At 46.7% G+C, this 230,686-nt stretch carries 220 protein-coding genes, 2 tRNA genes and 1 pseudogene (1 of these 223 cut by a window edge); 184 read left to right on the top strand and 39 right to left on the bottom strand.

The annotated features are described in order from the left end of the window. Nucleotides 1–904 (top strand): IS3 family transposase (locus tag ABIC15_RS04575; RefSeq protein WP_354019859.1); only part of this gene is annotated, 904 nt, incomplete at its 5' end. A 66-nt stretch (nt 905–970) separates the two neighbouring features. Here the strand turns inward: ABIC15_RS04575 and ABIC15_RS04580 are convergent. Continuing rightward, nucleotides 971–2,266, bottom strand: coding sequence for an ammonium transporter (locus ABIC15_RS04580; RefSeq protein WP_354019860.1), 1,296 nt, complete (start codon nt 2,264–2,266; stop codon nt 971–973). 117 nt (nt 2,267–2,383) lie between these two features. Here ABIC15_RS04580 and ABIC15_RS04585 point away from each other — a divergent pair, with 117 nt between their 5' ends. The 7 genes from ABIC15_RS04585 (at nt 2,384) to mscL (ending at nt 9,193) form a co-directional block, all read left to right on the top strand. Then, on the top strand, nt 2,384–2,686 hold the full coding sequence (locus ABIC15_RS04585; protein WP_012369603.1) for a MerR family transcriptional regulator: 303 nt from the start codon (nt 2,384–2,386) through the stop codon (nt 2,684–2,686). 142 nt (nt 2,687–2,828) lie between these two features. Beyond that, nucleotides 2,829–3,875, top strand: a complete 1,047-nt coding sequence (gene hemE, locus ABIC15_RS04590) for a uroporphyrinogen decarboxylase (protein ID WP_012369604.1) — start codon at nt 2,829–2,831, stop codon at nt 3,873–3,875. Further along, on the top strand, nt 3,872–4,804 hold the full coding sequence (gene hemH / locus ABIC15_RS04595; RefSeq protein WP_214765673.1) for a ferrochelatase: 933 nt from the start codon (nt 3,872–3,874) through the stop codon (nt 4,802–4,804). Before hemE ends, hemH begins: the two co-directional genes overlap by 4 nt. Beyond that, nucleotides 4,794–6,218, top strand: a complete 1,425-nt coding sequence (hemG, locus tag ABIC15_RS04600; protein ID WP_318929214.1) for a protoporphyrinogen oxidase — start codon at nt 4,794–4,796, stop codon at nt 6,216–6,218. Before hemH ends, hemG begins: the two co-directional genes overlap by 11 nt. 194 nt (nt 6,219–6,412) lie before the next feature. Further along, nucleotides 6,413–7,816 (top strand): cardiolipin synthase, encoded by a 1,404-nt coding sequence (cls, locus tag ABIC15_RS04605; protein ID WP_354019861.1) that lies wholly within the window; start codon nt 6,413–6,415, stop codon nt 7,814–7,816. A gap of 73 nt (nt 7,817–7,889) precedes the next feature. Next, entirely contained in the window at nt 7,890–8,783 is an 894-nt protein-coding gene (locus ABIC15_RS04610) for a Cof-type HAD-IIB family hydrolase (RefSeq protein WP_234944569.1), read from the top strand. A 20-nt stretch (nt 8,784–8,803) separates the two neighbouring features. Beyond that, nucleotides 8,804–9,193: a large-conductance mechanosensitive channel protein MscL gene (gene mscL, locus ABIC15_RS04615; protein ID WP_012369609.1), complete on the top strand. Its 390-nt coding sequence runs from the start codon at nt 8,804–8,806 to the stop codon at nt 9,191–9,193. Nucleotides 9,194–9,250: 57 nt separating this feature from the next. Here the strand turns inward: mscL and ABIC15_RS04620 are convergent, their stop codons facing one another. Then, nucleotides 9,251–11,425: an ATP-dependent helicase gene (locus ABIC15_RS04620; RefSeq protein WP_354019862.1), complete on the bottom strand. Its 2,175-nt coding sequence runs from the start codon at nt 11,423–11,425 to the stop codon at nt 9,251–9,253. Between the two features lie 225 nt (nt 11,426–11,650). On the opposite strand from ABIC15_RS04620, the gene ABIC15_RS04625 reads away from it, so the two are divergent. Then, the gene (locus ABIC15_RS04625; RefSeq protein WP_318929221.1) at nt 11,651–12,145 is read left to right on the top strand and encodes a GNAT family N-acetyltransferase; all 495 of its coding nucleotides are present in this window, start codon (nt 11,651–11,653) and stop codon (nt 12,143–12,145) included. A 58-nt stretch (nt 12,146–12,203) separates the two neighbouring features. Here the strand turns inward: ABIC15_RS04625 and ABIC15_RS04630 are convergent, their stop codons facing one another. The 3 genes from ABIC15_RS04630 to ABIC15_RS04640 all read right to left on the bottom strand — a co-directional run bounded on the left by ABIC15_RS04630 (nt 12,204) and on the right by ABIC15_RS04640 (nt 15,884). Further along, nucleotides 12,204–13,664 (bottom strand): sucrose-6-phosphate hydrolase, encoded by a 1,461-nt coding sequence (locus tag ABIC15_RS04630; protein WP_318929223.1) that lies wholly within the window; start codon nt 13,662–13,664, stop codon nt 12,204–12,206. Between the two features lie 89 nt (nt 13,665–13,753). Continuing rightward, a complete protein-coding gene (locus ABIC15_RS04635; RefSeq protein WP_214765659.1) occupies nt 13,754–15,352 on the bottom strand; it encodes a sensor domain-containing diguanylate cyclase in 1,599 nt (532 codons plus the stop codon). Between the two features lie 46 nt (nt 15,353–15,398). Further along, entirely contained in the window at nt 15,399–15,884 is a 486-nt protein-coding gene (locus ABIC15_RS04640; protein ID WP_354019863.1) for a GNAT family N-acetyltransferase, read from the bottom strand. A 148-nt stretch (nt 15,885–16,032) separates the two neighbouring features. On the opposite strand from ABIC15_RS04640, the gene ABIC15_RS04645 reads away from it, so the two are divergent. Continuing rightward, the gene (locus ABIC15_RS04645) at nt 16,033–16,950 is read left to right on the top strand and encodes an ABC transporter ATP-binding protein (RefSeq protein WP_318929227.1); all 918 of its coding nucleotides are present in this window, start codon (nt 16,033–16,035) and stop codon (nt 16,948–16,950) included. Then, a complete protein-coding gene (locus tag ABIC15_RS04650) occupies nt 16,928–17,671 on the top strand; it encodes an ABC transporter permease (RefSeq protein WP_354019864.1) in 744 nt (247 codons plus the stop codon). The genes ABIC15_RS04645 and ABIC15_RS04650 overlap by 23 nt, the downstream gene beginning before the upstream one ends. A 260-nt stretch (nt 17,672–17,931) precedes the next feature. Here the strand turns inward: ABIC15_RS04650 and ABIC15_RS04655 are convergent, their stop codons facing one another. Continuing rightward, complete coding sequence (locus tag ABIC15_RS04655) at nt 17,932–18,558, bottom strand: YczE/YyaS/YitT family protein (protein ID WP_354020326.1); 627 nt, start codon at nt 18,556–18,558, stop codon at nt 17,932–17,934. 174 nt (nt 18,559–18,732) lie between these two features. Between ABIC15_RS04655 and ABIC15_RS04660 the strand changes: the two genes are divergently transcribed. From ABIC15_RS04660 to ABIC15_RS04725, 14 genes are all read left to right on the top strand, one after another. Beyond that, complete coding sequence (locus ABIC15_RS04660; RefSeq protein WP_214765647.1) at nt 18,733–19,296, top strand: glycerol-3-phosphate responsive antiterminator; 564 nt, start codon at nt 18,733–18,735, stop codon at nt 19,294–19,296. Nucleotides 19,297–19,486: 190 nt separating this feature from the next. Further along, entirely contained in the window at nt 19,487–20,311 is an 825-nt protein-coding gene (locus ABIC15_RS04665) for an MIP/aquaporin family protein (protein ID WP_354019865.1), read from the top strand. Between the two features lie 34 nt (nt 20,312–20,345). Next, on the top strand, nt 20,346–21,836 hold the full coding sequence (gene glpK, locus ABIC15_RS04670; protein ID WP_354019866.1) for a glycerol kinase GlpK: 1,491 nt from the start codon (nt 20,346–20,348) through the stop codon (nt 21,834–21,836). 133 nt (nt 21,837–21,969) lie between these two features. Next, on the top strand, nt 21,970–23,625 hold the full coding sequence (locus ABIC15_RS04675; protein ID WP_354019867.1) for a glycerol-3-phosphate dehydrogenase/oxidase: 1,656 nt from the start codon (nt 21,970–21,972) through the stop codon (nt 23,623–23,625). Nucleotides 23,626–23,979: 354 nt separating this feature from the next. After that, a complete protein-coding gene (locus ABIC15_RS04680) occupies nt 23,980–24,663 on the top strand; it encodes a DsbA family oxidoreductase (protein ID WP_354019868.1) in 684 nt (227 codons plus the stop codon). Nucleotides 24,664–24,693: 30 nt separating this feature from the next. After that, nucleotides 24,694–25,683, top strand: coding sequence for a lipoate--protein ligase (gene lplA / locus ABIC15_RS04685; protein ID WP_012369623.1), 990 nt, complete (start codon nt 24,694–24,696; stop codon nt 25,681–25,683). Between the two features lie 51 nt (nt 25,684–25,734). Beyond that, entirely contained in the window at nt 25,735–26,622 is an 888-nt protein-coding gene (locus ABIC15_RS04690; protein ID WP_354019869.1) for an SDR family oxidoreductase, read from the top strand. Nucleotides 26,623–26,747: 125 nt separating this feature from the next. Further along, complete coding sequence (locus ABIC15_RS04695) at nt 26,748–28,292, top strand: fatty acid--CoA ligase family protein (RefSeq protein WP_354020327.1); 1,545 nt, start codon at nt 26,748–26,750, stop codon at nt 28,290–28,292. Nucleotides 28,293–28,367: 75 nt separating this feature from the next. Beyond that, nucleotides 28,368–28,802, top strand: a complete 435-nt coding sequence (locus ABIC15_RS04700) for a methylglyoxal synthase (protein WP_012369626.1) — start codon at nt 28,368–28,370, stop codon at nt 28,800–28,802. A gap of 97 nt (nt 28,803–28,899) precedes the next feature. Further along, nucleotides 28,900–29,055: a hypothetical protein gene (locus ABIC15_RS04705; protein ID WP_167315838.1), complete on the top strand. Its 156-nt coding sequence runs from the start codon at nt 28,900–28,902 to the stop codon at nt 29,053–29,055. A gap of 125 nt (nt 29,056–29,180) precedes the next feature. Continuing rightward, nucleotides 29,181–29,846 carry a response regulator transcription factor gene (locus tag ABIC15_RS04710; protein WP_012369628.1) on the top strand — a complete coding sequence of 222 codons (666 nt, stop codon included), beginning with the start codon at nt 29,181–29,183 and terminating at the stop codon, nt 29,844–29,846. Then, nucleotides 29,843–31,216 (top strand): sensor histidine kinase, encoded by a 1,374-nt coding sequence (locus ABIC15_RS04715; RefSeq protein WP_290829967.1) that lies wholly within the window; start codon nt 29,843–29,845, stop codon nt 31,214–31,216. The genes ABIC15_RS04710 and ABIC15_RS04715 overlap by 4 nt, the downstream gene beginning before the upstream one ends. Nucleotides 31,217–31,335: 119 nt before the next feature. Beyond that, nucleotides 31,336–31,821 (top strand): competence protein ComK, encoded by a 486-nt coding sequence (locus tag ABIC15_RS04720; protein ID WP_012369630.1) that lies wholly within the window; start codon nt 31,336–31,338, stop codon nt 31,819–31,821. Nucleotides 31,822–31,924: 103 nt separating this feature from the next. Next, nucleotides 31,925–32,335 (top strand): CBS domain-containing protein, encoded by a 411-nt coding sequence (locus ABIC15_RS04725; RefSeq protein ID WP_012369631.1) that lies wholly within the window; start codon nt 31,925–31,927, stop codon nt 32,333–32,335. Nucleotides 32,336–32,435: 100 nt separating this feature from the next. Here the strand turns inward: ABIC15_RS04725 and ABIC15_RS04730 are convergent, their stop codons facing one another. Together ABIC15_RS04730 and ABIC15_RS04735 are read right to left on the bottom strand one after the other, a co-directional pair. Beyond that, nucleotides 32,436–32,777, bottom strand: a complete 342-nt coding sequence (locus ABIC15_RS04730; protein ID WP_012369632.1) for a hypothetical protein — start codon at nt 32,775–32,777, stop codon at nt 32,436–32,438. Nucleotides 32,778–32,836: 59 nt separating this feature from the next. Further along, on the bottom strand, nt 32,837–33,217 hold the full coding sequence (locus ABIC15_RS04735; RefSeq protein ID WP_012369633.1) for a truncated hemoglobin: 381 nt from the start codon (nt 33,215–33,217) through the stop codon (nt 32,837–32,839). 328 nt (nt 33,218–33,545) lie between these two features. Here ABIC15_RS04735 and addB point away from each other — a divergent pair, with 328 nt between their 5' ends. From addB to ABIC15_RS04780, 9 genes are all read left to right on the top strand, one after another. Continuing rightward, the gene (addB, locus tag ABIC15_RS04740) at nt 33,546–36,977 is read left to right on the top strand and encodes a helicase-exonuclease AddAB subunit AddB (protein ID WP_354019870.1); all 3,432 of its coding nucleotides are present in this window, start codon (nt 33,546–33,548) and stop codon (nt 36,975–36,977) included. Next, a complete protein-coding gene (addA, locus tag ABIC15_RS04745) occupies nt 36,974–40,525 on the top strand; it encodes a helicase-exonuclease AddAB subunit AddA (protein ID WP_354019871.1) in 3,552 nt (1,183 codons plus the stop codon). The genes addB and addA overlap by 4 nt, the downstream gene beginning before the upstream one ends. A 147-nt stretch (nt 40,526–40,672) precedes the next feature. After that, on the top strand, nt 40,673–41,050 hold the full coding sequence (locus ABIC15_RS04750) for a response regulator (RefSeq protein ID WP_012369636.1): 378 nt from the start codon (nt 40,673–40,675) through the stop codon (nt 41,048–41,050). Beyond that, nucleotides 41,031–43,595 (top strand): ATP-binding protein, encoded by a 2,565-nt coding sequence (locus ABIC15_RS04755; protein ID WP_012369637.1) that lies wholly within the window; start codon nt 41,031–41,033, stop codon nt 43,593–43,595. The genes ABIC15_RS04750 and ABIC15_RS04755 overlap by 20 nt, the downstream gene beginning before the upstream one ends. Before the next feature lie 62 nt (nt 43,596–43,657). Further along, entirely contained in the window at nt 43,658–44,038 is a 381-nt protein-coding gene (locus tag ABIC15_RS04760; protein ID WP_012369638.1) for a DUF1516 family protein, read from the top strand. Between the two features lie 151 nt (nt 44,039–44,189). Beyond that, on the top strand, nt 44,190–45,188 hold the full coding sequence (locus tag ABIC15_RS04765) for a class I SAM-dependent methyltransferase (RefSeq protein ID WP_012369639.1): 999 nt from the start codon (nt 44,190–44,192) through the stop codon (nt 45,186–45,188). A 105-nt stretch (nt 45,189–45,293) separates the two neighbouring features. Next, nucleotides 45,294–46,784 (top strand): phytoene desaturase family protein, encoded by a 1,491-nt coding sequence (locus ABIC15_RS04770; RefSeq protein ID WP_012369640.1) that lies wholly within the window; start codon nt 45,294–45,296, stop codon nt 46,782–46,784. After that, nucleotides 46,781–48,253 (top strand): phytoene desaturase family protein, encoded by a 1,473-nt coding sequence (locus ABIC15_RS04775; RefSeq protein ID WP_012369641.1) that lies wholly within the window; start codon nt 46,781–46,783, stop codon nt 48,251–48,253. Before ABIC15_RS04770 ends, ABIC15_RS04775 begins: the two co-directional genes overlap by 4 nt. After that, the gene (locus ABIC15_RS04780; RefSeq protein WP_290829988.1) at nt 48,219–49,046 is read left to right on the top strand and encodes a phytoene/squalene synthase family protein; all 828 of its coding nucleotides are present in this window, start codon (nt 48,219–48,221) and stop codon (nt 49,044–49,046) included. The genes ABIC15_RS04775 and ABIC15_RS04780 overlap by 35 nt, the downstream gene beginning before the upstream one ends. A 433-nt stretch (nt 49,047–49,479) precedes the next feature. Here the strand turns inward: ABIC15_RS04780 and ABIC15_RS04785 are convergent, their stop codons facing one another. The 7 genes from ABIC15_RS04785 to ABIC15_RS04815 form a co-directional block, all read right to left on the bottom strand. Continuing rightward, entirely contained in the window at nt 49,480–50,952 is a 1,473-nt protein-coding gene (locus tag ABIC15_RS04785) for a phytoene desaturase family protein (RefSeq protein WP_354019872.1), read from the bottom strand. A gap of 15 nt (nt 50,953–50,967) precedes the next feature. After that, entirely contained in the window at nt 50,968–52,044 is a 1,077-nt protein-coding gene (locus ABIC15_RS04790; protein WP_354019873.1) for a glycosyltransferase family 2 protein, read from the bottom strand. After that, on the bottom strand, nt 52,041–52,739 hold the full coding sequence (locus tag ABIC15_RS04795) for a lysophospholipid acyltransferase family protein (protein WP_354019874.1): 699 nt from the start codon (nt 52,737–52,739) through the stop codon (nt 52,041–52,043). Before ABIC15_RS04795 ends, ABIC15_RS04790 begins: the two co-directional genes overlap by 4 nt. After that, the gene (locus ABIC15_RS04800; protein ID WP_354019875.1) at nt 52,708–53,466 is read right to left on the bottom strand and encodes a carotenoid biosynthesis protein; all 759 of its coding nucleotides are present in this window, start codon (nt 53,464–53,466) and stop codon (nt 52,708–52,710) included. Before ABIC15_RS04800 ends, ABIC15_RS04795 begins: the two co-directional genes overlap by 32 nt. Before the next feature lie 119 nt (nt 53,467–53,585). Beyond that, nucleotides 53,586–54,332, bottom strand: coding sequence for a CDP-diacylglycerol--serine O-phosphatidyltransferase (gene pssA, locus ABIC15_RS04805; RefSeq protein ID WP_290829996.1), 747 nt, complete (start codon nt 54,330–54,332; stop codon nt 53,586–53,588). A gap of 21 nt (nt 54,333–54,353) precedes the next feature. After that, on the bottom strand, nt 54,354–54,821 hold the full coding sequence (gene ybaK / locus ABIC15_RS04810; RefSeq protein WP_318929267.1) for a Cys-tRNA(Pro) deacylase: 468 nt from the start codon (nt 54,819–54,821) through the stop codon (nt 54,354–54,356). Beyond that, nucleotides 54,781–56,163: an MATE family efflux transporter gene (locus ABIC15_RS04815; RefSeq protein WP_012369651.1), complete on the bottom strand. Its 1,383-nt coding sequence runs from the start codon at nt 56,161–56,163 to the stop codon at nt 54,781–54,783. Before ABIC15_RS04815 ends, ybaK begins: the two co-directional genes overlap by 41 nt. Nucleotides 56,164–56,360: 197 nt before the next feature. On the opposite strand from ABIC15_RS04815, the gene ABIC15_RS04820 reads away from it, so the two are divergent. Continuing rightward, complete coding sequence (locus tag ABIC15_RS04820) at nt 56,361–57,134, top strand: enoyl-CoA hydratase/isomerase family protein (RefSeq protein WP_214848157.1); 774 nt, start codon at nt 56,361–56,363, stop codon at nt 57,132–57,134. Nucleotides 57,135–57,193: 59 nt separating this feature from the next. Here ABIC15_RS04820 and ABIC15_RS04825 read toward each other — a convergent pair whose 3' ends face one another. After that, a complete protein-coding gene (locus tag ABIC15_RS04825) occupies nt 57,194–58,345 on the bottom strand; it encodes a cation:proton antiporter (RefSeq protein WP_354019876.1) in 1,152 nt (383 codons plus the stop codon). Between the two features lie 117 nt (nt 58,346–58,462). Further along, nucleotides 58,463–60,250 carry a glycoside hydrolase family 13 protein gene (locus tag ABIC15_RS04830; protein ID WP_354019877.1) on the bottom strand — a complete coding sequence of 596 codons (1,788 nt, stop codon included), beginning with the start codon at nt 60,248–60,250 and terminating at the stop codon, nt 58,463–58,465. Between the two features lie 457 nt (nt 60,251–60,707). Between ABIC15_RS04830 and ABIC15_RS04835 the strand changes: the two genes are divergently transcribed. From ABIC15_RS04835 to ABIC15_RS04865, 7 genes are all read left to right on the top strand, one after another. Beyond that, a complete protein-coding gene (locus tag ABIC15_RS04835) occupies nt 60,708–61,967 on the top strand; it encodes an extracellular solute-binding protein (RefSeq protein ID WP_354020328.1) in 1,260 nt (419 codons plus the stop codon). A 115-nt stretch (nt 61,968–62,082) separates the two neighbouring features. Then, a complete protein-coding gene (locus tag ABIC15_RS04840) occupies nt 62,083–63,435 on the top strand; it encodes an ABC transporter permease subunit (RefSeq protein WP_354019878.1) in 1,353 nt (450 codons plus the stop codon). Next, a complete protein-coding gene (locus ABIC15_RS04845; RefSeq protein ID WP_012369657.1) occupies nt 63,435–64,268 on the top strand; it encodes a sugar ABC transporter permease in 834 nt (277 codons plus the stop codon). Before ABIC15_RS04840 ends, ABIC15_RS04845 begins: the two co-directional genes overlap by 1 nt. Before the next feature lie 23 nt (nt 64,269–64,291). After that, nucleotides 64,292–65,821 carry an alpha-amylase family glycosyl hydrolase gene (locus ABIC15_RS04850; protein WP_354019879.1) on the top strand — a complete coding sequence of 510 codons (1,530 nt, stop codon included), beginning with the start codon at nt 64,292–64,294 and terminating at the stop codon, nt 65,819–65,821. Between the two features lie 34 nt (nt 65,822–65,855). Further along, on the top strand, nt 65,856–66,884 hold the full coding sequence (locus tag ABIC15_RS04855) for a LacI family DNA-binding transcriptional regulator (protein WP_354019880.1): 1,029 nt from the start codon (nt 65,856–65,858) through the stop codon (nt 66,882–66,884). A 245-nt stretch (nt 66,885–67,129) separates the two neighbouring features. Further along, nucleotides 67,130–69,430, top strand: a complete 2,301-nt coding sequence (locus ABIC15_RS04860) for a glycoside hydrolase family 65 protein (protein WP_354019881.1) — start codon at nt 67,130–67,132, stop codon at nt 69,428–69,430. Between the two features lie 220 nt (nt 69,431–69,650). Then, nucleotides 69,651–70,502 carry a YitT family protein gene (locus ABIC15_RS04865; RefSeq protein WP_012369661.1) on the top strand — a complete coding sequence of 284 codons (852 nt, stop codon included), beginning with the start codon at nt 69,651–69,653 and terminating at the stop codon, nt 70,500–70,502. Nucleotides 70,503–70,564: 62 nt separating this feature from the next. On the opposite strand, the gene ABIC15_RS04870 is transcribed toward ABIC15_RS04865, so the two are convergent. Continuing rightward, nucleotides 70,565–71,374: a Cof-type HAD-IIB family hydrolase gene (locus tag ABIC15_RS04870; RefSeq protein ID WP_354019882.1), complete on the bottom strand. Its 810-nt coding sequence runs from the start codon at nt 71,372–71,374 to the stop codon at nt 70,565–70,567. 193 nt (nt 71,375–71,567) lie between these two features. On the opposite strand from ABIC15_RS04870, the gene ABIC15_RS04875 reads away from it, so the two are divergent. From ABIC15_RS04875 to ABIC15_RS04945, 15 genes are all read left to right on the top strand, one after another. Continuing rightward, entirely contained in the window at nt 71,568–71,762 is a 195-nt protein-coding gene (locus ABIC15_RS04875; RefSeq protein ID WP_012369663.1) for a YjzD family protein, read from the top strand. Between the two features lie 63 nt (nt 71,763–71,825). Then, entirely contained in the window at nt 71,826–72,959 is a 1,134-nt protein-coding gene (gene iadA / locus ABIC15_RS04880; RefSeq protein ID WP_318929283.1) for a beta-aspartyl-peptidase, read from the top strand. A 12-nt stretch (nt 72,960–72,971) separates the two neighbouring features. Further along, the gene (locus ABIC15_RS04885) at nt 72,972–73,463 is read left to right on the top strand and encodes a thioredoxin family protein (RefSeq protein WP_012369665.1); all 492 of its coding nucleotides are present in this window, start codon (nt 72,972–72,974) and stop codon (nt 73,461–73,463) included. Beyond that, entirely contained in the window at nt 73,456–74,235 is a 780-nt protein-coding gene (locus ABIC15_RS04890; RefSeq protein WP_354019883.1) for a phosphatidylserine decarboxylase, read from the top strand. Before ABIC15_RS04885 ends, ABIC15_RS04890 begins: the two co-directional genes overlap by 8 nt. 56 nt (nt 74,236–74,291) lie before the next feature. Then, nucleotides 74,292–75,641, top strand: a complete 1,350-nt coding sequence (locus ABIC15_RS04895) for an ArsB/NhaD family transporter (protein ID WP_354019884.1) — start codon at nt 74,292–74,294, stop codon at nt 75,639–75,641. Nucleotides 75,642–75,792: 151 nt separating this feature from the next. After that, complete coding sequence (locus tag ABIC15_RS04900; RefSeq protein ID WP_026829034.1) at nt 75,793–76,377, top strand: YqeG family HAD IIIA-type phosphatase; 585 nt, start codon at nt 75,793–75,795, stop codon at nt 76,375–76,377. A 140-nt stretch (nt 76,378–76,517) separates the two neighbouring features. Then, nucleotides 76,518–77,624 carry a ribosome biogenesis GTPase YqeH gene (yqeH, locus tag ABIC15_RS04905; RefSeq protein WP_026829033.1) on the top strand — a complete coding sequence of 369 codons (1,107 nt, stop codon included), beginning with the start codon at nt 76,518–76,520 and terminating at the stop codon, nt 77,622–77,624. Further along, nucleotides 77,624–78,409, top strand: a complete 786-nt coding sequence (gene aroE / locus ABIC15_RS04910; protein ID WP_354019885.1) for a shikimate dehydrogenase — start codon at nt 77,624–77,626, stop codon at nt 78,407–78,409. Before yqeH ends, aroE begins: the two co-directional genes overlap by 1 nt. Nucleotide 78,410: 1 nt before the next feature. Then, entirely contained in the window at nt 78,411–78,704 is a 294-nt protein-coding gene (gene yhbY / locus ABIC15_RS04915) for a ribosome assembly RNA-binding protein YhbY (RefSeq protein ID WP_012369671.1), read from the top strand. Further along, nucleotides 78,701–79,270: a nicotinate-nucleotide adenylyltransferase gene (gene nadD / locus ABIC15_RS04920; protein WP_114596449.1), complete on the top strand. Its 570-nt coding sequence runs from the start codon at nt 78,701–78,703 to the stop codon at nt 79,268–79,270. Before yhbY ends, nadD begins: the two co-directional genes overlap by 4 nt. After that, the gene (gene yqeK / locus ABIC15_RS04925) at nt 79,260–79,835 is read left to right on the top strand and encodes a bis(5'-nucleosyl)-tetraphosphatase (symmetrical) YqeK (protein WP_354019886.1); all 576 of its coding nucleotides are present in this window, start codon (nt 79,260–79,262) and stop codon (nt 79,833–79,835) included. Before nadD ends, yqeK begins: the two co-directional genes overlap by 11 nt. Next, nucleotides 79,832–80,179: a ribosome silencing factor gene (gene rsfS / locus ABIC15_RS04930; protein ID WP_012369674.1), complete on the top strand. Its 348-nt coding sequence runs from the start codon at nt 79,832–79,834 to the stop codon at nt 80,177–80,179. The genes yqeK and rsfS overlap by 4 nt, the downstream gene beginning before the upstream one ends. Beyond that, complete coding sequence (locus ABIC15_RS04935; protein ID WP_114596447.1) at nt 80,179–80,907, top strand: class I SAM-dependent DNA methyltransferase; 729 nt, start codon at nt 80,179–80,181, stop codon at nt 80,905–80,907. Before rsfS ends, ABIC15_RS04935 begins: the two co-directional genes overlap by 1 nt. A gap of 190 nt (nt 80,908–81,097) precedes the next feature. Next, on the top strand, nt 81,098–81,715 hold the full coding sequence (locus tag ABIC15_RS04940) for a helix-hairpin-helix domain-containing protein (protein WP_214848170.1): 618 nt from the start codon (nt 81,098–81,100) through the stop codon (nt 81,713–81,715). A gap of 23 nt (nt 81,716–81,738) precedes the next feature. Then, on the top strand, nt 81,739–83,874 hold the full coding sequence (locus ABIC15_RS04945; RefSeq protein WP_483298752.1) for a DNA internalization-related competence protein ComEC/Rec2: 2,136 nt from the start codon (nt 81,739–81,741) through the stop codon (nt 83,872–83,874). 35 nt (nt 83,875–83,909) lie between these two features. Here ABIC15_RS04945 and ABIC15_RS04950 read toward each other — a convergent pair whose 3' ends face one another. Next, nucleotides 83,910–84,071, bottom strand: coding sequence for a YqzM family protein (locus tag ABIC15_RS04950; RefSeq protein WP_012369678.1), 162 nt, complete (start codon nt 84,069–84,071; stop codon nt 83,910–83,912). Nucleotides 84,072–84,173: 102 nt separating this feature from the next. Between ABIC15_RS04950 and holA the strand changes: the two genes are divergently transcribed. Together holA and ABIC15_RS04960 are read left to right on the top strand one after the other, a co-directional pair. Beyond that, on the top strand, nt 84,174–85,175 hold the full coding sequence (gene holA, locus ABIC15_RS04955; RefSeq protein WP_354019888.1) for a DNA polymerase III subunit delta: 1,002 nt from the start codon (nt 84,174–84,176) through the stop codon (nt 85,173–85,175). Nucleotides 85,176–85,187: 12 nt separating this feature from the next. Next, the gene (locus ABIC15_RS04960) at nt 85,188–85,619 is read left to right on the top strand and encodes a GNAT family N-acetyltransferase (RefSeq protein WP_012369680.1); all 432 of its coding nucleotides are present in this window, start codon (nt 85,188–85,190) and stop codon (nt 85,617–85,619) included. Between the two features lie 112 nt (nt 85,620–85,731). Here the strand turns inward: ABIC15_RS04960 and rpsT are convergent, their stop codons facing one another. Continuing rightward, a complete protein-coding gene (gene rpsT / locus ABIC15_RS04965) occupies nt 85,732–85,992 on the bottom strand; it encodes a 30S ribosomal protein S20 (RefSeq protein WP_012369681.1) in 261 nt (86 codons plus the stop codon). A gap of 233 nt (nt 85,993–86,225) precedes the next feature. Between rpsT and lepA the strand changes: the two genes are divergently transcribed. From lepA to ABIC15_RS05040, 15 genes are all read left to right on the top strand, one after another. After that, nucleotides 86,226–88,049, top strand: a complete 1,824-nt coding sequence (gene lepA, locus ABIC15_RS04970; protein WP_354019889.1) for a translation elongation factor 4 — start codon at nt 86,226–86,228, stop codon at nt 88,047–88,049. A gap of 67 nt (nt 88,050–88,116) precedes the next feature. Beyond that, the gene (gene hemW / locus ABIC15_RS04975) at nt 88,117–89,262 is read left to right on the top strand and encodes a radical SAM family heme chaperone HemW (protein WP_318092681.1); all 1,146 of its coding nucleotides are present in this window, start codon (nt 88,117–88,119) and stop codon (nt 89,260–89,262) included. A 308-nt stretch (nt 89,263–89,570) separates the two neighbouring features. Beyond that, nucleotides 89,571–90,608, top strand: a complete 1,038-nt coding sequence (gene hrcA / locus ABIC15_RS04980; RefSeq protein ID WP_214765997.1) for a heat-inducible transcriptional repressor HrcA — start codon at nt 89,571–89,573, stop codon at nt 90,606–90,608. A 24-nt stretch (nt 90,609–90,632) separates the two neighbouring features. After that, nucleotides 90,633–91,199, top strand: coding sequence for a nucleotide exchange factor GrpE (grpE, locus tag ABIC15_RS04985; protein WP_318092682.1), 567 nt, complete (start codon nt 90,633–90,635; stop codon nt 91,197–91,199). A 55-nt stretch (nt 91,200–91,254) separates the two neighbouring features. Continuing rightward, the gene (gene dnaK / locus ABIC15_RS04990) at nt 91,255–93,081 is read left to right on the top strand and encodes a molecular chaperone DnaK (protein ID WP_012369686.1); all 1,827 of its coding nucleotides are present in this window, start codon (nt 91,255–91,257) and stop codon (nt 93,079–93,081) included. 133 nt (nt 93,082–93,214) lie between these two features. Next, nucleotides 93,215–94,321 carry a molecular chaperone DnaJ gene (gene dnaJ / locus ABIC15_RS04995; protein ID WP_354019890.1) on the top strand — a complete coding sequence of 369 codons (1,107 nt, stop codon included), beginning with the start codon at nt 93,215–93,217 and terminating at the stop codon, nt 94,319–94,321. Between the two features lie 23 nt (nt 94,322–94,344). Next, nucleotides 94,345–95,292, top strand: coding sequence for a 50S ribosomal protein L11 methyltransferase (prmA, locus tag ABIC15_RS05000; RefSeq protein WP_290830050.1), 948 nt, complete (start codon nt 94,345–94,347; stop codon nt 95,290–95,292). 4 nt (nt 95,293–95,296) lie between these two features. Further along, nucleotides 95,297–96,043: a 16S rRNA (uracil(1498)-N(3))-methyltransferase gene (locus ABIC15_RS05005; protein ID WP_318092684.1), complete on the top strand. Its 747-nt coding sequence runs from the start codon at nt 95,297–95,299 to the stop codon at nt 96,041–96,043. Nucleotides 96,044–96,048: 5 nt separating this feature from the next. Further along, nucleotides 96,049–97,383 (top strand): tRNA (N(6)-L-threonylcarbamoyladenosine(37)-C(2))-methylthiotransferase MtaB, encoded by a 1,335-nt coding sequence (mtaB, locus tag ABIC15_RS05010; protein ID WP_290830054.1) that lies wholly within the window; start codon nt 96,049–96,051, stop codon nt 97,381–97,383. 124 nt (nt 97,384–97,507) lie between these two features. Further along, nucleotides 97,508–98,203, top strand: a complete 696-nt coding sequence (rluF, locus tag ABIC15_RS05015; RefSeq protein WP_354019891.1) for a 23S rRNA pseudouridine(2604) synthase RluF — start codon at nt 97,508–97,510, stop codon at nt 98,201–98,203. Nucleotides 98,204–98,263: 60 nt separating this feature from the next. Then, nucleotides 98,264–99,139: an EamA family transporter RarD gene (gene rarD / locus ABIC15_RS05020; RefSeq protein ID WP_354019892.1), complete on the top strand. Its 876-nt coding sequence runs from the start codon at nt 98,264–98,266 to the stop codon at nt 99,137–99,139. 22 nt (nt 99,140–99,161) lie between these two features. Next, nucleotides 99,162–100,046: an EamA family transporter RarD gene (gene rarD, locus ABIC15_RS05025; RefSeq protein WP_354019893.1), complete on the top strand. Its 885-nt coding sequence runs from the start codon at nt 99,162–99,164 to the stop codon at nt 100,044–100,046. Nucleotides 100,047–100,122: 76 nt separating this feature from the next. Continuing rightward, nucleotides 100,123–100,788, top strand: a complete 666-nt coding sequence (deoC, locus tag ABIC15_RS05030; RefSeq protein WP_012369694.1) for a deoxyribose-phosphate aldolase — start codon at nt 100,123–100,125, stop codon at nt 100,786–100,788. A 155-nt stretch (nt 100,789–100,943) separates the two neighbouring features. After that, the gene (locus tag ABIC15_RS05035; protein ID WP_354019895.1) at nt 100,944–101,921 is read left to right on the top strand and encodes a BMP family lipoprotein; all 978 of its coding nucleotides are present in this window, start codon (nt 100,944–100,946) and stop codon (nt 101,919–101,921) included. After that, nucleotides 101,918–103,567: a methyl-accepting chemotaxis protein gene (locus tag ABIC15_RS05040; RefSeq protein WP_354019896.1), complete on the top strand. Its 1,650-nt coding sequence runs from the start codon at nt 101,918–101,920 to the stop codon at nt 103,565–103,567. Before ABIC15_RS05035 ends, ABIC15_RS05040 begins: the two co-directional genes overlap by 4 nt. A gap of 64 nt (nt 103,568–103,631) precedes the next feature. Here the strand turns inward: ABIC15_RS05040 and ABIC15_RS05045 are convergent, their stop codons facing one another. Together ABIC15_RS05045 and ABIC15_RS05050 are read right to left on the bottom strand one after the other, a co-directional pair. Further along, nucleotides 103,632–104,873, bottom strand: a complete 1,242-nt coding sequence (locus ABIC15_RS05045) for a murein hydrolase activator EnvC family protein (RefSeq protein WP_354019898.1) — start codon at nt 104,871–104,873, stop codon at nt 103,632–103,634. Between the two features lie 336 nt (nt 104,874–105,209). Beyond that, nucleotides 105,210–105,959: an SDR family NAD(P)-dependent oxidoreductase gene (locus ABIC15_RS05050; protein ID WP_318093205.1), complete on the bottom strand. Its 750-nt coding sequence runs from the start codon at nt 105,957–105,959 to the stop codon at nt 105,210–105,212. 168 nt (nt 105,960–106,127) lie between these two features. Here ABIC15_RS05050 and ABIC15_RS05055 point away from each other — a divergent pair, with 168 nt between their 5' ends. The 3 genes from ABIC15_RS05055 to ABIC15_RS05065 all read left to right on the top strand — a co-directional run bounded on the left by ABIC15_RS05055 (nt 106,128) and on the right by ABIC15_RS05065 (nt 108,011). Beyond that, entirely contained in the window at nt 106,128–106,562 is a 435-nt protein-coding gene (locus ABIC15_RS05055) for a YkvA family protein (RefSeq protein WP_354019900.1), read from the top strand. A 225-nt stretch (nt 106,563–106,787) separates the two neighbouring features. Continuing rightward, nucleotides 106,788–107,372, top strand: coding sequence for a DedA family protein (locus ABIC15_RS05060; RefSeq protein WP_354019902.1), 585 nt, complete (start codon nt 106,788–106,790; stop codon nt 107,370–107,372). A 12-nt stretch (nt 107,373–107,384) separates the two neighbouring features. Further along, nucleotides 107,385–108,011, top strand: a complete 627-nt coding sequence (locus tag ABIC15_RS05065) for an HAD family hydrolase (protein WP_119922466.1) — start codon at nt 107,385–107,387, stop codon at nt 108,009–108,011. Between the two features lie 56 nt (nt 108,012–108,067). On the opposite strand, the gene ABIC15_RS05070 is transcribed toward ABIC15_RS05065, so the two are convergent. Beyond that, nucleotides 108,068–109,129, bottom strand: coding sequence for a PTS sugar transporter subunit IIC (locus ABIC15_RS05070; protein ID WP_354019904.1), 1,062 nt, complete (start codon nt 109,127–109,129; stop codon nt 108,068–108,070). 192 nt (nt 109,130–109,321) lie between these two features. On the opposite strand from ABIC15_RS05070, the gene ABIC15_RS05075 reads away from it, so the two are divergent. Further along, a complete protein-coding gene (locus ABIC15_RS05075) occupies nt 109,322–110,314 on the top strand; it encodes an NADP-dependent oxidoreductase (RefSeq protein ID WP_012369703.1) in 993 nt (330 codons plus the stop codon). A gap of 61 nt (nt 110,315–110,375) precedes the next feature. On the opposite strand, the gene ABIC15_RS05080 is transcribed toward ABIC15_RS05075, so the two are convergent. Then, nucleotides 110,376–110,537 carry a hypothetical protein gene (locus ABIC15_RS05080; protein WP_012369704.1) on the bottom strand — a complete coding sequence of 54 codons (162 nt, stop codon included), beginning with the start codon at nt 110,535–110,537 and terminating at the stop codon, nt 110,376–110,378. A 275-nt stretch (nt 110,538–110,812) separates the two neighbouring features. Here ABIC15_RS05080 and ABIC15_RS05085 point away from each other — a divergent pair, with 275 nt between their 5' ends. The 13 genes from ABIC15_RS05085 (at nt 110,813) to pulA (ending at nt 128,365) form a co-directional block, all read left to right on the top strand. After that, nucleotides 110,813–113,455 (top strand): glycosyltransferase, encoded by a 2,643-nt coding sequence (locus ABIC15_RS05085; RefSeq protein ID WP_354019906.1) that lies wholly within the window; start codon nt 110,813–110,815, stop codon nt 113,453–113,455. Then, nucleotides 113,452–114,459, top strand: coding sequence for a methyltransferase domain-containing protein (locus ABIC15_RS05090; protein WP_214765981.1), 1,008 nt, complete (start codon nt 113,452–113,454; stop codon nt 114,457–114,459). Before ABIC15_RS05085 ends, ABIC15_RS05090 begins: the two co-directional genes overlap by 4 nt. Then, nucleotides 114,351–115,673, top strand: coding sequence for a glycosyltransferase family 4 protein (locus ABIC15_RS05095; RefSeq protein WP_251135831.1), 1,323 nt, complete (start codon nt 114,351–114,353; stop codon nt 115,671–115,673). Before ABIC15_RS05090 ends, ABIC15_RS05095 begins: the two co-directional genes overlap by 109 nt. Continuing rightward, on the top strand, nt 115,670–116,908 hold the full coding sequence (locus ABIC15_RS05100; protein ID WP_354019908.1) for a glycosyltransferase: 1,239 nt from the start codon (nt 115,670–115,672) through the stop codon (nt 116,906–116,908). Before ABIC15_RS05095 ends, ABIC15_RS05100 begins: the two co-directional genes overlap by 4 nt. Before the next feature lie 302 nt (nt 116,909–117,210). Continuing rightward, nucleotides 117,211–118,503 carry a nucleotide sugar dehydrogenase gene (locus ABIC15_RS05105; protein ID WP_026833651.1) on the top strand — a complete coding sequence of 431 codons (1,293 nt, stop codon included), beginning with the start codon at nt 117,211–117,213 and terminating at the stop codon, nt 118,501–118,503. Then, nucleotides 118,500–119,300, top strand: coding sequence for an ABC transporter permease (locus tag ABIC15_RS05110; protein ID WP_012369711.1), 801 nt, complete (start codon nt 118,500–118,502; stop codon nt 119,298–119,300). The genes ABIC15_RS05105 and ABIC15_RS05110 overlap by 4 nt, the downstream gene beginning before the upstream one ends. Nucleotides 119,301–119,311: 11 nt before the next feature. Beyond that, nucleotides 119,312–120,142, top strand: a complete 831-nt coding sequence (gene tagH / locus ABIC15_RS05115; protein ID WP_012369712.1) for a teichoic acids export ABC transporter ATP-binding subunit TagH — start codon at nt 119,312–119,314, stop codon at nt 120,140–120,142. Between the two features lie 23 nt (nt 120,143–120,165). After that, nucleotides 120,166–121,266 carry a non-hydrolyzing UDP-N-acetylglucosamine 2-epimerase gene (wecB, locus tag ABIC15_RS05120; protein ID WP_354019910.1) on the top strand — a complete coding sequence of 367 codons (1,101 nt, stop codon included), beginning with the start codon at nt 120,166–120,168 and terminating at the stop codon, nt 121,264–121,266. Then, entirely contained in the window at nt 121,263–121,757 is a 495-nt protein-coding gene (locus ABIC15_RS05125) for a hypothetical protein (RefSeq protein ID WP_012369714.1), read from the top strand. The genes wecB and ABIC15_RS05125 overlap by 4 nt, the downstream gene beginning before the upstream one ends. Further along, nucleotides 121,747–123,135, top strand: coding sequence for an MBOAT family O-acyltransferase (locus ABIC15_RS05130; RefSeq protein WP_354019912.1), 1,389 nt, complete (start codon nt 121,747–121,749; stop codon nt 123,133–123,135). The genes ABIC15_RS05125 and ABIC15_RS05130 overlap by 11 nt, the downstream gene beginning before the upstream one ends. 15 nt (nt 123,136–123,150) lie before the next feature. Then, nucleotides 123,151–124,341 carry a DHHW family protein gene (locus tag ABIC15_RS05135; RefSeq protein ID WP_354019914.1) on the top strand — a complete coding sequence of 397 codons (1,191 nt, stop codon included), beginning with the start codon at nt 123,151–123,153 and terminating at the stop codon, nt 124,339–124,341. Between the two features lie 11 nt (nt 124,342–124,352). Further along, complete coding sequence (locus tag ABIC15_RS05140) at nt 124,353–125,285, top strand: LCP family protein (protein ID WP_354019916.1); 933 nt, start codon at nt 124,353–124,355, stop codon at nt 125,283–125,285. A 167-nt stretch (nt 125,286–125,452) separates the two neighbouring features. Further along, complete coding sequence (gene pulA, locus ABIC15_RS05145) at nt 125,453–128,365, top strand: type I pullulanase (RefSeq protein ID WP_354019918.1); 2,913 nt, start codon at nt 125,453–125,455, stop codon at nt 128,363–128,365. Between the two features lie 68 nt (nt 128,366–128,433). Here the strand turns inward: pulA and ABIC15_RS05150 are convergent, their stop codons facing one another. Beyond that, nucleotides 128,434–129,687, bottom strand: a complete 1,254-nt coding sequence (locus ABIC15_RS05150; RefSeq protein ID WP_354019920.1) for a dicarboxylate/amino acid:cation symporter — start codon at nt 129,685–129,687, stop codon at nt 128,434–128,436. 308 nt (nt 129,688–129,995) lie between these two features. On the opposite strand from ABIC15_RS05150, the gene rpsU reads away from it, so the two are divergent. From rpsU to ABIC15_RS05255, 21 genes are all read left to right on the top strand, one after another. Beyond that, entirely contained in the window at nt 129,996–130,169 is a 174-nt protein-coding gene (gene rpsU, locus ABIC15_RS05155) for a 30S ribosomal protein S21 (protein ID WP_012369719.1), read from the top strand. Between the two features lie 21 nt (nt 130,170–130,190). Next, the gene (locus tag ABIC15_RS05160; RefSeq protein WP_012369720.1) at nt 130,191–130,637 is read left to right on the top strand and encodes a GatB/YqeY domain-containing protein; all 447 of its coding nucleotides are present in this window, start codon (nt 130,191–130,193) and stop codon (nt 130,635–130,637) included. A 190-nt stretch (nt 130,638–130,827) separates the two neighbouring features. Further along, nucleotides 130,828–131,337, top strand: a complete 510-nt coding sequence (locus ABIC15_RS05165) for an NfeD family protein (RefSeq protein ID WP_012369721.1) — start codon at nt 130,828–130,830, stop codon at nt 131,335–131,337. Then, a complete protein-coding gene (gene floA / locus ABIC15_RS05170) occupies nt 131,334–132,317 on the top strand; it encodes a flotillin-like protein FloA (protein WP_012369722.1) in 984 nt (327 codons plus the stop codon). Before ABIC15_RS05165 ends, floA begins: the two co-directional genes overlap by 4 nt. A gap of 13 nt (nt 132,318–132,330) precedes the next feature. Then, nucleotides 132,331–132,798 (top strand): hypothetical protein, encoded by a 468-nt coding sequence (locus tag ABIC15_RS05175; protein WP_214765957.1) that lies wholly within the window; start codon nt 132,331–132,333, stop codon nt 132,796–132,798. A gap of 228 nt (nt 132,799–133,026) precedes the next feature. After that, nucleotides 133,027–133,989 (top strand): PhoH family protein, encoded by a 963-nt coding sequence (locus tag ABIC15_RS05180; RefSeq protein ID WP_012369724.1) that lies wholly within the window; start codon nt 133,027–133,029, stop codon nt 133,987–133,989. A 41-nt stretch (nt 133,990–134,030) separates the two neighbouring features. Continuing rightward, entirely contained in the window at nt 134,031–136,088 is a 2,058-nt protein-coding gene (locus ABIC15_RS05185; protein WP_012369725.1) for an HD family phosphohydrolase, read from the top strand. After that, entirely contained in the window at nt 136,085–136,561 is a 477-nt protein-coding gene (ybeY, locus tag ABIC15_RS05190) for an rRNA maturation RNase YbeY (RefSeq protein ID WP_012369726.1), read from the top strand. Before ABIC15_RS05185 ends, ybeY begins: the two co-directional genes overlap by 4 nt. Beyond that, a complete protein-coding gene (locus ABIC15_RS05195) occupies nt 136,558–136,908 on the top strand; it encodes a diacylglycerol kinase family protein (protein ID WP_012369727.1) in 351 nt (116 codons plus the stop codon). Before ybeY ends, ABIC15_RS05195 begins: the two co-directional genes overlap by 4 nt. A gap of 50 nt (nt 136,909–136,958) precedes the next feature. Next, on the top strand, nt 136,959–137,357 hold the full coding sequence (locus ABIC15_RS05200; RefSeq protein WP_012369728.1) for a cytidine deaminase: 399 nt from the start codon (nt 136,959–136,961) through the stop codon (nt 137,355–137,357). Beyond that, a complete protein-coding gene (gene era, locus ABIC15_RS05205; RefSeq protein ID WP_012369729.1) occupies nt 137,350–138,258 on the top strand; it encodes a GTPase Era in 909 nt (302 codons plus the stop codon). The genes ABIC15_RS05200 and era overlap by 8 nt, the downstream gene beginning before the upstream one ends. 3 nt (nt 138,259–138,261) lie before the next feature. After that, the gene (gene recO / locus ABIC15_RS05210; protein WP_012369730.1) at nt 138,262–139,011 is read left to right on the top strand and encodes a DNA repair protein RecO; all 750 of its coding nucleotides are present in this window, start codon (nt 138,262–138,264) and stop codon (nt 139,009–139,011) included. Between the two features lie 286 nt (nt 139,012–139,297). Next, complete coding sequence (gene glyQ / locus ABIC15_RS05215) at nt 139,298–140,188, top strand: glycine--tRNA ligase subunit alpha (RefSeq protein WP_012369731.1); 891 nt, start codon at nt 139,298–139,300, stop codon at nt 140,186–140,188. Beyond that, nucleotides 140,181–142,241, top strand: a complete 2,061-nt coding sequence (gene glyS, locus ABIC15_RS05220) for a glycine--tRNA ligase subunit beta (protein WP_012369732.1) — start codon at nt 140,181–140,183, stop codon at nt 142,239–142,241. Before glyQ ends, glyS begins: the two co-directional genes overlap by 8 nt. A gap of 19 nt (nt 142,242–142,260) precedes the next feature. Then, entirely contained in the window at nt 142,261–142,890 is a 630-nt protein-coding gene (ccpN, locus tag ABIC15_RS05225) for a transcriptional regulator CcpN (protein WP_354019926.1), read from the top strand. A gap of 14 nt (nt 142,891–142,904) precedes the next feature. After that, nucleotides 142,905–143,714, top strand: a complete 810-nt coding sequence (locus ABIC15_RS05230) for a pyruvate, water dikinase regulatory protein (RefSeq protein WP_012369734.1) — start codon at nt 142,905–142,907, stop codon at nt 143,712–143,714. 137 nt (nt 143,715–143,851) lie between these two features. Then, entirely contained in the window at nt 143,852–145,645 is a 1,794-nt protein-coding gene (dnaG, locus tag ABIC15_RS05235) for a DNA primase (RefSeq protein WP_012369735.1), read from the top strand. A gap of 34 nt (nt 145,646–145,679) precedes the next feature. Beyond that, complete coding sequence (rpoD, locus tag ABIC15_RS05240; protein WP_012369736.1) at nt 145,680–146,765, top strand: RNA polymerase sigma factor RpoD; 1,086 nt, start codon at nt 145,680–145,682, stop codon at nt 146,763–146,765. Nucleotides 146,766–146,918: 153 nt separating this feature from the next. After that, nucleotides 146,919–147,260 carry a cytochrome c550 gene (cccA, locus tag ABIC15_RS05245; RefSeq protein ID WP_012369737.1) on the top strand — a complete coding sequence of 114 codons (342 nt, stop codon included), beginning with the start codon at nt 146,919–146,921 and terminating at the stop codon, nt 147,258–147,260. Nucleotides 147,261–147,390: 130 nt separating this feature from the next. Further along, the gene (locus ABIC15_RS05250; protein ID WP_012369738.1) at nt 147,391–148,107 is read left to right on the top strand and encodes a tRNA (adenine(22)-N(1))-methyltransferase; all 717 of its coding nucleotides are present in this window, start codon (nt 147,391–147,393) and stop codon (nt 148,105–148,107) included. Next, nucleotides 148,107–149,222, top strand: a complete 1,116-nt coding sequence (locus ABIC15_RS05255) for a Nif3-like dinuclear metal center hexameric protein (protein ID WP_012369739.1) — start codon at nt 148,107–148,109, stop codon at nt 149,220–149,222. The genes ABIC15_RS05250 and ABIC15_RS05255 overlap by 1 nt, the downstream gene beginning before the upstream one ends. 41 nt (nt 149,223–149,263) lie before the next feature. Here the strand turns inward: ABIC15_RS05255 and ABIC15_RS05260 are convergent, their stop codons facing one another. Further along, entirely contained in the window at nt 149,264–150,211 is a 948-nt protein-coding gene (locus tag ABIC15_RS05260) for a 4-hydroxy-3-methylbut-2-enyl diphosphate reductase (RefSeq protein ID WP_012369740.1), read from the bottom strand. Nucleotides 150,212–150,355: 144 nt separating this feature from the next. Here ABIC15_RS05260 and ABIC15_RS05265 point away from each other — a divergent pair, with 144 nt between their 5' ends. From ABIC15_RS05265 to ABIC15_RS05300, 8 genes and pseudogenes are all read left to right on the top strand, one after another. Further along, nucleotides 150,356–152,119 (top strand): sensor histidine kinase, encoded by a 1,764-nt coding sequence (locus ABIC15_RS05265; protein ID WP_012369741.1) that lies wholly within the window; start codon nt 150,356–150,358, stop codon nt 152,117–152,119. Continuing rightward, nucleotides 152,116–153,069 (top strand): sugar ABC transporter substrate-binding protein, encoded by a 954-nt coding sequence (locus tag ABIC15_RS05270; protein ID WP_354019929.1) that lies wholly within the window; start codon nt 152,116–152,118, stop codon nt 153,067–153,069. The genes ABIC15_RS05265 and ABIC15_RS05270 overlap by 4 nt, the downstream gene beginning before the upstream one ends. A 69-nt stretch (nt 153,070–153,138) precedes the next feature. Then, complete coding sequence (locus ABIC15_RS05275; RefSeq protein ID WP_012369743.1) at nt 153,139–154,491, top strand: DEAD/DEAH box helicase; 1,353 nt, start codon at nt 153,139–153,141, stop codon at nt 154,489–154,491. A gap of 145 nt (nt 154,492–154,636) precedes the next feature. Continuing rightward, entirely contained in the window at nt 154,637–155,536 is a 900-nt protein-coding gene (locus tag ABIC15_RS05280; protein WP_354019931.1) for a deoxyribonuclease IV, read from the top strand. A 20-nt stretch (nt 155,537–155,556) separates the two neighbouring features. After that, nucleotides 155,557–156,183 (top strand): hypothetical protein, encoded by a 627-nt coding sequence (locus ABIC15_RS05285; RefSeq protein ID WP_012369745.1) that lies wholly within the window; start codon nt 155,557–155,559, stop codon nt 156,181–156,183. Between the two features lie 127 nt (nt 156,184–156,310). Further along, a complete protein-coding gene (locus ABIC15_RS05290) occupies nt 156,311–156,547 on the top strand; it encodes a FeoA family protein (protein WP_012369746.1) in 237 nt (78 codons plus the stop codon). Next, nucleotides 156,544–158,525: pseudogene (feoB, locus tag ABIC15_RS05295) on the top strand (ferrous iron transport protein B). Before ABIC15_RS05290 ends, feoB begins: the two are co-directional and overlap by 4 nt. A 15-nt stretch (nt 158,526–158,540) precedes the next feature. Beyond that, nucleotides 158,541–158,723, top strand: a complete 183-nt coding sequence (locus ABIC15_RS05300; protein ID WP_012369748.1) for a FeoB-associated Cys-rich membrane protein — start codon at nt 158,541–158,543, stop codon at nt 158,721–158,723. Between the two features lie 69 nt (nt 158,724–158,792). On the opposite strand, the gene ABIC15_RS05305 is transcribed toward ABIC15_RS05300, so the two are convergent. From ABIC15_RS05305 to ABIC15_RS05315, 3 genes are all read right to left on the bottom strand, one after another. Then, nucleotides 158,793–158,966, bottom strand: coding sequence for a XapX domain-containing protein (locus tag ABIC15_RS05305; RefSeq protein WP_012369749.1), 174 nt, complete (start codon nt 158,964–158,966; stop codon nt 158,793–158,795). 75 nt (nt 158,967–159,041) lie between these two features. After that, nucleotides 159,042–161,201 carry an RNA degradosome polyphosphate kinase gene (locus ABIC15_RS05310; RefSeq protein WP_012369750.1) on the bottom strand — a complete coding sequence of 720 codons (2,160 nt, stop codon included), beginning with the start codon at nt 161,199–161,201 and terminating at the stop codon, nt 159,042–159,044. Beyond that, a complete protein-coding gene (locus ABIC15_RS05315; protein WP_131503174.1) occupies nt 161,198–162,742 on the bottom strand; it encodes a Ppx/GppA phosphatase family protein in 1,545 nt (514 codons plus the stop codon). Before ABIC15_RS05315 ends, ABIC15_RS05310 begins: the two co-directional genes overlap by 4 nt. A gap of 223 nt (nt 162,743–162,965) precedes the next feature. Between ABIC15_RS05315 and ABIC15_RS05320 the strand changes: the two genes are divergently transcribed. From ABIC15_RS05320 to ABIC15_RS05340, 5 genes are all read left to right on the top strand, one after another. After that, a complete protein-coding gene (locus ABIC15_RS05320) occupies nt 162,966–163,745 on the top strand; it encodes a metal ABC transporter ATP-binding protein (protein WP_012369752.1) in 780 nt (259 codons plus the stop codon). After that, nucleotides 163,742–164,611 (top strand): metal ABC transporter permease, encoded by an 870-nt coding sequence (locus ABIC15_RS05325; protein WP_012369753.1) that lies wholly within the window; start codon nt 163,742–163,744, stop codon nt 164,609–164,611. Before ABIC15_RS05320 ends, ABIC15_RS05325 begins: the two co-directional genes overlap by 4 nt. Next, complete coding sequence (locus tag ABIC15_RS05330) at nt 164,583–165,005, top strand: Fur family transcriptional regulator (protein WP_012369754.1); 423 nt, start codon at nt 164,583–164,585, stop codon at nt 165,003–165,005. The genes ABIC15_RS05325 and ABIC15_RS05330 overlap by 29 nt, the downstream gene beginning before the upstream one ends. Nucleotides 165,006–165,150: 145 nt before the next feature. Continuing rightward, entirely contained in the window at nt 165,151–166,596 is a 1,446-nt protein-coding gene (locus ABIC15_RS05335) for an NAD(P)H-hydrate dehydratase (RefSeq protein ID WP_148206597.1), read from the top strand. A gap of 139 nt (nt 166,597–166,735) precedes the next feature. After that, nucleotides 166,736–168,580 carry an EAL domain-containing protein gene (locus ABIC15_RS05340; RefSeq protein WP_354019935.1) on the top strand — a complete coding sequence of 615 codons (1,845 nt, stop codon included), beginning with the start codon at nt 166,736–166,738 and terminating at the stop codon, nt 168,578–168,580. 22 nt (nt 168,581–168,602) lie between these two features. Here the strand turns inward: ABIC15_RS05340 and ABIC15_RS05345 are convergent, their stop codons facing one another. The 3 genes from ABIC15_RS05345 to ABIC15_RS05355 all read right to left on the bottom strand — a co-directional run bounded on the left by ABIC15_RS05345 (nt 168,603) and on the right by ABIC15_RS05355 (nt 170,928). Next, entirely contained in the window at nt 168,603–169,172 is a 570-nt protein-coding gene (locus tag ABIC15_RS05345; RefSeq protein ID WP_081432737.1) for a 5' nucleotidase, NT5C type, read from the bottom strand. Between the two features lie 100 nt (nt 169,173–169,272). Next, on the bottom strand, nt 169,273–170,382 hold the full coding sequence (ispG, locus tag ABIC15_RS05350; RefSeq protein ID WP_012369758.1) for a flavodoxin-dependent (E)-4-hydroxy-3-methylbut-2-enyl-diphosphate synthase: 1,110 nt from the start codon (nt 170,380–170,382) through the stop codon (nt 169,273–169,275). A gap of 192 nt (nt 170,383–170,574) precedes the next feature. Further along, a complete protein-coding gene (locus tag ABIC15_RS05355) occupies nt 170,575–170,928 on the bottom strand; it encodes a hypothetical protein (protein ID WP_234944576.1) in 354 nt (117 codons plus the stop codon). A 340-nt stretch (nt 170,929–171,268) separates the two neighbouring features. Here ABIC15_RS05355 and ABIC15_RS05360 point away from each other — a divergent pair, with 340 nt between their 5' ends. From ABIC15_RS05360 to ABIC15_RS05465, 22 genes are all read left to right on the top strand, one after another. Beyond that, complete coding sequence (locus tag ABIC15_RS05360) at nt 171,269–172,909, top strand: Na/Pi cotransporter family protein (protein ID WP_012369760.1); 1,641 nt, start codon at nt 171,269–171,271, stop codon at nt 172,907–172,909. Nucleotides 172,910–173,028: 119 nt separating this feature from the next. After that, nucleotides 173,029–173,102: transfer RNA gene (locus tag ABIC15_RS05365), tRNA-Met, on the top strand. Between the two features lie 11 nt (nt 173,103–173,113). Then, nucleotides 173,114–173,187, top strand: a tRNA-Ile gene (locus ABIC15_RS05370). Nucleotides 173,188–173,317: 130 nt separating this feature from the next. After that, entirely contained in the window at nt 173,318–174,778 is a 1,461-nt protein-coding gene (locus ABIC15_RS05375) for an alpha-amylase (protein WP_012369761.1), read from the top strand. A 93-nt stretch (nt 174,779–174,871) separates the two neighbouring features. Further along, a complete protein-coding gene (locus tag ABIC15_RS05380) occupies nt 174,872–175,480 on the top strand; it encodes a superoxide dismutase (RefSeq protein ID WP_012369762.1) in 609 nt (202 codons plus the stop codon). 138 nt (nt 175,481–175,618) lie between these two features. After that, a complete protein-coding gene (locus ABIC15_RS05385) occupies nt 175,619–177,691 on the top strand; it encodes a peptidoglycan D,D-transpeptidase FtsI family protein (RefSeq protein ID WP_012369763.1) in 2,073 nt (690 codons plus the stop codon). 225 nt (nt 177,692–177,916) lie between these two features. Next, nucleotides 177,917–178,861 carry a PstS family phosphate ABC transporter substrate-binding protein gene (locus ABIC15_RS05390; RefSeq protein ID WP_012369764.1) on the top strand — a complete coding sequence of 315 codons (945 nt, stop codon included), beginning with the start codon at nt 177,917–177,919 and terminating at the stop codon, nt 178,859–178,861. A gap of 95 nt (nt 178,862–178,956) precedes the next feature. Then, nucleotides 178,957–179,898 carry a phosphate ABC transporter permease subunit PstC gene (gene pstC / locus ABIC15_RS05395; RefSeq protein WP_012369765.1) on the top strand — a complete coding sequence of 314 codons (942 nt, stop codon included), beginning with the start codon at nt 178,957–178,959 and terminating at the stop codon, nt 179,896–179,898. Nucleotide 179,899: 1 nt separating this feature from the next. Continuing rightward, complete coding sequence (gene pstA / locus ABIC15_RS05400) at nt 179,900–180,808, top strand: phosphate ABC transporter permease PstA (protein WP_012369766.1); 909 nt, start codon at nt 179,900–179,902, stop codon at nt 180,806–180,808. 100 nt (nt 180,809–180,908) lie between these two features. Continuing rightward, nucleotides 180,909–181,685 (top strand): phosphate ABC transporter ATP-binding protein PstB, encoded by a 777-nt coding sequence (gene pstB, locus ABIC15_RS05405; protein WP_051524104.1) that lies wholly within the window; start codon nt 180,909–180,911, stop codon nt 181,683–181,685. 17 nt (nt 181,686–181,702) lie between these two features. Continuing rightward, a complete protein-coding gene (phoU, locus tag ABIC15_RS05410; protein ID WP_012369768.1) occupies nt 181,703–182,365 on the top strand; it encodes a phosphate signaling complex protein PhoU in 663 nt (220 codons plus the stop codon). Between the two features lie 107 nt (nt 182,366–182,472). Further along, the gene (locus ABIC15_RS05415) at nt 182,473–183,210 is read left to right on the top strand and encodes a DUF4912 domain-containing protein (RefSeq protein ID WP_012369769.1); all 738 of its coding nucleotides are present in this window, start codon (nt 182,473–182,475) and stop codon (nt 183,208–183,210) included. Between the two features lie 39 nt (nt 183,211–183,249). Next, entirely contained in the window at nt 183,250–185,433 is a 2,184-nt protein-coding gene (locus ABIC15_RS05420) for a glycoside hydrolase family 57 protein (protein ID WP_354019941.1), read from the top strand. 104 nt (nt 185,434–185,537) lie between these two features. Beyond that, nucleotides 185,538–185,687, top strand: a complete 150-nt coding sequence (gene rpmG / locus ABIC15_RS05425) for a 50S ribosomal protein L33 (protein ID WP_012369771.1) — start codon at nt 185,538–185,540, stop codon at nt 185,685–185,687. A 61-nt stretch (nt 185,688–185,748) separates the two neighbouring features. Beyond that, on the top strand, nt 185,749–186,297 hold the full coding sequence (locus ABIC15_RS05430; RefSeq protein WP_012369772.1) for a 5-formyltetrahydrofolate cyclo-ligase: 549 nt from the start codon (nt 185,749–185,751) through the stop codon (nt 186,295–186,297). Further along, a complete protein-coding gene (locus ABIC15_RS05435) occupies nt 186,288–187,067 on the top strand; it encodes a DUF92 domain-containing protein (protein WP_354019943.1) in 780 nt (259 codons plus the stop codon). The genes ABIC15_RS05430 and ABIC15_RS05435 overlap by 10 nt, the downstream gene beginning before the upstream one ends. Before the next feature lie 168 nt (nt 187,068–187,235). Beyond that, nucleotides 187,236–188,189 (top strand): L-lactate dehydrogenase, encoded by a 954-nt coding sequence (locus ABIC15_RS05440; RefSeq protein WP_012369774.1) that lies wholly within the window; start codon nt 187,236–187,238, stop codon nt 188,187–188,189. Nucleotides 188,190–188,814: 625 nt separating this feature from the next. Then, the gene (locus tag ABIC15_RS05445; RefSeq protein ID WP_012369775.1) at nt 188,815–189,324 is read left to right on the top strand and encodes a GNAT family N-acetyltransferase; all 510 of its coding nucleotides are present in this window, start codon (nt 188,815–188,817) and stop codon (nt 189,322–189,324) included. 178 nt (nt 189,325–189,502) lie between these two features. Continuing rightward, nucleotides 189,503–190,540, top strand: coding sequence for a M42 family metallopeptidase (locus tag ABIC15_RS05450; protein WP_354019944.1), 1,038 nt, complete (start codon nt 189,503–189,505; stop codon nt 190,538–190,540). Continuing rightward, nucleotides 190,524–190,721, top strand: coding sequence for a YqgQ family protein (locus tag ABIC15_RS05455; protein WP_012369777.1), 198 nt, complete (start codon nt 190,524–190,526; stop codon nt 190,719–190,721). The genes ABIC15_RS05450 and ABIC15_RS05455 overlap by 17 nt, the downstream gene beginning before the upstream one ends. An 83-nt stretch (nt 190,722–190,804) precedes the next feature. Next, nucleotides 190,805–191,755 (top strand): ROK family glucokinase, encoded by a 951-nt coding sequence (locus ABIC15_RS05460; protein ID WP_354019946.1) that lies wholly within the window; start codon nt 190,805–190,807, stop codon nt 191,753–191,755. A gap of 221 nt (nt 191,756–191,976) precedes the next feature. Continuing rightward, complete coding sequence (locus tag ABIC15_RS05465) at nt 191,977–193,902, top strand: LTA synthase family protein (RefSeq protein WP_012369779.1); 1,926 nt, start codon at nt 191,977–191,979, stop codon at nt 193,900–193,902. Nucleotides 193,903–194,029: 127 nt separating this feature from the next. On the opposite strand, the gene ABIC15_RS05470 is transcribed toward ABIC15_RS05465, so the two are convergent. Then, nucleotides 194,030–194,209: a DUF2759 domain-containing protein gene (locus ABIC15_RS05470; RefSeq protein ID WP_012369780.1), complete on the bottom strand. Its 180-nt coding sequence runs from the start codon at nt 194,207–194,209 to the stop codon at nt 194,030–194,032. A gap of 165 nt (nt 194,210–194,374) precedes the next feature. On the opposite strand from ABIC15_RS05470, the gene ABIC15_RS05475 reads away from it, so the two are divergent. Continuing rightward, the gene (locus ABIC15_RS05475; RefSeq protein WP_354019948.1) at nt 194,375–194,992 is read left to right on the top strand and encodes an MBL fold metallo-hydrolase; all 618 of its coding nucleotides are present in this window, start codon (nt 194,375–194,377) and stop codon (nt 194,990–194,992) included. 48 nt (nt 194,993–195,040) lie between these two features. Here the strand turns inward: ABIC15_RS05475 and ABIC15_RS05480 are convergent, their stop codons facing one another. Beyond that, complete coding sequence (locus tag ABIC15_RS05480) at nt 195,041–195,304, bottom strand: DUF2626 family protein (RefSeq protein ID WP_012369782.1); 264 nt, start codon at nt 195,302–195,304, stop codon at nt 195,041–195,043. Nucleotides 195,305–195,529: 225 nt separating this feature from the next. On the opposite strand from ABIC15_RS05480, the gene ABIC15_RS05485 reads away from it, so the two are divergent. The 13 genes from ABIC15_RS05485 to gcvPB all read left to right on the top strand — a co-directional run bounded on the left by ABIC15_RS05485 (nt 195,530) and on the right by gcvPB (nt 204,354). Then, a complete protein-coding gene (locus ABIC15_RS05485) occupies nt 195,530–195,916 on the top strand; it encodes a Spx/MgsR family RNA polymerase-binding regulatory protein (protein WP_012369783.1) in 387 nt (128 codons plus the stop codon). Between the two features lie 59 nt (nt 195,917–195,975). Continuing rightward, nucleotides 195,976–196,818: an ATPase, T2SS/T4P/T4SS family gene (locus ABIC15_RS05490; RefSeq protein ID WP_012369784.1), complete on the top strand. Its 843-nt coding sequence runs from the start codon at nt 195,976–195,978 to the stop codon at nt 196,816–196,818. Nucleotides 196,819–196,835: 17 nt separating this feature from the next. After that, complete coding sequence (locus ABIC15_RS05495; protein ID WP_012369785.1) at nt 196,836–197,774, top strand: type II secretion system F family protein; 939 nt, start codon at nt 196,836–196,838, stop codon at nt 197,772–197,774. A 20-nt stretch (nt 197,775–197,794) separates the two neighbouring features. Then, nucleotides 197,795–198,112 carry a competence type IV pilus major pilin ComGC gene (locus tag ABIC15_RS05500; protein WP_012369786.1) on the top strand — a complete coding sequence of 106 codons (318 nt, stop codon included), beginning with the start codon at nt 197,795–197,797 and terminating at the stop codon, nt 198,110–198,112. Then, nucleotides 198,075–198,542, top strand: coding sequence for a prepilin-type N-terminal cleavage/methylation domain-containing protein (locus ABIC15_RS05505; protein ID WP_012369787.1), 468 nt, complete (start codon nt 198,075–198,077; stop codon nt 198,540–198,542). The genes ABIC15_RS05500 and ABIC15_RS05505 overlap by 38 nt, the downstream gene beginning before the upstream one ends. 5 nt (nt 198,543–198,547) lie before the next feature. Next, complete coding sequence (locus tag ABIC15_RS05510; protein ID WP_012369788.1) at nt 198,548–198,859, top strand: PulJ/GspJ family protein; 312 nt, start codon at nt 198,548–198,550, stop codon at nt 198,857–198,859. Nucleotides 198,860–198,869: 10 nt separating this feature from the next. Continuing rightward, nucleotides 198,870–199,202, top strand: a complete 333-nt coding sequence (locus ABIC15_RS05515; RefSeq protein WP_234944577.1) for a hypothetical protein — start codon at nt 198,870–198,872, stop codon at nt 199,200–199,202. After that, on the top strand, nt 199,178–199,471 hold the full coding sequence (locus ABIC15_RS05520) for a hypothetical protein (protein WP_012369790.1): 294 nt from the start codon (nt 199,178–199,180) through the stop codon (nt 199,469–199,471). Before ABIC15_RS05515 ends, ABIC15_RS05520 begins: the two co-directional genes overlap by 25 nt. After that, entirely contained in the window at nt 199,464–199,946 is a 483-nt protein-coding gene (locus tag ABIC15_RS05525) for a shikimate kinase (RefSeq protein ID WP_012369791.1), read from the top strand. Before ABIC15_RS05520 ends, ABIC15_RS05525 begins: the two co-directional genes overlap by 8 nt. Beyond that, nucleotides 199,943–200,257: a hypothetical protein gene (locus tag ABIC15_RS05530; protein ID WP_012369792.1), complete on the top strand. Its 315-nt coding sequence runs from the start codon at nt 199,943–199,945 to the stop codon at nt 200,255–200,257. The genes ABIC15_RS05525 and ABIC15_RS05530 overlap by 4 nt, the downstream gene beginning before the upstream one ends. 182 nt (nt 200,258–200,439) lie before the next feature. Beyond that, nucleotides 200,440–201,522 carry a glycine cleavage system aminomethyltransferase GcvT gene (gene gcvT, locus ABIC15_RS05535; RefSeq protein ID WP_012369793.1) on the top strand — a complete coding sequence of 361 codons (1,083 nt, stop codon included), beginning with the start codon at nt 200,440–200,442 and terminating at the stop codon, nt 201,520–201,522. Between the two features lie 14 nt (nt 201,523–201,536). After that, nucleotides 201,537–202,883 carry an aminomethyl-transferring glycine dehydrogenase subunit GcvPA gene (gcvPA, locus tag ABIC15_RS05540; RefSeq protein ID WP_354019952.1) on the top strand — a complete coding sequence of 449 codons (1,347 nt, stop codon included), beginning with the start codon at nt 201,537–201,539 and terminating at the stop codon, nt 202,881–202,883. Continuing rightward, nucleotides 202,876–204,354 (top strand): aminomethyl-transferring glycine dehydrogenase subunit GcvPB, encoded by a 1,479-nt coding sequence (gene gcvPB, locus ABIC15_RS05545; protein ID WP_290830174.1) that lies wholly within the window; start codon nt 202,876–202,878, stop codon nt 204,352–204,354. The genes gcvPA and gcvPB overlap by 8 nt, the downstream gene beginning before the upstream one ends. A 64-nt stretch (nt 204,355–204,418) precedes the next feature. Here gcvPB and ABIC15_RS05550 read toward each other — a convergent pair. Together ABIC15_RS05550 and ABIC15_RS05555 are read right to left on the bottom strand one after the other, a co-directional pair. Continuing rightward, nucleotides 204,419–205,581, bottom strand: a protein-coding gene (locus ABIC15_RS05550) for an IS3 family transposase (protein WP_354019955.1) whose coding sequence is annotated in 2 segments (ribosomal slippage) — nt 204,419–205,305 and nt 205,305–205,581 — 1,164 coding nt in all. Because the reading frame shifts where the segments join, the coding sequence is not laid out codon by codon here. A 133-nt stretch (nt 205,582–205,714) separates the two neighbouring features. Beyond that, nucleotides 205,715–206,095, bottom strand: coding sequence for a rhodanese-like domain-containing protein (locus ABIC15_RS05555; RefSeq protein ID WP_012369796.1), 381 nt, complete (start codon nt 206,093–206,095; stop codon nt 205,715–205,717). Nucleotides 206,096–206,234: 139 nt separating this feature from the next. On the opposite strand from ABIC15_RS05555, the gene ABIC15_RS05560 reads away from it, so the two are divergent. From ABIC15_RS05560 to hpt, 3 genes are all read left to right on the top strand, one after another. Further along, nucleotides 206,235–207,065: a lipoate--protein ligase family protein gene (locus tag ABIC15_RS05560; RefSeq protein ID WP_354019957.1), complete on the top strand. Its 831-nt coding sequence runs from the start codon at nt 206,235–206,237 to the stop codon at nt 207,063–207,065. A gap of 24 nt (nt 207,066–207,089) precedes the next feature. After that, entirely contained in the window at nt 207,090–207,512 is a 423-nt protein-coding gene (gene mntR, locus ABIC15_RS05565) for a transcriptional regulator MntR (protein ID WP_012369798.1), read from the top strand. Between the two features lie 144 nt (nt 207,513–207,656). Next, nucleotides 207,657–208,184 (top strand): hypoxanthine phosphoribosyltransferase, encoded by a 528-nt coding sequence (hpt, locus tag ABIC15_RS05570; RefSeq protein ID WP_354020329.1) that lies wholly within the window; start codon nt 207,657–207,659, stop codon nt 208,182–208,184. Nucleotides 208,185–208,233: 49 nt separating this feature from the next. On the opposite strand, the gene ABIC15_RS05575 is transcribed toward hpt, so the two are convergent. After that, nucleotides 208,234–208,635 carry an SA1362 family protein gene (locus tag ABIC15_RS05575; protein ID WP_012369800.1) on the bottom strand — a complete coding sequence of 134 codons (402 nt, stop codon included), beginning with the start codon at nt 208,633–208,635 and terminating at the stop codon, nt 208,234–208,236. A gap of 20 nt (nt 208,636–208,655) precedes the next feature. Beyond that, entirely contained in the window at nt 208,656–209,588 is a 933-nt protein-coding gene (locus ABIC15_RS05580; RefSeq protein WP_354019959.1) for a DUF1385 domain-containing protein, read from the bottom strand. A 157-nt stretch (nt 209,589–209,745) separates the two neighbouring features. Here ABIC15_RS05580 and aroQ point away from each other — a divergent pair, with 157 nt between their 5' ends. From aroQ to spo0A, 15 genes are all read left to right on the top strand, one after another. Further along, a complete protein-coding gene (aroQ, locus tag ABIC15_RS05585) occupies nt 209,746–210,168 on the top strand; it encodes a type II 3-dehydroquinate dehydratase (RefSeq protein ID WP_012369802.1) in 423 nt (140 codons plus the stop codon). Nucleotides 210,169–210,186: 18 nt separating this feature from the next. Next, nucleotides 210,187–211,251: a M24 family metallopeptidase gene (locus ABIC15_RS05590; protein WP_012369803.1), complete on the top strand. Its 1,065-nt coding sequence runs from the start codon at nt 210,187–210,189 to the stop codon at nt 211,249–211,251. A 33-nt stretch (nt 211,252–211,284) separates the two neighbouring features. Then, nucleotides 211,285–211,851 (top strand): elongation factor P, encoded by a 567-nt coding sequence (gene efp / locus ABIC15_RS05595; RefSeq protein WP_012369804.1) that lies wholly within the window; start codon nt 211,285–211,287, stop codon nt 211,849–211,851. 179 nt (nt 211,852–212,030) lie between these two features. Next, the gene (accB, locus tag ABIC15_RS05600; protein WP_012369805.1) at nt 212,031–212,486 is read left to right on the top strand and encodes an acetyl-CoA carboxylase biotin carboxyl carrier protein; all 456 of its coding nucleotides are present in this window, start codon (nt 212,031–212,033) and stop codon (nt 212,484–212,486) included. Nucleotides 212,487–212,500: 14 nt separating this feature from the next. Beyond that, complete coding sequence (gene accC / locus ABIC15_RS05605) at nt 212,501–213,853, top strand: acetyl-CoA carboxylase biotin carboxylase subunit (RefSeq protein WP_214766098.1); 1,353 nt, start codon at nt 212,501–212,503, stop codon at nt 213,851–213,853. A 119-nt stretch (nt 213,854–213,972) separates the two neighbouring features. Continuing rightward, entirely contained in the window at nt 213,973–214,398 is a 426-nt protein-coding gene (gene nusB, locus ABIC15_RS05610) for a transcription antitermination factor NusB (RefSeq protein WP_114596348.1), read from the top strand. Between the two features lie 67 nt (nt 214,399–214,465). After that, the gene (gene folD, locus ABIC15_RS05615) at nt 214,466–215,299 is read left to right on the top strand and encodes a bifunctional methylenetetrahydrofolate dehydrogenase/methenyltetrahydrofolate cyclohydrolase FolD (protein ID WP_012369808.1); all 834 of its coding nucleotides are present in this window, start codon (nt 214,466–214,468) and stop codon (nt 215,297–215,299) included. Continuing rightward, nucleotides 215,296–216,639, top strand: a complete 1,344-nt coding sequence (gene xseA, locus ABIC15_RS05620; RefSeq protein WP_012369809.1) for an exodeoxyribonuclease VII large subunit — start codon at nt 215,296–215,298, stop codon at nt 216,637–216,639. Before folD ends, xseA begins: the two co-directional genes overlap by 4 nt. After that, on the top strand, nt 216,617–216,838 hold the full coding sequence (gene xseB, locus ABIC15_RS05625; protein ID WP_012369810.1) for an exodeoxyribonuclease VII small subunit: 222 nt from the start codon (nt 216,617–216,619) through the stop codon (nt 216,836–216,838). The genes xseA and xseB overlap by 23 nt, the downstream gene beginning before the upstream one ends. Further along, nucleotides 216,835–217,704 (top strand): polyprenyl synthetase family protein, encoded by an 870-nt coding sequence (locus ABIC15_RS05630; RefSeq protein ID WP_012369811.1) that lies wholly within the window; start codon nt 216,835–216,837, stop codon nt 217,702–217,704. The genes xseB and ABIC15_RS05630 overlap by 4 nt, the downstream gene beginning before the upstream one ends. A 121-nt stretch (nt 217,705–217,825) precedes the next feature. Beyond that, nucleotides 217,826–219,712 carry a 1-deoxy-D-xylulose-5-phosphate synthase gene (gene dxs / locus ABIC15_RS05635; protein ID WP_354019963.1) on the top strand — a complete coding sequence of 629 codons (1,887 nt, stop codon included), beginning with the start codon at nt 217,826–217,828 and terminating at the stop codon, nt 219,710–219,712. 6 nt (nt 219,713–219,718) lie between these two features. After that, a complete protein-coding gene (locus ABIC15_RS05640; protein ID WP_012369813.1) occupies nt 219,719–220,525 on the top strand; it encodes a TlyA family RNA methyltransferase in 807 nt (268 codons plus the stop codon). A 142-nt stretch (nt 220,526–220,667) separates the two neighbouring features. Further along, nucleotides 220,668–221,117: a transcriptional regulator AhrC/ArgR gene (gene ahrC, locus ABIC15_RS05645; protein ID WP_354019965.1), complete on the top strand. Its 450-nt coding sequence runs from the start codon at nt 220,668–220,670 to the stop codon at nt 221,115–221,117. A gap of 12 nt (nt 221,118–221,129) precedes the next feature. Then, a complete protein-coding gene (recN, locus tag ABIC15_RS05650; RefSeq protein WP_041261515.1) occupies nt 221,130–222,836 on the top strand; it encodes a DNA repair protein RecN in 1,707 nt (568 codons plus the stop codon). A 3-nt stretch (nt 222,837–222,839) separates the two neighbouring features. Continuing rightward, nucleotides 222,840–223,553: a sporulation transcription factor Spo0A gene (gene spo0A / locus ABIC15_RS05655; protein ID WP_081432739.1), complete on the top strand. Its 714-nt coding sequence runs from the start codon at nt 222,840–222,842 to the stop codon at nt 223,551–223,553. A 796-nt stretch (nt 223,554–224,349) separates the two neighbouring features. On the opposite strand, the gene ABIC15_RS05660 is transcribed toward spo0A, so the two are convergent. After that, on the bottom strand, nt 224,350–224,604 hold the full coding sequence (locus tag ABIC15_RS05660) for a DUF2627 family protein (protein ID WP_012369817.1): 255 nt from the start codon (nt 224,602–224,604) through the stop codon (nt 224,350–224,352). 121 nt (nt 224,605–224,725) lie between these two features. Here ABIC15_RS05660 and ABIC15_RS05665 point away from each other — a divergent pair, with 121 nt between their 5' ends. The 5 genes from ABIC15_RS05665 to lpdA all read left to right on the top strand — a co-directional run. Beyond that, complete coding sequence (locus tag ABIC15_RS05665; RefSeq protein ID WP_012369818.1) at nt 224,726–226,381, top strand: sigma-54-dependent Fis family transcriptional regulator; 1,656 nt, start codon at nt 224,726–224,728, stop codon at nt 226,379–226,381. A 145-nt stretch (nt 226,382–226,526) separates the two neighbouring features. Then, complete coding sequence (gene yqiS, locus ABIC15_RS05670; RefSeq protein WP_214766094.1) at nt 226,527–227,447, top strand: phosphate butyryltransferase; 921 nt, start codon at nt 226,527–226,529, stop codon at nt 227,445–227,447. A 13-nt stretch (nt 227,448–227,460) separates the two neighbouring features. Continuing rightward, nucleotides 227,461–228,585 carry a Leu/Phe/Val dehydrogenase gene (locus ABIC15_RS05675; protein WP_012369820.1) on the top strand — a complete coding sequence of 375 codons (1,125 nt, stop codon included), beginning with the start codon at nt 227,461–227,463 and terminating at the stop codon, nt 228,583–228,585. Between the two features lie 16 nt (nt 228,586–228,601). After that, nucleotides 228,602–229,705: a butyrate kinase gene (buk, locus tag ABIC15_RS05680; RefSeq protein WP_354019968.1), complete on the top strand. Its 1,104-nt coding sequence runs from the start codon at nt 228,602–228,604 to the stop codon at nt 229,703–229,705. Next, nucleotides 229,675–230,686 carry the 5' portion of a dihydrolipoyl dehydrogenase gene (gene lpdA, locus ABIC15_RS05685; RefSeq protein ID WP_354019970.1) on the top strand. Its footprint extends 410 nt past the window's final position, so only the first 1,012 of its 1,422 coding nucleotides appear in the window; its start codon is at nt 229,675–229,677; the stop codon falls past the right edge of the window. Before buk ends, lpdA begins: the two co-directional genes overlap by 31 nt.

A 230,686-nucleotide genomic window follows, 5' to 3' on the forward strand; every position in this document is an offset into this window, starting at 1 on the left:
TAAAAAAATTGAAAGCCTTGGTTCAAGAAGAGAATGCGCGACGAACCGGATCAAGGCACAAGTAATCGACGAATTGCGATCAATCTATCCCGTTCTGGGACTCCTCCGCGTGCTCGGTATGGCGCGGAGCGTCTATTACTATTGGCGGACCCGTCTGACGGGCGAAGACAAGTATGCGGAGGTGAAGGCAGCCATCCATACCTTGTTCCACGAACACGAGGGACGATGTGGCTATCGTCGCATCCACGCACTTCTCGAACGCCAGGGCTTCCGGCACGATCCGAAGACTGTGCGCCGTCTCATGAACGAGCTCGGTCTCAAATGTCTCGTCCGCATGAAGCGATACCGCTCCTATAAAGGACGGGTCGGAGAGGTCGCACCGAATCTTCTCCAACGGGACTTCAAGGCCACCGGTCTGAACCAGAAATGGGTGACTGACGTCACTGAATTTCACCTGTTCGGGGAGAAGCTCTATCTCTCGCCGATGATGGACTTGGGAAACCGTGAGATCATTGCCTATACCATATCGGACCGCCCTACATATCGATTCGTTGGCGACATGTTGGATCAGGCAATCGGGAAGCTCGACGGAGAGGCACGCCCAATCCTTCATTCCGATCAGGGGTGGCATTATCAATACAAAGCGTTCACTGGTACGCTCCACGAGCATGGCATCACGCAAAGTATGTCCCGTAAGGGCAACTGCCTCGACAACGCAGCCATCGAAAGCTTCTTCGCCGTGCTCAAGTCAGAGCTCCTGTATCTCAAGGAGTTCGATGATATGGACCACTTCAAATGTGAGCTCGAGCGTTACATCGAGTACTATAACCATCGTCGTATCAAGAGACGACTAAAAAACCTGAGCCCGGTGGAATACCGGACTCAGGTCCTAAAGGTCGCCTGACAAATTATTTATTGTCTAACTTTTTTGGTTCAGTTCACACGGCGAAGGGGTGTTTGACGGTGAAATTCAGTTGACCTTTTCAGTCGATTCTTCTTCATGCGCAGGATGCAACTCTTTGCTGACCGGTGCAGGGAGGTCGTAAGAAGCTTGTCCATGCTCGGCAACGTCCAGTCCACGGAGTTCATCTTCACGTGTAATCCGGAGACCGATTGTTACATCGAGTAACTTGAGGAAGACATAACTTAGGACACTGACGACGACGACGGCAAAGACGACGCCGAGTGCTTGCACCCCAAGTTGTGTAAAACCGCCGCCGTAAAATAATCCGGCTTGTCCGATGCCTGTAATTTCAACGAGTCTCGGTGAAGCGAAGAATCCGGTAGCAAGTGTGCCCCAAATCCCGGCAACACCATGAACCGAGAACGCACACAACGGATCATCGACGCGACGGGCGAGCAGGATACTTGTTCCGTACGTGATGACTCCGGCCAGGAAACCGATTACGACGGCTCCCCACGGTTCGACGAAAGCACAAGCGGCTGTGATGGCGACGAGAGCAGCCAGGACGCCGTTGATGATCGACGGGATATCTGCGACCCGACGGTGCCAGAAGGAAATGGCGAGTGCACCAAGCGCACCGGCAGCGGTCGCAAGTAAAGTCGTCAAGGCGACATAACTGAAGAATCCGTCAGCAATCGTTAACGTCGAGCCGGCATTGAATCCAAACCAACATAACCAAAGGATAAACGCACCGACGACGGAATAGATGACGTTATGACCAAGTAACGGTGTTTTTTCTGCTCCAATCCGTTTTTTCAAGATTAAAGCAGCGACGAGAGCAGCGATTCCACCTTGTAAGTGGACGACTTTCGATCCGGCAAAATCCTGCATCCCGAGGGAACCGAGGAAACCGCCTGCCCAAACGGAACGGGCGATAATCGGATAGATGACAGCGACGAAGAATGTTCCGAACAATAGGTAAACGGACAATTTTGCCCGTTCCGCAAAACCGCCCCAGGCGATCGCAAGGGATACTGCGACAAAGGATAACTGGAAGAGGAATTTGACATCGATGGTTACATTTGACCAGTCAAGGCTTGAAAATCCGCCATGAAGGAAAAATCCTTCTGTTCCAATCAAACCGGGTCCGTCTCCGAACGTCAGTCCAAAGCCGATTGCCCAAAAGGCAAGAGCGGCAACGGAAAAACTGATTAATTGTTTAACCGCAACGTGTCCGGCATTCTTCGCCCGTAACATGCCTGTTTCGAGTAATAAAAATCCAATCTGCATCGTAAAGACTAATAAAGTAGCGAATAAGACATAAAACGTATCGACCGAAACTAACATTTCTTCTAATTTCATCGTCGTTCCTCCTTTATCAATTTAAAGTATGTGTTTACTTTAGACGGAAATCCTTTCCAAGAAACGTCTTGTGTCAGAAAATCTGACATGGTATTTTGAAGGAAAGGAGTGACGAAGATGAACTACCGGGAGAAGAAGGTGATGACGATTGGGATTGTCTGCGAATTGACCGGTTTATCGGAACGGCAAATTCGTTACTACGAAGAACGGAAATTGATTTTTCCGGAGCGGACGAACGGAAAAACCCGAAAGTATTCCTTTACAGATATCGAGCGACTGGTAGAAGTCGCAGAAAAGATTGAAGACGGGTGGCGGACACACGAAATCCGTGAAAAGGAACGAAAAGTAACAGAACAGCAACGTTCGGATTTAATTCGTGGACAGTTGAATGCTGCCTTCGGACTTTACAAGAAACGGTGAACATTTGATGAACGGGTAACAGAACTGTAATTTTGTAAACGATTTATTGGCACACCGTTCTGAATTTCAGATATAATGTTTCTGTGTTCACAAACTTATCGTGCGTTATTTTGGGGCGTTAGAACGAGTAAAAGGGGTAGTTATGATGAAAAACTTTAATGATACATTTTTGCGGGCCATTCGTGGCGAAGAAGTAAGCCATGTACCGGTCTGGTATATGCGGCAAGCAGGTCGGTATCAAGCCGAGTATCGTGAAATCAAGAAGACACGGACACTTTTTGAGATTACACATGATCCTGAGTTGTGCGCCTATGTGACAGAACTGCCGGTCAAACAGTTGGGAGTCGACGCAGCAATCCTTTATAAAGATATTATGACGCCCTTGCCTTCAATGGGTGTCGACGTCGAAATCAAAAGCGGCATCGGTCCTGTCATTGCTAATCCAATCCGGACAATGGATGATGTTCAAGCGCTCCAAACCTTTAAAAAAGAAGATATTCCCTACATTTTCGAGACGATTAAATTATTGCGCGAACGTCTTGAAGTACCGTTGATCGGTTTTTCGGGAGCACCGTTTACATTAGCAAGCTATATGATCGAAGGCGGACCGTCAAAAGGTTATCATAAGACGAAAGCATTGATGTATGGTCACCCTGATGTCTGGCATGCTTTAATGGAGAAACTCGGAGATATGGTCATCGATTATATCAAAGCACAAGTTGATGCCGGTATCCAGGCGTTTCAAATCTTCGATTCGTGGGTCGGTACAACGAGTCGTAACGATTATGTCCTTTACATCAAACCGACGATGGAACGTATTTTCACGGAACTAAAAGAAACAGGCGTTCCGATGATCATGTTTGGTGTTGGAGCAAGTCACTTGGCAGAAGAATGGCATGATCTTCCGCTTGATGTCGTCGGACTCGACTGGCGTTTGTCGGTAGACGCGGCACGTGAACGCGGACTGACAAAAACCTTGCAGGGAAATCTTGATCCATCTTATCTGCTCGCTCCATGGGAGATTCTTGAAGCCAAAACAAAAGAAATCCTTGATATGGGCATGAAACGCCCTGGTTTTATCTTTAACTTAGGGCACGGTATCTTCCCGGAAGTGGATCCGGAAGTCTTAAAACGTCTCACTGCATATATCCATGATTACTCGAAAGAAAAAATGGAGGTAGCGAAATGAAAACACTAGGATTACTCGTCATGGCGTACGGTACGCCGTACAAACCGGAAGACATTGAACGGTATTACACACATATCCGCCGTGGGCGGAAACCGTCTCCAGAAGCATTGGCTGAACTGACAGAGCGGTATGAAGCAATCGGTGGTGTTTCACCACTGGCACAAGTCACGATTGATCAAGCGGAAGAACTGCACCGCCAACTGACTGAAAAATATGCAGGCGAAATCGAATTCAAACTGTATCTCGGTCTGAAGCATATCGAACCATTCGTCGAAGACGCCGTGGAACAAATGGCGAAAGACGGTATCACGGAAGCGGTCACGGTTGTACTGGCACCACACTACTCGACGTTCAGCATCCGTTCATACAACGGTCGTGCAAAAGAAGTAGCAGACAAACACGGTATCCATTTAGCTTCTGTTGAGTCATGGTACAAAGAAGAAGCTTTCATCGACTGGTGGGGCACGGAAATCCGGAAAACATTTGATGCGTTACCGGTACCGGAAGATAAAGCAGTCCTTGTCGTCTCAGCCCACAGTTTACCGGAAAAAATCATTGCGAACGGTGACCCATACCCGGAACAATTAAAAGAGACAGCAGATTTGATTGCGGCCCGCGCCGGTGTCAAGCATATGATCACAGGCTGGCAGTCAGCCGGACAAACGCCAGAACCTTGGCTCGGACCAGATGTACAAGACTTGACGCGTGACGTCTATGAAGCAGAAGGATACGAAGCATTCGTCTACGTTCCGGTCGGATTCGTCGCCGATCACTTGGAAGTCCTGTTCGACAATGATTATGAGTGTAAAGTCGTCTGTGACGAACTGGGCATCCATTACGCACGTCCGATCATGCCGAACGCAGATCCTGCCTTCATGAAAGCGGTCACTGAGGCTGTTTCAAAACAGGTCGGCAGTTATGTCAAGTAAACGTCTCGTCATCGTCGGCGGTGGTATTACTGGTCTTGCCGCTGCCTATTACGCAGAACGTGCCTTTCCCGATTTGAACATTACATTGCTTGAAGCCGGAGAACGTCTTGGCGGGAAGGTCGCGACGTACCGGGAAGACGGTTTTACGATTGAGCGTGGACCGGATTCTTACGTCGCCCGCAAACACATTTTGACGGATTTGATTGAAGCAATCGGACTTGGTGAAAAACTGGTCCGAAACAATACATCCCAAGCGTTCATTTTGGATACGGGTGGCCTTCATCCGATTCCTAAGGGTGCGGTCATGGGAATTCCGACGGATCTTGACTTGTTTCGGCAAACGACGTTACTGACAGAAGAGGAGAAACAGGAAGTCGCAGACTTGCTGTTGCATCCGTCTGACAGTCTGAGGATTCCGGAACAGGACATTCCGCTCGGGGAATATTTGCGTCCGCGGCTCGGTGATGCATTAGTTGAAAAACTGATTGAACCGTTGCTGTCCGGAATTTATGCCGGCAATATCGATCAGATGAGTACGTTTGCGACCTATCCGCAGTTCGTCGCAAATGAACAAAAAGCCGGCTCATTGTTTGAAGGAATGCGTTTGATGCGTCCGCTCGATCAATTGCCGCAAACTCCCCAGACAACAATTAAGGCAACGGGACAGTTCTTATCGCTTGAAACAGGACTCGAATCGTTGATTGAACGGTTGGAAGAGGTGCTCGAACGCTCGGAAATTCGTCTCGAAACTCCATTACTGGCGATCTCACGTGAAGATGGACGATACCGGCTGAAAACGGACCACGGTCCAGAGTACGCCGATTATGTCCTCTTGACGATTCCGCATCCGCAAGTCGTTCAACTGTTACCGGATGCTCATTTACCGGAACTTGAGCAGTTAACGACCCACTCGACGGCAACGGTAACGATGATTTTTGATCAACAGCAGTCGCTGCCAATTGAAGGAACAGGTTTTGTCGTCAATCGACGGGCACCGTACTCGATTACGGCCTGTACGGCGATTGATCAAAAATGGAATCATTCGGCTCCCGATCACACGGTCCTTCGGGCATTTGTCGGACGACCGGGTAATGACCATCTGGTTCATGAATCAGATGAGGTATTGCAACAGGCCGTGCTGCAGGACTTGGAAAAGATCTGTGGTCGGACGTTAGAGCCGAAGCAGGTCATCATCAGCCGTTTGATGGATGGTCTTCCTGCTTACACCGTCGGTCATGCCGACCGGATTCAGCGTGTCCGGGAAGAAGTATTGGCACAATATCCGGGCATTTATCTCGCCGGTCTTGCCTATGACGGGGTCGGATTGCCGGATTGTGTAGCCAGTGCAAAAACAATGGTTGAATCAATTGAATTGGAACAATCCCACGCGGATGAATCCGTCAATGAAACATAAAATCTTATCCAGTGCAGGAAACTCCATCTTTTTTAGGAGTTTCCTGCACTTTTTTGTTTTATTTACTTTGAAAATGAGGAATACCTTATACATTGCAGTGGGAAAAGGTGACAGGTAAAACAAAGGAGGAGATCCAGTGCTTGACGTGTTGAGTACGATGCTCGTCATATTGGCTTACGGCTTGATTATCGTTAATGTATTGGCGGTCATCACTGTCATTTTTTTTAGAGCGGCGGGATGTCGGCGCAACGTGGGCGTGGGTCTTGATTTTATATTTTGTTCCGTTGATCGGGTTTCTGATTTATTTATTTTTTGGACGTCTCTTGAAAAAAACAAATTTTTATCACGTCGAACAAACGGAACAACAAGAGCAGTCACGCCGTGTTGCTTTGCAACTGACCGAGCTCGACAAGCATGAGACACAACAGCGTCATCCAGCAATTATCCGGTACGATCAATTGATCCGGATGAATTTGACATCAAATGATGCGTTGCTCAGCTTTAAAAATGATGTCGTGATTTTATCGGACGGCGAGCAAAAGTTCAATCGGATGATGACCGATATTTTAAACGCGGAACACGAAATTAACATTCAGTACTACATCATTCAAAAGGATTCACTGGGACAGGCCTTGATTGCCGCTTTGACGAACAAAGCGAAACAGGGAATCAAAGTCCGGTTGCTCTATGATGCGGTCGGATCCCGCGATTTAAAACGGTCCGACTTTAAGGAATTAATGAAACATGACGGAGAAGTGTACGCCTTTTTCCCGCCGACAATCGGTCTGATTAATTTCCGTCTCAACAACCGGAATCACCGGAAGTCCTGTATCGTCGATGGGAAGATTGGTTATATCGGCGGCTTTAACGTCGGAACGGAGTATTTAGGGATCGACGAAAAATTCGGCTACTGGCGCGACACGCATTTCCGGTTGGAAGGAGAGGTTGTTCACGATCAACTGGACCGATTCATCTTGGATTGGAACCAGGCCAGCGACAGCTATACGCCTAAAAATACTTTTTATTATGGCGCCCACTCGATTGAACAGGAATTGCCGATGCAGATTGTGACGTCGGGTCCGGATTCAAAAACGGAACATCTCAAAAATCTGCTGATTAAAATGATTTCATCCGCCAAACAATCGATTTATATTCAGTCGCCTTACTTCATTCCGGATACGAGTTATATGGACGCCTGCAAAATGGCGTTACTGGCAGGTGTCGAAATCCGGATCATGATTCCGAACAAACCGGATCATCCGTTTGTTTACTGGGCGACGACAGCGGCAGCCGGAGAACTGATTGATTATGGAGCGAAAATCTATACGTATGAACCCGGATTTCTTCATGCCAAAACGATTGTCGTCGATCGGGAAATCGCCTCCGTCGGAACGACGAATATCGATGCCCGGAGCTTCCGATTGAATTTTGAGATGAACTCGATCGTCTACGACCGGCATGTTGCTGAAGAATTAGCCCGTTTGTTCGAAGCGGATTGTCTTGTCTGTGAGCAACTGACCGCTGAAAAATATGCGGAACGATCCCGGTTCGTTAAGTTTAAAGAAAGTATTTCCCGCTTGTTGTCTCCGATCCTTTGAGCGGCATCAAAAGGGTCGGAACAGGAATATCGTCTTGAAAATGGTATAGTAAAATGGAAAAAGATAAAGGAGAGTGAACGTTTTGGCAAAAGCAATCAAATTATTGATCTCAGACATGGATGGTACGGTGTTATCCAGCAAACAGAAAATAGAACCGGAAACGATTGCGGCAATTGAAGCTGCAAAAGAACAAGGCATTGATTTTGCGATTGCGACAGGACGAAATTACTTAAATGCAAAAGAACTGACGGACGAGGCGGGCATTACGTGTCCGATCATCGCTTCTAACGGAGCACGTGTGTTGACTGCTGACGGCGAAGAGCTGAGTGCAACGACACTGACGACGGAACAGGCGCAACAAATTTACGGTATCATCAGTCAGTATGAAGTTTTCTTCGAGATGTTTTGTGATAAAGGACTGGTCACAGCGCAAGGAGCGACGATTGACGCCGCTTATGATTCGCTGAAAGAAATGAGTCAGGAAAGCGACCGGGCCAAAAATGTCCTGGAATTTTTCCATGACCGGTATTATGTCAACGAAGATGTCAAAATGATTGACGGTTTCCGTTCGTTCATCCGCAACCAGACCAAACAAGTCTTTAAATTCATTTCTTTCTCATTTGATCAAGAGTTGATGAAGAAAATTTGGGAAGAAATCGAACAAAAAGTGGAGGGTGTATACGTGACATCATCCGGGCATGACAATATCGAAGTCATGGCACTTGGTGCCGATAAAGGAACAGCGGTCAAAACACTGGCAAAGCACCTTGGAGTGTCGATCGAAGAAGTCGCCGTCATCGGGGACAACTTGAATGATGTTCCGATGTTCAAAGTGGCCGGTATGGCGATTGCGATGGGGAATGGTCATGACGATGCAAAAGCGATTGCCCATCAAGTGACGAAAACAAATAATGAAAATGGGGTTGGCTATGCGATTCGTCAGTTGGCTGATCGGGCATGGACGTAAAATGAGAGGGGCAACCGGCAGTGTTCAAAGCGTTTAAAGAGTTTGCATTTCGCGGAAATGTCATCGACCTGGCAGTAGGGGTCATCTTGGGGGCGGCTTTCAGCGGTATCATCAAGTCGCTGGTCGACAGCATCTTCATGCCATTGATCGGTATCATCATTGGTGGAATTGATGTCAAAGGATTGTCGGTCGAGGTCGGAAATGCTAATTTGTTATACGGTCAATTCCTGCAAGCAAGCATCGAGTTTATCTTGATTGCGTTTGCGTTATTTTTATTCGTCAAAGGCATCAATGCTTTTCGCCGGAAAGAGGAGACGACAGAAGAAGTCGCAGCTCCGACGACGGAAGAAAAACTGCTCACGGAAATCCGTGATGCATTGGTCCGTCAACAGAATGAACGAATGAAATGAGTAATCAAAAGACGCACTTACTCCGGAACATGATCCGGATGGTAAGTGCGCCTTTTTTTATAAAATCGTTAGCAGATGATTTTCAGAACAGACTTGAAGGGACAATTGCTTATCGATGCCTTTATCGAATTGAATCTCAAGAACGTCGTCCATTACATGAACAATCGTTCCCTCACCGAAGGATGTATGCCGGATCCGCATATTTTTCTCGACTTGAAGAAGTGGCCCGGCAGGTTTTTCATTCAAACGTGAAGCGTAGCGGGCTTCTTTTTGTGCTTTTTGATCCGGGTTGAGAATCTGCCGGATATTTACGATGAATAAGGATTCTTCGACCGGTTTTGATTTATAGCGGTAAGACAACAGATGAAGCTCATGACGTGCCCGTGTCATCCCGACATAAAACAGACGGACGGCTTCTTCCATTTCTTCGAGTTGCCCGTCTTTATACGATTTAATGTTTTCAGACGACGGAAGAACACCGTTGATCAGATCAATCATGAAGACACGATCGAACTCGAGTCCCTTAGCACTGTGGAAAGTAGACAGCGTGACGGCATTTTGCTGTTTGTTCGATTTTGCTTGACGCATGAGTTGTTCGAGGTGAACAATCCGTTCCTTAAAGGCAAGGGAGGTCGGAAGATCACTTGCGACATTTTCAATCGTGTTGAGCATTTCAAGTAAAAAATCAATGCTGAATCCAAGACTGTCACTCATTTTTTTAAGATTTTTTTCATAACCGAGTTCATTGCGAATCATTGCCAAAGCGGCAGCCGGACGGGCGGTTTGTATGGCAGCGAAGACAGATTTAATGGTTTTCAACTGTTTTTTTTGATAAAACTTCATCTCGACATGTTGAAGCAGCAGATCAAAGACGTTTTCACCGTTCTGCAGTTCATAAAGACGCTGTAATTGAACTTTTGAGATATACCCTGCAAATTTCGTATGAATTTGCGCTAAAATCTCAACATCAGAAGGATCGTTTGCCAGTTCGATAAAATGTAAGACATCCTTTAAAACCCAATGGCTAAAGAATTTGTGATCGACGTCCTTGATATAAAAAGGGATACCGGCTAGATCAAGGGCATTCATGATATTAATCGAGGACGAGTTGTTGCGGTATAAAATCGCTACTTCTTTAAAATTCGTTTCCTCGCGTAATTGACGAATGACATACCGCGTTTGGTCTTCGTACGCCGGTAACGTTTCAACGGTGATGGCACGGGAAGACGGATTTTCTGTATACATCTTCTTCGGGTAACGGACCTTATTCCGCTGAATGAACCGATTGGCGGTTTCGACGATCTCTTTAGAGGAACGATAGTTTTGTTCCATGTACAATACAGTCGCATCGGGATACGTATCCTTAAAATGGATGATTTTTGATACATCTGCACCGCGCCAGCTGTACAGCGTTTGATCATCGTCGGCGACGACACAAAGGTTATTGTGAGGCAATGCCAGTTTTTCGACAAGTTGATGCTGCACCAAAGAAGTATCCTGACTTTCGTCCGTTAAAATATATTCAAAGCGGCGTTGATACGAGGCAAGTAGTGCCGCATCCTGCGAAAGAATCGTATTGGCATATGTCAGCATATCATCGAAGTCCATCAGTGGATGGAGCGGATCCCGCAACTTAAATTGCTCATAGGCGGAGTAAATCTCCGGAAAATGTTTAATGGTCGTCTTTAATGTTTCAATGTCCTTCGTAACCAGTAAGCGGTTTTTCACGAAGGAAATCATACGCAGCAATTCATCCATCTGATCTTCCGTAATGACACTCCGGTTGATTTCCTGGAAAATCCGGCGAAGAATCATCCGTTTATGCAACGGCTGCTCCGGACGGTGTGTTGCCGTTTTTTCAATGGCGCCTTCGATGATCGTATACTGAAGGCGGTGTGTTGACGCATAGTCACGGACGACTTGGAAAGCAAAACTGTGGATGGTCGAGAAAGAAGCCGTTGTTCCGATTAAATGATGAAACCAGTCATAAAAACGTTCTGCCATCTCATGAGCAGCGGCTTTACTGAAAGTTAATCCCAAGATGGACCGGGGATTCACCTTTTTCTCAAGGATCAAATAGGCAATTTTAAAATTTAATGTTGTCGTTTTTCCTGAACCCGGGGAAGCGAGTAATAAGAGCGGACCTTGATCGTGCTCAATCGCTTGGCGCTGGACCGCATTTAATTTGGTTCCGGTTTCGATCTCCATCCGCTCGAAAAAGTCTGGGGACATCGGTTTATTCACCTCTTACCTTTATAAACTCAATTTTCTTTTCTTAGTTTAGCATTTTCAGTCGGACAATTGATTAAGTCTACACAAGAAGTGGAATATAAGTAAAGATAAAATCTTTTACACGAACGTTCCTGAAGCATTGGCTAAAACATCTAGAACATGTAAAATGGAAATAGATGTAAGGGGAGTGTTGTGTCTCCTTGACTAATGGAAGGCGGAAAAAGTATGTCTCAAGTAAAGCTGTTTATGTATACCAACGAACACTATGAACAATGTGATGCGTTTATTCTTCCGGAGGAACAAATCCAATTTACGACATTTCCGACCGAGGTCGTGTCGGAAGCATTAAGTAATCCAGACAAGTTTCCGGTCGTCATTAAAAAAGAAACGGAAGTCGTCGGATTTTTCATCCTGCATTTAAATCCTCCGAAAACCCACCGGACGGATGAACGCAGTGTCCTGTTGCGGGCTTTTTCGATTGATGCCAGACACCAACAGCAAGGATATGCCAAAGAAGCGATGATGCAACTTCCTGCCTTCGTAAACGAATATTTTCCGGAAGTGACGGCGATTACGTTAGCGGTCAATAAAAAGAATATCGCAGCAAAATCCTTGTACTTCAAAACAGGTTACGTGGATACCTTACAATCTGTCATGGGGCCGATCGGCGAACAACACATATTAGCCTTTGATCTTCAAAAAGAGACGGCACCGCAATAAAAAACACATTCCTCAGTTGATTGTCTGTGAGGAATGTGTTTTTCTGTCTTGAGCTAAATTAGAGGCTGTAAATCGCCAAATGCGCCGTCGCGTCACCGGTCAGAACGATGCCTTGGCTCGTCGTCTTCGGGAAAATCCGGGCGGAAGCCACGGCTTCTCCGTCATTGAGAAAGACTTCGACGGACGAACGATCGACGAACACACGTAACGTATGCAATGGTTCAGTCAACGTGACCGAACGAGTAGTTCCGTAGTCGAGTGCCGGTACTTCTGCACCTGATGACGCGCGGTCCATTGTAAACCGTCTCGTTTGTTGATCGTACCGCAGAACCGTCTGTTCCTGGTCACTGACGCGGAGCTTCACTTCCAATTGATCAGAAGAAAGTTGCAACTGGGACAACTCGAGCTCGAAAATTTCTGCTTGTGCAGGCAGGAGTTGATCGACCAATTCCAGTTCCTGTTCGTACAACGTTTCTTTACGGAGTGATATCAGTTCCCGGACCGGTTTTTGGCGCAATTGCTGATTTTCGAGTGTCAGTTCTCGGGGCAATGTCAAACCGTGTGCCCAGTTAAACCGGTCACTTGGATACGAGATGTCCGGTAATCCCATCCAGCCGACAAGAATCCGGCGTCCGTCTGCTGCCAGTGTTGTTTGCGGCGCATAAAAATCAAATCCGAAATCCAGTTCAACAAAATCTTCATGTTGGAAAGTGAGTTCCGGCAGGGCGAGCGGCTGTCCCATCAAGTATCCGGATTGGAAGATGTTTTGATATCGGTCGTTCTCGGGAGAAATCCCTTGCGGACTGAATAATAAGAATCCTTTTCCGTCGAGTTCAAAATAATCGGGGCACTCCCACATATAACCGAATTGATCATATCCGGTGTTGAGTTCACCCATGAATGTCCAGTTTTCCGCATCCAGCGATTGGTACATGACCGTACATCCGCTTAAATCATCGCGTTGAGCTCCGATGATGCAATACCATGTATCGTGATGCTGAAATACTTTAGGATCTCGGAAATGCTCGGTATAACCGGTCGGAACCTCTGGAATGGCAGGAGGCAGATGTTTTTCAATCCGACCGTCCGAACGAAGGTGACCGACGATTTGACTCGTATGGCGATTCCATTCGGCGTCCCGCTTGTTTCCTGTATACATAACATGAACCTGATCGTTTTTGACGAAACCACTTCCGGAGTAAGCACCATGTGAATCAGGATCATCGTTTGGAATAAGAGCTGCCCCCTCATCGAACCAATGCACTAAATCCTTTGAAGTCATATGGTACCAATACTTCAATCCGTGGACGGGTCCGAGCGGGAACCATTGATAAAAGAGGTGGTACGTCCCGTTGTGATAGACAAATCCGTTCGGATCATTCAATAAACCGGTCGGAGGTTGGATGTGGAAAGAAAACCGCCAAGGTGAGTTCCGTACTTCTTCTTTCATGAGTTGATACACTTCCGGTGCAAGATCGGAAAGCGGGCGATAACGTGCTTCGCGTGTCCACTGATTCATGTTGTCAGCTCCTTGTTGTAAGTAGTTGGGGATTGCTTCTTCTATGCGTTCACATTACGGAGTAGCGGTGATCTTGTCAATAACGTCTCTTAGTAATGGAAGGTCAAGCATCCTTTGCCCTGGTGTTTTGAATCGTACAAAGCAATATCTGCCCGGTGAATCACCTGTTCGATCGATTCTTCCGCCGAACGGATGGCGACGCCGATACTGGCTCCAATCAATATAGTTTGTTGATTCAAAAGATAAGGATAAGAAAGTGTATGAATGATGTCTCTTCCGTATCGGTCGATTTCTTCTGTCGTAATCGGCTCGTTCAAGATAATTAAAAACTCATCGCCACCGAGCCGTGCCACAAGACCTTCGTAACGTAAGGATTTTTGAAGACGATCGGCGACTTCGATTAACAATAAATCACCCATGGCATGACCATACTGGTCATTGACAGCTTTGAAGCCGTCTAAATCAAGATACAGATAAATCTGGTCGTGCGTTTTACGCGACAGCCCATCCAAATAATCTGATAGACCATTCCGGTTCGGCAGACCGGTCAAAGCATCGTGAAGGGCGAGTGACTCGTACGTTGTCCGTTCTTGCTCGGTATGGGTTAATTTTGTCGTCAGTTCACGCAAGGCGACGGAAAGGACTTCGATCTCCCGAATCCCGGTATGTGCCGGAATCGACTTGGACCGATCATGTTGCATAGCTTCTGCTGCCAGTGTGATTTTCTTTAAGGGGCGGGTCAACAGTCTGGCTACGAACCAACCGATGATGGCCGTCAACAAAGAAGCAATTAATCCGGCAATCAGGATGTAGTTTCTCAAAGTGCTTGCGTCCGAAAAGGCGATTTGGCTCGGTTGGCGGACGAGAACCGTCCAGCCGAGTCCGTTGTAATTTTTGTAGCCCTTACTTTCGGCGACGCCGATTAAGTATTCTTGATCATTTTCCCAGTTGGAGATCCGGTATCCTTTTTGATTTCCGGCTAGCCAATCAGACGGCAAATTTTTTCCGCGCCACTGCTTCGGACCGAGTAGGACGGTCCGGTTTTGTTTGCTGACGATGAGGAATTCGACATCTTTAATCTGCGCCGTAGAGCTTTGGAAACTTTGTTCGATTTCCTTGGCCCACTCAAAGCTGAGGTGAGTGGCGAGAACACCAGTCATTTTTCCGTTCGTGAACAACGGTGTGCTGATGTCGACGAATTGCAACGGTTCGCCGCTCGGGTTAGGAAGCAGTTTGGCCAGTAGAACAGCGTCATGTACATCGCCGATGAATGGCTTTTTTTGAGCTTCCTGAAAGACGGGACGTGCTTTGATCGATTGGCCCTCTAATATTTTCCCTGTTGAAGCAATGACTTGGCCATCGGGATTCATTACACCAATCCAGGAAAAGTCAGGGATTTGTTGTTGCAACTGCTCCAGCGTATTCCGTGTTTCAGCCGGATTTTTCCCGTCCCGAATCGTTGGCAAAGTCCGTAAGACATTGACTTCGGCAGTACGGGACCACATGTAGTGATCGAGTTTATCGGATAATTGATAAGCTGTGGCGGACAAGGTTGTTCCTACCTCATCCTTTAGACGGTCTGTTGCACGATTACTGATTAAAAACGTCAGAGAAAGTGTCATGACGAAAAAAAGACCGGCAATCAATAAAGCAAGTAAGGCATCAAAACGGATAGAAAATTTCTTCATGTAATAAACTCCAATTCAATTAGTGCAATAAGTAGAATGCTTCTAATTATTTTAACATACGATCATCTGATGAATTTATTTTGAGAAAAACTTCGACGGGTTGATGGCGGTCGGAGACACCCTGTCGTTCGAAGCGGAAATCAAGATGTTCCCAATAGCGACGTCCTGATACATTTTCAGGCAGGACAGCCAGCCGGATTACAGGACAATCCTGTAGATACTGTTCGTGAAACATACGATAGATCATCGAACCGATACCCTGTCGATGAAGTCGTTCGGGCATGATGAATAAACCGATCCAGGTGGAGTGGTCGGTTGGATGTTCCGGTAAATAATCAATGAGGGCAAGCACATCGTCACCGTCAATACAGAGCAGACTAATCGTATCAGCATTTAAAAATTCTTCTTCTAATTCGTCATCCGATAAAGGATAGATTCGGTCTTCGAGTTGCACATAATGCGGATTTTCAGCAAAAATCGATTGAATGATCGGAAAATCTTTTTTTGTCACCGGAACAAACTGCAATGGCATCGGGTTTCCTCCTGTCAGTTAGAGTCCTGCACCTCTTTTAGTATACAAGTTTAAACTGGAAACGGATTACATAATTGTAAGGATAGGAACTTTTTTAATTGATATCGCGTACACTGAAGTAAGAAGAACAGCAAGAGGAGGAAAAAAGATGCTGAAAATCGAACACGTATCAAAACGTCTAGGCAAAGAGCAGATTTTAAAGGATGTCAGCTTTGAAGTGGCGCCGGGAGAAGTGTTTGGATTTCTTGGACCAAACGGGGCCGGGAAGACGACGACCATCCGAATCATAACGGGATTACTTGAGCAAGATGAGGGAACGGTCACCGTCAATGGCTTCGACGTCGTCCATGAACGCTCAAAAGCTTTGACACAAATCGGAGCAATCGTTGAGAATCCGGCTTTCTACACATACATGACAGGCAAACAAAATCTGGTTCATGCAAAGAATCTGATTCCGGGTTTGACTCAGGTCGATTATGAGGCACTGGCGAAACTCGTTGGACTTGAAGGAAAACTGTCTAAAAAAGTCGGAGAATATTCACTAGGAATGAAACAGCGTCTCGGAATTGCCCGCGCCTTGTTACATAATCCACGGGTGCTGATTTTAGATGAGCCGACGAACGGACTTGATCCGGCAGGAATTGCGGAACTGCGTGAATATCTTCGGACGATGGCTCGCGAGCAGAATATTGCGATTCTGATTTCCAGTCATATGTTAGGGGAAATGGAACAGATCAGTGACCGCTATGCCATCATCGATCAAGGTGTCATTAAATCGGTCGAGTCTGTCCGGAATGAAACCGGAGCAAAAATCATGATTCGTGTTCCTGAAATTAATATACTTGATGTCATTGAAGCATTACGGATCGCTAACTATCCGGCCGAACGCTTGAACGATAAAATCGTCATCACAGCACCTGAAACCGAGACACCAGCCATCGCCCGATTAATCGTCCCGATTGCTGATTTACACGAACTGACTGTCAAACGGATGACACTGGAAGAACAATTCTTGCAAGTGACGAAAAAAGAGGGGGATTCACATGCTTTCGCTCATACAAAATGAATGGATGAAATGGTGGACGATGAAAAAATCAAAAATCGTCCTGGCGCTATACGTTCTGATCGCCGTCGGAGTCGTCGTTGTTGCGAAAATGAATGATGCTGACTTTACACGCAGTGACTACTATATGCTCATGACGATTATTCTGTTCAATCTGCTTGGTATCATCACAATTGTTTTCACGGCAGAGACCGTCGGAAATGAAGTCCGTTATGATACGATGAAACATTTGCTGATGAGTCCGTATTCGCGGATGACGATTTATTTCTCCAAACTGTTGTTTTCGATTTTAATCATGCTCGGTCAATTCATTTTCATCGTTATCATTACGTACGCCGCATCGTTTGCATTTTCTGAAGCCGGTGATGGTATCCAGTGGCGCGATACCGTCTTCTCACTCGTCACCCCGGTCTTTACGATTTTCATGACGTTATTCTTCTCGCTGGTCTTCCGCTCTGTCGGTATGATCATCGGTTTTACCGTGCTGGCTCAGTTCTTTACGTCGATTGCCGGAACAGTGTTACTTGCCTTTAAACCGGAAATCGCAAAATGGATTGTGTTGATGCATTTGGACTGGTCCATGTATTTCAAAGGTGCGTTGACGTACGGAACAGCAGAACCGATGGGAACGACGCTGACGTTTTCCGTCCTCTTCGTTCTTGCACACATCTTGGTGTTATTCGGCGGATCGATCCTGATTTTCCAAAAAAAATCATATCTTTAAATTAAAATCTGAAAGAGGCTGACTCAAAAAAGAATCACTCGTTCTTTCACGCCCTTTCCTCAGGCGAGACACAAGCCAGTTACCCTGCCTCATTTAGGCGGGGAAACGGGTCTTGTTTGTCTCTGACAGCGCAAAATGCGCTTTTTCCTGTAGGAGTGGCATGAAGCGAGTGATTCTTTTTTTACGAAATCAGGGTGGCAGATGATTATTCTGCCACCTTGATTTTTGTAGAGAGTGACTATTGAGTCAGCCCCTTTTCGTCAAGTATCACGACGGGTGATTGGAAATGTTTTTTGGAAAAATTCAATCAGGGGACCGTTTAAGAGGAGGAAGACAAACGTTCCGACGCCAATCCCGATCAATTCGTGTTCGACAAGCGATAAGATGCTGGCAATAAAAAAAGGAATCGCCAGGCTGACCGTTGCACCAATGGATGTACTTTTGAACCGGCTGATCAATGATTTCATCAAATAGTCGGGCGGCATCAGAACAAAGCCGATTTGCAAGTAAAGCGCCAGTCCAAGCGAAATCAACGGCATCCCGATAACCATATACAAAATACGCGCCCACAAGGCGACTGGTGTATAAAGGAGCTGGTGAATCGACAAAAAGAAATCAATCGCCGTTCCGAACAGAACGACGAGGGAAAAGCTAAGTAAGATCGTCCACCAACTGAACCGGCTCCCAAGCAGCAGAGCACTGGCGAGCGCAAAAACATGCAGGACGACGATGGCGAGTCCGACGGTCAACGGCGAAATACGGGCCAACGCTTCACTGGCAGATGTCCAAGGGGCACTCCCGATGGCGGCGGTGACCATGAAGCTGTTGCCGAGGGCATTGATGAGGATGGAAAATAAATAAATGATGATTCTTTTTTGTTGACTCATGCGAGGCACAGGGGAAAAGCTTCTCCCTATGCTTCTCACCTCCATTTCAAATCAGTATCGTTAAGCTATACCCTAATTTAATCGTTCTTTTCATTTGTTTTCATAAAAAGAGGATTGCGAAAAACATTGCCGAGACGACATACTAAGGACAAATCAAAGAAATGGGGACGCGATATGACATACTTTGGTCAAAAAATTCTGCCGTCTGTCAGAAAGTTAGAAGACTTTGAAAAAATGTTAAAAAGTCCTTATGAATACGGTGTACTGCTTGAGATGCATGTTTCGCGTTTAAAGGCCGTCTATGAATTGGCACACCGGTATGACAAAAAAATGTTTTTGCACATGGATTTGGTCCAAGGGTTAAAAAATGATGAATATGCGACCGAATACGTCTGCCAGGAATTAAAGCCCTATGGTGTTATTTCGACGAAAGCCAGTGTCATCGTAAAAGCCCGTCAAAAAAAGGTAAAAACGATGCAACGGATGTTCTTGCTGGACTCAAGCTCTCTCGAAAAAAGTTATCAGCTGATGGAGCGGACGCAGCCTGATTATATCGAAGTATTACCGGGATTGATGCCGAAATACATCGAAGAGGTGAAACGGAAAACCGGCAAACTCGTATTCGCCGGTGGATTGATTGATACTGTTGAGGAAGTGGAACAGGCGATTGCAGCGGGAGCCTCTAGTATTACGACCTCGAATAAAGAGTTGTGGAAATACTTTGAACCAAACAAATGAAAACGCTATGACAAAGATCACGTAAATCTTTTGACAGCGTTTTCATCGATTGTTATAGTGAAAACAAGTTGATACGAAGTGACGGAGAAACAGGAGATTCACGCTTTCACGCTTTTTGAGAACATACAAAAAGCCGAGGCGGGAATCTCTTTTTTTTGTTGCTTTTTTCACATACAAAGGGGGAAATCATATGTCACCGGTACTAGCAGAATTTTTAGGGACAGCGCTTCTCGTCGCATTCGGGAACGGTGTCGGAGCAGGTGTTACATTAACGAAATCCTACGCAAAAGATGCCGGCTGGATTGTCATTACGTTAGCCTGGGGATTTGCGGTAGCGCTCTCTGCCTATGCAGTCGGTCAATTCAGTGGCGCTCACTTGAATCCGGCTGTCACACTTGGTCTTGCTTTTGACGGATCATTTGCCTGGGCGGACGTTCCGGGATACATCGTGGCACAAATATTAGGAGGAATTGCCGGAGCAAGTATTGTCTTCGTTCATTACCTGCCACACTGGGCAGAAACAAAAGATCCGGCGGCAAAACTGGGTGTTTTCGCGACATCACCTGCAATTCCCCATACATTTGCCAATGTCATGAGTGAATTGATTGCGACATTTTTACTTGTCATCGGGATTTTATCAATCGGAGCCAATACGTTTTCAGACGGTCTGAATCCATTAGTCGTCGGTGTCTTGATTGTCGGTCTCGGAATGTCATTTGGGGGAACGACCGGCTACGCGATGAACCCGGCACGTGATTTAGGTCCGCGGATTGCACACTTTACCCTGCCGATTGCAGGAAAAGGTTCTTCCAACTGGGGTTATGCCTGGATTCCGGTGCTCGGTCCGGTTCTTGGCGGAAGTCTTGGTGGATTGTTTTACCGATCCGTCTTCTCCGGGAAAGATACACCGGCATTTGTGATTGTCGGACTTGTGACAATCGTCATATTAGGTTTATGCTATAAATTCGGTGTTCGTCCGAATAAATCAACGTCAGTGAAGTCGAAGTCAGCTTAAGCTTAACTTACTAGATACAAAGGATGGGGAAGAGATGGAGAACTACATTTTGTCATTAGATCAAGGAACAACGAGTACACGGGCGATTTTATTCAACCGTTCCGGAGAAATCGTTCATTCCGCACAACGTGAGTTTACGCAGTACTTTCCAAAACCAGGTTGGGTCGAACACAATGCCAATGAAATTTGGGGAAGTGTCCTTTCGGTCGTTGCAACCTGTTTAACGGAAGCCAACGTCAAAGCGACACAAATCGCTGGAATCGGCATTACGAACCAACGGGAAACAGCGGTCGTCTGGGAAAAAGAGACAGGAAAGCCGATTCATAATGCAGTTGTCTGGCAATCGAGACAAACAGCTGAGATTTGTGACGAGTTGCGGAGTGCCGGTCATGCCGAATTGTTCCGGGCAAAAACAGGTTTATTGATTGATGCCTATTTCTCCGGGACAAAGGTCAAATGGATTTTGGATCACGTTGAAGGTTCCCGGGAACGGGCAGAACGTGGTGAACTGTTGTTCGGAACAATTGACACATGGCTGATTTGGAAGTTGTCAGGCGGCAAAGCCCATGTCACGGATTATTCCAATGCCAGCCGGACGTTGATGTACAACATCCACGAGCTGAAATGGGATGACGAATTACTTCAGCTCCTCGATGTTCCGAAAGCGATGCTTCCTGAAGTCCGTCCGTCTTCTGAAGTTTATGCGCATACAGCTGGCTATCACTTCTTCGGTGAATCGGTTCCGATTGCCGGAGCTGCCGGAGATCAACAGGCCGCTTTATTCGGTCAAGCTTGTTTCGAAAAAGGAATGGCGAAAAACACATACGGAACGGGATGTTTCATGTTGCTGAACACAGGTGATAAAGCCGTGACATCGGAACACGGTCTTCTGACGACCATCGCATGGGGCATCGACGGGAAAGTCCAGTATGCGCTCGAAGGCAGTATTTTTGTCGCCGGTTCAGCGATTCAATGGTTACGCGACGGACTTCGTCTCATTAATGATGCGAAGGAAACAGAAGCTTATGCGACACGTGTGACATCTTCAGACGGCGTCTACGTCGTGCCTGCTTTCGTCGGTCTCGGGACACCGTACTGGGACAGTGATGTCCGTGGTGCAGTCTTCGGTCTGACGCGGGGAACGGAAAAAGAACACTTCATCCGGGCGACACTTGAATCGCTGGCATATCAGACGCGTGACGTCTTGACAGCGATGGAACAGGATTCCGGAATCGAAATGTCTGCCTTACGTGTCGATGGTGGTGCCGTTAAAAATGATTTCCTCATGCAATTCCAGAGTGATATCATCCAGGCACCGGTCGAGCGTCCGGAAATTAATGAAACGACGGCCCTCGGGGCAGCATATCTTGCAGGACTAGCTGTTGGATTCTTTGAGAATCAAAAACAGATTTCAGCCCACTGGAAGATGGATCGTCGCTTTGAGATGGATATGGCGGAAGCAGAGAGCGAAGATCTTTACGCTGGATGGAAAAAAGCTGTTCAAGCGGCGATGTTGTTTAAATGATGTGACATATGTTATATTAGGTACAAGTTAATAAACCGGTCGGAGAATATGGAGAGACCACAGCAACAGTTGACACCGTCAGTCTGTTTGTTGTGGTCTCTTTTTTTTCGAACCCATACAGGAGGAACTATTCATGGCAAACCAACAATTTTCAAGCAAAAACCGTGCAGAGGTCTACAATCGATTAACGCGTGAAGAACTTGATCTACTTGTCGTAGGTGGAGGAATCACGGGAGCTGGGATCGCACTTGATGCCGCGTCACGTGGCATGAAGATTGGACTCGTTGAGATGCAAGACTTTGCAGCGGGAACGTCAAGCCGTTCAACGAAATTGGTTCATGGTGGTTTACGTTATTTGAAACAATTCGAAATCCAAATGGTTGCCGAAGTCGGGAAAGAACGGGCCATCGTTTATGAAAACGGACCACACGTTACGACACCGGAATGGATGTTGTTACCGATGCATAAAGGCGGTACGTTCGGACCGTTCAGTACGTCAATCGGGTTACGTGTTTATGATTTCTTGGCAGGCGTTAAGCGTTCAGAGTGGCGTTCAATGTTGTCGGCAAAAGAAACATTGGCAAAAGAGCCGCTTGTGAAACAAGACGGTCTAAAAGGCGGCGGCTACTACGTTGAGTATCGGACAGATGACGCCCGTTTAACGATCGAAGTCATGAAAGAAGCGGTTGCTCACGGAGCACGTGTCGTCAACTACACGAAAGCGGAAGAAATTCTGTATGAAAACGGAAAAGTCGTCGGAATGCGTGTGACGGATCTCGCGACAGGAGACGTACATGAAATTCGTGCGAAGAAAGTCGTGAATGCAACCGGTCCTTGGGTCGATGAATTGCGTGAAAAAGACGGTTCGAAAGTCGGAAAACAACTGCGTTTGACAAAAGGGGTTCACGTCGTCATCGATCAGTCAAAATTCCCGTTAAAACAAGCTGTTTACTTTGATACACCGGACGGTCGGATGATCTTCGCAATTCCGCGTGACGGAAAAGCATACGTCGGAACAACGGATACGTTCTTCGACAAAGATACATCGCATCCGAAGTTTACAGTCGAAGACCAGAATTATGTCTTAGACGCGATTCATTATATGTTCCCTAATGTCAAAGTGACAGCAGAAGATGTGGAATCGAGCTGGGCCGGTGTTCGTCCGTTGATTTACGAACAAGGCAAAGATCCATCTGAAATTTCACGGAAAGACGAAGTTTGGCAGTCTGAATCCGGTTTAATTACAATCGCCGGCGGAAAACTGACCGGCTACCGTAAAATGGGCGAGCATGTCGTCGATCTCGTCGCAAAACTTCTCAAAAAAGAAGAAAATGTCGCGTATGCCCGTTGTGCAACAAAAAACATGCCGATTTCAGGCGGTCATGTCGGAGGAGCAGCCGGATATGCGAAGTTCTTGAAATCACAAGCACCGGCAAACGGATTAACGTCGGAAGAAGTCTTGTTCCTTGCGAAACGCTATGGTTCAAACGTACCGGTTGTTTTGGAATATGCGGCAGAGTATGATGCGGCGGAAACAGAATTACCGCGTGATGTTTACGCACAACTCCATTACGGTATCAATCATGAGATGGTAGCCCGTCCAATCGACTTCTTCATCCGTCGGACCGGCGCAGTCTTCTTTGATATTGCATGGGCACGTCAGCACAAAGAAGCCGTCATCAAAGAGATGGCTCGTCACTTGAACTGGACAGCTGCACAAACAGCAGAGTATGCAAAAGAACTCGAGATTGAAATCGAAGATGCGGCGCACGCACTCGTCACAGAATAAATCTTGGTTCGACAAAAGGGGCTAACTCAAAAGTCAGATTCTACAAAGAAAAGGGTGGCAGAATTGGAATCTGCCACCCTTTTTGCGTTAAAAAAGAAACACTCTTTTCACGCCACTCCTACAGGGAAAAGCGCAATTTTGCGCTGTCAGAGACAAACAAGACCCGGGTTTTTGCCTGAACGAGGCAGAAATACTGGCTTGCGTCTCGCCTGAGGAAAGGGCGTAAAAGAATGAGTGTTTCTTTTTTGAGTCAGCCCCTTTTTGCTGGCGTCTGGAATCAGATTCATTGCAAGCAACTGTCCGGACGATTATGCTAAATGTACATGATAACTAGTATGAAGGAGATGGAACGAAATGAAAGTTGAAGTCTGGTCAGATTATGCCTGCCCGTTTTGTTATATCGGTAAAAAACGTTTGGAAAAAGCCATTCAGGAGAATGGAGCGACAAATGTCGAGGTGGAATTTAAAAGTTTTGAACTCGATCCGTCAGCACCGGAAACACCGACAATGGGATTGTACGACATCCTGGCATCCAAGTACGGGACATTCGTCGATCAAGCCCGATCAATGTCGCAAGGCGTCGTGGATGCCGCGAAAACGGATGGTCTGTTTTATGAGATGGACCGTGTTGTTCCTGCCAACACATTTAAAGCTCACCGCCTGACCCAACTTGCGAAAAAGCATGATAAAATGGACGAGGTATCAGAAGAATTATTCCAAGCCTATTTCATGAACGGTGAGAACTTAAATGATGACTCGATTTTGACAAGAATCGCGACTGCTGTCGGACTGGATCCTGCAACTGTGGAAGCTTTTCTCGCATCAGAGGAGTCTTCCGATGAAGTACGTCAAGAAGAAGAAATGGCCCGTGAACTTGGTGTGACGGGTGTGCCATTTTTCGTATTTGACCGGAAGTATGCCATTTCAGGCGCACAACCTGTTGAAGCATTCAGTCAAGTGCTGGAACGGATCCAGCAAGAACAAAAAGTGGAAATCGTAGCTGAAGGTGACGCGTGTGGAGTCGACGGCTGTAACTAAATTTGATTGCTAAAGGAGTACAAGAAACTTATGAAATTCATTTTCCATCCCGATATTCACGATGCACGGATCAATCTTGCTGTCGAGGACTTCATCCTAAATAATCTGAACGTCAACGAAGAAGATTATTTCCTGTTTTATATTAACGGTCCATCGATCATCGTCGGTAAAAATCAAAACACGAGTGAAGAAGTCAACTTGAAATACATTGAGGAAAACGGAATTCATGTCGTTCGTCGTTTGTCCGGTGGCGGTGCCGTTTATCATGATCACGGGAACTTAAACTTCAGCTTCCTGACGAAAGATGACGGTGATTCATTTAACAACTATAAAAAGTTCACGGAACCGGTTGTGCAAGCCTTACACAAACTCGGAGTCGAAGCAGAGTTGTCAGGTCGCAATGATATCCATGTCGGAACCCGGAAAATCAGCGGGAACGCCCAATTTACGACTAAAGGCCGGATGTTCAGCCACGGAACACTGATGCTTGATTCCAACATCGAGGAAGTCGTCAATGCCTTGGTCGTCAGTGAAGAAAAAATGCGTTCCAAAGGGATTAAATCGGTCCGGAGCCGGGTCGCGAATATCTCTGAATTTTTGACGGAACCGTTGACGATGGATCAATTCGTCGAGCATCTCCTGGAATCGATTTATGAAGGAAAAGAGATGGAGCGGTACGTCTTAACCGATGAAGACTGGGCAAAAGTCCATGCGATTTCCGCTGAACGGTACGGAAACTGGGATTGGAATTTCGGTAAATCACCGAAGTTTGATGTGATTCATAAAAAACGTTTCCCGATCGGAACGATTGATTTCCGCCTGAATGTGAAAAAGGGAATCATCGAAGAAGCGAAAATTTACGGCGACTTCTTCGGAGTCGAGGATGCTTCGGAAATTGCTCGGGCGTTGGAAGGAAAACGGTATGACCGCTCTTCATTACGTGAAGTCCTGAGTCAGTACGAATTGAAGAAATATTTCGGAGCTGTTGAGCTGGACGAAGTGCTTGACGTTTTAGCATAAGCTTTTTTGGGAAAACTCTCTCTATCAACTTGCATAGGGGGAGCTTTTTTCATGGGCTACAACAAAGATAACTTTTTAAAGGGTACATTAAACGACTTCATCAACTTTGAAAAAGTTTCGGAAGGTCTGCCAAAAACGGAAGATCAACAGCCGTTGCCGTATTATGAACGGGATGATTACCGCGCTGCCGGGAAATTAAAAGGAAAAGTCGCGATCGTAACGGGTGGTAATTCAGGAATCGGACGTGCGATCTCAATCGCCTATACATTGGAAGGTGCTAAAATCGTCATTGCATTCTACGGCGATCAGGAAGGCGCGGAGGAAACAAAAGCCCGTCTTGAAGAGCTCGGTGGAGAAGTGTTGCTGTCTCAAGGAGACATCGGAGACGGTGCCTATTGTGAAGAACTCGTCAAAAAAACGATCGACCGTTTTGGTCGTCTTGATATTGTCGTCAACAATGCGAGTATGCAAAAACCGGAAGATTCGTTGCTCGACATCACAGATGAATCGATGGAAAAAACATTCAAAACAAATATTTTCGGAATGATGCGTCTAGCACGGGCAGCCTTGCCTCACCTGACGCTCGGCTCAGCTATCATCAATACGACGTCTTCGACAGCATATGAAGGAAACTCCCTCTTAATTGATTATTCGTCGACGAAAGGAGCCATCGTCAGCTTCACACGCAGTCTGTCGATGAACCTGGCGAAACAGGGGATCCGCGTCAATGCAGTGGCCCCAGGTCCAATCTGGACACCATTGATCACAGATACGTTCCCGGATGAATCGGTCAAAACGTTTGGTAAAAACACGCCGATGGATCGTCCCGGACAACCGGCAGAAATGGCTTCCGCTTACGTCTTCTTGGCTTGTAACGATTCGAGTTATATGACGGGTCAAGTCTTGCATCTAAACGGCGGCGTCATCGTCAACGGTTAAAAAGAAAGAACGTGAAAACGTTTCCATAAAATGCTACACTATCCATACAGGCGGACACGTCATGTATGGATTTTTTTTACGCTAAAAATGAACGGTTATTCATTCGAAGGGGGAAGCTAGTTATGATGGGATTGATTCATTCGGTGGAAGAAACGGCTCGGCAACGTCCGGACAGCATCGCCTACGTATTTGAAGATGTCGCAGTCAGTTATCGTGAATTTGTTGAGAAGTTTCACCGGGCAGCCGGAGCACTCGAATCACATGGAATTCGAAAAGGAGATCACGTTGCTCTAATCCTTGGAAACAGTCCGGCTTTTTTAATCGGATATTATGCCGTCATGAAGCAGGGGGCGATTGCGATACCGATCAATCCAACGTATACACCGGATGAGCTCGGTTATATTCTGATGAACGGGGATGTCAAAGGGATTCTCGGAATTGCGCCGCTTGTCGAAGCGGCAAAAGAGCGGTTGGTTCATTTACCGCATCTTGCCGTCGTCGTGTCCGTTCCGTTTAACGGTCAAGTCGGTCCGGAAGAACAGCTTGGAACTGTTCAATTTACAACGCTTGAACGTTGGTTGGAGATTGAACATCCGACCGAGGAAGTAACGTATGAAATGGATGAGACAGCCGTCATTCTTTATACGAGCGGGACGACAGGGAAACCAAAAGGAGCGATGTTATCACATCGGAACCTGACTTCGAATGCCCGTTCCATCGGCGAGTACTTAAATGTTTCGGAACAGGATCGGACACTCGCTGTATTACCGATGTTCCATGTTTTTTGTCTGACGGTCGTCGTCAATGCATCGCTTGCACACGGCGCAGCCATTATCATCGCTTCACGTTTTTCACCTCAGGAGACATTTGAACTGGCGAAAAAGGAACAGGTGACGATTTTTGCCGGTGTACCGACCATGTATAATTTCCTGTTGCAGACGGTTAAGGCGCATCCGGAATATACGAGTGCATTTGAATCCATCCGCTTATTCGTATCGGGTGGAGCAAGTCTGCCGGTTCCGTTATTGCAAGCCTTTGACGAAACCTTTAACTGTCATATCCTTGAAGGATATGGTCTGTCAGAAGCTTCTCCCGTCACCTGTTTTAATCCGCTCGACGGCGTGCAAAAGCCGGGCTCGATCGGCCCTTCGATCGTGAATGTTGAAAATAAAGTTGTGGACGAACTCGGGCAGGAAGTTCCGGTCGGACAAGTCGGTGAACTGATTGTCCGTGGACCAAACATCATGACGGGTTATTACAAAATGCCGGAAGAAACACAAGCGACGTTAAAAGAAGGCTGGCTCTATACCGGTGACTTGGCGAGACAGGACGAGGATGGTTACTTCTATATCGTCGACCGGAAAAAAGATATGATCATCGTCGGCGGTTATAACGTCTATCCGCGTGAAGTCGAGGAAGTATTGTACCAGCATCCGAAAGTCGTCGAAGCAGCCGTCATCGGTGTACCGGACGAAGAAATGGGAGAAGCAGTCAAAGCGTTTGTTGTCGTTCGTGAACCATTGACCGAATCGGAAATCATGGACTTCTGTGCCGTTTCACTTGCCAAGTATAAATGTCCAACGCGGATTGAATTCATTGATCAACTGCCGCGAAATACGACCGGTAAGATTTTACGGACAGTTTTGAAAAAACAACCGACCAATTCGTAAATCTACTGTAGAAAAAAGAACTTCAGGTTTCTGAAGTTCTTTTTGTGTGCATATAGGTAAAGAGGGGGAGAGCAAATGAATATTGCCTTAATTGCACACGATGAGAAAAAAGACGAGATGATGATGTTTACACGGGCATATGAAGCCTACTTTGCCAAAAATACCTTATATGCCACGGGTACGACAGGGCAACGGATCATGGAGGCGACCGCATTGACGGTCCACCGCTGTAAGTCGGGACCGCTCGGCGGCGATCAGGAAATCGGGGCGATGGTTGCCCGTGGAGAAATTGATATCGTCATTTTTTTGCGGGACCCACTGACCGCCCAACCCCACGAACCGGACGTATCGGCGTTAATTCGTTTGTGTGATGTTTACGATTTGCCGCTTGCGACAAATGTCGGAACCGCCGAAATTTTGATAAACGGATTGGAACAGGGAGAGTTTCAATGGCGGGAAATCATTCGGAAACGTCATGAAGAAGAACAGCGGAAATTTTTAACCGATTAATTCTCTGAGAATGCTTCTCATTTTCTATCAAGCATGATATAGTCATCTTGAGGATGATACTGATTATCAATTGCGATAGAAAAGGGTGGCGAAAACAATGGAGATTATTTTAATGACTGGTGTGACCGTCTTGCTTGGTGGCGGTGTCACGTTCCTGACACACATCGTGAAAACGGAACGTCGTCATGTATCAGCAAATACAAAAACACAGGTAGAACGTGCGACATATCCATCGTTGCGCCTTGTAAAATAATTAAGTCTAACGTACGCCGCTCTTTTCTTTAGAAAAGAGCGTTTTTTTGTATAATTTTAGATTCTCCCATAATTCTGCGGAAATCCTTTGTTACACTGAAAAAAAGAACTTAAGCAGGAGTGATGATGATGCATACGATTTATTTAGTTGACGATGAAGTGAACTTGAACCGCGTCTTGGTCAAGTATTTGGAACAGGAGGGCTGGCAAGTAAAATCGTTTACGTCCGGGGAAGCGGCAGCATCCGCCATCATTGAAAAACCTGATTTATGGATCCTTGATATCATGTTACCGGACCTCGACGGGTTTCAATTGATTAAACGGATTAAAGCCCACGACGAGACCACACCGGTCATCTTTATCTCAGCCCGGGATGAAGACATCGATAAAATCATCGGCCTTGAGATGGGATCGGATGATTACATCGCAAAACCGTTTTTGCCGCGTGAACTCGTCATTCGTGTAAAGAAAATTTTAGCACGGGCATATGCGACTCCTAAAACTGGTCTCATCCGGTATGGAGACTACACGATTTATCCGGAAAAACGAATCATCGAAGAAAATGGTCAGGAAATTGATTTGACCTCAAAAGAATATGATTTATTGATTCTGTTTGCTACGCAAATCGGAACACCGATGTCGCGGGAACAAATTTTAGTGAGCGTCTGGGGAGACGATTACTTTGGATCGGATCGTGTCGTCGATGACCTTGTCCGACGGGTCCGAAAAAAACTTTCCAAATTGGAACTTGAAACCATTTACGGGATTGGATACCGTCTGGTGGCTGCATGAAAAATCGGAGTCTGGGTTTTCAAATCTGGGCGATGTTCCTGCTCGTCATTGCAACACTCTCCATTGTCATATTAGTCGTCATGCGCTCATCGATTGGTAATTTCATTGATGAGCAAGTTTATGCGACGTTAGAAAACAGTGAAGTCTTTTTCTCGGAAGATGCCTCTGTCATCGAGATGTTACAAGACAATCCGATTGAATTCGATCGACGGAAACAGGAATCACGCTCTGTCAATGTCTTATTGTTATCGAAAAATGGAAAGTTGTATTATGGCGGGGCACCGCAACAGCTGGTCAATCAAATGTATCGTGATGCGATTGACCAGGAAAAAGAAATGCAAAAATATACGACCCGTCTGGATAAAGAGGATGTTTACTACAGCATCTTAAAGATGGAGATTAAAGGCGAGACCTATTACCGTGTTTCGTACGTCTGGGATGCATATCGCCAGGAACTGATCACGCAGTTATTTTCGAAAATCGGTTGGGTGGTCGCAATCGTCAGCATCCTGACCTTGTTCATCGCCTTTTGGCTTGCCAGACGATTGACCCATCCTTTAATCGAGATTGAGCGGGCGGTCGGCAAGATAGCGGCACAGAAGTGGGATACGCCTCTTCCTCTTGATCGCGGTGATGAAATCGGACGATTGGCCCGGTCAGTCGACGCAATGCGAATGGATTTGGAAAAACAGGATAAAGCGCAAAAATCCCTGCTTCAAAATATCTCACATGATTTGAAAACGCCGATCATGGTCATTCGCAGTTACGCCCAGTCGATTTCGGACGGAATTTATCCGGACGGTGATTTGACAGGTTCTGTTTCCGTCATCGAAGAGGAAGCAGAACGCTTAGAGAAAAAAGTCGCGGCCTTGTTGTATGTAACGAAACTGGATTATTTTGAACTGGATCGTTCAACATGGGATCATGTCGATCTGGACCGGATGGTTCACCTGCTCCAAAAGCGGTTTGTCGGGACAAAAGCCTTAACGTGGAAAATCACTGGCGAAGCGGGCATCGTGTTAGGGGAAGGGGAACAATTGCGTGTGGCTCTGGAAAATGTGCTGGATAATGCGATTCGTTATGCGGAGTCGACCATTGAAATTCGCCTTTCCGGTACCCGGCAGACGGCTACTGTTGAAATTTTGAATGACGGTCCGCCGTTAGAAGCGTCTTCTCCGCTGTTCCATCAATTTTCACGCGGAAAAGAAGGTAAGTTTGGGCTTGGATTATATATCGTCAAACGGATTGTCGAACGGCATGAAGGAGAAGTGACGATTGAAAATCTCATTGCGGGAAATGAACAAAATAAAGTTTGTGTGAAATTTAATTTTCCACGACATTTTCAGGAAGAATCGTCCGGAAAAAAATAAGATCTTAAAAAACGAGATAGTCATATCTCGTTTTTTATTTTGGGAAATAATGAGAACGTTCATACGAAGTCATTTGGAATTTGATATAACGATACTAATACAAGAAAGGAGAAATCAGGATGCGACATAAAATTACAGAAGAAACATTGGCTCTCGTACCGAAATATGGTCCGTACGGGGAACCGCAAACCTTACTTATTCAAGAACAGTCGGAAGTCGTGTTAGAAGGCCATCCAATTAAGCTGATTGAAGAATCCTGTTTATATTTTGGTTCATCTATGCGCGGAAGAATCGAAGCGGCTCGACATATCCTGGGACCGAATCGAAAGACACCGGTTTTGATCGATTGGAAAGCGCAAACGATTTTCTTCCCGACGACCGCAAAAGAGAAGGCGGAATGTATTTGGATCAATTTTAAACAGATGAAGACTGTTCAAAAAAAGGGGAATACTGTTCAAGTGGAGTTTCAAACAGGACAACGGATTGATACGGATGCCTCGGCCTATAGTATCGAACGACAACGGATCAAGACGTTGGAACTGGCGTATGAAATGCAACGGAGATTTCAGGAAGAACGGCCGATGACGTTTAATAAAGCGCGATAAGTGGAACATTCTAACAGGAATCACTACGTAACACAGCGAATAAACAGTAAGGTGCGAGAGAGAGAATTAAAGGGAGGTGAAGCGGTCGAAAGACCGCTGCACAATGAATGAATCATACGAATGGTTAAACCGACGAAAATTACAACCCGGATTTGGTGTGAACGGCGGACGTCGTTTCATCAGTTCACGTATCGTCCGACCGGAAAATACACCGGGGAAACGGATCAAAGGCATTAAACGTGCCCGTCAGCTTGTCGTCGACGAGTCAGGAAATCGACGCTGGGTGACGAAACGAATCGTCGTAACAGATGCTGCAAAACACATGACAATCAATCGTCGTGCATCGGTTGTCCAAAAAGAAGTGACGGAATCCCGCTTGGAACAAGTAAAACAAAAATTAACGTCGAAAAAAGTTCTTTTACCTGTCTTAGCAGCAACAGGACTGGCCGTTGCCGGCGGAGTGCTTGCTTACGTCATGCGCCGTAAAAAACGAAATACAAAAGAACAACTATAACCTGAAGCAAACGACGTATTGTCTGCCTACAGCAAAAGCCGTGCTCTCCCCATGAATACATGAGGATGACACGGCTTTTATATGAGGAAGACGACAGCTCTTACAAGAAACGTTTGCGAATCGATGTCGCAAGCGCCTTCTCAGAGATTTCTTCCAGTTCTGTTTGGTTTGTCGGATCAAAACTGTCATTGTAGAATCGGCCGACAAATTCAACCCGGTCATAATCCAGTTCTTTGAAAATCAAATGTTTATGATCGTCGTAGAAGACAACCCGGTAATAATCAGAGCCGCGTTCGAGCGTCACGAGTGCCCGGATGTGTTCTAATCGTTTTTGTTCGTCTGACTTTTCTTCTTCGACAGGCTCTTCTGTCGCTTTGGCTGCTTCAGCCTGTTCGAGTGCGCTTTTTACTAATTCACTCTTTTTATCTTGTTCTTCAGTCATGGTTATCGCCTCCAATTTTTATTTTACCTTGAAATGTACCGATGAGAAAGAAAAATCCCTTATCGATTCTGATGAGCATCACAAATCCGGAGAACATTGAGTGCACCGATTCGTAAACGTTCGATTAAACGCGTCGCGGCCTCTGAATCAGAAATGGTCTCTTCGATGGTCATCGTCATCAGTTCAATCCACCGGATGGCATGTACTTCCGTGATAGGCAATAGACGATGAATCATGGCAAGATTCATTCGTTCATCATATGATTCATATTGTTTCGGACCACCTGTAAGTTGAATTAAAAACCGGGTTTGCGCCTGTTCAACCTGCCGGCGGTCGGATGGGAATAAAGGACGGAGAAGATGATCTGCATACACACGCTCGTAAAAGCGTGCGACGAGCTGTTCGATTGCTTGTTTTTGACCAAGGTCTTCATAAAGCATGTCTGTCCCTCTTTCTGTTCAGTCTGATGAAGACAACCATTATCTCAATCTTTACCCGATTTTTGCAACTCCATACAAAGCAATTGACAAATGATTCAAACTGAATAACACGAGCACAGAAAGAAAAAATGTAATCTCAATTTAAAACGGACGTTTGTTCGTATTTGTGAGATAATCATACATATGCTACGTCTTGCACGCGGGGTCTTTTCTGCTACTTTCAACACTCATTTGACATGGGGAGAGAAAAACAGAATAAAACGCCTCAATACTAATTAAAGGAGGTGGAGATCAGTTTACAACCATGGGTGTAGGCTGATCTGGCAGAATGAATTACATGCATTTAGGTCGTGCCGGTACCGGTAAGACAACACAATTAATTGAACGGGTCATCGATCAACTGACCGAACAACCGCTTGGTCCATCGATTTATTTCATCGTACCGGATCAGATGTCCTTTGAGATGGAACGGCGTATTGCGACGGATCCCCGGCTGTCCGGTCTTGTCCGGATGGAAGTCATGAGTTTACGCCGGTTTGCCTTCCACATGATCCGGGATTACGGAAACCAGGTGATTCCGTTTTTAGATGAAACGGGGACACAACTACTATTACGCCAAGTTGTTGAAGAGGCGGAAGAAGAGTTGAAAATCTTTAAACGGACGAAAAATATGCCCGGCTTTTACAAAGGATTAGACGAATTGATTGCCTCGTTTAAACGTTCTTTAGTAAATCCGGATATGCTACGTCAAATCAGTGGAGCGTCACCGGAACGCTCACCGAAATTAAATGATTTAGCCCTGATTTATGAACGTTTTACTGAACGAATCTCAGATAAGGCCCTTCATGCTGACGATTATTTTACGACCTTGATCGAGCTGTTACCAAAAGCTGATTTAAGCGACGTTTCTGTATTCGTGGACGGTTTTTATGAATTTTCGTTACAGGAACAGCAAGTTTTGCTCCGATTGATGGAATTGACGAAAGATATGCACCTGAGTTTTACACTCGATGTCGAAGACGTTTATACGAAACAGTCTGAGTTTGGAGTTTCACAACGCTGTTACATGCAGTTGATTGAACAGATGAAAGAGCGGCAGATTGCGCATGAAGACATTTATTATGGACAGACCGTTAAATTTCAGAGCACAGGCTTGCGGATGCTCGAACAAGCACTTCTGTCGCCCGGCTACCCGCCAACGGATGAAGAGGTGACGGGAGTGACGGTTTCTGCTGCCGTCAATCGTCAAGTCGAGACGGAAGCCGCCGTCAGAAAAGCCATTCAACTCGTGCGTCATGACGGATATCGTTTCAAGGATATCGCTTTTCTTGTCCGTCACCTGGAGCCATACGCCGATCACTTGGAACGCGCTTTTCAACTGTATGATATTCCGTACTTTTTGGATCAACGGGAATCGATGGTGCATCACCCGATCGTCGAATTAGTCCATGCCGTCCTCGAAATCGTGATGACGGGTTACCGGGAAGAATCTGTTTTTCGTCTGCTGAAAACAGAACTGATTCCACTTCCGGCAGAAGATCCGCGGTTAGCACTTGATCGCCTGGAAACATTTGTGCTGGAGCGCGGAATCAAGGGTTCGATGTGGAAAAAACCATGGCAACTGAAGCGCCGTTTAGCCGATGAAATCAGTTTGACGGATGCTGAATTACAAGAGGAACTCGAGCTGAACGAATGGCGTCAATTTCTGGTCGAGGCGATCGAACCGCTTGAAAAGCGATTCAAGGCCTCTAAGACCATGAGTGAATATACACGCGCTTTGTACCGTTTCCTGGAAGAACATCATATGACCGACCGGTTGACGGTGTGGAAGCAACAAGCGCTTGAAGTCAACGAACTCAGTCAGGCACGTGAACATGATCAAGTGTATGAAGCGGTACTGCATCTCTTTGAACAGCTGGAAGCTGCGGCACCTGAAGCTACGTTGACAACGGAACTGTTTGTCCAAATGGTCGAGACCGGGCTTGAAAGTCTCCGCTTCTCACTAGTTCCCCCTTCGCTCGATCAAGTGATTGCAACGGATTACGTCCGGGGGCGTTTACAACAGGTCAAAGTGGTCTTTTTACTCGGTGCCAATGACGGATTGATTCCACTTGTGGAAGACCAGTCTAAACTATTGTCAGAAGGAGATCATGACTTTCTGCATGATCAGGGTATTCCGGTAGGCAAAGCATCGTTGGATGTATTTGACGACGAATTGTATTACCTCTATCAAGGGGTGACGGCACCAAGTGAATCTTTGCATATCAGTTATGCACTTGTGGATGAGGACGGAAAGGCGCTTCAGCCGGCATCAATCGTTAAGCAGATCAAACATCAACTGCTGCAGGATCGTCCGGTAAAAACATACTTTGCAGAAGCAGGGGATCATGCGCCGGATGATCAGCTTCAGTTCGTGACGAGTCCGGAACGGGCGGCAGCGGCAGCGGCAATCGAGTTGAGACGGCTGCAACGTCGTTATCCGATTCAACCGTCCTGGTTTGATGTGTATAATCGGTTGCTTGAGAACGGACGGGGCCGCGAACGGATGGCCCTGTTCTCCAATGCCTTGTTTTATCAAAACCAGGCAGAACCGTTGCCAGAGGATCTGGCACGCAATCTGTACGGTGACACGATCAAAGCCAGCGTCTCCCGCTTTGAGACCTACAATGCCTGTTCCTATAAACATTTTGCCCGGTATGGACTACGGTTAAAAGAACGGAAATTATATAAATTCGAAGCACCGGACATCGGCAACCTGTTCCACGGAGCCCTCAATGATTTATCGATGAACATCAAAGCCTCGGGGAAACGTTGGCGTGAACTGGATGACCAATCGTGCAGCAATCTCGCGAAAGAAGCTGTCGAGAAAGTGACGCCGGAAATTCAAAATGCGATTTTGATGAGTTCGAACCGTTTTGGTTACATCAAGAAAAAATTAACGGATGTCGTCGAGCAGACAGCCAAAATGCTTGTTAAACAGGCGGAACGTTCCGAGTTCGAACCTGATTTGTTTGAAATCAGTTTTGGGAACGCCATGTTCCCGCCGCTTCGATTTACCTTACCGGACGGCACCGAAATTGAATTTACAGGCCGGATTGACCGTGTCGATCAGGCGACGATCGGCGATCAATTATACGTCCGGGTCGTCGATTATAAATCGAGCGCCAAAGAGCTGGATTTTGCCGAAATCTATTATGGACTGGCGATTCAAATGCTGCTATATCTAAAAACGGTCGTCGAACAGTCGGAAGTTTTATTTAATCAGCAGGCTAAACCGGCCGGGGCGCTGTACTTCCACGTCAAAAATCCGATGATGCGCGGAGATTTGTCGGCGGACGAAATCGAACGGAACCGGTTATTGCTCGAGTCGTACCAAATGCAAGGGGTTATCGTTGAAAATGATGAAGTATTACGAGCGATGGATCAGATTGCGTACGATGAACGTAAAAAATCGCCGCTCGTCAAAGTAACATTCACCAAAACCGGTCTTCATAAGTCACATACGAAAGGTGTCGTCAAAGAGGAAGAATTGACGGCATTAATGGATCATGCCTGGGATGAGTTGAAGACGAGCAGTCAATCGATGTATGCAGGAGACATTGCGATTGATCCGTTTGATTACCAGGAGCGGACGCCTTGTACATTCTGCGAGTATCGTTCCGTCTGCCAGTTTGATCAATCTCTCGGAAACGACTACCGGCAATTAAATCCGTTGTCGGAAAAAGAAGTCTTGGAACGGTTGAAGGAGGAGACGGAATGAGTGTGCAGTGGACGGATGAACAGCAACGGGCAATCGATGCGAGAGGCGGGCATATTTTAGTATCCGCCGCCGCCGGTTCCGGAAAAACAGCAGTATTAGTGGAACGGTTGACGCAACGTGTCATCAATCAGGAGGATCCATTGACAGCGGACCGAATTCTGGTCGCTACGTTTACGAACGCGGCAGCAAAAGAGATGAAGACGCGTGTCATCGAAGCCATCGAAGCGAAAATCAAAGTGTCCCCGGATGATCTTTATTTAAAGAAACAACGGCAAATGATGAATCGTGCTCAAATTACGACCATTCATTCTTTTTGTTTATCGATTTTACGTGAAAACTATTACCGGATTGGTCTTGATCCGGCGTTTCGGATTGCCGAGGAAGCAGAGTTGTTGTTGTTGCAGGATGACGTGTTGGAGGAAGTGTTTGAGAGCTTCTATGCTTCGGCAGATCCGGCATTTTATGAACTGATCGATAGCTATACGTCGGATCGGGACGATCAGGCGATGTTGACACTTATTTCGAATTTATACCGTTTTTCTCGATCACTTCCGGATCCGGAAGCATTTTATGACCATTTGATTGCTCAATACGATCAACCGATTGACCCGGATGAATCCAGTCTGTTGACACGATTATTTGAACTGGAATGGGAACGGGTCGGCCCGATCATTAATCGGTATATGGAATTATCGTATCGCCTGCGGCAGTCCGGATACGACGAGATGGCAGATATGTTAATACAGGATGTCACCCCGGTCCGACGGATTAATCCGGAACAGGATCGTTGGACTACCGTTGCCCTGGCTTTTCAAGCTGTCGAGTTCGGCCGTTGGAAAGGAATCCGTGGAGACGAGGAGATGAAAAAATTTCAGACAGAGCGCACGCGTCTTGTCAGTGACCTCAAAAAAATGCGGGACTTGTTTGTTGAGAAAGACGGGGTTGATTATCTGGAAGATTTACGTTCGCAACTGGGACATGTCGAGATGATTGTCACGCTTGTTCGCAGTTTCTCGACAGCTTATCTCGAAGCGAAGCAACAGCGGGGAATCGTAGATTTTTCCGATCTTGAACATTTTGCATTAGCAATCCTGGAAGAAAACGGCGAGCCGACGGATGTCGCCCGTCTTCTTCAAGAACGTTTCATCGAAGTGTTAGTCGATGAGTATCAGGATACAAACGAAGTACAGGAACGAATCCTGAGACTTGTCTCCAGATCAGATGAAGCCACCGGCAATCTGTTTATGGTTGGCGACGTCAAACAATCGATTTATAAATTCCGTCATGCCGAACCGGGATTATTTTTGAATAAGTTTAAACGATTCCAACAAACCGAAGTCGGGACACGCATTGATTTGACGAAAAATTTCCGGAGCCGTTTGGAAGTCTTGGATGGAACCAATCATATTTTCCGTCAAGTCATGGACGAAGCCGTCGGAGAAATTGATTATGATGAAGCGGCTTACTTGCGGTTAGGGAATCTTGGGTATGTTGATTCGACTCAAGTTGATCCCGAACTACTGTTAGTCGATCAGACCGATACAAACAAAGAGGAACTCGAAGCGCAAGTCATAGCGACACGGATCATCGAGATGGTAAACGATGAGAATCCGTATCTCGTCTTTGATGCGAAACAAAAACGATTCCGGAAGTGCGAATACCGTGATATCGTCGTCCTCGTCCGATCGAGGGGAAAACGGGTTCAGGCACTCGTTGACGTTTTTGAACAATATGAACTTCCGGTTTATGCGGATACAACGGGCGGCTATTTCCAAGCAACTGAGATTCAAATCATGATGTCGCTGCTCAAGACAATCGATAATCCGTTGCAAGACATCCCGTTCGCGAGTGTCTTGCGGTCACCGATTTTCGGTTTGACGGATCGGGATCTAGGTCGAATTCGTGCTAAATCAAAAGACGGGTCGTTTTACGAAGCCGCTATACTTGTGGCGAAAGAACAGACACCGCTCGGTTTGCGTGTCGACGAAGCGCTTAATCAACTGCACCACTGGCGGACGGAAGCACGCGGAAAATCGCTTGCGAGCCTGATCCGTTCCTTGTTTGATCAAACCGGCTATTTTGAATACGTCGGTTGTCTGAACGGCGGACGGAGCCGACAGGCGAATTTAAATGCTTTGTATGAACGCGCCCATCAGTACGAAGCGTCCGGTTATCGGGGATTATACCGTTTCTTGCGTCTGATTCATCGTTTAGTCGAACGCGGGGAAGATTTTTCGGAAGCCCGTTCGTTAGGCGAGGACGAAGATGTCGTCCGGATCATGACGATCCACCAATCGAAAGGACTGGAATTCCCGGTGACGATTGTCAGCCAATTAGGCAAGCAGTTTAATAAACAGGATCAAATTCAGGCGATCCAGCTGCATAAGACGTATGGTATCGCCCTCGATGCCATTGATCCTGTTAAACGCCTGCGTTCCGGTACGCTTCTCAAAGAAGTCATCCGCCGGGAAATGGACCGGGAAATGAAGGCGGAAGAGATGCGTGTTCTCTACGTCGCAATGACACGGGCGAAGGAAAAGCTGATTCTTGTCGGAGCGATTAAAGGTCTGGAAGATCAATTGATCAAATGGCAGGATCAGCCGCTCGATGAACTGTTGTTGCCGGAAATGGATCGGCGGAATGCCAAGGCATATGCGGACTGGGTAGTACCAGCCGTCCTGCGCAATTTCTTATTGAGCGAAGAGGAACCGCGCTGGTCATTTCGGGTCATCGCGCTCGATGAGATTGCCCCGTATCAAGAACTGACGAAGATGGTCGAACAACTGGAACACGTCCGTGTTCTTGAAAAAATTGATCATGCCGGTGACGAGACGCTGAATGCCCAGATTGAAGCGGCTTTTGCGTATCAGTATCCGTATCAGGTCGCAACGGACACTGCGGCGAAACAAACTGTTACGGAGTTGAAGCGGACAGAACAATTAGAACGGGCGGCCTTCGAATCGACGCATCGTCAGTCGACCTATTACCGGACTCCGCAATTTTTAGGTCCCGTATTGACCGGGGCAGAACGTGGAACGGTTCTGCATTTAGCGATGCAGCTTTACGAATCCGGTCGTTCGTTTGAGGAACAGATTCTCGACTGGGAACAGGCGGAACGTATTTCGAGTCTCGAGGCACAGACAATGCGGGAAGCTATTCCTGAACTAACGACGTTCCTTGCCTCTGATACCGGACAGTTATTTGAGCAACGTCTTCTGGCAGGGGAAGTGTACCGGGAACTCCCCTTCACCTATAAGATCGATTCAGCCCGATTCCGGTCCGATTGGCACGGTCCGAGTGACCAAGCCGTCATGCAAGGGATTGTCGACTGCCTGATTCGAGACGGAGACACATATATTCTGCTGGATTATAAATCGGACCAGGTCTTTGAAACGACCGACAATCAAAATCAAGCTGAAGTGTTGCGGACACGTTATGCGACCCAGTTAAATTTATATCAAGAGGCACTGGAAGCCATCCTGCACATCCGGATCAGCCGGAAACTGATTTATGCGTTTGCTCTTCATGAAGTGATTGAAATTTACTGATGATCTTTCGTCTGAAGAATCGATTCTGTCACATATTCAGTGAGCAGAACCGATTCGTCGGACGATTTTCATTTCTAAATATGAAAGAACTGTGTAAAATGAAAAGGTATGTAAAAGAATAACCGGATACCATAGGAGGTTTTATAGATGGCACGGATTTTATTAGCGGAAGATGAAGATGTATTACGTATGCTGGTGCTCGATACGTTAGAAGACGAAGGGTATACGATTGACGAAGCGACAGATGGTGATGAAGCGTATCAGAAAATCATGAGTCAGCATTACGATCTTGTCTTACTGGATTATATGATGCCTGGAATGACCGGAATCGAAGTCATCGAAAAAGTACGACGTCATCCAGATAAACAAAATTTAAAAATCATGATGTTGACAGCAAAAAGTCAACAATCTGACCGGGAACGGGCGGAAGAAATCGGAGCCAATTATTTCTTCTCGAAACCATTCAGTCCACTCGAATTGATTGATGTCGTAGGAGGAATATTGAGTGATCATCCAGTGGATTAATCGAAAAATCGGACGCCAGTTAATGGCTTCCTTTTATATCGTGTTAACGACACTTATGATTTCTTCGCTGGTTGTCTATACTTATACGGATACAAAATTGCAGGAAACCCGATTGAAACTGGAAGACATCAGAGAGCGCAGCGCCCGTGCGGGTGCACTATGGGAAGAATGGCAGGATTTGCAGTTCAACATGCGGGGTTATGCGCTGATTGGTGATCAGGATATTTACCAGAAGATGATCAACCAACGCAAAACGATCGATGAGCAGACACGTTGGTTTGAAGAAAATGCGATTTATCAGCAAGGAAAAGATTACTCGCGTTCTTCACGTGAACTCTATGCTTATTACTTCGAAGCGATTTTGCCGTTGATTCAATCGTATGTGGAAGCGAAGTCATCCGGAACAGTCACGGAATCCTTTTTGGAAGGGAAGACATTAACATCGTTGCCGCTCGGTAAAGAATTGCTGGCAAATGGACAAATCAAATTAGACGCTTCCGGAAACATTGATGTGTTATCGGAAATCAACAAAAGCGAGTTGGCGCTTGGCGGGTATCGCGACTTCCTCGAAGACTGGTCGGAAAAAACGAGCCGTCAGTTGGAACAGGAAATTCAGACGACCCAACTAATTTGGCTGTCGAACATCATCGTATTAGTCGGGGTCTTGATTTTCTTCGTCTATCCGTTCATCCGGAAAATTACGGCAGAACTATTGTCACTCGTTAAAAACAGCCAGCGTCTAGCCGGCGGCGAAGATATCAAACATGTCAAAGTATCCGGACGGAAAGATGAAATCGGAATTCTAGCTTTGTCATTTAATCAAATGGCAAGTTCCATCTCAGATAATAAACAGCATCTCTTGGCTAAAAATGAAGAACTGCAGGCGCAACAGGAAGAATTGCAGGCACAGCAGGAAGAACTGCAGGCGCAACAACAGGAACTTGAGGAAGCGCTTGAGTTAACGATGCGGAATGAACAACATCTGCAATATCGCAATGATTTGACGGAAACGTTGGCAGCTCGGGAAGCCTTGACAGCATATCCGGAAATTATTGAAAAGCTGATTGCCATTACGGATTCCGAAATCGGAGCCCTTGTGTTTGTCGATGAAGGATCTGCGTATTCGATCGTAACGCACGGGATGACGGAAGAACTGTCAGAACGATTGCTCGGAAGTGATCTGTCTTTGTTGAAACGTGCGGAGTCATTAAAAAAAGCCGTTCATTCCTCGAAGCAAGTCGCGAGCGATCATCCGTTGCCGTATCCGTACTATATGTATGAGACGGCAGTTCCGATTTTTGATCCGGCATCGGAAGAAGCCATTGCATTCATTTATCTTGTCCGTTACCGGGATCAGTTTACGAATGAACAGATGCGCGATATCATGTCGTTTTCACGCCAGTTGTCTCTTTCCTTGTTGCGAATGCGATTATTTGATGAGATGAACCGTGAAAAAACAAAAACCGAACGCATTTTGGATTCAATCCGCGAAGCGGTCATCTATATTGAACCGGGAAAAGACGAAGTGTTCGTCAATCGTCCGCTGTACGATCTATTTCCGGAGCTTCAATATGGCGCGGCCAAAAACGAAACGCTGCAAGGATGCCTTAATACGATTCGTGCGGTTGTCGATGAACCTGAAATCTTTGCCCGGTACATGGAAGGTATTTTACGAGGGGAAGTTCCGAAGGACAGTCTGCAATTTTCGATCCATCAGCAAGTCGTATTCATTCAATTTTATGTGGAAACGATTGAAGTGGAAGGGATCCGGAAAGGGACGATGCTTGTCTTGCGTGATGTGACGAAGGAAACCGAGATGGACCGTCTGAAATCGGAATTGGTTTCGACCGTTTCGCATGAACTGCGGACACCGTTATCCTCGATCTACGGTTTTACGGAACTGATGTTGAATCGGAAGATGGATCTTTCGAAACAAGATAAGTATTTAAAAACCATTCACTCGGAAACGGAACGTTTATCGAATCTGGTCAATGATTTTTTGGATGTCCAACGGATGGAAGCGAGAATTCAATCCTATCAAAAAGGACTACTGAATCTACAACCGCTTTTAGAAGAAACGACGCAATTCTACGCGGCATCGACAACGAATCATACGATCACGTTCCGTTCCCTGACCGATGCTTGTCCTCTGATTGAAGCGGATGAGGAAAAAATGAAGCAACTGATGAATAATCTGTTGAACAATGCCGTCAAGTACTCTCCGTTCGGGGGTAACATCGAAGTCGTGTTGGAAGCGGACCATCATCATGTCCAGTTTGCAGTACGGGATGAAGGAATCGGGATTCCGAAGTCTGCCTTGGCGAAGCTATTCGATAAATTTTACCGGGTCGATAATTCGGACAGCCGGAAAATTGGCGGAACCGGTCTTGGTCTTGCTATCTGTAAAGAAATCGTCGAAGGACATGATGGAGAGATTACAGTCGAGTCGGTCGAAAAGCAGGGAAGCACGTTTACTGTCAAGCTGCCGCAGAGTGTCCAGGAATACATGGTGGTTCCTGACGGACTTGATGTGTCGGAAAAATAATACTATGTCTGAAGTGAAAAATCAGATACGATGAATGAAGAATGAACAAAGGGGGAAATCAAATGCCGATTACTGCATTTGTACACACACACGTTTTATTATGGATTTTACTGCTTGTTACATTTTTTGTTGCGTTCTCGATGTATAAGAACGGAAAAAGTGCTGCGAAAGGCGTTCACATGGCATTCCGTCTCTTATTGCTCTTGACGTTTGGGACGGGTCTTTATCTCTACATCACGATCATGGGACAGTCTGCTAATCCGGATGGCTTGTACCATGCGAAAATCACAGCCGGTCTGCTTGTCCTGATTTTTGGAGAACTGACACTTGTTCGTCTTAAAAAAGGGAAATCCTATTCCGGTTTCCTGCTTGGATTTGCGGTACTCGTCCTCGTAACGATTTTCCTTGGATATTCGTTACCGTACGGTATGCAATTTTTTTAATCCGACCCAGGTCAATCATCAATCAGACAATCCGTTTGGTCGGATTACACACACGTTACTCGTCATAAAGAGGAACGTGTGTTTTTTTTTGTTTACAAACTGTTGTTATTTGGGAAAAGGGATATATTACGCAGTCGAGAGGGGAACGCTTGTGGCACAGTTGAAAGAATGGACGAAAGTTTTCCGGGCAAGAAAGTGGATGAAACGAGCTGAACCTGTTTTACCTTTATGGCATGGTTACATCGGGTATAAATACGGTCTCTTTGATGTATTAGGATCAGGGGCGACGCAAGCTGAGGCTCAGGTTCGTCTCAAGCAACCATTGACGACAGAAGCCTTATCCCGTTGGTTTGAAGTCGGATTGGCGGTAGGACATCTGAAAAAGAAAGACTTACGATATACAGCGACCCGTCACGTATTGCCGGAATTATCTAAAACAGATGAAAGAAGTATCGGTTTTATGTTATCCGAATTGATGGAACTGCATCTGCCTGCGTTGTTCTCTTATCCACAATTTTTGGAACATGGCCAGCAGAAAAAGTTCGATGGGGAAGAACACGGCGATATTGTGGCAGAAACATCCGCATTAGTGGAGACCGTTGCGTTTCCTGCCGTCCGTCATATCATCCGCAGTCAAAACGTGACATCATTGCTAGACATCGGCTGTGCTTACGGCGGTTACTTACGTAAAATTCACGAAGCTTTGCCTGAACTGCGACTGGCAGGAATTGATATTGAGGAATCGGTCATCGCGGAAGCGAAACGGCGGGATACGACCGGTGAAATCGACTTTACTGTCGGTGACATTAAAACTTTTGATGTCAAAGAAACATATGACGGCGTCATGATGAATAACATCTTGTATTATTTCCCGAAGGAAGAACGTCTTCGTCTTCTCGAGGGGGTCCGGCGTTTCGTTAAGGATGACGGGACGGTCATTTTAGTCACGCCATTACGTGGCAGTGAACACGGTGCGCCATTCTCTGCCGCATTCAATGCGTTCATGACGTTACATGAAAATCTTTATCCGTTGCCGGGTAAAGAAGAACTAACAGAACAACTTCATGCTGCAGGTTTTAAAAATGTGTCGATTTCACCATTTTTAAAAGAAGGAGCCTGGTATATTGTGACTGCAAACGCCACTTCCTAAGGGAAGCTTGGCGTTTTTACAGTTTTAGGGCAGTTCAAATTTGTGGGGAGTAGTATGTGATTAGTATAATAGTTAAAACGAGTAGAGAAAAAGGGAGAGATTCGTGTGAAGCAGCGTGTAGCCGTTATTGGAGCAGGACCTGGAGGGCTCGCTTGTGCGATGTTGCTTGCAGGCAGAGGAATAGATGTCACCGTATATGAAAAACAACCGATTGTCGGGGGGCGAACTTCTCGCGTGCAGGTCGGGGATTACCAGTTTGACCGGGGTCCTACCTTTTTAAATATGCCGCATATCCTAGAAAACTTATTTACAAGTATCGATTTGGATATGAAGGATTATTTGGACTTAAAAGCACTTGATCCCATGTACACACTGTATTTCAACGGCGGGAAAGATCATTTTACGATGACAACGGATCGTGATCGGATGAAACAGACGATTGAGCAACATTTCCCAGGAAACGGGGAAGGATATGATCGTTTCATGGCAGAACAAGCCTTGAAGCTGGCAAAACTGATGCCGATTTTGCAGACGAAACACGATAAATTAACGGACTATCTGTCTCCACGCGTCATCACGGCGCTCCCGCGTCTATCTCTCGGGCGTTCGTTATACGATGTCCTGTCCGATTATTTTACGAGTGAAGAATTAAAGTACGCTTTTACTTTCCAAGCGAAGTATTTAGGGATGTCAGCATGGGAATGTCCGGGCGGTTTTTCTATCCTGTCCTATATGGAACATGCATATGGTGTCCATCATCCGATCGGCGGAATGAATCAAATTCCGGAAGCGATGAAACGGGCAGTGGAAGAGCTCGGGGGGACGGTCCATCTCAATACAGGAATCAGTCAATTGATTTTAGATGGAACAACTGCGACCGGCGTCATTCTCGAGTCTGGTGAACATGTTTTATACGATGATGTTGTCGTCGGAGCAGATTTTGCCCATGCGATGAATCATCTTGTTCCCGAAGGTGTCCTGAAAAAATGGTCGCGTCCGAAAATTGACCGGAAGAAGTTTTCTTGTTCGACCTTTATGCTGTACTTAGGTGTCAATAAATCATTTGATGCTCCGCACCATACGATTTATTTTGCCGATGATTATGAAAAAAATGTCCGTGAGATGACCCAGACATTGGAATTATCCGATGATTTTTCATTTTATGTCCAAAATCCATCAATCATCGACAGTACATTGGCACCTGAAGGGAAATCATCGTTGTACGTGTTAGTACCGGTTCCGAATAATTACTCTGAACTCGACTGGGCGATTGAAGGACCGAAATTACGCCGTCGTGTCCTCGATGCCTTGGAACATCGTTCGCCTTATACAGGTGTCGAAGCAGCGATTGAAGTGGAAGAGATGTTCACACCGGATGATTGGGAAGCGATGGGAGTACACCAGGGAGCAACTTTTAATTTGGGACATCAGTTAACACAAATGATGTATTTTAGACCGCATAACCGGTTTGAAGAATTGGAGCATGTCTATCTGGTTGGAGGCGGAACGCATCCTGGAAGCGGCCTTCCGACCATCTTTGAATCAGCTCGGATCACGGCGGACTTATTGACAAGTGAAGTGGGTGTCGGAAAATGAAAATTGGATTTGTCGGAGCAGGTGTCGGAACACTCCACGCCGCTTTATTACTAACGAAACGATATCCGGAAGTCGAAATCACGATTTTTGAAAAAGAGTCACGTGCAGGCGGTCGACTCGCCTCCGTTGATTTCGAGACAGGCGGAAGAATTGATCAGGGGCCGACGATTGTCTTGATGCCCGGAAAACTGCAGGAACAATTAAGAGAAGCGGGGCTTGAAGGTGTTGAGTTGGAACGGATTGATCCTTTATACGACCTTCATTTCGACGACGGAACGATTGTGACAAAACAGGCGGATGTAGTTGATCAAACGATTGCGATTGAACGTCAATTCGGAGAAGGTCGCGGGTTCCAAGAATTTATGCAACAAAAAGCAAAGGATTATGACGTCAGCGTATCGAAATTTTTAGAGCGGACATATTCACGTAAACGGGATTTGTTGCACCCGGATATGTTAGCGCCCTTAGTGAAGATGCATGCGATGGAAACGGCACATGATCACTTAAAACGTTTCTTTAAAAGTAAACACCTGCGAATGGCTTACAGTTTTCCGACCTTTTACATCGGGGGTAACCCTTACACGACGCCTTCCATCTATGGATTGATTCCTTACCGGGAACAGGAAGAGGGTGTCTGGTACGTTAAAGGCGGATACTTCTCTTTAGCCGAGCGGATGTATGAAGCGTTAGTTGAGCGGGGCGTTACGTTTAAGTTCAATCAACCGGTCGACCGCGTCTTGATCCAGCAAGGTCAGACGAAGGGACTTGTCGCTGCAGGACAGGAGTACGTATATGATACGGTTGTTCTGAACGGAGAGTTTCCATTGATGGAATATTTGGTTGAAGGCAAGCAACCGAAAAAGTATGTGCCGTCCGGCGGAACATTACTGCTGTACTTTAAGATTGACGGAAAAGTTGATTTACCTGTCCATCGTTTTTTAATGCCAAGTGATTTAAAACCGTTGATGACGTCCATCTTCAAGAAAAATGAGTTGCCGGAAAATCCTGCCGTCTATTTATTTAATCCGAGTAAGATTGATGACGCATTGACGGCATCCGGTACTAGTGTCGTCTATGCGTTGGTTCCGTCACCACGTGGATTTGATCAGGCTAACTATGAAGCGCACGGATTTATTGATCAGATTTTAGACAAAATTGAGCAACATCTTCCTGGATTCCAAAGTCAAGTTACCGAAATGAAAATACGTACACCTCAAGATGCTCAAGATTTTGGATTGTATGAAGGCGGAAGTTTTGGCATCGCACCGACGATTCGCCAATCGGCTGCTTTAAAAACACAAGCTAAACCTTATGCTGATATTGAACGGTTGTATGCAGTAGGCGCATCTGTCCATCCGTGTGGAGGCGTTCCGATCGTTATGATGGGAGCGACATTACTTGTCAATCGAATGGAACAAGAGATGAGGTGGAAAAATGGATACAGTGACGAACGCATATCTAGTATGTGAACAAACGATTCAAGGTGGATCAAAAACCTTTTATAAAGCCTTCTCTTTACTGCCGAAGCAAGATCGGATGGCAGTCTACGCCATCTATACGTTTTGTCGTCATCTCGATGATACGGTGGATGAATCAGCGACACCAAAAGAAAGCTTAGCGGAATTCCTGGAAGAGTTTCGTTTATTCCGGTCGGGTCACTCGATCAATAAACCCTTATGGATTGCACTCGCAGATGTCTTTAAACGGTATGAGATGGATGAGACGCCATTTTTAGAACTGGCAGAAGGTATGCGGTGGGACATCGAAAAAAATCGGTACCACTCGCTGGAAGAGACGGAGAAATATAGTTATTATGTCGCGAGTACGGTTGGCTTGATGCTGTTGCCGATTCTTGCACCGAAACAAAATGATTTACGGGAGTCCGCCATTCAACTCGGAATCGCGATGCAATTAACCAACATTCTTCGGGATGTCGGAGAAGATGCAAAGCGGGGACGTATCTATTTACCGAAAGATTGGATGGACCAGTATGGTGTGACAACGGAATCGTTGTTGGCGGGAACTCCTTCCGGCGACTTTGCCGGATTGTGGGAAGCATTGGCATTAAGAGCCGAGCATTTATACGATGCAGCAACGCCTTCGTTTGACCGCTATCCGAAAGAAAGTCGTCGTGCACTGAAAGTGGCGGCTTTACTGTACCGGGGAATCCTCGACGCGGCACGTGACAATCAATACGATGTGTTCACGAAACGTGCTTATGTCAGCCGGTGGCAAAAGATGAAGTTGCTCGCTACGATTTGACGAAAAACTCCATAAAAAAAAGACCTCGGCGGGGACCAAGGTCTTTTTTTTATGGAGTTTAGACCGGGGAGTCTAAACTGAAATCTGTTTGTACAAAATCAGATACATCGTTCCAACAAGACAGGTCGTGATCCACGGGGATGGATCTGATGATGATTGAGCTGTCCGTAAACGAATCGGGATGAGACGATCTAAGGGGGAACGTCGTAAGTCATGCCGAACCGTTTACAGTGGTGTATCGATTGAACAAGTGGGTCTTGAACAAATGATTCAGACGAAACAGATATGTTAAGTTCCTAAACGCGTTTGACTCGGGGAAGTCACCATGCGCTTGATTGAGGATGTGGGGTCAATCACTACCTCTTGAACTCGAAGTAATCGTATCAAATCTAAGTTGTCCGTACAAGTAATTGATATGCAATTCACATAACGTTCACAGGGTGGCAGCGACTGCAGACACGATTCGTTCGCTTGCCAGTTTTCCTGAAAGCGTCACCATTGGACTACCGCCACCGGGATGCGTCGATCCGCCGGCAAAAAACAAATTGTGAACATTCTTTGAACGGTTACTTGGACGCATGAAAGCTCCCCGTGTACCATTCGAAGAAAGACCATACAGAGAACCATGATACGCTGAAAATTTCTGTTCAATATCCTGTGGTGTGATCCGTTGTTCGAATAAAACGTCGGACGTAATATCGATTCCGAACTCTTGAAGGCGTTGATCGATGATTTTATCGTACGTGTCAAAATCAACGGCAGATCCTTTGTGGGTAGCCGGAGCATTGACAAGGACAAACAGGTTGTCACCGGCTTCTCCCATTTCCGGTGCCGTGACCGAGGAATTCGAGATGTAGATGGTCGGCTCTTCTGCATAGCGATGTTGATTAAATAACGCTTCGAATTCGGCTTCATAGTCGGAAGAGAAAAAGACATTGTGATGCGCGAGTCCATCAATACGGCGTCCAAGTCCGATACACCGGACATAAGCAGAAATCGACGGCTCCATTTGCGCAGGAGTCGGATTTTTGAAGTCAGGCCGGACCGTTTCTGAAATCAACCGCGGATATTGGGTGAGCAGGTCACCATTTAACACGATGAAATCAACAGACAGGTAATCGACATGATTGAGTTCGATTTCCGTTGCCAACTGATTGGTCACTTCAATCTGTGTCACTTCGTCACCTAACCGAAACGTCACACCGAGTTCACGGGCGCGACGGGCAAATCCTTCGGCAATGGCGGTATTTCCGCCGCGTGTGAAATAAACACCATCATTCAGTTCGAGATGGGCAATTAAACCGAATGTTGCCGGTGCTTGAAACGGACTGCTTCCAATGTAAGTCGCATACCGATCGAGTGCTTGGATCAGCTGGGGATCTTTAAAATATTTTTTGTGTAGCCCATGAAGTGTCTTAAAGGGATGGACCTTCGTCATGTCACGCAATAAAGAAAAATTAAAATAAGAGTCGATATTGATGAAAAATTGTTGTTTGGCGATATTGTACAGTTCCCGAACTTCATCTTGATAACCCGTAATATCATTTTTGGCAAGTTGCCCCTTCGTGAAACGGTCAACTTCAGTCCGCATCGCTTCACGGCCGCTGGCAAATGTCAATGAACGACCGTCCGGAAAATGATTGACCGTATGACGCGTCAATTTTTCAAAAGTAAAATAGTCATCAGGATCTGCTCCCGATTCCAAAATGACGGATTGAAAGATTTCAGGCATTGTGATCGTATTGGGACCGAAATCAAAACGGTGTCCCTCTGATGTGATAGGCATCATCTTTCCACCAATGTGTTCATTACGTTCAATGACGGTGACTTTAAATCCTTTTGAAGCAAGTGAGATGGCGGCACTCAAACCGCCGAGTCCCGCTCCGATGACTGCGATATGTTTCATAACAATGAAACCTCCTTAAGAATATGTCCGACCCTTCCAACTGATTTCCCTTTTCTTCAGTCTTCGAATCATCGCTGTCGCGAGTAATACGACATAAAGAATGGACGAAACAGGATGCCAAAACCAAGCACGAGAAATCATGGCCTTCCGATCGATGCGGTAACGGGCAATCATCATCAAAAGAAAGGCTCCGAGCGTCCAAATGGACGGGAAGAAGAAGACAAGCGGTAAAGCGGCCGCTTGGATCAAGTAAAACAGCAGGAAATAGCTGCCGGCGATATAGGAATCATTCATACCGCGAAAGACGTTTTTCAGGAAACCTTGCCAAACGTCACGGTTGGTCGCATACATGTCACAGCTGACATAAGGAGCCACGTCGACGAGCGTTGTCGTAAAGCCGTTTTGTTTGAACGTCCGGCAGAGTTCCAAATCGTCGACGAGCGCCATTTGAATCGCCTGATGTCCGCCGACTTGTTCATAAGCATGCCGTTCAACAAGGACGACCATCCCGTTTGCTGCTGCAAAGGCGGGATGCTTGACCTTCCGAAAAGCAATCGGAAGGTGTTGGGCGATCAAGACATGTTGCATCGGAATGAGACACTTTCCGAGAAAAGTCGGAACAGGGAACGACGGAAAGCCTGATAAGAAGACCGCCTGTTCTTTTTGAAGCGTTGCGTAGAGCCGGGGAACCGTGTCTGCTGCCAGTGTGATGTCAGCGTCTAAGAACAATAGGTATTCTTCATGGGTCGCCTGTGCCAATTGATGACAGGCGTGGACTTTCCCGGCCCATCCGGATGGTAAGTCAAGACCGTCAATGATTGTGAACTGATTTTCGTTGCCGACCAGCCGGACTAATAGCTCGCGGGTCCGGTCAGTCGAGCGGTCTTCGTATAAATAGACGTGCATATTCGGATGAAGCGCTTGTCGGAGGGAATGAATCAGTTTCTCGACATTCCGTTCTTCGTTCCGAAGCGGAATACAGATTGCAAGACTCGGCGGAAGAACAGGTTCGCTTAGTTTCGGTAAAAACGACAGATTGATGAACGTGTAGAGACAAACAAGTGCTGCAACGGCAAACAGTACGATGATCATGAACGGGTCGCCCGTAACCACTGTTCCGTCTTCACAGGAAGCGGCTCCTTTCTTGTAGTCAATACACGGTACGATTCAACGCGTTCTTCAACGGCATCCGTCCGGACATCGTCGTACAGCCGGGTCATCGCATCCGTCAGATAACGCAACTGTTCCGAAGCACGCGCAGCAGGCAGTTCAATGGTCCGGGTGCGGATATAGACGTCCGGCTGTTGTTCGTGACCAAATGAATAATAAAACGAAAACAGGGAAATCGACCGGGCTGTTTTGGCAAGATGTGTCGCCCCGCTGCTGAGTTGGAGCGGACGCTCTTCTTGATGCCGTTCCTCCCCTTGAGGGAACATCCAGACACTGCTTCCGTCCGCCAACCGCTCTTTTGCATACTGCAGACTTTGCTTGATTTCTCCAAATGAACTCCGATCGATCGAGAATCCTCCAAGACGGGTGAAAAAAGGAAACCGTTCCAGTCCATGCTGATCAATCATGACGTAAGGGTCGTGACGCAGGACTGTTTGATCCAAATGAAATAAAATCATGCCATCCCACCATGAGCCGTGCGTCGCGAGCATCAAGCCGGGTGTCGGTAAATCATCTGCCCGGTACAGGACACGGTGAAACTGCTTTCGGATTAAGCGTTCTTTTACGTAGAAATGAAAAGTGTGTTCAGCCCATTTGCTTTTGTTTGCTTTTTGCAAAACGCACACCTCCTTGTGTGAGCCAATAGGTAATACCAGCGAGAAGACTGATTAATGTGACACCGTAAAGTCCTGCGACACCTGCTGTCAGACCGAACAGCGCATGAAGCATCAGAAAAAGATACTGGTTGTTCCGTTCAAGAGCTGTGATGGTAGACTGTTGTTCAAACCGGGCGATCAGGAGCGAGAAAAAGAGTGCAGTTCCATACCAACCAAAAAAGTTTTGTGTCGGAATGTCATAATAGAAACCGCCGTCCTGCCAGAGCCAATAGGATTTGACGTTGGCAGCCACCGGGTCGATGGCCATATCCAGCCAAACTGCAAACAACGGGACTAAGATGACGGTATTGAAACGAATCGGAAATCGTCGTGAGAAGGCAAGGCTGGCTCCCATGACAGACAACCAGGCAGCACCAATCGTGATTGGTACACCAAACAGCTGGACGCCAAAATCAGCCTCATAGGCATATGTACCGAACGGCCAGCCGGTATGGACGCCGATTGATTCGATGATGATGGACCCGAAGAAAATGACAGGAATGATAAAACGTCCTTTCGGTACGACATCCCACAGATAAAGCGCAGCATATAAACCCGATGCAAATAAAAAAACAGCGTTTGCCCATTCCAGCCAAGGCGGAAGTAAGGAAAAACCGACTAAAATCAGTCCGATAAAAAACCAGACGGTAAAGAATAACCAGAGTTTCTTTTGAAACCGATCCATCATGAGTACGTCCTCCATCTCTTTCTATTCTGATATTAGTATACCCATAGCAAAGGGCGTCGAGCCAGAATGGAGGTGGAATTCACGATATTAAAAAAAACAGACCGGATGAACCGGTCTGCTTAATCGACTTGATGATTTTTCTGTTTTTTCTTTTTGATGAAGGAAAATAATAAAAAGGCGATGTAGAGCGGAACGGCGACGAACCAGAAAGTCGACCACTCGTTGCTGCGGGCAATCATGACATAGGTTACGTACAGCAATGTAAAGGTGATGACAAATGTATGTCGCGGTACCGGAATATCCTTGAAGCTCGGAATTTTGACTCGGCTTACCATTAAGAAAGCAAGAGCCGTAAAGACGAGCGGCACCATTAAATCATTCATACGCCCGCTGAAGAGGGTGACGACGGCTAAGATACCTCCGGCCGCTGTAATCGGCACGCCGGAAAAATAGGCGGAAGCTACATTAGTGGCCGACAGATTGAAACGGGCCAGGCGGAATGCACCAAACAGAGGGAACAACGCCGCAATCAGCAAACCAATTTCTCCAAAATCATAAAAATAAGTGTAATAGGCCATCATGGCTGGAGCGACACCGAAGGTCACGACATCAGCGAGTGAGTCCAGTTCTTTTCCGAAATCACCAGCGACACCAAGCATACGGGCGATCCGACCATCCAGACTGTCGAGCATCATCGCGATGACGATCAGTAAGGTCGCATTTTGAAAATCTCCCCGCGCCGCCATGACGATGGCAAGAAAACCACAGTATAAATTTCCGAACGTAAAGAGGTTCGGAATAGAGTTACGCACACGTTCTTTCCACAAAATGATTCCTCCTGCCACTTCTTCGATACTATCCATCATATCATAAACAACTGATAGATATCAGCGGTTCATGAAGACAATTCCGTTCGTAAAGCGGAGAAAATCATCAGGTGCGAGTTTGACCTGCAGACCGCGTTTGCCAGCCGAAATGATGATGAATTCTTGATTCAGAGCCGAATCCGATAAAAGGACCGGGAAAGGTTTTTTCGCACCAATCGGGGCGACACCTCCTCGGATGTACCCCGTCAGCTGCTTTAAATCTTTCATTGGCACCAAATGTGTTTTCTTGGCAGACACCGTCCGGGCAACTGCTTTTAAACTGACTTCCTCTTCGCCGGAAATGACAGCAAACACATATTGATGGGCGTCTGTTTCTAAAACTAATGTTTTAAAAATAGACGAAAGCGGGTAATTAATCTTTCTAGCGACATTTTGAGCGGATAAATCCTGTTCATCAACAGGATAGGAAAGCAAGTCGAACGGGATGTCAGACTGCTTTAGAAGTCTCGCGACGTTCGTTGTGGTCATGTTGTTCTCCTTTGACGACAGCATATTGAGCCCACTTCCGACTGTTCCAACGTTTTAAGGCAAAGATACCGCGGAACCACTCGTCGGCAGAGAAGGCAATCCAGATACCGAGTAAACCGAGTCCATATTGCAAGCCGAGTGTATAACTGAGCACAACAGCGATTCCCCACATCGAGAGAATACCGATTGCGACAGGGAAACGGACGTCCCCGGCTGATTTTAGTGTTCCCATCAGAACGATATTCATGGCACGGCCCGGTTCAAGAATGACACTCGCCCATAACAACGGAATACCGATGGCGATGATTTCCGGACTTGATGTGAACATAGACAGAATGGATGTTCCGACAGATGCCAGTGCAACAGCAGAGGCAAAACTGGCAAAAACAGCGATTTTCAGCGTTTTTACAGCACGTGCATGTGCTGCTTCGAATTGCTGAGCCCCGACTTGGCGGGCGACTAATAATTGTGTCCCTTGTGCGATGGCTAATGTGAATAAGAAACAAAGCATTGTGATGTTTGAGACATAAACGCGTGCAGAGAGAGCAGACTCTCCGATGGTTGCGATGAAACCGGTAATGATCAGTTGAGAAAACTGATACGATACACCTTCTCCGGCAGAAGGGATTCCGATGTTCATGATACTTTTAATATCGCGTCGATTGATTTGTACCAAATCTTTTAACTTAAATCGTAAAGAAAGTTTCCGGTAAACAACGAAAAAGAGTAAAGTGACGGCGACAGACCGGGCAATGACGATGGACCAAGCGACTCCGGCGACTCCAAGGACAGGAATACCGAATAATCCGAGGACGGCAATGACATTACCAAAGGCACTGACGAAGTTCATCAGTAACGTGACGTACATAGCATTTTTTGTAAAACCGTGACTGCGTAAGATGGCACCGAGTGTAAGAGAGATGGCTTCTAAGAATAAAAAGAGACCAACAATCTTTAAGAACGTTTCGCCATATACGAGTGTTTCTCCTTCTAAAGAGAAGAATCCGAGTAATTGTTTTCCGAACAAGGCAACAAGAACGGAAATGATTAAACCGATATATAAATTGATGGAAAAAGCAGATCGTGCGGTCTGGCGGGCGTCCTGAACCCGTTTCGCCCCTAAATATTGACCAATGATGATGGTTGCTCCAACGGATGTGATGTTAAACAGGATGATGAAAATGTTCAGCACCTGATTGGAAACACCGACAGCGGCAGCTGCACTGTCAGAATAATAACTGAGAATCAATGTAGCGATGATCCCGAGGCTCATATGAAGCGCGATTTCAATGAATAGCGGCCATGTAATTTGGAATAATGATTGTTGTTTAACTGTTTTCATAAATTTAATTCCCCTTTAAGTCCTTAAAACGTATTGTCTTTCTGTATCTTTTGGAAACTATACGCCTTCGATTTTCATAATGAAAGAGCAAAAGGTAAGCTTTCATAAAAAAAGAGAGTATTTAAAAGGATTTTCATAAAACATCACGAATACATCATAATGAATGGATGTTCATTTTTGAAATGGAGGGGAATGGAATGAAAACTGAAATCACTTATGCTGTTGAAGAGCAGGTTGCGACCATCACGTTATCACGTCCGGAACGGCTGAATGCGCTCACATCAACACTTTTAACCGAACTAGCGGAGTCGATCGAAGAGGCGAATCAAGATGATACTATTCGGGTCATCGTTTTGACGGGGGCCGGGCGCGGATTTTGTGCGGGCCAGGATTTAAAAACCGTACAACCCGGTATGGACCACGGGGACTACTTAAAACAATATTACCATCCTGTCATTCGGGCATTGGCAACGACGAAAAAGCCGACCATCGCTGCCATTAATGGAGTGGCTGCAGGGGCGGGACTCTCTCTTACATTAGCCTGTGATTTCCGGATCGTACGCGATGATGCGAAATTATCACTTGGCTTCATCAATATCGGACTGGTTCCGGATGCCGGTGCTCCGTACTTCTTACCCCGGTTGATCGGGTCAGCTAAAGCACTCGAGCTTGCCTTATTAGGTGAAACAATTACCGCGCAACAAGCCTACGACTATCATTTAGTGACAAAAAGTGTGGACGCCGGACAGTACGAACAGGAAGTAGCTTCTTTTGCTAAACTTCTTGCCAGCCGACCGACGAAAGTCATCGGATATATCAAACAGTTGCAATCAGCAAGTTCCGAATCGACACTCGAGGATATGCTGGCTCAGGAAATTATTTATCAATCCCGTGCCGGAAAGACAGAAGATCACCAGCAAGCGGTTCAAGCATTTCTAGAAAAAAAAGCGCCCGTTTTCAGCGGTCGCTGATGACAGAGTGGACGACTAATAGGACTTTCCGGAAATCTGCCGGAAGGTCCTATTATGATTCACTTGATTTTTTGTTTGATCTTTTGAGCAGTCGCATGAGTACGATCCGTCAGGCCGGTTGAGATTCGAAATAGCATGATTCCAAGAAAAGCGGAAACAAAAATATACAATCCGGTCAATGTGACAAAAGCTCCGCTCGCAAGCGTGATGAATAAAATAGAGAATTCTCCGCGTGGTCCTAAACAGAATCCGGACTCAATCGCATGGTAGTTGGAAAGACCAAACGCTCGTCCCCCTAAAAAACCGACCAGGAATTTAGAAAGAAGTCCCCAAACGACGAGGGCAACGAAAAACCAATCCAAGGGGAGCCCTTCCGTCAATTCAAACGACATGCCGAACGAGATGAAAAACAAGGGTAAAAGTAAATCTTGGAAAGGCGTTACCAGTCTTTTTAAATAACGTGTCTCTTTAATTTCCGTTAATAAAATCCCGACGATAAACGCACCCAGGACTTCGGATAAACCAAACATGATCCCGATTCCTGAAAAAGTCAAAATTAAGCCGATGATTCCGATGCCGGCATCCGGGTGACGGTAAAGAGAATCAACGACTCTCGATTTTTGACGGATGAAGACCGTTAAAAAAATCAGAGCACTGAATAAGAAAATAAATCCAAGAAAAATCGTTCCGACTTTTACGAAAGTGAACTCCTGTGTTCCGAGAACAAACGGGGCACTTGTCAATAAGAGAGGAGCCGCCAAATCTTCAAAGATAAGTAACGAAAGGACAAACCGATTCACGTCTTTGTGTTTATCCGGTTCGCGGTCGAGCAGGCGGGCCGAAATCGACGAACTTGTCGCATACAGAACACAGCCAATTAAAAATGCCTCAGGTACCGAAAATCCGAAAGCCAAAGTCAAAAGGAAGGTACCGCCAAACGATAACAGAAGATCAATCAGTCCCGCTTTCCAGATGTTGCGAAACTGGATTAACAAATCAGCGACAGAAAACTTTAGACCCAGCAGGAAAAACAAGACGATGATGCCGGCTTCTCCACCGAGCTTTAATTCTTCCGGTAAATCATAATAAAGACCAAGTATGATTCCAATTAGAATAAAGGCAAGAATGCTCGGGAGATGAAACTTTTCACTGAGATAACTGACGACGAACAAGCCAATCAGAATCAATCCCGCATACAGAAATAATTCCATGAGAGAGTATTCCCTCCTTTCTTTTCTCTTTACCCTAATTTAAAAGCCTTAAGGGGCCTGTCACAGAAATGAAAAAAGACAGTCTTTTTGCTTTTGAGCAAAAAGGCTGTCTGAAAATCAAATTACTTGAATGATTGTTCCGGTATACGGAGCGAGCGTCATCTCTAATGAAGGAAGTGGTGTGTTTGAAAAGAGATCCATTCCTTGACCAGACTGAGGAGCGGGGATTGTAGCTTGATGATTGGAGTTATTGAAGTAGACGTAATACGTCCCGTCTTGACTCATCCGGCGCATGACAATGGTATTGGTTTCGTCGTCGGCATGGACGAATGAGATATGACCGTGATTGGCAAGTGTCTTATGCTGCTTTCGCAATTGAAGTAAATGTTTCGTATACATCAGTAGATTTAAATCCTGCTCTTCCGGATTCCACGGCATACATTTTCGGCAACCCGGATCCTGATCACCGTCTAGTCCGATTTCATCGCCATAATAGATGACCGGGCTTCCGGAAAAGGTCAGCATTGATAACAACAGCAGCCGCATCTTATTTTTATCGTTTCCGGCACGCGTCAAGGCACGTGGCGTATCATGTGAGCCAATCAAGTTAAACGTCACTTCGTTAACGTTAATCGTATTCGAGAATAAGACATGCGACATATCATTCGCATAGGCAGAAGCGGATGTTTTGTCGAGTGCAAAGAAATTGAGCGCTGCATTCGTGAACGGATAGTTCATGACGGCATCGAACTGATCTCCGAGCAACCATTCCTGTGAATCATGCCAAATTTCTCCAAGAATATACGTCTCGGGATTCACTTCTTTGACGACAGAACGGAAATCACGCCAGAAAGCATGGTCGACCTCGTTCGCAACATCGAGACGCCAACCGTCGATTCCGAATTCTTCGACCCAGTAACGGGCGACATGGAGTAAGTATGCTTTTACTTCCGAATTTTCCGTATTGAACTTCGGCATTTCCGGAACAAAGGCAAACGTATCGTAGTTTGGCATCGGCTCGGTTACGAGCGGGAAGTTGCGGAGGTGGAACCAATCGCGGTAAGAAGAATTACTACCGTGTTCCCGAATGTCAGCAAATGCTTTATGGTGGAAACCGGCATGGTTAAAGACGGCATCGAGCATGATACGAATTCCGTTTTCATGCAACAAATCAACCATTTCCTTGAACTTTTCTTTTGTTCCGAATTGGGGATCGATTTCTAAATAATCAATCGTGTCATACTTATGATTGGATTTGGCTTCAAAAATCGGACAGAAGTAGATACCGGTGATTCCAAGATCAACTAAGTAATCGATTTTATCGATGACACCCTGGAAATCGCCCCCAAACAGATTTGTCGTTGTAGGTGCAGTACTGTTCCAAGGAAGAGTACCGGCAGGATCATTGGCTGAATCCCCATTGGCAAAACGGTCGGGGAAGATTTGATACCAAACCGTATCCTTGACCCAGTCCGGAGCATGGAAGACATCGACTTTGTTCAAATAAGGTACACAGAAGTAGTACCCGGTGTCATCTAACGGTTTTTCATCGAACCAACCACGCTCGGTAAACACCTGGCTCGAATGTCCGTCATGGAGTCGGAATCCGTAGCGCAGACGACGAAAAGGAGGAACGACATCGATGAACCAATAATCGAACAACTCGTCTGAACCACTCCGTTTCATAGGTGTTTCGAATGTGTTCCAATAATTCGATTTGGACGGATCAAAATTCCAATCGGCATCGTCCGGGTTTTCGGTATGCCAATCATATGGATCTCCCCAGATAAGATCGACGTGATCCACATCATTTTTTTTTGTCTGCAATCGAACATGAATCGTTTTGTCATCATACTTATAGACGAACGGTGACATCGCGCGGTGGAAAACAGCTTCTTTCAGCATTTTGGTCACTCCCTATGTGCAATCGCTTGCATTCTAATATAATTGTCTTCGACCTAAGAATAGTGAAGCGCTTTCTTAAAGTCAATTGGAATTCCAGAAAAAACAAGAGGAGATAAAGAATTCTTCCACATTAGCGCAATCGATTGCACTTAGTTGTGCAAATTGATTAAATGTAAACGTTTTCTTTTTAAAATGATTTAACTAATGCATCCAATCGGTTTTTAATAATACTTTTCGAAAATCTTTTTTGAATGTAAGGAAATATTTAAAGAAAAGGACTTGTCAAAATGATTTTAGATTGTATAATAAAAATGTAAAGGTGATGCAAACGTTTTCATAAAACGCTTACAACCGCTCGGTTGTTATCATGAGAAAATGGTTGTGCCTTTATGCAAACGTTGTGCATCAGAACTTATCATTCGTACGTTAACTTGGGGAGGAATTTTCGAACATGGAAATCAAAAAATTAGTAGCAGGTCTTTCAGTATCTGTCATGGCAATCGGTGCTCTTGCAGCATGTGGCGGTGGAACGGATTCAGGTTCTTCTGATACAAGTTCAGAAGGCGGTAAAAAACCAACGAAAATCGTGATTTGGGAAGATACAGAAAAATCGGAAACAACGAAAGCCGCTGCTAAAGCATTTGAAGAAAAAGAAGGCGTCAAAGTTGAAGTCAAAGAAGTTAAAATGACGGATCAACAAAAGAAAGTCGCTCTTGATGGTCCTGCAGGAAAAGGTCCGGACATCATTCTTCTTCCACATGATCAAATCGGAACAGTCGTTGACCAAGGGTTGATTGCTGAACTCAAAGACGGTGAGAAAGCACTCGAACCTTTCATCGATACAGCTAAATCTGCCGTTACATTTGACGGTAAAGTTTACGGCTATCCTAAAGCAGTCGAAACACCAATCCTTCTTTTCAACAAAGATGAGTTAAAAGAATCACCTGCTTCAATGGACGACTTATACAAAGTCTCAACAGAACAGAAAAAAGACGGAAAGTACGGTTTCCTCGCACTTTGGGATAACTTCTACTTCGCACACGGTCCAATCGGTGGATACGGTGGGTACGTCTTTAAAGAAAACGGTGGAAAACTTGATCCTGCTGACATCGGTCTTAACAACAAAGGTGCAGTTGAAGGAATGGATTACATCGGTAAATGGTACAAAGAAGGTCTCTTCCCGAAAGGTTTAATCGGCGGTGGCGGTGGTCAAGCAATGGACCAATTGTTCGGCGACAAGAAAGCAGTCGCAGTCATGAACGGACCATGGGCAGTCGCAAGTTATAAAGAAAAAGGCATCAACTTAGGTGCTTCAGCACTTCCGAAACTTCCAAACGGGGAAGCAATCAAAACATTCGTAGGTGTTAAGACGTATGCTGTTTCAGCTTACTCTGAAAATCAAGAATGGGCAGAAAAGTTCCTTGCGTCACTGACTGGCGAAGAAAACGCGAAAGCGATGTTTGAGAAATACAATGAAATCCCACCGGTCACTTCACTTCAAGAAGATGCAACAATCAAAGATAACGAAGTGGCAGCAGCTGTCTTCGCACAGTCTAAAGACGGTGTACCAATGCCGAACATCGCTGAGATGGGTCAAGTTTGGGAGCCGATGGAAGCAGCACTTCAACTCGTTGCTACAAACAAACAAGACGCACAAAAATCAGCTGATGACGCTGTAAAACAAATCAAGCAACAAATCGAAGCAAACAATCAATAATCAACTGAATCACTGACACAGAATTAAAGAAAGGGGGATCTTGGATTCCCCCTTATCTTTATGGTTGGAAGAGAAGCCTGAGGTCAGACATGACCTTTGGAAAGGAGAACAGACGATGGCGGCCATTGCGACACCACAACCGACGAAAACACCAAAGCCAAAAACGAATCACCGGACGATTGCAGCAGCGATATCGATCGTTCCAGGGATGGGGCAACTGTACAATAAACAATTTTTAAAAGGTGCGACATTCTTTATCGTCGTTCTGTCATATTTTTTAGTAAATTTCGAGCTGTTTTTTAAAGGTGCCGGGAACGGTCCTGGAGATCGTGGAGCGATCTGGGGATTGATTACACTCGGTGAGGTACCAGGCGTAAGGGGGGATCACTCGATCTTCTTGATGGTCGAGGGAATCATTGCATTGATTCTGCTTGTGTTTGGTATCGCCATTTACGTCTGGAACTTTATCGATGCGTATCGAATCGGTAAACTTCGTGATTTGGAATTAGAAGTACCTTCTTTGAAAATGCAGCTGCGGAACTTCCGGGACAATGGATTCCCGTACGCGATGCTGATTCCATCGTTGGTTCTCCTCGTCTTCACGGTCGTCTTACCGTTGATTTTCACGTTTTTGATTGCCTTTACGAACTATAAGTTCAACAACTCACCGCCTGCAAAGCTTGTCGACTGGATCGGGATTCAAAACTTCCTGAACATCTTTACGGTCGATATCTTCCGTGACACGTTCGTCAGTGTCTTGGGATGGACGCTCGTCTGGACAGTTGCTTCGACAACCGGTGTCATTGCGATTGGAATTGGTCTTGCGGTCTTGTTAAATCAAAAAGGATTAAAAGGAAAACGTTTCTTCCGTTCGATTTTAATCCTGTCATGGGCTGTACCGGCATTCATCACGATTTTGATTTTCCGTTCGATGTTCAATGAGACGTTTGGTGTCTTTAATACGACATTGCTTCCTGCCATCGGCCTTGACAGCGGTGTCGAGTGGATGACGGATCCGACGTACACGCGTTTAGCCCTGATTGGTATTCAGTGGTGGCTCGGTTTCCCGTACATCATGACATTGACGACAGGGATTCTGCAGTCGATTCCAGAAGATTTGTATGAAGCAGCAACGATTGACGGTGCGACTTCAGGTGAAAAATTCCGCCTGATCACACTACCGATGATCCTGTTTGCAACAGCACCAATCTTGATCACGCAATATACGTTTAACTTCAACAACTTCAATATCATCTATCTCTTTAACAACGGGGGACCGGCTGTTCCGGGTCAATCGGCCGGCGGAACGGATATCCTGATCTCCTGGATTTACAAACTCTCGCTTGGTTCGAATCCGCAATACGGATTTGCCGCAGCGATTACACTTGTGCTGTCGTTCTTCATCATGACGATTGCCGTCATTCAGTTTAAACGTTCAAAATCATTCAAAGATGAGGATATGATCTAATGAGAAAACAAAACCGAATCAACATGGCGTTGTCATACCTCATTTTGACGATCGCCTCAATAATTATCGTGTATCCACTCTTATGGGTTGTCGGCACATCGCTCAACCCGGGGAAAAGCATCACCTCGGACATCTTCCCAAGCAATCCGACATTAATCCATTACTTTGATTTATTTGATGCGACACAAACGGATTACGGGATGTGGTATTTGAACACCATCAAAATCGCTGTCATTACGATGGTTGTCTCAGTGGCATTGATTACGTTGACGGGTTACATTTTTTCACGGTACCGGTTCGTCGGCCGTAAAAATTCACTGATTTTGTTCCTCGTGCTGCAGATGGTGCCGCAATTCGTTGCCATTATCGCGATTTACGTCCTGTTGAACATGTTGCAATTGTTTGATACGCACTTGGCATTGATTCTTCTGTATGCAGGGGGAGCGATTCCAATGAACACGTATCTTGCAAAAGGATATTTTGATACAATACCAAAAGAACTGGATGAAGCAGCGCGGATGGATGGAGCAGGACATCTACGGATTTTCTGGCAAATCATTCTTCCACTTGCAAAACCAATGGTTGCTGTTATTGCGTTGTTCAACTTTATGGCACCGTTCAACGATTTCATCCTGGCGTCACTTGTTCTCCGTTCGCCGGAAAAACAAACGTTAGCTGTTGGACTGTACAACATGGTTTCAGAGCAATTCGACAACAACTTCACATTGTTTGCGGCAGGTGCTGTATTATCAGCAGTACCAATCGTTCTTCTGTTCTTCGCTTTCCAGCGTTTCTTCGTGTCTGGATTGACGGCAGGTGGAACGAAAGGTTAATCAATCAAGGGGGAATCAGCGGCATGAGACGAGGCGTGATGCTTCTCCTCTTGCCGCTTCTCTTGTCTATCGGAATATTTCCACAGACAAGCGAAGCTGCAGGATGGGAAAAAGAACGAATGTACTTCATCATGGTCGACCGGTTTGAGAACGGTGACAAAAGCAATGATTTAGAGGCCGATCCAAACGATCCGAAAGCTTTTCAGGGCGGTGACCTGGCAGGTGTCACGAAACGTTTGGATTACATCAAGGATGAAGGGTTCACATCGATTTGGCTGACACCAATCTTTAAGAACCGACCAAATGGTTATCATGGGTATTGGACGGACGATTATTACGAAATCGATCCGCACTTCGGAACAAAAGAAGAATTTAAAGCACTGGTCAAAGAAGCACATAAACGTGATCTTAAAGTCGTGCTCGATTTAGTCGTCAACCATTTAGGTCCGAACCATCCGCTCGTAAAAGAAAAACCGGACTGGTTCCATGAAGAACAGAAGATCATGAACTGGAACAATCAAGCGGAAGTCGAGAACAATTGGCTGTTTGATTTACCGGACTTTAATACAGAAAATAAAGAAGTCGTGAAGTACTTGATTAATGTCGCGAACTACTGGGTGGATGAGACCAGAATCGACGGTTACCGACTCGATACAGTTCGTCATGTGCCATCGGATTTTTGGAAAACCTTCATCCCGGCCGTCAAAAAAGAACATCCGGATCTCTTTTTACTCGGAGAAGTATTTGACGGCGATCCGCGTAAGATTGCGACCTATTCTAAATTAGGATTTGATTCCGTGACGAACTTCCCGTTTTACTACGGGATCAAGGATCAGTTCGCCCGCAAAAATGGTTCAGCGGAAGAGCTCGATTCAGTTTATAATCGAGATACTACGTTTAATCCGAAAGCGATATCATTAGCGAACTTTATTGATAATCATGATTTAAAACGCTTCATTACGGAAGCCAAGATTGGCGGAGCCCCTGATGAGGAACGGCAACTGCGTTTAGCGTTGTTCGCCTTGTATGCAGCACCTGGTATGCCGATCGTCTATCAAGGGACAGAGATCGCGATGCCTGGTGGAGAAGATCCGGGAAATCGAATGATGATGGAATTCGATAAAAACGATAAGATGCAGGAATATGTACAGACGTTAAATAAGATGCGTAATAACTATCCGGCTTTCGAAACAGGGAAACAACGGCTGGTGGCTAAAACCGATCATATGGCCGTCTTCGAACGAAAAACTAAAGATCAGTCTGTCTTGTATGCCATCAATTTAGGGGAAAAGAAAACGACGTTGCGTGTGAAAGCATCAGAAATCGGTGACGATCAACGCCTTCGGGGATTGTTGTTCTCTGACGTGGTACGTCAAGACGGAGATGCCTATGAAGTGACGCTCGATGCAGGCAGCGCGAACGGCTATGTCGTGGAACGTTCACAGGTCAACTGGGTCTCGCTCGTTGCGATTGGATCAATCGCTCCAATCCTTGCCTTAATCATTTTATTCGTCCATCGACGACGGATCAATCGGACAAAGGAAACACACTAAAATACATTTGTAGGGAAATGATGAGGTGAAAGGGATGCAAGTAACAATCAAGGATGTCGCAAGAGAAGCGAACGTTGCACCATCAACGGTCTCGCGTGTAATTGCCAACAGTCCGCGCATCAGTCAAAAAACAAAAGAACGTGTCCGCCAGGCAATGGAAGAGTTAGGCTACTATCCGAACGTCCATGCCCGGAGTCTTGCCAATCGAACGACTCAAGCGATCGGTCTTGTCATGCCGAGTGCGGCAACGAAAACACTGCAAAATCCATTTTTCTCGGAAGTTATTCGCGGCATTAGTACGAAAGCACATCAAAACGGTTATTCCTTATATATGACGACGGGGGTTTCGGAAGAAGAAGTTTACGAAGGCGTTGTCTCGATGGTTCAGGGTCGTCGAGTGGATGGCGTCATTGTCTTGTATTCCCGAACAGATGACAAGGTCGTTCAATTTTTACAAGATTCGAAGTTTCCGTTCGTCGTTGTCGGGAAACCATTTAGTGATTCCTCACATGTCACGTACGTTGATACGGACAACTATCTTGCAGGACGAGAAGTCACGAAGTATTTACATCAACTCGGACACGAATGCATCGCGTTTGTCGGAGGATCGCAGGATTTAGCGGTCACGCAAGAACGGGTCGGTGGGTATAAGACAGCTTTAATGGAAGAGGGACTACCTATCCATGAATCTTATATCGTCAGTGCACCATTCATGACGACCGGAGGAGCGGACGCCATCAAACGGTTGATGTCGCTGGAACACCCGCCGACGGCTGTCGTCGTCAGTGATGACATGATGGCGCTTGGTGTCATGAGTACGTTAAATGAGATGGAAATCAGTGTGCCTGATCAAATGGCCGTCGTCAGTTTCAACAATTTATTCATCGCGGAGTTTTCCAGTCCGCCGTTGACGTCGGTTGAAATCAACATCTTCGGTTTAGGATTTGAAGCAACGAACTGTCTGATTGAACAAATGAACGAAGAGGCGACACCCTATGGCAAACGTGTCATTGTTCCTCATTATTTAGTTGTGCGTCAATCTTGTGGCGGCACGGTAAAATAATTGAATACCATCCTGAAACACCACTTGTCCGTTCAGGAAAAGTGGTGTTTTCTTTTGAAGAAAAAAGAACCGTAAACCAATCAGGAACACGAAATGACCGTGCGAATCGAAAAAGATTTTTATTTTCGTGCAAACGATTGCATTAACGATGATTATGTGTAGAATAAAGAATATAGAGAAAATAAAAACGCTTACAAAAAGATGCCTAAGCATCGATGTGATTAAGAATAAGGGAGCGACTAATCATGAAACGATTGTTTGATATCAATGAATGGAAAATTACGGAGCAGGGTTTTCATCCGGAAGACAACCGGCTTGCTGAATCGATGACAGCGATCGGAAACGGTCATATGGGAATGCGCGGAAATTTTGAAGAAGACTACTCGGGAGACACGCATCAAGGGATGTACGTCGCGGGCGTCTACTACCCGGATAAAACACGGGTCGGCTGGTGGAAAAACGGCTATCCGGAATATTTCGCCAAAGTCTTGAATGCCGTCAACATCATGGGACTTCGTGTTTCGATCAATGGCAAGAATGTCGATTTAAACGAGTGGGAAGTCGTCGATTTTAAACGGGAACTCGACATGCAACACGGTGTTCTGACACGGACGATGCTGATCCGAAACGGAATCGAGGAAACGAAAATTGAGTCGAAACGCTTCTTCTCGATCGTTGATAAGGAATTAGCTGCACTTCGTTACACGGTCACACCGGTCAACTTTGATGCGGAAGTCGTCATAGAATCCTATCTCGACGCCGACGTCGAAAACGAAGATTCTAACTATGACGAGAAATTCTGGCTTCCGGTCGAGCACGGCGTGGAAGAACGGTTTGCTTACGTCACGTCAAAAACGAAGAAGTTGGACTGGCATGTCACGGCGGCGATGATTACCGATGTCGAAGGTGCGAGATGCGAAGTGCTTGAAAGTACATTACAATATGTCGCCAATCGTTTCACGAAACAGGTACCGGCCGGTGAAGCAGTGACGGCTGAAAAGCTAGTGGCCCTCGTCACGAATCGTGATTATGAGATTGAAGACTTGCTGGCACAGGCGATGAAACGCGTGAATGACGCTTTTGAGAGCGGATTTGACAATGTGCTTGCAGCACATGAAGCGGCCTGGTTGAAGCACTGGGAAGAAGCGGACGTGAAGATTGAAGGGGATATCGAAGCCCAACAGGGAATTCGTTTTAACATTTTCCATATGTTCCAGACGTACACAGGCGAAGATTCCCGCCTGAACATTGGGCCAAAAGGGTTTACGGGAGAAAAATACGGTGGGGCGACTTACTGGGATACAGAAGCGTATTGCCTGAACTTCTATCTTGCGACATCGAAGCCGGAGGTTGCCTGGAATTTGTTGAAGTACCGTCATAACCAACTCCCGCAAGCGAAAGAAAATGCGGATAAAAATGTCGGAATGAAGGGTGCTTTATATCCGATGGTGACGATGAACGGGGAAGAGTGCCACAATGAGTGGGAAATTACGCATGAAGAAATTCACCGGAACGGTGCGATTGCCCATGCGATTTATAACTATACGAACTACACAGGAGATACCTCTTACCTCGGACAATACGGCTTTGAAGTGCTCGTTGAAATCGCACGTTACTGGGCGAGTCGCGTCAACTATGTCCCGCATAAAGATGTTTATATGATTCTTGGTGTCACTGGACCAAATGAATACGAAAATAACGTCAATAACAACTGGTATACGAACTTAATGGCTGCCTGGTGTCTCGAGTATGCGCAGACCGTCTATCGTCACCTGGAGCAGGAAGAACCGGCACGCCTCGAAGAATTGATGCATCAATTGGCTCTCACGGAAGAAGAATTAGCTCACTGGGCCGAGATTGATCAGAAAATGTATTATCCGAAAGACGATTCTGTTCCGGATGTATTCATGCAGCAAGACGGTTTCATGGATAAGGAACAGATTATGGTCGCGGATCTTGATCCAAAACACCTACCGTTAAACCAAAATTGGTCGTGGGACCGTGTTCTGCGTTCTGTCTTCATCAAACAGGCTGATGTTCTGCAAGGACTCTATTTCCTGACGGATCGTTTCTCGATCGAAGAGAAGAAGAAAAACTTTGATTTTTATGAGCCACGGACGGTCCATGAATCATCACTTTCACCTTGTATCTATTCGATCATTGCGGCTGAAGTCGGTTATGGAGAAAAAGCGATGGAACTCTATCAACGTTCGGCACGGCTCGATCTTGATAACTATAACAACGATACGGAAGATGGTCTCCACATCACGTCGATGGTCGGATCCTGGATGTCAATCGTTCACGGATTTGCCGGACTGCGTGTCGAGCAGGGGACATTGTCCTTCAAGCCGATGTTGCCAAAGGGCTGGACGAGTTATTCGTTCCGGATGCAATGGCGTGGACATCACATTCTCGTTCAGGTCAAGCAGAACGAAGTGTGCATTGAACAAAACGTAGGTGAAGTCTTTACGTTACAGCTTCACGGTGAACCGGTTGAAGTCCCGGCAGAAGGTGCGGTTACCATTCCAGCTTCGATGACTGTTTAAGAAAACCCGAAAAAGACGGATTTTTACCGGATATGAAACAAAGGGGGCGGATGTCAAATCTGCCCCCTTTTTTCGTCTGAGGAAGAATGTGTTCAACTTCTGAAAATGAGAGCGTTACCAAAAAAAGAAATGTAATTCTTTCATCATCTTGACTATCCGGACACATTTGTTATGTGCTAAAGTGTTCCAAGATAGTTTACGAATGAGAGGAGAACAAGGTGTGACAGCGGTTGTAAAGGAAAGTATGCTAAAAGTGATTGTCGCCTCGATTGGCGGGTTCGTCATCGCAGTAGCGATGAACTGGTTCTTGATTCCAAGTGGTGTTTACTCGACAGGATTTACGGGACTTGCCCAGATTTTAACGCAGGTGTTACAAGGGACGGCGTTTGCTTTCGGGGAAAACGTCTGGTTTTTAGTCTTGAATCTGCCATTGATTGTTTTAGCATGGATCATGCTCGGACGCAGTTTTACCATCATTACATTGATATCGGTTTTGGCGACAACGATTTTTATCGGACTTATTCCTCAGTATGCTGTTATTCCGGGTGATCAAACGCTCAATGCCGTATTTGGTGGGGTCTTACTGGCAATCGGAACCGGAATTACGATTAAATTCGGGGCATCTACGGGTGGTTTTGATATCGTGGCATTGATTTTTGCCCGTTTCTCCGACCGGAGCGTGGGGTTATACCTGTTTGTATTGAACTTTTTGATTGCAATCCTTGCAGGAGCATTGTTTGGTTGGTCGACGGCACTGTATACGATTGTCTTCATTTATGTCACGTCGAAAGTCGTCGATGAAATTCATACAAGCAATCAACGGTTGACGATTTTCATCATTACGAATCATGCCGACGATATCACGACGGCACTTCATCAACACATCATTCGCGGAATTACTCAGATGCCGGCCATCGGGACGTACTCACGGGCTGAGAAGTCGACGCTGATGATGGTCATCGAACGGCATGAATTGCGCGATATTGAACGGATTTGCCGCGATGCGGACGAAACGGTGTTCATCAACGTCGTCGCGACAGACTCTGTCGTCGGTTACTTCCGTAAAGGGTAAGGTGAAACAACAAAGCCGGCTTTTCTGTCTGATGGACAGAGAAGCCGACTTTGTTCATGAGATTAAATCAGGCCGAGCATATGTTTCAGGTAATAAGCGATTCCGTCTTCCTGGTTCGATTTCGTCGTACCGTTGGCAACCAGTTTCAGTGCTCCGATGGCGTTGCTCATCGCGACACCATGCCCGACGTACTCGAGCATTTCCAAGTCATTTTCTTCATCTCCGAAAGCAATGATCTGTTTTTGTTCGATTCCGAGATGACGTGAAATTTGGTGTAAGCCGATTGCTTTACTCGTCCCTTTTCGCATGACCTCGACCATATATTCCGGTTTGACCCATTGACGGTTCAAGACCGTTTCCGCATGAATGCTTGAAAGTTCGGACCGGATGTCCTGGACATGTTCACCTTTCGCATGAATCAGGAGCGATGTCGGTTCGTGTTGCAGAACCTTTCGTAAATCGCCGGTCGTTACGGATAAAGCATGATCTGTATAGAATTCATAAATTCCGACCGGATCATTTTGGAAGTAAACATGATCGGTCACCTCACACACGATATTTTGTGTTTTCGAGTCCGATACCGACTCCAGGATGTGCTGGACGGTTTTCAGCGGAATCGGATGATGGCTGACTTCAAAATGTGGATCATGCGGATGGTGAACCAGTCCGCCGTTAAAATTGACGATCGGTGTCGTCAATCCGAGTTCATCGTAATAGCGTTTCGCGTGCCGGAAAGGACGTCCGGTGGCGATGACGACTTCGTGGCCGTTCTCGCGTGCCGTTCTCAATGCGTGTAAGTTGGCCTGACTGATGGTTTTGTCGTCGCGTAATAATGTGCCGTCCAAATCGACGGCGATCAGATGACGTTGCATGGGATACTCACTCCACTCTGGATTCATTACGCTTACTGTAGCATAATCCATCGAAAAATATCTAAAATTGTCTGCTTTTTGAATTCGGGAAAGCGTTTAAAAAAATCGGAGAAAAGCTGTCCGTTCCCTTAAAAAATGATATACTACGAAACGTAGGACATTAAAAAGTAAGTTAAGAAATGGAGGGGGAAGAATGCGTTTTCTCGTTACATTCTTCTGGTCGTTCTTACTCGTGAACACAGCCGTGTTCATCGTATCAGCGGTCGATGCAGTCACGTATAACTTCGGATTCGCGACAGCTATGTCAGTCGTGACTTCACTTGTCGTCTTCGCACTTGATGCAGTCAATGAAGATCTTGGTCTTGGTCAAGGGACAAAGGCAGAATAAGGTAAAAGCGAGATATCGTCATTTGGACGATAGGCTCGCTTTTTATGATTTGGGAGGCAAGTGATGATAATACTTAAAAATGTGACAGTAGCCGGTGAAGCGACGGATGTACTGATTGGTGCGGGGAAGATTCTTGCCATCGGTTCCTATACGGTGGATGAACGGCTGATTACTCAGACGATTGACGGGACGGGGAAACAACTGATCCCGGGTCTGCTCGATGGACACGTCCATCCAATCGGCGGGGGCGGGGAAGGTGGTTTTGCAACACGGACACCTCCGCTTTCGGCCACTGATTTTCTCGAAGCAGGTGTTACGACCGTCGTCGGATTGCTTGGAACAGATGGCTGGACACGAACAGGAATCGATTTGCTCGCACACTTGCGGGGCTATACGAGCCAAGGAATCCGTTCTTTTCTCTTGTCAGGCAGTTACGCCGTCCCGCCGGTTTCGATTACGCCGTCGATTGCTGAAGATATTCTGTTGATTAACGAAGTCATCGGAATTGGTGAGATTGCGATCAATGATCATCGTTCCACCCAACCGACGGTCCATGAGTTGTCACGTCTTGCTTCGCAAGCACGGATTGCCGGTCTCTTAAAAGGAGTGCGGGGAACGATGAATGTCCATATCGGCGACGGGAAACGCGCCCTTGCTCTGCTCGAAGAAGTAGTCGAAATGACAGATATTCCGATTACCCAATTTTTGCCGACGCACATCAACCGTAGTGAACGGATTTTTGAAGCCGGCTTACGTTGGGCGAAACAAGGCGGGCGTATTGATTTTACGACCTGTACGACGGAAGCATTCATTAAAGAAGGGGAAATTCCAGCAGGACAGGCGCTTCACCGTGCTCTTGCTGCCGGTATTCCTTTGACCCGGATTACGATGTCCAGTGACGCCGGTGCAAGCCTGCCTGCCTTTGACGAGAGCGGGAAACTGCTTCGTCTTGAAACCGGAAAACCGACCTCGATGTTGGATGCGGTCCGTGAAGCAGTGAAGCATGGCGTGCATTTCAAGGACGCGATTCAGACGGTCACGTCAAACGTCGCCGAGGCCTATGGTATTTCCGGAGGGAACATCCAACCAGGTGAACGTGCCGATCTGTTACTGATTGATGACGCTTTGCAAATCGATACGATTCTTGCAGAGGGGCATGCTATAATGATTCAGAAAAAATGGCTGTTGCCAAAATGACGGAGGGATACTGTGTCAAAGAAATCTAACCGTGTGAAATCAACCAAAAAACCGCAATCGAAAGCTAATTGGATTACGGCTGGTGTGATTGCGCTGATCGTCTTGATCGGGGCGACGATGTTACTGTTTACGGATCGAGAGGATACCGCCTCTAAAAACGGAAACCTAACTGCGAGTCAAGTGTCGGATAAGCTGAAGTCCGGTGATGAATTTTATACGTATTTTTATCAGACGGGATGCGTACACTGTGAAAAAGTAAAACCGTACTTAGTACCACTCGGTGAAAAACAGGATATTCCATTTGAACAAATTGACTTAGCCGTCGAACAGTCGGCTTGGGACACGTTTGGGATCGAAGGAACACCAACTGTCGTTCATTTCAAAGATGGAAAAGAAGTCAGCCGCGTATCCGGAGAGCAGACAGAAGACGCGTATAAAGAATTTTTCGCAGGGAAAGCCGTGAAAAATTCCGAGGAAGAGTCGTCAGGTGATTTAAATGATTAAAAAATGGTTCTTTACACAACTGTTTGAACTGAACGGTCATCCGGCCGTCGCAAGACAATTGCGGCGTTTTGCGATGAGTCCGGTCAGCCGTCCGCTGATTCGACCGTTTGTTAAAATGTATGACTTACAGATGCAGGAGGCGGGTCAGCCGCTTGAGTCGTATAAGACGCTGCATGATTTGTTTGTCCGGAATTTAAAGGAAACCGTTCGTCCGATTGACCAGTCGGAGCAAGCTGTCGTCAGTCCGTGTGACGGCGTCTTATCGGTTGTCGAGGATTTGACGGAAGACAGTCGTTTTACCGTCAAAGGGCAGACGTATTCGGTATCTGAGTTGCTCGGTTCGCACCATGAAGCCGATCACTACATCGGAGGAAAGGTATTGATTTTTTACCTCAGTCCACAGAACTATCACCGGGTGCATGTACCAATCGACGGAACCGTTCGGACGAGCTATACACTCGGCCGTGATTCGGCACCGGTCAATGATCTCGGACTTGAATACGGAAAACGGCCGCTGACGCGAAACTATCGCCGGGTCACCCGTATCACACACGGGAAACACGCACTGGAGCATGTCATGGTCGGTGCTTTGAACGTCAACACCATCGTTCAGACGAATCCAGACCGGGAAGTCAGACGCGGTGACGAGTTCGGCTATTTCTCATTTGGTTCAACAGTCGTTTTGATTTGCCCGAAAGATGCGATGACGTTAGAACCGAACATAAAAGGTCCTGTTTTAATGGGACAACGCATCGGTTATTGGAATTCATGAATGAAGACGCTCCCGTCACGAAGGGAGCGTTTCGTCATGCTTAGGAGGAAACTGTCATGCAGGTTTTATTATTTACGGGAGCGTCGGGTTCGTCGCTTCAAATTTACGGGGCCTTATTCATTTTTTTAGTGACCTATGCTTTGATCATCAGTGAAAAAATTAGTCGGGCAATTGTCGCCCTGTTAGGTGCATTAGCAATGGTGATATTCGGCATCGTCCGGTTGGAATCTGCCTTGTTTGAATACGTTGAATGGGGAACAATCGTCTTATTGATCGGGATGATGATTTTAGTGACGATTGCCAATCAGTCCGGATTGTTTGAATACATTGCCATTCGGGCGGCTAAAAAAACAAAGGGAGATCCGGTAAAAATCTTGATTTTACTATCCGGATTGACGGCACTCGGATCTGCCTTTTTAGACAATGTCACGACGGTCCTGTTGATTGTTCCAATTACGTTTTCGATTACGAAGGTCTTAAAAATCAAGCCGTTTCCATTTTTACTGGCGGAAGTCCTGTTTGCCAACATCGGTGGAACGGCCACATTGATCGGTGACCCTCCGAACATCATGATTGGAGCCGCTAATCCGCATTTGACGTTCAATGCCTTCTTATTGAACCTCGCACCTGTGATTGTGCTGATTACAATCGTGACAATCGGTATTTTGTATATGATTTTCCGCAAACACTTACACGTGGAACCGGAAGACCAACAAAAATTGATGGAGATTGACGAAAACAGCTACATCGTCAGCCGTAAATTAGTCACGCGCAGCAGTATCGTCCTGGTAAGTACGATTGCATTGTTCGTCATTCATCCGTTACTGAGTCGAATCGGTCTTCATCTCGAAGCACCGGCGATTGCGATTCTCGGCGCAACCGTCTTGATGCTGCTGACGATTGAAAACAACCATCAATTGGAAGAAGTATTTGCCCGGGTCGAATGGACGACAATCTTTTTCTTCGCCGGACTGTTTATTCTCGTAGGCGGAATTCAGGAAGTCGGAATCATCCGTTTCCTGGCGGAGAAAACGATTACGTTGACAGGCGGAGACATCCAGACGACGGCAACAGCCGTTCTTTGGTTATCGGGTGTTGCCAGTGCAACGATTGATAACATTCCGTTCGTCGCGACGATGATTCCTTTGATCAACGATGTTGCGGCAGGAATCGGATTGTCGCCGGACAGCCCGCAAGTCGACGTCCTCTGGTGGTCGTTGTCGCTCGGAGCGTGTCTTGGCGGAAACGGGACATTGATTGGCGCGTCAGCCAATGTGATTGTCGCGGGGCTTGCGACGCGGCAAGGGGAGAAGTTTACGTATGGACGATTCCTGCTTTACGGAGCGCCGATCACCATCGTGACGCTGATTATTTCGCAAGTCTATTTATGGATCCGCTATTATTGAACAGAAATGATGAAACGGAAGAGACACGTGCTCTTTCGTTTTCTTTTGGTCGTCGCTCTATCAAATGGATTGTGCTATAATCGAACGATAAGAACATAACTGTTTCTTAAACTTAACTATAGAGCTAGACCATTATCTGGAGGTTTTATTCTTGTTTAAACGACTTTATCCAAAACATTTTGTGGCGTCGATCTATGATATCGACTTAGAGATGTTAAAACGAAACGGTGTCAAAGCAATTTTGACGGATCTTGATAATACACTTGTTGCTTGGAATATTGCCGATGCTCCAGACGAATTGGTGTCATGGCTCGATATGGTGAATAACCAATATGGATTTGACGTCATCATCGTCTCGAATAACAACGGCGATCGAGTCAAGAAATTCGCGGATCCACTTGGCTTACATTATATTGCACCGGCACGTAAACCGTTACCGATCGGCTTTAAACGCGCGTTGACGGAATTTGGTTATCACGCGAAGGAAGTTGTCTTCCTTGGAGATCAACTGTTTACAGATGTGTTAGGCGCAAATTCAGTAGGTATCGAAGTCATCCACGTTCAACCCGTCGTCAAGACAGACGGTGTCGTCACAAAATTTAATCGCTTGATGGAACGGTTGATTTTCCGTCGGATGAAACGTAAAGGCATCTACAAATTGACGCAACGTGTCAAAGAAGATCCGGCAGCGTTGAAACACCCGATTGAAACGCTTCGTCAAGATAAGCAGCAATGACCCTGTCATACCGGTAGATGAAAGGATAGGCAGCAGTCGCAACATGTACGGCGAAAGGTCGGAAGTTACGCTCTTGGAGTGGCGTGCAGGGCGCTACGTTGAATAGAGAAGGGAAAGTCCCGATGCGGCTCAACACACACATGGAAGAAATCAATTGCGCAGGCTGTGGTGTCGCGATCCAAACAGAGGATCCAAAAGCACCTGGTTATGCGCCTAAATCTGCACTTGACCGTGAAATGGTCATTTGCCAACGTTGTTTTAAACTAAAACATTACAACCAAATTCAAGACGTCGCATTAACGGACGATGATTTTGTCAAAATCTTAGATGGAATCGGTCAAAAAGATGCATTAGTCGTTAAAATTGTCGATATTTTTGATTTTAACGGAAGTTGGTTACCTGGACTACACCGGTTTGTCGGAAAAAATGATGTGTTGCTCGTCGGAAATAAAGCCGACCTGCTCCCGAAATCACTTAATCCGAATCGTCTGATGAACTGGATGCGCCAAACATCAAAAGAACTTGGTCTGCGTCCGGTCGATGTCCATCTGATCAGTGCGAAAAAAGGACACGGTGTGGATGAGTTGGCGGAAAAAATCGATTATTACCGTAAAGGACGCGACGTTTACGTCGTCGGCTGTACGAACGTCGGTAAATCGACATTGATTAACCAAGTCATCAAACGTTTCGGTGAAGAAGAAGAAGCTGTCATCACAGTCAGCCACTTCCCGGGAACGACACTTGATTTGATTGATATCCCGCTCGATGATAACTGTAATCTGTACGACACACCGGGAATCATCAATCATCACCAAATGGCACATTATGTGGATGCAAGAGACTTGAAATTGATTACGCCGAAAAAAGAAATCAAGCCGCAAGTCTTCCAAATTCATCCGCAACAAACATTGTTCTTCGGTGGTCTGGCACGTCTTGACTACATGGAAGGCAACAAACGGTCATTCGTCATCTATATGTCAAATGACTTAAAAGTACACCGGACGAAGCTCGACAAAGCAGACGATCTGTATGCGAATCATAACGGAGAATTGTTATCTCCGCCGAATGAAAAGACGCTTGAGATGCTTCCGCCGCTCGTTCGACACGAGTTCAGTCTACGCGACAACATGAAAACGGATATCGTTTTCAGTGGACTCGGTTGGGTGGCAGTTCACGGAAAAGGCGGACGAGTTGCTGCCTATGCACCAAAAGGTGTTGCTGTCTCATTACGTGAGGCGCTTGTCTGATGCAATTTGCTGTCATCGGTCATCCGATTGCCCATTCACTTTCACCCATGTTGCACGAAACATGGCTGAAAGCGGCTGGGCTTTTCGGTTGTTATACCACGTTAGATGTCGAAGGGGACGGGCTGGAAGCGTTCGTTCAGAAGTTAAGAAAACGGCAGTTTGATGGAATCAATGTGACGATTCCACATAAGTCGGCCATCATTCCTTTTCTTGATCGTCTGGAGCCGGCAGCAGCCCGCGCCGGTGCCGTCAATACCGTCTACTGGGACGGGGAGAAACTGGTCGGTGCAAATACAGACGGCACCGGGTTTGCCCGTGCCCTTGCGACACGGACGAATGCGAAAAACAGTTTAGTGATTGGAGCAGGCGGAGCAGCCCGCGGAATTATTCCGATGCTTCCCGGTCATGTTACTGTCATGAACCGGACGAATCAGACGGCTGAACAGGTGGCTGCTGAATTCGGACAATCTGCTGTTCCGTGGTCAAGGACGCTTGATTTGACGCCATATGATGTCATCATCAATACGACTTCTGTCGGAATGGCTCCTGTCATCGATCAGACACCAATTGAATTGACAGCGACGACAGCCTTGATTTGTGATATTATTTATCGACCGACCCCGACCCGTCTTTTGCGGGAAGCGACCGCAAACGGGCTTGATACACTTGATGGTGTTTTAATGTTTGTACTACAAGCGGCTGAAGCATTTGAACGCTTCACCGGTCATAAACCTGACATCGCTCTCGGCGAGCAGGTGATTAGAAAGCAATTGGAGGAATCATAATATGTTAACAGGTAAACAAAAACGGTATTTACGCGCAACGGCTCACGACTTAAGCCCGATTTTCCAAGTTGGAAAAAACGGTGTTGGTGAAGCGATGTGTGCAGACTTGATGGATGCACTCGAAAAACGTGAACTTTTGAAAGTACAAGTGCTTCAAAACTGTGCCGACGCTCCGAAAGATGTCGCGGCTGAGCTCGTTGACGGAACGAATGCAGAACTCGTTCAAGTCATCGGAAAAGTCATCGTTCTCTACAAGGAATCGAAAGAGAATAAGACACTTCAATTACCGCGATGAAGATCGGTTTGATGGGCGGAACGTTTGATCCACCCCATATCGGTCATCTGCTGATTGCGGAACAAGCAAAAGAGCAACTTCAACTGGATGCGGTCTGGTTTTTGCCGGCAAAACTGCCTCCGCACAAACAATCGACCGTGACGAGTGCGGCGAAACGGCTGGAACTTGTCCGAGCAGCCGTCCGGGACAATCAGGATTTTTCAGTATCGGAGATTGAGTTCGAACGGGAAACGAAATCGTACACGTTTGATACAATCCGGGAACTGAAGAGACGTTATCCCGAGCATGCATTCTTTTTCCTGATTGGTGCGGATTCATTAGTCAGTTTAGGGACATGGCACCGGTCGGAAGAGTTGTACAAGGAAATCGAGTTCGGGGCAGTCGCACGTCCGGGCAGTCGTTATCTGATTCCGGAAGGTGCGCGTGTCACAGCAGTCGATATGCCGTTGCTTGAAGTCTCTTCGACCGATATCCGGCAACGGGTGGCGAGAGGACGCAGTATTCGTTATCTCGTTCCGGAACCGGTCCGACAATTAATCGAGGAGTGGAACCTCTATGCGACTTGAAGAAGCGAAACGAATCATTAAGGAAACATTGCCTGAAAAACGTTACATCCATACACTCGGTGTCGTCGAGACCGCCATTCAAATGGCACGACAATACGGAGTTCAAGAAGACAAGGCTGCTTTGGCAGCCATGCTGCACGATTATGCGAAATATCGGAATGTGTCCGAGATGCAGGACGTGGCAGTAGAACTTGGACTGGATGAATTACTCAATTATGATGAAGAATTATTGCATGCACCGGTCGGGGCAGAACTTGTCAAGCGGGAACTCGGGGTGGAAGACGCTGATATTTATCAAGCCATCGCCAACCATACGACGGGTGCTCCGAACATGCCGCTGCTCGATCAAGTCATTTTTGTCGCAGATGCGATTGAACCGAATCGTCATTATCCGGGTGTCGAACAGCTTCGGCAAATCGCGCAGGAAGATTTGACGCAAGCTGTCATCGCGACACTTGTTCAGACGATTTCATTTTTATGCAAAAAACAAACAGTGATTTTTCCGTTGACGATTGAGACGTATAATGCGTTCGTGCCGGAAAAACGAAAGGGGACCGTCCTATGACAGTCGAACAAGAATTAAAATTAATCGTAAATGCAATTGATGATAAGCGTGCCGAGGACATCGTCGTACTCGACATGTCGAGCATTTCACCGATCGCGGATTACTTCGTAATTTGTGAAGGGAACTCGGAAAAACAAGTGCAAGCCATCGCGCGTGAAGTGAAAGAAGTCGCGCACAAAAATGAATTACCGATCAAACGACTAGAAGGAATGGACGCGGCACGCTGGGTCCTCGCAGATCTTGAGAACGTTGTCGTTCATGTCTTCCACCGTGATGACCGTGATTACTACAACCTTGAGAAGCTCTGGGCAGATGCTCCTAAAGTCGAAGTCGAGATTGACTAATGGCGTACGAACAGTTTGCGTATGTCTATGACGAACTGATGCAAGACGTCCCGTATCCCGAATGGGTCGCGTGGGTACTTGAACAGGTCGAGCCCGGCAAGCGAATTGCGGATATCGGTTGCGGAACCGGAACGGCAACCTTGTTACTGGCTGACCATTATGAAGTCACCGGTGTCGACTTATCGGAAGAGATGCTTGAAATTGCCCAAGAAAAAGCAATGGAGACCAATCGGCACGTTGATTTTTGGGTACAGGACATGCGGGAACTGGAATTGCCGGAACCGGTGGATGCGATAACGATTTTATGTGATTCCTTGAATTACTTGCAGACGGAAGCAGATGTCAAACAGACGTTCGACAGTGCAGCACGTTTGTTGACGGACGGTGGAAAGTTGTTGTTCGATGTTCATTCCCCGTATAAAATGGAGACGTTATTTAACGGGAAAACATACGCCACCCATGCCGAGCAAAGTTCGTATATCTGGTTCGCAGATCCCGGTGAAGAACCGTTATCGGTTGTCCATGAACTGACCTTCTTTATTGAAGGCGAGGACGGCCGGTACGATCGTGTCGACGAGACACATCATCAACGGACATATCCGCCGGAACAATATATCACTTGGTTGCGCGAAGCAGGTTTTCGTGTATGTGCCGTAACCGGTGATTTCACATCCGATGCACCAACTGAAACAGCCGAACGTATTTTTTTCGTTGCTGAAAAAATATAAAGGTCTCTAACCATCAACGAATCTCATGTTGATGGTTTTTTTGACGTTGTTTTCGGGTGAACCGATGGATGATTGAATCAAAGGGAAGAATAAAGGCGGTCAGGAGAGGCACGTCACCGGATAATGAAGATTAGTCCTGTTCAGAAGCGACGGAAAGATTGATACAGTCGAAGGGACAGGAGGGATATGGATGACGATTCCACGTTTACAGCAAGTAGCAACGATCACGGTTGTTCTCTTACTGCTCGTTGTCTTATTTGTTCCGCTGCCTTCATGTTCGAACGAAGCATTGGTTGAAAAACCGGCAGTCGTTGAACGAGAACAGGAAGCACAGGCAGAAGACCGTTCGGCGGATCAGACGCTCGTCCAGAAAAAAATCATGGTTGATATCAAAGGGGCGGTCAAGCGGCCCGGTCCATACAGTTTTCGACTCGGTGATCGCGTTCAAGATGCCATTAAACGAGCGGAAGTGACGGCGGAAGCGGACATCAAACAACTTAATCTGGCAGCACGTTTAATTGACGGTCAGGAAGTGATTGTTCCGACTAGAAAAAAGGCCAAGTCATCCAAGAAGGCGGCACCGGAAACTTCTGAACAGGCAGAAATTCCGAAAGGACTGCTCGATTTAAACGCAGCGACAGAAGAACAGCTGCTGGAAGTGCCGGGAATCGGTCCTGCTAAAGCCGGTGCGATTCTACAATACCGGGAAGAAAAAGGCGGTTTTGCAACGTATGAAAATCTTGGAGATGTAAAAGGTTTCGGACCAAAGACACTTGAAAATCTGAAAGCATATCTCATTGTCTACTGATGCCGCTGTTTCCGTTGTTTTTTATGATCGGACTTATTGCCTTAAAGGAATCTCTGTGGCTGGTTGCAATCTGTTCAATGATTCTTATACTAAAGTCCTGGTCGATGTCGAGGTATTCTGTTTTGTCACTTTTAGGACTGACGGTCGTGTTTTTACTGAGTATGCCGACAGAACAGCCGCTTGCACCGATCACAGTCATCGATATTCTGGACGCGAAACAGAACGGGGACCGAATCCGGTATCTCGCAAAATCCCATAATCAACAAATCGTTGTCGCCGCCACATTGGATGAAAAAACAGAGAGCGACTATGAACGGATCGGACAACGCTGTGAAGTCGAGTTGGAAGAACGGCCGGTGTTGCCGAGAGTGAATCTGGGCGGATTTGATGAAGCCCGTTGGATGCGCACCGAACAGTTACGGGGGAAATATGAGGTCGTGAAATGGGGCAAATGCACCGAAACTCCCGGATTGGGAGCGAACGGGCGGCGGATTCGCCAGCAGTGGATGACACGGATTGAACAACTTCCGGTCAAACAAGCGTTGTATGTGGAAGCTTTAGTGTTAGGCGAAGACCGCTTAATGGATCAGATGACGATGGAACGCTTTAAAAAGTTCGGACTCTTGCATGCGATCGTCATCTCCGGTTCACATATTGCCTTTTTAATTTTGACGGTCTTGTGGTTCTTAAAAAAACTGCGGTTGACGCGGGAGCGGAGATTTGAATTTCTATTGTTGACTTTGCCGTTATATGGATGGTTGACAGAATGGAGTGCCCCGGTCACACGGGCGGTCTGTGTCGCGATGGTGTTGCTGTTTTGTCACCGGATCAACCGGCGGCCGGATCCTTTGTGGGTCGTCAGTTTGATTGGTGCGCTTCAATTGGCGATTTCGTATACATCTTTGTATGATGTCGGATTTCAACTGACTGTCGGACTAACGATTTTTCTGCTCCTGTCCCGTAAGATGTGGGAAAAAATCAAACGTCCTTGGAACTGGCTGCTGATCAGCCTCTGGGCTCAAATCATGACAAGTCTTGTGTTGCAGCTGGCGCAACAGACGGAAGTTTCGTTGTGGTCGCCATTATTGAACATTCTTCTTGGCGGGTGGATAGAATGGGTGATTTTACCGCTGTCTTTCCTGGTCGGTACCGCGGTACTGATTCCATCGTCCGATAATCTGATTCGTCTGCATGGTCAGGCGACGTCTTTTCTCGATCAAGCATTGACTTGGGCGGAAAAGCTGCCTGTCCCGACGGTTGCTGTTCATCTTTTTTCGTTGCCCGTACTTCTGATCGGGACAGGAACCGTCCTTAGCGGCTGGTGGTTAGCCGAACGAAGATGGTTCGGGCATCTGGTCCCGCTGGTCGGCCTGCTTGCAGCAAGCCTCTATATGGACCATCAGACGCCGGAGCGAATTACCTTTCTTGATGTCGGACAGGGAGACAGTACGGTCATTGAAAAAGCGGGGGAAACGTTTGTCATTGATACAGGAGGAGCGTTTTCCTTATCCATCCGTCCGCCGTTACGACCGTTTGATCCGGGAGGACAAATCGTTGCCCCGTTTTTACATACACGGGGAGAAACACACATTGAAGGATTGGTCGTCACACATGCGGATCATGATCATATCGGCGGATTGGTCGGTCTCTTGCGGAAGATTCAAGTAGACACGGTTTATATGGGACAGTTTGATAATCAAGATCCGAAACGGCGCGCATTGATTGATCAGATTGAAGCGACAGGAACACGGATTCAATTCATTCATTCGGGACAACGGATTCGTCCCTGGCTCGAAGTGGTGGCTCCGGCAACAAACGCAGAAGAAGAAAATGACCGGTCGGTCGTATTGCTTGCCGATGTTGCGGGGAAGCGCGTCTTGCTGACGGGGGATGCCAGTATTGATCAAGAGGAGACGTGGTCCGTCCAGAAGGTCGATATTTTAAAAGCCGGTCATCATGGTTCGAAAACATCGACCGGAGAACAGCTTCTGCAGAAAACGGATCCGGATCTGGTTATCATTTCGGCAGGGCGGAACAACCGGTATGGTCATCCTCATCCGGAAGTACTGGAACGAACAAGAGACCGGACCGTCATGCGGACCGATCAATCGGGAATGATAACTTGTTCTGCAACGGGCTGTGAACCTATGCTAAAATAAAAAACAGCAACCCCCCAAGGTTGCTGTTTTATTGATTATAGGCTTAAGAATTTAATGACAACGCCAATGATGAACAAGACTGCGAAAAAGCCGAACGATGCGCCAAAACCGACCGCTGAGTCAAGCGCGTCATTACGTTTTGACTGAATGTCGTTTTCAAACGCATTCTCACTTGGTGGACGTACTGAATGTGCCATGCTGCATTCCCCCTAAAAATAGATTCCGCTTCTAGTATAGCGGAATAAAAGAGGATTATCTATGATGAAGTTAAGAACAAACTGTGAAATGTGGTGGGGAAGATGAAAACACCTTGGCTTGTCAACGGAAAACTGGCGAACCTTTATTTATTATATGGAACGGAACGACATCTTTTGGAAGAGTGGGAACGTGAAATCGTCAAAGCCGCTTTACCGGACGGTGAACGTTTTGACTACATGAAAATTGATTTAAACGACCAACCGCTCGACGCCGTCCTGGACGAAGCGGAAACCGTCCCTTTTTTAAGTGATTACCGTGTCGTCATTGCCAAACCGGCTACTTTTTTAACGGGTGCAAAGGATAAAAAAACACATAATGTGGAACGGTTAGCCAAATACATCGTTCAACCTGCCGATTATGCAGTGGTCGTGTTGATCGTCGAGGCGGAGAAACTGGATGAGCGGAAAACAATCGTCAAACGGTTAAAGGACCGGGCTGTCATACTCGAGGCGAAGAAACCGACGACGGAAGAACTGTTTCGTTTCGTGATGGATGCTGTTAACGACAAAGGATACCGGATGGAGCGGCCGGCTATCGAACGATTGATTTTTTTGACGGGTGAGATGTGGGCGACACTGACACGTGAACTGGATAAACTCATGCTGTATGCCGGGGATCATCCGACGATTGAACTGGAAGATGTTAATTTACTGGTGCCGCGGACGTTAGAGGATAACGTATTCCAATTGACGGATTATTTGATGAAACGACAACTGGAACCGGCGATTCGTTTGATTCGGGATCTTGAAAAACAGGGACAGGAAGTCTTGGCATTACTCGGGCTGATGGCACGCCAGTATCGGATGATGCTGTTGTCAAAACGTCTGGCGGAACAAGGATACGGGGAGCGGCAAATCGCGTCAAAAGTCGGAGCGCATCCTTATGCCATCAAACTGGCCTTACAGGCGGGGAAACGCTTTACGTTTGCGCAGCTGGAGCAGGCGTTGGTCGCCATTACGACGACGGATGAAGGGATGAAGACGGGCAGAGGAGACAAACGAATTTTGTTTGATGCCTTGATTGTGCGGCTCGCTACATTATAGGAGGCAAAACAGATGGAGATTCGAATCATTCAAGCACCTGAAGTCATTTCACTTCGACATGAAGTATTGCGCCCGAACCAACCAATTGAGATGTGTACGTATCCGGACGATCAACGGGAAGGCACCTTTCACCTCGGAGGGATCAAGGACGGACACATCGTCGCAGTCGGTACTTTCATACAGCGTTCCCATGAGACTTATCCGGAATTGACCTATCAATTACGGGGGATGGCGACAAGTCCTGCTGTCCGTGGTGAAGGGTATGGAAAAGCATTGTTGGAAGAGGCACGGAATCGACTGAAAGCACAAGGTGCAGACGGTTGGTGGTGTAACGCCCGACTCGTTGCCGTTCCTTTTTATGAGCGACTAGGTTTGACGGTGGCAAGCGAATCATTTGAGATTGAAGGAATTGGTCCGCATCATATCATGGTGGATCGTTTCTGAGAAAAAGTAAAACCATCTGACAAGACCGTCGGATGGTTTTTAAACATAAAAAAATCACCACCGGAGCAGGCTCCAGGTGGTGATTCAATCACTGTATTCCTTCAAGGAAGAATTAAAGTGCGTTTACGAGACGAGCGAGACGTGATTTGTCACGACCAGCTTTGTTGCTGTGGATAAGACCTTTAGCAGCAGCTTTGTCGATTTTCTTAGATGCTGTGTTGAAAGCTACGAGCGCTTGCTCTTTGTTGCCTTCAGTAGCGAAAGTTTCGACTGCTTTGATAGCTGAACGCATAGACGATTTACGTTGTACGTTAGCGACGCGGCGTTTTTCAGCTGTTTTAACACGCTTGATTGCTGATTTAATGTTAGCCATGGATGATTCACCTCCAAGAAAACTCATTCGAGATTTATATTCGCATATCTGCATTTATCGTTCAACAGAACAAACACAATTGTAGCAAACGTTTTTCTTAAAAGCAATAACAGCTCCAGTGTTTCTTTCGATTTTTGTTTTTCGGTAAAACAAAACGAGATGGTGCACCCCGTGTAATTTTTGGTATAATGAAGCGTATGTACGTTTGACTATAAGGTAAGGTGACTATAAACATGAATAATGCAGATCGTTTAAAGCGGCAAAAAAGTATTCGAAACTTCTCGATCATCGCCCATATCGACCACGGGAAATCGACACTTGCAGACCGTATTTTAGAAAAAACAGGCGCTTTGACATCACGTGAGATGAAAGATCAGACACTGGATGCCATGGATCTTGAGCGGGAACGCGGAATTACCATTAAATTGAACGCTGTTCAGTTGAAGTATACGGCAAAAGATGGTGAGGAATATATCCTCCATCTGATCGATACACCGGGACACGTCGACTTCACATATGAAGTTTCCCGTTCTCTTGCAGCCTGTGAAGGGGCGGTTCTCGTCGTCGATGCGGCGCAAGGGATTGAAGCCCAAACGCTTGCCAACGTATATTTGGCACTCGATAACGACTTGGAAATCCTGCCGATCATCAATAAGATTGATTTGCCTTCAGCAGACGTTGAACGTGTTCGTCAAGAGATTGAAGACGTAATTGGTCTGGATGCTTCTGAAGCGGTTCCGACATCCGCGAAAGCCGGTATCGGGATTGAAGAAATCCTTGAACAAATCGTGGCGAAAGTGCCGGCACCTACGGGTAATCCGGAAGCGCCGCTCGAAGCATTGATTTTTGATTCCTACTATGATGCTTATCGTGGTGTCGTCGCGTCAATTCGTGTCGTCAACGGTACGGTAAAGGTCGGTGACAAGATCCGGATGATGTCGACCGGAAAAGACTTTGAAGTCTTGGAACTTGCTGTCTCGACACCAAAACCGCTTCGTCAAAAAGAATTAACGGTCGGAGACGTTGGAACGTTATCGGCTTCTATTAAAACAGTCGGCGATGTCCGCGTCGGGGATACGATTACCTTGGCCAAGCAACCGGCGACTGAAGCTTTACCGGGATACCGGAAGATGAACCCGATGGTGTACTGTGGTCTCTATCCGATTGATGCGGCACGTTACAACGATTTGCGTGAAGCACTCGAGCGTCTTCAATTAAGTGACGCAGCCCTTGAATTCGAGCCGGAAACATCACAGGCACTCGGATTCGGTTTCCGTTGTGGATTCCTCGGAATGCTTCATATGGAAATCATTCAGGAACGGATTGAGCGCGAGTTCAACATTGATATGATTACGACGGCGCCGTCGGTTATCTATCATGTTACGACAACGGCAGGAGAAGTGTTGCATGTTGATAACCCGTCGAAGATGCCGGAACAGCAAAAAGTCGAGTTCATCGAAGAGCCGTATGTTAAGGCAGCCGTCATGGCACCAAACGATTATGTGGGTGCCATTATGGAACTTTGTCAAAAGAAACGCGGAACGTTCATAGATATGGAATATATTGATACGACACGCGTTAAAATCACGTATGAACTGCCGTTATCGGAAATCGTCTACGATTTCTTCGACCAGTTGAAATCGAGCACAAAAGGTTATGCGTCGCTTGATTATGAATTGATCGGCTATCAGCAGTCACGTCTCGTCAAGATGGATATCTTATTAAACAATGAAAACGTCGATGCACTGAGCTTCATCGTTCACCGTGATTTTGCGTATGAACGCGGGAAAGTCATCGTTGATAAATTAAAAGAACTCATTCCGCGGATGCAGTTCGAAGTACCGATTCAAGCAGCCGTCGGAACGAAGATTGTTGCCCGTTCGACAATCAAAGCGTTGCGTAAAAACGTTCTCGCCAAGTGTTACGGCGGAGACATCTCGCGTAAACGTAAATTGCTCGAGAAGCAAAAAGAAGGTAAGAAACGTATGAAGATGGTAGGCTCGGTAGAGGTACCGCAAGAAGCCTTCATGTCGGTTCTGTCGATGGATGAAGATTAAAGAAGACACAAAGGGGGCGTTTCTGGCGCACCCTTTTTCTGTTTAAGGAAAGAAAGGATGAGGCGAAATGACACCACGCGCCGCATATGTCCACATTCCATTTTGTGAGCATATTTGTTATTACTGTGACTTTAATAAAGTCTTTTTAAAAAATCAGCCGGTTGCAGAATATCTGGATGCATTGGAACGGGAGATCGAACTGACGTTACAACACTATCCGACGGATCGGCTCGAAACGATCTTCATCGGTGGAGGAACACCGACTGCCTTAAATGAAGCTCAGATGCAACGATTGATGGATATCATTTCGAAGCACCTTCTGCCGCTGACGGATGCGACACTTGAGTATACCGTCGAATCGAATCCGGACGGCGTTTCGCCGGAAAAACTCGATATCATGAAAGCGGGCGGCGTCAACCGGGTCAGCTTCGGTGTCCAGTCATTTGACGACGGATTACTCGAACGGATCGGCCGGACGCACCGGGAAGCGAAAGTCGCAGAGACGCTCGATCATGCGGCAAAGCGCTTTGACAACATCTCGGTTGATTTGATGTTCGGCTTACCGAACCAAACGCTTGAGCAAGTCCGGTATGATGTCGAACGGGCATTACGTTTGCCAATCACGCATATCTCGTCGTACTCATTGATTCTTGAGCCGCATACTGTTTTTGCGATTCAAGAACGAAAAGGCAAGTTGCCGTTACCGACGCAGGATTTAGAGGCGGATATGTACCGTTTGATGATTGAAATGATTGAAGCCGGCGGATTAAACCAATATGAGATTTCGAATTTTTCTCTGCCGGGCCGGGAAAGTCGGCATAATCGCGTCTACTGGGAAAATGATGAATATTACGGATTTGGTGCCGGCTCCCACAGTTACATCAACAAAACACGGCGGGCAAACATCGCACCGATTCCACACTACATCAAAGCGGAAGGATTGCCGGTCCGTAATGAAACACCGTTGACGGAAGTCGAACGGATGGAAGAAGAGATGTTTCTCGGCTTACGGATGAAAGAAGGGGTGTCGGAACGGCACTTCGAAGAAAAATACGGGTATTCGCTCGACCGGGTCTTCGGTCAGACGATTGCGAAACTATTGCCGCGCGGACTCGTCGAACGGACAGCGACTCATCTCCGTCTGACGGACGCCGGTGTCCCGCTCGCCAACGAAGTATTTGCCGAGTTCATCGGCGAAGCAGAAGTGGAATAACAGAACAGCAGGAAATAAAACGGCGCCGATACGAAAGTATCCGGCGCCGCTTTATTTTTTCGGTTTTCGTAAAAAGTAGGCGGTTGTACCGATGATCGCGATGAACACCCAAACGAACACTCCAGCCATTGCAAACAGTTCGAGCATAGATATCATCCTTTTCGTCGTTTGTTTCACTGTATCGCAGAATGGGAAAGTCTTCAAAGGGTTCAGCAAATTGGTTGACATCATTTCGCCAATTCCTTATAGTAAAGATGTAATTAGCACTCGTTAAAAGTGAGTGCTAACAAAATAAGGTGGTGAAGAAGGTGCTGACGGATCGCCAATTGTTGATTTTACGTGCAATCGTCGATGATTATATCAAAACCGCTCAACCCGTCGGCTCACGGACGCTCTCGAAACGGAGTGACGTGACGTTCAGTTCCGCGACCATTCGAAATGAGATGGCGGACCTCGAAGAAATGGGATTGATTGAAAAGCCACATACTTCTGCAGGTCGAATTCCATCCGAGCTCGGATATCGATTTTATGTCGATCATCTGATTCGTCCGGAAAGCATCTCACCGCAAGAGGCAAAAGCGTTAAAATCGTTATTTGCCCATTCCGTGAATGAAAATGATCGGTTAATCCGACATACAGCGGACTTGTTGAGCGAATTGACACATTATACGACGCTTGTATTAGGTCCAAAAGAAGAAGGACAACGTCTCCATCATTTAGAACTGATTCCCTTGGCGGAAGGACGTGTCGTCATCGTTCTTGTGACAGAAACCGGTCACGTCGAACATAAGACACTTCAGCTCGCGGAAGCCCTCTCACGTGAGGCGGCCAGCCGCTTGATGGAACGGTTGAACCAAACGCTGCGCGGAACGCCGCTCAGTCAGTTGCGTCTCCGTCTGCTCGAAGAAATCAGACGGTTCCGTTCCGAACATTCGGAACAGACGACCCTACTGTCAAAAGCACTCGATATCGTCTTGACGGATCAGCATGAGGAACGTCCCTTGATTTATCTCGGGGGAAAAGCCAACATGTTTGATCAACCGGAGTTTCAGGATGTCGCGAAATTGCGTCCGGTCCTCGAGTTGATCGAGCAACAGGAAGCCTTGTTTGATTTCTTGAGTCCGAGTCTCGATAATCAGATTTTGATTACGATCGGCAGTGAAAATAACGTCGATGCCTTAAAAGACTGCAGCGTGATTCGTGCCCATTATTCCGTTGATGGCGTTTCACTTGGCACACTCGCCCTGATTGGGCCGAAACGGATGGATTATAATCGAGGCATCAATTCGATCATTCATCTTTTACAAGCATTCCAAACCGAGTTGCGTAAGAACAGCTTGGATTGAATATAGAAAGGGGCTCGATTCAGAGTGGAAGAAAATAAGCAGAATCAAAACCTCAATACTGAAGAAACAACCGAGCAACAAACAGAAGCAGAAACAGTTGAAGTAACAGAAGAAGAAGTCGTTCAGGCGGATCTCGTTGAAGAACCGGCAACCCCCGACTTCGAAGCACAACTTGCGGAAGCAAAAGCATCAGAATTACGCCTTCGTGCGGATTTTGACAACTTTAAACGCCGGAACCGGATTGAAGCCGAAAACCGTGCGAAGTATTCTTCTCAGACAATCGTCGAGAAATTGCTTCCATTGGTCGATAACCTTGACCGTGCACTTCAAATCGAATCAGACAACGAAGAGACAAAATCTGTCCTTGCCGGTGTCGAGATGGTCAAACGTCAATTGGTGGAAACACTTCAAAATGAAGGCGTCATTGAGATTCCAGCAGTTGGGGAAGCCTTTGATCCGAACCTGCATCAGGCAGTCGTTCAGGAGCCGAGTGAAGAACACGAATCAGGTGTCGTCACAGCGGAATTCCAAAAAGGATACAAATTACACGATCGTGTCATTCGTCCAAGTATGGTCAAAGTCGCAGAATAAGCTACATTTCGATCTGATGTAACACTACTAACTATTCGAAGGTGAGGAATTTATCATGGCAAAAATCATTGGTATTGACTTAGGAACAACAAACTCATGTGTCGCAGTAATGGAAGGCGGAGAGCCTGTCGTTATCGCAAACGCTGAAGGAAACCGGACGACTCCATCTGTCGTTGCTTTCAAAAACGGCGAGCGTCAAGTCGGGGAAGTCGCAAAACGTCAAGCCATCACAAACCCGAACACCATCATGTCGATCAAACGTCATATGGGTACAGACTATAAAGTCGAAGTAGAAGGCAAAGACTACACACCACAAGAAGTATCTGCCATCATTCTTCAAAAACTCAAAGCACAAGCGGAAGACTACCTTGGTGAAAAAGTAACGGAAGCGGTCATCACGGTTCCTGCTTACTTCAACGATGCAGAACGCCAAGCAACAAAAGATGCAGGAACAATCGCTGGTCTTGACGTCAAACGGATCATCAACGAGCCGACGGCAGCAGCACTTGCTTACGGTCTTGAAAAAGGCGAAGACCACACAATCCTCATCTATGACTTAGGTGGCGGTACATTCGACGTTTCGATTCTCGAACTCGGAGATGGTGTTTTCGAAGTCGTTTCAACTGCCGGTGACAGCCGTCTTGGTGGAGATGACTTTGACCAAAAAATCATCGACCACTTGGTTGCAGAATTCAAAAAAGACAACGGCATCGATCTTGCCCAAGATAAAATGGCGCTTCAACGTTTGAAAGACGCTGCTGAAAAAGCGAAGAAAGACCTCTCAGGTGTCTCTTCCACACAAATTAGTCTTCCGTTCATCACGGCTGGCGCGGCAGGTCCACTTCACCTTGAAATGACATTGTCACGTGCGAAGTTCGATGATTTGACAGCTGATCTCGTAGAACGGACGATGGCACCAACTCGTCGTGCTCTCAGCGATGCTGGCATGACACCAGACAAAATCGACAAAATCATCCTCGTTGGTGGATCAACACGTATTCCTGCGGTTCAAAAAGCCGTTCAAGACTTCACAGGCAAAGAATCGTTCAAAGGGGTTAACCCGGATGAAGTCGTTGCCCTCGGAGCAGCTGTTCAAGGTGGCGTATTGACAGGGGACGTCAAAGACGTTGTCCTTCTCGACGTCACACCACTCTCACTCGGAATCGAAACAATGGGTAGCGTGATGACGAAATTGATCGACCGTAACACGACGATCCCGACTTCAAAATCACAAGTCTTCTCGACTGCTGCTGACAACCAACCAGCTGTTGACATTCATGTTCTTCAAGGTGAACGTCCAATGGCGTCAGACAACAAAACGCTCGGTCGTTTCCAATTGACGGATATTCCGCCAGCACAACGCGGTGTGCCGCAAATCGAAGTTAAATTCGATATCGATGCAAACGGAATTGTTAACGTATCAGCGAAAGATCTTGGTACGAACAAAGAACAATCGATCACAATCCAATCATCAAGCGGTTTGACTGAAGCAGACATCGACCAAATGGTCAAAGATGCAGAAGCAAACGCAGATGCTGACAACAAACGTAAAGAAGAAGTAGAACTTCGTAACGAAGCGGATCAACTTGTCTTCGCAACGGATAAAGCAGTCAAAGATCTTGGCGAGCAAATTGACGCAGCTGATAAAGAAAAAGCGGAAGCGGCAAAAGAAAAAGTAACAACTGCACTCGCAGGAACAGACGTCGAAGCGATTCGTTCTGCAAAAGACGAATTATCAACGGTTGTTCAAGAATTGACGCAAAAAGTCTACGAAAACATGGCTCAACAACAAGCGGGCGCTGAAGGTGCGCAAGCTGGCGGACAAGATGACAATGTCATGGACGCTGAATTTGAAGAAGTCGACGATAAAGACAACAAATAAGTAACCGACCGATTTTTCGGGCGCTAGAGAGAGCCAAAGCGTAATCCGCGCTTTGGCTCTTTCCATGTCGCCTGAAGTTCGGTAAAATCAAACAGTATGAAATGAATCGGACCTAAAGAGAGGAAGAATGCACGTGGAAAAACGCGATTATTATGAAGTGTTAGGCGTCGCGCGCGATGCCTCAGCAGCAGAGATTAAACGAGCTTACCGAAAACTAGCCCGGACGTATCATCCGGATGTCAATAAAGAGGCGGATGCCGATCAAAAGTTCAAAGAGTTATCGGAAGCCTATGAAGTTTTGTCAGATGACAACCAACGTGCCCGTTACGACCAGTTTGGTCACCAGGATCCATCGCAAGGCGGCGGTGGCTTTGGCGGAGCAGAAGGCTTCGGCGACATCTTTGATATGTTCTTCGGCGGCGGACGCCGTCAAGATCCGAATGCCCCGCGTAAAGGACAGGATTTACAATATGTCGAAGAAATCGACTTCATGGAAGCTTTCTCTGGTGTCGAGAAAGTCATTACGATTCCAGTCGAAGAAGATTGCGGAACATGTCACGGTTCAGGTGCTAAACCGGGAACACATCCGGAAACATGTAAACGTTGTGGCGGATCAGGACACATCAACATCGAGCAAAACACGATGTTCGGACGTGTCGTCAATCAAACGACATGTTCGACATGTCACGGTCGTGGACAAATCGTCAAAGAACCATGTGAAACATGCCGTGGAGCAGGTCGTGTCCGTAAAAACAAAGATGTTCGTGTCAAGATTCCAGCCGGGATTGACAACGGTCAACAGATTCGCCTGGCAGGTAAAGGGGAAGCCGGCGTCAACGGCGGACCATTCGGAGATCTGTACGTCGTCGTTCGTGTCCGCGAACATGAATTGTTTGAACGGGTCGACGATCATATCGTGATGGATATGCCGCTTACGTTCACACAAGCGACGCTTGGCGATGAAATTGAAGTGCCGACAGTTCACGGAAAAGTCAGCTTAAAGATTCCGGCCGGAACACAAACCGGTTCACGATTCCGTCTGCGCGGCAAAGGGATGCCAAACGTCCGTTCAGGCCATCACGGGGATCAATATGTCAACGTCGTCATCATCACGCCAAAAAATCTGACAGACCGTCAAAAAGAACTACTCCGTGAGTTCAATGAGATCAGTGATGAAAAAGGTGTCGAAGAACAACACGAAGGCGTATTCAGCCGGATCAAAACATTCTTTACAGGGTGATCACTAAAGGAGCGTGACAGGAAATGAAATGGTCAGAAGTCTGTGTCCATACGACACAAGAAGCAATCGAAGCAGTCTCGAACATCTTACATGAAGCAGGAGCAAGCGGTGTCGTCATCGAGGACGTCGAAGATTTCGAAATGATGTCACACCGTGAAGATAACTTCGGTGAGATTTGGGATGAGAAGAAGCGCGACGAATATCCGGACAGCGGTGTCCTCGTCAAAGCGTATCTTGCGGAAAGCAGTGATTTGACGGATACGATCAAAGGAATCGAACGCGACATTCAGATGCTGACGAAATTCGGTCTGACGATTGGAGCAGGAACTGTCACGCTGACACAGGTCGATGAAGAAGACTGGGCCCATTCGTGGAAACAGTTTTATAAACCGGTTAAAATCAGCCGTCATTTGACGGTCGTACCGATGTGGGAAGAGTACACACCGCAACCGGATGAGAAAATCATCGAGCTCGATCCAGGCATGGCATTCGGGACAGGAACACACCCGACGACCGTCCTCTGTATTCAAGCCATTGAAAACTATCTTCAAGACAACGATCGTGTCGTCGATGTCGGGACCGGTTCGGGTGTTCTCGCGATTGCAGCGGCCAAACTCGGTGCCAAGGATGTTTTTGCGCTTGATTTGGATGAAGTCGCGGTTCGTTCGGCAACCGATAATGTGGCGCTAAACAAAGTCAGCCAGCAAGTGACAGTCCGTCAAGGCGATTTGATGAAAGAACTCAAAGAGCCGGTCGAATTGATCGTCGCAAACATCCTGGCCGAAGTGATTTTGTTATTCGTCAATGACGCCTATGAACTGACATTACCAGGCGGTCACTTCATCGCTTCCGGTATCATCGGTCAGAAAAAAGACATGGTGCGTGACGCGATGGTCGCTGCCGGATTCACGATCGTTGAGACGACGAAACTCGAAGACTGGGTCGCGATTATCGCGAAACGCGAGGCGTAAACCGATGCAACGATATTTCGTCGAACAGACCGCCCGTGCGGGGAATTTTTTTACTTTGTCGAAAGACGATGCCCATCACATGAAAAATGTCATGCGGATGGACGTCGGTGATGAAATTTTAGTATTAGACGGAACGGGATTGTTCCGTTGCCGGCTCGAGCAGCTGGATAAGCAAACAGCCGTCGCGGAGATCGTCGAAGAACTGCCGATCGATACGGAACTGCCGATTCATGTGACGATTGCCTATGCCCTGCCGAAAGGTGATAAAGTGGAGCTCGTTGCCCAAAAAGCGACAGAGCTTGGCGTCAGCCGGCTGCTTGTGTTTGAGTCGGCCCGCTCGGTCTCGAAATGGGATGCGAAAAAGATTCCGAAGAAGCTCGAACGTCTTCAAAAAATCAGCAAAGAAGCAGCAGAACAATCCTACCGGGCACACTTGCCGACGATTGAGTATGTGACGTATGATGAAGTTCTACAATGTGCTACCGACTATACGGCGTGTCTGATTGCCTATGAAGAATCGGCAAAAGAGGGAGAGGCGGCAGCCTTTGCTTCGACGTTGTCCCGGCTTCAGTCAGGCGACTCGTTATTGGTCGTAATCGGTCCGGAAGGTGGACTGACGGAAACAGAAGTAACGCGGTTAACCGCTGGCGGATTCGTGCCGGCATCACTCGGACGACGGATTTTGCGGACGGAAACGGCACCACTCTACGTCCTCTCCGCCGTATCGTATCATTTTGAATTGAAAGGGTGAGTGAAATGGCAACGGTTGCCTTTCAAACGCTTGGTTGTAAAGTCAATCATTACGAGACAGAAGCCGTCTGGCAACTGTTCAAGGATGCGGGATATGGACGTGTCGACTTTGCAGATCATGCCGACGTTTACGTCGTCAATACATGTACAGTAACGAATACCGGTGATAAAAAGAGCCGCCAGGTCATACGGCGGGCAATCCGTCAAAATCCGGACAGCGTCATCTGCGTCACGGGATGTTACGCCCAGACATCACCTGCGGAAATCATGGCGATTCCAGGCGTCGATGTCGTCGTCGGCACACAGGACCGTCATAAGATGATCGGTTACATCGAACAGTTCCGCGAAGAACGGATGCCGATCAATGCCGTCGGGAACATCATGAAGGCGAAAGTCTATGAAGAACTCGATGTGCCGGCCTTTACCGACCGGACACGGGCTTCCCTGAAGATTCAGGAAGGATGCAACAACTTCTGTACGTTCTGCATCATTCCTTGGGCACGCGGTCTGATGCGTTCCCGTCAACCGGAAGATGTCTTGAAACAGGCGCAACAACTTGTCGATGCCGGATACAAGGAAATCGTTTTGACCGGTATTCATACAGGCGGTTACGGGGAAGACTTAAAAGACTACAACTTGGCGAAGTTGTTAAAAGCACTCGAGTCCGTGACAGGTCTTGAACGGCTCCGAATTTCTTCCATTGAAGCGAGTCAAATCACGGATGAAGTACTCGATGTTTTGAAAGATTCGCCAATCGTCGTCCGCCACCTGCATGTTCCGATTCAATCGGGGTCGGATACGGTCTTACGCCGGATGCGCCGGAAATATACGATGGCAGAGTTCGGAGAACGGATTACACGTCTGAAAGAAGTTCTGCCGGACTGTGCGATTACGTCTGACGTCATCGTCGGTTTCCCGGGCGAGACGGAAGAAGAGTTCATGGAGACGTTTAACTTCATCAACGATCATAAGTTCAGCGAACTGCATGTTTTCCCTTACTCGAAGCGGACCGGAACACCGGCTGCGATGATGGACGATCAGGTTGATGAGCAGGTGAAGGAGCAACGTGTCGCACGTCTGATTGCGTTGTCGGATCAGCTGGCAAAGGAATATGCGTCGAAGTACGAAGGAGAACTGCTGGAGATCATTCCGGAAGAATTTTCGGAAGAGGCAGGCGGTCGTCTTGTCGGTTATACAGACAATTACTTACGTGTCGCGATTGAAGGAGACGAATCATTGATTGGTCAACTCGTTCGCGTCAAAATCAGCAAAGCGGGTTATCCGATGAATGACGGACAATTCGTCCGCGTCATGGAAACGTTAAAAGAGCAAGCGATTTAAAAGGGATTCGCCTTCCGGTTACAGGAAGGCGGATTTTATTTTACAGTCCGATAAATTCTTTTGTTTTCAAGGAACGGATACGCTACACTGAGTAAAGATTACACAAGAGAAAGAGGATAAGGATATGCGAATTAATAAATTCATCAGTGAAACAGGATATTGTTCCCGCCGCGCAGCCGATAAGCTGATCGATGCAGGACGTGTAACGATTAACGGCAACGTCGCCGAGCTCGGATCGCAAGTCGAAAAAACGGATGCTGTCGAAATTGACGGACAGCCGCTTCAGGCAAAACCGGATCTCGAGTACTTGATTTTAAACAAACCGGTCGGTATCACGTGTACGACGGAACGTGACATCGAAGGCAACATCATTGATTTCATCAATCATCCGAAACGGATTTTCCCGATTGGACGACTCGACAAAGATTCGGACGGCTTGATTATCCTGACGAACGACGGAGATATCGTTAACCGGATTTTACGGGCGGAAAACAATCACGATAAAGAGTACATCGTGACGGTCGACGCACCGATTACGGAAACGTTTATCGAAGGCATGGCGGGCGGCGTTGATATTCTTGGGACGACGACGAAAGAATGTGTCGTCGAACAGCTCGAGTCGCGTACGTTCCGAATCGTTTTGACCCAAGGCTTGAACCGGCAAATTCGCCGGATGTGCAAAGAGTTTGGTTACCGTGTCAAACGTCTGCAACGCGTCCGGATCATGAACATCGAACTCGGTGATTTACCGATTGGGGAATGGCGTGACTTGACGGAGTCGGAAATGAAAACATTGTTCGAGACACTCGATCAACAATAAGCTGAAAAAAGTCGCCATGATGATGGCGGCTTTACTTGTATACATATAAGGGGGTTCATCGTGGATAAACGGGGAATGAGTGCGACCTTCGTCGCCTATGTGATTGGGGGATTATTACCGATCTACAAACTGTTTGCGGATCACGTACCGGCATGGACGGTCGTCTCGATTCGCATCATCAGTGCTTTTATTTTTGTTATGTTATTACTGCGACTGACCGGGAAATTTAAGCACGTCAAACAACTTTGGCAAAGTAAACGTCAACGTAATACCGTCCTTGCAGCAGGACTTGTCCTTGGTGGGAACTGGACCTTGTATTTGTACGCAATCGGCGAAGGGTATCTCGTCGAGTCTTCACTCGGCTATTACATTAATCCGCTCGTCAGTGTCCTGTTCGGTTTGCTGTTTTTCGGAGAACGCCTGAACCGTGCTCAACTTTTTGCGATGGCGAGTGCCGTGACAGGTGTTTTGATTCTGACATTCGGATACGGAAAGTTTCCGATTATCGCCTTTTCACTCGCCATTTCGTTTGCTTTTTATGGGGTTCTGAAAAAGAAGGCGGCGGCAGAACCGTTATCCGGTCTGTTTCTTGAGACGCTCGTGACGTTACCGTTTGCCGTGCTGACGCTTGGTCTGACCGGAGCAAATCCGATTGCCTTGCCGACGGAAGCACTGTTTGCCATCGTCATGCTTGGCGTAGCGACTGCGGTCCAATTGATGTTGTTCGGATACGGAATGCCGAAAATTCCGTTCGTCTACGTCGGGATTTTACAATATATCGCCCCGACCTTGACCCTGATTCTCGGTGTCTTTTTATTCAATGACGTCTTTACACCGGTTCACTTCGTCGCCTTCCTGTTCATTTGGCTGGCTGTCGCGTTATTTACAATCAGTGGGATATCGAGCGGACGGATGAAAATGAAAAAAGTATCGTGATCGAGAAAAGAGGAAATGAATCATGAATAAATCAGGTTTTTTCGCGACATTAGCCGCTTATGTCATTTGGGGACTGTTGCCGATCTACTGGAAACTGCTGGCGACCGTCTCGAGTGAGGAGATTTTAGCAAACCGGATCGTCTGGTCGTTTATTTTCTTATTGTTATTATTATCACTTCAAAAAGCATTGCCGAAGTTTACCGGTGCGCTGAAGAATCCCTTTACCCGGCGTCTGTTTTTCCTGAACGGGCTGATCATCAGCATGAACTGGTTCATCTACATTTGGGCGGTCAATCATAATTTTATCGTCGAAGCATCGCTCGGGTATTACATCAATCCGATCGTCAGCATCATCTTTGGTGTTTTCTTTTTCCGTGAGAAGTTATCCCGGATTGAATGGCTCGCGATTCTTCTCGCAACAATCGGCGTCTTGATCCTGACGATCGGTTACGGAAAGTTTCCTTGGATTTCTCTCGCCCTGGCTTTCAGCTTTGGTTTTTACGGTGTCGTCAAAAAACAACGGCCGCTTGAGTCAACCGTCAGTCTGACAATTGAAACACTGGCTCCGTTACCGATTGCTTTATTATTTTTAGGATACATGGGAGTCAGTGGACAAGAAACCTTTACCTCTTCTCCGTTTGTGATGATTGGACTTTTCTTAACCGGTATCATCACGGCCGTTCCGTTATTATTGTTCGGATTTGGTGCTCAACGGATTCCGTTTACGGTCGTCGGTTTTCTGCAATTCGTTGCTCCGACCTTGTCGCTTGCGATCGGTGTTCTTCTGTATAACGAACCCTTTACGAGAACACACTTGATTGCGTTTACATTCATTTGGTCAGCGGCACTCGTCTTTACATTAAACGGTTTGCTGATTCGAAAAAAACAGCTGCGAAAAGTCGCGTAAAAAGATAGAAGTCTGACCTCTTGCGTGATAGAATGGAAACAGAGTCTAAGGGATATCCTTAAGGAGGAACTGAATCATGAATTTAGCAGGAATGATCGACCATACAGCTTTAAAAGCAGAAACATCACGTGCTCAAATCGAAACACTTTGTAAAGAAGCGCTCGAATACAAATTTGCCAGTGTTTGTGTCAACCCGACAAACGTAGCACTCGCGGCAGAACTCTTGAAATCAGACGATGCGGTCAAAGTATGTACAGTCATCGGCTTCCCACTCGGTGCAAACACACCGGAAGTAAAAGCATTTGAAACACAAGATGCCATCAAAAACGGTGCAACAGAAATCGATATGGTCCTAAATATCGGTGCATTAAAAGACGGTGACCTTTCACTCGTTGAACGCGACATTCGTGCAGTTGTCGAAGCGGCAAACGGCACACTCGTCAAAGTCATCTTCGAGAACTGCCTCTTAACTAAAGAAGAAATCAAAACAGCTGCTGAGTTATCAGTCAAAGCCGGTGCGGATTTCGTTAAGACGTCTACTGGTTTCTCAACAGGCGGCGCAACGGTAGAAGACATCCGTCTCATGCGTGAAACAGTCGGACCTGACATCGGTGTCAAGGCTTCAGGCGGCGTTCGTGATTTTGAAGGAGCAAAAGCAATGATCGATGCCGGCGCAACACGCATCGGTGCTTCTGCCGGAATTGCCATCGTTACAGGTGGAACTTCAGACAGCGACTACTAATTTAATTTGATAAAACCAGCGTGTCCTTTTTACAACAGTTGTTGTAAAAAGGACACGCTTTTTGTTTTAAAACAATTCTGAATTTGATTTTTGGGTTAAGAAGTCAGACAACCCTTCCGATAATCCATTGTAGAACAAGGGAAGGAAGTGGAAAAGTGTCAAAACGATTCAGTTTGTCCATGCTAGCCTTAACCATCGGTCTGGCTGGTTGCGGCAGTATCATCGATCATCCTGAACAAGCAGTAAAGGAGCGCCGGAAAATGGCAGTCGTCTTATCCGATGTCGGATTAGGGGATCAGTCGTTCAGCGATGCTGCAATGAGCGGTATGTCTTTACTGCGTGAAAAAGAAGACTGGTTTATTGATTATAGAGAATTAAGTGAAACAAAATCATATGAAACGGCATTTGCCACGTTGGCGAAACAACATCCGACCGTTGTCGTCGGTCTTGGTTTTATGGGACAGGCGGACTTGGAGAAGGTAGCCAAGCAGTATCCCAAACAGCAATTTGCTCTGATTGATGCGGTGTCCGAGTTGCCGAACGTCCTGTCGGTGACATTTAAGGAAGATGAAGGAAGTTACCTGGCAGGAGCAGCAGCGGCGATTCAGTCGGACAGTGAAACGATTGGTTTTATCGGCGGTATGAAATCACCGCTCATTGAGAAGTTTGAAAAAGGATACAGAGCCGGTGCAACAGCGGTCAATCCAGATATCCGTGTCCTTGTCGATTATGCGGAAGACTTTGCGGCACCGGATAAAGGACGTGATCTCGCCAATGCCCAAATGAAAAAAGAGGCGGATGTCTTATTTGCGGCAGCAGGACTGACCGGCAGTGGTGTTCTTGAGGCAGCAGAAGAACAAGGAAATAAGGCGATTGGTGTCGACAGTGATCAAACGGCGATTGCCCCGGATGCCGTCATGACATCGATGTTAAAGCAGGTCGATCTTGCGATTACGAAAATTGGCGACAGCGTCAAAGCGCCGGGTCTTCAAGTCGGTCAAATCGTATTAGGCGTCAAGGACGGAGCGATTCAACTCGCGCCGATTCGGAATGCCGACTTTTCAGCAAAAGATTTACAACGGCTCGAACAATTGAAACAAGATATACTGGAAGGCAAGGTGAAGGTCCAATGACGTTACGACAACGATTTTTGATTTCGACACTCGTGACGATTGTCAGTGTTGTCGCCCTGATGGGTTGGACATTATTCGAACTGCGGCAAATCCAGTCCTACAACGAGGATTATGGAAAGCAACTGGTCGAGATTTCAGAACTCGAGACTAAGTTACTGTATGAGCAGGCAGCCTGGAACCGGTTAGCGAGTCAGCCATCCGAAAATCAAAAAGAACAGGCACTTGCCTTAAGTGAAAAAAATGAAAAGGCTCTTGATTCATTACAAAAAACGTATTTGATCGATCGGTTTAAGCCCGATTTGAATCGTGCCAAAATGAAGTATACGGTCTTAGCAGAGAAGCGGACGACATTATTAAATGAGCTTGATCCCATTGTAATCCGCTCCCACGCAGCCCAGGTGGAAGGGGTATTAAGCGATTTATACACGCTACATACGAAGAATGGTGAATTTTATGATGTATTGCAACAGGAAGCAAAAGATAAGACATTGAATCTGACGCGCTCGGTTTTAATCGCGACATTTATGCTTTTAATTGCGTTAGCACTCTACAATTGGTATTTCGCACGAAGTATCACTCGTCCGATCAGCCGAGTCGTTCAGACAGCAGAACAGATTTCGCAAGGAGATGTCTCACAACAACTGCAAATCTCGGGACGGACGGATGAAATCGGTCGTCTCGAGTCAGCGATTGCCCAGATGCAAGGAACATTGCATGGTGTCATCGGAACGATCAGCCAGACATCGACGACTATCAATCAGATGAGCGAACAGGCGACAGCTGAAAATGCCAATATCGTCGAAGTATCAGGCAACATGACACATGCCATCAATGAAATGGCCAGTGGGACACAAACAGTCTCGGATGACTTACAAACGACAGTCAGTACCATTACGGATATGAGCACATTGTTTGAGCAAAGTGAACAACGGGCGCAACAAGCATTGAGTCAAGGTCAACTGGCGGATACGACGATGGGGAAAAGTGCAACCATCATGCAGGAACAAGCGGAATCACTCGCGGCAGCGACACTTCAAAATCAGGAACTCGGTCGCAAGCTAGCCGGATTCTTACAACAAACGCAGCAAATCGAACAGATGGCGCAACTTGTCTCAAGTGTCTCGGCGCAAACGAATTTACTGTCATTAAACGCGGCCATCGAAGCGGCACGGGCAGGAGAAGCAGGACGTGGTTTTGCCGTCGTGGCGAGTGAAGTGAAGAAGTTAGCGGACGAAACCCATCAAGCGACCCGTTCCATCTTTTCACTCGTTCGTTCGATTCGGGCAGACGGAGCGATTTTGCAGGAAGCATTGCTTCAATCTGAAAAGGAGCAAGCACATCAGGTTCAAAACTTTGCTGAGGTGACATCGGCATTCGAGGAAACCCGTGGTCACGTGACGGATGTAACGGAAGCCGTCCAGTTCATGACGACACAGTTACTTCAGTCAAAAGACCAAGCGAATCAGGTCGTGAATCAAGTCAGCTCAGTCAGTGGCGTGATGGAAGAATTAGCCGCCGGGAACGAAGAAGTGGCGGCGTCGATGCGCGATCAGCAAGCATCATTCGAACAAATTCATCAACTGATGCTGGAACTGGAACAAACAACGACTTCACTGGATCAACAAACCAGCCAGTTTAAACTGTAATATGAACAAACAGCAAAACCCCCTCAGCGAGTCAGTCCGTTGAAGGGGTTTTCGTCAAGTATGCTTAGAAGAAGTCACTTGGATTCAATTCGTTTGTCCGGCCTTTGGCATTATACTGATACCCACCGTCATGAATCTCAAAGTGAAGGTGGGGACCGGTTGAATTTCCGGTACTGCCAAGGTTACCGATTTGTTGTCCCTGTTTCACCTGTTGACCTTGTTTGACGGTCAGAGAATTCATATGCGCATAAACGGTCGTATACGTTTTTCCACCGATGTTGTGCGAGAGATAGACGTGATTACCGTAAGGCCCGCCGGAGCTTGCCAGGATGACGGTTCCGCTTGCGGAAGCAACGACCGGGGAGTTCAGTGGTCCGGCAAAGTCAATCCCGTTATGGTACGCGTATCCGTTACTTCCACTGGCAGCGCCCATTCCTTGTGAAATGGAGCCGGCAGCCGGTTTGATGAACTTGCCTGTCGCTTTTGAAAGGACTTTTGTGCTTGCTTTTGTAACAGAAGCAGGTTGCGCCGATTGCGCGGCTGCTTGTTTTTCGGCTAATCGTGCAGCTCGAGCGGCTGAACGGGCAGCAGCTTCCTGCGCCTTCAGTTGAGCGGCAGCATCTTTTAAGCTCAAGATGTTAGTTTCGATGGAACGTTTTTCTGATTTTAATCGATTCAGTAAGGCCGTTCGTTTAATCTTTTCTACTTTTAATTCACGCTGTTTCTTTTTTAGAAGAGTACGATCCTCAATCAAATCAATACGTGTTTGTTTTAATTCTTTTTGAGCCAGTGCCAATTGATGTTTGTTTTGTTCGTAATCTTTTAATAAAGAAGCATCGCTTTCGGCAATCGTATTAAAAGCATTAAAACGGCTGATCATATCTCCGACATCTTTAGCGCCAAAAACAGCCTCGAGAAATGGATCGTCATCTGCTTTTGCTTGTCGGACAGCTAAACGATCTCCGAGCATTTTTTCCTGCTTGCTGATTTTTTCGCGTAAGGCATCGATTTTTTGTTCCAATCGTTTAATCTGCTGACGGTTTTGATCAATTTTTTGTTGGTTTTCGACGACCTGCAACGTCAGTCCATTAATCTGTTGATCGAGCGCATAGACTTTTTGCTGTGCTTTGGACAGTTGGGTGGTCTTTTTCGAGAGGGCTTGCTTTTGCTTGGACTGCTGTTGTTGATTTTGCTGCTGTTTTTCCTTATAAGAACTTGCTGCACCGACGGGGTGGACAAGTGGGCTGAAAAGTAAGGTCATCGTCATCAGTGAGAGACCGAGTGTTTGTTTTAAAGATGATTTCATAGTTGAATCAATCATTCCTTCCTGAATTCAGATACATATTCTGAAATGTTACCTGTTCTACTCTAACAAGAAATGACGGGAATCACCGTTACAGTTTCGTTAAAAATATTATATGGAAATTATCAGGTGATCGAGATTCTTTATGTAAATTATTTTTTAGACACTTTCAAAAAAGTGAGAGAACCGTTGATAATCCGGGAAAGAAGACACAATAAAAAAAGTGAATCCAAGGATTCACTTCTAAAAAAGAGCTGATATGTTTTTGTAATATGAAGAAGAGGAATAAAAGTACAGGTTTAATGAATCAAGAAACAGGATATGCAAACTAGTTTTAATTTATTCTTCGTAGATCATTTTTCGTGTCATTCCGCCGTCAAGAACCAACGTTTCTCCCGTTAAGAAGTCGTTATCGGGATTCGTTAAAAACAAAGCAGCCCGGGCAACATCTTCCGGTTTCCCGACTCGTCCAGACGGATGCTGGCTGTGGTCTTCCGGTGAAAGTTCATGGTAATTTCCGGTTTCAATCCAACCGGGTGCAATCGCATTAACTAAAATCCGATCGGGTCCTAAAGAAACGGCTAAAGCATGCGTCAACGCGACAATGCCGCCTTTGGTAGCCGCGTAAGATTCCGTATCCGGCTCGGACATGAACGCGCGGGTGGAGGCCAGATTGACAATCCGTCCGCCTGCTGGGTTTTTCTTCAGATAAGGCGCCGCGGCTTTTGTCGTTAAAAAGATGCTCCGCAGATTGGTATGTTGGACACGGTCCCATTCCTCAAGCTCTAATTCAAGTAACGACTTGCGCACCATGATGCCGGCATTGTTAATCACGATATCGATCCGGCCGGTATGCTCAATGGCTTTATCAATCAACAGGTTGACATCTTTTTCATCCTGGACATCCAGATGATAAAAGTAAGCGGTCCCGCCGTCAGCTTCGATTTCTGCCGCAAGATCGTCACCGGTCATTTGGTCAATGTCGGCAAGAATGACGGTGGCGCCTTCTTTGGCATAAGTCTTGGCAAGCGTTGCTCCAATGCCATTGGCGGCACCTGTGATGATGACAGTATGATTGATATGATTCATTGTAAATTCCTCCTGGGGAATGTGTAGTTGGGAAGACTGCTATAATCAGATAGCCGAAAATGAATCGATTAAAACATATTGTATCCTTGAAGAAAGGATTATCCAGATAGGCATTAGGGAACATAAAAGGTAGCTAACGCTACTATTATGTTGAATGGGGGATTTTTGATGGATTTATCAAATCAAAAGCTCGAAACAGAACAAGAAAAATATGCAGATGAAGCTAAAGCGTATATCAATCAACCTAAAAAAACGAATTCGATGTTACGACGTGCAAGTGAAAAAATAAATAAAAATTCGACGCTATCGGTCGTTTTTTCTCCCGTCCGTTTATTTATCGATATGGTTCGTGCCTATCAATCCGGTGAATACCGAAATATTCGCCGGACGACGATTTTGAAAGTAATCGGGGCCTTGATTTATCTCGTTTCACCGATCGATTTAGTGCCGGACTTTGTGTTAGGTTTCGGATTTGCTGATGATATCGCCATCATCCTGTTCGTGACGAAAACGATTTTCGAAGAGTTGACACGATTCAGTGATTGGCAGGATGAGCAACAAAAAGCAAGTACGCAGCCGCTTCAAAGTGAGGATGCTTACTAATTTCATGAGACAACCGGACTGAGACAGTTGGTCCTCATATAAAACAGAAGGTGGATTTTGAATCCGCCTTCTGTTTTCGTTTGGATGAAAGTCCTCGTTTCATGTACTTGCGGTCAATCGAAACTAGCTCTTGTTTTGCAGGAAACAAAAACGTAATTTCTGTACGCGTCCTTGAAAGTTCGTTACACTAGAAGCAGAGAAACTTTTTGGGGAAGGAGGTATGGAATGGCTTGGCATTCATGGATTGAATCATACGGTTATTTTGGAATCATGTTGAGTTTGATGTTTCCCTTTTTACCGAGTGAAGTGCCGCTTGCGTATGCAGGCTATCTGGTCCACACAACGGAGTTTAACCTGATTGTCATGTTGATCGTGGCCGTCATGAGTTTTGTGATCAGTCAAAATATTTTCTTTACAATCGGGCGTCTCGGAAGTGACCGTTTACTAAAACGAATTTTTAGATGGTTTCGTATTTCTGAAACGAAGATGGTGCGATTCCAACGTCAAATGGATACGCGCGGTCGTTTCATCTTATTGCTGTCACCGATGTGGCGGATGGGATTTGCGATAGGGGCAGGGTTGACCGGTGTCTCGCGTCTCACTTTTACGATTGCGACGACGATTTCTTTTTTTATGTGGTCCGCTTTTTTTATCTGGGGCGGAAAGAAACTTGGACATGGCATGATGGGGCGGCATCCTGAATTCCACCATTACCTTCCCTGGATAATCGGTCTCATCGTATTTGGTGCAGGTTATCTGTATTTCCGAAAAAAAACGCTCATGAAAAAACAAGGTATATCTAAAAAATAGAGGAGTGTTCACATGGCAGTGATTTTATTTGATATTGACGGTACATTGATCGACTCGACCGATCAGATGACAGAGGCAATTCATCTTGCGATGGAAGATATGCCGCATCTGGTCAAACCATCCAAAGCAAGTGTCCAGTCGAGTTATGGTTTGGCGGGTAATGCTTTTTGGAGAAAAGCAATCCCGGATGCTTCTGAAAACGACATTAAAGAGATTCGCAGAAAACGTCATCATCACTTGGAGCAAACGATGCAGAATCAAGATGTTCTGTTTGATGGCATTCGAGAATTATTGGAACAATTGACGAATCAGGGACATATCGTATCAACAGCAAGCAATTGCGGGGTACATTATTTAAATCTTGTTCTCGACAGCCAAAACATTCGATCTTATTTTACAAGTCCAAAATGTTTGGAGTCGGTGAACGGGAAACAAAAAGCAGACATTTTAGCCGCACATCGTGAAGAGTTTGGCGAGGTCGACTATCTGATGGTCGGCGACCGTTCGTCGGACGTTGAGGCGGCCAGACTACAAAATATGCCGGTAGCGATTTGTTGCTTCGGTTTTGGAACAGAACAAGAATGGAAGACGGCTGATCATCAGCTGGAGACACCGCTTGATTTGTTGAAGTTTGTATAACGGAATGAGCAAAAAACAAGCAGCGCTGATGAGTCAGCGTCTGCTTGTTTTTTTAGTTAATCAAAATCAAGTCGGTACTGCTCGTGATTCGTCCAAGGACGAAAACGGCGGAAGAGCTGATGGAACAGAAGACACAGGATCACCGGCAAAACAATAAACAGTCCGAAGACAAGCGAAATATTGATCCACGTCCATCCTCCTGCCATCAAGTGAAGCGCATTGATTGGACCAATCAGACCCGACATACCGAATCCGGCACTGAAGGGGGTTCCTTGAATACCGAGTACACCTGCGAGTCCGCCAAGTACGGCGGCGCTGCACATGACGGGCAGAATCATGATCGGATTGCGAATGAAATTCGCCATTTGAATTTTAGGAGAGCCTAAAAAATGAGCGATGGACGTGCCGCGGGAATTGGCCTGCCACCCGGCAATCGCGAGTCCGAAACCTGCTGCACAAACACCAAGGTTAGCGGCTCCTGCTGCAACACCGGATAAACTGATGGCTGTTGCAATCCCGACCGTCGAAAGCGGTGATACGATGAGGACCGAAAAAGTAACGGCTAAGGCAATGCCCATCAACACCGGTTGAAGAACGGTAAAGTGTGTAATCACTTGACCGATCGTGGCTGTGATCTTCGTGACAAACGGATAGGTCAGGACACCGATTCCGCCGGCTCCGACGATGATTAAGGTTGGAATGACGAGAACCGTATACGTCTTAAAACGATTTCCGAGCCAGATGACGAGGGCAGTTGCGACTGCGGCTGTCAATCCGGCATTGATGACATCACCGGTTCCGATGAATAAGTAACCGGCGGTCTCGGTTCGGTTTGCGACACCGGATCCGACGACAGTCGCAAGACCAATCGAGGTCGCTTCAATCGGGGTTGCCTTGAACTGCATGGCAACGGCGACACCGATGACCATCGGCAAGAGCCGCATCGCAAGAGCAGTCGAGTCGATGATATGTTGCGCAGGAGAAAAATAGGGAAGCAAGGCTTTGGCAAGTTCACCAAGCAACGCTCCCGGGATAAGAGCAACTAAGATGCCGATACTGAGTCCGTTTAAGACATGGACACCGAATTGGCGGTCAAAACGTTTTAAGGTCGTATTCAACTAAATTCACTCCTTATGTATCGCTTTTATGCATAACAGTATAAAAGTGATGAATTGTGTTTAATCATACGAAAGAGCGTTCAAAACGTCAAGCAGAAAATGGAATTTCCTGAAAAAATAAAAGCAAACTATTCGCACTGAAACAAAAGGACTGCTAGAGTGGAGAGGTAAAAAATCGGGGAGGGAACAGTTATGTCAGAACAACAAATCGTATTAGCCAGCAGACCAGAGGGACGTCCAACACGGGACACGTTCCGTTATGAGACGATCGAATTGGACGCCTTAAAAGCGGATCAAGTTTTAGTAGAGACGCTCTATATCTCAGTCGATCCTTATATGCGCGGGCGAATGAATGATGCACGTTCTTACTCGCAACCATTCGACCTGGATGCACCCATCCAAGGTGGTGTCGTCGCGCGGGTCGTTGAATCAACAAGTGATCTGTTAACAGTGGGTGACACCGTTGTCGGAATGCTCGACTGGGCGACGAAATCCGTGGTCGATGCAAAACAAGTCCGTAAAATCGATGCAACATTGGCGCCTGTCTCAACGGCACTGGGTGTGCTCGGAATGACAGGTATGACCGCTTACTTCGGTCTGCTCGACATCGGGAACCCGCAATCTGGCGAAACGGTCGTCGTCTCGGCAGCAGCAGGAGCCGTTGGATCAATTGTTGGTCAAATCGCTAAAATTAAAGGCGCACGAGTCGTCGGGATTGCTGGAAGTGCTGAAAAGATTCAGTATCTAAAAGAGGAACTTGGATTTGATGAAGTCATCAATTACAAAACGGAGCAGATCGGCGAAGCCTTAGATCGGACTTGTCCGGACGGGATCGATGTCTACTTTGAAAATGTAGGCGGTGCAATCGGGGATGCCGTTCTTGATCGATTGAATCCTTTTGCCCGTATTCCAGTCTGTGGGGCGATTTCCGGCTATAACGAACAGGCGGATTTAGGTCCACGGGTCCAATCGAAATTGATCATTGCGCGCGCACGGATGCAAGGTTTCTTGGTCGGAGACTATGGCAAACGGTTTAAAGAAGCAGCGGAACAACTTGGTAAATGGGTCAGCAATGGTGAGTTGAAGTACGAAGAAACGATATTTGAAGGGTTTGAACAAGTCCCGGACGCCTTTCTTGGTCTGTTTGACGGGTCGAACACGGGAAAACTGTTGGTCAAATTATAAGAGTACGTCAAAAAGGTGTTGCTTTCCTGAGCGGAGAGCAACACCTTTTTTGTGCTTGAATTTATTGATCAGCAGGATCTTTTTTTAATTCTTCGACATCAGGATCCGGATGTTGTGTTTCGGCCGGTTTGATTCCTGGATCAGATGTTTTGGCTGGTTCTGGATCCGGATGTAAGCCGACATCCGCTGTTTCGTTTGGTGTATCTTGTTTTTTATCCATCATGAGTGTTTATCCCCCTTGTATTCGATATTTTATATGTACCCGAATTATCGATTCTAAAAACGAAACGGACACTTTGATGAGATTGAGGTTTTGTAGCAAAACAAGATACGAACAAACTCGACTCCACGCAAACTCCTCTTCATTTGATGGTGAATGTAAGGAAAAAGGACAATTGCTTCATCAACTCTTTACAAAAACCTTGCATGACCTTTAAGTCCTCTTTGAACTGGTCTCGTAGACTGAAACAGAGATGAATGAAGGAAGGGTGTATACGTGTGAGTGAACAAAAGTGGAAAAAAAGTATCATTGAACAATTAAACTGGGTGCGGACTGAACAGAAGCGAATCCAATCCGCACCGGCAGCAAACCGTGCGTCCATCGAGGGACTAAAACAACTCGATGTCTTGCGGATGAAAACGACGGTTCGCCCTAAGTCATCCCCACTCGAAGCCAAAACGAAGCGTTACCATCAAGACAGCAACAGGGAGTTGCTGAAAGAGATTGCGTACGAAGACATCCCTGTGACGGGCGGTTCACGTTATTATGAACGCCGTCCGCTTGAGGTGGCGATCGTGTGCTCAGAGTTCATGCATGCCTACTATCAGGACGCGTTACATTTACATTATGTTAATCCGGCAACGTTTACGGACGTCTTTGAAAAGCCGATTGATCTCTTTCTCGTCGTCACGTCCTGGAAAGGTCTACACGGTGATGATTGGAAAGGAGTCGCGACGCCGACTTCTAAAAAACGGCAGCGTTTGCTCGACATGATGGAGCAGGTGAAAGCAAAAGGAATCCCGGTCGTTTTCCAGTCGACGGAAGATCCGAGCAATTTTGACCGGTTCAGTGATCTGGCGAAAGTTGCCGACTATATTTTAACATCAGACGAAGCGATGATTCCGGAATACCAAGTACTCTGTGGACACGACCGGATTGAAGCAACGTCGTTTGGTGTTAATCCGATCATCCACAATCCGGTCGGAGCGACGCGAAGCCGCAAAAAACACGTGCTGTTTGCCGGCAGCTGGATGGCGAAATATCCGGAGCGTGTCAAAGATACGGAGATGTTATTTGATGGTGTCTTACGCTCAGATCATACACTCGATATCGTTGACCGGAACTATCAGTTAAATCTACCGGACTATCATTTTCCGGAACGTTACGTCCCGCGTGTGGCTCCTGCGATTCCCTATGACGCATTGCAACAGGTCAGTAAATGTTATGACTGGGTGTTGAATCTAAACAGTATCAAGTACAGCAAGACGATGTGTGCGCGTCGGGTCTATGAATCACAAGCGCTCGGCAATCTGATTTTGTCGAACTACAGTATCGCCGTCAATAACGATTTCCCGAACGTCTTTACCATCCATGACCACCAAGAAGTACAGGCGATTCTAGAGCGGACGACACAAGAGGAGATTGATCGACTCCGGGCTGAAGGCATTCGTTCTGTCATGTCGTTGCATACGGTCTATGACCGGATTGATCAATTGACGCGGCTTCTGCAACTGGACATGCCGCCGGTCAAACGGACGCTTCTCGTCGTCTTACGCAATGCGACGCCGGAACTTGAACAACTGCTCGCAAGTCAATCAATCACCGCTGATGTAATTTGTCACGAATCAGAGTTGACCGGAGCGCTTTATGTCTCAGCCGATCTCGTCACTGTGCTCGACGGGGCTGAATCATACGGAGAGTACTACTTGGAAGATTTGGTGAACGGGTTCAAATACAGTGATGTGTCAATCACCCGCAAAACGCGGACTGAAGAAGCTCATTTTGTAATCCGGGAAGCGGAAGGGTCGACAGTGAACGCCATGATTTGGCGTGAAGCGTTCCCGTATGAGCAGTTCTCCGAAGGAAAGATTGAGGGAAAGACTTTGTTCCTGGACGCGCTGGAGTGGAACGAAGGTGGTGGCACCGCAATGGTCAAGGCTCCTGTGCTGTCTGTCATCGTCCCGATCTTCAACAATGGCAGGCATTTGACGTATAAATGTTTTGCCAGCCTCAAACGGATGGATCGGTTTGAAGAGTCGGAAATTATCTTGGTCGACGATGGATCGACGGATCGATTCACCCGCCAAGCGATTGACCGCCTGGCACGACGTCACGGGAATGTCGTGACCTATCTGTTTCCGACGGGCGGCAGCGGCAGTGCGTCACGTCCGCGCAACAAAGGGGTTGAACTGGCGCGCTCGGAACGGATCGCTTTCCTTGATCCTGATAATGAAGTCTTGAGTGACCGGTATGCCGAACTGTTGGCTGAGTTGGATCAAGATCCGACACTCGACTTTGCTGTCGGCCACATGAAGAAACTGGCGGAAAAAACAAGCATCATTGCGTTGCCGAAGATTCGTAAACAAGGACGGACGGGGTGTGATCAACCGAAAGCCTACTTATTGGAAAATCGCTTTTCCGTTCAAAGTATTCAGGCGCTGGTCGTCAACCGACGTTTTCTGCAGGAACATCAGCTGGAGCAGGTGGTAGGTGCCGTCGGACAAGATTCCCTGTTTTTCCAAGAGATGATGTTGCACGCAAATCGTGTCTTGCTCGTAAATCGTGTCATCCATTATTACTATGCCGCGGTTGCCGGTTCAACCGTCAACTCCTTGACGGTTCGTTTCTTCGAACGAAGTGTTGTCCGGGAAAAGGCACGGGCAGAGAAATTTGCCCGTTACGGTGTGCTCGATGCGTATAAGACAACACGTTTTGAGCATTTCTTTGAACACTGGTATTTAGTGAAGCTTCGGTATTGCAGCGACAAGGATTTTGCCCCGAGTGTCGCATTACTGCGTATGATTGTTGCTTTTTATGAACCAATGAACCTGACGAACCCGCTGATCCGTCAATTCGTGGAGTTGGCGGACATGAAACGGACGGATGCGATTCAAACATTGTTACTGGAGGAGGTCAGATGATGCAGACAAAACAGATGATGCGACCGAAAGATGAAATTCGGGCCGCTTATTATGATCAACTCGGCGTCGCATTCGGGAAAAAGGTCCGGTCTCGGGTCCACTGGATCGTCCGGGAAACAAAAGGCAGTCAAATTCTCGATATCGGCTGTTCCGGTGGACTGGTTCCGATTTTGCTCGGGCGCGAAGGCAAGCAGGTAGTCGGTATCGATGTCTCGCCGGAAGCAATCGTGGAAGCGACGGCGGCACTAAGAGAAGAAGCACACTCCGTTCAAGAATTGATTCAATTGGAAGAAGCCAATCTGATGACCTTCCAAACGTCCCAACGATTCGACACGGTATTGATGACGGAAGTCTTAGAACATATCGGGGAACCGGAGCGGTTTGTCGAAAAAGCCTGTGCGTTCTTAAAACCCGGTGGTCGGCTCGTCGTGACCGTTCCATTCGGCGTGAACGATTATGCCGATCATAAACGGACGTATTATTTACAGCATCTGCTGGAACAATTGACACCATACGGGACGATTGAGCAGTTGGAACGCATCGATAAATGGCTCGGTGTGACGTTGACGCTTCATCCGGAGAAACAACCGTCACGCCCGGTAACGGAACAAGAAGTCAGTTGGCTCGAAACAGCTTTTGAAGCGGTTGAACGGTTGCATCTCACTGAAATCGTCCGCTTGAAGCAACTGAATAAAAAGTGGGAATTGAAGCAGCAAAAACAGCAGGACATCGAACAGGAACAAGCGGAGTTGGTGTCAGAGCGGGATCAGCTCACGCGGCAACTCGCGGAGAAGGAAGACGAAATTGAGTTGCTGACGCAGCAGTATCAAATGGTGCTCGCGCGATACGAAGGGGCGCTTGTGTCGAATCTGGATGTCTTGGAGGCGAATGCAGAATGGAAATCAAAGTACCGGTCACTCGCAAATTCAAAGCTCGGAAAAGTCGTCATCCGTTACTGGAAATTCAGACGAAACGTAAAGAAGCGACGGGCCCGGAGACGATGAACGTTCTGATGATTTGTCAAAATTTTTATCCGGAGATCGGGAGTGCTGCGAACCGGATGAAAAATATCTTCAAACGGATGGAGCAACAGGGGAGTGAGGTCCACGTCTTGACGTCGGAACCACTCTATCCGACAGCTGAACTGTACACGGATGCCATGTTTTGGGACGAACCGAGTCTGGATGCTGCGAAGATTACCCGAATTCAACCGCGTGATCTTCGGGCGACGACGAATTTATGGCGCAGACTCCGTTTGTTCATTGAACAATTTGTCCTGGCAGTCCAGGAAGTACGGCACGATACTAAACAATACGCTTACATCTATGCGACGACGCCGTCGATCTTCATGGGTCTTGTCGGAGTCGTTGCCAAACACCTGAAAAAAGCACCGCTGATTCTGGACGTTCGCGACTTATGGCCGGAATCACTGGTCGGAGTCGGGATTACGAAATCACGGTTGTTGCTTGCGCCACTCTATTGGCTGGAAAAATGGATGTACCGCCAAGCCGATCAAATCGTCATCAACAGTGAAGGGTTTCGTTCGTATATCGAAAAGAAAGGGATTGCACCAGAGAAGATTCACTACATCCCGAATTCGATTGAGGAAAATGAATGGTTGATTAAACGGCGGAAAGTATCGGAGCAGGTCCGTGTCGTCTACACCGGCAACATCGGTCTGGCGCAGGATGTTTTTTTACTACTTGATGTCGCGGAACAACTAAAAGAGGATAAACACATTGAATTCCATGTCGTCGGATACGGGTATCACAAGGAAAAATTCGAAGCCCATGTTCTCGAGCGGGGGCTGACGAACATTCACTTCATGAACGCGATGCCACGATGGGATGCGCTGAAACAATTGGCCAAGAGTGACATCGCCTTTGCGACGTTGGTCGAGAGTACAGCGTTCGACACGGTGACACCAGGGAAAATCATCGACTACATGGCGATGGGGTGTGCGATTGTCGGAGCCGTCTCGGGGCATGCCGCCAAAGTTATTGAAGATGCGGGAGCGGGCTTTGTCTCCCGCGAGCGGAGTCGTGAAAAGATCGTCGAGCATATCCGGTACTTGGCTGAACATCCCGAAGCACGCAGTGCCATGGGGCAGTCCGGTGTGAAGTATGTCCAGGCGCACTTTGACTGGGAACAAAATCAGGAGCGGTTGTTTGAGGCGATTCGTCAAACCGATCTTCGAGTATTAGGGGTGAGTAAATGAAGCGGGTCGGAATGTTTGTTTGGAATACGTTTACGAACGATGCGCGTGTTTTACGGGAATGTACGGCGCTTTCGGAAGCCGGGTATCACGTTGATCTGTATTGCCTGAATGATGGGAGCTTGCCGAAACTCGAACGACACCCGGCAGGTTTTCAGATTCTTCGAATCGATCGGACACCTCCACTTGAATCCGTGCTGCGCCGGATCCGGAAGCGTAATCCTCTTACGCTGATGGCCGGCGCAGGCGTGTTCTTGCTGTTTCCATGGCTGATTCCGGTCTTGGTGCTACTGTTTCTCTTACAGAAAAGCCGGTTTGTCCGCTATGCACTGTACAATAGCTTTGGAATCATCCGCATGACGCGGGCGGCTCGCAAACACACGTACGATATCATGCATGCGAACGATTTAAACACGTTGCCTCAAGCGATTTTTTCCGCAAGAGGGGCGAAGATCGTTTACGATTCGCATGAAGTGCAGACCGACCGGACAGGTTACGGAAAAGGACAGGGGTTGTTTGAGCGTTACTTGTTACGGTTTGTTGATCGAACGATGGTTGAAAATGACACACGGGCAGACTACCACGCATCACTTTATGGCGAATGGCCGGCTGTCCTGCATAATTATCCGTTTTATCACGAAGAAGTACCACAACCGCGATCCGTACATCAAGAAATCGGCATCAAGGAGGACGAACCCATTTTGCTGTACCAAGGCGGTATTCAGGAAGGGCGGGGACTTGAGCGACTGATTGAAGCGATGCCGTTTGTCCGGCGTGGGACTTTGCTGTTTGTTGGAGACGGAAAAATCAAACCGCGGCTTCAGGAGTTGGCGGCACGGTCCCCGGAACGGGAGCGGATCCATTTTATTGATAAAGTACCGCTTGATCAACTGCCGAGTTATACGGCGGCTGCGACGGTCGGTTTTCAAGTTCTGCAAAACATCTGCTTTAATCACTATTCGGCTTCTTCGAATAAGCTGTTTGAATACATGGCGGCACTCGTGCCGGTCGTTGCGGCGGATTTACCGGAAATTCGGCGTGTCGTCGAAACGGAAGGCGTCGGATTACTCGTTGACGTTGAATCCCCGGAAGCGATTGCTGTCGCTGTGAACCAAATCGTCGAGGAAGACGGCTTGCGTCAGGCGATGAAAGAACGGACAAAGCAGGCGCGCCGGAAATACAACTGGGATAAAGAAAAACACCATTTATTGGACGTTTACCGTGAAATAACGAAGTAACTAAACACTGAACGAAGATGGAAATCAGACAGATACAGGCAAATCCACGACAGGAAACAACGGAAGCGACCGGATTCGGTTGTTTGTTTGCTGAATGCGATGAATGTTCGTGGATTATTTACAAGCTTTACAAAAAGTACAGGAAACGCCTTGAATGTAAGGTCTGTGAAGAATGGTTTAAGAGATGGTTAGAACCATTGGAAACACAAGCAATTGTCGTTATGGTCTAGTTACAGCCACGACACAGTCGGTAATTTGCTGACGTGAAGGACTAACTCGTAACTAGATGGAGGAATGACAAAATGAAACTTTGTACAATCGGACTCGGATATATTGGATTACCTTCTTCAGCCATGTTTGCAGATCACGGAACGGACGTCGTCGGGGTCGACATCGACCCGCGCATCGTTAAGATGTTGAACGCGGGAGACATTCATATTGAAGAACCGGGACTTGAAGATGTCATCAAGCGTGTCGTCGCAAACGGAAAGTTTCGGGCAACACTGACACCGGAACCGGCAGATGTCTTTTTAATCGCTGTTCCGACACCGAATTTAAATGACACGTATAAATCGTGTGACTTGAAGTATGTCCTGTCAGCCGTTCAGAATATGTTGCCGCACGTTCAAAAAGGCAACGTCATCATCGTCGAATCAACAATCGCTCCGCGGACGATGGATGATCATGTCCGACCATTGATTGAAGCAGCCGGGTTCGTTATCGGTCAAGACGTCTTCGTCGTTCATTGTCCGGAGCGGGTGCTTCCAGGACAAATCTTACATGAACTCATTCACAATAACCGGATTGTCGGCGGATTGACACCGGCTTGCGCGGATGCAGGTGCAGCAGTATATGAAACATTCGTTCAAGGTGAAATCGTCAAGACGGATGCGAAGACGGCAGAGATGTCGAAATTGATGGAAAACACGTTCCGCGATGTCAACATCGCTCTAGCCAATGAACTGACGCAAGTGTGTCACAAACTCGAAATCAACGTGCTCGACGTAATCGAGATGGCGAACATGCATCCACGTGTCAATCTACATCATCCGGGACCGGGTGTCGGCGGGCATTGTCTTGCGGTGGATCCGTATTTCATCGTCGCAAAAGCACCGTCCCTTGCACGGATCATTCATACGGCACGGGAAACGAACGTCAACATGCCGCACTTCGTCGCTGAACAGGCAGAGCGCCTAGTTGCGTCTCACGTCCGGCCAAAAATCGCAGTGTTCGGCGTCACATACAAAGGGAACGTCGACGACATGCGCGAAAGTCCGGCTGTCGATGTCATCGAGCAACTGATTGACCGCGGCATGGATGTAGCAGTCTGTGATCCACACGTCGAACGTTCGATTTCGTCACGCTTTGAGCTTGTCGATGAGATTGATGCGATCCAAGGTGCGGACCTGGCACTGGTGCTCGTCGATCATGACGAGTTTAAACAGTTTGATTCACGGCGTCTTGCGAATCAGATGCGGACACCAGTCTTGTTTGATACAAAAGGAATCGTTCAACCGCTTGAGGACATCACGGTCCTGAACTTTGGTAACCTGCATACGTATCAAACGACGGAAGTGGATGCGAAGGCGATATGAACGGGGTCGGTACAATCGGGAAAGAGCTGAAAGATCATTTTTATCTGATCTTTCGCCTTTCGCTTTATGAAACAAAAAGTCAATACAGCATGCAATATCTCGGATGGTTCTGGGAAATCATGACGCCGCTCCTGCAGATTGGCGTTTACTGGGTCGTGTTCGGTTTCGGAATCCGTGGCGGAAATCCGGTCGACGGGATTCCATTCGTCTTTTGGTTGGTCAGTGGATTAATTGCCTGGTTTTTCATCGGCAGTACGATACCAAGCGGCTCACGATCGATTTACGGTCGGGTCGCCCTTGTTTCGAAAATGCACTTTCCGCTCAGTACGATCCCGGCCTATGTCATCTTGGCGCAATTTTACCGCCATGTCGCAATGATTGCCTTGACGATTGTTCTCGGAATGGCATTCGGTTATTTTCCGGGCTGGCATACGTTTGAATTGTTGTATATCGTCCCGGCGGGTGTGATTTTTCTGTATGCCGTCTCACTCTTGTTGTCTGCTCTGGCAACGATGATTCGGGATGTCCAAAACATGGTGACTTCGGCAATCCGGATGTTGATGTATTTGACGCCCATCATGTGGATTCCGCCGGATCACAGTCTGTTTAAGACGTTGTTGATGATCAATCCTCTCGTCTATTTGATTGAAGGATACCGCTCGGCATTGATCGGGACCGGTTATCTGCTCGATCACGTCTGGTATGGAGTCTACTTCTGGACTGTGACGTCCGTTTTGTTAGTGGTAGGAGCAGCAGTTCATCTGCGGTTCCGGCGGTACTTCATTGATTATGTCTAGGAGGAAAAAACATGAGTCACGTCGTATTCGAGAATGTTTCAAAACGCTACGTCTTGTATGCCCGACCAATTGATAAATTAAAAGAAGTGTTGTTCGGTAAAGTCAGCGGTAAACCGTTTTATGCTTTAAAAAATATCTCGTTCTCCGTCGAACAAGGCGAAATCGTCGGTGTGGTCGGAATCAACGGAAGTGGGAAGTCGACCTTGTCGCATCTGCTCGCCAACGTCACGCCGCCGACGTACGGTCGTGTGACGCTTGGCGGTAAATCGGCATTGATCGCGATTTCCAGTGGTCTCAATAATCAGCTGACCGGACGGGACAACATCGAATTAAAAGGATTGATGATGGGGCTGACCAAAAAACAGATCCAGGCGATTACACCGGAAATTCTGGAGTTTGCGGACATCGGAGATTTCATCGATCAACCCGTCAAAACATATTCAAGCGGGATGCGGGCGCGGCTTGGTTTTGCCATCTCGATTAATATCAATCCGGATATCCTGATCATCGATGAGGCGCTGTCGGTCGGTGACCAGACCTTTACGGAAAAATGCCTCGATAAGATGCGGGAGTTTCGCGACCAAGGAAAAACGATCTTTTTTGTCAGCCATTCCTTGAATCAAGTCAAAAGTTTTTGTACAAAAATCCTTTGGCTCGAGTATGGAGAAGTTCGGATGTTTGGACCGACAGCGGAAACGATGGCGGAGTATAACAAATATTTATATTGGTACAAGCAGCTGACGAAAAAACAAGCTGCACATTATGTCATGAAAAAAAGAACAGGACGAAGTGATGAAATCGAGCGTTCGGCACGCGGTGAAACGATTGAATTGTCGTCATGAATAACGGATAGGGGATGGAACGAATGAAACGAGTCATGCTAGTGTTCGGAACGAGACCGGAAGCAATCAAGATGGCGCCTGTCGTCAAAGCATTGGAAAAACGAGAAGGGGTCGAACCGATCGTCGTCGTGACGGCACAACACCGGGAAATGCTCGATCAAGTCCTTGAACTGTTCCAGATCGTTCCCGACCATGATTTAGACTTGATGCGTCCACGTCAGACACTCGAAGAGATGACGGCACGGATTTTAAATGCGATGCGTCGTGTCTTGGAAAAAGAGCAACCGGATTTGGTGTTGGTCCATGGGGATACGACAACGACATTCGCGGCTTCACTTGCGGCTTTTTACCAACAGATTCCGGTTGGTCATGTCGAAGCCGGCTTACGGACGTATCAGAAGTATGCCCCATTCCCGGAAGAGATGAATCGTCAATTGACGGGTGTACTCGCTGATTACCATTTCGCGCCGACCGATCAGGCAGCGGAAAATCTGCGGCTCGAGAACAAACAGAGTCCGATTATCGTGACGGGAAATACAGTCATCGACGCGTTAAAAACAACGGTTTCGAAAGACTACACGCACCCGGTGTTGACGGATCTTACAGCGAGCGGACGGAAACTGGTTTTGTTGACCGTTCACCGACGCGAAAATCACTTGCAATTATCGCAAATTTTTGATGCCGTCGAACGATTGGCGGACAGTCATCCGGATATTGAAATCGTCTATCCGGTCCATCCGAATCCGATTGTCCTCGAGGCAGCGGAACAGTTGAACGATCATCCGCGCATCCGATTGATTGAACCGCTCGATGTCTTTGATTTTCATAACTTGGCAGCCCGGGCGACACTGATTTTGACGGATTCTGGCGGTATTCAAGAAGAAGCACCTTCGCTTGGCGTGCCGGTCCTCGTCTTGCGTGATACGACCGAACGTCCGGAAGGTGTCGCGGCCGGTACGTTGAAGCTTGTCGGGACGGATCCGGAACGTATTTATGAAACGGGTCATCTGTTACTGACGGATCAAGGGGCTTATGACGCGATGGCACAAGCGGCGAATCCATACGGAGACGGTCATGCGGCAGAACGTATTGTTGATGCGATTTTAAGCGAGGTACCGGTATGAGTTCACGTCCACTGGAACTGGCAAGTTATCAGTTTTTTCCGCAAGGGGACCGGGATAAGATTCTGCTCGAAGAAGATGCGGACGGTGTTTGGTTCGATTTTCAACAGGCGGATCCGACCGATAAGCTGTACATTCAATTGTTTGATCAGGGCTTTCAATATCCTCCCTCGAAGTTGTATCGTGCCGACGCTTCTTTTGGACAGGCCGAGTCCGTCACATTGACGTGCGAACTGGAAGCGGAAACGTCATGCGACGTTCAGATGTTCAAGATGCAGTACGGGCAAAAAAAACGGATGCATTCCGAGACGGAATGGCTGACGGTAAACGGAAAAACAACGTGTTCCTTACAACTGAAACGAGTCAAAGGCGCCGACTATTTTAAAATTGCATTCAAGTTTCTACTCGAAGGGGACAGGCGGGTTCGGTTGACAGCGTTACACGTCAACCGGCTTGTTCCGATCAAGCAGGAGGAATCCTATCATGTTATTTAGTTCGACGATTTTTTTATTTCTATTTTTACCGTTCGTGTTGCTTGTCTACCACTTGTTGCCACGCACGTTTCGGAACGGCTGGCTCTTGGTAGCGAGCCTTTTCTTTTATGCCTGGGGTGAACCGAGATTCGTCCTATTGATGTTGACGAGCATTTTGATCAACTACCTGTTTGCCTTGGCCGTCCACGCGTACCGGACACGGATCGGTGTCAAATGGATCATGTTCAGTATGATCGCCGTCAACCTGGGACTGCTCGGTTGGTTTAAATACAGCGGATTTTTTGTGACGTCAATCAACGAGACCTTTCAAACAACGTTGTTTGTCCCGGAAGTCGTTTTACCGATTGGGATTTCGTTCTTTACTTTCCAGGCGATGAGTTACGTCATCGATGTGTATCGTCAAGCGGGACAGGTTCAAAAAAACCCGCTCGATCTCGCTTTGTACATCGCGTTGTTTCCGCAATTGATTGCCGGTCCGATTGTCCGCTATGAGACGGTTGCGGACGAAATCAATCACCGGCGGGAAACCTTGCCTGAATTTGCGCAAGGCGTCCGCCGCTTTATCATCGGCTTATCCAAAAAATTGATTTTAGCGAACGGATGCGGGCAAGTCGCGGATACGATTTTTAACATGAAGGATTTATCGATGGGTCTCGCTTGGATTGGAATCATCGCCTATGCCTTACAAATTTATTTTGATTTTTCCGGTTACAGTGACATGGCGATTGGACTGGGGTTGATGTTTGGCTTTCATTTTCTTGAAAACTTTAACTATCCGTACATCTCAAAATCCGTCTCTGAATTTTGGCGCCGGTGGCATATTTCATTAGGCTCCTGGTTCCGGGATTATGTCTACATTCCTCTTGGAGGAAACCGGGTGTCGCCGTGGAAACAGTACCGAAATCTCGGAATCGTCTGGATGTTGACCGGACTTTGGCACGGCGCAAGCTGGACGTTTGTTGCTTGGGGCGTCTACTACGGAATCTGGATCATGCTCGAAAAAGCCTTCCTCGGAAAACTGCTGGCGCGGGTTCCCGTATTCGCGACGGTGTGGACGCTGGTGCTCGTTTTGGTCGGATGGGTCTTTTTCCGGGCAGAAACGTTCCCGGAAGCGATCACGTACATTCAAGCGATGTTCGTCCCGGATGTGCTGTGGGATGACCGCGCGAGCTACCAACTCGTCCAAAATGGTGTGATTTTAGCGCTGGCGTGTCTTGCTGCGACCCCGATTCCAAAACGGATTGGCGAACGATTTGTCGAATCATCGGGCAAAGTCGGACAGACGATGCAATATGGATATGCGATGGTCTTGTTGTTCCTCGCAACATCGGCACTCGTCGCAAGTACATTTAATCCCTTTATTTATTTCCGTTTCTAGAAAGGAGAAGACGACATGGCACAACCAATCGAACGCAAATTAAAGCCGAAAGCGGACGGTCAACCGTCCTCATCCTTTGAACGGAAGATGATGTGGCTGACGACGATCAGTTTTTTCGTCATCTTGATGGCGATTGGCGCGGGGACGATCCTTCGGGAAGACCGCGTCAGTTCCCAACTGGAAAATCGAGCCCTTGCACAGGCGGTCAAACCGACCGTCCAAGGCGTGATTTCGGGTGACGACATGGTGAAGATGGAAAGTTATTTCACTGATCAATTACTGCTTCGAGGTACGTTTGTTGAAATGCAGGCCCGATTATCAAAAAATGTCCTTCGGCAACCGTTCCGTAACGGCATTTATACGGCAGAAGACGGTTACTTGATTGAGCCGAGTCAAGCGGCGCAACCGATCGTCCCGGACGCTTTCCGACAGTTCACGCAAGAGGTCGACCGTCCGGTCTACTTTACCCTGGCACCGTCGAAAACCGTCGTCGCGGAACGCGATGGAATCATTCCGGATTATGTCGCGTCGAATGCAATACAGCGGCATAAGACGATGCAGGCCGGCTTTACAAAAGCGGGCATCACATCAATTTCACTGGACCGTTTACAGTTGTCCGATTATTTTAAAACGGATCATCACTGGAATATAGACGGTGCCTATCAAGCATATGACGAGATTGTGCGGACCATCGGAAAAACAGAACCGGCCTTAAAAAAGGTCGAAGTGAACCCCGGGTCGAAACGGTCTTCGGAACATCCGTACTTCGGATCCCTTGCACGCAAGACGACACTGGCATATGCAAGCACAGGTGACACGATTGAATACTATGGTGCGGATCAGTTTAAAGGAATCGATGTCTGTTATGACAACACATGCGGACAGCCGTTGATTGATGAAAAATTCATTAAGGAAGAGGGCGATTATGCCGAACGATATGAAGTGTTCATGCGCGGTAATCATGGAATTTTATCGATGACTTCAAAGACGAAGGGTCCTAAATTACTTGTCCTTAAGGACTCGTTTGCCAATCCCGTCCTGCCGTTTCTCGCGAGGAGCGCAAATCTCGAAGTGGTGGATGTCCGGTACGTCAACAAAGACTTTGATGCTTCCGAGTTCGCGAAGCAACAGAACGTTGATGCGGTTCTCTTTTTACACAATTCCAATATTGCCGGACTGATGAAGACGTATCAGCAGAAACTATAGGAGGTATCCCCGTGAGATCACGTGTAAGAAAAAAACGGCCCTCGGTCGGCTGGCGTCTGATCAGTGCCTTGTTACTGGCCGTCATCCTGATTGCGAGCGGCACGACAGGATATGCTTTTTTGCGCTTGCAACAAACAGCAGATGGTTTCATTACACCGCTGAAAGGAAAAGAGAAGCTCCCGCTTGAAACGATGCGACCGGCCAATGTCTTGCTGATTGGCGTCGATGAACGGAAAAACGATCCGGGGCGGGCGGATGCGATCATGTTATTATCGTTTAACCCGAAAACAAAACAGGCGACGTCGCTGTCCATTCCACGGGACATGCAGGTGACACTAAAAGATGGGACAAATACGAAAATCAATCATACCTATGCGTATGGCGGGGTGGAAGAGACGATTGAAACCGTCGAACAGACATTTGATGTCAAGATTCCGTACTATGCCAAAATCAATATGGAAGGTCTGATTGAACTTGTGGATGCCGTCGGCGGAGTCACCGTGGATAACCCGTCCGCATTTAGTTGGAACGATCGACGCTTACAAAAGGACTATGCGGAAGGGGAAATCAAACTGGACGGACTCGAGGCGAGCGGATACGCGCGAATGCGAAAGCAGGATCCGCTCGGTGATATGGGCCGGCAAATCCGGCAACGTCAGGTACTTGAAGCCGTCGGTATGAAACTTGCCGGACCGGATATCCTGACGAACTTAGAAGAGGTCAGCCGGGTCCTGAAAAACAATTTCAATACAAACATCACGTTTTCCGAAGCAGCCCAACTCACACAGGAAAATCAGCCGGGATTCGAGCGGTTGAAGCCGCTGAAACTTGAAGGAGAAGGGTATATCGCCAGTGACGGAGTCTGGTACTTCTTTGCTTCGGATCACTCGATGCAAGCCACGAAACAAACAATCCATGAAATTACGGATCAACAAGCAAAATGAGCAGTGGGAGGGTGGCGGACATGCCATTCTCTTTTTTTATTGTTATTTGTCGCTGTTGGTCCAAAAGTCTTATTTTCTTTAGTGAACTAAAATAAGCTTTGACAGATAAGTCGAACGAATGGAGAATGGAAATGAAAACGATTACATAAATCCAAGGAGGATACGGCATGAATCGATGGAAATCAGTCTGTGCAGTTGTGCTAACGTTTGCACTGATCTTTAGTTTATTCCCCGTAAACGGTTTGGCACTGGAAAAAGGGAAGTCGACACTCGTCATCATTCACTACAAGGAAGATAAAACAGCACCAAAAGATTGGAATCTCTGGTTATGGGCAAATGGACCGGATTACTTCCCGAATAAAGCACATGCCTTTAACGGACAAGATGCATACGGGAAAATTGCCGCTTACGAATTTCCGGTGGATCAGCCGGAAAAAATCGGTTTTATCGTCCGCGATGATTCCTGGAACAAAGATGCGGGGTCAGAAAACGACCGCTTCATTACAAAAGACATGATCAAAGACGGTGTGGCGGAAGTCTGGATTGAATCAGGCAGCAAAGACGTTTCACCGGTCAATCCAACAGGCGGCAGTGACGTTGAGTCCGTCAACACGAACATTCATTATTACCGCTATGACAATGACTACGACAAGTACGGGGTGTGGGCATGGCCGAATGCGCAGGACGGAAAACGATTTGAATTTGACGGACAAGATGCGTTTGGAGCTGTAGCAAACGTCACCTTGACGAATACGACGAAAGAACGTCTCGTCGGAATCATTCCTCACATCGAAGGATGGTCGGAAAAAGACGGGGCTGATCGTTTTTACTACGCGGGAGCCAAGGATATCTGGTTGATTGAAGGCGATCAAACCGTTTATTACAGCCAACCGGATATCGATCGGACACCAAAGTTTACTAGTTTCCTGGCAGACGATTTTAAGACGATGACATTAAAAACGAATTCACCGATCGCAGCAGAAGATGTAAAAACGCTGACATTCAAAGGTCTGGTCAATCCGGTTGTCACACAAGTGGACGCGAAGACGTTACACGTGACTGTCGCGTCGGATATTGATTTAGCAAATGTCGTCACGGTCGCACACCCGGTATTCGGGGAAGGGATTTTAGAAGCAGGAAAAGTATTGCGGTCTGATGCTTTTGACAAAAAATATGCGTACGACGGTAAACTCGGTACGGCGTATCAAAAAGGCAAAACGACATTCCGCGTCTGGGCACCGACTGCGCAGTCCGTTGAACTGGAACTTTACAAATTGCCGAAAAAACAAGCAGCCACAACGAAGGATATCGTCCGTGAAGTGAAGATGGTCCGCGGTGACCGCGGTGTCTTCAGCATCACAGTCAAAGGTGACCTCGACGGAACAGGCTACACCTATGAAGTCAAGCACGCCAAAGAAACGACACGGGCCGTCGATCCGTACGCGACAGCTGTGGCGGTCAACGGAGATCAAGGCGTCGTCGTCGATTTGAGAGAGACGAACCCGAAACGCTGGACAAAAACAAAAATGCCGCTGAAACAAGCGACAGACGCCATCATTTACGAGACACACGTCCGTGACCTGTCGATGTTTGACGTCACGGGAGATACGTATGATTCAGGTATCGAGCAAAAAGGGAAGTATCTTGGTGTCGTCGAGCCGGGAACACGTCTGATGAAAGACGGTAAGAAAACAAAGACGAAAACGGGACTCGATCATTTGAAGGAGCTCGGCATCACACATGTCCAGTTCATTCCAGTCTATGATTTCAATACGGCTTCTGTCGACGAGACGAATCCGCTCAAAACATACAACTGGGGATATGATCCGAAAAACTACAATGCACCGGAAGGCTCTTATTCAACGAATCCGTACGATTCGAAAGTCCGGATCAAAGAAATGAAACAAATGATTCAAGGGCTACATGATAACGGACTCCGCGCCGTCATGGATGTGGTCTACAATCATATGTTTGACGCGAAAGCATCAAACCTCGATAAAATCGTGCCGGGTTACTACTACCGTTATACGGAAGGCGGCGATCTCGCCAACGGCACAGGTGTCGGAAACGATACCGCTTCTGAACGGAAAATGATGCATAAACTGATTGTCGATTCTGTCGGCTACTGGGCAAAAGAATACCGTTGGGACGGATTCCGATTTGATTTAATGGGGATTCATGACGTGAAGACGATGAATGCCGTCAAAAAAACGACGACAAAAATTGATCCGTCAATCCTTGTCTTCGGAGAAGGCTGGAGTCTCGGAACACCGCTTCCGGAAGCCGACAAAGCCAACCAGACGAATGCCAAACAGATGCCGGGTATCGCTCACTTCAACGATAACTTGCGTGATGCACTGAAAGGAAGTGTCTTTGAAGACACGGATGCCGGTTTCATTAACGGTAAAGCGGGTCTTGAAACACGGATCAAACGCGGAATCGTCGGTGAGATTGCGTACAACAAAGACATCACAGGCTTCGCAGCAGAACCGAACCAAGCAATCACGTATGTCGAAGCTCACGATAACCACACGCTGTGGGACAAGCTGAACTTAACGAATCCGAATGATACGGATGCGACGAAAACCAAGATGCACCGCTTGGCGTCAAGCATTCTGCTGACTTCACAAGGCACGACATTTATTCATGCCGGTCAAGATTTCATGCGGACAAAAGGCGGCGATCATAATTCATACAAATCACCGGATGCTGTCAACCAGCTCGACTGGAAACGCAAAATGGACCGTCAAGCCGACGTCGATTACATGAAAGGACTGATTCAAGTCCGTAAAGCGAACCCTGTTCTTCATTTAGGGACAGCAAAAGACATCCGACGTTACCTGACGTTTAAAGATGTACCGGAGCAAGTGGTGGCGTATCAATTATCAGACGATGCCCCCCAACAAAAAACGGATCTTTACGTCGTTCATAATGCGAAACGTCAAGCTGTCAAGATGACGTTACCAAAAGGAACATGGAGTGTCATCGTCGACGGGAAAACCGCCGGAATGAAAACACTGAAAAAAGTCTCGGGCAGTGTGACGGTTGATCCGCTCAGCTCGTATGTCTTAAAAAAATAATCAACACAAAAACGCGCCGCCCCTGTGAATGATTCACGGAGGCGACGCGTTTTTTTATCGAGGAAACGTTAAGCGTAACGCTCGTCTTCTTCCTCTTCTTCACTCAGGTTACCTTCTTCTGATTTGGCGACAATGACGGCACAAGCGGCGTCACCTGTGATATTGACCGCAGTCCGCATCATATCAAGCAGACGATCAACCCCGATGATTAAGGCAATCCCTTCGACAGGCAGATTGACGGACTGAAGCACCATCGTCAGCATGACAAGCCCGACACCCGGTACGCCGGCTGTTCCGACGGACGCGAGAACGGCAGTCAGGACGACGGTTGCCAGTTGTGCCGGAGACAAGCTGATATCATAAACTTGAGCGATAAAGACCGTTGCGACTCCCTGCATGATCGCTGTACCATCCATGTTGATCGTCGCGCCGAGCGGTTGGACGAAACTTGAGACGGAACGCGGTACTTTCAGTTCACGCTGTGCAGTCTGCATCGCGACCGGTAGCGTTGCATTCGACGACGAAGTCGAGAAGGCGAACAGCATGACCGGCGCAAACTTTTTGAAGAAGAAAAACGGATTCATTTTTCCGATCAGTGAGACGGTCGAACCGTACGTCAACAGGGAGTGGACAATCAAAGCCAGGATAACGACTGCCATGTAGAGCCCCATTGCCTTTAAGGAATCAAACCCTTGTGCACCGACGGCGGAAGCAATCAATGCAAATGCGCCGAGCGGGGCCATCTTCATGACAAGTCCGATCAAATATGTCATCAAATCATTTCCCTGTTCGATGAATGAACGTAATGTCGAGACCTTGTTGCCGAGGAATGTGATCCCGAAACCGATGAAGACACTGAAGACGATAATTTGCAGCATATTGCCTTCTGCCATCGACGTGATCGGATTGGTCGGGAACATCCCGACGATCGTATTGATCAAACTCGTATCCGGTAAGTTGCCTTGATCATACTTCAAGTTGTCTGTCGCAAAGTTCCCGAACGTACCCGGTTTGATCAGTAATGACAAACCAAGAGCGATGACGATGGCGACAGCGGTCGTCGTCATGAAATATGTAATGGCTTTTCCGCCGACGCGACCCAGTTCTTTTGGATTTCCGAGTCCCATGACACCAAGGGAGATCGAGAAGAAGACGATCGGGACGACGAGCATCTTAATCAGGTTAAGGAAAATCGTTCCGATTGGTTGAAGTGCATACTTATTCAATCCTTCATAGATCGATTTGTCTGGTAACAAAGCGAGAATGATTCCGAGGATGACTCCGAGAATCAATCCGAAAATAATTCGTTTGGCTTCTTTCATATCAGAACAACTCCTTTTTCAGATAACTGTGTCTATTTTGACACATCATTCCCCATTTTGACAAAACATTTCATGAAAAATTAGAAAACGCTTACAAAATATTTCGAATTTTTTCGTTGAATAATCATGAATTTGTTGTAAATACGGAAGCAACATGAGACTATAGAAAAGAACAAAAAGGAACATATCAGGAGTGAAGCAAAACCGGTTAATCAACTATTGACCATTTTGTATATTCCTACTATAATGTTGTATGACGTGTCTGACACGTTTCCTTTAGTCGGTAATATCGGAGGGAGGGAAAACTAGTGGAAACTCGTGTACGTAAAAATGAATCACTTGAAGACGCACTTCGTCGCTTCAAACGTGGTGTTTCAAAAGATGGTACGCTTGCTGAAGTTCGTAAACGTAAACACTACGAAAAGCCAAGTGTAAAACGTAAGCTTAAATCGGAGGCTGCGCGTAAGCGTAAGAAGTTCTAACGTAAGAGAGGGTGTATCCTCATGAGTCTTCAAGAGCGTTTGACAGTGGATATGAAGGAAGCCATGCGTTCGCGTGAGAAAGATCGTCTTACGACGATTCGGATGGTGAAGTCGTCCCTGCAAAATGAAGCGATTAAACTCGGTAAGCAAGAATTAACTGATGAGGAAGAGCTAACTATACTCTCACGTGAGATGAAACAGCGCAACGACTCCCTCCGAGAATTCGAACGCGCTGATCGTCACGACCTCGTCGAGAAGATTCAAGCAGAGATAATCGTGCTCGAAGCTTATATGCCAAAACAACTTTCGGAAGAAGAAGTTCAGGAAATCGTCAACGCAGCCATTGCGAAGACGGGTGCCTCAGCTCCTTCTGATATGGGGAAAGTAATGGGTGTCGTCATGCCGCAACTTAAGGGTAAAGCGGACGGTGCTCTAATTAATCGCCTTGTTAAACAACAACTACATTAACCCGTTTTGAAAGGCGTCCTCCGGGATGCCTTTTTTTCATAAGATAAAATCGGAAAAATTCGAAAATTGGTAAAAGTTATGAAACCTTTTCTCAGATGAAAGCGTATATAATAAAAGTAACAATGAGCCATGTTCAGAAAGATGAAACATGTTGTCGTCTGATTCTGATGAAAAAGGGGTGAACGAAGTAATGTCTTTTAGCTTAGGGATGATTTTAGCGGTCTTCATGATCGGTGTCCTCATGTTGCTGGTCGAAATATTCGTGACAGGGTTTGGCATATTCGGTGTCCTTGGCATCGGTGCAGTCCTTGCCAGTTTGATCATGGCAGGTGCGACGGTCGGTCAAGTCGGTCTAGCGGTCGGTTTGGCAGTCTTTTTATCACTCGCTGCCGGATTTTGGGCATATCGCCGGATCAAATCAAATCAATCATTATTATGGCGAGGTTTGATTTTGACAGATTCCACATCGTCGGAAAAAGGATATCTTTCTCATCAAGATAAAGAACAACTGCGTGGCAAGGTCGGAATCAGTTTAACGCAGCTTCGCCCGGCAGGAACGATTGAAATTGATGGGAATCGCGTCGATGCGGTCACGGAAGGCAATTTCATTAATTCCGGCGAGCAAGTCGTCGTGCAAGACGTCACACACGGACGAGTCATCGTCCGAGTCCAAAAAACGAAGGAGGAGTCACTCACATGACACCCGAACTATTGACCGTTCTACTCATAACGGGAGGAATACTTATTTTCCTCGCTATCTTCTTTACACTTGTCCCGATCCCGCTCTGGATCAGTTCACTTGCAGCCGGAGTCCGTGTCTCTATCTTTACATTGGTCGGAATGCGGCTTCGTCGTGTTACACCGTCAAAAATTGTTAATCCGTTGATTAAAGCAGTCAAAGCCGGCATCAACCTCAATACAAACCAATTGGAAAGTCACTATCTTGCCGGTGGTAACGTCGACCGTGTCGTTAACGCCTTGATTGCGGCACACCGTGCCAACATCGAACTCAGTTTCGAACGTGCGGCAGCCATTGATTTAGCAGGTCGGAACGTGCTTGAAGCCGTCCAGATGTCCGTTAACCCGAAAGTCATCGAAACCCCATTCATTGCCGGTGTTGCCATGAACGGGATTGAAGTGAAAGCAAAAGCACGGATTACCGTACGTGCCAACATCGACCGTCTTGTCGGTGGTGCAGGGGAAGAAACCGTCATCGCCCGTGTTGGTGAGGGTGTCATCTCGACGATCGGTTCATGTCAAGATCAAAAAGAAGTCCTTGAAAATCCGGAAATGATTTCCCGGACGGTCCTCGCAAAAGGACTTGATTCAGGAACAGCATTCGAAATCCTCTCGATCGATATCGCGGACGTCGATATCGGCAAAAATATCGGTGCCGTGCTTCAGACGGATCAGGCGGAAGCTGACAAAAACATCGCCCAAGCGAAAGCGGAAGAACGTCGGGCGATGGCGATTGCAAGCGAACAAGAGATGAAATCACGTGTCGAAGAAATGCGTGCGAAAGTCGTTGCGGCAGAAGCGGAAGTTCCACTTGCGATTGCCGAGGCATTACGTGACGGCAACTTCAGCGTAATGGATTACGCCAACTATTTGAACGTGACGGCTGATACGAAGATGCGTCAAGCGATTGGTGGTCAATCTTCGCCGAACGACACACAATAAAAGGGTGATTTAGATGGGGAGCTTAATTTGGGTCGGACTGATGGTTGCCTTTGGTGTGATTTCGGTTATCTCGAAGGCGTCTGATCAGAAAAAGTCCAGCTCGACGACACGTGTCCCTTCAAAAGAATTTGGGGACTATGTCAAGAAAATGGTTGACCAAGTGGAAACACGACTTCCGGAAGATCGGGATGTGCCACCTCCGATTAAACGGAAGCAGTCAAAGCCGGAGCAACCGGTTAAGCATCAACGAACCGAATTGCAACAGCGTTTGGATGAACGGGATCGTGTGAAAGCACAAAAACAGTCTAAATCAAACATTGGTCAGATAACAGGCAGTATTGCGAGCGGTGAAATTGGCAAACGACGTAACCGGAAAAAAGGAATGCAGACGTCACAAGAAGAAATTCGCCAGGCGATGATCTGGAGTGAAGTCCTGGGTCCGCCGGTTTCGAAACGGTCTTCAAAATCTCCACATCGTTAAAGTAAAGGTTGGCTCTCGTTTACAATGAGAGCTGACCTTTTTTTTAGATACGCAGCAGGAAAAAATCCGAAGCATGTTCGGTCAGGTAAAAGAAGCAGTTAAAATGAGGAAAACACGCTTAAAGGATGGGTTTTTCTTTCCATCTATTCTGCTTAAATGATAAAGTGGACTAGAACAGATTTGTAGAGATGACGTACTGTTATCCATCATTAGGAGGCCAATCATAACGTGATATTCAATGAAAGAATCCCATTCGTATTTTCGAATTCAGAACAGATTCAAGCATTCGTAGGACCGAACGATGCCGTACTAAAAACGATGGAAGCGGAGCTTGAAGTCCAACTCACCCACCGCGGTGATGAATTGTTGGCGCAGGCAGAAGAAGAACGGTCTGTCGTGTTAGCGAAACAGGTCGTCGGTGTCTTAAAACAACTGGTTGATCGGGGAGCCGTCTTGACGGAACGTGACGCAACAAGCGCCATTCAACTGGCACGACAAGACCGGGTCGATGAATTGCTCGAATTATACGATACGGTCATTCATACGAACCATAAAGGGAAACCGCTCCGGGCCAAAACACTGGGACAAGCCCGTTATGTCCGGGGAATTGAAAAGTGCGATTTGACGTTCGGGATCGGACCGGCCGGAACCGGCAAGACCTATTTGGCGGTCGTCATGGCGGCAAAGGCCTTAAAAGAAGGTTACGTCAAACGTTTGGTTTTAACACGACCTGCTGTTGAAGCAGGGGAGAATCTTGGGTTTTTGCCGGGAGACTTGAAGGAAAAAGTTGATCCGTATTTACGTCCGCTCTATGATGCACTACATGACGTGCTCGGCGTGGAACACACAGCCCGTTTGCTGGAGCGGGGCGTGATTGAAATTGCGCCGCTCGCTTATATGCGCGGACGGACGCTTGAACACGCGTTTGTCATTTTGGATGAAGCTCAAAATACGACAAGAGAACAAATGAAAATGTTTTTGACGCGACTCGGTTTTCACTCGAAGATGATTGTCACGGGTGATTTGACGCAAGTCGATTTACCGCGCGGAAAAGCGTCCGGTTTACAAGAAGCGCTGAATCTTCTTGGACATGTCCGGGGAATTCATTTTGAACACTTTAGCTCGGCTGATGTCGTCCGGCATCCACTTGTTCGGAAAATCATTGATGCGTACAGTCAAGAACTCGAGTAAAGCGCAACAGGTGAGTCTTGAAGTGGAAAGGAGACGAGCGGATGCGCAGAGTAGGTATGTGGATCAGTCTGCTGACACTGACATTTTACATCATCGTGTCGACGATGATGTATGTCAGCGTCCGGCCTGAAGCCTTGGCAGCAGCTCCATTTTCGATTGCAGAAGAAGATATTCGATCGCCGTTGACGATGGAGGATCGAGAAGCAACCCGGTTACTAAAGGAAAACACGGTAGCCGCGATTGACAGTCAGTATACGATTAAGCAGGAATACGCGGCACAACAAATTGATAAAGTCGAACAGCTTTTTGCAAGTCTCAAAGGAATCAAAAAAGCAGAAGACATCGGTCAGATCAAACAACGTCTTCGCGGAACGGAAGCTGCAGATTTACTGCAAGACGATGAATTACGATTGCTTGCGACATCCTCTTCGTCTGTACGGACGACGACACGCGATGTCGTAATCACAGCGATTGAGGAAGCGATGCGTCAACGGATTTCTTCCGATGGCGGTGAAGTGGCGGAAGCACGGGAAAATGCGCGGCTCGATATTGAACGGTCTGCCTTGTCGTTTTCAATGAAGGCTGTCGGAAAAACATTGACGGATCAATTAATCGTGACGAATTATGTTTACGATCCAGCGAAAACAGAACAGTTGCGGAAGCAAACAAGTGATAAGGTGGAGCCGGTCTTGATTTCCGAAGGAGAAGTCATCGTCAAACGGGGGGAAGTCATTTCCCAGGATGCCTACCGCCAATTGCAACTCGTTGGTCTGATTTCTGATCGTCAATCACTGAAGCCTCTGTTCGGAACGTTGATTGTCAGTGCGCTGATGACGTTGCTGTTATTTGGATTCATCAGTCGCTCCAACTTACGTTATGCAAAGATGGGTAAAGTGAAATTATTCAGTTTGGTTTATTTAGTTGTTATTTTGCAACTCGTCGTGACGTACGGAATGGCCTTCTTGGCGGATGATATCAATCCGGCGCTTTATTTGCTTACGCCGACAGCATTTTCGGCATTAGTGTTACGCAACTTATTAAATGAGCGGATTGCATTATCGAGTACCCTGTTCATGGCACTGGCAGGAACTTTTTTCTACAGCACGAATCAGAATTTCAGTTTTAACATTGCGATTTACTTATTGGTCGGTGGACTGGTGGCGACCTACTTCCTGCGTTCGAGCTTGTCACGCCGGCGGATTTTCGTCAGCAGTTTGACGATTGCTTTAGCGAACGTAGCTGTTTTCCTCGCTTTTGTACTCATGCGCAGTGGACAGTTGGAAGTAAAAGAGACGGCGGTTTTAATAGGATTTGCCGTTGCCAGCGGTGTTTTCAGTGCCATCTTGGCAATCGGATTATTGCCGTTCCTTGAGATGACGTTCGGTATTTTAGCCCCGACACGTTTGTTGGAATTATTAAATCCGACCCATCCTCTGCTGAAAAAATTATTGGTCGAGGCTCCAGGAACCTATCATCACAGCATGATGGTCGCGAATCTTGCCGAGACGGCATGTGAAGCAATCGGCGCTGACGGCTTGCTCGCACGGGTCGGTGCATATTATCATGATTTAGGAAAAACGCGGCGTCCGCTCTATTTCATTGAAAATCAGCATGGTCTCAATCCGCATGACCGTCTGACGCCGCCCGAATCCGCCCGAGTCATTCTTGCCCATACCGATGACGGCGTGGAATTGCTTGAAGAAGCAAAAATACCGAGTGTTATTGTCGATATTTGCCGGGAACATCACGGAACGTCCTTACTCCGTTATTTTTACGTCAAGGCAACAGAACAAGGGGAAGTCAATGAAGCGGACTTCCGGTACTCAGGCCCGAAACCGCAAACACGTGAAGCGGCCGTGATCATGATTGTCGATTCCATCGAGGCGGCGGTCCGGTCCATGAAGTCTCCAACGGAATCAGGGATTCAGGAACTGGTCAAAAAAATCATCCGTGAAAAACTGCTCGACGATCAATTTTCGGACTGTGAAATGACGACACGTGATATTTACCGGGTCGGTGAGAGTGCCTGCCATACGTTATCCGGGTTATTCCATGAACGGATTGAATATCCTGAATTAAAGAAAGAGGAACTCAAATGAATATTTACATGACTGATGAAGGCAAATTGTTGACGGAAGAACAACTGAAATTAGTGGAAGCGATTTTAGTCTATACGGCAACAGAAGAAAAGATTGAAGCAAACAGTGAGCTATCCGTCACGTTCGTGACGAATGATGAGATTCAGCAAATCAATCGGGAATGGCGCGGGAAAGATCAAGCGACGGATGTCATCTCGTTTGCGATGGATGAGCTCGGAGAAGACGAGATTGATTTTGAATTGCTTGAAGATGAGCCTGTTGTTCTCGGCGATCTGATCATTTCAGTGGAACGCTGCCGTGAGCAGGCTGCGGAATACGGGAATCATTTTGAACGGGAACTTGGATTTCTCGCTGTTCACGGCTTCCTGCATCTTCTCGGTTACGACCATATCGAAAAAGCAGATGAAGACATCATGACGAAGCGTCAGGAGGAAATCCTGCATCACTTTGAACTGTACCGAGGAAAATTGTGAAGACGTGGTGGTTACCTTTCACCCATGCGATGAACGGGATTCGTCAGGCGGTGAAGGAAGAACGGCATATGAAAGTCCATTTTACGATTGGACTGATTGTCTTGGCGGTTGCCCTGTATTTACCGCTGACATGGATGGAACGGGCGATTTTATGTTTAACGATCGGTGCGGTTCTCAGTGCGGAAATGTTCAATACCGCCTTTGAGCGGACTGTCGATCTCGTTACGGAAGAATGGCACCCGCTTGCAAAAGCGGCAAAGGATATCGCAAGCGGAGCAGTTCTTGTGTTGGCGCTTACATCAGTTGCGATTGCACTATGCATCTTCGTTCCATATTTGGTACAATAAGAATCCGGCCTTTTTTAGGCCAATACCGTTCCTAAAAGGGGAAAAATGACATGAAAACAGAACAATTACTCGAACAAGCTAAAATCGCACGCGAAAAAGCGTATGTTCCATATTCAAAGTTCCAAGTCGGAGCAGCTCTGCTCACGAAAGACGGACAGGTTTTCCATGGCTGTAATATCGAAAATGCAGCATATGGTCTTTGCAACTGTGCTGAGCGGACAGCAATCTTCTCAGCGTGGGCACAAGATGCACGGGAGTACGCAGCGATGGCTGTCGTAGCCGATACAGAAGGACCTGTCGCACCGTGCGGCCAATGCCGTCAAGTATTGTTTGAAATGTGTGACGCGGATATGCCGGTTTACTTAACGAACCTGACGGGTGACGTCACGGAAACGACGGTTGGTGCGCTCTTACCGGGTGCATTTACGAAGGGAGATCTTCATGTTTAAAGAAGGATTTAAATCAGGATTCGTTTCGATTATCGGTCGTCCAAACGTTGGGAAATCGACGTTCTTAAACCGAGTTATCGGACAAAAAATCGCCATCATGTCGGATAAGCCACAAACGACACGGAATAAGATTCAAGGTGTCTATACGACAGATGACGTGCAAACGATTTTCATCGATACACCGGGAATTCATAAACCGAAACATAAACTCGGAGACTTCATGATGAAAGTCGCGACGAATGCGTTACGCGAAGTCGACGCGATTCTCTTTATGATCAATGTGACGGAGCCGAAAGGAAAAGGCGACGAATTCATCATTGAGAAGTTAAAGGATTTGGATACACCGATCATCCTTGTCATGAACAAGGTCGACTTGATTCATCCGAATGATATTCCGCCGATCATCGAATCGTATCAAAATGAATTGAACTTCGCAGCAGTCGTTCCGATTTCTGCTCTTCAAGGTAATAACGTCGAACCATTGCTACAAGAAATCTCGAAGATTTTACCGGAAGGTCCGATGTATTATCCGGCGGATCAGATCACTGATCACCCGGAACGTTTCATCATTTCAGAAATGATTCGGGAGAAAGTCCTGCAAAAGACACGTGACGAAGTACCGCACTCGATTGCTGTCGCCATTGATCAAATCAAGACACGTGAAGACGGAAACATGGTCGATATTCACGCAACCATTTTGATCGAACGGGATTCACAAAAAGGAATCATCATCGGAAAACGCGGTGCCCTGTTAAAAGAAATCGGTTCAGAAGCCCGGACGGATATCGAGATGTTACTCGGAACGAAAGTTTACTTGAACCTGTGGGTGAAAGTTCAAAAAGACTGGCGCAATAAAGCCGGTCAATTGCGTGAACTTGGATTCCGCGACGACGAGTATTAAGCGATGATTGATAAGGCGGAAGGGCTTGTTTTACGGACGGTCGTGTATGGTGAATCGAATAAAATCATTACACTGTTAACGCGTGAATATGGCAAGCTCGCCGTCATGGCCCGTGGTGCTAAAAAACCCGGCAGCCGTTTTAACGCAGCGAGCCAGCCGTTCGTCCGAGCGATTTATGTCTACCCGCGTTCGCGGGGTCTCGGTCAATTGAAATCAGCAGATGTCATCACAGGGTATTCAAAGATTCGTCAGGACGTCTTTTTGATGGCTTATGCGATGTACCTCCTTGAACTGGCGGACAAAGCACTTGATGAACGGGTGCCGCAACCGGCACTGTATGATTTGTTCGTCGATGGTCTTGAGGCAATGGATGAAGGGCTCGATCCGGATGTCGTGTCCTTTATAGTGGAACTCCGCTTACTGCGTCATCTGGGAATCGCACCGCACTTAAATGGCTGTACGGTTTGCGGCAGTGTGGAAGCACCGTTCGCCTTCTCATTGAACCACGGTGGTTTGCTTTGCAGACGACACCGTCAGGAAGATGAACATGCTGTTTCTTTGACGGAATCCGTGGCCAAGATGCTGTATGTTTTTTCTGTGTATGATTTTTCCCGGATCGGGACAGTCGATGTGAAGCCGGAGACGAAACGTTTGTTGCGTCAAATCATGGATGCCTACATGGAACGGTACAGCGGACTCCGCCTCCGTTCAAAACGGGTTCTCGATCAATTGCTGAATCTTGGAGACGATTGACAGATACGCCGTACGTTCGGTAGAATAAGTGCGGAAGAACTAACTAAACGAACACGATGAGAAAAAGGAGTAACACCTGATGTTCAGTCAAGCGATTTCGGGATAGTGCGAGCCGGAAATGAAGCAGGTGTGAACGGCATTTTTGAGTGTTCCTGATCAAAGAGTGGCATGCGGACGCATGCAAGTAGGGTGGAACCGCGGGCTCGTCTCGTCCCTATGTACAACCTTGTTGTACATAGGGACGTTTTTGCGTTCCCGCATAAATTTGGAGGTGGAAGTCTTGAAGATGACAGTACAGGAAATGATCTTAACACTGCAAAAATTTTGGGCTGAGCAAGGGTGCTTGACGATGCAGGCCTATGACGTCGAGAAAGGTGCCGGAACAATGAATCCGATGACATTTTTACGGAGTCTTGGACCAGAACCATGGAACGTCTGTTATACAGAACCATCACGCCGTCCGGCGGATGGACGTTACGGGGAAAACCCGAACCGTTTGTATCAACATCACCAGTTCCAAGTCATCATGAAGCCGTCGCCGGACAACATTCAGGAGCTGTACTTACAAAGTCTTGAACTGCTCGGGATTAATCCGCTTGAACATGATATTCGTTTCGTTGAAGACAACTGGGAAAACCCGACGTTCGGTGCAGCCGGACTCGGATGGGAAGTCTGGTTAAACGGAATGGAAATTACACAGTTCACATACTTCCAACAAGTCGGTGGGATTGAATGTAATCCGATTGCCGTTGAAATCACATACGGAATCGAACGCCTCGCGTCGTATATCCAGGATGTCGAAAGTGTCTTTGATTTGGTTTGGACAGACGGCTTTAAATACGGCGATATTTTCTATCAACCGGAATTCGAACATTCGAAGTACACGTTTGAGACATCGGATGTCGATCTCTTGTTCACATTGTTCGATCAGTATGAAAAAGAAGCGAACCGAGCACTCGATGAGAACCTGGTCTTCCCAGCGTATGACTACATCTTAAAATGTTCTCATACGTTTAATCTGCTGGATGCCAAAGGAGCGATTTCCGTTACGGAACGGACTGGGTTCATTCACCGCGTCCGGAACATGTCGCGCCGTTGTGCGCAAAGCTTCATCGAAGAACGGGAACGTCTAGGCTTCCCATTGATTAAATCGAAAGCTGGTGAATCGCATGCATGAGTTATTACTTGAAATCGGTCTTGAAGAAATGCCGGCCCGTTTTGTCTTACAATCCGAGACACAATTAAAAGAACGTGTGACGACATTTTTAAATGAAGCACGCATTACGTTCGATACGATTGAGTCGTTTTCAACTCCACGTCGTTTAGCCGTTCTCGTAACCGGAATGTCTGAACGTCAGACGGACTTAGAAGAGACGCTCAAAGGACCGGCGAAGCGGATTGCTCAGGATGAAGACGGCAACTGGACAAAAGCCGCACAAGGATTTGCGCGCGGTAAAGGTTTGACAACGGATGATCTGTTCCTTCAAGAAGAAAAGGGTGTGGAGTATATCTTCGCGACCCGCAAAGAGTCGGGACAAGAAACAGCAACACTTCTGCCGGGATTGAAACAAATCGTCGAAGCGATGTCGTTCCCGAAAAACATGCGTTGGAGCACACAATCGTTACGCTACATGCGTCCGATTCGTTGGATGATCGCCTTACTGGACGATCAAGTAATTCCGTTTGAAGTGGCAGATGTGGCAACCGGGCGGACGTCACGCGGACACCGTTTCCTCGGACAGGATATTACGATTTTACGACCGAACGCCTACGTCGAAGCGCTGGCGGGAGAACATGTCATCGCCAGTTATGAACAGCGTCGTCAGCTGATTGAAGAGCAAATTCAACAGCTCAGTGAACAAGAAGGCTTTGAAGTCCCGATTGATCCGGCGTTGCTTGAAGAAGTCACGAATCTCGTCGAATACCCGACAGCATTATTCGGAGCATTTGACGAAGCTTATCTCGAACTTCCGGAAGAAGTCCTCATTACGACGATGAAGGAACACCAGCGTTACTTCCCGGTTAAAAAAGACGGGACGTTACTCCATTATTTCGTTACGGTCCGTAACGGGAATGCGACACATATCGAGAATGTGGCCCGCGGAAATGAGAAAGTCATCCGGGCACGTCTTGCCGATGCCCAGTTCTTCTATGAAGAAGATAAAAAAGCCGACATCGATGCCCAGGCAGCGCGACTTGATAAAATCGTCTTCCATGAAAAACTTGGAACGACAGGTGAAAAAGTTCGTCGTGTGCGTGAGATGGCTTTACAGTTGGCGGAACGATTTAATGCCGATTCGACGAAAGTCGAGCGGGCGGGAACGATTTATAAATTCGATCTCGTCAGCCAGATGGTATATGAATTTACAGAACTGCAAGGGATGATGGGCGAACGTTACGCCAACATGAAAGGCGAAGACGTTGAAGTCGCGGCAGCAATCCGGGAACACTACTTACCGCGCTTTGCCGGAGATGAAAGTCCAAGCACACCAACCGGTACGGTATTAGCGGTTCTTGACAAAATGGACAGTGTGGGCGGCTTCTTCGGTGTCGGTATGATTCCAAGCGGTTCTGCTGATCCGTATGCCTTACGCCGTCAGGCACAAGGAATCGTTCAGATTCTTTCGGACCGTCAGATTGAGATGACGTTGTCGGAACTGATTGATTTCGTCGTATCTGCTCAATTAAAAGCAGGTCTTTATCAAGCAGATGCAGAAACAGTTAAAGCAGCAATGGAAGACTTCTTTAATCAGCGTTTGAAGTTCCGCCTGTCGGAAAAAGGATATCGTCATGATGTCATCGAAGCGGCTCTTGATCCGAAGCTGACGGTCGAAGCCAATGAAAAACGGGCATCGATGCTTGAACAGGCCACACAACAACCAACCTTTAAGAAGACCGTGGAGCAACTCAGCCGTGTCTTAAACATCTCGAAAAAAGCCGAAACGGTTGTTGCAGTAAACCCGGCGCTCTTTGAAAATGATGCCGAACGTGACTTGCATGAACAAATCGAGCAACTGATTCCGAAAGTCGAAGCCGCTGTACAAGCTTCTGACTATGACCAGGCGATTCAAGTCCTTGAATCGAGTGTTCCGGCCATCACGGCTTATTTTGACGGAACGATGATCATGGCGGATGACGAAGCAGTTCGCACGAATCGTCTCAGCGAGATGAAACGATTTGCGACGGCAATCGAACAAGTCGCACGATTCAATGCACTCACTTTAGTGTGAATAAAGGACGGATGAGCCGATGAAGTTAAATGAACGGCAGAAAAAAATACTCCAAATCGTCAAAGAAAACGGTCCGATCACAGGAGAGCAGATTGCATCTGAACTCTCCTTGACACGGGCGACCCTGCGTCCGGACTTATCCATTTTGACGATGACTGGAATGCTGGAAGCACGTCCACGCGTCGGTTATATGTATGTCGGTAAAAAAAATACCTCCATGTTACATGAAAAATTGGATACGTTGACCGTTGGCGAATTCATGTCTTCTGCGAAAGTCATTCATGAGGGGATGACGGTTTATGATGCGATCGTCCATTTGTTCCTCGAAGACGTCGGTTCGTTGTTCGTCGTCGGAAAAGATCATGCGTTAGTCGGTGTCCTGTCACGTAAAGATTTTTTACGGGCGGCAATCGGGAATCAGGAGTTGGACTCGTTACCGGTTAACATCATCATGACACGGATGCCGAATCTGACGGTTTGTGAGAAATCAGAGACGTTGATTGGAGCAGGGATGAAACTCATCGAAAAACAGATCGATTCCATGCCGGTCGTCGAACAGGTCGACGGGATCTTAAAAGTCGTCGGACGGATGACAAAGACGAACATGACGAAAGTATTGGTCGCGTTGACACGAGATGAAGAACTTTAAGAGGAGGTTCGCAGATGAGACAACGTATTTATGTAGTGAGTGACTCGGTCGGTGAGACGTGTGAACTGGTCGTACGGGCAGCAGCGATCCAGTTTCCGGAGCAAGCGATTGAAACGGTCCGGATTCCATTCGTGGACGACGATCAGGTCATTTACGATTTAGTGTTACATGCAAAAGAAGAGCAGGCGACAATCGTCTACACGATCGTTCATGCCACCCATCGCCGGCTTCTTGCGGAAACAGCACAAGCCCATCAAGTTAAGGCAATCGATTTACTCGGACCGTTACTGGATACGATGGAGGGGCGTCTCGGGATGCAGCCGAAAGAAGAACCGGGACTGATTTATCGGTTGGATGAAGAGTATTTCCGGAAAATTGAAGCCGTTGAATTTGCCGTGAAATATGATGACGGTCGCGATCCGCGCGGCATCAAACGGGCGGATATCGTTCTGATTGGTGTATCACGCACCTCGAAGACTCCGCTCTCTCAGTACTTGGCGCTGAAACGGTATAAAGTGGCGAATGTACCGCTCGTTCCGGAATCGATTCCACCGGAAGAACTGTTTGATATTCCAAAAGAAAAATGTTTTGGATTATTGATTTCTCCAGAGAAGTTGATTGATATCCGGATGGAACGGCTGCGGTCGCTTGGACTGAAACCGGAAGCGGCGTACGCACAGATGGATCGAATCAACCGTGAACTCGATTATGCGAAAAAACTGTATGACCGGATCGGCTGTCAAGTCATCGATGTGACGAACAAAGCGGTTGAGGAAACGGCGAATCTCATTTTGACAGGAATTTCCGGCAAATCACATGACTAGTAAAGTATGGTTTCACGTAGTATACTAATCTAGCTGCTTAATGAGATGATGCAAATTTTCTAATGAAACGGAACGAGTATTCGTTCCGTTTCATTGCGGGTATATGTATATAAACGTTCGAAAGGAGAGGTGACCAATTGAAACGGCTTCCTGACGAATTGGTTGACCAAGTCCGACAAGCAACGGATATCGTTGAATTGATATCAGAACGTGTAGAATTAAAAAAACAAGGGAATCGTTATTCAGGGTTATGTCCATTTCACTCTGAAAAATCCCCTTCTTTTTCTGTTTCTCCGGATAAAGGCATGTATTATTGTTTCGGATGTGGAGCGGGTGGAAACGCCATTACTTTTGTCATGGAGACGGAAGGGATGAGTTTTCCGGAAGCGGTCGTCAAGCTGGCGGATCGAACAGACATCAAGTTACCGGAATTTGAACGGTCTGATCAAACGGAGTCAACACCCGATCAGGAAAAGAAATACCGAATGCGGGAAGCGCATCGGATTGTGGCGGATCTGTACCATGAAGTCATGTTGCAGACAGCCGCTGGTGACGCCGGAAGAGAATACCTTGAACAGCGGGGCATCCAAGAATCCGCGATGCGGGAGTTTAAACTCGGTTACGCACCGGATCAAGACCGGTTTACGGTGGATTCATTGGCACGGCGTAACTTCGACTTGGATGAGATGGTCGAAGCAGGACTGATTTCTATAGGCAGAGATGGCGATTACCGCGATCGATTCAACGGACGGGTCGTATTTCCAATTTCAGATCGTGATGGCACGATTGTTGGATTCAGTGGTCGCTCCATTGACGGAAGAGACCCGAAATATGTCAATACAGCGGAAACCCCTCTTTTTAATAAAAGCGAATTGCTGTTTGGTTTCGCACAGGCGCGTGGTGCCATGCGAAAAAATAAGCAAGTTGTGTTGGTGGAAGGGAATTTAGATGTTGTACGTGTCGCTCAAGCGGGTATACCCTATACGGTAGCTTCTCTCGGGACGGCACTGACTCCTGTACATGCTCAAAATTTAGGGAGAATCGTCGATGAAGTCATAGTTTGTTATGACGGAGACAAAGCGGGACGTGCCGCGACACTAAAAGCATTACGCTTATTAGAGGATGTTGCGGTCGATTGTTCTGTGATTCGTCTTCCGGATGGAGAAGACCCCGATTCTTTTATCGGCGCACAATCGGAAGAGACCTTTCTTCGTGTCATCGAGCAGGAACGGATTTCAAGCCTTGAATTCAAATCTTTTTATTTTCGCCAAGGAAAAAACCTTCGATTAGAAGGAGAACGGGTCCGTTATATTGAAACTATGCTTGAGGAGATTGGTCGAACGTCCAATCCATTGTTACGCGATATCTATTTAGGGAAACTGGCGGAAGAGTTTCACTTGTCGAAAGAATCCCTGTTGTCGCAAGTTAAGCCGTTGCAACTGCAACAAGCTAAACCGAAACAAGAGCGGCGGCAAGAGACGCAAGTCGTGACCTCTTCTCCTCAAGACCGGACCTTCTCGAATTGGAAACGAGCTGAACGTTTTCTGCTTGCTTATATGATTCGTTCCGAGGAAGTGGGTCTTGAGGTACGTGATCAGCTTGGTGTGGCGTTTAATGATCCGGCTCATCAGTTGATTGCAGGGAAACTATATGAATTTTACGGAACAAACACCCCAGCGGATCCCGATCGTTTCCTGACGATGCTCCACGATGCATCGCTTCAGCGGATCGTGGCGGATCTAGAGTTTATGTTAATGCCGGAATACGATCCGGATTTATTGAGTCATTATATTCGTGCCGTTCAAAATGAACGACAACGACGGACGCTGGACGAAGAAAAGTCACAGTTAAGTCAACAAACAGATATCCGTGCTCAAGCGGAGCTAATGCAGGCGATCATCGAACGGAAACGGCGTTTGAAAGATCGATGACCTGTTGCATGATGTGGAAGGAGTGTATGGTTCGATGGCAGAAAAAGCAAGATCAGAAGCAGAAATACTCCGTCTCGCGAAGGATGAACTAATCGCGCTCGGACACAAGAATGGTGAACTATCGCATCAAAAAATCGAGGATAAACTCAGTTCGTTTGAATCGATGGATGCACAACAATTCGAAGAATTCCTTCAACTGCTCGAAACTGAAGGCATCAAGGTCAACAATGACGGAACGGGTGATGACAAGGAAGAAGCGGATTTAAACGATCTTTCGGTCCCACCGGGCGTCAAAATTAATGACCCGGTCCGGATGTACTTGAAAGAAATCGGCCGTGTCGATCTGTTGAATGCAGAAGATGAAGTCGAACTCGCAAAACGAATCGAACAGAATGATGAAGAAGCCAAGAAGCGTTTAGCGGAAGCGAACTTACGCCTTGTCGTTTCGATTGCGAAGCGTTATGTCGGTCGCGGCATGCTGTTCCTTGATTTGATCCAAGAAGGAAACATGGGACTGATCAAAGCAGTTGAAAAGTTTGACTATACAAAAGGCTATAAATTCTCGACGTATGCGACCTGGTGGATTCGTCAGGCAATCACACGTGCAATTGCCGACCAAGCACGGACGATCCGGATTCCGGTTCATATGGTTGAAACGATCAACAAACTGATCCGTGTCCAACGTCAGTTACTTCAGGATTTAGGACGTGAACCGACTCCGGAAGAGATTTCGAAAGAAATGGAAATCACACCGGAAAAAGTACGCGAGATTTTGAAGATTGCACAAGAACCGGTATCGCTCGAGACACCAATCGGGGAAGAGGACGATTCACATCTCGGAGACTTCATTGAAGACCAAGATGCGACAGCTCCTCAAGATGCGGCTGCGTATGAGTTGTTAAAAGAACAGCTTGAAGATGTCCTCGATACGTTGACGGACCGTGAAGAAAATGTCTTGCGCCTTCGTTTTGGTCTAGACGATGGTCGGACGCGGACACTTGAAGAAGTCGGGAAAGTATTTGGCGTTACACGTGAACGGATTCGTCAGATTGAGGCGAAAGCGTTACGGAAATTACGTCATCCAAGTCGTTCAAAACGTCTAAAAGATTTCCTCGATTAATTCAAAGTGTGAAGAAAATATGAAATTTTAGTGAGAAGGGAGAAAAAGTTTTGTTTTTTTCTTCCTTCTCTGTTTTTTTTACAGTAGAATAGTAACGGGGAATACCATTCAGTCACCAACTTGGTTGGGTATAGAATATGGGGGGGAATCCAAATGCGTAATCCGTTAGTACCGTTCGCATCGATTGCGATCATCGCCATCATCGCCATGATTTCATTGTCATACTTTGGGGTCGATCAGGTAAAACAAGCTGAAAAAGGTCCATCAACAGCTGAAATGAAGCCGGAAGATCTGTTTGCATCTAAAGGATGTACCGGATGCCACGGTGGAAATCTTGAAGGTGGAGTCGGTCCGAACTTAACAAAGATCGGTTCGAAGCTGAAAGAAGAAGAAATTAAAGAAATCGCTATGAACGGTAAAGGGCAAATGCCTGGCGGTCTTGCGAACGACGAAGAAGCCGCTGCTTTAGCAAAATGGCTTGCTGCAAAGAAATAAGCGAATCAACATCCGTCTCTTCTCCGAGATGGATGTTTTTTTGTGGTGATTTTAATCAAGTCGACGGTTTCTTTTTTTCGCCAAGTCCGCTATTTTTAAATGAGAACATGAATCAGGAAGGATGAAAGACATGCAAACGAACGTCATACTCGATCAACGTTTACAAAAGGTTGTATCTTATATTCCACAAGGGGCGGTACTCGCGGACATCGGATCCGATCATGCTTTTGTGCCTTGCTACTGTCTCCAACAAAACTTGATTGAACGCGCGATTGCCGGTGAAGTCAACGTCGGACCGATGGAAGCGGCGCAAGGACAGGTTGCGCTTGTCCAATTGGAAGATAAAATCGATGTCCGCCTTGGGAGTGGTCTGACGGTCTTGACACCGGGAGAAGTGACGGCGGTAACGATTGCCGGAATGGGCGGTACGTTGATTGCTTCGATTTTGGAAGAAGGTAAAAATCACTTATCCGGAGAAGAACGGCTGATTCTCCAACCGAATGTTGATGCGGTCGATGTACGGAAATGGTTGCTCGCGAACGGCTATGCTCTGCTTTCGGAAGCAATTGTTAAAGAAAATGAGAAAATTTATGAAATTCTTGTCGCAGAAAAAGGAGAAGAATCTTTATATTCGGACGATAGCGAACAGCGGGACTGGGAATTGTATTTTGGTCCGCAATTGACACGGGAAAAAGCACCGGCATTTATTGAAAAGTGGCAGACGGAACAGCAAAAGCGGCAATACATCTTGGAACAGATGCAACGCGGAAATGATTCGGACGTCTTACAGGAGAAAATGGCGAACATCGAACGGCTGATTGAAAAAATGAAAGAGGTGACGAACTGATGGCAAACGGTCAACAAGTCATCGAACAATTTGAGACATTTGCGCCGAAAAAATTTGCCTTTGAAGGCGATCCGATTGGCTTACAAATTGGAACACTTAACAAAAAGGTCAAGCGGGTCCTTGTTACGTTAGATGTGCTTGAATCTGTCGTGGACGAAGCAATTGAAAAACAAATCGATTTGATCATTGCCCATCATCCGCCGATTTTTAGCAAATTACCAAAAGTGACAGATCAATCAGCAGCGGGTCGTATCGTCATGAAATGTATCAAACACGACATCGCTGTCTACGCCGCCCATACAAACCTGGATGTCACACAAGGCGGCGTGAATGATCTGATGGCAACGGCATTAGGACTCACGGATACAACGGTTCTCGTTCCGTCATTCGAAAACACCCTCTATAAACTCGTTGTCTTCGTTCCTGAATCTGCCGTGGAAGAGGTCTCGAAAGCGTTAGGGCGAGCAGGAGCAGGCCATATCGGAGCATACAGCGATTGTCAGTTCCATACGACGGGAACCGGACAATTTAAAGCAACGGCGGAAGCGAATCCGTATGTAGGACAACCGGGCCAACTAGAACATGTCAAAGAAGTGCGGATTGAAACGATTGTCACGGAATTAAACCAAAAGCAGGTCATTCGGGCAATGAAACAAGCTCATCCGTATGAGGAAGTTGCGTATGACGTGATACGTCAAGAGCTTACAGCTCCGTCTCTCGGACTCGGACGGATTGGCCGGTTAGAAGAAGCTGTTCCGTTGAAGACGTTTGCCGAGCAGGTACGATCAGCTTTTGGCGTCGAGAACTTACGGTTTGTCGGGGATGAGAATCGATTGGTTCAAAAAGTGGCAGTATTAGGAGGAGACGGCAATAAATATGTTTCGACGGCAGCCTTTGCCGGAGCAGATGTATTGGTGACGGGTGATTTATATTTCCATGTCGCACACGATGCAATGGCACTCGGGCTTGCCGTAGTTGATCCCGGCCACCATGTCGAGTCGGTCATGAAACAGGGTGTCGTTGACCTGCTGACAGAACGGTTTGAAAAACAGAACATCAAAGATGTCGAATTGTTTGTGTCAGAGACGAATACAAATCCGTTTCAATTCCTATGAAAAAAGATTCCCGACCGTCAAATACGGTCGGGAATCTTTTTTTAAAGAATTTTAACTTTTGGTAAGATACGGCGCAGTTCGAGGAATGGCGTCTTATCATGTGTGCTGATATCGGCAGGATCATACTGTTGTAAGAAGTCGATGACTTTTTTAGTGATCGGCGTCGGCGTTGAAGCACCAGACGTTACACCGACCTGGTTGACTCCGTCGAGCCACGATAGATCGAGTTCCGTTAAATCACCGATCCGGTGAGCCGGCGTTGCGGCAATATCGAATGAAACTTGTGCCAAGCGATTCGAGTTGTTGGAACGCGGATCGCCGACGACGATGACGAGATCGCAATCACCGGCTTGTTCGGCAACAGCTTCCTGCCGGACTTGCGTCGCATTACAAATTTCATTGTGTACTTCGACGTGCGGATACTTTTTACGGACGTGTTCCATTAATGCCTGAACGTCCCATTGGCTCATCGTCGTTTGGTTCGTCACGATGATTTTTTTGTCGGCCAGGTGAGCCGGCAACGCTTCGATGTCTTCGACTTTTTCAATCAAGTGAACATGTTCCGGCGCGACACCAACGGCGCCTTCCGGTTCCGGGTGACCGTGTTTGCCGACATAAATGACTTCATAATCATCCGCGACGACACTGCGGATCAAGTCATGTGTCCGGGTGACGTCCGGACACGTCGCATCGACGACAGTCAGTTTTTTCTCGGCAGCGCGGGCATAGACAGCCGGCGAAATCCCGTGTGCTGTAAAGATGACGGTTCCTTCTTTGATGGTTTCGAGTGCTTCCAAGCGGTCGGGACCGTCTACGGTCAACACACCCATCCGTTCGAATTCACGCGTGACGTGTGCATTATGGACAATCATGCCCAGGATATGAATTGGTCGTGGCAAGTTATCGTTTAGTGCAGCTTGTTGAGCAAGCTTCATTGCATCAACAACACCGTAACAATAACCACGGGGACTGATTTTTTTAACAAGCATAGTCTAAATTCTCCTTTTGTATGGAAAGAATGATTATTTAGAGTGTACCATTGATTCAAGTTGAATGAAAATAGAGGAGTCTGCCGAAAGAGAATATCATGATATACTAATTGAGTTGTCTAGAAATAAGGGAGGGGTGAAAAGATGGAGACGAAAAAGATGATGCGGTCCTATTTTTTCCAAATCACGGCTGTTTTATTTATTATTATTTGTCTTGTCATCTCGGCACTTGCCTTTACAGCAGACCGTGTCACGATTTCGCGAGTCGAACAGCAGACAGAAAAACAGAGTGAAAAAAGTGTCGAAGTCTCAAGTAATGCATTACGAGACAGCGTCGGGAACTTACATGAAAAAATTATGAGCCTTCAATTAAATGTCACGAATATGGACAATCTTGATCGAGCCATCCGTGATACGAATTTGCTGGATATCGATACCGGATTTAAGAGTTTCTTTTATTATGACCGTAAAACGGATAAAATCACCTGGTTTTCGAGTGAAGACCGGCGTATTCCGGATGCGGATATTCGCCGGGATGATTCTTTTTCACAAGCTTTGACGAGCACGGATTTTCATATGAGTCCGCGGTATGACATAGCGAACGATTCTCTGACGTATATGTATGTTTCTGTTCGAAACGGCAATGAGCGGGTCGGGGTCTTCGGCGGCGGACTCAGTCTCATGAATTCCATCGTTTTCCGCAACTCACTGGAATCATTTGATGATGATACGATGGCTTATTTATTCAACAGTCAGGGAGAGCCGCTCGCAACCTCGAAAAATCTTGTGACCGATCAAGAGCGTCTGTTGAGTCAAAGTGTGGTTGACCGGGCTTTTAAAAGTACAAAGCCATACGAAATCTTTAGTACGAATAAAGATATGTACTATTTCGCACGTGATTTGAAAGTGACGGATTGGAAGATATTAGTACGGACACCTCGGAGTGTCTTTTATGAACCGGTGTATACGACGCGGCAACAATATTTGGTCATTGCGGCACTCACGCTGGTCCTGAGTCTGATTGTCGGGTATTTGATGTCCCGTCAACTGACCGCACCTCTATTGGAACTTGTTCAAAAAATCGAAAAAAGTACTACGCCTCAACCGATCACTTTGGAGCGATCCGGTTCCAATGAAATCAAGACGTTGGTTTCCGCCTACAACGAGTATGCGCAACGGATGGAACATGCGCGGGTTGAACAGTTGAGTCAGCAACAGGTTATCTTACATCAGGAGAAACTGGCCTCACTCGGACAACTGGCCGCAGGAATTGCGCATGAAATCCGCAACCCGTTGACACCGGTCAAGATGGCGTTGCAACTGCTGTCGGAAGAAAAACAAAATAATCCGGATATGATGAATATCGCCTTGTCCGAACTGGACCGAGCCAATCAGTTGATCCAGACGATGCTCGATTTATCCAAAAATGATAAAACGACGCTGGCGATGGCACAGATTGATATGAAAAAAATGATGGAAAAGTTAACGTTTATCCTCGAATCGAAATCGCACCCTTACGAAGTGGACTGTAAGATTTATACACCGGCACATATGCCGCCGTTGTATGCTTCGGAAAACGGATTGTTGCAAGTGTTATCGAATTGTATCGGAAACGCACTGGATGCCGTCGAATCAAAAGGAACGGACGGAATTTGTCACGTTCACCTTCATGTCTATCCGGATCAGTTTGTGTTTATCGTCCAGGATAATGGTGTCGGAATGGACGAATATCAGATTCAGATGCTCGGTCAGGCGTTCAATACGTCGAAGATTAATGGCAACGGGTTAGGGTTGTTCATGTCCAATCAAATCGTCCGTCAGCATAACGGGCGAATCGAAGTCGACAGCAAGATGGGCGTCGGTACGACCGTACAACTCTTTTTCCCGAGACGGGAGGAGCAGGCATGAGGTTCAATAAGTCCTGGTTGTTGGTCTTAATCATTTGGATTGCATCCGTCCTCGTCATTTCCAATCTATTTGTCCAAAAGGAAACCAGTCCTAAACGGAATATCGTTGGATTTACGATTGTTAACGACAAACATGAATTTGCACAGCGGTTGATCAATGCCTTTAAAGCGGAAGCGAAAGCAAATAAATATGAAGCACTAGTAGCGACGTCACAAAATTCCCGAATCAGTGAACGGGAACAGATTTTAGAGTTCGTTAATTTGAAGGTCGATGCCATCTTCATCACGACACTCGATGATGTTTATATCGGAAGTGCGATTGAAGAAGCTAAGAAAGCAGGGATTCCTGTATTTGCGATCGATCGCATGATTCGCTCGGATGCGGTCGTCAGTTCGATTACCTCCAATAATCAAATGATCGGAGAACAACTGGCTTCCTATATTAAGAATGAGTTGATTAAGCAGACCGGTCGATCAACGGGGCGTATCGTTGAAATTACAGGTACGGCAAATGTCTATACGACAAACGAACGACACCGGGGATTCTTGAAAGGAATCGAAAATGAGCCGACACTTTCCATCGTCGATTCGGTCAGCGGAAACTACGATCCGGTCACATCCGAACGTGTCATGCGGCAAGTAATTGACTCCGGAATTCCGTTTGATGCAGTCTACTGTCACAATGACGATATTGCGATGGGTGTCCTCGAAGCATTGAAAAAAGCAAAGATTTCCGGAAAAATAGTTGTCGGAATCGATGGGAATCGTGCTATATTAGAAGCTGTTGACATGAAATCGATGGACGCAACAGTCGTCCAGTCCGCTGAAGAGATGATGAAAGTCGCCTTCAGCGCGTTGAAGCTTCATACGAAAAACAAAAAAATTCCCGATCGTTTCTATACGTATTCATATTTGTATGACGGTAGTAGACCAATACCCATGTTGAACTAAAGAAATAGATGGTGAAGGCGGACGATTCGCCTTTAATTGTTAAAGAGTAGAGAAAGGATGGTGACAAATATGAATGGATTCAGCCATTTCGATTTGCACCCGTTCGTCGTCGAAGCACTCGAAGACGCACGTATTAAAAAACCAACCGATATTCAATCCCGGATCATTCCGGCAGCGCTCAAAGGGCGGGATATCATTGGACAATCACAGACAGGGACAGGGAAAACATTATCGTTCCTCTTGCCGATCGTCCAAAATGTCAATCCGGAGCTTCAGGAAATGCAAGCCATCATCGTTGCACCAACGCGCGAACTGGCTTGGCAAATTCACGAGGAATTGAAATCGATCCTCGTCAAACAACCGGATTACATCAAGACAAGCCTGATCACAGGCGGCATGGACCGTGAACGTCAAATCGGCCGTGTCAAAGTCTCACCGCAAATCGTCATCGGAACACCGGGACGAATTTTGGATCTCTTTAAAGAGCAAGCTTTGAAACCACACTTCGTCAAACACTACATCATCGATGAAGCGGATCAGATGCTTGATATGGGATTCTTGCCGGAAGTCGACCGGATTGCTCAAGCACTTCCTGAGAAGTTACAGATGATGGTCTTCTCTGCGACGATTCCGGAAAAACTGCAACCGTTCCTGAAAAAGTACATGAACAATCCGCGTTATGCACACGTCGATCCAAAACAACAGACGGCGAAAAAAATCGTTCATCATACGGTTCCGGTCAAACACCGCGATCGTTCTGATTTGACGTTGAAACTGGCGAAAGCTCTTAATCCGTATATCTGTCTCGTCTTTACGAACACAAAAACGGAAGCAATCGAACTCGAAGCTCTCTTCCTTGAAGCGGGACTCAACGTCGGTTCGCTTCATGGTGACTTACCGGCCCGCCGTCGGAAACAAGCCATCAAAGAAATCAACGAAGCGAAATATCAGTACGTCATCGTAACGGATCTCGCTGCTCGTGGTATCGATATCTCAGGCGTTTCCCACGTCATCAACCACGGGATTCCGAAAGATCTCGACTTCTACGTTCACCGTGTCGGTCGGACGGGTCGTGTCGATCAGGACGGATTGGCTTACACTTTATTTGAAGATCACGAAAATGGTTCGATCAACCGTCTCGAAGACCGCGGCATCGAGTTCATCAACGTTGATGTCAAGAGTGGTCAAGTCAGCGAAGTGAAAGAACGCCGTCGTGCTAAACCACACATGAAGACAGCCGTTTCGAAAACAGCCCACAGCCGTTTATCCGGTGAAGCGGCAAAAGCGAAAAAACGTGTCAAACCAGGCTACAAAAAGAAACACCAATATAAACTGAAAGAAACAGCAAAACGCGAACGGATCAAGGAACAACGTGGAATCGGACGCGCTGAACGTAAAGCAAACGCAAGTAAAAACAAATAATCCGTTTTCGGCGTTCAAGTTGAAGCTGAACGGTTTGAACAAAGTCTGCGATGTCATTCGTGGACTTTGTTTTTTAGTATCGCTAAAGGTTCTTGTTTTTTTCGACATTTGGTACACTAGAAGCAGAAGAAGGGTGGAATTTTTAATGAAAATCGGTTCACATGTATCGCTTTCAGGCAAAAAAATGTTACTCGGTGCGAGTGAAGAAGCAGCCTCTTACGGCGCAACAACTATGATGGTCTATACAGGAGCACCTCAAAATACACGACGGAAACCCATCTCGGATTTGCGGATTCCGGAAGCCTTACTGCACATGGAAGAAAACGGGATTGAAGAAATCGTCGTCCATGCACCATATATCATCAATTTAGGTAATACGACGAAGCCGGAAACGTTTGAATTGGCCGTTTCGTTTTTAGGAGAAGAAATCCGACGGGCGGAAGCACTCGAAAAAGCAAAACATATCGTGTTGCACCCCGGCGCACACGTAGGTGCCGGAGAAGAAGTCGGAATCAAACGAATCATTGAAGGCCTCAATGAAGTATTAACGGGAGACGAAAAAGTCAAAATCGCTCTTGAGACGATGGCCGGAAAGGGTTCCGAAATCGGGAAGACGTTCGAAGAAATTGCAGCAATCATTGCGGGGGTCACGCACAACGACCGTCTGTCCGTCTGTCTCGATACGTGTCACGTCCATGATGCCGGTTATGACCTGATTCATGACCTCGACGGAGTGTTGGAATCATTTGACCGGATCGTCGGCATCGATCGTCTCGGTGTGATTCATGTCAACGACTCGAAAAATATCCGCGGTGCTAAAAAAGACCGCCACGAAAATATCGGGTTTGGTGAAATCGGTTTTGATCCGTTGCATCGGATTGTCCATCACCGGGATTTAGCACATTTACCAAAAATTCTTGAAACACCTTATATCGGACTGGATCCGAAAAAGAAGGTCGCACCGTATCGTGAAGAGATTGCCATGTTACGTTCCGGAAACTTTGATGCCGAGTGGCGTTTGCCGCTGATCGGTACATCCATTTAAACGAGAGAGGTGTCTGCCGCGTGTGCCATCTATTAGTCATTGAAGAATCTGAATTTGCCTTACGTCAAGCGGTCGTCTTATATTACGAAACGAAAGAACCGTTTTATTTACCGGCGGAGCTAGCAGAAGGGGAAGAAGTCTTTTTGGCGACGAAAAATGGAATCGTTGCGTATGCCGAAGTTTTGTTCAGTGAATACACAACACGACCGGCAGATCCTCATTGGTTAACAGAAGCGGATGAACAAGAACGCACGTATGCCTGCCTGGATTTAATCAGCGTGGATTTACGACATCCACTGTTAGGATCGCCTTTAGCGGGATTACAGGTAAATCCCGGACAAACGGACCTTAAAGTCAGACAACGGTTGGTGGAAGCCTGGCAAGCCGGTCATTTTGAATCAGATGTGACAACGATTGATCAAGCAAAAAATCGCCGGATGGAACGTTTTCGCGAGCGAAATCATCTTGAGCCGCTAAAGGCGTGTTGTGAGATGTGTGGAAACACACAACGATCGATTCTCGAATGGCATGAGTATCACGGACACTTCAAGACACTTTGCCCGACGTGTCATCGGCTCGCGCATCAAGGAATTGAAAAAAGGGAAGACGTTGCCGCAACGTCAGATCATGCCTTACCTGAACAGTAAGTGCCTCAGTGGGTTTTCTTGAGGTGCTTACTGTTTTTTAGAGAGCGTCTCCATGATATAATCAAGACTGATAATTATTATCAGTGAAAATGGAGTAACTGAAAATGGAGTAACTGGGGGAAAAGGCATGACTGATTTAGCAATGATTCCGATTGGTAAACCTGTAGTGATGACAGATTTAAATAAAATAGAAGACCGACTCCGGAGACGACTGCTTGCTCTCGGATTTTATGAAGGATGTCCCATCGTCGTCAGAAGACGAGCCAGCTTTCAGGGTCCTTTGACAATAGAACAACGGGACCATCACCAAATGATTGCGATTCGCAAAAGTGATGCGAAAAACATCGGGGTGTTCTTACCATGACACAAAAAATCGCATTACTCGGAAATCCGAATACCGGTAAAACCTCCTTGTTTAACCGTTTGACCGGGTCATATGCCCATGTCGGAAACTGGTCCGGTGTGACGGTCGATAAAAAAGTCGGGAAATTACATGGAAACCGTGGACAATTGATTGATATGCCCGGTGTCTATGACTTAGATCCGTTATCTGCAGATGAAGCCGTCGTGGCACGTTTCTTGATGGAAGAGTCGTTTGACGGCATGATCAACATCATTGATGCGTCACAGTTGGAACGGAATTTGCAATTGACGGCTCAACTTTTGGAAATTGGAAAGCCGATTCAAATCGGGCTGAATATGATGGATGTCGCCCGTACTCGCGGTACGACGATTGATGCTGAAGCACTAGCGAAGGAACTCGGTGTCGATGTGTTTCCGATTGTCGCGCGGACGGGAGACGGCTGTGAAGTTTTGCTGTCATCGATTCCTGAAGCGGCAAAAAAATATACGCCGTTACGAATTGATTACGGACAGAAAACGGAACAGGCGATTACGGCGATCATCGAAATCGCCGATTTACAAGAACAGGAACGCTGGATGGCTGTTCAGTATTTAGCGGGAAATCGTGTCTTCGTAGAATATTTGGAGAAGAAATCCCCTCGAATCATCGAAGTGCGAAAAGAACTGGAACGTCAGCTTGGGCGATTCATCCATGCTCATATTACAGAGTGTCGGCGAAACTGGGCCGTTGCGATTCGTGCCGGTTCGGTCGTCGAAGAGAAATCAGACCGTAAGACATGGACGGACCGGATTGACGCCGTCGTCACCCATCCGATTCTCGGATTGCCGATTTTCTTTGCTGTCCTATACGTGCTGTTTCATGTGACATTTAACTGGATGGGGGCCCCGCTCTCCGATTTATTGGGAGCGTTTATCGAAGGACCGATTTCGACGGGAGTCGTCTTTGTTCTGACACAACTTGGTGCATCCGGATTCATTCAGGACTTGTTGATTGATGGTGTCATCGCAGGTGTCGGGGGTGTCCTGGTCTTCGTTCCGCAAATCTTTGTTCTGTTTTTCTTTATCTCGTTTTTGGAAGACTCGGGCTACATGGCGCGTGTCGCCATCGTCATGGACCGTTTCATGCAGATGGTCGGATTGAACGGGAAAAGTTTTATCCCGATGATCATTGGATTCGGGTGTAATGTTCCCGGTATCATGGCAGCACGGTCTGTAGAAGAAGAACGTGAACGACTCGTGACGATATTCATTTCACCGTTCATGTCATGTTCGGCTCGTTTGCCGATTTATGCCGTGTTCGCCGGAAGTTTTTTTGCAAGTAATCAAGCGATGATTGTTTTGTCACTTTATATTCTGGGAATCGTTTTAGCCTTGCTTGCAGCAAAAGTATTTTCGAAGGTTCTGGCAGCTGAAGAAGCGACCAGCTTGTTTTTAGTGGAACAACCGCCGTACCGTGTGCCGCAAGGATTGACACTATGGCGCAGCACGTGGCAAAAAGGAAAAGGATTTGTCCGTAAAGCAGGAACATTCATTTTGGAGGATCAGTCGTCATCTGGTTGCTCGCTTATACCGGTCCGGGTGGTTTTAACGTTAATATGAATGACAGCTTTCTTGCGATGATCGGTGGTCTGATTGCTATGTTACTGATTCCGCTTGGATTCGGAACATGGCAGGCAGGAGCTGCTTTGATTACAGGGTTCCTGGCAAAAGAAGTAGTGGTTTCGACGATGGCGATTATTTATGCCGTCAACGAATCGGAACTCGGCCGGCAGTTGGCCGGTCAGTTCACACCGCTCAGTGCCTATAGTTTTATGGCATTCGTTTTGCTTTATGTACCGTGTCTTGCGACGGTAGCCGTCATCCGTCGGGAAGTCGGCAGCGCAAAATGGACGTGGATTGCCAGTCTGTATGGCTTATTTGTTGCTTACGGTATTTCATTTTTGATTTATCAAACGGGGCACGCACTCGGGTTTTCATAAAGGGAGGAAAGCAGGATGCATGGAATTGATATTTTAATTGGTCTGCTTGTCTTTGGATATGCCGGTTTCTCATTAATCCGTTTCACGAAAAAAGCGAAAAAAGGCAAATGTGCGACGTGTGAAGTGGAACCGACGTGTCAAACCGCATGCGATGATGTCAATTGGGACAAAGTCATTGCCGAAGCATTAAAGAAATAAAAAAAGCGTTTTTCTTCTCTTGCCGAGAAGGAAAACGCTCTTTTTATAGATATCAGATAAATCCATTCATTAAAACGGCCAACGATCCGCAAGGAATAAAAATACCTTCATTCCGAGAAAGACACCAAAAATCCCGACGATCGCCGGAAAAACAGGTGGAGCGGGGATTGGTAATTTAAGAGCGGTAAAGACAACACCACAGATGATACCAGCTAGCAATGATAATAAAATTTGTTGAAGCATGAGGTCCAGTCCTTTCTTCATATGAAAAAACGCTTACAAGATTATTATATGAAGATGTCTGACGTTAAACAACGATTATTTTTTACTAGTAGTCGGGTCAAAGGTGATCTTTTCTTCCGCACGTTCGACCGGTGTCCATTTTTGCTCAAGCGGATGTTCAAAGGACGGTTTTGCTTTTAGCTTCCCATTCGTATAAAGCTGAATGAGAATTTGTGATTCACATTCCTGTTTACCTTTTGTTACGTAATGATAGTTACCGGAGTCGTCTTGTTCCCGTGCTTTGACGTTGTCCGCCATCGTTAATGCCAAACAATCCTTGATATAGTTTTTCTGTTCTTCATCCGCGATTGGGAAAAGGATTTCAATCCGTTTCCGCATATTGCGTGTCATCCAGTCGGCACTGGAACAATAAATCAAATCATCGCCGTTATGATGGAAGTAAAAGATACGGGAATGTTCCAAATAACGATCGACAACGGACGTGACCCGGATATTTTCCGAGACGCCTTTGATTTGAGGACGAAGGCAGCAGACGCCACGTACAATCAATTCAATTCTGACCCCGGCCCGAGATGCTTGATACAGTTTCACGATAATGTCTTTTTCCGTCAAACTGTTCATTTTAGCAACGATTCGACCGTTACCGTGTTTTTTATGATATTTGATTTCTTCATCAATCAAGGATAAAAATTTCTCGAGCATCGAGTTCGGTGACGTATGAAGGGCATTCCATTCAGGTTGCTCCCCATAACCGGATAACCAGTTAAAGAAATTTGTCGCATCTTCTGCAATTTGTTCCTTTGCCGTCAAAAGACCGATATCAGTGTACAGTTTAGCCGTAGAGTCATTGTAATTACCTGTTCCGAGATGGACGAACCGCTGAATCCGGCCTTCCTGTAATCGGACGATTAATGTGATTTTGGAATGGGTCTTTAAATCGCTGTAACCGTAAATGACGTGAGCACCTGCTTTTTCCAACTGTTTCGCCCACTCGATATTTTTGGCTTCGTCAAACCGTGCTTTCAATTCGACGAGGACAGTGACCTGTTTCCCGTTTTCTGCAGCAGTCTTCAATGCTTTAATAATCGGAGAATCTCCTGATACGCGGTACAGCGTTTGTTTGATTGCCAAGACATTGGGATCATTGGCAGCTTGAACAATCAGGCGGACGATTGGATCAAACGTATGGTAAGGGTGGTGCAACAAATAATCCTGTTGCAGAATTTGATCAAATAGTTTTTTGGACTTCTCCAGTGCCGGCGGTTCGACAGGCATGATTGTCTGATAAATCAAATGGTCATACTCGACACCGATCTGGCTGTAAAAAGCGAAAGCGAATGTCAAATCGATCGGACCATCGACAGCATAGATGTCCCGGTCCTGTAGGTCGAGGACATCACGTAACATATTGAGCAAGTTCGTATTGATGGCATTCTTCTGGATCTCAAGCCGGATTCCGACTCCCCAGCGCCGTTTCTTCAATTCTTTTTCAATCAACTTCAATAAATCATGCGTTCCTTCTTCATGGAATGGTAAATCCGCGTTCCGTGTAATTCGAAACGGCATCGCAGACAGGACGTGATATCCTTTGAACAAAGAATCGATAAAGGAAATGATGACATCTTCGAGTAAGATCACAGCGGTTGTTTCTTCATCATCGACGGGTAAATCGACGAAACGCGGGAGGACGGCCGGAACCTGAACAAGCGCCAGATTCCGTTTGGAACCGTCTTCCGCTTCGAGAGCCGTTGCGATATTCAATGATTTGGAAGACAGCATCGGGAATGGTCGATACGCATCGACGGCGACCGGCGTCAGAACCGGAAAAACCTGTTCTCTGAAAAAGGTTTTGACATATTCTGACTGCATTTCATTTAACTCGTCATGCTTCAGAAAAGAGATACCTTCGGCCTTTAATGCTTGAGTGACATCTTTAAAGGCTTCGTATTGTTGATCGACAAGCTCTTTTGTTTTCGTCGCGATGGCACGTAACTGTTGTTTCGGTGTCAGCTGTTGTTTATTTTCCGGTTTATTGAATCCTGCCAGTACCTCATCCTTTAATCCACCGACACGAACCATATAAAATTCATCCAAATTGGAACTGAAGATACCTAAAAACTTAAATCGTTCCATCAAGGGATTTCGTGTATCGGTCACTTCGCCTAAGACACGTTCATTAAATTGTAACCAGCTGATTTCCCGGTTGTTAAAAAACTCAGGGGAGTCTATCTTCACGTAAGGCCGCCTCCTTTATTGTCAAACTGAATGGACCGATCAATGATACGCTCCAGATGTTTTTTTTGTTTTTCTGCTTTTTCGACTTCGAAACCATAATCATGATCACCGGTATCGAGAATGATCCGAAGATCTTTTTTGTCTTTTTCAAGTGCGATTTCAAGACTGTCGACGGCGCGGCGTTCTGTCACATCAAGTGCTTCTGTCAGTTTGAGAATTGATCCGAGTAAGTCAAACCGTTCGATTGATTTATCCGTAAACCAGTCCTTAAACGGTTTTAAGAGTTGCTGCATCCGTTTCGAAGAAGAATAGGAACTGACGAGTGCCAGAGCTAACCGGTCTTTATGCGTCATTCCTTTTAAATCGGTATTGGTCAAAAGGTAAAATGTTTGGTTGGAACGGGTATCCGGATTGATGTACTGTCCGCAGTAAAGTAAGCGGCTGGCGGAATCGAGTAATCGTAAGTCAGCCGCCCGGTTCGGAATGATATCGAGTGTGACCAGTTGCCGGTAAATTGATTTAGCGATCGTTCCGAGATAGTTCATCCGGTCACGGTTGACTTTGTAATCACTTTCCAGCTGGTACAGACTTTCTTCGCGTACATTCTCGATCCGCCGCTGTTCCTGTTCGTGTAAATCATATTCGTAGACAAGGCCTTCCCGTAACCCGTAATTACTCATCACGAACTGTTCTGCCTCGATATGTAGTGCCAGTTCATGAATTGCGATTAATGCAGGTAAGAAGATGTCAACCCGGTCCTTAGATAATCCTTCGACTTTCATTAACTGTTTAGGGGCTTTGTCTTCGAGCTCATCAATCAATTTCCCCAACTCTTTCGATCGGACTTGGTATTGGTGGATACCATGCAGAGGATAGTCGAGTGTAGATTGATGAATGCGGACAAAGTTTCGAGCCGATCCGCCGACACCGATTAAAGGAAGTTTTTTGTTTTTCAACCATGGAATTTCATCGAATTGTTCCCGCAAGAATTTAATCAGCTTCTTTTGTTCACCAGATGTCATGGTCTCTCCGGAAAGGAATTGCCGCGTCAGTGTGACCGCACCAAAAGGAAAACTGTGATAGGCAATCATTTCCCGGTTCTCAATTAACGTGACTTCCATGGAGCCGCCACCGATGTCGACAGAATACCCGTCGGTTAGGAAAGTAGAGTTGATGATGGCGAAATAGCCGTAATAAGCTTCCTGCTCATCGGACAGCACCCGCATCGTAAAGGGCGTCTCCTGTTCGACAGCATGAACGATGTCCTGCCGGTTACTTGCATTCCGGATCGCGGCTGTCGCCACACAAATCGTTTCTTCGACATGATGCGTAATACCGATTTCGTGAAAACGCTGCAGTGTTTCACAGAGCAAGCGGATTCCGACAGAATCGAGAGCACCTTCCGCATCAATATGAGCGGAGAGTCGAGCGACGACCTTGACGTTGATTTTTTCAATATATCGACCGGAATCGATTGGATGGAAAATGACATACCGGATCGAGTTGGAACCGATATCGATGACTGCTAACTCATTTTTCAAAACAAAACCGCCCCCTTTGAGTACTCAATCCATCTTTTCCCGAATCGGGGATTCTGAAAACGACAGCTTGTATCCTTTTATTGTACCTTGTGCATCTCCGGAAAACCGTCTATTCACAAAAAAGTTACATAGGTTGCAACGCAGGGGGGGCTGGCGCTATAATAAGACAGTTGATAAGACGTAATTATTCCGTTTTAACACGAGACGGAAGGAGAGAATAGACATGACCGAACCAATTACAGAACCAATTATTGAAATCAAACAACTGACATATGATTATCCGGACCGGCGCGTTTTAAACGAAGTGACGTTTAATGTGCAACAAGGGCAATTCCTCGCCATCGTCGGTGAAAATGGCTCCGGGAAATCGACGTTGATCAAGTGTATGCTCGGCTTATTAAAACCGAAGGGAACGATCCGGTTGTTTGGGCAAGATCAAGCGGCATTCAGTGACTGGTGGCGCATCAGTTATGTTTCACAAAAAGCGGCATCGTTTAATTCAGGGTTTCCGGTCACGGTCGCTGAAGTCGTCGAGATGGGGCTGTATGCGAAAAAAGGATTATTTCGGCGCGTGACAAAACAGGATCGCCAAAAAGTAAGGACGGCGCTTGAAACCGTCGGTATGTGGGATCGGCGTGATTCGAAAGTCGGTGACTTATCCGGCGGTCAGCAACAGCGGGTCTTTATCGCCCGTGCGCTCGTTAATGATCCAGATCTAATGATACTGGATGAACCGACGGTCGGAGTCGATCAGCGGTACGTCAAAGAGTTTTATGAAATCCTGGAAGAACTGCGGCGTGATAACAAACGGACGTTTGTTCTTGTGACACATGATATCCACTTTGTCAGCAAGCTGGTGACGGATGTGATTCATCTCGTCGACGGACGGCTCGGTTGTAATTGTGGTATTAAAGAATACTGGGAACTGGATGAACAGACGATTCGGTCCTTGTATCCGGTTCCGGGGCGTGTACTGATACACGAAGGGGAGGTCGTCCAGTGATTGAAGCATTCATGACATTGAAGTTTCTGCAATATGCACTTGTCGCGGCTGTCCTGATCGGTTTTACGGCTCCGTTGATCGGTTCATTTGTCGTCGTCCGGCGGATGAGTTTAATTGCGGATGCGTTATCACACGTCACCCTGGCCGGAATTGCCCTCAGCCTGCTAATATCCGGGATGGTGGCGAGTCTTGCTGATTTGAATCCGCTTTACCTCGGGATCGTGACATCGGTCATCGCGGCGTTGACGATTGATTGGCTTCGCGCGAAGTATAAACATTTTCAAGAGCTTGCCATTCCGATCATCATGGCGACGGGGATGGGACTCGGTGCGATTTTTATCAGCCTGGCAAACGGCTTTTCGATGGACCTTGTGTCCTTTTTATTCGGAACGGTCTCCGCTGTCACCTTGACGGATGTCTATACGATTTTGATTGTCACAGGTGTCGTCATTTTATTTGTAATTGCCTTTTATAAAGAGTTATTATTCTTATCATTTGACGAGGAACAGGCACGCGTTTCCGGAATTCGTCTTCGGTTGGTGCATATTCTGTTTATGATCGTTGTTGCTTTGGTAATTGCGATTAGTATGCGGGTCGTCGGGATTTTGCTGGTATCCAGTTTGATCACCTTACCGGTTGCGGCAGCACTTCGACTTGCCAAAAGTTTTAAAGCGACGATTTTTTATGCCATCGTGTTTGGAGAAGTGGCAACAGTTGCCGGCTTGATTCTGGCGTATCAATTTGATTTAGCGCCGGGCGGTATGATTGTCATGCTGGCGGTCGCAGAACTTATTCTCATTATGGTGATTGAACGGTTTTGGATCGGAGGGAAATTGCATGAAAAAAAACATCGAACAAGCGCGTGAACGGATGAAGGCATCCGGTTTCAAAATGACGCCCAAACGTCTCGATTTATTGGCCTACCTGTTTGAAGCCAACCGTTATGTCAGTGCGCGGGAAGTGGCGGAGGAGTTGCGTGTATCGCATCCTTCACTCAGCTACGATACGATTTACCGGAATTTAAATGATTTTGCGGCAATCGATATTTTGGAGACGACGGAACTCGACGGGGAAATGAAATTTCGAGCCGCCTGTCAGTCGGGTCATCATCACCATCACCTGATCTGCCGGACATGCGGCAAGACGGAGACACTAGATGTCTGTCCGATGGAATGGGTTTCGCCGATTAAGGACTCTGGTTTTGAGGTCGAGGATCATAAGTTTGAAATTTACGGACGCTGTGCCGCTTGTCAGAAATAAGCGGGATGCGTTTGAAGAGTGTAACGAAAGCGACAACTGATAAAGGAGAGGGGCGGATCGCATCCGGCCCTCTCTTTTTGCTGAAAATCTCTTGATTCGTCCCGGCTTGAAATGAAACAAAACGGGAATAGGACGAACAGAGGTGATGAAAATGATTTATGATGCACAAGAAGCTCGCCAAATTGATGAATGGGCAAAGACATCCGGTTTACCGCTAGAAGTATTAATGGAACGAGCGGGTAGTGAAATCGCAAAGCGAATCAAGAACAGGCATACGAGGGAAGAGCGGATTCTGGTGATGTGCGGGACAGGAAATAATGGGGGAGACGGTTACGTGATTGGCCGTGAACTCGTCCGGGACGGGTACGACGTGACGATGCATGCGCCGTTCGGCGAGGTGAAAACCGCGACGGCTCATCTGCATCAGCACTATGCAGAAAACTTCGGACTCGCAACGGAGGCAGTCTGCGGACAATACGACGTAATCGTCGATGGTATCTTTGGAACCGGATTTGACGGATCCCGACTGACGAAATCGATCCATGATGTATTTGACTGGGTCCGTGAACAAAAACAACAAGGAGCAAAATTATACGCGATCGATATACCGAGCGGCATTCCGTCCGATCAAACGAACGGGTTTTCCGGACAAGCGATCCGGGCTGATGTGACTTTTTCACTTCATGCCTTTAAGCGATCCGCCTTCTTGTTGAAGACGGCTCCGTTCTTTGGGAAGCTGGAGAAGATCGATTTGGGATTGCCGGCTTTTGGGGGATGGCAACTGATGTCCGAATCGATTGCGCCGTTATTGACCCGTGATCCGTACGGTCATAAAGGGACATACGGAACGGCACTGTTGATTGGCGGAAGCGAGACGATGCCCGGTTCGATTCAACTGGCTGCCCGCGCAGCATTACGATCTGGAGTCGGGAAATTACAAGTTGCAACGGTTCCGACAGCACAAGTCGGACTCATCATGAACGCACCGGAAGCGATGGTTCTCAATCAGACAACGACAGCCATTCAAGAGATGCTCGATCAGGTGAATGTCGCGGGAATCGGCCCCGGATTGACTTCAGATTCGATTTCCGATTGGATCGAGCTCTTATTTGCACAAGACATTCCGGTAGTTCTTGATGCCGGGGCATTGATTCGCGACAGCTATCCGGAACGGAAGGCGGAGATTGTCGTCACGCCACATATCGGAGAATTTGCACGGATGACGAAACGGACTGTCCGGGAAATCCAGGATGACTTATTCGGACAGGCAAGCGAATATGCGGTCTTGCATCAAGTGATCGTCGTCTTGAAAGCCCATGTGATTCTCATTGCAACACCAGAGGGCGGTGGTTACGTGATCAACGGAGCATCCAGCGGGTTGGCGAAAGGAGGCAGTGGCGATACGCTGTTTGGTATCCTCACAAGTCTGCTTGGTCAAAAAGAATACTTTAAACACATCCCGGTTGAACAGTTGATTGCACTTGGTGCATCCTGGTACGCCCAAGCATCCAAGCAGGTCGAACAACAGCTTCATCCAAGCAGTATCGTGGCGACAGATGTGATTGATCAACTTGGACGAGTAAAGAACTGAGCAAAGAGGTCTATTTCTTCAATTGTAAAGAAGTAGATCTCTTTTGTTAAAAGAATAATTGCTGGCAGAGGAAGAGCAGGAGTATGATGAAGTGATGCCGAATGGCTAAACAGTCTAATCTTAAGAAAGGAGGAGACAGATGCCTGTTAAAACAGTAGATGAGATTGTCCGTAATCAACAGCGTTGGATCGGAAATTTTGCGTTGTTCTTAATGAGCGTCGGCGCCCTGATTTTTTTAGGGACGACGGATCATACCATTCGAAATGCCTATTTAAATCAGTTGACGACTGTGGCTGTTTTGCTTTCTATTGGAATCATAACCTTTTTGATCAGCCGCAGTCGGTTGACAGCTCATCATAAATCACACTTTCTGTCCGTCATGTTACTGAGTATTCCGTTCGCTTCAATCAGTATGTTACCTTATGCCTCAGTCACCGTCTGGGCCAGTTGTTTTTTATTTTTAATGATCGCCTTGATTGCCTATGACCGGATCATGATTTGGTATGCCATTGTCCTCATCGTCGCGACGAACGTATTCATCATGGTGCGCTCAGATACGATTCTTGTGGAGATTGATCCGACAGATCATTACGCCAGGCTGGGGATGATCGGGATTGCCATCTGTATCGCTTTGATCATCAATCATCTGCATCTTCGTAATCTCAGTCGCCTGCAACAACTGGCAGATCAATTGCATGAGTCGGCCCGCCACGATTTACAGACGCAACTGCTTAATGTCCGCGGACTGGAAGAACGATTTCTGCATGTGGATCAGAAGAATCTGTTACTGGTCGGTGTTCATCTGGAAAACTACCATGAACTCGCACGATATTTTGGAGAGGAAATTCAGCAACAGGTCTTAATTGATTGTATCGAACGTCTGAAAACATTATTACCTCCTTATTTGACGATCGTGCGAGTTGAAGGCGGAACGCTGATGGTCGTCATGGAGAAACCGCCCGGCGTATCGTGTGAGGAGGAAATGACACGTCTCAGTCAACGTATGTCTGCTCCGTACCAGGTCGAAAACCATCAAATTTATGTTAATCTCTATATTGTCATCGATGACGGGGAAGTCGATCAACTCAGTATGACAAAACGGATTCACCAGATCACCTCTGCCTTTCCGGAAAGTATCCGGGATTCGGCAAAAGTGATGTGCCTGAATCAAGAATGGCGCAAAGAACAATCGCTTCGCGTTGAAGCCGCCAAAGCATTGTCGCGAGCGGATGTAAATCATGATTTTTACCTGGTCTACCAATTGCAGTATGATTCCAATCAGGACCGTTTCATTGGATTAGAGGCCTTGATTCGCTGGAATACGACCATTCCGGGAGCAGAACGTCCGACGGTTTTCATTCCAATCGCAGAAAAGAGTGACTTGATCATCCGGTTGGGCGAGTGGGTTTTCGAAGAAGGATGTAAAACAAGAAAACGGCTGATTGGTCTCGTTCCGGAAGAGTTTAGTCTGTCGGTCAACGTATCTCCGCGGCAATTGACGGATGAGTCGTTTATGCCGTTTATTGAGCGGATGTTGCTGAAATACAGTTTGAAGCCGAAGCAGATTAAAATTGAAATTACTGAAAGCCAGTCTTTGGATTTTGAAAGCCAACCGATTCTCCGGGCATTACGCCGAATTAAGACATTGGATTTCCCGGTCTCATTGGATGATTTCGGGACAGGACATGCTTCGTATCATGTTCTGGAACGGTTATTGCCGCTTCGTCAGCTTAAAGTACCAAAACAATTCATTGAACAAGTCGAAGAGTCTGAAAAAAGACAGTCGATTTTAGAGTCGATTTTTCAGTTGAGTCAATCGATGCATGTGGAATGTATCGTCGAAGGGGTTGAGACGGGAGAAGAGGTACAAATTGCAAAAGACATCGGAATTCATTTATTCCAAGGTTATTTTTTTGCAAAACCGGTTCTGCTCGAAGAAATCATCTGTTTACTGGAAACTAAAAAAGCGGAAACGACAGAATAATGTCGTTTCCGCTTTTATTGTTTCAGCGAATTGGGGCAAATTTATGAATTTGTTGAACGGCCTCATTCCAGGAAGAGACACGGACGATATTTTCAGGGACGGGACGACGATTATAAGGCGCATCAAACAAAATGACGGGAATCGATGTGTCTTCTGCAATTTGAATCGCATTTTCGAGACGGTCCTCCATGAAGAGATCAAGTGACAAATCACGGACGACTTGGACTTTGTCGTGTGAGCCGGTCATGATCAGCGAATCGAGCGGTAACTCATGCTGTTTAATCCATTCTTCCGTTACGGGACGAACGATTTCTGACCGGGCCGTCACGTAATGGAGATCATATTGTTTTCTTAAATCCCACAGGTGCTGTTTGACAAGTTCTTGCGGGATGGATTCACGGTAGATGCCGAGTTCATGACCCGATTTGACCATGAATTCCCAAAACTCGATTTGCTGCATATCCGTATAGGTATGAAGTTCGTATTCAGAGGCCATCTCAAAATCAATCGATGTTCCGAGATATTTGTTCATATAGTTAAAGCACGAAGAAGGATGAGTGATTGTTCCATCAATATCAATTCCGATTTTCACTTACATCACCAACATTCTATAAATTTTCTGCCACTAGTATAACATAATCGAAATGCGGAGACGAAAAAAAGAGCCGCTCCGGGAAGAGGGCTCTTTTGACTTAAGCTTGGCTTGCTTTTGCGGCTTCTTTTTCCGCTTCTTTTTCAAGAACGATCGCATCGATTTCTTTTTTCAATTCTTCGACCATCGTTGCTTCCGGAACTTTACGAATGATTTCCCCGTGACGGAATAACAATCCTTCGTTACGGGCACCGGCAATTCCGATATCGGCTTCACGGGCTTCCCCGGGACCGTTAACGGCACAACCGAGAACTGCAACTTTAATGTTAACTTGAATTTTATCGATATAATCTTCGATTTCTGCTGCAATCGCCATTAAATCGATTTCAATCCGTCCGCATGTCGGGCACGAAATCAATGTTGCTGCGTTGGCAGCAAGACCAAATGATTTCAAGACTTCTTTTGCAACTTTGACTTCTTCGACCGGATCGGCAGAAAGAGAGACACGGACTGTATTCCCGATACCGCGTGATAGAATCGCTCCGAGACCGGCAGCTGATTTTAAAGAACCTGTCCGTAAAGGACCAGATTCCGTGATTCCGACGTGCAACGGATAATCAAACGACTCGGAAGCGAGTTGATATGCTTCAAGCGCTAATTGAACGTCAGATGCTTTCAAGGAAACGATGATATCGTGGAAATCGAGATCCTCAAGAATCTTAATGTGGTGCAAAGCACTTTCGACCATCCCACGAGCTGTCGGATAACCATATTTCTCAAGAATGTGTTTTTCAAGTGAACCGGCGTTAACACCAATTCGAATTGGAATGTTTTTCGCCTTTGCTGCGGTAACGACCGCTTCGACTTTCTCGCGGCGTCCGATGTTACCCGGGTTGATTCGGATTTTATCAACACCCGCCTCAATTGCCATGAGCGCAAGTTTATAGTTGAAATGAATATCTACGACAAGCGGGATGTTGATCCGGCTCTTGATTTCTGCAAGTGCTAGCGCATCACGTTCTTCTGGACAAGCAACGCGGACGATTTGGCATCCTGCTTCTTCAAGGCGTAAAATTTCAGCGACAGTCGCTTCGACGTCGTGTGTTTTTGTTGTCGTCATACTTTGGATGATGACTTCATTATTTCCACCAATGACAAGGTCCCCAACACGAACGGGACGAGTCTTAGAGCGATGGACCATTTTCGGCATATCGAAAATCTCCTTTTGTGGCATAACGCCAGATTGTTTGTGACTACTTGTACTATCATATCGAACTATTCCCTAAAAATCGAGAAACAAGAACGAAAATTGAACATTTACAATTGTTTAACACGAATAGTGGAAAGTCAATCCGTCGCCGGATGGACGTTTTTTTCCTTCAACAGATTCATCCATCTAGTTTCAAGAAGACGGACGGGATGATTTTTTCTTTAGTCGGGCAAGCAGGAGCGGGGTTAACGAATAAATCAAGTGCCCGGCAATGATGAAGACAACTCCTAAAGTCGGATAGCCGAACTGATACAGGAAAACACCGATTGGAAAGGTCCAGATGTTTGCGGCGACCGTATAAGGAAATACTTGGCGAAACGCCCATGGTCTTGGCAAAATCCACTGAATGAACCAGCGATTCAGATAGGAAACGGATAACAGGTACAACAAAATCGCGATTGCGATAAAAATGAAGTGCAGGATAAACCAAATGATGAACGGAATCGACTGCTGGAGAAAGATGCTGTCAATGATTGTTGACCACAAGGAAATCCATGCTAATCCACAAAAATAAAGGGAGACATCAGCGAGACGAGTCTTTAAAAAACCGCGATTTGGAACTAAGGTAGTTTGTAAGTAATTAAGTAGTTGACTTAAAAAATGCAATTCAATCACTCTTTCTTCTGTTTTATAACAACAAATAAATTAGTTATAAATCCTTTTTTTAAAGGGTTTATCTGTTTTGGTACAGATTAATAAAACCTTAACAATCGAATGTGTGAAAAACTATTTACAAGTTCATCAGACCTTTACATAATAGGGGAGGTTGAAACAATGAATTCTTAACAACAAATCAATTCCACTTTTTATATGAGGAGATGACAAGATGAACTATGATTTACAGGAAATGATTTTCACCTTTATCGGTGGACTCGGTATTTTCCTATTCGGTATTAAGTATATGGGAGATGGTCTTCAAAAAACAGCGGGAGACCGGTTACGGTACATTTTAGATAAATATACCTCCAACCCGTTTCTCGGGATTTTAGCGGGTATCGTCGTTACGGTCTTGATCCAGTCATCATCCGGAACAACTGTCATCGTCGTCGGTCTGGTCAGCGCCGGATTAATGAACCTGCGTCAAGCCATCGGTGTCGTCATGGGGGCGAACATCGGAACGACCATCACTGCCTTTATCATCGGCTTTAACGTGAAGGAAGCGGCACTCCCGGCGATTGCGCTCGGAGCGTTCTTGATTTTCTTCTTCAATAAAGAACGGATTCAATACATCGGTCAAATCTTCTTTGGTTTCGGGGCGCTCTTTTATGGATTGACGCTCATGGGAGACGGAATGGCACCGCTTGAATCAAGCGAATGGTTCCGTGATTTGACGGTATCGATGTCGGATAGCCCTTTGCTCGGTGTTTTTGTCGGAACGGTCTTTACTATGTTGGTCCAATCATCCTCTGCGACGATCGGGATATTACAAGAATTGTATGACGGCGGAATGATCGATATCAAAGCGGCATTGCCGGTCTTGTTCGGTGATAATATCGGGACGACAATCACAGCAGTCCTTGCGGCACTCGGGGCTTCGATTGCGGCAAAACGGACAGCCGCCGCACACGTCATCTTTAACATCGTCGGGACAGTCATCTTCTTGCTGGCTTTACCGCTGTTCTCAAGTTTCATAACGTGGATCACAGGTGCACTTGATTTGGAACCGAAAATGCAGATTGCCTTTGCCCACGGAACGTTTAACGTCGTCAATACGCTGATTCAATGCTGGTTCATCGCGCAAATCGCATGGCTCGTCCAAAAAGTCGTCCCTGGAACGGATACGACCGTCGATTCAAAACCGCGCCACCTCGATCAAAATATCCTGAACCAGTCGTCGTCACTTGCGTTAAGCCAGGCGAAACTGGAAGTGTTGCGGATGGGAGAATTCTCGAAAGACGCACTTGAAAAAGCACATCGTTATACGCAATCACACGATAAAAAGGATGTTTCGGATGCCGGTCAGATTGAGTATGCGATCAACCATCTGAATACGGAAGTGACAAGCTACCTTGTTAAAGTCGCCGCGCATGACTTGTCCGAGCGGGAATCGAATGATCATTCACTGCTCATGCATGCCGTCAACGATTTTGAACGGATCGGGGATCATGTCGAAAACGTCATCGAGTTGGTCGATTTCCAGATCGTTAACCGGATTACGTTTACTGAAAAAGCGAAAAAAGAATTGGATGAAATGTACATCCTGACGCAAAAAATCGTTGAGACCGCCATTAAAGCAGTCGAACTGGATGATGTTTCATTGGCACGCCGAGTGCTTGAACTGGAAGGGAAACTCGATTCACTGGAACGTTCCTTCCGCAAGCATCATGTCTTACGGGTGAATGCAGGCGAATGTACAGGTCAAGCCGGTATGATTTTTGTTGACTTGCTGTCGAACCTGGAACGGATCGGGGATCATGCCGTTAACATTACGGATTTGGTGCTTGAACAACGTTCCGGAACGGCATGAAAGAAAATATGAGAGAAGAGGAATTTCTGAAAAGAAATTCCTCTTTGTTTTTTTAAGATAATTTATTGACATTTCAGATCGATTTTAGTAATCTAATATTAGTTGTTTTTAACCATCATGGCGGTGTAGCTCAGCTGGCTAGAGCGTACGGTTCATACCCGTGAGGTCGTGGGTTCGACTCCCTCCGCCGCTACTATTACTTAAGGACCCTTAGCTCAGCTGGTTAGAGCTGACGGCTCATAACCGTCCGGTCGCAGGTTCGAGTCCTGCAGGGTCCATTGTATAAACGTACACTCTTTTTTTAGGGTGTGCGTTTATTTTTGGTTGCTTGGGGAATATTAAAGATATTGTAATAATGTTAATACAATAATATTCATACTATGGCAATTTAAGGGAGAGCGAAGAGAGATGGAACGTAACCATACGATGATGCAGTTTTTTGAGTGGCATGTAGAGAATGATGGGAAGCATTGGCAACGCTTGAAAGAGAGAGCGCCGGAACTGCGTGCTGCAGGCATCACATCTGTTTGGATTCCACCAGCGTCAAAGGGACAATCAGATGAAGATACAGGGTATGGCATTTACGATGTCTATGATTTAGGAGAGTTCGACCAAAAAGGAACAGTCCGCACGAAGTACGGAACAAAAGACGAGTTGATCGAAGCCATTCAAGTCGCACATGAAAATGATATCGCCGTTTACGCCGATGTCGTCATGAACCATAAAGCGGCAGCCGATGAGCTCGAAACGATTAACGTCGTGGAAGTACATCCGGAAGACCGTTCGAAAGAAATTTCAGAAGAGTTTGAAATCGAGGCCTGGACGAAGTTTACGTTCCCGGGACGAAACGGTAAATACTCGGATTTCATCTGGACACATGAATTCTTTAATGGAACAGATTTTGATGCACGGGAAGAAAAAACGGGTGTCTTTAAGATTTCCGGTAAAAATAAAGATTGGAACGATCAAGTCGACAACGAATTCGGGAACTATGACTATTTGATGTTCGCCAACATTGATTACAATCATCCGGAAGTGCGGGAAGAGATGATCAACTGGGGAAACTGGTTTAAAGAGACAATCAATTGCCAAGGTTTCCGATTGGACGCCATCAAACACATCAACTACGAATTCGTCAACGAGTTCGCGAAGTCGATGATCGGAGACGATCCGGACGGTTTTTATATGGTCGGTGAGTTCTGGAAATCAGATTTAGATGATTGCCGTCAATTTTTAGACAGTGTCGATTATACCATCGATTTATTTGATGTGCCGCTTCACTATAAATTCCATGAAGCGTCGCAACAAGGGCAGGATTTTGATTTGACGACATTGTTTGCGGATACACTCGTCGAATCCCACCCGACGAATGCCGTGACATTTGTTGATAATCATGATTCCCAACCGGGCGAATCGCTTGAGTCGTGGATTGACGATTGGTTCAAACAACATGCCTACGCCTCTGTTTTATTACGTAAAGACGGTTATCCGTGTGTCTTTTATGGAGACTACTACGGTGTCCAAGGACCGCATCCGGTCGAAGGTAAAAAAGAGATGATCGATGCATTGCTGTATACACGTTACCATAAAGCATACGGAGAACAGGAAGATTATATGGATGATGCACATTGCGTCGGCTGGGTCCGTCGCGGTGTCGAAGAATTCCCGAACTCGGGATGTGCCGTCTTGCTCTCAAATGCGGATATGTGTGAAAAACGGATGTTCGTCGGCGAAACGCGTGCCGGAGAAGAGTGGTTCGATTATACAAATCACCAAGAAGAGCCTGTTGTGATCGATGAAGAAGGTTTCGGTGTCTTCCCGGTTCCAGGTGGCGGTGTCTCGGTATTCGCCCCGCGCGACGAACAGTAATTTCTGAGGGTCATTGCTTGCGCCTGACCAACTATTTTTGCTAGTCTTAAAGAGTACTGAAATTCCGAAAATAGGATAAAGGGGGACATGAAAATGTCAAAATTTGAATTACCAGAACTCGGCTACGCTTATGATGCGCTAGAGCCACATATCGATGCTCGTACGATGGAGATTCACCACTCTAAACACCACAATACGTATGTCACGAACGTGAATGCAGCACTTGAAGGGTCAGAGCACGAAGGGAAATCACTTGAAGAATTACTTCAAAACCTGGATTCACTTCCTGCAAACATTCAAACAGCTGTCCGTAACAATGGTGGCGGTCACTGGAACCACTCGTTCTTCTGGAAACTCTTGAAAAAGAACGACGGAGCAGCTCCAACTGGAGAACTCGCTACAGCAATCGATGAAGCATTCGGTTCATTTGATGCATTTAAAGATGAGTTTACAAAAGCAGCAACAACACGTTTCGGTTCTGGTTGGGCATGGCTCATCGTTGACGGCGGCAAATTAGCAGTCGTTTCAACACCAAACCAAGACACACCAGTCATGGAAGGGAAAACGCCGATTCTTGGACTTGATGTTTGGGAACATGCGTATTACCTCAACTATCAAAACCGTCGTCCGGATTACATCAACGCATTCTTTAATGTCGTTGACTGGGATCACGTGGCAAAACTTTACGCTGACGCAAAATAATCGTGAGATTAAACATCGGTTCCTGTTCTGGGAATCGATGTTTTTTTTAATGCGGAAAATGATGGGATAGGTTGTTATGGAAAGTTTCCTTCTATATAATGAAACAAGATGACTTTTTGAACGATAGGGGAGTACGCCATGGCGAAACGAATCACGGTGAAGGGAAAACGGCGGAATCATCTGCCGCTTCGCCTTAACTTAATGTTTTTTGTAGTATTTTTATTGTTTGCGATTTTAATCTTTCGCTTAGGTGTCGTCCAGATTGTGAATGGTGAAAAGATTTCACGGGAAGTTCAAAAGACAGAAATGATTGCATCGAAATATGAAGTTCCCCGCGGAAAGATTTATGACCGGGACGGAAGGTTGTTGGTCGATACGATTTCGAAATATTCAATTGTCTACCGTCGTTCCCAAAATACGAAAGTCGACGAACGGATTGAAATCGCCTCTCGTCTTGCGGCGATTATCAATCTTCCGAAAGACGATTGGAAAGTAACGGAACGCGACATGAAAGATTACTGGGTAGCCGTCAACGGTGAAGAATCAGATCGACGCTATAAGCAGGCGGTAGAAAAACGTTATCCAGATGCGGAAAAGCAGAACAAGCTGTCGATTTCGGAACAGGATCAAATCCGTCTCGATACGATTACGAAAAAAGATATCGACTTTGATGATAAGACGATGGAAATCATCGCTATCAAACACAACATGGAAGTCGGTTATGCGCTTGACCCGCAGCTCGTTAAATTAGGAGCGAGCGCCAAGGAAATGGCGATTATCGATGAGAACCTTGAAGATTTAAAGGGTGTATCGGTAGAGCCGTTTTATGAACGTTCTTATCCGTATGAAGGAACGCTGCGGAACATCTTCGGGAAGTACTCAAAAATTCCCGCTGAACAGCAGGCGGAGTTTAAAGCAAAAGGATACAGTTTAAATGACCGGGTCGGAACGTCATTCCTTGAACAGCAGTATGAAGACCTGCTCCGCGGGAAACCGGCATACGATGTCTATGAAACGTTTAACGGTGAACCGGTCGGTGAGCCGAACCGGGAAGAAGGCGAGTCCGGAAAAGACCTCGTCTTAACGGTTGATGCAGAATACAACAAACAAGTTGATCAAATCCTGCAGCAGGCGATCAAGATGGGCCGCGGCATGGGAAGCGGTTATCTGAAAGAAGGATATGCCGTTGTCATGAATCCGAAAACCGGTGAGATTTTGGCCATGTCCGGTCAAAAGCTCGATACGGCAACCAATAAATTCAGTGATGTTGCGATCAATAACGTGTTGACTTCCCTGCAAATCGGTTCGACGATTAAAGGGGCAACGGTCGCGATGGGACTTGAAGAAGGCGTTATCCGTCAAAACGAAGTCATCAATGATGCACCGATCACGATTGGTGGTACGAAAAAAGGATCGTATGTGAATATGGGACCGATTACGGACTTAACGGCACTAGAGCGTTCGTCAAACGTCTACATGTTTAACATTGCGATGCGGATGGCAAAATATCCGAGTAACGGTGTCGCCGGTGCAAGCGTCGATGCGGCGGCAGCGATCATGCAGAATTATTACAGTCAGTTTGGTCTCGGTGTGACGACAGGCATCGATTTGCCATACGAAGCCAAAGGGGTACAAGGGACGCCGGACCGTGTCACACTCTTGATGGACCGAGTGATTGGTCAGTATGATGCTTTTACACCGCTTCAAGTGGCGCAGTATGTTTCGACACTCGCAAACGGCGGATACCGGGTGCAACCGCACTTCTTAAAAGAAGTCTTGGCTTCGAACTCGATTGAAGACGAAACGAAAAAAGTCGATTACAGCTTTAAAACGAACTATTTAAACCGGATTGAAGTCAGTCAAGCGAACATTGATCATGTCCGCGAAGGATTCCACCGCGTTGTCAAAGGGGAACGCGGGACAGCCAAAATCATCGCCCAAACCGGCATTGATGCGGCAGCGAAAACGGGAACGGCTCAGGTCAGTGTATACGGCGAAGACGGCATTGCGCTTCGGGACGGCAGCGGACAACCGGTTCGTTCATTAAACTCGAACTTGGTCGGCTGGGCACCGTACGACAATCCGGAGATGGCATGGGCCGTGTTCCTTCCATATATGGAGCAGGAAACCGTCAACTCGAAAATTGGTCATGATTTAGTGAAAGCGTACTTTAATGTGAAAGACGTTCCATGGCAGACTAAGCCAAATTAACTAGTGAAGCGAAGGTGAGGAAACTCATCTTCGCTTTTTTTTGTATGGATTGACCTGTTTTTCTAATGGAGTTGAGTTTGTAAACGCGGAAATACACGACTTTACAATTCTTTTACGTTGGATTCATTTTGGTTTAATAGTTCATCGGTAGTATAAGTCTTGTAAGGAAAACGGATATAAAGTCGTAGCGTGACCAGCGACATACTTCGAGGAGGAAAATTAATCATGTCTTGGATGAAAAAAACAGCACTTATCACAACGGTAGCTTCAATCGCAGTAGTCGGTGCGGCATGCGGTAATGACAAAGGCGGCTCTTCAAGTTCTTCAGATCTTTCAGGAAAGATCGCTATTGATGGATCTTCAACAGTCTTCCCAATCATGGAAGCTGTTGGTGAAGAATATTCGATCGAACAACCAGACGTTGATGTCACGGTCGGAGTATCCGGTACTGGCGGCGGATTCAAACGTTTTGTCGTTGGTGAAACAGACCTTTCAAACGCCTCGCGTGAAATTAAAGAAGAAGAAGCAGCAGAAGCTGAAAAAAATAGCATTGAATACACAAAATTAGCTCTTGCTTACGACGGATTAACAGTCGCAATCAGTAAAGAGAACACATGGGTCAAAGAAATGACACTCGACCAGTTAGAGAAAATCTGGTTGGATCCGAATGTGAAGACATGGAAAGATGTCGATTCTTCCTATCCAGCAGAACCAATCAAATTCTTCAGCCCGGGTAAAGATTCCGGAACATTTGATTTCTTCTCAGAAAAAGTTCTTGAGAAAAAAGATATGCGTAAAGATGTTCAGCTTTCAGAAGATGACAACGTCCTTGTCAAAGGAGTCGAAGGAACAAAAGGTGCGATTGGTTACTTCGGATACGCTTATTACGCGGAAAACAAAGATAAGTTAAAAGAAGTACCGCTTTCGGCTGAAGGAAAAAACGCAGTCGATCCAACACCGGAAACGATCCAAGATCTTTCTTACCCGCTGTCACGTGAAATTTATACGTACGTCAACAACAAGTCGTTGAAAGACAAAAAACAAGTCGCGGACTTCGTTAAATTCACAAATGAAAATGCTGGAGACTTATCAGAAGAAGTCGGTTATATCAAAATGCCGCAAGATCGTTACGATGAAAACACAAAAGCCATCGAAGATGCAATGAAATAACCATCATTACACGAGGACGGCCCGAAAAAAGGGGAATCTCCCTTTTTTGGGGCCACGTTCTTATGTAGGTATGATGAAGTAGGGAGCGAAGAAGGGTGAATCCATCATCAAACAAATCGGTTCGCGAGCTGATCCAAAAGAACCGACAACAAAAATTTAGTATGAAAAACATCATGGAACGTATTATGCCGATCGTATTGTTTCTCTGTGCGTTCGTATCCGTCGTTACGACCATCGGCATCATTCTCACGTTAGTTATTGAAACAGAACACTTCTTTGAAGTTGTTTCGTTTAAAGAATTCTTCGGCAGCACAAGCTGGTACCCGCTGAACTCTCAACCGGAGTACGGAATTTGGCCGCTTGTCGTCGGAACACTTGAAATTACCGTGATTGCGATGCTAGTTGCCGTGCCGATCGGACTCACTTCTGCGATTTATTTGAGTGAGTATGCATCAGAACGCGCCCGTCGTGTTCTTAAACCGATTCTTGAAGTCTTAGCAGGCGTTCCGACAATCGTTTTCGGATTCTTCGCCTTGACGTTTGTCACACCGTTACTCGTAAAACTTATTCCGGGTCTTGCGATTTATAACGCATTAAGTCCGGGAATCGTTGTCGGAATCATGATCATCCCGATGATTGCGTCGATTTCAGAGGATGCAATGAGTTCTGTTCCGAAAAAAATTCGTGACGGTGCGCTTGCACTCGGTTCCACACGTCTCGAAGTTGCTTTAAAAGTCGTAGTTCCGGCAGCACTTTCCGGAATCATTGCCTCAATCGTTCTCGGTATGTCCCGTGCAATCGGTGAAACGATGATCGTGACGATTGCAGGTGGATCAAACCCAACGGCTGCAGTAAATCCGTTAGAGCCGGTACAGACGATGACGGCTTATATCGTTCAAGTTGCACTCGGTGACGCCGGTTATGGCACGATTGAATATTACAGTATCTACGCTGTCGGTACGTTGTTGTTCGTCTTTACTCTATTGATGAACTTACTCGCGAACTGGATCACGCGTCGTTTCAGAGAGGAGTACTAAGATGGCCTTACCAGAAAAACAACCTGTACAGAAAAAGTTTATTGATCCTGCTGCTGTGAAAAAATCAATCAGCCAGCGTCTTGTCGTAAACAATGTCACGAAAGTCGTATTCTTAATTGGACTGTTATTCGGTTTAGTCGTACTTGGTATTCTGCTCTTTGGTGTCATTCGTGACGGAGCGGCCTGGTTATCACTCGACTTCCTACAAAATGCACCATCCCGCCGGCCGGATCGTGCCGGAATCTATCCTGCGCTGATGGGATCGATTTTCCTAATGCTCCTGATCATTCCGATGATTTTCATCTTGGGTGTCGGAGCAGCGATTTATTTGGAAGAATATGCGAAAAAAGGCCGCATGACATCGTTCATCGAAGTCAATATCTCAAACTTGGCGGGTGTTCCGTCGATTGTTTTCGGATTACTCGGCTTAACCTTTTTTGTCCGGAACATGGGCTTCGGCTCGACGTTGATCGCCGGAGCATTAACGCTTGCGCTGATGAGCTTGCCGGTCGTCATCGTTTCATCGCAAGAAGCAATTCGTGCGGTGCCGCAAGCGATGCGTCATGCGTCACTCGCCCTCGGAGCCTCGAAATGGCAAACGACGTTTAAAGTCGTTTTACCGGCGTCGCTTCCGGGCGTCATCACGGGAATCATCCTTGCCGTCTCGCGTGCCATCGGAGAAACGGCACCACTCATCATGGTCGGAGCTGCCATCTTCATCGCCCGTGCACCGGAAGGGATTTTCTCAGAGTTTACAGCGTTACCGATTCAAATCTACAACTGGACAAGCCGTCCGCAAGCTGACTTCCAAGGTCTGGCTGCTGCCGGAATCATCATCCTGATGGTCATCCTCTTGACGATGAATTCACTGGCGATTTGGATCCGCAACCGTTTTTCAAAACGATACTAATCACACCTATATAACGAATTACGTTCTGAATCATGAAGGAGGAACACAGATGATGGATACGAAGCTGACGACAAAACCAGCCAAAGAAGGGGCAAAAACAATGAATCAACCAGTAGCTGCGCGACAAAGTGTATACCGTGTCAATGATTTGAACCTATGGTACGGTGATGATCATGCTTTGAAAGATGTTAATCTGGACATTAAACAAAATGAAGTGACGGCCATCATCGGACCGTCAGGATGCGGGAAATCGACGTTCATCAAAACGTTGAACCGAATGGTCGAACTCGTTCCGATCGTACGGACGAACGGTGTCATCGAATACCACGGCCGTAATATCTTTGATAAGGATTACGAAGTCGAAGAATTGCGGACATCGGTCGGAATGGTCTTCCAGCAACCAAACCCGTTCCCAAAATCGATTTATGACAACATCGCATACGGACCGCGTGTCCACGGTGTCAAAAATAAAAAAATCCTGGATGAGATTGTTGAACGCAGTTTACGCGGGGCAGCGATTTGGGATGAGGTCAAAGACCGCTTGAACGAAAACGCCTATGGACTGTCAGGCGGACAACAACAACGTCTCTGTATCGCCCGTTGCCTGGCAATCGAACCCGATGTCATCTTGATGGATGAGCCGACATCTGCACTTGATCCGATCTCAACGTTGAAAGTCGAAGAATTGGTACAGGAATTGAAAAAAGATTATTCAATCATCATTGTGACGCATAATATGCAACAAGCAGCACGTGTCTCGGATAAAACAGCATTCTTCTTGAACGGTGAAGTCGTTGAATTTGACCAAACGGATCGTATTTTCTCAAATCCGAGTGACAAACGGACAGAAGACTATATTTCAGGACGATTCGGATAACAAGGAGGAACTTTTCAATGGCAGCGAACCGGACGATTTTTGGAGAAAACCTGGCAGTACTTGATCAAAAAGTATTTTTATTGGCCCGAAAGACAATGCAACAGATCGCAACGACGGCAGAAGCCCTCGAAAAATATGATCGTGAGATTGCGCTTAAAGTCATCGAAAATGATAATGAACTCGATGCACTCGAACTGGAGATCAACGATGATGCAATTTTACTGATTGCGAAACAACAGCCGGTCGCCACCGATTTACGACGGTTGGTCACAGCAATGAAAATCGCGAGCGACTTGGAGCGAATCGCGGATTACGCGGGTAACATTTCTAAAGCCGTCTTGCGTGTCGAGACGTTCCCTTACGTCATTGACATCTCGTTATTAAAAGAAGCGTTTGAAACGTTACTCGACATGACGGAAACCGCGATTGTCGCCTACCGTGACGGTGACATCGAAAAAGCAAAAGCCCTGTCCGATCTCGATAACATCATTGATGACACGACGTACAAAGCATTGCGGCAATATATGCGGCATATGTCCCTGCAACCGGTTGTCGTTGATGAAATCATGCAATTTACGAATATTTGCCGGTACATCGAACGGATGGGTGACCATTTAACGAACGTCGGCGAGCATTTGATTTACATGGCAAAAGGAAAGCACTATGATTTAAATAGCTAAGTACAGTAGGCTGGAGGGAAATCCTCGGCCTACTTTTTTTGTAAAGGATTTTGAAACAAGTTTGTAGAATAAGAAAGAAGTGAATAAAGAGAAAGAGGTGATAGGTAATGCTTGAAAAAATCATAAAATTAAAAGAACAAGGACTAACAATCAAACAAATTGCGGAAAAGATCGAATCGACAGAAGGTAAGGTCAAATATGCCTGGAGTAAATACCGGAAGTCATTAACGGAAAATAAAGCAGTTTCAACAGAGTCGAGTCCGGTCGCTAAACCTAAAAAGAAGAAGGCAGGCGTAACCGTGAGTGCTCCGAAACAAAATGAAATCGTACCTGCATTAACAGCTGTCCCTTCATTAGAGCGGGATGCGTTTGGAATGGCGACTCATTATGAAGATGACATCATCCATGCAATCGTCCAATCTCCGACAGCGGTCTATGTCTACTGGGAATTGTCTGAATTGTCCCGAAAGATGCTTGAGACACATTACCATGCATCATTCGACTCGTTCCGGAAAGAAATGCGCATCATTGATGTGACGTTGCGGGATTATGAAAAAGGTGAAGTCAACCGTTCTTATCAATTTGAACTGCCGGAAATGACGAATACATGGTTTGTCCGTCCGTTGATGCCAAATACTACATACATCATCGAATGGGGCATTCAAACAATCGACGGTGATTTTCTTCCTGTTCTCCGGTCAAAACCGGTCGAGACACCACGTGACGAGCCTGTCGTAGACGGACGTTTTTCAGAAGTCGTCGCGCGCTGGCAGTATGGAGAAGTCGAGCAGCCGGAATGGGTGGAAGTATTACGTCCATACTCCTATTTTGATCGGATTCGCTGAAGAAAATAGATAGACAGCAGAAGGAGAGGAAGAACAGACATGCGCAAAGGTTATTTTTCACTTGTTTTACATGCCCATTTACCATACATCCGACATCAGGAAGCCCATCGTCTAGAAGAGAGATGGATGTACGAAGCCATTTCAGAAACATATATTCCATTACTATGGGAAATTGACCGCTTGGAGCGTCCGCTTGGCTGGACGATCAGTATCTCTCCACCAGTTATCGAGATGTTGGCAGACTCGCTCATTCAAGATCGTTATGTGGAGCATCTGGACGATACGTTACGATTGATTGAACAGGAGTTACAACGCGAGTTGGTGAACGAGGAACGTGATGCCTTACTCTTTTACAAAGAACGCTATCATGATTTAAAAGTGACGTTCGAGCACTGGGGGCGTAACTTAAACCATGCTTTCCGCCATTACAAGAAACAAGGTTATCTCGAATTGATGACTTGTACCGCGACACACGGATTCAGTCCGCACATGCTGTCGGAACAAGCGGCACGTTCTGAAATTCAGACAGGGTTAAACTGTTTTGAACGCCATTACGGTTATCGTCCGACCGGTCTATGGATGCCGGAATGTGCATATACGCCGGGTCTTGATAAAATCATGTACGAAGAAGGTATCCGTTACACGTTCGTTGACGAACATTCGATCCTGAATGCCGATCCTACGCCGAAACACGGTATCGGAGCACCGGTTTATTCGCCGCATGGTGTCGCTTTATTCCCGCGTGATCAAATCATCTCGGGCCGGATCTGGAGTTCAGTCATCGGTTATCCGGGACACCCGGATTACCGTGAGTTTTATCGTGATCTCGCCTATGACCGGGAATGGGATCAAATTGCTGAATTCATGCATCCGGAAGGACTCCGTTACGACACGGGCTTAAAACTTCACCGGGTAACGGGCGAGTCGGACCAAAAAGAATATTATGTCCGTGATTGGGCCTGGAAACGGACGGATGTCCATGCGAACGATTTTGCGGAAGCACTTGCGAACCATTTAGATGAGCAGAGCGGACAAGATTTCCTGCCGTTCCTCGTCACGGCACCATTCGATGCCGAGTTATTCGGACATTGGTGGTTCGAGGGGCCGGACTTCCTCGGAAAAACGATGGAACGATTCGAAGACTACGGCATCGAGTCGATTTCTCCGGCGATGTTCTTAGAACGTCACTTCCAGGATATTGAAACGGTTCACATTGCCATGGGAACATGGGGACGTAAAGGTTATGCCGACGTCTGGATCAATGAGCGGAATGATTGGATGATCCGTCACCTGCATCAACTTGAAAAACGGTTGGCAGGTGTCGTTGCCCGTAATCGTCATCAAGATGAGCTGACGGTGAAAGCCAAACGCCAATTGATTCGGGAGTATCTGCTTGCCGTTTCGAGTGACTGGCCGTTTATTCTTGACGGACAGACGACAGCACAGTATGCAGCGAACCGCTTCCGTGAACACATCAAACGTTTTGAAGAGACGGAACGCCGCCTTGATGCACAAGAACTGACACTGGATTGGTTGGAAGAACGGTATGCAGAATACCCGTTCCTCGCCGATACAGACATTGAACCGGATGTCTTCTTGACGCCGCACGATTACTACGTGGCGGTTCAACGGGAAGCATCATGGAACAGTGAGGCCGTTTTACTTGTGACCACTCAATATGATGATCCGAATCGTCCGGTTGCAGAATACGCAAAACGATTAGCTGCATCCGGTGAAAATGTGTACGTCATCACATCAGGCGCGACGGGCTATCGACATGAGGATGGTATCCATGTCTATTCTGTCGAAGTTAGTGGTCTACCGCTCGTTCAGACGTATAATCAATTGGCCGGCTTAAATTTGGCAGTCTTGCGTCAAGCGCAGGCGTTGAATAAAATCGTCGAGTTCCGTCTTGTCCATAACTTTAATATGGAGACGGCTTCAGCAGCCCAATCGTTTGCGGAAATGAACGGATTGCCACTTGTAAGCAACGTGTATGACTTGGAAAGCGAACGTTCTCCGTCAGGAACAGGCGGACTGGTCGTAGCAATCAAACGACTGGAAGGCGAAGCATTACGTCATTCGGACGTCATTTATCTCGAACGAGAAGAAGCGAGAAACGGGATCGAACAGGATTATCATGTCGCAAAAGAACTGCGTACATTCCAGGTGGACCTTGAAAATCCATACCAGCATATAATGAATCCAAAAAAGAACGGATGAACAGTTGCAATTCACTTCCTTTCTTGGTACGATACTTGAGTATGCTTAACCTTATGTAAAGCAAAAATACTTGATACATCGAGAGCTAGATAGGAGGGAATCCCATGCGCGTTAAAATTACTTTGGCTTGCACTGAAACTGGTGACCGTACTTATATCACTAAGAAGAACAAGCGTAACAACCCAGAGCGTCTTGAGTTGAAGAAATACAACCCACGTCTCCGTAAGCACACACTTCACCGTGAAGTAAAATAATTGAGATGGAAGCCGTCACCTTGTGTGATGGCTTTTTTGTTGAATAAGGGGGATTGGCAGAATGGAAAAGCAGGAAATCCGGCGATGGATCACCGATCAGTTAAACCGGTTGGAAAACCGGGAACAAAAGCAACAGCAGATTTATGATCAGTTATTTGAATTACCGGAGTGGAAAAATGCTCAATCGATTGCTGTCACACTGTCGTTTCGTAATGAATGTGCGACGGATCCGATTATTTTAAAAGCCTGGCAACTCGGAAAACAGGTAGTCATTCCGAAAGTCATACAACAGGAAATGAAATTTTTTGAATACGTACCGAACAGTCCGTTAATTGAAACGAAGATGGGTATTCGTGAACCGGATGACCAGGCGAACGAGCAATCTTTGCGTTCAGTCGATCTTTGTCTTGTTCCTGGACGGGCTTTCACACGTGCAGGATACCGCATCGGATGGGGCGGCGGTTTTTATGACCGGGCATTAACTGACTACCCGGGGCATACGGTAGCGGTTACGTTTGACTGTCAGCTCGTTTCTGATTTTGAGGTGGAACCGTTTGATCAACCGGTCCAAAAAATCGTAACCGAGTCTAAGGTCATCGTATGTCGGTAATATACGGTGTCGTATTTTGTTTGCTGCTCGGATATATCGGTTACCGGTTTCGTCTATTGACCGTCAGCGGCAGTCTCTTTACGGTGGTCGTCGGTTCGCTTGTCCTTGCGGGTTTCGGATACCCCGGACTTGTCATGTTAATGCTCTTTTTTGGCAGTTCCAGTTTGTTATCGAAACTCGGGAAACGAAGAAAACAATCAGTGGATCAAATTGTCGAAAAAGATGGACCGCGTGACGGCTGGCAGGTTCTTGCAAATGGAGGCATCGCAGCATTAGCTTCCATAGGATTCAGTTGGACAGAACACACGTCGTTTCTCGTCTTATTTTTGGTTGTCCTTGCAGCATCCAATGCGGACACATGGGCTTCTGAAATCGGTCCGTTATCAAAAAAAGATCCTTTCCTGTTTACGGGACGGCGTGTACCGGCCGGGACGAGCGGTGCCGTTTCGTTTCTTGGGACATCGGCAACGATCGTCGGCGCCCTATTTATTGCGACAGCGGGAGACCTGTTGTTTGATTTACCAACGGGGACGTGGCTATTGATCGCAGCAGGCGGCATCATAGGTAGTCTACTTGATACCGTATTCGGGGGGACGGTCCAGCGGAAATTCCGGTGTGTCGTCTGTTCGGAAGAAACGGAGAAACGCCGGCACCACAACCAACCGACCCTTTATTTAAAAGGGTGGAAATGGCTCGGGAATGACGCCGTCAACTTTTTATCGAGTACGTTAGCCGGAATGATTGGTTTTATAGGGCATCAAATGTGGTAAGTTGAAATGGAAGATGTCACTTTTCCTTATGTTAGGATATTATTGACACAATTTAGACAAGATGTGAACGATTTCATTAATTCCTAAACTTTGTGAAAGATGTTACAATCTAATTGTGAGGTAGTTAACAAACTTTTAAATTACCTATCAGAAAGGTGGATATAAAGGATGGAATTACATGCGAAAGTGACACGTGTAGCGTTAATTGGGGCGGGGGCTGTCGGTTCAAGCTTTGCTTATCAGATGTCAACGGCAGGATTGTGTGAAGAATTGGTTATCATCGACGTAAATAAAGCCAAAGCGGAAGGTGAAGCGATGGATTTAAATCACGGAACACCATTCAGCTCTTCTCCGATGCGGATCTGGGCAGGGGATTATTCAGACTGCAAAGAAGCGGAAGTGATCGTCATCACAGCAGGCGCGCCACAAAAACCGGGTGAAACCCGACTCGATCTTGTTGCTAAAAATGCGTTAATCATGAAAGAAATGGTGCGTCAAATCATGGAGTCCGGTTTTGATGGCATCATCGTTGTTGCCTCTAATCCGGTTGACATCATGTCCCACTTAGCTTGGAAATATTCCGGTCTTCCGAAATCCCGTGTCTTTGGCTCAGGAACGGTTCTGGATACGGCACGTTTACGCCAAATGCTCGGTGAATACTTCCACATCGATTCCCGTAATGCCCATGCGTATATTCTCGGTGAGCACGGGGACACCGAATTTGCAGCCTGGAGCAACTCCCGGATCTATGGTAAAACGATTGATGAATTGTTAGCGGAAGATGACCGATACTCGCAAGCGGATCTTGATCAGATTTATATCAATGTCCGCGATGCAGCCTATCATATCATCGAACGAAAAGGTGCGACGTATTATGCAATCGGACTTGGACTCGTTCGAATCGTCCGGGCGATTCTTGGAAATGAGAACTGTCTTTTGACGGTCGGTGCGCACGTCGACGGTCAGTATGGAATTTCCGGGATTCATATCGGCGTCCCGGCAATCATCAACCGGCAAGGGGTCCGGGAAATCATTGAAGTTTCTTTAACGGAAGAAGAATTGAAAAAATTCCATCACTCAGCAGAAGTGTTACGGCAAACGATGGAACCTGTCCTTCGCTGAGTGGAAGGCAAATGCTCCATCCGTTGCTTTCGATCTGCCTGAAATGAAAAGATCAGTCCATTTTAGCCATACAAAAAGGACTGATCTTTTTGTATGGAAGAATCTCGATTAAACTAGGTTTTATTTTACTAGAAAAAGGTTATGTAAAGGATAGAAGAGTTTTTGATGGCATCGCATTCAATAGTAAAAACGCTTGAACTATCTCCATCTACGCTATGCTAAGAGGTGAAGGATTCCTGAGTTATCCAACCTATTGGTCGGAAATTTATCAGGCTAACCCCGTCGTCCCGACGGTTGGATCTTAATCTTGCCAGTTTCTTTTGTGCGGACGCCTACTCTGCTTGGTTTTCGCTACTTCAGTCATCCGCAAGGTGAACGTTGAAGATTTTACGTGACAGACGAACTTCCTGTCACAACCTTATACCTTCAGTTTTTAAAGAACACGACATATTATTTATTCCTGGTTTTAAGTGTTTTCAAACCGAGAACGTGTCGGGCAATTGACGTGTCGTAAGACACGCCTTGCCCGAAGGCGATTCATCTCCCACCTACGCTGGGCTTCGCCTGAGACAATTAGAGGTGAGAGTATTCTCGACTAATTCTGATAAAGGGGAGAAAGACAGTCATGTATACATTTCGGAAGTTAACGAAAGAAGATGCAGAACAGTATTGGAGTCTTCGACTGGAAGGATTAAAAAATCATCCAGATGCGTTTGGTCATTCGTTTGATGATGAACAACAAACACCGATTCAGGATGTTCAAGAAGGACTGGAAGGCGGTCCGGATTCTGATGAAATATGGCTCGGAATATTTGACGGTGAAAAATTATTCGGGTTCGGACAGGTCAAATCGTTCGAATTATCACGGGAGTCGCATAAAGCGATGATTTCCGGCGTATATGTTTCACCGGATTATCGTGGCGGAACGGGTCGTGCTTTGATGGAAGCTTTGATTGAAGAAGCAAAACAACTTCCTGATGTCGAACAAGTCATTTTGGCGGTACTTTCCGGTAACGAGGCAGCGCAAAGTCTGTATGAATCACTTGGATTCGAAGTATACGCGGAAGATCCGGATTCCGTTAAATTGGAAGATGGGACGTACCGGGATGATATTTGGATGAAGAAATACGTCTGATGGAAAGACGGATTGTCGTCTATGCGTAGACGTATGAAAAGTCGTAGAGTCAATTTACATTGACTCTACGACTTTTTTTATTGACAGGGCAGACGGCTGAAGCGGTGAATCAGTATCCGCCTGTTCCATCTTTTGGTATCATAGAGAGGGAAAAAACATTTGAAAAGGAGTGGAACAGATGCAGGCAGTTGTTCAGACGATTCGTGACTTAGTGGAGATTCCTAGTCCGACCGGATTCACCGCTCACGCACTTACATATGTAGAAAACCGGTTCAAAGAAGAAGGTATTTCATATAAAAAATTAGAAAAAGGGGCATTGCTTGCGATGTTGCCGGGCGAGTCGGTGCGAATCCGGCTGTTAACGGCGCATGTCGATACGCTAGGAGCAATGGTAAAAGAAATCTTACCGACCGGGCGCCTCAGTCTTTCGCAGCTCGGCGGCTATGCCTGGACAGCAATTGAGGGGGAAAACTGTTTAGTTCACAAGATGGACGGACAGACGGTTTCCGGAACGATCGTGTTCCATCATTCAAGCGTCCACACGTCACGTGTGACAAATACGGAAGAGCGGAGCGCGACGAATATCGAGGTCCGTCTTGACATCCGTTCGACGACGGCAGAAGAAACGCGGGTTTCCGGAATTGAAGTAGGGGATATCGTGACGTTCGATCCGCGATTCGTCCATACGGAGACAGGATTCGTCAAATCACGTCATCTTGATGACAAAGCGTCCGTCGCTTTATTACTGGAGCTCGTCAAAAAATGGAAAACCCTGACGCTGCCACATCCTGTCCATATTCTGATTTCGAACTATGAAGAAGTTGGATTTGGAGGTAATGCCGGTTTTTCTGAAGATGTCGCCGAATATATCGCAGTCGATATGGGAGCACTCGGAGAAGGACAACATTCGGATGAGTACACGGTTTCGATTTGTGCAAAAGATGGTTCAGGTCCGTACGATCTTGCCTTACGTCACCAGTTCACACGTTTAGCGCAACAGCATTCGATTCCGTACAAAGTGGATATCTATCCGTATTACAGCTCGGATGCTTCAGCAGCGGTTCATGCCGGACATGATGTCCGACACGGTTTACTCGGTCCTGGAATTGAATCGAGTCATTCTTATGAGCGGACACATGAAACGTCACTTCAAGCGACCTACGATTTACTGGACGCATTTGTAAAGGAGCCGATGAACGATGAAAACACTTTATGACGTCCAGCAATTGCTCAAATCATACGGGACAATCGTTTATCTCGGTGACCGGGAATCGGACATTGCGATGATGATGCTGGAACTCGATGAGCTGGAGCAGGCGGGTGTACTGGAGAAAAAACAATATGATTCTGCAAAAGTGATTTTGGCATACGAGTTGCAACAATCGAGAAAATCATGAAAATATTGTGCAACCCTTTGCACAGGTGAATGAATCAGCTAAAATAAAAGGGAAGAATCTTTTATCATAAGGGAGTTATGACGATGAAGTGGTTACTGGGTGTAGATATCGGCGGAACGACGGTCAAGATGGCGATTTTAGACTTACAAGGAATTATCGTGGAAAAATGGGAAATCGAAACGGTTATCTTAAATGATGGGGAACAAATTCCGGGAGACATCGCCCATTCTTTCTTTGAAAAATGCCAGCAAAGCAATAAACGCGTTAAAGATTTTGTTGGAGCCGGAATCGGGGCACCGGGATTCATCGACTTTAACACGGGTGTCGTCGAAAAAGCGGTCAATATCGGTTGGAACAATTTCGAACTCGTCGGAGAATTCGAGCGTTTAACCGGATTACCGGCAGTGATCGAGAATGACGCGAACGCAGCAGCAATCGGTGAGATGTGGAAAGGGGCCGGAAGCGGAGCGACAGAACTGCTTGCCGTTACACTCGGAACCGGGGTCGGAGGCGGATTGATCACAAACGGTCAAATCGTTCACGGTACAGTCGGTATGGCCGGTGAAATCGGTCATATCACAATGTTGCCGGAAGGTGGTGTCATGTGTGGTTGCGGTCGTAAAGGGTGTTTGGAAACGATTGCTTCCGCAACAGGTGTCGCCCGGCTTGGTCTTGAAAAACGAAAAGGACATGTCACTTCTTTGAACGACATCAAAGCGGTTACGGCAAAAGATGTGTTTGAAGCGTATTCGCAAGGGGATACGGTAGCGAACGAGGTCGTGGAAGAAGTAACGTTCCACCTTGGACTCGCCATTTCGAATTTAGCCAACAGCTTTAATCCTGAAATCATCGTCATTGGCGGCGGCGTTTCAAAAGCAGGCGAGGCGCTGATGGCTCCATTACAAGAGACATTTAAGCGATTTGCTTTGCCGCGGGTCTTCGGATCAACGACCTTCAAAATCGCTGAACTGGGTAATGACGCAGGTGTCATCGGCTGTGCTTGGTTGGCGAAACAAATGTTTCTGAAAAAATAATAAGTAAATGTTTTAAAAAAAGATTCGATATTTTGAATCTTTTTTTTATTTACAAACGTAATAAAAGTATGTGAATGTAAAGTATCGACCGGATTCCGGTTGCATTTTTGTAAAAGTAAGCGTAAAATTTTCACGTGATACGGGTATAAATAGATTAAGACATGTAAGACGTGTAAAAGTTCAATCAAAAAGGACACACGTATATTAGGAGGCAGGTTTTTATGCAGCAAGACTCAAGCATCTGGTCGCGTATGCGGCTAAAGCTGGGTCAAGGTGTACGCAGTACGTATAAGGAGCACAAGCTCTTTTGGATTGCGACACTTCTGATTTGGTTAAAAACATATTTGGCGTATACGCTCTTTTTTAATGTGCCGGTCACCAATTCGGCCCAGGCATTCATCTTACTGATCAATCCAATCAGTTCGGCACTGTTTATGTTTGGATTCAGTTTCTTCTTCCGCGGAAACGTTCAAAAATGGTTCATCTACGGAACTCTTGTCGTTGCGACACTTGTTCTGTATGCGGATATCATTTTCTTCCGTTTCTTCAATGACTATTTGACATTACCGGTTCTGTTCCAGACATCGAACGCAGAGACAGTATCCGCTTCACTAACTTCATTATTGTCATGGGCAGATTTGCTGATTGTCGGTGACTTGTTGATTCTTCCATTCTTCCTTCGAAAAATGGATATGTCGAAAAATATTGCATCACGCGGACGTGCGATTCTCGCTTTCGTCGCAGCAACAGCCGTTTTCCTTGGGAACCTGGCACTTGCTGAAACAGAACGGCCGGAACTATTGACACGTGCGTTTGACCGCGAGCTTCTCGTTAAAAATATCGGGACGTTTAACTTCCATATGTACGATGCGCTGATCCAGTCAAAAACGTCAGCACAAAAAGCAATGGCGGACAGCTCGGAGCTCTCTGAAGTGCAAGGGTTTGTAGATTCTAAGTACGCTGAACCGAACCCGGCGATGTTTGGGAAGTATAAAGGGAAAAACGTCATCGTGATTTCATTTGAGTCAGCTCAATCGTTTGCTGTCGGCTTAAAAGCACCGAATGGGCAGGAAGTCACACCTAACCTTAATAAACTGATCAAAGACTCGCACTATTGGGATAATTTCTATCACAATACTGGACAAGGAAAAACATCGGACGCCGAGTTTATCTTGGAAAACTCGATTTATCCACTCGGTCGTGGATCCGCATTCTTTACAAATGGAGAAAATGAATTCCGCGCCACACCTGAGATGTTAAAAGAAGACGGTTATTATTCAGCTGTTTTCCATGCAAACAACAAGTCATTCTGGAACCGTGATATTGTTTACAACAGTTTCGGAGTGGACCGTTTCTTCTCGGAAACAGATTACGATTTAGGTAATCCGGAAGATTTAACAGAGTGGGGCTTACTGGACGATAAGTTCTTTGAGCAATCGTTACCGATGCTGAAAGATCTTCCGCGCCCGTTCTACTCGAAGTTCATCACGTTGACGAACCATTATCCGTTTGAAATGCCCAAACCGGAAGATGAACTCGTACCGCCGCTTGAAACGAGTTCGACGACATTAAATCATTATGTTCAAGCACTCGCTTATCAAGACATGGCGCTCGGTAAGTTCATCGAAGGATTAAAGAAAGACGGCACTTGGGATGATACGATTTTCATGGTATACGGTGATCATTACGGAATCTCGACGAATCACAATGCTGCGATGGCGGAATTGTTGAAAAAAGACGAGTTAACACCGTATGATGTTGCTCAATTACAACGTGTACCGTTCTTGATCCACTTACCTGGACAAGACAAAGGTGTCAAACACGATGAGGTCGCAAGTCAAATTGATATCAAGCCGACGTTGTTAAATCTGCTCGGTTACGATTTCAAAGATGAAGTATTGTTCGGAACGGATCTGTTCTCGAAAGAACATAAAGATTATGCGTTGTTCCGGGACGGTTCTGTCGTAACGGATAAGACAGTCTACACGCAAGAGACATGTTATGACCGTAAGACCGGTGAAGAAGTCACAGACGAGAAAGACGGCGCTATCTGTAAAGAGTCCGTCAAACAGTCTGAGAAAGAACTCGGTTTATCGGATAAAGTCATCTATGGTGATCTGTTACGTTTCCTTCAAACTTCTAAATAATTTAAAAGACGGGGACGATGTGTAATCGTTCCCGTCTTTTTTTTGAGGTATTACTTCCACACTGTCAGGCTACAAAAAAGGTCAGCACTCCGATTTGGAATGCTGACCTTTTTTGTGTAAACCATGATTATGACGGAATTCCGCCGAAAATCAATGTCGCAATACCAAACCAACCAAATAAGATAACAGTCAGTCCAGCAAATACGAGTGGAAACATTTGACGTTTCTTAAGTGAACGCAAGACGGCCCACACGCCGACGAGTGCAACGATAAAGAAAAGCCAACCGATTGGTTGATCCAAATGCATGACGTATTCCCCCTTAAAAATCACGTTATGAAGTTCACGAAGATTTCACTTAAATCTCACTTTTTAGTTTAGCCGACTGAGCGAATAAAGTCGAGAGGGGGGACGACGAACTTTCGACAATTTCGTGTATAGTAGAGAAGAATATCAACAAAGGAGTTTGATGAGATGGAAATCGTAAGTATTACTTCAGGTATGGCTTCGGAAAACGGCTATCTTCTTTTTAAAGAAGGAAAATGTTTAGTGATTGATCCGGGAACGGAAGATATGCGTTTTTTTGATGAAATTGAAAAACGCGATGCTAAGGTCGAAGCCATTCTTTTAACACATGCCCACTTCGATCATATTGGCGGTGTCGATATGTTGCGGCGTTTTACGTCGGCTCCGGCATACATTCATCCAAATGAAACGAAATGGTTGTCGAATCCGAATCTGAATGGATCGATTAAGTTCAACATGCCGCCATTAAAGGTGAAGCCGGCAGAACAATTGTTGGTAAGCGGTTCTTTGGAAATTGGTCCGTTTCAGTTTCATGTTTTGGAAACACCGGGACACTCACCGGGCAGTGTGACGTTTTATTTTAAAAAAGAGCAGGTTGCATTTGCAGGGGATCTGATTTTTAAACGAAGTGTCGGTCGAACGGACCTGGAAGGCGGCGATCAAAACGTACTGATGCGGTCCATCGATCGTGTCATTGCAGAAATACCGCACGATACAACATTTTATCCGGGACATGGACCGGAAACGACGTTACGTCAGGAAATCAAGCACAATCCTTTTTTCTGAAGAAATGAAAAAATCCCTCGTCTTCATTCGAAGGCGAGGGATTTTTGTTCACATTTGGAAGTTGGACCAATACGTGAAGACGATAAAGAATACTGTTAAGTACGCTGCAAAAATGTAGACATACGTTTTTTCAGTTAGGCGAAGATAGCCTAATGCTGCAAAAAATACTGTTTGTGCCAAGAAGACGAAGCCCATAACTAAAAATGAATCCGTATGTTCACTTGAGCTGGCATCTCCACCTAGAGCGCCGATAAATGCCATGACTGCAATGATGCCAGTCCAAAATCCGAGTACGCGGTACATTCTCCCCATTCATATAACCCCCTAAATCCGACAGATAGTCAATATACGTACTTATTTTACCAAGCAAACAATCATCCGTCCATCATGTTCTAGTGTTTGTTAAGGAATAACTGTGAACAAAAGATGAAGTTTGAAAAAAACTTGTACAATAGTTGTACAAAAGGTGTACAAAAGGAAGGATGCGTGGTATAGTTTCTGTAATGAGAAGCGTAGATTTTGAGAGGAGGAGCAATAATGGCGAATGAGTTGATATTTTTCACGTATCCAAGCTGTACATCTTGTCGTAAAACGAAATCATGGTTAAAAGAGGAACATGTTGATGTAGAGGAACGTCATCTGTTCAGAAATGCTCCAACAGTAGATGAGTTGATGGAATTGCTTAAACTTTCAACAGATGGAATCGAAAGTTTACTGGCGACACGCAGCCAAGCATTTAAAGATTTGGGAATTGATGTCGATGACATGAAATTAAGCGAACTACTTCGTTTGATGAGTGACAATCCAAAATTGTTACGCCGTCCAATCATTACTGACGGTAAACAACTTGTAATCGGATACGATAAACCAGGACTCGAGACACTTGCGAAACGTAAAAACCGAATTATTGCCCAAGTATCTTAAAGAAGCCGATTTGTTTCGGCTTCTTTTTTTTTGTATTTTTTGATTAAGGAGGTGTTGGGTTGAGAGAACAGATCAGTCAATTGATTCACCAATTTGAAACGGTTGGAGCGACCGATGTGCATTTTATTCCAGGTGACCAAACGGCACAAGTCATCTGTCGGGCGAATGGCGGGTTAAACGAACAATCCTCGATACCGATTGACCAGTACCGGTCGATCGTCAGTCACGTTCGCTATGAAGCCAACCTAAAGGAACAGAATGAACGAATTCCTCAAAGCGGTCTTTATCCTCTGGAAGAGAACGGGATGCGTGTTTCCATCTTACCGAGCCGATATGGTGATGCCATGTCCTGGCGATTTTACCGGGCGGTCGTGTCTGACAAAGTTGCGGCCGGTTTGCTTGATCCTGAAGACGATTTAATCTGGATGAAACAACAAACACATGGATGCATTATCATTTCGGGCACGACAGGAGCGGGGAAAACGACGATGCTTTACTCGTTGATGGCCTCGATGGAAGGGAAACGGATTATTTCGGTCGAAGATCCGATCGAATGCAGCGTACCGGGAATTTTACAGCTGGAGTTAAATGCGAAGGCTGGTTTTGATGCGACCCGGTGCTTTGAAGAAATTCTCCGGGCTGATCCGGACTGGATTGCTTTTGGTGAGGTGAGAACGGCGGAAGCGGCACGATTGACCATCAATGCGGCACTGAGCGGTCATGTCGTGTTGTTTACGCTACATGCAGGATCGATTGCTGAGGCGATGCTGCGATTAAGGACATTAGGTATAACGAAAGAAGAATTATCAGTATGCAAAAAAATCATTCATCTATATCGGGAGGAGGGGAACGTGCGCTGTACCGTCGAAAACTTACAAGCGCTAGCAAAGGTCGGTTCTTAAATCGATTCCATCGCCTCTTGTCAAAAGGAATCTCAACAAAAGAGGCACTCGATATACTGATTCGTTTTGAAGACCCTTTGCTTATTCCGGTCATTCGTGAGATTCAAGAACGATTACAACAGGGCAACCGGCTTTCGTTTGCCCTCGAACCGTTAAACTTGCCGACCGCGTTACAACAATTACTTAGAGTAGGAGATCAAACGGAACGTCCGCTGATGATTTTACGACAAGTCATCCGATTACTTGAGCTTGAAAGTCAGATGAAAAAGAAGTTTTGGAAGATGGCCCGTTATCCAATTGTCTTGGCTGTCAGTCTGCTGTTGCTATTCATGTTTTATGCCCTCTACGTATTTCCTTCCCTACTCGAGATGTCGAATCCGGCTACCTTACCTCCGTTCGTCCGTCCCCTCATTCATCCTTCCGCCAAATACGTCATGGCATTTGCTCCGCTGACAACGATGGTCGGACTGATTCTTCTGATCCGCCGTATACCGATAAAACGACTGTTGCGGATGAAGATGATTCAAAAAATGCTTCGTTTGTATTACAGCTATCTGTTTACAATCGAGGTCGGCTCCTTCATCGATGCCGGATTTTCATTGGAAGAAGCTTTTCATGCCTTGGAACAAGGGCAAACCGGTAAAAAGAAACAGATGTACCAGATGTTGCATCACCGTCAAAAAAGCGGTCAACCATTATCGGAAGCGATGCAGGATGAAAACATCATTGATGTTGAAACTGTCGGATTGGTTCATATTGCACGGGAAAGTGGTGATTTAGGCCCTTTATTACTGGAACAGGCAGCATTGTTACATGAATCGATTGAGGAAGAAGTCGAAAAGAAACTGTTGCTGATTGAACCGGCATTGTACGGAGGATTAACCGTGATGACAGGCACACTATTCTTGATTCTGTATTATCCGATCCAACTCGCGATTCAGCAACTTCCATTTTAAAGAGACGAGGAGTCGATTAAATGAAACGGTTTATTCAAAATCAACGAGGGTTTACATTGCTCGAAATGGCAGCTGTCCTGCTGATCATTTCTTTGCTTTTACTCGTATTGATTCCGACGATGACGAGCGGGAAAGATCAGGCGAAAGGAGTCAGTTGCGAAGCAAACATCCGTGTCATCCGTTCCGAAGTAAATCTTTACTATGCCAAGGAGAAAAAATATCCAGAATCACTGCAAACCATCAATCGAGGAACGGCGGAAAAACCGAACGAGCTTGCTTGCGATCAGGAGACCTATACGTATGATGCGAAGACTGGGGAACTTACGAAAGTCAAATGACGGATTTACATTAATTGAGATGACGGTTGTCCTAGTAATGATCGGATGCCTGTTAGTGTTACTGTTGCCGACCGTCATTGAGCGGCGGCCGGCCTTGTATACGTTGGAACAGGACATTGGAATACTCGAGCAGGATATCCAAACACTTCGACTGATTCAGTATTCTAAAACGAGTGACCAGAATCAGATGCAGCTTCGTTGGAAAAATGACGGGAAAGGTTATTTGGTCATGGCGAATGACCGGCTGTTATGGCAACGGACGTTTCAACCGGGGCATTCCTGTGTCGTACCTTCAAACGGACGGATCATTTATTTTAAAAGTTATCATTCGACGTATGCCTCGACCTGGGTCTGTCAATCGACGACACAAGCATTTGAAATCAAATTTTTACTCGGCAACTATCAGATGCTGATTCAAAAATTGAGGTGAAAACCGTGAAAAATATAAGTGTTCAGCAACAGGGATTCACACTCCTTGAAGTCGTCTTGTCAATGGTTGCCATCGCGTTTTTCCTGATACTCGCAATCGATCCTGTGTTGTCTGTTCAAAAGCAGAAAAATCAATTGCTGGTCGAAACGCGGCGGCTCGATCAAATGGCATCCGATCAAATTGCAGAAAAAAGAACGGGATACGATATCCGGGAAGGGATGTGGTGTAGTGAGGGGCTCTGTTTGGCGAGCTCAATCCGGAACGACACTCCTCGAAATTTCGTTGGTCCTTTGGCTGAGCCCGCTCTTATTGATTAGTCTGATTGCTATGACACAAATCGTCAGTACCGCACATCAGGAACAACGGATGGATGAAGAGTTATTTTTTCATACGATTGAACGGCTGATGTGGCGAAGTACTTCTTGTGAGAAGCAGGGGGATGAGGTTCACGGCGTGGACGTCGATCCGGAAGAGGAGCCGATCAAGTGGCGGCTCGTCCGTGTCCAAAATCAAATCCGATTAAAAAAAGAATTTGGAGGCGAACTGACTTATGCCCACGATGTAACGCATTATCAGGTCCGGCAGGAAGGACGGACGCTGATTTTCGAGCTCAATCAGCGTCAACGAACCGTTCAGTGCAAGAACACGGGTTCATCCTGATTCAAACCTTGTTACTCCTGCTCGGGATAGGTGTGGCCATCTTGTTAGGCTGTCATCAGATGGATGAAGCGGTCAAGCAGATTCAACTGGAGAAAGAGGCGTTACAACTCGAGTCGCTGGTACGAGCCGCGACGGACGACTGCCGTCAAGATGAAACCGTTCGGTATCCGATTGGCCGGGTTATCTGTACACGGACAGATAAAGGCTTTAAAATGGAAGCGATACTAGATAACGGACAGAGAATCGAGGCGGTCGTTTCGAATGGATAAGGTTTATTTGATTGGTTTTATGGGAACTGGTAAAACAGCGATTGGACGTCACCTTCAGACACGTTACGATGTCGAGGAACTGGATGAACGCTTCGTCCAGGAATACGGTTCGATTACGGATTTCTTCGCAAAATACGGCGAAACAGGATTTCGGGATCGGGAAGTCGAATTGTTACGGAACAGCGAAGCAGAGATTGTCATCACGGGAGGCGGAATTATCGAGCGTTTGGAAAATCGGACGCTCATGCAAGAATCGGGACTCATCATCTGGATTGATACGCCGTTCCATCTGGTCTGGAATCGGATCAGGACAGATCCATCCCGTCCACTTGTCAAATCACGGATGACAGTCGAAAAGTTATTTCGGAGACGGCGTCCCGTTTACGCACGGTTGGCCAATATCCGCTTGGACGGAACAAAAACCGTCCGCGAACTGGCAAAAGAAATTGAATCGATACTGGAGGAGAATGTATGATTTGGATCAATCTTGGAATTATCGTCTTAGCCATCATCGGTCTGGTGATTTTCGGGTTAAGCTTATACAAGAAGAAAATTTCAAAAGATGTGGCAGTGCTCAAACAACTGCTGGAACGTTTTTCAATTCGTCAACAAACGTTGCAGACGGGCATTGATCATACGACAAGCCGGATCGATCAAATTAAAGGAAACATTGATCATTTGGTCGCGGAAGGGAAGCGTGTCGAGCAAGGAGGACGTCAACTCATTGCTGAAGGGCAACGTCTTAAAACAGAAGTTGAACATACTGCCGGACTCAAACCATTTTGAAATGGCTTTCATCGGCTGAATATGAAACAATAGGAGAGAAGGGACTTTGTCCTTTCTCTCTTTCCTTTTGTTCAATTTCCGAATAAACCTAGAATAAAAGATTCGAAATTGGTAGAATGTAATTGAAAGTTGAACAATAAAGAGAAAAGGAATTGAAAATGTTCGTAATTAGGGGGAAAAGTATGAGTCAGACGACATTGAAGAGAACGCCATTGTTCGACATCATTGCACCAACGGGGAAAATGGTCGATTTTGCAGGGTTTGAAATGCCAGTTCTGTTTTCATCCATCAAGGAAGAGCATACAGCGGTGCGGGAACGTGTCGGGATGTTTGATGTATCCCATATGGGCGAGTTATTTGTTTCCGGATCAGATGCGTTAGCGTTTTTGCAACAGACGCTGTCGAATGATATCTCGAAGATTGCGATCGGACAGGCTCAATACAACGTCTTATGTCAAGAAGACGGCGGGACAGTAGACGATTTGTTGGTATATCGTTTGGACGAACAGGATTACCTGCTCGTCGTCAATGCATCCAACATCGAGAAAGATGAAGCACACTTACGTCAGTATCTGACGGGGGACGTGTTGCTTGAAAATCAATCGGATGCCTACGGTCAAATTGCCGTTCAAGGTCCAAAAGCTGTTGAAGTGTTGCAGGAACTGACGGCACTCAAGCTGGAAGACATCAAATTTTTCCGCTTTGCGCAAGGAGAATTGGCTGGAGTCGAGATGCTTGTATCACGCAGCGGTTATACAGGGGAAGACGGCTTCGAATTGTATATGCCGTCAGCAGACGCATCAGCGGTCTGGAATGCGTTATTGGAAGCGGATGTCGTACCGTGCGGGCTGGGTGCCCGGGATACGTTACGATTTGAAGCCTGCCTGCCGTTATACGGACACGAGTTATCAGCGACGATTTCACCGATTGAAGCAGGGATGGGATTTGCCGTTAAACCGCAAGTGAAGTCGTTTGTCGGATCGGAAGTCTTGGTGAAACAGAAAGAAGACGGACCGCGTCGTCAATTGATTGGTCTTGAACTGACGGATAAAGGGATCGCTCGTCAAGATGCTCCTGTTTTGGTAAATGGGGAAACTATCGGATTCGTTACGACGGGTACATTACCACCGACAATTGGTAAAGCCATTGCGTTAGCACTTGTGCCGACGGAATATGCGACCGAGGAAACATTTGAAATCGAAGTACGCGGAAAAAAACTGGCAGCAAAACGAATTGATACGCCATTCTATCGCCGGAGCAAATAAGGGGGACATAAAAGATGGATTTTCGTTATTTACCGATGACGCAAGAAGATGAAAAAGAAATGTTACAGACGATTGGTGCAGACTCGATAGAAGACCTGCTTGCCGATATTCCGGCAAGTGTACGCGACCAAGGGACGTTGGAAGAAGTGGGCATTCCGTTACCGGAAACTGACTTGATTCGAACGCTCTCAAAACTTGCCGATCAAAACATGAATACGAAACAGTACCCGTCGTTCCTCGGTGCCGGCATTTATGACCACTATGCACCGGCTGTCGTCAACCATATGTTACTCCGGTCTGAGTTCTACACGGCGTACACGCCGTATCAGCCTGAAATTTCGCAAGGGGAGCTGCAGGCAATCTTCGAGTACCAAACGATGATCTGTGAACTGACAGGAATGGATGTCGCGAACTCTTCCATGTATGACGGGATCACCGCACTGGCTGAAGCGGCGATGCTTGCCTGTGCCCACAAGAAGAAAAAAACAATCGTTCTCTCGGATGGTGTCCATCCGGAAGCACACGATGTCGTACGGACATATGCAAACGGTCCCGGGCTTGAAGTGGAGACGCTGCCGCTCGTGAATGGGGAAACGGCGATTGCGAACCTGGATGCACTGGAGGATGTCGCCTGCGTCATCGTACAGTATCCGAACTTCTATGGACGTGTCGAAGACTTACAGGCACTGGCGGACGCGACACATGCGAAAGGCGGTCTATTCATTGTCTCGGCCAATCCGCTTGCGCTCGGTTTGTTAGAGGCGCCTGGTAAGCTCGGCGCCGACATTACGATCGGGGACTGCCAACCATTCGGTATTCCGCAGAGCTTCGGTGGACCGACGTGTGGATACTTCACGACGACAAAAGCCTTGATGCGAAAAATTCCGGGACGTCTTGTCGGTCAGACAGTCGATGAGGACGGAAAACGCGGGTTCGTCCTGACGTTACAAGCACGTGAGCAACACATACGTCGTGATAAAGCGACTTCGAATATCTGTTCGAACCAGGCCTTAAACGCTTTGGCTGCATCAATTGCAATGAGTGCACTGGGAAAACGCGGAATCCGTGTACTGGCAACCCGCAACCTCCAGACGGCCTACGCCTTGAAAAAATCATTGATTCAAGCAGGCTTCCACATCGTGGACGACGGTCCGAGCTTCAATGAATTTGTGGTGGAATTGCCAATTGATGCGACAGAAGCCGGCAAACAGTTGTTGCAAGCCGGGATCATCGGTGGACTGCCGCTTGGTACGTTCGACGAAAGCCGGAGCAACCAAATGCTCGTTTGTGCGACTGAACTACGGACAAAAGAAGAATTGGATCAATTCGTGACTGCGTTAGGAGGACTGACTCATGCATAAAACTAGTGAACAGACATTGATTTTTGAAATCTCAAAAGCCGGTCGTGTCGCCTACAGTTTACCGCTTCCGACGGTTGATGAAGTAGCGGCGGAAGAATTACTGCCTGCCCATTTGCTGCGCCAGGAAGACGTCGAGTTGCCGGAAGTGTCCGAACTCGATCTTGTCCGTCACTATACAGCGCTTTCGAACCGAAATCACGGGGTCGATTCCGGTTTCTATCCGCTTGGTTCATGTACGATGAAATACAATCCGAAAATCAATGAAGATATGGCACGTCTCCCTGGATTCGCCCATATCCACCCGTTGCAACCGGTTGAGAGCGTTCAAGGGGCTCTCGGACTGATGTACGATTTACAAGAAAAACTTGCGGTCATTACCGGTATGGACGAAGTGACGTTGCAACCGGCAGCGGGAGCGCATGGTGAGTGGACGGGATTAATGTTGATCAAAGCTTATCACCATGCCCGGGGTGACTTTAAACGGACGAAAGTTCTCGTCCCGGACTCCGCCCACGGAACAAATCCGGCATCGGCTTCTGTCGCTGGTTTTGATACGGTGACCGTCTTATCTGACGAGCGCGGATTAGTTGACCTAGCTGACCTAAAGAGTAAAGTCGGGGAAGATACGGCCGCATTGATGCTGACGAACCCGAATACGCTCGGTCTGTTTGAGTCGGATATCGTTGAGATTGCGAAAGCGGTCCATGAAGCCGGAGGAAAACTGTACTATGACGGCGCGAATTCAAATGCAATCATGGGAATTGCACGTCCGGGAGACATGGGCTTTGATGTCGTCCACTTGAATCTCCATAAGACGTTTACGGGCCCTCACGGCGGCGGCGGTCCGGGTTCAGGTCCGGTCGGTGTCAAAAAAGATTTGATTCCGTATCTGCCAAAACCGATTGTTGCCAAGACAGCAGAAGGTTTTGTACTCGATTACGACCGTCCGGAATCAATCGGACGTGTCAAACCGTTCTACGGAAACTTCGGTATCAACGTTCGGGCCTACAGTTATATCCGGACAATGGGAGGCGCAGGACTTGCCCGCGTTTCAAAAGAAGCCGTCTTGAATGCCAATTATATGTTGGCACGTCTGAAAGGCGCATATGATGCCCCTTATGACGTCTATTGCAAACACGAATTTGTCCTGTCGGGCCGTCGTCAAAAAGCACTTGGGGTACGGACACTCGATATCGCAAAACGTCTGCTTGACTTCGGATATCATCCACCGACGATTTACTTCCCGTTGAATGTCGAAGAGTGTATCATGATCGAACCGACGGAAACCGAATCGAAAGAGACGCTTGATGCCTTCTGTGATGCGATGCTCCAGATCGCAAAAGAAGTGGAAGAAACACCGGACGTCGTCTTGAACGCACCGCATACGACGGTCGTTAAACGAATGGATGAGACATTAGCGGCCCGCAAGCCGATTTTACGTTATCAGCCGAAACAAGAAGTACACGTTTAAACCAAAAAACCATCCCGTAGACTAGACTGACCCAGCAATATGAGACACATATAAAACACCTTGATTAGGCTGCCAGTACACCGTATTTTTTCGGTGTGAGGTAGCCTAATTTTTCTTGGATTCGTTCTTCGTTATAGTAGTTTAAGTAATTAATAACGCGTTCAGAGACCTCATAGTCTCTTAGCGAATTAAATTTGACGTACTGGAACTCCTCGGACTTTAAATTAGAGTGGAACGATTCGATCACTGCGTTGTCCCAACAGTTTCCTCTACGAGACATGCTACTTGTTAGGTAATTCCTCTTAACGAATTCTTGAAAGGCATATGATGTATAAACACTGCCTTGATCCGAATGAAGGATGACCCCTTCGGGGTAGTTTCGATTCTCAAGCGCTATCTTCAACGTATCAATCACAAGAGGCGTTTGTTGATGCTCGTATAACTTGTAGGCGATGATCTCGTTATTGAATAGGTCCATGATAGTTGAAAGATATTTTGTCGTGCTGCCGTATTGGATATAGGTGATATCCGTCACCCACTTCTGATTCGGTTTACTTGCTGTGAAATCACGTTTGATAAGATCCGGTGCCGTTATGATGCGCTCACCTTGAGACTTCCATCTTCGTTTCGGTTTGATCCGACATTGGAGATGGTGTTTTTGCATGATTTTCTGTACGGTATTCCGATTGGCTTTCAACTGATAAATTTGCTGTAATAATGCCTTTATTTTTCGATGGCCATTCCGATACTTCGTCTGTTTACTTAGTTCAATGATGGCTTTTTCGAGCACCGAAGGTGCTTTCACAGATTCTTTAATCCAACGGTAATAGTTTGCTTTGGGTACATTCAAAACGCTAAGAATGGCGGTGATTGTATACTTTCCCTGAAGCAATTCTACAATTTTTATGACTGCTTCTTTCTCAACTCTCTTTCGATCTCCATGTACTTTTTTAAGATCTCGTTTTCCATCTTCAGATGAGACATTTGTCGTTCGCTCTTGTCATCCTCACTCGCAGAATCTGGACCATGTCCATAGGTATATTGTTTTCCAATCGGCTGATCAAATCGATAATGTTCGTTAGCGCGATACCATCTCATCCATGTTTTGATTTGAGATTCATTTTTGATTCCGTACTTCTCCATGATTTCTTTCGTCGTCAACTTACCACTCAACTTATCTTTTACTACTGCCCATTTCACTTCACTTGAATATACGTTTTTGCCCATGCAAAAACACCTCCGATGTTAGTACTTTTTAAAAGTGTACCACTCCGAAGGTGTTTTATATTGTCTCAAAATTTTAGGTTAGCCCACCGCGTCTCAGTTGACGGGGATGGTTTTTGTTATGAAATAAGAGGAATCAGCTGCGTTTAACTTTTCCAGTCCACTGCTTGAAGCCGCCTTTAAGTTGATACAGATTTGTATAACCTGCTTTTTTCAGGACTTTGGCCGCTTGCGACGAACGCATGTTGCCTTGGCAGTACAAATAGATCGGCATGTCCTTGCGTAATTCTTTAGCACGCATTTTCATCTGACTGACCGGTATGTTACGGGCTCCGATGATATGTCCGCCTTTGAATTCCTGTGTCTCGCGGACATCCACGATTTGTGCTTTCCGGTAATTTGCCCGGAATTCTTCTTGTGAAAGTTTTGTAATTCCTTTGACCGGCATGAAGCGCCATATGATATAAGCGATCAAAGCCACCCATAATACGATCGTGATGATTGTACTGATTTCCATATCTAAGTTCCAACCCCTTCGTTCATATAACATCTTTACCATTATAGTAAACGAAATCGATTTCGGCAATCGACTCGTCGTTGCGCAGGATAGAAAGGGTCTGATACACTAATACGGAAACGTTTCTGGGGGTGTTCACTTGATCAGAGAGTGGCAAGTATTGACGACTGAAAGAATGGAACCGGCATTAAACATGGCAATTGATGAAGCTTTAATCGGTTTTGTCGGTCGCGGCGAAGTGGCACCGACACTTCGTTTTTATTCATGGGAACCAAGAGGGTTAAGTGTCGGTCATTTTCAACGGGCGACCAAAGATATTGACCGAAACCGGATCGAGGCGCTGGGGATTCCGATCGTTCGCCGGATGACCGGCGGCCGGGCCGTCCTGCATGCGGATGAATTGACGTACAGTGTGATTCTTCCCGAACAGATGGAAGGGGTCCCGAAAACCGTCATTGAAAGTTACCGGATGCTGACAGAAGGAATCCGTAAAGGGTACCATCATTTAGGCATTCCCGTTGAATTTTCGGTTCCGATGACAGAAGAAGAAAAAGAAGAATTACGAAAACCGAAGTCTGCCGTCTGTTTTGATGCGGCATCGTATTACGAACTTGCGGTCGGGAAACGAAAAGTGGCCGGAAGTGCACAAGTCCGGCATCAAGGAGTCGTGTTGCAACATGGTTCCGTTCCGCTGTCAGTGGATGAAGGGGAATTGTTTGATTGCTTTCTTTACGAAGATGAGACGATGCGTGAACGAATGAAAGCGCGATTTGCCGGAAAAGCGGTTGCCTTAAATGAGTTGGCGGGACGCTCCGTTTCATTCGAAGAAGTCCGCCTTGCCTTTGTAAAAGGATTTGAAGACGTACTTCAACTGACCTTCAGACCGCTGGAGTTCAACAGCACCCAATGGCAGGAAATTGAACGGTTAGCAGAGAAGTATCGTAGTGAAGAATGGAACTGGAAGCGCTAAAGAGATGGATTGGAAGGTGATGTCGTGCCGACTCCGAGTATGGAAGATTATTTAGAACAGATTTATATGTTGATTGAAGAAAAAGGATATGCCCGTGTGTCCGATATTGCAGAGCTGTTAGGCGTTCATCCGTCGTCTGTCACGAAGATGGTCCAGAAGTTAGACCGGGAAGAGTATCTGGTCTACGAAAAGTACCGCGGATTGATGCTGACGGCAAAAGGACGGAAAATCGGAAAACGTCTTGTCGAACGGCATGCGTTGTTGGAAGATTTTCTGCGCCTGGTCGGAGTAGATGAATCATTGATCTACAAAGACGTGGAAGGGATCGAACATCACATCAGTATTGAAGCGCTCGATAAGATCAACGGGATGATTCAATTTTTTGCCGAACGTCCTGAATTACAAGAAGAATTTCAAAAACACCAGCAAGTACACCCGGAAGAATAAGTGTACTTGTTTTTTTGTATGGAAATTCTTAAAAGACGAACGATATATAATAAAAAATCGTTATAGTACGGTTAATCGGCATCGAATATGCTATACTGACCGTGAAATCATCGAAGGGGGTGACGGATGGGGATCCATCCGGTTATGGAAATCGTGATTAAGGAAAAGTTGGTATCAGAGTCAGAACTTGCCGCCAAAGTAAAAGAACTTGCCGTTGCAATTGAACGTGATGCGGCAGGACGGCAAATTGTTTTAGTCGTCGTGTTAAAAGGATCGATGGTATTTGCTGCTGATTTAATGCGTGAAATCAAAGGTAGTGTCCAAATCGATACGGTTGCCTGTTCATCGTACGGGGCCAAAACCGTCTCGTCAGGACGCGTCCAGTTGAAAAAGGACTTGGATCTTGATGTCGAAGGGAAATACGTCGTCGTCATCGAGGATATCATCGATACCGGGCATACCTTAAGTTTCTTGTGTGAACACATGAAGCTGCATAAACCAGGTGTCTTGAAAATTTGTACGTTACTCGACAAGCCGGCACGACGGGAAGTACCGCTCGATGCCGATTATGTCGGATTTGAGATTCCCGATTATTTTGTGGTTGGTTATGGTATTGATTGTGCCGAGAAGTATCGGAATCTGCCATATGTGGGTTGGGTTGAAACGGATTAAAAAAACAGTAGCTGTGTGCCTCGAAGGCGCACAGCTACTGTTGATTTGTTTAAAAAGCACGTTTTTTCTTTTTGCCTTTTTTTCCTTCGATGACAGTCAAATGTGGTGCTTTTGATCGGTCGCGAAGGGGGCGGACTTTACTAGAAGCAGCCGTTTTCGTTGTTTTAACCGGCTTCTTCTTAAAATCGGTCCGGCGGGGTGAAGGATTGTTTTTAGCGTACATTTTTTTAGACTGCGCAACAGATTTTCGATATTGAGAATTTGTGCTGCTGTTGACGCTGTTGCGTGTTAAAAATTTAAACAGCAGGAAGATGATTCCAGCTGTAATCGCAAAAAACAGTAATTGTGAAAACAGACTACCGGGATCATTGGCGAGCTTATATCCAAAGCCGACGAACGCAAACAGTAACACGACAAGTGCGAATGTAGAACCAATCCGTTGTCTAATCATATTATCACCCCTGTTATCAATTAACCAAGTGCATTCTCATGTAGGTTATGTTCCTGTTTTTCGAGTGCTTCAAACGCGTAAATCGCAACCTCGATCTGAGAATCATCCGGTTCTTTTGTCGTCAAATACTGTAACCACAGGCCGGGCAAGGCGATGACGCGTAAACCTTTAATATTTTGGGCTTTATTTGTTAATTGTAAAACCTCGAAAGATAAACCGATGACGACAGGAAGTAACGCAATCCGGCAAACGAGACGTAACCATAACGGGTCGGTCGGGACGATTAAATAAACGAAAAAGCCGACGATGACGGTGAAAATCAAGAAACTTGAACCGCAACGGTAATGCAGGCGACTGCTGGTCCGGACGTTTTCGACCGTCAATGGCCTTCCGCTTTCGACACAGTTGATGACTTTATGTTCGGCACCGTGATATTGAAACAGCCGTTTGACGAGCGGAGTCAAGGAAATCAGATAAAGATAACTGAAAAGTAACGTCAACTTGATTACAGCTTCCAGTACATTTTGAATCACATGACCGGACAGCGCCGGGAAGTAACTGAACAGAGAAGCTAGAAAAGCCGGAAGCAGTGTAAACATCAGCTTTCCGAAAAAGAACGACAGTACACCGAGGACAACGACACCAAGCCATTTCGTCAGTTGACCTTGGGAAGCCTCTTCCGGCTCTTCTTCCCCCGGATTGACCCCGTACCGGTCACTGGCAAAGTTCATATGACTTGCCCCGTTCGCGGACGATTCGACTAAGGCAAACAATCCGCGGATCAACGGGATTTTTTTACCGACGGCGATTCGTGGCCGGATCGGTTTTTTTTGTTCGAACGTTTCAATCGTATCGTCATTTCGACGAATGGCTGAGACGGCATGTGTGGCATTTTGGAACATGACCCCTTCGACGATGGCTTGTCCACCGACGGGCGCTTGAGCAGTTTTCATAGAGCAACGCATCCCATCTTCAAATAAAATATCGTGTACCGTCATTTTACTCGATTTAGGAGAAAAACACTATGCTCAGCTGTTAATAGCAGTCGAAAATTTAGGAGGCGGAAAACGACTTATGATACAATAATAGAGACAATCTGGAGGTGATGAAATGCAGATTTTAGTCTTGAATGGACCGAACTTGAATTTGCTCGGGACACGGGAACCGGATACATATGGGACGCAAACATTATCGGATTTGGAAAGTCTGGTCAGGACTCGTTTTAAAGATGTTGATTTTCAGTTCGCCCAGTCAAATCATGAAGGCGAACTGATCGACTATTTACACGGAGCGCGCGGATATGACGGAATCGTCTTCAATGCGGCGGCTTACACGCATACGAGTGTTGCGTTGCGTGATGCGATCGCGGCAATCGATGTACCGACGATTGAAGTTCATTTATCAAACGTTCATGCACGCGAAGCATTTCGGCATCATTCGATGCTTGCACCGGTTTGCCGAGGAGTCATCAGCGGATTAGGGATGACAGGTTACTTGCTCGCAATCGAAGCATTGATTCAACCGTCTACATAATCAAAGGGGGAAACAGACATGAAACATCGTATTGAAGCACTTCAAACAGCTCTTAAAGAACGTGATTTACCAGGTCTTCTTGTGACGAAGGCAGAAAATATCCGATATATTTCTGGATTCACCGGTTCGAGCGGTGCATGTCTCGTGACGGCTGAACAAGCTTATTTCGTGACGGATTTCCGTTACACGGAACAAGCGGCGGATCAAGTGAAGGGAATGGAAATCGTCCAAATTGAACGGTCGATCCCTGAAACGATGGGCGAATTGATGGCTGGAGCCCGTGTGCGTGCAGTTGGCGTTGAAAAAGATGCAATGACACTCGGCGCATTCGAAGCGTTCGATCAAGCATCTTCCGTGGAATTGGTTCCGACGACTGGAATCGTTGAAAACCTACGCTTGATTAAGGATTCGTCAGAGATTAAGATGATTAAGGAAGCGGTGGATTTAGCAGATGCGACGTTCCACCACATCTTGACGTATATTCAAGCTGGCCGGACAGAGCTTGAAGTCTCGAACGAACTCGAGTTCTTCATGCGTAAACACGGTGCGACGTCGTCGTCATTCGATACGATTGTTGCGTCTGGATATCGTTCAGCGTTGCCACACGGTGTCGCCAGTTCGAAAGTAATCCAGTCAGGTGAACTTGTGACGCTTGATTTCGGTGCATTGTTGAACGGATATGTTTCGGATATCACGCGTACTGTGGCCGTCGGACCGATCAGTCCGGAGTTACAAACGATTTACGATACGGTTCTCAAAGCGCAGCTCGCAGGCGTTGACGGGTTACGTCCGGGAATCACTGGAATTGAAGCAGACGCTTTGACGCGTGACATCATCAAGGATGCAGGATATGGGGAATATTTCGGTCATTCGACGGGGCATGGAATCGGGTTGGAAGTACATGAAGGACCAGGATTGTCATTCCGTTCTGAAACGAAACTGCAACCTGGGATGATCGTGACGGTTGAACCGGGCATTTACGTACCGCAAGTCGGAGGATGTCGGATTGAAGATGACGTCTTGATCACCGAGTCAGGGCGTGAAATTCTTTCGTCTTCACCAAAAGAACTCATCACACTGTAAAACGGCAAGATCAACATTTAGGAGGAACTTTTCATGGTATCAGTAAACGATTTAAAAACAGGACTTACAATTAAAACATCAGACGGAATGATTTGGCAGGTTCTTGAATTCCAACACGTTAAACCGGGTAAAGGGGCAGCATTCGTCCGGACGAAAATGCGTAACATCCGTAACGGAAACATTCAAGAGATGACATTCCGTGGTGGTGAACGTGTCGAGCGTGCCCACATCGAACGCAACAAAATGCAATATCTCTATCCGATGGGGGAAACATATGTCTTCATGGATACAGAATCATACGAACAACTTGAATTGACAACGGCTCAAGTTGAAGCGGCACTCCCGTTCCTTCTAGAAAACATGGAAGTTCAAATCGCGATCTACAACGGTGAAGTTCTCGGAATCGAATTGCCGAACACGATCGTTATGACGATTGTTGAAGCAGAGCCGGGCGTCAAAGGCGATACAGCTTCAAACGTTAAGAAAAATGCAACGGTTGAAACGGGACATATTATCCATGTACCACTCTTCATCGAAGCAGGAGAAAAAGTAACAGTTGATACACGTACTGGTGATTTCACAGGGCGTTACAACGGATAATCAAGTTTTCGAAACGCCTATTCCTCCTCGACTTGGACGGATGGGCGTTTTTTCCTTTTGTCTTAACTTGCGTCCTTTGGTATGACCAGTTAATATTAGTATTTGAGTAGGCATTAGCACCTGGTATAATATTAAAGTATAATAATAAAGGTGAATGTTGAGATAGGGGATGAAGAAAAATGAAAATCGATCAGTTGAAGCAAGTACTCGAAATGTTGGACCAATCGAGTGTCAATGAACTTTCTCTTGAAACCGATACGTATAAGTTAAAATTAAAAAAACAAAATGATAATATCGTGGTCTCACACGAAGCACCGGCCCGCGTGGCAACGCCGGCGCCGCAAGCTGCGACAGTCACAGCAGAACCAGCTCCGGAAGAACAGAGCGTTGAAGCCGACACGGTAACGATCAATGCATTGATGGTCGGGACGTTTTATTCGCGTCCGAATCCTGACAAACCTTCGTTCGTCAAAGTCGGCGACAAGATCGAAGTCGGTCAAGTCGTCTGTGTCTTAGAAGCAATGAAACTATTTAATAATCTGAACTCGGAAGTAGCCGGAACAGTCGTCGAGATTCTCGTCGCAGATGGAGACCTTGTTGAATTCGGACAACCTCTCTTCCGGATTCGTCCTTGAGCGGGGTGATGGCAATGGAAAAACTTTTAATCGCGAACCGGGGCGAGATTGCAGTCCGGATCATTCGAGCTGCAAAAGAACTTGGCATTCAGACGGTCGCCGTTTATTCGACAGCGGACCGGGATGCCTTGCACGTCCGTTTAGCAGATGAAGCATATTGTATCGGAGATGTCAGTTCGACTGCTTCTTACTTGAATGTCACGAATATCCTGGCGGTCGCGACTAATCGGAACGTCACGATGATTCACCCGGGATACGGTTTCCTGGCTGAGAATGTTGATTTTGCCGAGATGTGTGAAGCATGTGGCATCAAATTCGTCGGACCGACATCGGCTGCTATCCGTCAGATGGGAATCAAGGATGTCGCAAAACAAACGATGATTGCCTGCGGCGTACCTGTCGTACCCGGTTCTGCCGGTACGGTCACGGACGAGGAAGCCTTACAATTGGCGGATGAGATCGGCTATCCGGTCATCATCAAAGCGACTGCCGGTGGAGGCGGACGAGGCATCCGTGTCGCCCGTTCACAAGAAGAACTTGTAACCGGCCTGGATGAAACACGCCGTGAGGCAAAGCAGGCGTTTGGAAACAGTGAAGTGTATCTCGAGCGTTTCATCGAAGAATTTCGTCATGTCGAAGTTCAAGTACTCGCCGATCGTCACGGAAACGTGATCCATCTCGGGGAGCGGGATTGTACCGTCCAACGCCGGATGCAAAAGCTGATTGAGGAAGCACCATCACCTGCTGTCAGCCCTGCAACCCGTCTGAAGATGGGCGAAGCGGCAGTCAAAGCGGCGAAGGCGATTGACTACACCGGTGCCGGGACGATCGAATTCATCTTTGTGGAAGAAACGGAAGAATTTTTCTTCATGGAAATGAATACGCGAATCCAGGTTGAACATCCGGTGACGGAAATGATTACAGGATTTGATCTTGTTCAGGCACAGCTCCAGGTGGCACTCGATCACCCGTTAGCTGTTCAACAGCAGGATATTGAATTCCGTGGTCATTCGATTGAATGCCGGATCAATGCCGAAGATCCTGATCATGACTTCCGTCCGCATGCCGGACGCGTCACACAATATGTCGCACCGGGTGGAATGGGCGTCCGGATTGATAGTGCCGTATATCCGGGGTATATGATTCCTCCGTACTATGACTCGATGGTCGCTAAGCTGATCGTTCATGCCGAAACGCGTGAAGAAGCCTGTGCGAAGATGGAACGGGCATTGTCCGAGTTTTGGATTGAAGGTGTCAAAACAACGATACCTTTCCATCAACAAGTGTTGGCACATCCCGTATTCCGTCGTGGAACGTTTACGACGAAATTTACAGAACGTGAACTAAAAGCAGAAATCGTGAAGTAATCGTGGACGGGAGTCGATTGTATTTAACTCCCGTCTTTTTGCCGTTCTCTATGTTTTTTGAAAAAAGAATGTGCTAAACTAATTGATTGAGAACGATAAAAAAAGGAGCACGTAAAATCATGATGAAAAGACATATGGCACGCGAACTGGCAGTACAGTCTTTGTTCCAAATGGAACTCTCGGATCTGTCTGCACAAGAAGCCATTGAATTCGCAGTAGAAGGTAAAGAATATGATACGTTTGTGACACGATTGGTTGAAGGAGTCGAAGCAAACAAACCGGAAATTGATCAAAAGCTGCGTGCTGCGCTCGTGAACTGGTCATTTGAGCGTCTCGGAAACATCGAACGGACGATTCTTCGTCTTGCGGTGTATGAACTGTTGTTTGAAGCGAAGATTCCAGTCCGGGTAACCATCAATGAAGCAATCGAATTAACGAAAGCTTTTGCCGATGAAGAAGCAACAAAAATCGTCAACGGTGTGCTCGGAAAAGTAGCGCAAGAAGTGGAACAAAACGGTTTGAAAGAAAACCCGCAAAGCAACTAACTTAAAAACAGAGAAGTTTGATCAGGCAAAGAGTGAAGCGAATATTTTTGGGGGAGTGGACAAAATCATGGCAGTCGTAATCGATGGGAAACAAGTCGCACAATCGTATCGTTTGAAACTGAAAGAAGAAGTCGCACGTCTGAAAGAAGAACGTATTCAACCGAAACTGACCGTCATCTTAATCGGAGAAGATCCAGCCAGTCAATCGTATGTCCGTGGTAAAGAAAAAGCGGCGCAGGAGATTGGGATGGATTCCGATTTGATCCGATTACCGGAAGAGACAAAAGAATCGGAATTGCTTCACTTGATTGAACGGCTGAATGCCGATGCCAGCGTACACGGTATTCTCGTTCAATTACCTTTGCCAAAACATATTGATGAGAGTAAGGTCATCTTCGCCATCGCTCCAGAAAAAGATGTCGATGGTTTCCATCCGGTCTCGGTCGGGAAAATGATGATCGGTGAACCTACTTTCTTGCCATGTACACCAAATGGTATTTTGCATCTCGTCAAGGAAATGAATGTTCCGATTGCCGGTCGTCATGTCGTTGTCGTCGGTCGAAGCCAAATCGTCGGTAAGCCGGTCGGAATGCTGTTTTTAAATGAATCAGCGACCGTGACGTATTGTCACTCGAAGACGGCAGATCTCGGTGCGATGACCCGTCAGGCGGACATTCTGATTGTCGCTGTCGGTGTGCCGAAATTGATTACTGCCGATATGGTCAAGCCGGAAGCCGTCGTCATCGACGTCGGTGTCAACCGGGTCGACGGAAAATTAGTCGGAGATGTCGAATTTGAAGCAGTGAAAGAAGTCGCCTCGATGATTACACCAGTTCCTGGTGGGGTCGGGCCGATGACGATCACGATGTTGCTTCACAATACGATCGAGGCAGCGAAATGACGAATCCTCTCCAGGTTTCCGAACTCGTCCAATATGTGAAACGGGAACTCGAGAACGACTCGTTGCTCCAACAAGTCCAGGTGGTGGGAGAAGTGTCGAACTTTAAACGACACTCTTCCGGTCACCTTTATTTTACGTTGAAAGATGAACAGTCGCGGATGAAAGCGGTCATGTTCGCCCGGGATGCCAGTCGTGTCAAGACGGACATCCGGGACGGAGCCCGTGTCATCATTACGGCTCGGATTTCGGTTTATGTCGCATCGGGTGAGATGCAGCTTTACGTCGAACGGATGATGGAAGACGGTGTAGGAGCCCTTTACGAAGCCTATGTCCAGCTAAAAGAGGATGTCGAGGCCCGCGGATGGTTTGAAGCGGAACAGAAACTGCCGTTACCGGCTTTCCCGCAAAAAATCGGCATCGTAACCTCGCCGAAGGGAGCCGCCCTTCATGATATCGCGACGACGTTACGTCGCCGTTATCCGCAAGCCGCTATTGTTTTTGCGCCGGTTCTCGTTCAAGGGAAAGAGGCTGCACCCCAAATCGTCCGTGCCATTGAATGGATGAACGAACATCAGGCATGTGACGTGATGATCATCGGTCGCGGTGGCGGATCGATTGAGGAATTGTGGGCGTTTAACGAAATGCCGGTCGTAACAGCCATTCATCAGTCGCGGATTCCGATCGTGTCAGCAGTCGGTCACGAAACAGACTTTACGATTGCGGATTTTGTTGCAGATGTCCGGGCGGCGACGCCGACTGCCGCAGCAGAACTCGTGACGCCGGAAGCAGCGGAACTTGCGAAGCGTCTCAATGAACTGAATCGGAGATTGACGCGCCATTACGCCCAGTACATCACCGAACGTAAGGATCAAGTCCAGCGGCTGGCAACGAGTTACGGCTTGAAGTCTCCTCGTGTCTTGTTAGGTTTGAAACAGGAACGGTTGGACCGGGCAGAGATGGGACTGAACCGGATCGGAAAACAGGTGTTGCAGTCGAAGCAACAAGCCTTGACGGATCAGGTGAACCGGTTTGCCCGAATCGCGATGCAGGAACGTTTGGCGGAACAAGGACGCCAGTTGGTCCGGACACGGAAACAGCTGGAACGGATCCATACCGTCCTCCGCACGAAGCAGGACCGGTTGCATCAAATGATTGCCCGCCTTGACTCGGTCAGCCCGACGCAAGTCATGTTGCGTGGGTATACTTACGTCGAGCAGGACGGCCGACTCGTCCGTTCCGTAACAGAATTGTCAGATCAGACCTTCCGGGTTCAGTTTCATGACGGGAGTATCCTAGCGAAACGAGAGGATGAAGAAGATGGAAACAGAACAATCCTTTGAAGCCGCTTTAGAGCGGTTGGAAGAAATCGTCGAACTACTGGAGGCAGGTGAAGCACCGCTTGAGCAAGCGATGAATTTGTACGAGGAAGGCGTGAAATTGACGGCACTCTGTCAAGGAAAGCTGTCGACGGCAGAAAAACGGCTCGATCAAATCTTGGAACAAGATGGCACGTTACGTGAAAAAGGAGGATCACAATGATTGTCTTAACAGAGTGGAAAACGCAGGTGGAGCAAGCACTGGAAACTTTCATGAACCGTCTCGAAGCACCGGATCGTCTGCGGGAAGCGATGCTGTATTCCCTTGATGCAGGGGGGAAACGTGTCCGGCCGGCATTGATTTATGCTGTCCTCGATGCTTACGGCGTCGATCGTAAGACGGGTGACGCAACAGCGGCGGCGCTTGAGATGATTCATACATATTCCTTGATTCATGATGATCTACCGGCGATGGACGATGATGATATGCGACGCGGACGTCCGACCAATCATATTGAATTCGATGAGGCGACCGCCATTCTCGCAGGGGATGCGTTACTGACGAATGCCTTTACGTGTCTACTCGAAACGATGGCCGCAGCGGAAGTTAAAGTGAAATTACTCGAGCGACTCGCAGCAGCAGCGGGTGCAGCCGGGATGGTCGGCGGTCAACTGGATGACATGCTTGGAGAGCGCGGAGGAATCAGTGATGCGGAAGAACTGGAATCGATTCACCGCCGGAAAACAGGAGCCTTGTTGATTTTTGCAGTCGAAGCAGGCGGCATTTTAGCCGGAGTCGCAGATGAGGATCTCGAACAGTTGAAACGGTACGGCCGTCATCTCGGAATTGCTTTCCAAATTCAAGACGACATCCTGGATGTGACCGGAGATGCTGACAAAATCGGGAAACCGGTTGGCAGTGATGAAGGAAATGACAAAGCAACTTATCCGAAACTGTTGGGTCTTGACGGGGCGAAAAGGGCACTTGCAGCCCAAGTGACGGCAGCGAATGAAGCAATCGAGGCTCTTTCCGTCGAAGCGACACCGCTTAAGGATTTGCTCGACTTCGTCGTCAAGCGTGACCATTAAGAGAGGCGGCGTAGTAAGCCGTCTTTTTTTTATGCGCCGGGAATGTGGCGTTCGCAAGATTGTTCTAGTACAATGTAGGGTACAAACCATATAAGAATGCAAGGGAAAGAGGCGGTAAGGTATGAAGTTGACAGAGATACAGGATCCGTCATTTTTAAAGCGTATGTCAGTCTCGGAATTAGAACTGTTCGCAGGTGACATCCGACGCTTTTTGATTGAAGAATTAGCAACGACAGGTGGACATTTAGCACCGAATCTAGGTGTCGTCGAACTGACATTGGCGCTTCACCGCGAATTTGACAGTCCGAACGATAAATTCGTCTGGGATGTCGGACACCAAGCATACGTGCATAAAATTTTGACAGGACGGGCAGGTCAGTTTGATACGCTGCGTCAACACAAAGGGTTATGCGGATTCCCGAAACGTAACGAGAGCGTTCATGACGTCTGGGAAACAGGCCACAGTTCGACCTCACTTTCGGCAGCGATGGGGATTGCTGTGTCGAATGAACTAAAAGGTAATGATGACCGGGCGATCGCCATTATCGGGGACGGTGCGTTGACAGGCGGAATGGCACTCGAAGCATTGAACCATATCGGAGCGGAACAACAAAACGTCATCGTCATCTTAAACGACAACGAGATGTCGATCGCACCGAATGTCGGGGCGATGCATCAGATGTTAGGAAGAATCCGTTCTTCGCGCAAAGTCCGTTACGCGCAAGATGAGCTCGAAACATTGATTAAAAAAATCCCGTTAATCGGCGGAAAGCTTGAAAAAGGCGGCGAGAAGCTGAAAGAAGCGGTCAAAGGAGCACTCGTTCCCGGTATGTTCTTTGAAGAACTCGGTTTTAATTATTACGGACCGGTCGATGGTCATGATTTAACGGACTTAATCGAACAGCTGAACTATGTGAAGAAAGAAGAAGGGCCTGTCCTGCTTCATGTCATCACGAAAAAAGGAAAAGGCTACCGTCCGGCTGAATACGACGGCATCGGCACATGGCACGGTCTAGGACCGTACAAGATCGAGTCAGGCGAAGTCATCAAAGGGAAATCAAAAGCACCAAGTTATTCGTTCACAGTGGCAGACACGTTGACGAAGATGGCCCGTGAGGATGATAAGTTAACTCTGATTACACCGGCGATGAGTGTCGGATCGAAACTCGACTGCTTTGAAAAAGAATTCCCGGAACGGATGTTTGATGTCGGGATTGCGGAGCAACATGCCGTAACATTTGCTGCCGGTCAGGCAACACAAGGCATGAAGCCGGTCGTCTCGATTTATTCGACCTTCTTCCAGCGTGCATACGACCAACTCGTTCATGACGTCGCACGCCAGAACCTCGATGTGACGTTCACAATCGACCGTTCGGGTCTCGTCGGTGCGGACGGCGAAACACACCAAGGTGTCTTTGATATCGCCTTCATGCGTCACGTACCGAATATCCGGATTGTCATGGCGAAAGATGAGAATGAACTGCAACACCTTCTCTATTCGGCTGTTAAATACGAAGGACCGATTGCCGTCCGTTTCCCACGCGGAGAAGGCATCGGTGTTCCGATGGATGAGACACTCCATGAAATTTCGCTTGATACATGGGACGTCGAACGCGAAGGAACGGATGTCACCATCATGGCATTCGGTCCACAAGTACAGGACGCCTTGAAAATTGCGGAACTTCTAGAAGGGGATGTATCGGTACGGGTCATCAATGCCCGGACGATCAAACCACTGGATGAAAAAATGTTGAATGCATTATACGCGGAAGGTATTCCACTCGTAACGCTTGAAGAAGCGGTGCTCAAGGGCGGATTCGGTTCAGCTGTTCTCGAACATGCCAATGAACAGGAAGCTTTCCCGCGTGTCAAACGATTTGGTATCCCGGATTGGTATATCGAGCATGGCGGTGTCAACGAATTGTTAGAAGAAATCGGATTATTACCTGGACAAATTGCGGAAGAAGTCCGCTCATTTGTCAATCAAGGAAAGAAACAGAGTGTGTAACGATTAATGGAAACTGTAAAAAAAATCCGCCTCGACGTTCTGCTCGTCGAGCGCGGTTTATGTGAAACACGTGAAAAAGCAAAACGGACCATTATGGCAGGTCTTGTATTCAGTGGCACGGAACGGCTGGAGAAAGCCGGTGAAAAAGTAAAATCAGACATCGATTTGACGGTCAAAGGTCAAGTCATGCCATACGTTGGTCGCGGTGGATACAAGATGGAAAAAGCATTAGCGGTATTCGATATCGATGTATCCGGACGGACTGGTCTTGATATCGGTTCTTCGACAGGTGGGTTTACGGATTGTGCCTTACAAAACGGGGCTGCCCATATGTATGCGCTGGATGTCGGCTCCAATCAACTGGACTGGAAATTACGGTCGGACGATCGTGTGACGGCAATGGAAAAAACCAACTTCCGTCATGCGACGCCAGATATGTTTCCTGTTCAGCCGAGCTTTGCGACCATCGATGTCTCGTTCATCTCACTGAGATTGATTTTGCCGCCATTAAAGGCGATTTTAGCTGAGGGCGGGGATGTCATTGCGCTTGTCAAACCACAGTTTGAAGCAGGGCGTGATGATGTCGGTAAAAAGGGAATCGTTCGAGATGAGCGGATTCACGATCGGGTACTCAAAGAGATGGTAGATTTCTTTGTCCGGGAAGGATTTTACGTTCAACAATTGGATTTTTCACCGATTACCGGCGGTGAGGGAAATATCGAGTTTCTCCTGCACGCCAAGCTTGAGACACCGGGGATGGAAGAATCGGTTGATCCGCTTGAAACCGTTCGTCTGGCCCATGCCGCGTTGTAAGTCTAATCGATTTCCAAACAGGCTCCGTCAAAGATGATGGAGTCTGTTTTTGATTTGTCAGGAATGAATAGGGCAAGCATGGACTTTTATCGAATTATTGGATTACAATAGTATCAGTGAAGAAAAACTGTGAGGTGCAAGGATGACAAAGGGGCAACGGTTAATCAAGATTCGGGAAATCATTACGCAGTCAGAAATCGAAACACAAGATGAGTTAGTCGAGGAACTTCGAAATGCAGGCTATAAAGTAACCCAGGCGACCGTCTCTCGAGATATTAAAGAACTTCATCTCGTGAAGGTGCCGCTCAATGATGGCCGATACAAATACAGCTTGCCTGCCGATCAGCGGTTCAATCCACTCGGAAAGTTACGCCGATTGCTCGGAGATAGCTTCATCTCGATTGATTCCGCACAAAACTTGATTGTCATGCATGTCTTACCCGGAAACGCAAATGCATTAGGTGTCTTGCTCGATCATTTAAACTGGCCGGAGTTACTCGGGACAGTCTGTGGTGACGATACGATCCTGATGATTACACGAAATGAAGAAGCAGCATCGGAAGTGACCGAACGTATTTTAGGAATGTTGTAAGGAGTTGACATGATGTTAGCTGAACTATCGATAAAACAATTTGCAATCATTGACCAGCTACAGATTGATTTCAAAAAAGGCATGACGGTCTTGACCGGAGAAACGGGAGCCGGTAAATCGATTGTGCTGGATGCGATTGGATTACTGATCGGTGGTCGCGGTTCTGCTGAATTTGTCCGGTACGGTGAGGACAAGGCGGAATTAGAAGGTCTCTTCATGATTGAAGACGGTCATATGGCCTATACGTTAGCAGAAGAGTACGGGATCGACATGGAAGACGGCATGATCATTTTACGCCGTGATTTGTTTGCTTCCGGAAAAAGTGTCTGTCGCGTCAATCATAAATTAGTCACCTTGACGATTTTACGGGAATTCGGCCGGGCTCTTGTCGATCTCCATGGTCAGCATGAACATCAACATCTGATGGAAAGTACGTATCATCAAACGATTTTGGATGACTTTGGACATGCGACGATTGCTCCGATTCTCGAACGGTATCAGGAACGTTTTCAGCAGTATGAAGAAAAACGGGATGCCTTGCAGGCACTGGCGCAAAGTGAACAGGAGTTAGCCCAACGTATTGACTTGTTGTCTTTTCAAACGGAAGAAATCGACAGTGCGAAACTCCGAACAGGTGAGGAAGAAGATTTATTGAGCGAACGAAACCGGTTGGCAAACTTTGAAAAGCTTCATGCTTCTCTCAGCGCCGCTTACGATGCGTTACATGACGAACGGCGCGGGATTGATTCCGTCGGAGACGCCATGCGTGAACTGCAACAGGCTTCAAGTATCGATGATGAATTTTCGGGTCAAAGCGATACATTGGCCAATGCATTTTATGCGCTTGAGGAAGTCGGCTATGCGGTCCGGGATCAACTTGAAACTTTGGAGTTTGATTCGAACCGGCTCGACGAAATCGAGCTTCGTTTATCTGTATTCCAACAACTCAAACGGAAATACGGAGCAACGATAGAAGAAGTCATCGCTTACGGTAAAAAAATCGGTGTGGAACTGGATACGATGACGAATCGCGATGAGCGGATTGAAAAACTGAAAACAGAAGTGGAACAGTTGGAGACGGAACTGTTCGACATCGGCGGAGAACTGTCTCAGGCCCGGAGAAAAGCAGCGCATCATTTAGGTGAAGCGATTCACCTTGAACTCCGTCAGTTGTATATGGAAAAAGCCCGCTTTGAAATCCGCTTCCTCCAAGATGGAAAGGCGCCGACTTTACGTAAAAACGGAATCGACTTCGTCGAGTTCTACATTATGACGAACGCCGGAGAACCGTTTAAATCACTCGGGAAAGTCGCTTCCGGCGGCGAATTGTCTCGGATCATGCTCGGACTGAAATCGATTTTCTCACGTTCGGTCGGTGTGGCTTCCATCATCTTTGATGAAGTGGATACAGGGGTATCCGGACGTGTCGCACAAGCGATGGCAGAAAAGATTTATCGTCTGTCAATCGACAGTCAAGTCTTGTGTATCACCCACTTGCCGCAAGTTGCATCGATTGCGGATCAACACTTGTATATCCGTAAAATCGAAGAAACGGACCGGACGACGACACAGGTCAACGTACTGACGGACTCCGAGCGCGGAAATGAACTGGGACGGATGATTTCCGGCACACATATGACGGATTTGACGTTGCGTCATGCGGAAGAACTGATGGAACAGGCAATGAACATGAAGGAATCGCTTAAAAATGGGGTGTAACAATTGATTAGAGTCGGGATTGCGGATGATAACCGAGAAATGGTCGAATTGATTCGGCAACATCTATCTGCCCAAGAAGACATGGAAGTAGTATGCGTTGCCTATAACGGAGAAAGTTGTCTTGAAAAATTAGGACATGTCGAGACCGATGTGCTGTTATTGGATATCATCATGCCCCATCTCGATGGACTGGGTGTCTTGGAGGCCTTGATGAACCAAAAGAGCAGTCCGGCTGTCATCATGTTAAGTGCGTTCGGGAAGGATGAAGTATCGCAACAGGCTGTTTCACTGGGCGCTGCCTACTTTTTATTGAAACCGTTCAGTTTAGATCAACTCGTCAACAAAATTCGTCTGGTCGTGAACGGCGTACAGCCAAGCCAAGCAGAACCGGTCGAAACGAAAGTCGGCACCACGCTCCGGGAAATCGGAATTGCGCCGCACATCAAAGGATTCACGTACTTGAAAGAGGCGGTCTTGTTGGTGCTGGAACGGGAAGATTTATTGGGGCTGATTACAAAAGAGCTATACCCGACGATTGCTAGAAAACATCAAACGACTGCTTCGCGTGTCGAGCGGGCGATGCGCCATGCGATTAAGTCGGCCTGGAAAGAAGGCATGAATGAACATACATTGTTTAACGGACGAATTGAACAGGAGAAAAGTCCGAAAAATTCCGAGTTCATCTCTTATGTATCGAACCATATGAACGGATCTTAATAGAGCGGTAATCAGGTTTTGACGGATGAAGAAAATCCGGAGAAGCCTGGTTTTTTTTAATACAAATAAAAAACTGAATATTCATTAAATAAATGTTGCACAAACTGAAGTGTTTGTTATAATAAAGGTACCAAATGATTTGGAAAGACGTCAGATGAACGTCGAGTCGAATTGGTTCCCGGAAAACCGTTCAACGAATTTCATCTCAGGTCGCCACCTGTAAACGGCTCAAGAATGATGGACGACATTCTCTTGGTAGAATTCTTATCAAGGCATTTCATATCTTTTTCGGATGATTTATCTCAAACAGATATGAGACTTCATGATTTCGAAGCAAGGAAAAAGTGAAGGGTAACGTAAATTAAACGTCCAAAGCAAGACCAAGCAAGACCAAGCAAGACCAAGCAAGACCAAGCAAGACCAAGCAAGACCAAGCAAGACCAAGCAAGACCAAGCAAGACCAAGCAAGACCAGTAACAAGTACAGTTCGTGAAAAGGAGTGTTGTCTAGCAGTGAATGTTAGCAACCGAATGATCGACTGCAACAAGCGGATGACATTACGCTTCACCTAGGTCCAAGTAAAGTCAGATACTGGAGTAGTTTTACCTTTCTATCGATCGCTCGATAGCCAAATCTGATTTCTTTCAACCTCTTCATTAAGAGGACAACCTATGGTTTTGAAGTACACGAATAGTTCTGCTATGAGAGGAGTTCATCCGTAAGTGAAACCAACTTTATATGAATAAAAGGTCCCGCGCTTGAAATGAGTTCAAGAGATGGGGACCTTTTTGTGTGTTTATTTTTTTTGATAGCGCTCCGATACTTTGCCTCGTTTACGATCGCGGTAAAAGACATAACCGGCGACGAAGCCGATTCCGCCGATGGCTAACGCCAGGCCGGAAAATCCTTGTAATACATATACATAGGCAGAATCCCCTAGATACCGGAAGGGGAATTGCGCTTTTAAGAAAACACTGTCCCGCATCAGCTTGATGCCGATGGCACCGATGATACCCGGAATGAGTAAAGATAATAGACCGATGATTCGCATGATTGTGACCCCTTTCCAAGCGTATTGTATCAGAAAATCCATATGACTGCGAATTCGATTTGCCCTCCTGTTTTAATACAGGTAGGATAAAGATGTAAGCAGTTTCAAAGGGGGAATTAGAATGCATCATCTCTTGATCGTTGGTGCGGGGCGCGGTGGAACAGAAGTATTACATGCTTTTCAACGTTCGCCTTTGTTGACGGTAATCGGGGTCGTCGATCCAGACGAACACGCGATTGGCGTTCAACTCGCAAAACGGGGACATATCCGGGTGGAAAAAACATGGACGGCTTTTCAAGGCACGGCCATTGACTTTATTATTGATGCGACCGGAGAACACGGTGTGCTCGAGCAATTGATTCATTATTTTCCGGAAGCCGCGGTTTTACCGGGAGAGTTTGTCCGTGTGTTACTCGAGCGTTTGGCAGAAAAAGAGCGGATGCTCGAAGCTATCATTCACTGTACGAGTGAAGCGATTTCAGTAGCCAATCAGGCCGGGGAAACGATGCTGATCAATCCTGCGTATACCCGGATGACCGGATATACAGAGGGAGACGTCATCGGTAAGCCGGCAAGCGCAGATATCGGGATGCAGGAATCGGTCCATTTACGGGTGCTCGAAACAGGCGAAAGTGTTCGGGATGCCCGGATGAAGATTGGTCAAGACAGACGGGATATCATTGTCAATGCCGCACCGGTCGTCGTGGATGGTCAAGTACGAGGATCAGTCGGTGTCATTCGCGATATCTCAGAAATGAAAGCGTTAACAAAAGAATTGAAGGCGGCCAAACAAAAAATCCGGACACTGGAGGCGAAATACACGTTTGATGACATCATTGCCGAAAGTGAGTCAATGCGTTTTGTCGTCGATCAGGCGAAGCTTGCCGCGACGATGCCGGTCAATGTCTTGATCCGGGGAGAGTCTGGTACCGGGAAGGAATTGTTTGCCCATGCGATTCATGCTGCAAGCGATCGCCGATACGAACAATTCGTCCGGGTCAACTGTGCAGCGATTGCGCCGAGCCTACTTGAAAGTGAATTGTTTGGTTATGAAGAAGGCGCCTTTTCCGGCGCCCGCCGTGGCGGGAAAAGAGGCTATTTTGAAGAGGCGCATGGCGGCTCCTTGTTTTTAGATGAGATTGGTGAACTGCCGCTTGATGTCCAAGCCAAATTATTACGGGTACTGCAAGAAAATGAAGTCGTTCGCGTCGGTGGAGCCAAAGCGGTTCCGGTCGATGTCCGAATCATTGCCGCGACAAATGCCAATCTTGAACAGAAAATCATCACCGGGGAGTTCCGGGAAGATTTGTATTACCGGATCAACCGGCTGCCGATCCATATTCCTGCTCTTCGCGAACGACCGGATGATCTTGCTCCGCTGTCGACACATCTGTTGCGTAAATTGAACCAAAGTTACGGCCGGTCCGTCGAACGTGTTTCTGAAGATGCATTGGAAGCGATCAGACAACAGACGTGGAAAGGAAACGTCCGGGAACTCGAAAATGTCATCGGACGCGCGTTGATTTTTACGGATAAAACGGAACAGGTTTTACGCAAAGGCCACCTGCAACTCGTTTCCCCGACACCGTCTAAACGGTCGGAACGTCCAAAAAAAGAAATCAAGCATCTGTCGGATGAGATGTCCTACGTCGAAGAACAATTGATTCGGGAAGCACTTGATGTCGTAAATGGAAATAAGACCGAAGCTGCCAAACAGTTAGGCATCTCTTTACGGGCACTCTATTACAAAGTGGAACGGTTTAACATCCAATGTTGATTTGCAAAATGTTGCGTGCAATATATTGCAAATAAATGCAATTCCATGCAAAAATAAAGACGAAGATGTTGGTATACCGTCGGTTTAGAGTTGGCATGGAAATTGCTATTAAATAAAGAGAACGACAGGTAAGGGGGGAAATGGCTTGAGGTTTGAACAAATGGTTCAACAAGCAGCAGGTCTTGAAGATGCAGTCGTTGCGATTGCATCCGCTGATGATGAAGAGGTAATGGATGCAGTGTCGTTGGCAATTGAGAATGATTTAGCCCGTTTTCATTTGTTCGGGGATGCGACACGTATTCAAAAAATGATTCATGATCGACAGTTGAGCGAATCACAGTTCGTCATCACGCATACGGCTACGGCACAAGAAGCAGCAGAGCGTGCCGCCTATGCCGTCCGCAAAGGGGACGCGGATGTCTTGATGAAAGGACTCGTTCCGACAGCGACGTTCATGAAAGCTGTCTTGAACAAGGAGACCGGCTTACGATCAGGAAAAGTGTTGTCTCATGTCGCTTTGTTTGAAGTACCGGGACGGGAGACCGCCATTGGATTGACGGATGCTGCGATTCATATCGCTCCGACGCTGGAGGATAAAGTCCACATCATTGAAAACGGTGTGACCGCACTTCGAGCCGTCGGATATTCCTTGCCGAAAGTGGCAGTACTTGCTGCTGTCGAGGTCGTCAATCCGACGATGCCGGCGACGATTGATGCCGCCTTACTGACACAAATGAATCGACGCGGACAAATCAAGGATTGCCTTGTTGACGGTCCGCTTGCTCTAGATAACGCCGTCAATTTAGAAGCGGCGAAACAAAAGGGACTGACAGGAGACGTTGCGGGGGCAGCGGATCTACTCGTCGTGCCACAAATCGAGGTCGGAAACGTAATTTATAAATCCCTGATGTACTTTGCTCAGGCATCGGTTGCAGCGATTTTAGTCGGGGCTAAAGCACCTGTCGTCTTAACAAGTCGAGCCGACACGGCGGAAGCGAAACTCTATTCATTAGCCTTTGCTTTACTTAATGCGCAACCTACCAAAAAAATCAAACAAACAATCTAAGGGGGAACTAACAATGGTTGAAACAAACGTAGAAGCACGATTCAGTATTTTCGAAACGATGGCAATGGAAGATTACGAACAAGTCGTATTTTGTCACGATAAAGTCTCAGGATTAAAGGCGATTATCGCGATTCATGATACGACACTCGGACCAGCACTCGGCGGACTCCGTATGTGGAACTATGCGTCTGACGAGGAAGCATTGATCGACGCGCTTCGTTTGGCAAAAGGCATGACGTATAAAAATGCGGCAGCCGGTCTGAACCTTGGCGGCGGGAAAGCGGTCATCATCGGTGATGCGAAAACGCAAAAATCAGAAGCTCTGTTCCGTGCATTCGGTCGTTACGTACAGTCGTTAAACGGACGTTACATCACTGCGGAAGACGTCAACACAACAGTCGCCGACATGGATTATATCCACATGGAAACAGATTTCGTAACCGGTGTCAGCCCGGCATTCGGATCAAGCGGCAATCCGTCACCAGTCACGGCTTATGGCGTTTACCGCGGGATGAAGGCAGCCGCTAAAGAAGTATATGGCACAGATTCACTCGGAGGAAAAACAGTTGCGATTCAAGGTGTTGGTAACGTTGCTTTCAACCTATGCCGTCACTTGCATGAAGAAGGCGCAAAATTGATTGTCACAGACATCAATCAAGATGCATTACGCCGTGCAGAAGAAGCGTTTGGCGCTCTCGTCGTCGGACCGGATGAAATTTACAGCGTCGATGCCGATATCTTTGCGCCGTGTGCCTTAGGTGCGACATTGAACGATGAGACGATTCCACAACTGAAAGTGAAAATCATTGCCGGAGCAGCAAACAACCAACTCAAAGAAGATCGTCACGGAGATATGCTCCAGGAACGCGGTATTTTATATACACCGGACTTCGTTATCAACGCAGGAGGTGTCATCAATGTGGCCGACGAACTCGACGGGTACAACCGTGAGCGGGCGATGAAAAAAGTCGAACTCGTCTATGATGCGGTAGCAAAAGTCATCGAAATTGCCAAACGTGACCATCTGCCGACTTACCGGGCAGCAGAGAAGATGGCAGAAGAACGGATCGCGACAATGGGCAGTGCCCGCAGCCAGTTCTTACGCCGGGATAAAAACATTTTAGGATCACGCGGTTAATCAGAGGAGGATTTCAATGAGCGAACGTATTTTAACCATCAATCCGGGTTCAACCTCAACGAAAATCGGAATCTTTGATGGAACAGAGCAAGTGTTTACGAAAACGTTGCGCCATTCAGTTGAAGCGGTCGGAGGACCGCTTTCAGATCAGCTGAACATCAGACGCCAAGTCGTCCTCGATGTGTTAGCACAAGAACAGATTGATTTGAAAGCGCTTACGGCGATTGTTGGTCGCGGTGGTCTGCTTCGTCCGCTCGTCAGCGGGACATACCGCGTCAATCAGGAAATGCGTGAGGATTTACTGAACGGCACATTCGGAATTCATGCTTCGAATCTCGGTGGACTGCTTGCAGATGAGATTGGTCAAACGTTATCGATTCCGGCATTCATCGTTGATCCGGTCGTCGTCGATGAACTGGAGCCGATTGCCCGTCTTACAGGATTGCCTGAACTCGAACGGAAAAGTATTTTCCATGCCTTAAATCAAAAGGCAGTCGCGAAACGGTATGCGAAAGAAAATGGAATACCCTACGAGCAATTACGGCTGATTGTTGCCCATATGGGTGGCGGGATCACGATCGGTGCCCATCTGAACGGACGCGTGATTGATGTCAACAATGGACTCGACGGAGAAGGGGCTTTTTCACCGGAACGAAGCGGATCCCTGCCTGTTGGTCAACTAGTAGAACTATGTTATAGTACCAAGTATAAACTCGAGGAAATGAAGCGTCTGGTCGTTGGGTCAGGCGGACTTGTCGCGCACTTAGGCACGTATGATGCGGTTGAAATCGAACGTCGGATTGACGACGGAGATGAAAAAGCCGCTCTACTGTATGAGGCGATGGCGTATCGAGTTGCAAAAGAAATCGCGGCCCAAAGTGCTGTTTTATACGGTCAAGTCGATGCTGTCATCTTAACGGGCGGTCTCGCATACAGTGATCGGTTGACGAAAGCGATTGAAGAACGGATTGCCCATATCGGATCTATCATCCGGATACCGGGAGAAGATGAGTTACGGGCGCTTGCAGAAGGCGTAATACGTGTACTGCGTCAAGAGGAACAAGTGAAGGAATATGGAGGCGAATTAACATGGCTAGAGAATTCGACGTCGTTGTCCTAGGTGGTGGACCCGGTGGATACGTCGCAGCGATCCGCGCTGCGCAAGCCGGGAAGACGGTAGCAATCGTAGAACAAGGAAAACTCGGGGGAACCTGTCTGCATCGTGGATGTATCCCATCCAAAGCATTTTTAAAGTCGGCTGCCGTCTATCAGACAGTAAAACACGCCGCTACATACGGCGTCGACGTACCGGAATCGTTTTTACGGTTCGAACAGGTCAAACAACGGAAACAGGACATCATTGATGGTCTCGAATCTGGTATCCAGCACCTGATGAAAAAAGGAAAAATCGAAGTCTTTCACGGCCGCGGTTCGATTCTCGGACCAAGCATCTTTTCACCGATGCCGGGAACGATTAGCGTCGAGCCGGAAGAAGGTGACGGCGAATTGATTTTACCGCGCCAATTGATTGTTGCGACCGGTTCACGACCGCGTCCGTTAAACGGTCTGGCGTTTGACTCCGAATATGTGCTCAGCTCGGATGAGGCACTCGACATGAACGCTTTACCAAAATCAATTGTCATCATCGGCGGCGGCGTCATCGGAATCGAATGGGCGTCGATGTTGACGGACTTTGACGTCGAGGTTACAGTCATTGAATTCAGCGACCGGATTTTACCGACGGAAGATCAAGCTGTCAGTCGGGAAGTGGCCCGTCAGCTCAAAAAACGCGGTGTCAAAATCATGACGAGTGCAGCGGCGCAAAGCGACAGCTTCCAGCTGACCGAGTCGGGTGTGACGATCGATGTCGACCGTAACGGGGACAAGACGACGCTCGCAGCAGACAAGCTGCTGGTCGCAATCGGCCGGATGGCAAATGTCGAAGGAATCGGACTTGAGAATACGAATATCATCGTCGAAAACGGATTCATCCAAGTCGATGATGAGTTCCGCACGAAGGACAATCATATCTTTGCGATTGGTGATGTCATCGGACGCCTGCAACTCGCACACGTCGCGTCAGCAGAAGGGGCAAAAGCGG

Source organism: Exiguobacterium sp. PvP048 (assembly GCF_040549175.1).
Lineage (GTDB): Bacteria > Bacillota > Bacilli > Exiguobacteriales > Exiguobacteriaceae > Exiguobacterium_A > Exiguobacterium_A artemiae.

Excerpts from the sequence above, each read along its gene's own strand:
- gcvPB (WP_290830174.1), top strand. The coding sequence starts at position 202,876 with ATGCATAAAACTAGTGAACAGACATTGATTTTTGAAATCTCAAAAGCC.
- ABIC15_RS05375 (WP_012369761.1), top strand. The coding sequence starts at position 173,318 with ATGGAACGTAACCATACGATGATGCAGTTTTTTGAGTGGCATGTAGAG.
- gcvT (WP_012369793.1), top strand. The coding sequence starts at position 200,440 with ATGAGTCAGACGACATTGAAGAGAACGCCATTGTTCGACATCATTGCA.
- nusB (WP_114596348.1), top strand. The coding sequence starts at position 213,973 with ATGATGAAAAGACATATGGCACGCGAACTGGCAGTACAGTCTTTGTTC.
- hemE (WP_012369604.1), top strand. The coding sequence starts at position 2,829 with ATGATGAAAAACTTTAATGATACATTTTTGCGGGCCATTCGTGGCGAA.
- ahrC (WP_354019965.1), top strand. The coding sequence starts at position 220,668 with ATGACAAAGGGGCAACGGTTAATCAAGATTCGGGAAATCATTACGCAG.
- ABIC15_RS05060 (WP_354019902.1), top strand. The coding sequence starts at position 106,788 with ATGGCTTGGCATTCATGGATTGAATCATACGGTTATTTTGGAATCATG.
- ispG (WP_012369758.1), bottom strand. The coding sequence starts at position 170,382 with ATGCCGAAAATGGTCCATCGCTCTAAGACTCGTCCCGTTCGTGTTGGG.
- ABIC15_RS04935 (WP_114596447.1), top strand. The coding sequence starts at position 80,179 with ATGGCGTACGAACAGTTTGCGTATGTCTATGACGAACTGATGCAAGAC.
- ABIC15_RS05435 (WP_354019943.1), top strand. The coding sequence starts at position 186,288 with ATGTCGGTAATATACGGTGTCGTATTTTGTTTGCTGCTCGGATATATC.
- ABIC15_RS05075 (WP_012369703.1), top strand. The coding sequence starts at position 109,322 with ATGTCAGAACAACAAATCGTATTAGCCAGCAGACCAGAGGGACGTCCA.
- ABIC15_RS04875 (WP_012369663.1), top strand. The coding sequence starts at position 71,568 with ATGCGTTTTCTCGTTACATTCTTCTGGTCGTTCTTACTCGTGAACACA.
- glpK (WP_354019866.1), top strand. The coding sequence starts at position 20,346 with ATGGAGAACTACATTTTGTCATTAGATCAAGGAACAACGAGTACACGG.
- ABIC15_RS05505 (WP_012369787.1), top strand. The coding sequence starts at position 198,075 with ATGATGCGAAGACTGGGGAACTTACGAAAGTCAAATGACGGATTTACA.
- ABIC15_RS05530 (WP_012369792.1), top strand. The coding sequence starts at position 199,943 with ATGATTTGGATCAATCTTGGAATTATCGTCTTAGCCATCATCGGTCTG.
- aroE (WP_354019885.1), top strand. The coding sequence starts at position 77,624 with ATGCAATTTGCTGTCATCGGTCATCCGATTGCCCATTCACTTTCACCC.
- gcvPA (WP_354019952.1), top strand. The coding sequence starts at position 201,537 with ATGGATTTTCGTTATTTACCGATGACGCAAGAAGATGAAAAAGAAATG.
- folD (WP_012369808.1), top strand. The coding sequence starts at position 214,466 with ATGGCAGTCGTAATCGATGGGAAACAAGTCGCACAATCGTATCGTTTG.
- ABIC15_RS05045 (WP_354019898.1), bottom strand. The coding sequence starts at position 104,873 with ATGAAATCATCTTTAAAACAAACACTCGGTCTCTCACTGATGACGATG.
- ABIC15_RS04660 (WP_214765647.1), top strand. The coding sequence starts at position 18,733 with ATGACATACTTTGGTCAAAAAATTCTGCCGTCTGTCAGAAAGTTAGAA.
- ABIC15_RS04750 (WP_012369636.1), top strand. The coding sequence starts at position 40,673 with ATGGCACGGATTTTATTAGCGGAAGATGAAGATGTATTACGTATGCTG.
- recN (WP_041261515.1), top strand. The coding sequence starts at position 221,130 with ATGTTAGCTGAACTATCGATAAAACAATTTGCAATCATTGACCAGCTA.
- yhbY (WP_012369671.1), top strand. The coding sequence starts at position 78,411 with ATGTTAACAGGTAAACAAAAACGGTATTTACGCGCAACGGCTCACGAC.
- ABIC15_RS05165 (WP_012369721.1), top strand. The coding sequence starts at position 130,828 with ATGTCTTTTAGCTTAGGGATGATTTTAGCGGTCTTCATGATCGGTGTC.
- mtaB (WP_290830054.1), top strand. The coding sequence starts at position 96,049 with ATGGCAACGGTTGCCTTTCAAACGCTTGGTTGTAAAGTCAATCATTAC.
- ABIC15_RS04705 (WP_167315838.1), top strand. The coding sequence starts at position 28,900 with ATGGAGATTATTTTAATGACTGGTGTGACCGTCTTGCTTGGTGGCGGT.
- ABIC15_RS05105 (WP_026833651.1), top strand. The coding sequence starts at position 117,211 with ATGAAACTTTGTACAATCGGACTCGGATATATTGGATTACCTTCTTCA.
- ABIC15_RS05630 (WP_012369811.1), top strand. The coding sequence starts at position 216,835 with ATGATTGTCTTAACAGAGTGGAAAACGCAGGTGGAGCAAGCACTGGAA.
- ABIC15_RS04735 (WP_012369633.1), bottom strand. The coding sequence starts at position 33,217 with ATGCTTTATGAAGACCTTGGTCAAAAACAAGCAATCGAACAGCTCGTC.
- ABIC15_RS05460 (WP_354019946.1), top strand. The coding sequence starts at position 190,805 with ATGAAGTGGTTACTGGGTGTAGATATCGGCGGAACGACGGTCAAGATG.
- ABIC15_RS05360 (WP_012369760.1), top strand. The coding sequence starts at position 171,269 with ATGAACTATGATTTACAGGAAATGATTTTCACCTTTATCGGTGGACTC.
- ABIC15_RS05040 (WP_354019896.1), top strand. The coding sequence starts at position 101,918 with ATGACGTTACGACAACGATTTTTGATTTCGACACTCGTGACGATTGTC.
- lepA (WP_354019889.1), top strand. The coding sequence starts at position 86,226 with ATGAATAATGCAGATCGTTTAAAGCGGCAAAAAAGTATTCGAAACTTC.
- ABIC15_RS04700 (WP_012369626.1), top strand. The coding sequence starts at position 28,368 with ATGAATATTGCCTTAATTGCACACGATGAGAAAAAAGACGAGATGATG.
- buk (WP_354019968.1), top strand. The coding sequence starts at position 228,602 with ATGAGCGAACGTATTTTAACCATCAATCCGGGTTCAACCTCAACGAAA.
- addA (WP_354019871.1), top strand. The coding sequence starts at position 36,974 with ATGAGTGTGCAGTGGACGGATGAACAGCAACGGGCAATCGATGCGAGA.
- recO (WP_012369730.1), top strand. The coding sequence starts at position 138,262 with ATGATTGATAAGGCGGAAGGGCTTGTTTTACGGACGGTCGTGTATGGT.
- ABIC15_RS05130 (WP_354019912.1), top strand. The coding sequence starts at position 121,747 with ATGTTATTTAGTTCGACGATTTTTTTATTTCTATTTTTACCGTTCGTG.
- ABIC15_RS04635 (WP_214765659.1), bottom strand. The coding sequence starts at position 15,352 with ATGAAGAAATTTTCTATCCGTTTTGATGCCTTACTTGCTTTATTGATT.
- ABIC15_RS05265 (WP_012369741.1), top strand. The coding sequence starts at position 150,356 with ATGGAGACGAAAAAGATGATGCGGTCCTATTTTTTCCAAATCACGGCT.
- ABIC15_RS04630 (WP_318929223.1), bottom strand. The coding sequence starts at position 13,664 with ATGAATCAGTGGACACGCGAAGCACGTTATCGCCCGCTTTCCGATCTT.
- ABIC15_RS05275 (WP_012369743.1), top strand. The coding sequence starts at position 153,139 with ATGAATGGATTCAGCCATTTCGATTTGCACCCGTTCGTCGTCGAAGCA.
- lplA (WP_012369623.1), top strand. The coding sequence starts at position 24,694 with ATGAAATTCATTTTCCATCCCGATATTCACGATGCACGGATCAATCTT.
- iadA (WP_318929283.1), top strand. The coding sequence starts at position 71,826 with ATGATAATACTTAAAAATGTGACAGTAGCCGGTGAAGCGACGGATGTA.
- ABIC15_RS04780 (WP_290829988.1), top strand. The coding sequence starts at position 48,219 with ATGGATACAGTGACGAACGCATATCTAGTATGTGAACAAACGATTCAA.
- ABIC15_RS05555 (WP_012369796.1), bottom strand. The coding sequence starts at position 206,095 with ATGGAAATCAGTACAATCATCACGATCGTATTATGGGTGGCTTTGATC.
- ABIC15_RS05095 (WP_251135831.1), top strand. The coding sequence starts at position 114,351 with ATGGAAATCAAAGTACCGGTCACTCGCAAATTCAAAGCTCGGAAAAGT.
- ABIC15_RS04680 (WP_354019868.1), top strand. The coding sequence starts at position 23,980 with ATGAAAGTTGAAGTCTGGTCAGATTATGCCTGCCCGTTTTGTTATATC.
- rpoD (WP_012369736.1), top strand. The coding sequence starts at position 145,680 with ATGGCAGAAAAAGCAAGATCAGAAGCAGAAATACTCCGTCTCGCGAAG.
- glyQ (WP_012369731.1), top strand. The coding sequence starts at position 139,298 with ATGACAGTACAGGAAATGATCTTAACACTGCAAAAATTTTGGGCTGAG.
- ABIC15_RS05465 (WP_012369779.1), top strand. The coding sequence starts at position 191,977 with ATGCAGCAAGACTCAAGCATCTGGTCGCGTATGCGGCTAAAGCTGGGT.
- rarD (WP_354019893.1), top strand. The coding sequence starts at position 99,162 with ATGAATAAATCAGGTTTTTTCGCGACATTAGCCGCTTATGTCATTTGG.
- hemG (WP_318929214.1), top strand. The coding sequence starts at position 4,794 with ATGTCAAGTAAACGTCTCGTCATCGTCGGCGGTGGTATTACTGGTCTT.
- glyS (WP_012369732.1), top strand. The coding sequence starts at position 140,181 with ATGCATGAGTTATTACTTGAAATCGGTCTTGAAGAAATGCCGGCCCGT.
- ABIC15_RS05280 (WP_354019931.1), top strand. The coding sequence starts at position 154,637 with ATGAAAATCGGTTCACATGTATCGCTTTCAGGCAAAAAAATGTTACTC.
- pulA (WP_354019918.1), top strand. The coding sequence starts at position 125,453 with ATGAATCGATGGAAATCAGTCTGTGCAGTTGTGCTAACGTTTGCACTG.
- ybaK (WP_318929267.1), bottom strand. The coding sequence starts at position 54,821 with ATGACCACAACGAACGTCGCGAGACTTCTAAAGCAGTCTGACATCCCG.
- ABIC15_RS05660 (WP_012369817.1), bottom strand. The coding sequence starts at position 224,604 with ATGCGAATCATCGGTCTATTATCTTTACTCATTCCGGGTATCATCGGT.
- ABIC15_RS04710 (WP_012369628.1), top strand. The coding sequence starts at position 29,181 with ATGATGCATACGATTTATTTAGTTGACGATGAAGTGAACTTGAACCGC.
- rpmG (WP_012369771.1), top strand. The coding sequence starts at position 185,538 with ATGCGCGTTAAAATTACTTTGGCTTGCACTGAAACTGGTGACCGTACT.
- ABIC15_RS05250 (WP_012369738.1), top strand. The coding sequence starts at position 147,391 with ATGCAAACGAACGTCATACTCGATCAACGTTTACAAAAGGTTGTATCT.
- ABIC15_RS05430 (WP_012369772.1), top strand. The coding sequence starts at position 185,749 with ATGGAAAAGCAGGAAATCCGGCGATGGATCACCGATCAGTTAAACCGG.
- ABIC15_RS04945 (WP_483298752.1), top strand. The coding sequence starts at position 81,739 with ATGATCGGACTTATTGCCTTAAAGGAATCTCTGTGGCTGGTTGCAATC.
- ABIC15_RS05380 (WP_012369762.1), top strand. The coding sequence starts at position 174,872 with ATGTCAAAATTTGAATTACCAGAACTCGGCTACGCTTATGATGCGCTA.
- ABIC15_RS05175 (WP_214765957.1), top strand. The coding sequence starts at position 132,331 with ATGGGGAGCTTAATTTGGGTCGGACTGATGGTTGCCTTTGGTGTGATT.
- floA (WP_012369722.1), top strand. The coding sequence starts at position 131,334 with ATGACACCCGAACTATTGACCGTTCTACTCATAACGGGAGGAATACTT.
- ABIC15_RS05485 (WP_012369783.1), top strand. The coding sequence starts at position 195,530 with ATGGCGAATGAGTTGATATTTTTCACGTATCCAAGCTGTACATCTTGT.
- ABIC15_RS05335 (WP_148206597.1), top strand. The coding sequence starts at position 165,151 with ATGAAAATGATTTATGATGCACAAGAAGCTCGCCAAATTGATGAATGG.
- ABIC15_RS04830 (WP_354019877.1), bottom strand. The coding sequence starts at position 60,250 with ATGCTGAAAGAAGCTGTTTTCCACCGCGCGATGTCACCGTTCGTCTAT.
- ABIC15_RS04715 (WP_290829967.1), top strand. The coding sequence starts at position 29,843 with ATGAAAAATCGGAGTCTGGGTTTTCAAATCTGGGCGATGTTCCTGCTC.
- ABIC15_RS04940 (WP_214848170.1), top strand. The coding sequence starts at position 81,098 with ATGACGATTCCACGTTTACAGCAAGTAGCAACGATCACGGTTGTTCTC.
- ABIC15_RS05270 (WP_354019929.1), top strand. The coding sequence starts at position 152,116 with ATGAGGTTCAATAAGTCCTGGTTGTTGGTCTTAATCATTTGGATTGCA.
- ABIC15_RS05475 (WP_354019948.1), top strand. The coding sequence starts at position 194,375 with ATGGAAATCGTAAGTATTACTTCAGGTATGGCTTCGGAAAACGGCTAT.
- ABIC15_RS05050 (WP_318093205.1), bottom strand. The coding sequence starts at position 105,959 with ATGAATCATATCAATCATACTGTCATCATCACAGGTGCCGCCAATGGC.
- phoU (WP_012369768.1), top strand. The coding sequence starts at position 181,703 with ATGGCAGCGAACCGGACGATTTTTGGAGAAAACCTGGCAGTACTTGAT.
- ABIC15_RS04690 (WP_354019869.1), top strand. The coding sequence starts at position 25,735 with ATGGGCTACAACAAAGATAACTTTTTAAAGGGTACATTAAACGACTTC.
- ABIC15_RS05675 (WP_012369820.1), top strand. The coding sequence starts at position 227,461 with ATGGTTGAAACAAACGTAGAAGCACGATTCAGTATTTTCGAAACGATG.
- ABIC15_RS04640 (WP_354019863.1), bottom strand. The coding sequence starts at position 15,884 with ATGCCATTGCAGTTTGTTCCGGTGACAAAAAAAGATTTTCCGATCATT.
- ABIC15_RS04725 (WP_012369631.1), top strand. The coding sequence starts at position 31,925 with ATGAATGAATCATACGAATGGTTAAACCGACGAAAATTACAACCCGGA.
- ABIC15_RS04815 (WP_012369651.1), bottom strand. The coding sequence starts at position 56,163 with ATGAAAACAGTTAAACAACAATCATTATTCCAAATTACATGGCCGCTA.
- ABIC15_RS05080 (WP_012369704.1), bottom strand. The coding sequence starts at position 110,537 with ATGATGGATAAAAAACAAGATACACCAAACGAAACAGCGGATGTCGGC.
- era (WP_012369729.1), top strand. The coding sequence starts at position 137,350 with ATGTTTAAAGAAGGATTTAAATCAGGATTCGTTTCGATTATCGGTCGT.
- ABIC15_RS05305 (WP_012369749.1), bottom strand. The coding sequence starts at position 158,966 with ATGCTTCAACAAATTTTATTATCATTGCTAGCTGGTATCATCTGTGGT.
- wecB (WP_354019910.1), top strand. The coding sequence starts at position 120,166 with ATGAAACGAGTCATGCTAGTGTTCGGAACGAGACCGGAAGCAATCAAG.
- ABIC15_RS04730 (WP_012369632.1), bottom strand. The coding sequence starts at position 32,777 with ATGACTGAAGAACAAGATAAAAAGAGTGAATTAGTAAAAAGCGCACTC.
- rluF (WP_354019891.1), top strand. The coding sequence starts at position 97,508 with ATGCGAATTAATAAATTCATCAGTGAAACAGGATATTGTTCCCGCCGC.
- ABIC15_RS05470 (WP_012369780.1), bottom strand. The coding sequence starts at position 194,209 with ATGCATTTGGATCAACCAATCGGTTGGCTTTTCTTTATCGTTGCACTC.
- ABIC15_RS04720 (WP_012369630.1), top strand. The coding sequence starts at position 31,336 with ATGCGACATAAAATTACAGAAGAAACATTGGCTCTCGTACCGAAATAT.
- ABIC15_RS05260 (WP_012369740.1), bottom strand. The coding sequence starts at position 150,211 with ATGCTTGTTAAAAAAATCAGTCCCCGTGGTTATTGTTACGGTGTTGTT.
- ABIC15_RS05445 (WP_012369775.1), top strand. The coding sequence starts at position 188,815 with ATGTATACATTTCGGAAGTTAACGAAAGAAGATGCAGAACAGTATTGG.
- ABIC15_RS04785 (WP_354019872.1), bottom strand. The coding sequence starts at position 50,952 with ATGAAACATATCGCAGTCATCGGAGCGGGACTCGGCGGTTTGAGTGCC.
- ABIC15_RS05420 (WP_354019941.1), top strand. The coding sequence starts at position 183,250 with ATGCGCAAAGGTTATTTTTCACTTGTTTTACATGCCCATTTACCATAC.
- ABIC15_RS04855 (WP_354019880.1), top strand. The coding sequence starts at position 65,856 with ATGCAAGTAACAATCAAGGATGTCGCAAGAGAAGCGAACGTTGCACCA.
- hemW (WP_318092681.1), top strand. The coding sequence starts at position 88,117 with ATGACACCACGCGCCGCATATGTCCACATTCCATTTTGTGAGCATATT.
- cccA (WP_012369737.1), top strand. The coding sequence starts at position 146,919 with ATGCGTAATCCGTTAGTACCGTTCGCATCGATTGCGATCATCGCCATC.
- deoC (WP_012369694.1), top strand. The coding sequence starts at position 100,123 with ATGAATTTAGCAGGAATGATCGACCATACAGCTTTAAAAGCAGAAACA.
- ABIC15_RS04675 (WP_354019867.1), top strand. The coding sequence starts at position 21,970 with ATGGCAAACCAACAATTTTCAAGCAAAAACCGTGCAGAGGTCTACAAT.
- prmA (WP_290830050.1), top strand. The coding sequence starts at position 94,345 with ATGAAATGGTCAGAAGTCTGTGTCCATACGACACAAGAAGCAATCGAA.
- yqeH (WP_026829033.1), top strand. The coding sequence starts at position 76,518 with ATGGAAGAAATCAATTGCGCAGGCTGTGGTGTCGCGATCCAAACAGAG.
- ABIC15_RS04790 (WP_354019873.1), bottom strand. The coding sequence starts at position 52,044 with ATGATCATCGTACTGTTTGCCGTTGCAGCACTTGTTTGTCTCTACACG.
- dnaK (WP_012369686.1), top strand. The coding sequence starts at position 91,255 with ATGGCAAAAATCATTGGTATTGACTTAGGAACAACAAACTCATGTGTC.
- ABIC15_RS05090 (WP_214765981.1), top strand. The coding sequence starts at position 113,452 with ATGATGCAGACAAAACAGATGATGCGACCGAAAGATGAAATTCGGGCC.
- ABIC15_RS05455 (WP_012369777.1), top strand. The coding sequence starts at position 190,524 with ATGAAAACACTTTATGACGTCCAGCAATTGCTCAAATCATACGGGACA.
- efp (WP_012369804.1), top strand. The coding sequence starts at position 211,285 with ATGGTATCAGTAAACGATTTAAAAACAGGACTTACAATTAAAACATCA.
- ABIC15_RS05110 (WP_012369711.1), top strand. The coding sequence starts at position 118,500 with ATGAACGGGGTCGGTACAATCGGGAAAGAGCTGAAAGATCATTTTTAT.
- hpt (WP_354020329.1), top strand. The coding sequence starts at position 207,657 with ATGGAAATCGTGATTAAGGAAAAGTTGGTATCAGAGTCAGAACTTGCC.
- ABIC15_RS04585 (WP_012369603.1), top strand. The coding sequence starts at position 2,384 with ATGAACTACCGGGAGAAGAAGGTGATGACGATTGGGATTGTCTGCGAA.
- ABIC15_RS04580 (WP_354019860.1), bottom strand. The coding sequence starts at position 2,266 with ATGAAATTAGAAGAAATGTTAGTTTCGGTCGATACGTTTTATGTCTTA.
- ABIC15_RS04620 (WP_354019862.1), bottom strand. The coding sequence starts at position 11,425 with ATGTCCCCAGACTTTTTCGAGCGGATGGAGATCGAAACCGGAACCAAA.
- ccpN (WP_354019926.1), top strand. The coding sequence starts at position 142,261 with ATGAAGTTAAATGAACGGCAGAAAAAAATACTCCAAATCGTCAAAGAA.
- ABIC15_RS04625 (WP_318929221.1), top strand. The coding sequence starts at position 11,651 with ATGTCTCAAGTAAAGCTGTTTATGTATACCAACGAACACTATGAACAA.
- ABIC15_RS05150 (WP_354019920.1), bottom strand. The coding sequence starts at position 129,687 with ATGAAAGAAGCCAAACGAATTATTTTCGGATTGATTCTCGGAGTCATC.
- ABIC15_RS05230 (WP_012369734.1), top strand. The coding sequence starts at position 142,905 with ATGAGACAACGTATTTATGTAGTGAGTGACTCGGTCGGTGAGACGTGT.
- ABIC15_RS05500 (WP_012369786.1), top strand. The coding sequence starts at position 197,795 with ATGAAACGGTTTATTCAAAATCAACGAGGGTTTACATTGCTCGAAATG.
- ABIC15_RS05185 (WP_012369725.1), top strand. The coding sequence starts at position 134,031 with ATGCGCAGAGTAGGTATGTGGATCAGTCTGCTGACACTGACATTTTAC.
- ABIC15_RS05125 (WP_012369714.1), top strand. The coding sequence starts at position 121,263 with ATGAGTTCACGTCCACTGGAACTGGCAAGTTATCAGTTTTTTCCGCAA.
- ABIC15_RS04870 (WP_354019882.1), bottom strand. The coding sequence starts at position 71,374 with ATGCAACGTCATCTGATCGCCGTCGATTTGGACGGCACATTATTACGC.
- addB (WP_354019870.1), top strand. The coding sequence starts at position 33,546 with ATGAATTACATGCATTTAGGTCGTGCCGGTACCGGTAAGACAACACAA.
- rsfS (WP_012369674.1), top strand. The coding sequence starts at position 79,832 with ATGACAGTCGAACAAGAATTAAAATTAATCGTAAATGCAATTGATGAT.
- ABIC15_RS05385 (WP_012369763.1), top strand. The coding sequence starts at position 175,619 with ATGGCGAAACGAATCACGGTGAAGGGAAAACGGCGGAATCATCTGCCG.
- ABIC15_RS05055 (WP_354019900.1), top strand. The coding sequence starts at position 106,128 with ATGGATTTATCAAATCAAAAGCTCGAAACAGAACAAGAAAAATATGCA.
- ABIC15_RS04820 (WP_214848157.1), top strand. The coding sequence starts at position 56,361 with ATGAAAACTGAAATCACTTATGCTGTTGAAGAGCAGGTTGCGACCATC.
- ABIC15_RS05480 (WP_012369782.1), bottom strand. The coding sequence starts at position 195,304 with ATGGGGAGAATGTACCGCGTACTCGGATTTTGGACTGGCATCATTGCA.
- ABIC15_RS05005 (WP_318092684.1), top strand. The coding sequence starts at position 95,297 with ATGCAACGATATTTCGTCGAACAGACCGCCCGTGCGGGGAATTTTTTT.
- ABIC15_RS05100 (WP_354019908.1), top strand. The coding sequence starts at position 115,670 with ATGAAGCGGGTCGGAATGTTTGTTTGGAATACGTTTACGAACGATGCG.
- rpsT (WP_012369681.1), bottom strand. The coding sequence starts at position 85,992 with ATGGCTAACATTAAATCAGCAATCAAGCGTGTTAAAACAGCTGAAAAA.
- ABIC15_RS04800 (WP_354019875.1), bottom strand. The coding sequence starts at position 53,466 with ATGATGGATCGGTTTCAAAAGAAACTCTGGTTATTCTTTACCGTCTGG.
- ABIC15_RS05065 (WP_119922466.1), top strand. The coding sequence starts at position 107,385 with ATGGCAGTGATTTTATTTGATATTGACGGTACATTGATCGACTCGACC.
- hemH (WP_214765673.1), top strand. The coding sequence starts at position 3,872 with ATGAAAACACTAGGATTACTCGTCATGGCGTACGGTACGCCGTACAAA.
- accC (WP_214766098.1), top strand. The coding sequence starts at position 212,501 with ATGGAAAAACTTTTAATCGCGAACCGGGGCGAGATTGCAGTCCGGATC.
- ABIC15_RS05440 (WP_012369774.1), top strand. The coding sequence starts at position 187,236 with ATGGAATTACATGCGAAAGTGACACGTGTAGCGTTAATTGGGGCGGGG.
- ABIC15_RS05290 (WP_012369746.1), top strand. The coding sequence starts at position 156,311 with ATGACTGATTTAGCAATGATTCCGATTGGTAAACCTGTAGTGATGACA.
- ABIC15_RS05450 (WP_354019944.1), top strand. The coding sequence starts at position 189,503 with ATGCAGGCAGTTGTTCAGACGATTCGTGACTTAGTGGAGATTCCTAGT.
- ABIC15_RS05390 (WP_012369764.1), top strand. The coding sequence starts at position 177,917 with ATGTCTTGGATGAAAAAAACAGCACTTATCACAACGGTAGCTTCAATC.
- yqeK (WP_354019886.1), top strand. The coding sequence starts at position 79,260 with ATGCGACTTGAAGAAGCGAAACGAATCATTAAGGAAACATTGCCTGAA.
- ABIC15_RS05415 (WP_012369769.1), top strand. The coding sequence starts at position 182,473 with ATGCTTGAAAAAATCATAAAATTAAAAGAACAAGGACTAACAATCAAA.
- ABIC15_RS05135 (WP_354019914.1), top strand. The coding sequence starts at position 123,151 with ATGGCACAACCAATCGAACGCAAATTAAAGCCGAAAGCGGACGGTCAA.
- ABIC15_RS04950 (WP_012369678.1), bottom strand. The coding sequence starts at position 84,071 with ATGGCACATTCAGTACGTCCACCAAGTGAGAATGCGTTTGAAAACGAC.
- xseB (WP_012369810.1), top strand. The coding sequence starts at position 216,617 with ATGGAAACAGAACAATCCTTTGAAGCCGCTTTAGAGCGGTTGGAAGAA.
- ABIC15_RS04665 (WP_354019865.1), top strand. The coding sequence starts at position 19,487 with ATGTCACCGGTACTAGCAGAATTTTTAGGGACAGCGCTTCTCGTCGCA.
- ABIC15_RS05640 (WP_012369813.1), top strand. The coding sequence starts at position 219,719 with ATGGAAACTGTAAAAAAAATCCGCCTCGACGTTCTGCTCGTCGAGCGC.
- ABIC15_RS05200 (WP_012369728.1), top strand. The coding sequence starts at position 136,959 with ATGAAAACAGAACAATTACTCGAACAAGCTAAAATCGCACGCGAAAAA.
- dxs (WP_354019963.1), top strand. The coding sequence starts at position 217,826 with ATGAAGTTGACAGAGATACAGGATCCGTCATTTTTAAAGCGTATGTCA.
- aroQ (WP_012369802.1), top strand. The coding sequence starts at position 209,746 with ATGCAGATTTTAGTCTTGAATGGACCGAACTTGAATTTGCTCGGGACA.
- ABIC15_RS04840 (WP_354019878.1), top strand. The coding sequence starts at position 62,083 with ATGGCGGCCATTGCGACACCACAACCGACGAAAACACCAAAGCCAAAA.
- pstB (WP_051524104.1), top strand. The coding sequence starts at position 180,909 with ATGAATCAACCAGTAGCTGCGCGACAAAGTGTATACCGTGTCAATGAT.
- ABIC15_RS05330 (WP_012369754.1), top strand. The coding sequence starts at position 164,583 with ATGAAAAAAAACATCGAACAAGCGCGTGAACGGATGAAGGCATCCGGT.
- xseA (WP_012369809.1), top strand. The coding sequence starts at position 215,296 with ATGACGAATCCTCTCCAGGTTTCCGAACTCGTCCAATATGTGAAACGG.
- ABIC15_RS05255 (WP_012369739.1), top strand. The coding sequence starts at position 148,107 with ATGGCAAACGGTCAACAAGTCATCGAACAATTTGAGACATTTGCGCCG.
- holA (WP_354019888.1), top strand. The coding sequence starts at position 84,174 with ATGAAAACACCTTGGCTTGTCAACGGAAAACTGGCGAACCTTTATTTA.
- ABIC15_RS05160 (WP_012369720.1), top strand. The coding sequence starts at position 130,191 with ATGAGTCTTCAAGAGCGTTTGACAGTGGATATGAAGGAAGCCATGCGT.
- pstA (WP_012369766.1), top strand. The coding sequence starts at position 179,900 with ATGGCCTTACCAGAAAAACAACCTGTACAGAAAAAGTTTATTGATCCT.
- ABIC15_RS04845 (WP_012369657.1), top strand. The coding sequence starts at position 63,435 with ATGAGAAAACAAAACCGAATCAACATGGCGTTGTCATACCTCATTTTG.
- ABIC15_RS05590 (WP_012369803.1), top strand. The coding sequence starts at position 210,187 with ATGAAACATCGTATTGAAGCACTTCAAACAGCTCTTAAAGAACGTGAT.
- ABIC15_RS05525 (WP_012369791.1), top strand. The coding sequence starts at position 199,464 with ATGGATAAGGTTTATTTGATTGGTTTTATGGGAACTGGTAAAACAGCG.
- ABIC15_RS05340 (WP_354019935.1), top strand. The coding sequence starts at position 166,736 with ATGCCTGTTAAAACAGTAGATGAGATTGTCCGTAATCAACAGCGTTGG.
- tagH (WP_012369712.1), top strand. The coding sequence starts at position 119,312 with ATGAGTCACGTCGTATTCGAGAATGTTTCAAAACGCTACGTCTTGTAT.
- ABIC15_RS04850 (WP_354019879.1), top strand. The coding sequence starts at position 64,292 with ATGAGACGAGGCGTGATGCTTCTCCTCTTGCCGCTTCTCTTGTCTATC.
- ABIC15_RS05320 (WP_012369752.1), top strand. The coding sequence starts at position 162,966 with ATGACCGAACCAATTACAGAACCAATTATTGAAATCAAACAACTGACA.
- ABIC15_RS05665 (WP_012369818.1), top strand. The coding sequence starts at position 224,726 with ATGCATCATCTCTTGATCGTTGGTGCGGGGCGCGGTGGAACAGAAGTA.
- ABIC15_RS04825 (WP_354019876.1), bottom strand. The coding sequence starts at position 58,345 with ATGGAATTATTTCTGTATGCGGGATTGATTCTGATTGGCTTGTTCGTC.
- ABIC15_RS04775 (WP_012369641.1), top strand. The coding sequence starts at position 46,781 with ATGAAAATTGGATTTGTCGGAGCAGGTGTCGGAACACTCCACGCCGCT.
- ABIC15_RS05575 (WP_012369800.1), bottom strand. The coding sequence starts at position 208,635 with ATGATTAGACAACGGATTGGTTCTACATTCGCACTTGTCGTGTTACTG.
- ABIC15_RS04655 (WP_354020326.1), bottom strand. The coding sequence starts at position 18,558 with ATGAGTCAACAAAAAAGAATCATCATTTATTTATTTTCCATCCTCATC.
- ABIC15_RS04695 (WP_354020327.1), top strand. The coding sequence starts at position 26,748 with ATGGGATTGATTCATTCGGTGGAAGAAACGGCTCGGCAACGTCCGGAC.
- nadD (WP_114596449.1), top strand. The coding sequence starts at position 78,701 with ATGAAGATCGGTTTGATGGGCGGAACGTTTGATCCACCCCATATCGGT.
- ABIC15_RS04895 (WP_354019884.1), top strand. The coding sequence starts at position 74,292 with ATGCAGGTTTTATTATTTACGGGAGCGTCGGGTTCGTCGCTTCAAATT.
- ABIC15_RS05580 (WP_354019959.1), bottom strand. The coding sequence starts at position 209,588 with ATGAAAACTGCTCAAGCGCCCGTCGGTGGACAAGCCATCGTCGAAGGG.
- ybeY (WP_012369726.1), top strand. The coding sequence starts at position 136,085 with ATGAATATTTACATGACTGATGAAGGCAAATTGTTGACGGAAGAACAA.
- ABIC15_RS04760 (WP_012369638.1), top strand. The coding sequence starts at position 43,658 with ATGCCGATTACTGCATTTGTACACACACACGTTTTATTATGGATTTTA.
- pssA (WP_290829996.1), bottom strand. The coding sequence starts at position 54,332 with ATGATGGATAGTATCGAAGAAGTGGCAGGAGGAATCATTTTGTGGAAA.
- ABIC15_RS05515 (WP_234944577.1), top strand. The coding sequence starts at position 198,870 with ATGACACAAATCGTCAGTACCGCACATCAGGAACAACGGATGGATGAA.
- ABIC15_RS04860 (WP_354019881.1), top strand. The coding sequence starts at position 67,130 with ATGAAACGATTGTTTGATATCAATGAATGGAAAATTACGGAGCAGGGT.
- cls (WP_354019861.1), top strand. The coding sequence starts at position 6,413 with ATGTATTGGCGGTCATCACTGTCATTTTTTTTAGAGCGGCGGGATGTC.
- ABIC15_RS05300 (WP_012369748.1), top strand. The coding sequence starts at position 158,541 with ATGCATGGAATTGATATTTTAATTGGTCTGCTTGTCTTTGGATATGCC.
- ABIC15_RS04960 (WP_012369680.1), top strand. The coding sequence starts at position 85,188 with ATGGAGATTCGAATCATTCAAGCACCTGAAGTCATTTCACTTCGACAT.
- accB (WP_012369805.1), top strand. The coding sequence starts at position 212,031 with ATGAAAATCGATCAGTTGAAGCAAGTACTCGAAATGTTGGACCAATCG.
- ABIC15_RS04650 (WP_354019864.1), top strand. The coding sequence starts at position 16,928 with ATGCTTTCGCTCATACAAAATGAATGGATGAAATGGTGGACGATGAAA.
- ABIC15_RS04645 (WP_318929227.1), top strand. The coding sequence starts at position 16,033 with ATGCTGAAAATCGAACACGTATCAAAACGTCTAGGCAAAGAGCAGATT.
- ABIC15_RS04890 (WP_354019883.1), top strand. The coding sequence starts at position 73,456 with ATGATTAAAAAATGGTTCTTTACACAACTGTTTGAACTGAACGGTCAT.